Source organism: Leucobacter sp. MMO-125 (assembly GCF_037148395.1).
Classification (GTDB): domain Bacteria; phylum Actinomycetota; class Actinomycetes; order Actinomycetales; family Microbacteriaceae; genus Leucobacter.
Window position 1 is genome coordinate 56,235 of sequence record NZ_JBBCTL010000002.1, and the last position, 230,686, is coordinate 286,920.

Sequence of the window (230,686 nt, forward strand, 5' to 3'; positions counted from 1 at the left end):
CCGGGCGTCTACGAGTCGTGGCGTTTCATGCTCCCGCTGATCCGCGATTTGCATCTTCGAGGCCACCCGGTGCATGTGGTGACTCCGCTGCGAGGCAACCGAGTGCCCGTCACCGAAGGAGCGCGGCTCGTCGACGAGTACCTCGCGGAGCGGGATCTGCGCGGCGTGGTGATCGTCGCACACAGCAAAGGCGGCCTGATCGGCAAGCACCTGATGTCGTTCGGGGCGTCGGCCCCGCGAGTGAACGCCTTGGTCGCAATTGCGACACCCTTCGGCGGATCCCGCTACGCGCGCTTCCTACTCGGTTCGACACTGCGCGCGTTCTCGCCGCGCGATGCCACGCTGTCGCAGCTTGCCAGCACCCTCGGCGTGAACTCGCGCATCGTGTCAGTGTTTCCGGGCTTCGACCCGCATATCCCCGAGGGCAGCGAACTCTCGGGCGCCCGCAATGTGCGCGTCGAAACCGGCGGACACTTCCGTATCCTCGCCCACCCGCGAACGATCACCGAGGTGCGGCGGGTGGCTGCGCGCTCACCATTCGCGGCGGATCCGGTGCGCGAGCCCGGCCACAACTGTGGGCCAGACCTGCAGCCGGGCCCCTGAAGCTTCCGGCTGCCCCAAGGTCTCCCGCAGAGGCAGAGCCGAGGGCCGCTCAGACCGCCAGATCGATCGAGGTGAACACCGGCGCCTCGCCGGGCCGAAACACCCCGATGGTGCCCGCTGCGACCTCCTGCCAGGTGTGGGCGCTCCAGTGCAGTTCGAGGGGTTCCGAAACGATCAGCTGGGCGTCCGGTGGCAGTCGGTCCTCTCCCCCGTCGATGGTGCGCAACGCCGTGGCTCCCGCCGAGTGGAATAGCGTTGGCGCCTGCGCCCCCGCCACATCGGGGCTCACCCAGCGCAGCACCACGAGTTGCGCACCGTCGGAGGCGCACATCGTGGCGCGGAAGGGCGCTGTGACCCCGCGATCCCGCCTCGCTTGCTCCACCCGCGCCACCATGCGGGTGAGCGCCCCTACAGGGTCTTCGGCGAGCCCGAAGCTGAGTGCGAGATAGAAGCAGGCTTCGGAGTCGGAGTTGCCGAGGATCGACGGGTAGAGCCCCGGGTCGACGTCGAGGGTCAATTCGCGTTTCAGGGCACTGAATCCGTTGATCTCGCCGTTGTGTTGAAACATCCACCCGCCGTGCACGAAGGGGTGGCAGTTCTGCTCGGCGATCGTGCCGCCGGGGGCCGCCCGCACATGCGCGAGGAAGCAGCCCGACTCGATCTGCGCGGCGAGGTGCCGCAGGTTCTGACTATCCCAGGCCGGCTCGATCTGACGGTATTGGCCGATGGTGCCGCCGCGGCCCCGCCAGGCCACACCGAAACCGTCGCCGTTCGTGGGGAATGCGCTGCGGCGGAACTGCGCGGCGCGCGGGTCGTGCGGCAGATACAGGTCCCGCGCCAGCAGGCTCTGGTCGATGAGCGAGTGGTTGGGACGCACGAGCACGTCTTCGAGCGGGATCGGCGATCCGAGATAGGCAAGCCAACGGCACATGGTCCACTCCTTCGGGGTGCGCGGGTTGGCTCCGAGGCTAGCGAGGCTTGCCGCACCCGCTCTCAGGATTGCGGATCCCGCGGCTTCGCCCCCTCCGGCCTTCCACCCCCGCCCACCCTCACCAAAGGCGGATTTCGCAGGAAGCACCACGATCCGCCATGTGATTTTCGCCTTTCGGCGGGGTGCGGCACGGAGGCACACACGGCGGGCGCACGGCGGGTGAGGCTTGCCTCTCCTTGCTTGCAGATTACCCCGAATAGGTTCACAGTAGACAGCACCGGGTCGAACCGGCCCGAGCATCAGAGTGAAGGGGCGAACATCATCATGGTCCAAGCCAAGAGCAAGTCGGTCGTCATCTCGAAAGAAGACCTCGACAGGTCAGTCGGTGTGGAGCACTACCTCGCGCCCGTTGTGCGCGATCTGGTCGCGCTCGCGGTCAACGGCAAGCAGGCCCACTGGCATGTGCGCGGCGCGAACTTCATCGGCGTGCACGAGTTTCTCGATGAGGTCGTCGCGCACGCGCAGGACGGCGCTGATGAGGTTGCGGAGCGGATCGTTGCTCTGGGCCTCCCCGTCGACGCCCGCATCGGTACCGTCGCGAAGAAGGCGACGCTGCCCGAGCCGAGCGAGGGGTTTCAGCAGTCCGACGCCACGATCCGCGAGGTCGTAGCCGAACTCGATGCGGTGCTCGCCACTGTGTATGCGGCTGTCTCGGGGCTCGAGGAGATCGACCCGACCAGCCAGGACATCGTGATCGCGCTCGCACAGCAGCTCGACAAGGATCGCTGGTTCCTGGCATCGCACGTCATGGTGTGAGGTACCCCGGGGGGCAACGCGCACCCGGTCGGAGCTGCACGGCTCCGACCGGGTGCGCGTCGTTAAGGCGACTGCCCCAGAAACTCAGAAGGCATAGCCCCCGGGCGCGCTAGGCGTGCTGCTCGCGGTATTCCGCTGCTGCGGCCCAGATCTCGGCGAGCTCAGCACGGATGCGATCCCACTGCTCGGTCACCTCGTGGCTGTCGCGCGCACCGGCCCAGAGGTGCACGTAGCGCCCGCTGAGCGGATCGGCGCGCACCCACTCATCGAGCCAGGCGTTGGCGGCGCTCATCAGTAGTTCCCCGCTGAGCGCATCGTGCGAACGCTGCACGAGCCAGGTGATGCCCACACCCGGCGGGGCCTCGATCGGCTGGATCTGGTCCGGGGAGCTGACCTCGACGAACACCCGACCGTAGCTCTTCTTCGGCAGCGCCGCGCACCACTCGCGCAGCGCATCGAGATCACCCGCATCCCCCGCCGCGAGCACGCACTCGAGATAGCTCGGGCAGATGAAGATGAAGTCCGAGGAGTGGCTCTCGTCGGGTTGGTCAGTGACGCTCACACGTCAATTGTACGCTCTTCCACGCTTCATCCGATGATCCCTGAGGATTCTGTCAGCGAGGCCGATCAGGCACTCCTTCTGGCCCGGCGGATCAGCAGCGCCGCTCCGCCAACGAGCAGTGCGAGCGCTCCCCCGAGCAGTGCCGGCGTCGCCGCTTCGACCCCGGTCTTCGCCAGCACGCCCTGCTGCCCAGCCGGGCCGGCCTTCGGGTCGCTCGGGGTGGGTTCGGGCTTCGGCGCGGGCTTCGGCGCCGGCGCGACGGTGAAGGACGCGGCCACAGGGGTCGCCGCGAGGTAGGTCCCGTTCCCGGCTTGCGTGGCCTCGACCTCGCAGGTGCCGCCTGCGCTCGCGGTGAGCACGCCCCCGGAGACGGTGCAGGAACCGGAGCGCACCGCATAGCTCAGGCCAAGCCCGCTCGTCGCCGATCCGTTCAGGGCGTATGGGGTGCCTGCAGTGAAGGATCCACCGCTGAAGGCGATGGTCTGCGCGACCTTGCTCGCTGTGAAGGTGCTCGTCGCGGAGCGGCTGCCCGTTCCGAAGGTGATGCTCACGGGGAAGGAGCCGGCCAGCGCGGCGGTGCATGCGTTGCCAGTGCAGCTGAGACCGGCGCCGGTCACGGACATGAGGCTGGTCAGGTCGATCGTTTCGCTGCTCGGACCGGTCGTCGATGCGCTGAACGCGGCCTGGGTGAGCGCGGTCGTCGCAACCGGGGTCACGGTGATGGTCCCAATGTCGATCAGATAGCTCACGGTTGCGCTCGGCGCGGCGCGACCGCTGGGCGCAACGCTTCCGCCCGCCGGCACGAGGGAGGAGCCGCCGGCTCCGGAGCCGTTGAAGCTCTGGCCGTTGATCGCACCGACGCCGCCACCGCCGCCGTAGTAGCCACCACCGCCACCGCCACCGCCGAGATAGTTCCCCGCACCTTGGCGGTCACCACCGTTACCCCCGACGCCGAGCGTACCGGCCGTTCCCGGCGTTGCCGATCCACACGTGCCACCGGAGCCACCGACCGCGCTCGTTCCCGGCTGAGCGGCATCGCACCCGGCCTGGGGAACGCTGCCAGCCTCACCCGCGTCCCCGCCTGATGCGATGACCCTGGCGGAGGCGTCCGTCATCACACCGCCGCCGCCGCCGCCGGCGACCGCAACACGTGCCAGGAGATTGTTTCCATACTGGCGCACGTCGGTGGCCCCGCCACCGCCGGCGACCCACCAGAGTCCGGTGCCGTTCCCACCACCGTTGTAGCCGCTGTTCTCGGACTGACTGCTATCCGTTTTCACTCGGCCGTTTCCGCCGACAACGACGGTCAGGGTCTCGCCCGCGACCAGCCCGGGGAGCGTCCCCGTGACCCGGGCTCCGCTGCCGATGAGCGTGGGGTCGGTGTTCGCCCACTGCCCACCGCCGTTCCCGCCGACGAGTTCGAGGTCCACCGAGGTGACATTGGCGGGCACCGTGAAGGTCTGCGGCGCACCGGTGAAGACGTAACTCACCGAACACCGCAGCTGCTCACCGTTCGGCTCGGGCACGCACACGGGGGCAGGTTCGGGTGGCGTCGCTGACGCTGGGCTCACCGCGAGCGTCACGCCTCCGAGCCCGAACACGGCGATCGCACTGACCGCCACCATCGCGAAGATGCTCTTCTTCGACACACCCATGCTGTGCTCCTTCAGATTCCGTGCGCGCGAGTGCGGCACCCGCGCTGGGCCACCCCAAACAACCAACACTAGAAGACTCCGCACGCGTCGCACATCACCCCGGCTGCGGGCCTTGCTGCCGCCGGATCCGCGACAGCGCGCGCGAGTCAGGCGAGCACGCCTCGCGATCCACGCTCACGGCGCTGCGCAAGCTGCAAGGTTTCTGCGCGAAGTGGCGCTGTGCGGTCGCCGGCGCGGATCTGCCGTGCCGCAGAGCCACTACGTCTCGGTCAGGCGGCCCGCTTCGATGCGCCAGTGCCTGTCGAGGCGCACGTTCTCCAGCATGCGCCGATCGTGGGTGACGAGCAACAGCGCGCCCTCATAGCTGTCGAGCGCCTGTTCGAGCTGCTCGATAGCCGCCAAATCGAGGTGGTTCGTGGGCTCGTCGAGCACGAGCACGTTCACTCCTCGCGCCTGCAGCAGCGCCATGCCCGCGCGGGTGCGCTCCCCCGGTGAGAGCTCAGCACCGGGTCGCAACACGTGGTCGGCTTTCAGCCCGAACTTCGCGAGCAGCGTACGCACCTCGGCGCTCGCCATGTCCGGGTGCTGCCGCTCGAAGGCTTCGGCCAGCGGCAGCTCATCCGCGAAGAGCGAGCGCGCCTGATCGATTTCGCCGATCGCGACCGAGGCGCCGAGAGCGGCCGAGCCCGAATCCGGTGCTCGCTTCCCCAGCAGCGTGCGCAACAGCGTCGACTTGCCGGCACCGTTGGGGCCGGTGATGCCCACGCGATCCGCCGCATTCAACTGCACCGAGACGGGCCCGAGCACGAAGTCGCCCTGCGTCACCACGGCCTCGTTGAGCGTCGCCACCACCGCGCTCGAGCGCGGTGCCGAGCCGATTGTGAACTCGAGCTGCCACTCCTTGCGCGGCTCTTCGACCTCTTCGAGCCGGCGAATGCGGCTCTCCATCTGGCGCACCTTCTGCGCCTGCTTCTCACTCGACTCCGCGGCGGCTTTGCGCTTGATCTTGTCATTATCGGGAGCTTTGCGAATTGCGTTGCGGGTGCCCTGACTCGACCACTCGCGCTGCGTGCGAGCCCGAGCCACCAGATCGGCCTTCTTCTTCGCGAACTCGTCGTAGTCGTCGCGCCGATACTGCCGCGCGATGGCACGCTCCTCAAGGTACGACTCGTAGCCGCCGCCGAACACACGATTGCTGCGCTGCGCGAGATCGAGTTCAAGCACTTGCGTAACGCAGCGGGCCAGAAACTCGCGGTCGTGACTCACCAGCACCACGCCGCCGCGCAGGCCGCCCACGAATCGCTCGAGCCGTTCGAGCCCGTCGAGATCGAGGTCGTTCGTCGGTTCGTCGAGCAGCACGATATCGAAGCGCGAGAGCAGCAGCGCGGCGAGACCCACGCGGGCTGCCTGCCCGCCGGAGAGCGAGGTCATGAGCGTGTATCCCGAGACGGCGGCGGCGGCACCGGCGCTTGGGGCTGTCGCGGCGTCTCCTCGGGTGTCGGGTGCCGTGCCGGTCGCGCTCGCGGTGTTGAGCCCGAGTTCGGCGAGCACCGCGGGCAGCCGCTCTTCGAGGTCTGCGGCACCGCTCGCAAGCCAACGATCGAGCGCGGCTGCGTACACCTCATTCGGGTCGGGGCTGCCCGACGGCGGGTTCGGCTCGGCGAGAGCGAGGGCCGCGGCATCCATGTCGGCGGTCGCACGGGCGCACCCGGTGCGACGCGCGACATATTCGGCGACGGTCTCGCCCGCAATGCGCTCGTGCTCCTGCGGCAGCCAGCCGACGAAGGCGTCGCCGGGAGCCAGGTGGATCTCGCCGGTCTGCGGCTGCAATTCTCCGGCGAGGATGCGCAGCAGGGTGGACTTGCCAGCCCCGTTCACGCCCACGACGCCCACCACGTCGCCCGGCGCGACAGTGAGGTCGAGCCCGTCGAAGAGGGTGCGATGGGCGTGGCCGCCCGCGATACCGTGCGCCACGAGCGTTGCAGTCATCCCCTCAGACTATGGGGCCGCGGCCTGGGGCGCACAGTTGGCCTCAGCGAAATATGCTGTCACCATGACTGACCAGAGCAGCCCGCAGGCCCCCAGCGCCGGGGCAGCCCCGCGCACCGACGTTCCTCCCCCTCAAAACGCGGCGAACGAGCTGCCGCTCGGCATCCGCGTGGCAGCAGCCTGGAGTTGGCGGTTGGTGGTGATCGCCCTGGCTATTGCGGTGGTCGTCTGGCTGATCATGGTGTTGCACACGGTAGTGATTCCGCTCGTCATCGCGATCCTGCTCACGGCGCTGCTCTACCCGATTGTGGCGTTCTTCGAACGGCGGGGGCTGCCGAAGGGGCTCGGAGTCGCTACGGCGCTGCTCACGCTTATTGCGGCGATCAGCCTCCTCGTCAATCTCATCGTGACCCAGCTGCGCAACGGCCTGGGCGACGTGGCCGCGCGGTCGCAGACCGCTTGGCAGCAGTTCTTGCACGGGATCGAGCAGCCCCCGTTCAGCCTGAACAGCGATCAAATTGATCACTTCATGCAGCAGATCGTTGCCACTATCACCTCCCACCAGAACGAGATCCTGACGGGTGCTCTGCAGTTCACCAGCACGGCCGGTCACCTGCTGACGGGCACCCTGCTGGTGATCTTCTCGCTGATCTTCCTCCTGCTCGACGGCCAGCGAGTCTGGTACTGGGTGTTGGGCTTCCTGCCGAAGCGCGCGCACGCCGCGGTCGACGCCGCAGGGCGGGCCGGCTGGGTGTCGGTCGGCCAGTTCGTGCGGGTGCAGATCTTCTTCGTCGCGATTATCAACGCGGTCGGTATCGGGCTGGGTGCGGTGCTGCTCGGGGTGCCGCTCCCCTTCGCCATTGCCGTGCTCGTGTTCTTCGGCTCGTTTCTGCCGTTCATCGGCGCAATCGCCACGGGTGCGGTGGCGGTGTTCATCTCGCTCATTTACAACGGCCCCGTGAACGCGGTCATCATGCTGATCATTGTGATTCTCGTGCACCAGATCGAGAGCCACGTCTTGCAGCCGCTGATCATCGGTCACGCGGTGAGCGTGCACCCGCTCGCCGTTGTGCTCGCCGTCGCCACGGGTTTGATGGTCGGGGGCATCGCGGGGGCGCTGTTCGCGGTGCCGATCGCGGCTGCCCTCAGCTCAATGGTGAATACGATCACGGAACGCAATTGGGATGCGGATCAGGATCCTGTCGCCGATTACCTGAAACGACGGAAAACCAATCGGATTGCCAAGCAGCGTGCACGCCGAGTGTCTCGCATGAACCGCAGCTCGTAGCACCCTTGAGGCGGTCCCCGAGGCGCGGCCACAACCGCGCCTCGGCTCCGTGATTCATGACCCGCACCACACAGGTGCCCTCGAAGCCATCGGGGGCGGATCGTGGGTGCGTGGACTCGGGGCGGCGAGTGGGCCAGGCCGCACCGGGGATGGGCGAGCGAACCTCTCACACAGAAACAGCCCCGGTCTTCGCAGAAGACCGGGGCTGTAGTGGCTGGGATACCAGGACTCGAACCTAGAATGACGGTACCAGAAACCGTAGTGTTGCCAATTACACCATATCCCAAGGCGGAAATCTGAACTCCGGGGAGATCAGCACCGAGAGATAACTTTACCCGATCGGCGACCACAACTCCAAATCAGGACGCCAAGCGCGGAACGCCGGGCGTGCTGCCGGGGTGCGCCGATCGACCTGCCAGCACACCGCCCCTACGCGTAGTCGTCTGGTGTCAGCTGCCGCACGCCCTCGTCGTAGAGCACAAACTGCGTGCGCAGCCGGATGCCCTGCTGCGCGGCCTCGTGCGCGAGCGCCCTGGCCCACACCAGATCTTGCGCGTCGAAGCGCTCGCTGCCGCGGCGCTCCCACACCAGAACTACCGCAGCTGCATCGAGCACATCGCAGATCTTCGCGGCGCGATCGGCAAGCACCCGCGAAACCGACACGAGCCCCAGGTCTTCGGTGTCAACGAGTTCGTCTGGGCTGTCGGGGAGGTCCTCGATCGGCATCAGCGGCCCGGTCTGCCGATGCCCTGCGTCAAAGGCGAACAACCACAGCTGGCGACGGTTGGCGCGGGCCAGCAGTAACTCGATCAGCTCGTGCAGATCGGCGTCGCTCGCGAACACGCGGTGACGGTTGAGGCGGGGATCATCGGGTCGCATGGAATGAGTCATGGCTCCAGAATGCGGGCCCGCAAGCGGCTCCGGGCTCCCATCCCCGCATCTGTGGACAAGTCACGGGAATCACGCTCCCCGACCGGGCTGTGAGCGGAGTTGGGAGGCTGCGCCCCGCTCCGCCCACTGCCCGCATCAGGCTGCGGCTGTTGAACGCCCCCTGGCGACGTAGTCGTCGGTGGCGCGACGCGGCACCACCACTACAGGCACGGGCGAGTGGCGCACGATTTTGACGGCGTGCGAGCCGAGCGAGATCTTTGCGATCGCCCCCAGGCTGCTCGATCCGACCACCAGCACCTCGGCATCGAGCCACGGGATTGCGCGCAGCGCGGCACTCCAGCTGTCGCCGGCGCCGACGGCCACCTCGACCGAGGCGGGCTGCCGCTCGAACTGCTCGATCGTGCTGAGGATCGCCTCGGCGTGTTCGCGGATCTGCGCCTCCCAGTCTTCGATGATCTCGTTCTCGACATCGCGCCCCACCCTGGCGGTGAGGAAGGCGCGCGGGCGGGTGTGGAACGACGCGATGCGGATGCCCTCCCCCGCCTGGGCCGCAATCGCTGCGGCGCCGAGCACGAGTTCGGCAGAGGTCTCCGATCCGCTGTAGGCGGCGGTGACACGCTGCAGCCGGGCTCCTGGCGCGGCCTCGAAACCGTGCGGTGCGACGGCAACCGGAAGGTGCGCGCTCTGCAGCAGGCCTGTGACGACGGAGCCGAGCACAACCTCGCCGTCTGGGCCGGTCTCTTTCGCACCCACCACGAGCCGCTGCGCGCCCAGCTTCTCGCAGGCTTCGAGCAGGCCGCGCCGCGCACTGGGCCCGTCGTGCACGATGTAGCTCGCGTCGATGTCGTCGGGCACGAGCGCCCGGGCCTCGTCGAGGGCGGCTTCGGCCTGTTCGCGTACGAAGCGCTGGTATTCACCGTCGACCCCGCTGAGCGGGCGCTGCGGCGGCCAGCCCGCGGCGTCGACGGCCACGACCACGAGCGGCAGGTCAGATGAGCGGGCGAGCAGCACGGCGAGACTTACCGCGGCGTGCGAGCAGTGCCCCGGCGCGACGCCGACGACGACACTCATCGTTCGTCTCCGCGGCCCTGGGGCGACGATCCGCCCGAGTGCTGTGCCGCATCATCACCCGCAGCAGAATCGCCAGGGGCGAGGTCTGGGATGTTGAGCGTGCCGGTCTCGAGGTGGGCGGCGGCGCGCTCGGCGTCGCCGTCGCGGTACCGGCCGGGGCCGACGAGGCGGATCAGGCCGGTCTTGAGCTGTTCACCGAGCACCGAGTTCTTGCGGCCGGTGAACCACCACCATACGAGCACGACGAGGGTCCATCCGAGGAAGACGAAGATGGTGATGGGGCGCAGATCTTTGATAATCCAGAGGCAGCCGATGATCGAGAGGATCGGGATCACCGGGTAGAGCGGCACGCGGAACTTGCGCTCCAGATCGGGTTCGCGCTTGCGCAGCACCATCACGGCGATCGACACGACGGTGAAGGCGGCGAGGGTGCCGATCGAGGTCATCTCGGCGAGGAAGTTGATGGGCAGCACGCCCGCGAGAATCGCGACGATCACCGACACGATGATGGTGTTGGCCACCGGGGTCATGGTGCGCGGGTTGACCTTCTGGAAGATCTTGGGCGCCATGCCGTCGCGAGACATCGCGAACAGGATGCGGGTCTGGCCGTACAGCACCACGAGCGTGACGCTGAAGATCGAGATGACGGCACCCGCCGCGACGAGCGTGCCCGGCCAGGTGGCCCCGATGATGTTCTCCAGGATTTGCGAGAGACCGGCCGACTGCCCTTCGAACTCGGAAGTGGGCTGCGCGCCCAGCGCTGCGACAGCGACGAGCACGTACATCGTGGTCACCACGACGAGCGCGGCGACCAGCGCGATCGGCAGGTTGCGGCGGGGGTTCTTCGCCTCGTCGCCTGCGGTGGCGACGGCGTCGAGGCCGACGAATGAGAAGAAGATGAGGCCGGCACCGGTCATCACACCGCTGAACCCGAAGGGCGCGAAGTCGGCGAAGTTGTTGGCGTTCCAGCCGGTGATGCCCACCGCGACGAAGAACAGCAGCACGGCGATTTTGATGAGCACCATGATGGTGTTCGCAACGACCGAGTGCGAGGTGCCACGCACCAGCAGGAAGGCGCACATCGCGATCAGGATCACGGCCGGCAGGTTAATGATGCCGCCCTCTTCGGGGGCTGCCGACAGCGCGGCGGGCAGCTGGAAGCCGAAGAGATTGCCCATGAGCTGATTGACATACTGCGACCAGCCCACGGCGACGGCCGCTGTCGATACGCCGTATTCAAGCAGCAGACACGCTGCCACGCCCATCGCGGGCAGCTCGCCGAGGGTGCTGTAGGCGTAGGAGTAGGAGGAGCCCGAGACCGGCACGCTGCTCGCGAGTTCTGCGTAGCACAGCGCCGACAGGCCGGCCACGGTGGCCGCGATGATGAACGACCAGATCACCGCGGGCCCGGCGATCGGCACCGCTTCGGAGAGGATGAAGAAGATACCGGTGCCGATGGTGCCGCCGACGCCGATCAGGGTGAGCTGGAAGAGCCCGATGCTGCGCTTCAGGGTGCTGCCGCTCTCACCGCCATCGCGCGGAACGGGCTTCACGCGGAAGAGCTGCTGGCGCAGCGTCTGCGATGTGGACATGGGTTCTCCAGACGTCGTCGTCGATTGTGTTCGGTGTGGGCCGTTGCGGCCGGTTGATGGGATTGAGTCTAAGCGCTGCGGGTGACACGGAAGGAGGCCACCGCTGGGTCGACGGCGCCGCGCACGTAGCCCGTCGGCGACGCTGCGACCGCCTGCAGGAAGGCGACCGTCTCGGCAGTGATTTCTTCGCCGGGAATGAGGTTGGGAATGCCTGGCGGGTAGGCCGCGAGCGTGTCTGCGGAGACCCGCCCCACGGCGTCTGCGGCCGAGACGAGTTCGGTCTGCGAGAAGAAGCCGTCGCGGGGCGTCATGCGCAGCGCACCGGGCGCGGGCAGCGCGGGGAAGGACCCCGCTGCGGCGTGCGCCTCACGCTCGACGGCGGCTGCTTCGGAGTCCACCGCCGCGATGAGGGCGCGGTGCACGAGCTCACAGTCAGGGGTCTTGCCCGCGCCGATGACGGCGACGAGCGAAGTGGCTGTGGCCATTTCGAAGTGGATGCCGTCGACGTCGATGAGTCGCTGCCGCAGCCAGTGGCCGCTGACACCAGTCGCGGAGATATCGATGGGCACGCGCAGCAGGTCGGTGTCTACGATGTCTTCGAAGCTGTCGAATCCGTCGCTGACGACACCGAAGCGGGGGTCGTCGCGCAGCATCTGACGGAAACGGCGGGCACCGGTGATGGAGCGCCCGATCTCGGCTTCGCCGGTCATGAGCGAGTGACGGGCGATATCGAGGGAGGCTCGCAGGATCGCGCTGGTCGAGGTTGAGGCCGTCATGGTGAAGGCACGTTCGATGAGCGGTTCGAGACGGTCGGCGAAGGGGCCGTGGCCGAGGTGCAGCATGGCCGACTGGGTGAGGGAGCCGGCGAGCTTGTGGGTGCTCGATACGACAAGGTCGGCCCCGAGGCGCGCGGGCGACTCCGGCAGCTCGGGGTGGAAACCGAAGTGCGGCCCCCAGGCACCGTCGACGATGAGCGGGGCACCGTGAGCGTGGGCGACCTCACTGAGGCCGCGCACGTCGGCGACGGATCCGAAGTAGCTCGGCGAGATGATGTAGACGGCGGAAGCCGGCCGCCCCTCCCGCTCAGCTGCCGTGAGGGCCGCGTCGAGCGCCGCTGGGGAGACGCCGTGCGACATGCCATGAACGTTATCGACCGTGGGAAAGACGAAACTGGGGATCAGTCCCGCTGCGAGCACGCCGTCACTGAAGCTCGAATGCGCGCTGCGCTGCGAGACAATGTGCTCGCCGAGACCGCGGGCAGCGAGTGCCGCGGTGCGGTTGGCCTGCGAGGCGCCGTTGGTGAGAAACCAGGTGCGGCGCGCACCCCAGGCCTCGGCGGCGAGCGCGAGCGCCTGGTCGAGGGGAGAGTCGGCTCCGAGGTCGACGTCATCGATGAGCATGGGGATGTCGAGTTGCAGGGTGCGCTCGCCGAGGAAATCGGCGAGGCGGGAGGCGAGCCCGTGATCGTTGCCGCCATGCCCGGGCACCATGAGCTGCATGGGGCCGCGCGCGACGTAGCGATCGAGTGCGTCTGCGTAGGGGGTTACCGCGTGCCGGCGCAGCACCGCTTGCCGCTCGGCCGCGCGCGAGCTGTCCGCAGTGAGGTCTGCAACATTCGTGTCGGTGTCGAGCGCGGGGAGGAGGCTGGGGTCGGCGGTGTGGAGCATCCCTCCATGGTGGGGGTGCGGATCGCGATCGTGAATCCCCGTATCGTCTCGGAAGCCACATATCCTGTATGTGACAAATGTACCGCAGGTGCCCCTGCGTCAGATATGGGATAGTGGGATGCCATGATCGATCTGCGTCAGCTCCAAGCTCTGCGAGCCGTGCACGCCGAGGGATCCGTTACCGGGGCCGCTCGTCGCCTCGGCTGGAGTCAACCGACCGTCGACTACCACCTCAAGAACCTTGACGGTCTAGTCGGTGCCGCAGTGATCAACCGCTCCTCGCGCGGCAGCTCACTCACCCCCGTCGGCGTGCTGCTGCTCGATCGCGGCGAGGAGATCCTCTCCCTGACCGATCTCGCCCTGCGCGACGCACGCGACCTCACCCAGATGGGGCGCGTGCGACTGCGTTTCGGCACGTTCCCGACCGCTGCCGCGAAACTGCTGCCGTCGATCGTCGCGCAGGTGACCGAGATCGGAATCGAACTCGACGCCGTGCTCGAGGAGGTGCCGCAGCTCGTCGAGCACGTCAACCGGAGGCAGCTCGACGCCGCCATCGTGTACTCGGTGCCCGGCCACGAACTGTCGTTCCGCTCCGATATCGTCACCACCGAGGTGCTGCGCGATCCGCTTATGCTCGCACTGCCGGAAGGGCACCCGCTCGCGACGCACACCACCATCGACCGCGCGGCACTGCTCACACTGAGCCGTGAGCGCTGGCTCTTCGCCGCTGCCTGGGACGACCCCATGGACGCCATCGTGATCGACGCCTTCGCACAGGCCGGGCACACTCTCGATGTGGCGATCCGCACCGATGATTTCCAAGTCATGCTCGGCATGGTGGCCGCTCGCATGGCCGTCAGCTTCCTCCCCCGCCTCGCGAGCACCCGAGAACATCCGGGCGTCGTGCTGCGCCCCATCGACGATCCGTCGTTCGTGCGTTCCCTGCTCATCGCGGCTCCGGCCGACGGCGCCGGCAAGCAGCCCTCCGCGGCGGTGCGCCAGCTGGCCGAGGCGATTCGCGACGCTATCGCCGCCCTCGATTGATTCGAGGCCGTCAGGCCCCGAGATCACGCGGCCCGAAGGCCAGCGGCAGCACCTCGTCGATGGTGCGCACACCAGCGACCGTCTCAATCAGCAGGCCAGGGGCGGCATGCTCGGCAAGCAGCTGTCGGCAGCGACCGCACGGCATGATCGTCGCCCCGTCGCCGTCAACGCACACGAACGCCACCAGGCGCCCGCCCCCGCTCATGTGCAGCGCCGACACGAGCGAGCACTCCGCGCACAGCGTCAGCCCGTACGAGGCGTTCTCCACATTGCAGCCGGCGACAATGCGGCCGTCGTCGACGAGCGCCGCAGCACCCACCCGATAGCGAGAATAGGGAGCGTAGGCGGCGTCCTTGGCCGCGTTCGCCGCGGCGTGCAGGGCCGTCCAGTCGACTCCTCCGTCAAGCTCCCTGGTCGCGGGCCCCTGCGGCACGACACTCACCCCAGCTCCGGGGCCGGTTCTGACACGGGATCCGCGCCCCTTCCGTCGAGCGCGTCGATGTAACGCAGCACGATGCCCTCACGCAGCGCCCACGGCGAGATGGTGAGGGTGTCGACCTCGAACACCTTCATCGCGGTGCGCAGCACCACCGCGCCCGCCATGATCTGGTAGCCACGCTCGGGGGTCACACCCGGCAGATACTCGCGCACCGACCCCGGCATATCGCGCAGCGTCGGCTCCCACTCGCGCAGGCCGACGTAGTGCAACTGTGCGAGATCGCCGGTGATGGGATCGGCGGGGCCGCCCACGAGTCGCGCGAGTGAGCGGATCGTCTTCGAGGTGCCCACCACCCGCTTGGGCCTGGGGCGGTCTGCGAAGATCTGCTCGCGCACCCGCGTGAACTCGGCGCGGGCGTGCGCCCGCAGCAGCGAAACGGCCTCGCGCGATGGCGGATCCTCAGGCAGGAAGTTGATCGTGGATCGGCCCGCGCCGAGCGGCAACGACACCTGCACATCGGGATACTCGTCAGCGCCCTGCGCGATCTCGAACGAGCCACCACCGATGTCGAAGAGCAGAATCTCGCCCGCCGACCAGCCGAGCCAGCGCCGCACCGCGAGCATCGTGATCCGCGCTTCGTCCTCACCCGAAAGCACCCGCAGCACCACCCCGGTCTCCCTGGTGATGCGCGCGAGCACTTCCTCACCGTTGGCGGCCTCGCGGATCGCACTCGTGGCGGTGGCGATCATGTCGTCGACACCGATCTCGCGCACGGTGTCTGCGGCCTCGCGGATCGCATAGACGATGCGCCGCACCCCCTCCTCCACGATCGCGCCATCTGCGTCGAGGTAGCGCATCAGCCGCAGCACCGATCGCTGCGAGTGGTAAGGGGCAGGGCTCGCACCCGGGTGAGCATCGACCACCAGTAAGTGGACGGTGTTGGATCCGACGTCGATCACTCCGAGGCGCATGGGGAAATTCTAGTGGGCACGCTGGGGCACGCTGCAGCGGGCGATGCCGCATGCGAATCCGCCCCCCAGAGGGTGAAACCTCCTACTGCGCAGGCCGGAATACCCCGCGAGCACCCCTTCGGCCTGATCTCACAAGCCGACACCCGTAGGATTGCGGTGAGTTGCGTTTCTTCAGGGGGAAGGCTGTCCAACGATGAGCACATGTGCGCCGGGTTTCGGTTCAACCACTCGCACCGCGGGCCACAGGCGATTGCGGCGCGCACCCGCTGCCATCCTCTCGGGAGTCCTCGTGCTGGCGAGCGTCGGCGCCGGCGCCGCACCGGCCTTCGCCACTGCGGGCCCGAGCGTGAAAACGCAGATCTCGCCGGATCAGCCGAGCAACCCCGCCGACACCACAGCTCCGGCGCAGGCTGAAGATCCCGCCGAGCGCAAGAGCGCCGCAGAGTCGCCCGATGCGGCAGCAGCTCCCGAGGTTGCGCGGTCACGATCTGAGCGCGCCGAGCTCGCGAGCGGCGGCACGATCTGGCTTCCCTTCGCCGTGCCCGACGGCACCACACCGCAGGAGTTCACCGCCCGGCTGTCACTGCTCGCCGGCGACGACTCCGCCCAGGTGCAGGTGAGCAGCGAGCGTCGACCCCTCGGCACCGTCACCCCGGCCGACGGAGAAATCACCCTCCCGCTCAGCGATGAAGACGTCGTCGACGGTCGCGTCAACATTTCTTTCTCGCTGCCCTGGAACACGGGCCTCGTGTGCTGGGTGGCAAGCGAAACCCAACAGCGCGAGCAGGGCACCCGCCTTGCTATCACCGACGCGGCAATCGACACCGCCGGCGAGGCAACCCCGCCCGAGACCGTAGCCACCTTCCTCTCCCCCTGGGTTGAGCAGGTCGAGGTGGTCACCGGCGGCGATCCGCAGCTGCTCGAAGCGGGCTTGAGCGCGGTGGCCGCAGCAACGCACCGCCTCGGCAGCGCCTCCTCGGTGTCGCTCGACGCTCCGGCGTCTGACACGGTTGACCCCGTAACCCAGCGCGTCATCGCCTTCGAGGCTGGCAGCGGCGCCGCGGTCACCGGCATCGACACCGACGAGCGGGGCGTCCCCCGCCTCGTCGTATCGGGCGCCCCCGAAACACTCACCGCCGCCGCGGCAGCGCTCGGCTCAGCAGGGCTCCCCCTCGCCTCCGCCGCAGACACCGAAGGCCTCGCTGCTGCCCCGGCCACCGGGCCAGACACCGCTCTCTCCCTCAGTCTCGAAGATCTCGGCACCGCCAGCGTCTCACTGCGCGGCTACGGCGTCACCGACGGCTTCATCAGTGTGCCGCAGGACGCCTTTGGCGGACCTGTCGACGGCTACACCCTGCACCTCACCGGCGCTGTCAGCACCGTCGACGCCGTCACCATCGCCTCCGCAGAGGTGCTCTGGAACGATGTGCTCGTCGACACGCTGCCTATTTCCGCAGACGATCCGAGCATCGACCGCACCATCACCATCCCGTCGTCGAGCGTGCGCGCCTCGAACGGCCTCGTCGTGCGACTGACCGCGGTTGCCGCAGGCGGCGCCTGCATCGACGAGTCACTGCTGCCACAAGTGCGCCTCGACCTCGACGCCCGCGCCAGCACGGTGACCGCCCATCGCGGTCAGGCCGTATCGCCCGGCTTCGAACGCTTCCCGCAGGCTCTCGGCGGCACCCTCGCAGTCGCAACAGGCTCGGACACCCCGAGCGTCGCAGAACTGCAGGCCGCCGGATCGATCGTCGCCGCGCTGCAGCGGGTGTCGAGCCGCCAGCTCGACATCACCGTCGAATCCGCGCAGCAGCTGATCGACTCCACAAAGCCCGGTCTTCTCGTAGGAGCTACACCAGACCAGGCCAACTCGCTGCGCACCCCGCTGCGCCTCGACCGCTTCCGCACCCTCGCCCCCTCGGGCAGCACCGAGCTGACCGTGGCCGTCGATCAGCCTTACTCCGCCCTCATGGCGTTCGAATCCGGCAACCGCGATCTGCTGGTCGTCGGCGGGTGGGCTCCCAACGGCGAAACCCCCGAGACGCTGCTCGTAAGCGTCGCAGACGACCTCGCCGGCACCGACTGGTACACCCTCTCCGGAGTGCTGCGTTTCCAGTCCGACAGCGACGCTGCACCCCAACTGCTCGACATCAACGCCGTGGTTCCGCAGCAGGCCTACCGCGAGGATTACACCTGGATCGCGTGGGTCGCAATCGGCGGCCTCGCACTGCTGCTCGTGATCATGGGAATCGCCACCGCCGCACGACGCCGCCGCGCAGTGGCGACGCGCCAGGTCGAAGCTGAGGCCGAGGCTGCTGACGAGGCCGCCGCGGCGGGCGAGACCGAACCGGTCGCCGGCGCAGATCCGCTGCCCGCCGATGCGACCCCTGCGGCTGCAGCTTCGAGCGCCGCTCCGGCCACCGAGGCGGCTCCGGCTCACGACGCTGCGGCCGAGCCCGGAACGGACGCCGGGCGCCGCAGCGACGGCTCGTGATCCAGGCCGAGGCCGCGCCGGGCCGCTTTCGGGCGGCCTGGGCGGCGCTCGACGCGCCCGCAACCGGGCGCCGCGTGCCGGGCACCCTCATCGTCGCGGCCATCGCGCTGATCGCGGGCACCATTGCCGCGTTCTGGAGCATCGGCACCGACATGCAATTCGCCTACGCCGATGCGCAGAGCCACCTCACCATCGCACGCCGCATCTTCGACAGCAAGGCGCCAGGCTTCACGCAGCTCGGCACTGTGTGGCTACCACTGCCGAATCTGCTGCTGATGCCGTTCGTCGCTATCGACTGGTTGTGGGCCACAGGCTGGGCTGCGGCGCTTCTGGGCATCGTCTGCCTCGTCGCAACAGCTTCGGCGAGCTACCGGATCGCGGCGCGCATCGGCCTGGGCCGCACCGCCCGCCTGGTGCTCGTCGGGCTCATCGTCACCAACCCGAGCATGCTCTACGTGCACACGACAGCGCTTACCGAGCCCGTGCTCATCGCGTTCCTCACCGCCTCGGTTGCGGGGCTCGCCTCATGGGCGCTTTCGCCCCGCGAGCTGAGCGCCGGCGAGATGATGGTGTTCAGCGGCGCGCCCGCCGCCGGCGCCGTACTCTCCCGCTACGAGGGTTGGGCGCTGGTGGCGAGCGGCACACTGTTCGTGATCATCGTCGCCTGGCGGCGCAAGCGCTCGCTGAAGCACGTAGTGAAGCTCGCCTCGGCCTTTGCGCTGTGGCCCGCGCTCGGCGTGCTGTGGTGGGTCTCCTACAACTTCGCGGTGTACCAGAACCCGCTGGAGTTCTTGAACGGCCCCTACTCGGCGGCGGCACTGCAGGCTCCTGTCTCAGAGTCGGGCTTTCTGGCGTACAAGGGCTCCGTGGGCCTCACGCTGTGGGCCTACCACTGGGCCATTATCGGCACCGTCGGCGCGGTCACCCTCGCGGTCGCGGCGCTCGGGCTCATCGCGCTGTGCGCGCGGTTCCGGCTTGAGACCCGCGCGCTCATCGTCTGGCTGCTGGCTACTGGCTGGGCGTTCTCGCTGCTCAGCCTCTACCTCGGCCAGACGCACCTGAACAATATGCACACGATGCCGACGAACTGGTGGAACAACCGCTACGCCCTGGTCTCACTGACCTGGTTGGCGATGCTCTGCGCGGTGTGGATCGACTCCTGCCTGCGATCTCGGCGGGCTCGCAGGCTCGGGATCGCAGCCGCGGTCGCGACGATCGTCGCGTTCGCCGGCCAGCTGGCCTGGTCGCTGACCGACCTCCCGGGCCGCAGCGCCGTGCTCGCCGAGGGTGCTGGCTACCTTGAAATCAAACATGGCAACGGCACCGATGCCGGAGCGCGCTACCTGGGTGATCACTACGACGGTGGCGGGATTCTGATGGACGAATCCGCGGCAGGCAATGCGGTGCTGCCACAGATCGGCGTGCCGCTGCACGAGTACTTCAACCGGTCCACGGGCACCCTGTTCGACGAGGCGCTGCGCGATCCCGCCGGTCACGCGCGCTGGATCTTTTACACGGTGGCCGACGCGCCGTCACTGTCGAGCGCCGCGGTCGCCGATCAGGTGTACGCGACGCTTCTCGAACACCCTGCCGTGCTCGCGCAGTACGAGGTCGTGTTCTCCGAGGGTGACATTCGCATCCTCCGACGATTGGACGGCTCATGATCGGTATGCCCGGCCGTGACCGGCGCCGCATCGGCGAAATCCTCCTCGACCGCGGGCTCATCACCCAGACGCAACTCGAGGAGGCGCTCGCCGCGCAGCGGGAGGGCGGTGGACAGCTTGGGCGCCACCTCATTCTGAGCGGCGCTGTGCAGCGCATGGAGATGTATCGTGCACTTGCCGAGCAGTGGCGCGCCCCATTCGTCGACCTCGTGCAGCTCGACGAACGGGGCGAGGTCGACGCCGAGCTGATCCTCACCGAGACCGCAGAGACCTGGATCGAGCGGGGCTGGCTGCCAATTGCCGTTGAACGCCCCGCGCACGGACCATCATGGGTGACCGTCGCCACGACGATCCCGCTTGAGAGGGCCGCGGCCGCGAAGATCGTTGAGGGCTTCGGTGTCGATCAGGTACGGCTCGTCACCACCACCGACTGGGATCTGGTGCGTGTGGTGCAGTCGATCTGCCGTGCCGCGCTCGTCTTCGGTGCCGCGGAGGCGCTGGCGAGCAGCGACAACTCGGCCTCAGCGAAAGACGGACTCAATCTGTGGCAGCGCGCGCTGCCGGTGATCGCTGTTGCGGTGATCATCGTTGGCGCGGTGTTCGATCCGCTCGTCACCGCGATCACGGTGCTCGCAATCGCGAACGCGATGTTCCTCGTCAACGTCGGCTTCAAAGTGCTCGCCGGGGTGCGCGGCAGCTTCCGCCGAGTGTGGCGGCGCAGCCTCGCCGCAGAGGTGCACCGTCAGCGTGAGGTGAGAGGCTTGCCCGAGCCCGTCTCCTCAATCCCGGATGATGATCTGCCGATCTACACGATCCTCGTGCCCGCCTACCGCGAGGCCAACATCATCACGAAGCTTGTCTCCAATCTGGGCGCACTCGACTACCCGAAGACGAAGCTCGATGTGCTGCTTCTGCTCGAAGAAGACGATGACGAGACGATCGCCGCAGTGAAGGCGATGCGCCCGCCAGAGTATGTGCGCATGCTGATCGTGCCGCCCGGCGGCCCCCAGACGAAGCCCCGCGCCTGCAACTACGGCCTGGCGTTCGCGCGGGGCGAGTTCGTGGTGATCTACGATGCCGAGGATCGGCCACAGCCGCAGCAACTGCGGCAAGTTGTGGAGCGTTTCCGCTCGGAACAGCGCCTCGAGAACAACGAGCAGCGCCCACTGATCTGCGTGCAGGCTGCGCTCAACTACTTCAACGCCGACTACAACGTGCTGACCCGCCTCTTCGCGGTTGAGTATGCGCACTGGTTCGACTCGATGCTGCCCGGCATGGACGACTGGCATGTGCCGATCCCCCTGGGCGGCACCTCGAATCACTTCGTCACCGATCAACTGCGCAACCTCGGCGCCTGGGATCCCTACAACGTCACCGAAGACGCCGACCTCGGCATGCGCATCGCCGTGCAAGGCGGGCGGGTCGGCGTGGTTGATTCTGTCACCTGGGAGGAAGCGTGCGCCGAGGTGCCCGCCTGGGTGAAGCAGCGCACCCGCTGGATCAAGGGCTACATGATGACGGGCGCTGTCAACGCGAGACACCCTGTCGCGTGGTTGAAGCAGAACGGGCTGCCGGGTTTCATCACGCTCACCGCGTTGATCATCGGCACGCCGCTCGCGTTCCTCGCCTACCCGCTCGTGCTCGGCTTCACGATCATCACCTATGTGGGCGTGCACGTCATCGGCCTCAATCTGCCCGACTGGCTCGTGATCGGCGGCACGATCAACATGTTGGCATCGAACGCGCTGATGATCATGTTCGCTGGGGCTGCGGCCTGGCGTCGCTACAACTGGCGCATCGCCGTCTTTGCGCTGCTCAACCCGCTCTACTGGATTCTGCACTCGGTTGCGGCGTGGCGGGCGGCCTGGCAGATGTACTTTAGCCCGCACCGTTGGGAGAAGACCCCGCACGGGCTCACCGAGGAGTATGAGGACTCCTCGGTGGTCGCGGTGTAGTCGGGGGCGGATCCCGGTTCGCATCCGGCTGCGGGTGCTGATGATGCTGCGGGTGCTGATGATGCTGCGGGTGCTTTTGGATGCGGATCGGGGCGCGTTTGAGGCGCGCCACTGAGGCCCCGCCCCACCACGAGGTGCGCTTCGCAGCGAGACCCGCTGCGAAGCGAGGCGCGCGCTACAGCGAGGTGCGCTCGAACAGCGCCCGTGGTGCGAGCCGCACGGCGAGCATGATCCACCGCCACAGGCCAGGCGCGTAGACGACCGGCCTGCCTGCCGCGATAGCGCGCACCACGATCCCCGCGACCGCGTCGGCGCTTGCCAGGCGGGCTCCCGACTCCTGCAGCGGGGCCGTCATCGGCGTCGCAGTGGGACCCGGCTTCACCAGGCTGACGCGGCGGCCGGTGCCGTGCAGCCGGTGCTGCTCGCCCTGGGCGGCCCGCTCGACCATGCCCTTCGCCGAACCGTACAAGAAGTTGCTCGCGCGACCGCGATCCCCTGCAACCGAGCCGATCACCGCGATCCGTGTCGCCCGGGTCAGGCCCACGGCCGCATCGAGCCACAGCGTCGGAGACACCCCCGTCGCTTCAAGCTGGTCTTTTGCGAGGACGAGATCTTGCTGCATGCGCTGCTGATCGTGCATGGCACCGTGCGCGATGAGCACGGTGTCGGGGTCTGCCTGCTCGGCCGCCTCGGTGACTGCCCTGGCGATCGCCTCGGGGTCGAGCATGTCGAGGGCGACAATCGACACTTCAGGCGAACGGCCGCGCACCCGCAGGTCGGCGGCGACGCGCTCAAGCCGTTCCGCGTTGCGCCCCACAAGCACAAATCGACCGGCACCGGCGTCGGCCCAGCGGCGCATGATGTGCTGCGCGATCACCGAGGTCGCACCGACGACGAGCGCAGAACTGGTGGTGTGCTTGGTCATGAGATGAGCCTCCTTGCGAGGTCTGATTCGATACCCGGATCCCTGAACGGCAGAAACTCGGGCAGTCTCGGATAGCCGGCTTCGAAGAGTTCGCGCGGCATGCGTGCGTCTTTCGCCGGATAGAGACGACCGCCGACCTCGGACACGATGCGATCGAGCTCGGCGAAGAGCCGCAGCGTGCGCTCGCCCAGGTCTGGGAAATCGAGGGCGAAGCAGACGCCTGGCGCCGGGAAGCTCAGCATGCCGGGCGAGGGGGTGTCGCCGAAGGTTTTCAGCACCCCCAGGAACGAGCCCTGCCCTGAGCGGGCGATGCGGTGCAGCATATCGGAAGTCGCCTCCTGTGCGCCCTCCCACGGGATGGTGCTCTGGTATTGGTAGAACCCGCGCGGCCCGTACATGCGGTTCCATCCGCGGATCGCGTCGAGCTGATAGTCGTAGTCGCGGTAGTGTTCGATCCGCGTGCCGACCCCTGAGCGCTGCCACCAGTAGTACGCCTTGTTGAGCGCCGGCAGCGTTGCCCGGCCCACGAGCGAGAACGGCGGTGTCACGGGCACGGTGAGGCTGCGCTCCGGCTGAGCGGCGGGCAGCGCGGCCGTCTGCTCGGCCGAGCAGGGCCGAGCAGTGGTGAAAATGCCGCGGCGACCGCCATCGGTGACCACATCGATCCACCCCACTGAGAACGGCTCCGTGTTCTCCCTCACCAGAGAGAAGTACTCGGAGAGCGAGCCGAACGCCACACGGCGGGTCTGCAGCCACGGCCCCGCCACCCGTTCCAAGCGAATCGTCGCCTCCACGATCACCCCGGTCAGCCCGAGGCCGCCCACGGTTGCGGCGAAGAAGTCGGCGCGTTCGTCAGGGCCGCACACGATGCGCTCACCATCGGTGCGCAGCAGCACAATGCGTTCGACGTGGCCGCCGAAGGTGCCGGCGACGGCGTGGTTCTTGCCGTGTACATCGTTCGCGATCGCACCGCCCACGGTTACGTTCTGGGTGCCGGGTGTCACCGCGAGCATCCATCCGCGCCGAGAAAACACCCGCTGGATCTCGCCTAGCGTGACACCAGCCTCGCAGCGCAGCAGGCCCGTCTCCTCATCGAACTCGATGAAGGCGTCGAGCGCGGTCAGGTCCCACGCCGTGCCACCGGAATTGAGCGCCGCATCACCGTAGCTGCGTTCAAGGCCGACCGCCAGACCAGGATGACCGCTCGTGATCGCCCTGGCAACGCTGCCGGGATCCGCCGGCCGCAGCACCCGATGCGGATGCCGGCCGCGACGCCCCCAGGAGACCAGATCCATGCGCCTACCCCTCCCTCTCGACGAAAGTGTAGCGGCGGTCCAGCTGGTACTTCGCCGCGTATCCGATCCCGAGCCCGATCACTGCACCCGTGTACCGCGCCGCCTCAGTGCCGAAGATCCAATCGAACCCGAACTCGAACCCCCAGAAGATCACCGTCGTCACCACACTGAAGAGCGTGTACATGACAACCGTGCGCATATTATTGGACAGGCTCCGGGAGCGGAATCGGAAGATGTACCGCCGATCCAGCACATACTTCACTGCGAGCCCCGCCAAGGTGCCGACGAGCACGCCCGCCGCAACCGCCCAGGTGCCGTCAAGCATGCGCACCACTGCGGCCTGAGCGAGCAGGTTCGTTGCCGTGGCGATTGCCGCGAAGAGCAGATACAGCAGCGCGATGCGCACATCGACTCCATTCTGGGACTCGGGGCAGGCATGGCCCCGATTCAGCCGCACGACCCCCGAGAATAGAGTGTATGCGCTCACTCTTCCCAGCACTGCGTCCCAAGCAGTGGGTCAAGAATCTGCTCGTGTTCGCGGTGCCCCTCGCGGCGGGCCGCCTCTTCGAACCGCAAGTGCTGTTGCAGTCCCTCCTGGGATTCGTGGTGTTCTGCGCCGCTTCATCCACGGTCTACCTCGTGAACGACCTCATGGACCGCGAGTCAGACCGCATTCACCCCTCGAAGCGCTACCGCCCCATCGCGAGCGGCCGGGTCTCCCCCCGCACGGCCACGAGCACCGCCGTTGTGCTCGGCCTCGGGGCCGTCGTCACGCCGTTCCTCACGGGTGCCGCGGGACTCGGGGCCGTCGTCATCACCTACCTCGCACTGCAAGCGCTCTACGTCACCTGGGCGAAGCATCGCAAAGTCGTCGACATGCTCTCCGTGGCGACTGGCTTCTGTCTCCGCGGCATTGCCGGTGCTGCCGCCACCGGAATCCCGGTGAGCGCCTGGTTCATGCTCGTGATCATGGCAGGTTCGCTCTTCATGGTCGCCGGGAAGCGGTACTCCGAGCTGCTGGCAGCTCAGCATGCCCCCACGGCCTACACCCGCTCGACACTCGCCCAGTATTCGGTGACGTTCCTGCAGTTCGTCTGGGCGATGTCGGGCACGATGCTGGTGCTCGGCTATTCGCTCTGGGCCTTCCAAATCGCGGGCTTCAACCAGGTCTTCACCGTCTCTTCGGTGGTGCCGTTCCTCGCGATCGTGCTCTACTACGCATCCGACATCGACAAGGGCCGCGCCGAAGGCCCGGAAATGGTGCTCTTCCGCAACCGCAGCGTGCAAATCGCTGCCGTGGTGTGGTTCGGGCTCTTTGCTGCAGCGGTGCTCGTGCCCGCCGAGGGCATGACCCTCTTCGGGGCGTAGCCGCTCAGATCTCGGCGTCGGGGTAGATGCTCCGCGTCTCGCCACGGCGGTTGCGGCCACCGCGACGCCAGCTGAAGTGGATCACCGGAAAGAGCTTCGACACCCCCAGCACCACGTAGATCAGCGTGTTGATCGCAACGAAGGTTGCGAAGACCCCGAACCAGTCGCTCTGGAGGATGCTTTCGGGGAACAGGATTCCGGTGTGCAGCATTGTCGTTATCCTTCCGAAGCGGAACGTTCAGAGACGGCGGCTTCATGCCTCGGTTCGCGCGCCTGGAGAGTGCCGCTGCTCGCCTCCGGGCGGGCGTGCTCGACATGCTTCCAGGTCGCATTCTGGCCGGACGAGATCTCAAAGACGCCCTTCAGGAAGGCAAGGTTGAGGAAGCAGTCGTAGACCAGTTCAGGAAAAACGAGCATGGCGAGCAGGCGGGCGCGCCAGCCACCCCGCCACACCGTCACGGTGCGTTCCACCATGAACACGAGACCGATGCCAAGCCAGAACGGGAACCACACCCAGGTGTCCATCGCGGTGAGCATGATGAACATCAACCCGAAGTAGGCGAAGAGCGCGAACACGCCGTAGCCGATCGCCACCTGCTGGCTCCAATAGCGGAACGTCTGCGGGGTAACACCGTAGGTTCCCAGGTTCTCGAGGGCGCCACGCTGCCACCGCAACCGCTGCGCCCAGAGCATCCGCCAATTCGGCATGAGTTCGGTGGTGACCATGCACTCTCGAGGTGAGGTCATCAAGCCACCGAGCGATTTGATCGCGATCGTGAGCTCGTTGTCCTCGGTCAGCGCAAAGGTATCGTAGACCTCGCCGTTCACCCCCGGGATGGAACGGCCGCGAGCCTCGGCGACCGCGCGCAGCGCGATGGCACGGAATACCGTTCCGGTGCCGGTGAGTACGAACACCCGACCGTCCCGCCGCGAGATCTCCCGCTGGTAGCGGAAGTACTCGTTGCGCTGAAACTGGCCCAGCATGCCGTGACCCTCTTCGCCGCTGAAGAGGCCGCCGACAGCCATCAACGCCCGGTCGTTGCGGAACCGCGCCACTGCTGTTTCGAGGAAGCGCTCGCTGAGCTGGGTATCGGCGTCCATCACGAGCACGGAATCGTTGTCGCCCATTCCGGGTAGCAATTCGGCGAGGGCCTGGTTGAGCGCACCGCCCTTCTTATGGGTGTTTCCCACGGTTTCGAAGACCTCGGCTCCGAGCTGCCGCGCGACGGCAACAGTGCCATCTGTGCAGTTGTCGGCAACCACGATCACTCGGTCTGCCCGCAGCGTCTGGTCTTTGAGCGAGGTGAGTGTAGCGGGCAGCGACGCCTCTTCGTTATGCGCAGGAATGAGCACCGTCACCGTCACCTCCCCGGCGAACACCCCGCGAGAGCGGTCCATGATCTGCTTCGGAGCGAGCGATCGTTCGATCACACCGAGCGGGGTGCGCCGGTACCGCCGTGCAACGATGCGCTCGGTGGCGACCACGATCGCGACAAGGGCCAGGGCGACCGCGAGAGCAACGCCCCAGATGCCGGCGCGAGGCACCTCGGAGTTGTAGAGCACCGTCCAGGCTCCCGCGAGGGTGAGCCGCACCGGGTTCCAGACAGTCTCGGCGTCTGTCGCAGTGACCCCCCCAGATCAGTAGGGCGACTGCGCAGAGCACGATGACGATGATGATCACGCCCACCAAGCGCTGAAAGACAGAATGCATCGAACTCCCCTTCCCGCGATGCCAGCCCGAAACAACGAGCGTGGGTGCAGTCTATGCCTTTCCTTCCTATGAAAACAGCATCAACTGAAGCAGTATGAGCCTGTTCGGAGCTGCGTTCACGCAGGCTCACTCAGCCGAGCGGGCCCACCCGTTGCACTCGCACCGCAGGCTCTCCTTCGACTTCTGAAGCGGCGAGATCCACGAAGCCTTCGATCCCCCAGTCGCGATCGCCTGCCGGATCGAGCAGCACCTGCCTGAAGCGCCAGACCCCCTCGGCCACTGCTTCTGCGCCGTTGTCGATCTCGAGGAGCCCCGCGGCGCGAGCATCGGCATCGATGCGGATCTCGTCATACTCGGTGAAGTAACCCGCCAGGGCATCGCGCCAACGCTGCTCACCGAAGTTGCCCGCAGCTGAGCCGTCGAGCTCGCCGAGTAGTTCGTAGCGTTCTTGGGCAGCGGCCTGCACCCGCAGGAAGAGCGCGTTGCGCAGCATCACGGTGAAAGCGCGCTCGTTGCGCAGCACGGAGCGGGTGGGCGGCGCGACCGTCTCGCCTGTGGCTTCCGCCTGCGCGAGCGCAGCGGCGTGAACCGCAGCGGCTTCCGGGTTCGAGAGCTCTTCCCACTCGTCGACGAGGCTTGAATCGACCTGCCGCACCAGCTCTCCCAACCAGTCGATGAGGTCGTCGAGTTCGTGGGTCTTGGACTGCTCGGGAATGGTGCGTTCGAGCGCACGGTAGGCATCGCTGAGGTAGCGCAGCACTCCGCCCTCGGCGCGACCGAGCTGGTAGAAGGAGACCAGATCGCGGAAGCCGAAAGCGCGCTCGACCATGTCGCGCACCACAGATTTGGGCCGCAGCTCATAGTCTCGCGCCCACGGCACCTCCTGGGCGTAGGCGTTGAAGGCCTCATCGAGCAGCTCTTTGAGCGGCTGCGGATGCGTCACCTCTTCGAGCAGTTCCATGCGCTCGTCATACTCGATGCCCTCGGCCTTCATCGCGGCAACGGCCTCGCCGCGGGCTTTGTGCTCCTGAGCGCGCACAATTGCGCGAGGATCTTCGAGGGTGGCCTCGATGATGGAGATCACATCGAGGGCGTAGCCATCGGACTCAGGGTCGAGCAGGTCGATCGCGGCGAGCGCGAACGGAGAAAGCGGCTGGTTGAGTGCGAAGTTGGCCTGCAGATCAACGGTGAGGCGCAGCAAGCGTTCGCCGCGCTCGTTCTCGTGCACCTCGACGATGCCGCCGTTGCGCAGCGTGCGGAAAATGCCGATAGCGGTGCGGGCATGCTCGTACTGGCGGGCCTTCGGCTCATGGCTGTCGAAGATGAGCATCTGCATCGTGTTCAGAGCCTCGCCCTCCCACTCCTCGCCGCGGCCGATCACGCCGAGCACCATGGAGTGGCTCACGCGCATGCGGCTCACCAGGGGTTCCGGCTGCGAGCCGACGAGCTTCTCAAGCGTCTGCTCGCTCCAGCCAACGAAGCCCTGGGGCGGTGCCTTCTTCTTCGGCCCTTTGCCCACTTTCTTGCCTGAGGCCGCCTTCGCCTGCGCTTTCGCGCTCTGCTTGGCGTTCTCGACCTCGTGTTCGGGTGCGAGAGCGATCACATCGCCCTCGGTGTCGAAGCCTGCCCGACCGGCGCGCCCCGCGATCTGGTGGAACTCGCGAGCGCTCAAGCGGCGCATCTTTTCACCGTCGAACTTGGTGAGCGCGGTGATGACGACGGTGCGGATGGGCACGTTGATGCCCACGCCGAGCGTGTCGGTGCCGCAGATCACGCGCAGCAGACCGCGCTGAGCGAGCTGCTCGACCAGTCGCCGGTATCGGGGAAGCATTCCCGCGTGGTGCACGCCGATACCCGCGCGCACCAACCGGGAAAGCGTGGTGCCGAAACCTGTCGAAAAACGGAAGTCGCCGATCGCAGCGGCGATCTCGTCGCGACCGGCACGGTCGACGATGCGGATGCTGGCGAGGGCCTGAGCCTGTTCGACGGCGTGCGACTGGTTGAAGTGCACGAGATAGGCGGGGGTCTGGCGCTGCTCGATGAGCTGCTCTACCATCTCGTGGGCGGGTGCCACCGCATAGCTGAAGCTGAGCGGCACGGGCCGTTCCACGCCTGTGACGAGGGCGGTATCGCGGCCCGTGGCATCGCTGAGGTCGGCGGCGAGTTCGGTGACATCGCCGAGTGTCGCCGACATCAGGAGGAACTGCGCGTCGTGCATGAGCAGCAGCGGCACCTGCCACGCCCAGCCCCGTTCGGAGTCGGCGTAGTAGTGGAATTCGTCCATGATGACCTGGGTGATGCCGCCCGCCTCGGGATTGTCGACGTCTTTGTCGCGGATGGCGAGATTTGCCAGGATTTCTGCGGTGCAGCAGAGGATCGGCGCATCCGGGTTGATCGAGGTGTCACCGGTGACCATGCCCACCCGGTCGGCCCCGAACACCGCGACGAGATCGAAGAACTTCTCACTCACCAAGGCTTTAATGGGGGCGGTATAGACGGTGCGGCGCTGCTCTGCGAGCGCGATGAAGTGAGCGCCGAGCGCCACAAGTGATTTGCCGGTGCCCGTGGGTGTGGCGAGGATCACATTGCTGCCAAGAGCAATGCCGAGCACCGCTTCTTCCTGGGCCGGGTACAGGCGCAAACCGCGCTCTTCCCACGCCCACTCCTCGAACGCCGCGAAGGCTTCGTCGGCCTCGGCGAAGGAGGAGGTTTCGAGCATCGATCCCAGGTTCATGCGTGTGCTTTCTCGCTTCTTCACTCGGCCGCGGATGCGTCGATGCCGCTCTCGAGCTCGGCGAACTTGGCCGCCATTGTCGGGTTCTTGCGGGTGAGCTTCTTGATGGTAACGCCCTGCGCCTTGTCGTTGGCGAGGCGCAGATTGCGTTCGGACCCCAGCAGCTCTTCTTTCACCTTCTGCAGTCTCGCAATCGCCTTGTCGATCTCCTCGATCGCCGTGTGGAACTTGCGCGTTGCAAGCTCGTAGTTGCGACCGAACGCACCCTTGAAGGCGTCGAGCTCCGACTCGAAGTTGGTGATGTCGATGTTCTGGGCCTTCACCTGCTCCAGCTCGGCCTTGTATTTCAGGGCGTTCAGCGAACCGTTGCGCAGCAGCGTAATCAGCGGCAGGAAGAACTGCGGCCGCACCACATACATCTTGGGGTAGCGATGCGAGACGTCGACGATGCCGTCGTTGTAATACTCGTTCTCCGGCTCGAGCAAGGACACGAGCACCGCGTATTCGCAGCCCTTTTCGGTGCGGTCTTTATCGAGCTCTTTGAAGAAGTCTTCATTCTTCTTCTTTGTGGCTGTCGTATCGGCCTCGTTCTTCATCTCGAACATGATCGACACGATTTCGATGCCGGCGGGATCGAGGTCGCGAAAAATGTAGTCGCCCTTGCTGCCCGAGCTCGCATCGTTGTCTTTCTCGAAGTAGGCATTCGGGAAGGCCATGGCGCGGTAGCGGTTGAAGGTGTTCTCGCAGTGCAGCTCAAGCGTCTCGCCGAGCATCTTGGTCGACAGGCGGGCCTTCATATCGCGCAAGCGCTCGATCTCGGCTTCGCGGTCTCGCAGTTGCGTCTCGTAGCGCTCCTTCAACGATTGCTCTGCGAGCTGTTTCTCTATCTCGGCACGGGCGAGACCGCTCTGCAGTTCATCACGCTCTCGTTCAACGCTGCCGACGGCCTCGGCGAGCGCGAGCTTCTGGGCGAGTTCGACGGTCTCGATCTGCGATCGCAGCTCCTGGATCTGAGCATCCTTCGCCGCGGAAGCACGCTCCAGCTCGGTCGTGAGCTTCGCCTCGGCCAGATCCACCGCCGCTTGCTTCTCCTGCCGCGCCTGCTCAAGCTCACTCGCGAGCGCGTCACGCTCCTTCTCGACCGCGCCGAGGGCCTCGGCAACCGCGAGCCGCCTGGCGGTCTCGGCTGCATCGATCGTTGCCCGCAGCTCCTGGATCTCCGAGTCCTTTGCAGCGGCGGCGCGCTGCAGATCGGCCGCCGACTGCGCAGCCGCAAGCTCAAGCGCCCTCGCTTTGTCTTGCTCGGCCAGTTCGAGCCGCTCGTGCAGCTGCTGCTCGAACTCATGGTCGCGCACCTGTTTCAGGATGTCGGCGTACCCGGCCTCATCGACGGTGAACGCCCTGCCGCAGTGCGGGCACTTGATCTCATGCATCCGGAGCCTCCTTCGACCTGTCACGGAACCCTACTAACCCTCCCACAGACCACTGACATTCCTGTTCGATCGCGCTGCGCACGCGCCCCCGAAGCGCCGCACAGACTCCCCGTAACCCTTCGCACACCCGCCCACGAGATCTGCCGCAGAACGGTCAGGGGCAGTCGATACACTTCCGCACATGGCAGATCCGCTCCTTTTCCAAGCAATCCAGCTGCGCAATATCGAGGTGCGCAACAGGCTCTGGGTCTCCCCGATGTGCCAGTACTCGGTCACTCAGCAGGACGGCGTGCCGCGCGACTGGCACCTGCAGCACATCGGTGCGCTCGCGCGCGGCGGCGCCGGTCTCGTGACTGTCGAGGCAACGGCGGTGGCACCAGAGGGCCGCATCTCACCGCGCGATCTGGGGCTTTGGAACGACGAGCAGACGGCGGCCTTCGCGGGGCTCGCGAACGCCGCGCACGCCCACGGCGCACGCATCGCGGTGCAGCTCGCGCACGCTGGCCGCAAGGCCTCCACCTATCCGTGGTTGCCGGGCGCACCCGAAGGCTCGATCCCCATGGGTGAAGGCGGCTGGCAGACCGTGGCCCCCTCAGAGGTGCCGTTCGGTGAGTTCGCCGCGCCGCGCGCACTCGGCATCGATGAGATCGCGGGCGTCGTCGCGGCGTTCGCGGCGGCAGCGGATCGCGCGGTCGCAGCCGGCTTCGACGCCGTCGAAGTGCATGCAGCCCACGGCTACCTGCTGCACGAGTTTCTCTCTCCGCTCTCAAATCTTCGCGGCGACGGCTACGGCGGTGATCTCGAACGCCGCGCACGGCTGCTGCTCGAAGTCGTGCGCGCGATCCGCATCCGCCATCCCGAACTGCCGATTCTCGTGCGCATCTCGGCGACCGAGTGGACTGCGGGCGGCTTCGACATTGACGAAGCGAAACTGGTCTCGGCGTGGCTTGTCGAAGAGGGTGCCGATCTCATCGACGTGTCTTCTGGCGGCAACACCCCGGCAGCGCGCATCCCTGTCGGCCCCGCCTACCAGACCTCGCTTGCCGCGCAGCTGCGCCGTGAGCTTCCAACCGGCGCCATTGCGATCGGAGCCGTCGGTCTCATCACCGAGGCCGCGCAGGCAGAGACCATCCTCGTCACGGGGCAGGCCGACGTGATCTTCGTGGGGCGGCCTCTGCTCGCAAACCCGCACCTGCCGCTGAGCTGGGCGCACGAGTTGCGCGCTCCATCGGCCGAGAGCCTCACGCCCGGCCCTTACCACCGGGCCCGGTTCTAAGGGAGCCGGCGGCACTGTTGGTGCCGCCGGCCCCGTCAATGTCGGTGGCCCGGTTTACACTGACCGCATGACCGACACGATCACCGCATCAGAGCTGCTGCGCCTGCGCATGCGTGCGCTGGGCCTCACCGCTGCGGCTGGAGAAACCGCCGATGCGTCTGAGTCAGACGGTCCACAGCGGATCGCGGAGGCCGCGCGACGCATGCTCGCGACGCAGGGGCAAGATTGGCGCTCCTCGCGCTGGGCACTGGGCGTGCGAACGCCTGGCACCAGCGTCGCCGATGTGCACGCCGCGTTCAACGCTGGCCTGGTCGTGCGCTCCTGGCCCATGCGCGGCACTATTCATGTCGTCGCTGCCGAAGACATCGGCTGGATGCAACAGGCCACCTCGCACCGGGTGCTCGTCGGTGCGCCGAAGCGGCGCGAGTTTCTCGGCATCAGCGATGCGGTGCTCGACACCCTCGTTGAGGTGTCGCTCGACGCACTGAGCGGGCTCGCCGCGGAGGGCCGCGGGCTCGACCGCGACGCACTCGCCGCGGCCTGGACCGACGCGGGCATCGAGTGGAGCAGCAACTGGCGCTACCACCTCATCTGGTGGCTGTGCCAGAACGGCCTGGCGGCCTTCGGCCCCGTTCACGGCACCGAACCGCTGCTAGTACGCGCCGACGAGTGGATTCGCGATGCCCGCAAGCTCGACGGCGACGACGCCCTCGCAGAACTCGCGGCCCGATACGCCGCAGCCCGCGGCCCCGTGCGCGAGCGCGACTTCGCCTGGTGGACCGGCCTCACCGTGCGCGAGGCCCGCCGCGCGATTGCGCTCGCTAGCGAAAGCGGCCGCCTGGTGCCGCTCCGCCTCGATGCTGTCGAGGGTGCCGCAGGCGCACTCTGGGCCGATCCCGAACTGCTCGGCGATCCGCTCTCCCGCGTTGCGTCAGGCGACGCCGAATGGCTCCTCCTGCCGTCGTTCGACGAGCACCTGCTCGGATACACCGACCGAGAACCGCAGCTCGATCCCGAGCACTTCGAACGCATCGTGCCCGGCCGCAACGGCATGTTCCTCGCGACTGTCGTGGCAGACGGCCGGGTGCTCGGCACCTGGCGGAGAGGCACGCGAAAGGGCGCGGGCCTCGAACTTTCACCATTTCCCGGGTCGCGCATCGACCTTGGAGCGCTCGAATCGTCGGCCGCACGCTGGGGCGCCTTTCACGCTCAGCAGACGCCCGAGCTCAGACTCACCGAATCCGCGGCAGACCCCTCATGACCCGGAGCCGAGGCGTCAACACCGTGCACCGCCCAAGCCTGCCATCGAAGCAGCAGGCGTGGCAGACGTGAGAGCCTAGAGCCATGGAATTCGGCCTCCTCTCAGTGATCGCGGTGATCCTGCTCGTCGGCGCATCGATCGTCGGTAGCAAGATCAGCATCGCGGCCCCTCTGCTGCTCGTCGTCATCGGGATCGGCATCGGCTACCTCCCCTTCATGCCGCTCGTGAGCATCGACCCCGAGATCATCCTCCTTGTCGTGCTTCCACCTCTGCTCTATGCCGCCGCCGTCAACGTGCCCATCGTCGATTTCCGCCGCAACTTCCGCCCCGTCATCGGGCTTTCCGTGCTGCTCGTGGTGATCTCGGCACTCGCCGTCGGCTTCCTCGTGCACTGGTTCGTGCCTGCGATCCCGCTCCCCGCAGCGATCGCCCTCGGCGCTGTTATCAGCCCCACCGACGCGGTTGCAGCGACCTCGATCGGCAAACGGCTCGGCATGCCCGAGCGGGTCGTCTCCATTCTCGAGGGCGAAAGCCTCGTCAACGACGCCACCTCACTCGTGCTACTGAAGACTGCAACCGCCGCCGTTGCAGGCAGCTTCGCGCTCGCACCGGCGACGGCCTCCTTCTTCTACTCGGTCGCTGTGGCGATCGTCGTCGGCCTCGTCATCGGCGGGCTGACCGTGTGGATCCGCTCCAAGCTCACCAGCCCGGTGCACGACACGATTATCTCGTTCATCGTGCCCTTCGTCGCGTTCATTCCCGCCGAGGAGCTGCAGGCTTCTGGCGTGCTTGCCGTGGTCGTCACCGGTCTTTACACCGGTCACCACGCGTCCAAACGTTTCAGCGCATCTGCGCGCACCAACGAGCGACTCAACTGGCGCACCGTGCAGTTCCTGCTCGAGAACGGCGTCTTCCTTGTCATGGGGCTGCAGTTGCACTCGCTCGTGGCTCAGGTCGGCGAGAGCGAGCTGCGCCTCCCCCACATCGGCATGCTCGCGCTGGGCCTCGTCGCACTGCTCATTCTCTGCCGTTCGGCCTTCATGGTGCCGCTCCTGCTGGGCATGCGCGGGGTGACACGGCACTACGAGCGACGCAACGCCGGCTACAACCACCTCAACGAACGGGTGCAACAATCGGGCATCGCAGAAAAGGCCGACGGCCGCTTCCGCGACCGGCTGCGCAGGCTCGACATCCGCACCAAACGATCTGCTGCCGACCTCGAACATGAGCGCGAGCAGCAACTCGGCTGGCGCGACGGCGTGGTGCTCTCCTGGAGCGGTATGCGCGGCGTGGTGACGCTCGCCGCTGCGCAGTCGATCCCCACTACCGTTCCCTATCGACCGCAGATCATTCTGGCGGCGTTCGCCGTCGCGGTCATCACCCTGCTGCTGCATGGCCTCACGCTGCCCGTGTTCATCCGCAAGCTCTGGCCCGACGGCGCCGGCACCGGGCACCAGAAGAAGGAACTGATATCGCTCAGCCGCGACCTCTACGAAGCCGCCAACGAGGCCATCGATGAAGCCGTCGAAGCACAAGAACGCGAAGACGAACGCACTCGCGAGGCCGCACGCGACGCTCAACCAGCGCGCGATCCCAAACAGCAAGAGCACACCGACATGGCAGTGCAGCGGGCGCGCGCGAGCGCGCGCAGCGCCCTCATCCCTCTCGCGGCGGCCGCAGCTCCGACGATGCCCCTCGAAACCCACGGCGCCGAGCACCCGGCACAGACCTACCAGCGGCTCCTGAGGCTCGCTCTGGAGGCGCAGCGCGAGACGCTTCTCGAAGAGCGCGCAATCGGTCGCTACAGCTCACAGGCCATCAGAGCGGCAGAGCTCGCGCTCGACGCCTACGAGACGAGGCTGTTGCCCCCGGCAGCGCTCTGAGCACCTCGCCGGCCAAGCTCGTGGTCAGTAAGGTCAGGCCTGCACGGGATTCTGGTGGTGGCTGAACACGATGCTGGTGCGGGTCGATGACACCGCCGGGTGCGCCGAGAGATGCTCCATGACGAAGTCGCGCACATGATCCGAATCGCGTGCCGCAAGGTGGATGATGAAGTCCTCCACACCGCCGAGGAAGAAAAGCTGCATCACCTCTGGCAGCGAGCGCAATTCGTCACTGAGCTCAGCGATCCGCTGCCGCGCACCCGATCTCACCGTCACGCTCACGAGCACCTGCAGGCCGAGCCCCATGGCCCGCGGGTCGACCGACGCCGTGAATCCCGTGATGATGCCGCGGCTGACGAGACTGCGCACCCGCGCAATGCAGGTTGAGGCGGCGACGCCCACCCGCTCCGCGAGTTCAGCGTTGGTGATGCGCCCGTTGGTCTGCAGCTCTTCCACAATTTTGCGGTCGACCTGGTCCAGCCCGACATCTGGGCGCAGATTCTTCGAATCCTCAGTCATCACAGCTCCGTATTCGCTCCGTTCTTCACCACTTTAGCGATGAATTCCGAAGAGAATTCATGTTTCTTTTGCGGAAAGCGAATATACTGCACAATCGAAGACATCCCGTGTCGCGATTTCTCTATCGAGGGTCGCGGTGCGTCCGGACCACACCGCACTTCCGAACACTCTGGAGCAGATCATGCGCGTCGGTATTCCCACCGAAATCAAGAACAACGAGAACCGCGTCGCCATCACGCAGGCTGGCGTCTACGAGCTGGCACGCCGTGGCCACGAGGTGCTGGTGCAGGCCGGCGCTGGCCTCGGCTCGGCGATCACCGACGAGGAGTACGCCGCCGCAGGCGCCAAGATCGTCGAGAGCGCCGATCAGGTCTGGGCTGACTCGGACATGGTGCTCAAGGTCAAGGAGCCCATCGCTTCGGAGTACGACAAGATGCGCAAGGGCCAGGTGCTTTTCACCTACCTGCACCTCGCAGCTGAGAAGGCACTCACCGAGGCCGTGCTCGCATCGGGCACCACCGCCATCGCCTACGAGACCGTGCAGCTGCCCAACCGCGGCCTGCCGCTCCTCGCCCCCATGTCCGAGGTCGCCGGTCGTCTCTCGGTGCAGGTCGGCGCTTACTCGCTCATGAAGGCGAACGGTGGCCGTGGCATCCTCCTCGGTGGCGTGACCGCCACCCGTCGTGGCAAGGTCGTCGTCATCGGCGGCGGCGCAGCCGGTGAGCAGGCTGCTCGCATCGCTTACGGCATGGGCGCAGAGGTCACCGTCATCGACATCGCGATTCCCCGCCTCAAGCAGCTCGAGGACGAGTTCAACGGTCGCATCCAGACCCGCACCTCGAATGCGCACAACATCACCGAGGCACTCAAGGACGCTGACCTCGTCATCGGCTCCGTGCTGATTCCGGGCGAGAAGGCTCCGAAGCTCGTCACCGACGAGATGGTCGCTCAGATGAAGCAGGGCTCCGTGCTCGTCGACATCGCCATCGACCAGGGCGGCTGCTTCGAGAACTCGAAGCCCACCACCCACGACAACCCCACCTTCGAGGTGCACAACTCGATCTACTACTGCGTCGCCAACATGCCCGGCGCTGTGCCCGAGACCTCGACCGCGGCGCTCACCAATGCCACCCTCCCCTACGTCGTCGCACTCGCCGACAAGGGCTGGGTCAAGGCGCTGAACGACGATGCCTCGCTCGCCAAGGGCCTCAACGCTCACGAGGGCGTCATCACCAACCACGGTGTTGCACTGGCGTTCCCCGAGCTCGCCTCGGCATCGCTTGAGGAGACTCTCGCCGCTCAGGCCTAATCCAGAGCAGTGCGCTTCAGTGGGCCCCGCTTCTTCGGAAGCGGGGCCCACTGGCGTTTCAGCGATTGCGGCGGAGTGGCGGATCCGGGTGCGGATCCGCCACCCTCCCGCGATCCGCACTCCACGTCGCCCCTCCCCATGCTTCGCATGCATCGAGGTCACCCCTGGGGCCCTGATTCCTACTCGGAAAGGGCCACAGGAGTGACCTCGATGGGGTGGTCCTGGTCGCTCAGAGCGTGGGTTCTCCGATGGAGAGCATGAGACGGTTCGCCCAGTTGAAGAACGCGCCCGCCTGAATCACGTCGAGCAGCGAGAGCTCGTCGAGGCCGACCTGCCGCAGCGCGGCGATCTCGGCAGCGCCGAAGCGCGACGGCGTCGCGGTCAGCGCCACGGTTGCATCGACGATTGCATCGAGCCTGGGCGACAGGCGCACCGAAACGCCCTCGTCGAGCAGGCGCTGCACCTCCGCCCGATCGGCGCCGTTCTCGCTTGCAAAACGCGCGTGCACGGAGGCGCAGAAGACGCAGCCGTTGAATCGCGAGGCCGCGGCAGCCGCGAGTTCGCGCTCGGCGCGGGGCAGCCCGGCGTCGGTGTTGGTGAAGATGTCGAGGTCAGTGAGGGTGCGCTCTCGAAGCGCCTCGGGATCACGCGCGAGCAGCCTGAAGTAGGGCATGTGCACACGGTCGCGCTGCACGAGCGCGTCGTAGTGGCGTTCGGTGAACTCGGCGACGGGCAGGGGCTCCAGCCACGGCTTCCAGCCGAGCACGTCCTGGGTGAAGCGCGGCGGCTCCTGCACCTCGGGGGCCGGCGGCAGCTGCTCGGCACGAGCCGCCGCCGGGGCTTCGGTGTTCGCCCCTGCGGTGCGGGCTTCTGCCGCACGCGCCACCTCCGCAGCGAGTGCGGGCAGCAAGGGCGAGCCTTCGCCAGTGCTCAGCTGTTCGAGGCCGTGCACGACTCGCAGCTGAAACGTGAGAAACGAGACCAGCTGCGAGAGCGTGATGACCCCAGTGGTGCTCCACCCGGCATCGAGCAGCTGTTGCAGCGAGCCGCGTGCGGCATCACGCGGGTGCAGCACGAGCAGGTGAGCGTGCTCGAGGGCCGCGGCAAGGCGGTCGCCGAGCGCGTAGGCAGCCTCGACCGAGGAGACGCTGTAGACGGGGCCTTCGGTGCTCTCGGGAGCGTTGTCGGCGCGGAAGGCTCCGTAGGGTCCGGATCCCGCTGCTCGTCCCGCCTCGGCGACGATGAGCGGTTCGAGAGCTTCACCGGCCCCGGCCCCGAGCCCCTTGCCAGTCTCTCGCAACAGGGCTCCGTAGAACTCGACCGCGGAATCCTGCTGGTGCAGTCGTGCCACGAATAGAGCCACGGCGGCGCGCTCTGCAAGGGTGACCTGGGAGGGGTCGTCGGGCACGAACAGAGCGTCGAAGCTGCCCTGGGCGTGGGTGCGCGCCTCGGGCCGCCGCCTGCGTGCTTCGTCGAGGGAATCGCCTGGAGCGATGCCCGCAAGGGCGTCAACAATGTCAGTGGTCGGGGATACGGTCGGGGTGTTCGATGACATAGGGTTCCGTTCGAAAGGAGATTGAAATGGAGCAGCCGAATCGCGAATGCCTGAAGCGAGGCCCGCCGCGCCCTCTAGATCACCCAGTGACCCGAGGCGAGCGAAGCACCAGGAATCGCGTCGATGAGCTGACGCGTGTAGGGGTGACGGGCGTTGCCGAAGACTTCCTCGGTGTCGCCGTGCTCGACCTGCCGGCCGCGCTGCAGCACCGAAACGGTGTCGGCGATCTGCCGCACCACGGCGAGGTCGTGGGAGATGAACACGTAGCTGAGGCCCAGCTCGGCTTGCAGCCGGGCGAGCAGGCGCAGAATCTGCGCTTGCACAGTCACGTCGAGCGCTGACACTGCTTCGTCGAGCACCACGAGTTCGGGTTCCACAATGAGCGCCCGGGCGATGGCGACGCGCTGCCGCTGACCGCCCGAAAGTTCCCGGGGCTGGCGGTGCGCGAAGTCGGCGGGGAGGGCAACGAGTTCGAGGGCGTGAGCGACGCGATCAGCCCGGTCTGCCCGTGACCCGATCGCGAAGTTGCGCAGTGGTTCGGAGAGCGTCTGGCCGATCGAAAGCCGCGGATCGAGCGAACCGTAGGGGTTTTGGTAGACGAGCTGGGTGGTGCGTCGAAACTCGCGCAGCTCTCGGCCACGCAGGGTGGTGACTTCGAGGGCGTGCACTGCGGAGGGCTCGCTTGCAGAGGGTCCGTTCGCGGCAGATCCGTTCGCGGACGGGCCGGATGCGGGAGCGCTGGCCTGGCCTGCGTAGATGCGAATACTGCCCGCAGTGGGCCTTGCGAAGCCTGCGATTGCGCGACCGGTGGTGGTCTTTCCGGATCCGGATTCCCCGACCAGGGCGTGCGTGGTGCCGCGGGCGACAGTGAAGGACACATCATCGACGGCCACGAACGCGTCGGCACCGTGCCCGAACTGCTGACGCAGCCCGCGCACTTCGAGCAGGGGGGCCGCAGCCGAACCGAGTGTTTCAGGAAGTGCACGTGGCGACGCCACTCGTGCCGGCGAAACCCTACGAGACTCGGACACCGGGTCTGACTCCCTCACTGGGTCTGACTCCGACTCCGGGGGTGACTCCCACACCGTGCGAGGTTCGGACACCGCGCCCACCTCAGACGCCCCGCCCGACACCGGCACCCCGCCCGACACCGGCGCCGCGCCCGACACCGACGCCCCCGACACGGTCAGCGTCTCCCGGTCAACAACCCGGCCGAACGACGGCGCATCGTGCATCAGCCGCCTCGTGTACTCCGACTCGGGCTGGGCAAGCACTCGGTCGCTAGGGCCGGATTCCTGCACCTCGCCGCCGCGCATCACCACGACGCTGTCGGCGCGATCCGCCGCCACCGCGAGATCGTGCGTGATGAACAGCACTCCCGTGCCCGTCTCGCGCCGCAGTGTGTCGAGCAGGTCGAGCACGGTGCGCTGCACGGTAACGTCGAGCGCCGAAGTGGGTTCATCGGCGATGATCAGTTCGGGGTTGTTCGCGATGGCCGCTGCGATGAGCACGCGCTGCCGCATGCCGCCCGAGAACTCGTGCGGATACTGCTTCGCGCGGCGCACCGGATCGTCGATGCCGACCTGTTCAAGCAGCGCGTGCACACGTTCGCGCACCTCCTCGCGGCTCGGCCTGCCGTGGATGCGCAAGGATTCGCTGATGGAGTGACCCACGGTGCGTACGGGGTTGAGCGAGTTGCCGGGATCCTGCGGGATGAGGCCGACGCAGCGGCCGCGCAGATCCTGCCAGCGCCGTTCCGAGAGCCCCACCAGTTCGGTGGTGCCTAAGCGGCGCTCGTTCAGCAGGATCGACCCGCGCGAGATACTGCCGTTCGAGGCGAGCAGTCCGATCACCGACTGGGCGACCGTGGTTTTGCCCGATCCGGACTCCCCCACAACAGCCGTGACCTTGCCCGCCTCGACATCGAAGCTCACCCCGCGCACCGCGTCGACGTGGCCATGACGGGTGCGATACTGCACTGCGAGATCGCGGATGCTGAGTAGCGGCTGCTCGCTCATGATCGTCCTCCTGAGCTGATGGCCTGGCTGAGTCTGTTGGTGGCGACCACGACGAGCACCACGACGAGGCCGGGCAGCGTCGTCAACCACCAGGCGGTGGAGACGTAATTGCGGCCCTCGGCGATGAGCAGGCCCCACTCGGGTGTGGGGGGCGGTGCTCCGTAGCCGAGGAATCCGAGGGTGGAGATCTGCAGGATCGCGGATCCCAGTTGCAGGGCGGCGAGCGCGATGACGGGGGTGAGCGAGTTCGGGATGACATGCCCGCGCAGCACGCCGAAGAAGGTGCCTCCCGAACCATAGGCGGCCTCGACGAACTCGCTGGCCCGCACGCTCATCACCTGGGCGCGCGACAGCCTCGCGAACACTGCGACCGAGGTGACTCCGACCGCGATCGCCGCGTTGGCGGTGCCGAAGCCGAGCAGAATCACCACGCTGAGCGACAGCAGCAGGGTGGGGATCGCAAGCATCACTTCAACGAAGCGCATGAACACGTCGTCGACCCAGCCACCGACGGCACCCGCCGAAACCCCGATGAGCGTTCCGAAGGCGAAGCCCACGAACACCGCAAGCAGCGCGGCCGAGATCGACTGGGAGGCACCGTGCACCACCCGCGAGAAGAGGTCGCGGCCTGTCGCGTCGGTGCCGAACCAGTGCTCGGCGCTCGGCGCCTGCAAGGCCGGTGCAACGGTCTCGGTGGGGCTCTGCGAGGTGAAGAGCCCCGGGGCGACAGCCCACGCGAGCGCGATGAGCAGCACGAGCAGCGGCACGATGAGGCCGGGCCGCAGCAGGGTGGTCCATGGAGAGGCGGATCGCGCGGCGTTCGGCGTTCCGCGTGCCGGGCCGAGGCCCGTGGCGGTTTCGACGGCGGTCATCGCGGGGCTCCTGTGGGTTCGTGGGTGTCGGATGCGGGCTGCGCCGCAACGGCGGCGGCCCGTGTGCGGGCCTGCGTCTGGCGCAGACGGGGATCGAGCACGGGGTAGAGCAGATCGACGGTCAGATTGATGACGACGTAGACCACTGTGGCGATCACCACGACTGCGAGCAGCACCGGGGTGTCGCGATTGGCGACGGCCTGAGCGGTGAGACTGCCGATGCCGGTGCGACCGAACACTGCTTCAGTGACGATCGCCCCGCCGACAAGCTCCCCAAACAGCAGGCCCGCCATGGTGAGGACCGGCAGCAGTGCGTTGGGGGCGACGCCGCGCCACAGCAGCCAACTGGTGCTGGCTCCTCGCGCCTTCACCACCGACACGAAGGGCTGCTCGCGTACCTCGTCGATGCTGCGCAGGAAGACCTGCGCAAGCGGTGCGGCGATGGGGATGGTGAGGGTGAGCACCGGCAGGATGAGGGCCTGTGCGTCGCTCGCGCCGATCACGGGGACGAGCCCCAGCTGAAAGGAGAAGATCTGCACGAGCACGATGCCGATCCAGAACACCGGCACCGAGACGAACAGCGGCGGCAGGTTGCGGAACACCCTTCGCAGCCATGCGCCCTTGCCGTACGAGGCAGTGAACGCGATGATCACGGCGAGCACCACGGCACCCGCGAGTCCGAGAACCGCGAGGGTCAGCGTGGAAGGCAGGGCCTCGGCGAGCAGATCGGAGACTGCCGCACCGCTCTGCACCGAGTAGCCGAGGTTGCCGCTCAGGAACGCGCCGATCGATTCGAAGTAGCGCACGATCAGCGGCTGATCGATGCCGTACGAGGCCCGGATCTGCTCGAGCTGATCCGGGGTGAGGCCCAGGTCGGGGTTGCCGAACCGGGCCATCACCGCGTCTCCGGGCAGCGCCGCGAGCAGCACGAAGGCGCACGTGTAGGCCAACCAGAGCACGAGCATGGCCTGGCCTACACGTCGCAGCACTGCGCCTCGGGTCATCGCTGCAGCGTCACTTCATAGAACGACGGGCGGCCGATCGACTCGGTCTTGAAGCCCTTGACCTGCGATCGCAGCCCGAACACCTGCGGTTCCTCGAAGAGGGGCAGTACGTAGGCCTGCTCGGCGAGGTGCTGCTGGGCGGCTGCGGAGGCCTGCTGACGCTCCTCAACCGTCGGCACCGAGGCGATCTGCGAGAGCAGCCCGTCGAGCTCGGGGTCGTGCAGCTCACCGGTGGCGGGGTCGAGGTTCAGCAGCGCGTTGCGGTTCTTGGAGAAGAACTGCGACTTCAGCACGTCGAAGTCAGCGCGGCCAACCATGGAGTGGTAGACCTGGATGGTGTCGAGTTGCAGTCGCGCGGCGTCCTGTGCGGCCTGGTCGCCGGCGAACAGCTCCACGCCCACACCGATCTTGCCCAGCTGCTCCTGAATCAGGGTGACAACCTCCTTGGAGCGCGGCTGCGGCAGCGCCTCGTTGAAGGTGAGCACGAGCTTCTGGCCGTCCTTCTCGCGGATGCCGTCACTACCGACCTTCCAGCCCGCCTCGTCGAGCAGTTGCGCGGCCTTCTTGGGGTCGTAGACGTAGTTGTCGGAGGTGTCGGTGTACCCGAGCGCCGACTTCGCGAGGATGCCGGTCGCGAGCGGGTAGCTGTCGCTGAACAGCGTGTCGACGATCTCTTCGCGGTTGATTCCGGCAATGAGCGCCTGACGCACCTTGATGTCCTGCAGCAGCGGGTGCGCGAAGCGGAAGCTCAGGCTGTTGTTCACGCCGTTGGTGGGGGCCGCAACGAGTTCGAGACCGTCGGCTTCGAACTGGGTTTCGTCGGGTGCGGGGATGGTGCGGGCGATGTCGGCTTGACCTGAGGTGACGGTGCCGACGCGCACGCTCGGCTCGCTCGCCACGATGAAGTCGACGCCGTCAATTTGCGCGGCACCCTGATGCTTCAGCGAGGGCGGTGCCCAGTCGTAGTCGTCGCGGGTGGTGAGCGAGAGTTCGGTGCCGATCTTCTCCGTGTCGATCACGAACGGCCCGCTGCCGACGATTTCGGCCGCGTTGCCCGGGCCGAAATCTTCGTTGCTGCGGTCGAGGGTAGCGTTCGAGAGCAGTCCCGAGTTGATGGTGGAGACGGCCTGCGCGAAGCCCGGTGACGGGGCGGTGAAGAAGAACTTCACGGTGCGCTCGTCGACGACCTCGCCGTGATCGTAGTTGTTGATCGCTTCGGATGCGGAGAGCGCACGGTTGCTGTCGCCCTTGCCGAAGAGGTCGAAGTTCTTCACAACGTTCTCGGCGTCGAGCGGTGTGCCATCGGAATAGGTGACGCCTTCGCGCAGGGTGAAGGTGTACTCGGTGGCGTCGGCGTTGACCTCGGGCAGGTCCTCCGCGATCCAGGGCTCGAGCTCGAGCGTCTGCGGGTTCTGGTAGAGCAGGCGGTCGGTGATCTGGTTGAGCACGCCCCCGTTGGGATAGAAGCCGCCGGCCGGCGGGTAGAGCGTGTTCCAGGTCTGCGGTTCGAGGTAGGTGAGGGTGCCGCCGCTGCTCTCGCCGCTATCGCTCCCCCCGCCCGCGGAGCAGCCGGTCATCGCGATCGCGACGGCGGCCAGCGCTCCGATCCAGGCGATACGGCGTGTTCTCATGGGGTACTCCTCGTGGTGATCAGGGGCGGATCGCGATGCGTGATCCGCCGTTTCAGCTCTGGCGCGTCTCTCGCACCGAAAGCTATTGTTATGGCTCGCATAACTTCTGCGAAAGTCATCGTGTAACAGAAGTTCACACACGAGGCGCCCCGCCGGGGCGTCACATTCAGTCATCTGCCACCCCTTCTCTCGACGAACAGGCCTATAACGGAACCATGTCCACTGCGAACCGAGCCACTATCGCGATCGTGGGAGCCGGCCCGCGCGGCGCCTCACTCCTCGAACGCATCGGCGCCAATCTCGGCGACGATGCGCCGCCGATCGACGTGCACGTCATCGACCCGGCACCCTCCGGCGCCGGCAGAATCTGGCACCCCGAACAGTCCCGCGAACTGTGCATGAACACGCTCTCGCACGCCGTAACCCTGTTCACCGAGCCAGGCAGCAGCCTCGCAGGCCCGGTGATTCCCGGCCCCACGCTCTACGAATGGAGCGTGCTGAGCCTGCACGCGGAGTTTCCGTCCGATCGCTCCGTCAAGGCCGTCGCGGCGATCCCCAGCCCCCACGTCGCAGCCTTCGAGGCGTTTCCGCCCCGCCAGGGCTTCGCCGCCGACTTCCGCGACGAGCTTGAAGCCACGTTGCCCGAATCGCACCCCAGCCGCGCCCTCTACGGCGAATACCTGAGCTGGTGCTACGAACGGGCCGTCGCACTGCTCCCACCCAACGCGCGCGTGATCCGCCATCGCACCACCGCCGTCGGGATCGAACGCCACGGCTCCCGCGAACGCATCCAGCTTGCGGCGGTGGGCGAGCACGGTGCGGGGTGGATCGAGGCCGACGCCGTCATTCTCGCCACCGGATGGATGCCGCGCTCAGACACCGCAGCCGAACGCGCCATCGCGCACGAGCTGGAGCGACGGCCCGAGCTCGTCTGGGTGCGACCCGCGAGCCCCATCGAACAAGATCTGAGCCGGGTACCCGCAGGTGAACCCGCCATCGTGCGCGGCCTCGGCATGGGATTCTTCGACGCCATGGCGCTGCTCACCATCGGTCGCGGCGGCGCATTCGCACCCGACCCAGACACCACCAGCGGCCTGCGCTACCTGCCCTCCGGCCGCGAACCCGTGCTGCACGCCACCTCCCACCGCGGCGTGCCATTCCGCGCCAAATCGCTCTACCACTCACTGCCACCCAACCCGCAACAGCGCCTGCTGCTGGGCGTCGACTGGGCCGCGATCCGCCGCCCCATCGACTTCGACCGCGTGCTCTGGCCGCGCATCGTGGCCGACGCCTACATCGACCACGTCGAAACGCTGCACCGGGTGCGGCCCACCGCCGTCGCAGCTTCGCCTCAGGAGATCCGCGCCGCAATCATCGCGGCCCTCGACGAACTGCTGCACGATGCCACCCCCAATCCCGCCCCCGGCGGTGACGACCTCGACCGCGCACCCGCCAGCATCGCAGCCGCCGTCGCACCGTTCATCCCCAACCCAGCCGACCGCTTCGACCTGCTCGGCGAAATGCACCCCGCCGAGCGCGACTTCGCCTCCCCCGAAGCATTCGACACTTTCGTGCGCGAACGCACTGCAGCAGACCTGCGTGAGGCAGAGTTGGGGCGCGACAGCGCCGTGAAAGCCGGCCTGTGGTCGATCAGCGCGGCGCGCGGGGCAGCGGCCCGCATCGGCACCCTCGGCGGCTTCGACGCAGAATCGCGCGGCTCAGGCTACGCGCTGCTCACCTCGCTCGGAGGCATGGTCGGATCCGGCCCGCCCGCGTTCCGCAACAGGCAGCTGCTGGCCCTCGCCGATGCCGGCCTCGTGCGCTTCGTCGGCCCGCATGCCTCGGTGCACGTCAGCGACGAGGGCTTCGTCGCCGAATCGGCGCGCGTTGCCGGATCCCGTGTCGTCGCCCCCGCCCTCGTTGATGGCTGGATGCACTTCCACCGCCTCGACGAAACGGTCGATCCGCTGGCCCGCACCCTCCTCGACGCAGGCCGAGCCCGTCCCTTCCGCGTGGCTGCGCGCGACGGCGCCGCACTCGTCACCGGCGCCTTCGAGATCGACGCCGCCACCGGGCGGCTCATCGGGAGCGACGGCAGACACGACCCCGCCGTGCACGTTGCGGGTATCCCCGTCGACGAGCAACTGCACGGCACCATCATCAGCCCCATGCCGGGCACCGACCCGCCGATGCTGCGCGAGACCGACCGCATCGCGCGCAGCGCACTCGGGATCGCGCTCGCACGCACCGACCAAGCCTCACCCCATGGCACCGCACCGCACCCCCAACTCGAAGGAGCGCTCCATGTCTGACCCCCGCCCCGTCGCCGTCATCACAGGCGCATCGAACGGCATGGGCCGCGAGATCGCCCGAGAGCTCGCCAGTAGCCACCGCATCATCGCCGTCGGGCGCGACGCCGCGAGGCTCGACGCCGTCGCCGAGGAGACCGGCGCCGAGACGTGGCGACTCGACGTTTGTGAGGAGGAAGCGTTCGCGCAGCGGATCGCGGGTCTCGACCGCCTCGATGTGCTGGTGCACGCGGCGGCGGTCTCGCAGCAGCGCGCCGTCGCGGACGCGAGCGCCGACGACTGGAACCAGCAGCTCTCCGTAAACGTGGTCGCGCCCGCCCTCATCACGAAGCACGCCCTGCCGCTCTTGCGCGCGGCGCAGGGCACCGTCATCTTCATCGGTTCCGGGGCGGGCACCAGGCCCGTGCCGGGCAACGCGATCTACACCGCGGCGAAGCACGCGCTGCGCGCCGTCGCCGATGTGCTGCGCATCGACGAAGAACCGCACCGCGTGCGTGTGGCAACGATCGCGCCCGGTCAGACCGACACCGACATGCTGCGACAGCTGATCCCCGCCGACGCCTACACGCCCGAACGCTACATCCGCCCCTCCTCCGTAGCAAGTGCGGTGCGATTCGTAGTCGACGCGCCGGCCGACGTGCAGATCACCGACCTCGCCGTGCGCCCCAGGCAGGAGATCGCCCGGATCTAAGGTGGCTGCGTGAGCGCGAGCCTGCGAGCCTGCGAGCCTGCGAGCCTGCGAGCCTGCGAGCCTGCGAGCCTGCGAGCCTGCGAGCCTGCGAGCCTGCGAGCCTGCGAGCCTGCGAGCCTGCGAGCCTGCGAGCGGAGGATACCCGCACGTGGCAACGCCCCTTCCTTCTCTGCCCTGCCCTCTCTTCCGCCCTCCTGAAGATCGGGGTCACTCTTTGCCGTGTCACGGCACGACACGCGGCCACACGTGACCCCGATTGAGACCGCGGCGGGCTGACGTCGCCCGGGCGCGGTCGGCCGGTGTCTGAGGCGGGCGTAGGCTTGAGGGTATGGATCTGAAGTTCACCTTCAACGGCGGTTCGGCGGCGTCTGAGCACTCGCATGATGCGGCTGCCGGGGCCGCCCCGGGTATTCCGCTCCCCTTCACCGCGAAGCCCGCCGCGTCGAGCAGCGTGCTCGAATTGCACGCCCGCCTCAACGGCGGCGCGGTCGTGGTCGAGTCGCTCTCTGGTGATGGCGTGAACTATGCAAGCGCAGAGGTTGAGCTCGCTGCGGGATCGGATGACCCTGCCGCGCTGGGCAAAGCTTTACGTTCTGCGTTCGCCCGAGCCGTTGCGGGCCTCGAGGGTCCGCTGTCGGAGGCGGTCACCGCGCTGGTGCTCGATCTCGGTGGAGCCGAGGCTGAGGCGCTGCGATCGCTCGGCATCGCGGTGAACGAAACGGCGGATCCGCGCGCCGTCGTGGATGACGCCCTGCAACGCCGTGTCGGTGTGGCCGCCGGAACCCCGATCCGATTCTGACGACACGACCCGCGGCCCCGCCATCGAGTCGGCCTATGCGTAGCGAGTAGGCCCGAAACTTGCGTGAACATTGGGCCGACTCGATACGAATAGGCCGCCTGGACGCGAGCGCGAGCTGACGCGAGCCTGAACGGGCCGACTCAGCGCTGGAACTCGATGATGCGGTTGAGCGCTTCCGCTACGGCGGCTTCACCAGCAGCGTAGGAGAGGCGCACAGCCCGGCTGCCGCGGATCGGGTCGAAGTCGACGCCGGGAACCACTGCGACATCGGCGCCTTCGAGGAGCGCTCGGGCGTAGGCGACCGAATCGCCGTACCGTTCGAGTTGCGGGCCGAGCTCGGAGTAGTAGTAAAAGGCTCCGTCTGATGGCGCTGCAACACCCCAATTCAGCTGCGGTTGCGCTTCAAGAATGAGAGCGCGTGCGCGCGCGAAGCCCTCGACGACGGCGTCGCGCTGCGCGTAGCTCTCGTCGGTGAATGCAGAGAGGGCGAGCTCCTGCGCCGGGGCCGGCGGCGAAAGCGCGAAGTTCGAGGCGAGAGCTTCGAAGGGCGCGACGAGCGACGCCGGCAGCAGGGCCCAGCCGAGCCGCCAGCCGGTCATGCCCCAATACTTCGAGAAGGAGTTGATGACGATCGCCTCGGCATCGAGTTCGCGCACCGACACCCCGCGCGGGTCGGGGTCGCCGGGCTGCGGGAAGGTGATGCCGTGGTAGATCTCGTCGCTGATGAGCCGCGCCCGGTGCGTGCGGCACCACGACACCAGCGCTTCCAGTTCGGAGCGGCCGAGCATGGTGCCTGTGGGGTTTGCCGGTGAGGCGATGATGACACCGGCCAACGGGCCGTGCTCCTGCACGGCGGCGTCGAGCAGCGCGGGAGTCGGCTGATAGCGGGTGTCGGGGCCGGTGGGGATCTCGACCACCTGCACGCCGAGCGCCGCGAGGATGTTGCGGTAGGCCGGGTAGCCGGGGCTCGCGAGCGCCACCCGATCGCCTGGGTCGAACGCCGCGAGGAAAACCAGTTGGAAGGCCCCGGAGGAGCCGGTGGTTACGGCAACCGTGCCGGGATCAACTTCGACGCCGTACCAGGCACGGTAGTGCCCGGCGATGGCCTCGCGCAGCGGCGCGGTGCCGAGGGGTCCGGTATAGCCGGCGGGTTTGAGGGTGCCGGGAGCGGGGCGGGCGCTGGGCTCCCCCGCGCAGAGCGAGACGACGTCGTGCCCCGCGGCGCGGCGGCGGGCGATCTCGTCGGTGATGCGCATCACTTCGAAGGCCGGGATGCCGGAGCGTGCCGAGGCACGCAGCACCGATTCTGGCTTTGCCTGCTCAGGCAGCGACGACGAGGTCGGGGTCGGCAGTTGCCCGGGGATGGGCGCTTCGAGCCGTCGCGACGGTGGGGTCTTGAATGGGCCTCCGGGTCTCACCATGCCTCCAAACTAGCGCGCCCTGGCAGATCTAGCACGGACGCGGGCTCCGCGTATGCGGCGTTCCTATGCACGGCTCGCTCACGCACCGATCGTTCACGCCCCACCCGCAGCGCCTCGCGATCGGCTCGTGCGGCGCGCTCGGTGAGCCTGAGGTAGCCGGACAGCGCGACGAGCCCCTGTGAGCTGGTGGGCAGGCCCTCTCCGAGCCTGTCGGAGGAGACAAGGTGCGCTGCCCACTGCGCACGACTGATCGCAACGTTGAGTCGATTGCGCAGGAGCAGGAATTCAAGACCCCGCGGCACATCGTCAGGACTCGAAGCGGCGAGGGTCACGATCGCGATCACCGCTTCTTGCCCCTGGAACTTGTCGACGGTGCCCACCCGCACCCCGTCGAAGCCAGCGGCGATGAGCGCTTCGCCGACCACCTCGACCTGCGCGTTGTAGGCGGCAACAACGATCAGATCGTCAGGGGTAAGCGGCCTACCTGACACCCCAGCACCAGCACCAGCAGCACCCACCACAGCGCCCGAGAGCGATTCGCGCACGATGCGCACCACCTCCGCGGCTTCTTCGGCGGAGCTGGTGGAGTTGCCGTGGTGTTCGACGGGGTGCCACACGAGCCCCGCCGGACCAGCCCCGTGCACCTCGCGCTGGGCCGCAGTGGAGTGCGCGTGCAAGCGCCCCTCGTAGGCAAGTTCGGAGACCACATCGGCGAGCTCGGGGCGCATGCGTCGGGTTTCGGCGAGGAAGTAGCCGAGTTCGTCTGGCACGGTTTCGAAGTCACCGAGGAGCCAGCCGAGCGCGGAGGCATCGACGGGCTCGGGATGATCTCCCTGCGACACCTGCGGCAACTGCTGCGGGTCGCCGAGCAGCAGAAGACGCTCGGCTGCCATTGACGCGGCAATCGTAGGCGCGAGCGAGAACTGCCCGGCTTCGTCGATGACCAGCAGATCGAGCGATGCACGCTCGAAGCGCCCGGGGTTGCTGAAATCCCAGGCGGTGCCGCCGACCACGCAGCCGCGGCCGAAATCACGATGCCCGGCGACGAAGCGCGCGTGAGCGTTGCGGGGCAGCACTGTGTAGGCGGGGGCCGTGTCACCCTCGTCGAGGGCACCACCCTGGGGCACCTTGCCCACCTGAGCGGCAGGCAGCCCCGCAGCGACAACGCCTTCGAGCACATTTTCGACCACGCGGTGCGACTGCGCCACCACGCCGATGCGCCAACCGTGCTGCTCGACGAGCCGCCGGATCACGCGCGCAGCAAGGTAGGTCTTGCCGGTGCCAGGCGGCCCCTGCACGGCGAGGTAACTGCGATCGAGACGCAACAGGCTCTGCACCACGGCGCCAATCACATCGGTATCGCCGTTTGGGCCGGCCACAGGCGCTGCTTGAGTGAGCGCGCCGTCGCCTCTGAGCCTGGGCGGGGTTCTGCGGATCAGGTCGACCACGGGGTCGGCCGGGAAGCCACCAGCGTCAAGCGCTGCGGCAAGCCTGGCACCCCACTCTTCAATCGCACCCTTCTGCGCACCGGCGGGAGGCGGCGGCCCTGGCACGAGGGCGATTGGAAGCCCGGTGTAGGGCTCGGCCTCTCCAACGCCTTCATCGATCACTGCGCCGTCGTCGAGACGTTCGATGATGCGCACGCGCCGCGCGCCGCGCGCCCCGGGTGCTGCACCGCGCTGCGGGAAGGGTGCCGGGTGCTCGTAGAGCGCGTAGGCTTCGCCGCCCTCTCGGAGGGCGCTGCCGGGCGCGAGATCGCCCCGCAGTTGGAGACGCCGTCGCAGCACGCGCGCCCGCTGCGGCATCGACCAGCCGGAAAGGACTCCACTGCGAGCGGTATCAACGATCAGCACGTCTCGGCTGTCAGCCCAGTCTTCGACGGGATCAATCAGCCTGGCGAAGTGAGCCCACCAGAATGATTTCTGCTCGCGCTGGTGGTAGTCGATCGCGCTGGCCGCAAGCGCGGCGGTGGCACGATCGCGTGGCTCGGCTGCTTCCGCATGGGCCATCAAGGCCCGCGCTACGGGACTGGCCTCGATCAGCGGGCCGGTCTCTGCTGTGGGGCCTTCGGCCGCGTAGGGCTCAATGCTGTGCTCGACGGCAAGCGCAAGCAGCCAGTCACGCAAGCGCAGCGTGGAGACGCAGTCGTAGCGGTTGTAATCTGCAATCGCGTCGAGCCGGCGCTGCCCCTCGGCGCGCTGCGTCTCGGTGCCTGAGGCGAGCTGGGTGCTCGCCTCGGCGTACTCGGTGACAGACTGCGCGCCGCTGGTCACGCCGGTGTCATCGCGCAGTCCGTTGCCCATGTAGAGCGGTTCGAGTTTTTTGATCGAGTACGAGCGAGAACCGACGCGCAGCGCCCGGCGCACGATCGGGTACAGGTCAACGAGCACGTGTTCTCGCAGTAGTTGGTCAACCTCGGCCTCGCCAACGCCGTGGCGTGCTGCAATCGACAGGAGGTGCGTACGCTCGTAGGCGGCGTAGTGGTAGATGTGCATACCGGGGAAGCGCGCCCGGCGGTCAGCTACGAATGCGAGGAACTGTTCGAGCGCTCGCCGCTCTTCGGCGAGGTCGTGCGCCCAGATCGGCGTGAAGCGCTCGCTTGCGTCGACCATGCCGAAGAGGTAATCGAGGCCCCAGCGTGCGGAGTCGTCGGGCCCCGGCTCGCGGTACATGGGGTCACCCTCGAAGTCGAAGAAGAGGTCGCCGGGGTCGGGCTGAGGCAGCGCGGCGAGCGCAGCCGGATCGATGACCCGGTAGGGCGGCACCGCGGCGTCGTCGCCCTCGAGCTGCAGTGCGGCCTGCGAGGCGAGCCGTTCGAGCACGGCCGGTGCAACCCCTTCGACCACGGTGGCCTCGGTCACGGCCCCAGCCCCAGCCCGGAGCGTCGGCAGCAGGTCCGCGACACGCTCGATTGTGCGATGCCCCGCCGAAACAAGGGCGTCGCGCTGCGTGCGGCGAATCCCGGCGATCAGCAGCGGATCGCGCGCCTGTCCGATTTCGAGCTCGCACACCTCGCACCGACCGCACGCCGCAACTCCATCGGAAAGCCAGGCCACGGGTGCCGCGCTCTCGCGCCGCCCGTCAGGCCCGGTGGCGGCCAGGCGGTCGCGCAGCAAGCGATGCAACCGGGCTCGCCGGGCCCGAAACACCGGCGCGATATCGGCAATGCGGTGCCGCGAGCGCGCCCCGTCTCCGAGGATCAACACGGCCTCGCGGGCGACCGGCACCCCGATGTGTTCCAGTTGCTCTGCGTAGGCCGCGAGCTGCATGAGGGCTGTCGTCTTCGCCCGGCGGGCCAGCTTGGTGTCTTGCACCTCGTAGCTGCCGTCTGGCTGTCGCCGCAGAAAGTCGGCAAAGCCGACGAAGCCGATCTCCGGGAGATGAGGCGCTTCTGCTCGGGCCGCCTCACTGCTTTCAGCCGGCACGGCCCCCGCGATCCGCGGTTCGAAGAATGTTGCTTGAAACACCACCTCAGCAGCCCCGAGCAACGCCACCCGAGTCTGCTCGGCAACATCGCCGAGCGACGCCTCGCTCATCGAAGCGGGGCGCGGAATCTCGACGACGCCGCCAGCCGCGCCCAGGGCCCCTTCGCCCAGCACGGCCCGGTATCGCTCAAGCGTGCGCTCCTCGTGCGCGTCGCCCAGCTTCGCGGCACGCGCCAGCATCGGATCGTCGTCTGGCGGAACGGCGATGTCGCGGCCCAGCTTCGCATCGACGCGCCGCAGAAACGCGAACTCGCACATGCTCGCCGCGGTCAGGTCGCTCGCGCTTGTCACAACGCGCTGCCCGAGGCCGTCGGCTCGATCTTGCAAGAACATGGGCGCTCCTTTCGATGCCTACGACGCTATCGGCACCCTCTGACATTCATGGCAGCTCAGGCCCGGAGCCGCATCGAGGTCACCCATGTGGTCGTTATACCCCCGACGAAACGACCACATGCGTGACCTCGATGCCAGAGAAAGGAAGGATCGGGGCAGCGGGGGCCGCAGGGCGACAGAGCCCGCAGGGCGACAGAGCCCGCAGGCCGACAGAGCCCCCTACAGCCGCGCGAGTGTCTCGATGTCTTCGAGGAACGTCGCGAGCTGCGCCTCCGACACAGTGGCGCGGGTCACCGCGAGCGCGGCAAGGTAGTCGTCGGTCGCGAGGTCGGTGCGGGATCCCGAACCGGATCCGCCCTCCCCCGCCCGCAGCGCCCGCGCCAGCGCCTCCTGCGATGCCCGTCGTGCCGCGTACTCGATGTCGGCGGGTGTCAGCCCGGCGCTCTCGGCGACAAGGCTACCGAAGTCGATATCGCTCGCGAGATGCGTGGGCACATAACGACGCCAGATCGCCTCACGCGCTTCGTCGTCGGGCAGGCCGATGGGCAGCACGTAGTCGAAGCGGCCGTGCCGCAGGAACGCGGCGTCGAGGCCGCGCACGAAGTTCGTGGCGCACACCAGCAGCAGGCCCTCGCGCGCCCGGAAGTCGGCCACGATCTTCAGCAGCTCGTTCGTCACTCCCTGCGTCGGCGTTGGCGGATCGCTGCGCTGGGATGCAATCTCCTCGACCTCGTCGATGAACACCACCCCGTGCTCCAGCTCGCCGATCTGCTCGAAGATGCCGCGCAGCGATGCCGCCACACTTGTCTTGCCGTCGCCGAGCCGTGACGGGAACACCTCGACGAAGGGCCAGTCGAGCCGCGACGCGACCGCCTTCGCGAACGTGGTCTTGCCAGTGCCAGGCGGGCCGAACAGCATGACGGCATGCGGCGGTACCACGCCGTAGCGATCTGCAAGATCGGGCTGCGCGAGCGGCGCCACCAGCCGTTCCTCAAGCAGCTGCTTCTCACGGCGCATGCCCGCCACGTTCTCCCAGAGATGGCGCGGCAGCACCCGGCCGCCCACGTCTTTCAACAGGTCGAGTTCGCGTCGTTGCACCGGCATCTGCCGTTCGAGATAGCGCAGGCTGTGTCGCACCAGGAAGCCGTTCGAGGTGAGCAGGTCGAGGCGGCTGCCCTCGGGCATCAGCACCGACAGCGTCGAGAGCCCGAGCGGCGCCATCTTGCGTTCGAGCGCGTCGAGCAGCGCGCCCGACACATTGCCCGAGCGAGATTCCTCGGCTACCCCGAAGAACACAATCCACCCCTGCGCGTGCGCGGCCCTCCCGACCGCCGCGGCAACGACTTTTTCGTCGCGCACAGCCACCACTGCGTGGTCTTCGCGGCAGGAGGCCGTCACCTCGGCGAGCGAGTAGACCGGCTGCTCTGCGGAGGATCGTGCCTCCCACCAGAGTTGCACGACCGCGTCGAGGTCGTCGTCGTGGAAATCTCGGATCGTGATGCGTCCCATGGCCTGATCATGCCAGAGGGATGCTCCCGGCGGCGGGTTCTCGAGCGCAGCCGGCGCGTGCAGATCGGCGTTTCTTCTGCTGCGGGACAGAACCGACGAGTTTCTCCGCGCGATATCGATCACCTGTTTTCAGTCGGAACCCGCTAGGCTGGGAGGCACGGGCCGGTCGTACCGGCCCCATCGTCGCTGATGTTCAAGCGTGATCCCCGCAGACCGGCGGATCCGCACCGGTGCTTCCGCACCGCGACTCTCCGCGGCGAACGGATGCGCGATCCCGCGCACTCGCCGATGACCGCAGCGACGCACGGCCCGGGCACGCCTGCATCCACGATGCCGCCCCGCCGCTCGCTGCACTGCACAGAAAGGTCCCCGTGACCGAGACCACTGCACCCACGTTCGAATCGCTGGGCGTTCCCGCGCCCATCGCGCACGCGCTCGACAAGAACGGCAAGACTTCACCCTTCCCGATCCAGCGCGACACCCTGCCCGACACCCTCGCCGGCCGCGACGTGCTCGGCCGCGGCCGCACCGGCTCCGGCAAGACCATTGCGTTCGGCATCCCGCTCGTCGCGAACCTCGCCGACGGTGCCGCCGCGAAGCGCCGCCCCAGCCGCCCCCGCGGCATCGTGCTCGCCCCCACCCGCGAGCTCGTCACCCAGATCGCAGAGACCATCAAGATGCTCGCCGACCCGGTGGGCGTGAAGGTGACCACTATCTTCGGTGGCGTGCCGCAGCGCCGCCAGGAGGCCGCTCTCGAAGCCGGTGTCGACATCGTCGTCGCTGCTCCCGGTCGCCTCGATGACCTGATGAGGCAGGGCCTCGTGCATCTCGATGGCGTCGAGATCACCGTGCTCGACGAGGCAGATCACATGGCCGATATGGGCTTCTTGCCCGTGGTCACGCGCATCCTCAACAAGACCCCGAAGGTGGGCCAGCGCCTGCTCTTCAGCGCGACCCTCGACAACGGGGTCGACAACCTCGTGAAGAAGTACCTGCACGACCCCATCCTGCACTCAGTGGACAGCGCCGAGAGCCCGGTGCCGCAGCTCACCCACCACGTGTTCGAGGTCGCAGGCAAGGAGCAGAAGGAAGCCCTCATCGAGGCGCTCGCCTCGGGCACCGCGCGCCGCATCTTCTTCACCCGCATGAAGCATCAGGCCAAGAAGCTCGCGAAGCAGCTCACCGCACGCGGCATCCCCGCGGTGGAGCTGCAGGGCAATCTCTCTCAGAACGCCCGCGACCGCAACCTCGCCGAGTTCGTCAGCGGCGACGCGCGCGTGCTCGTGGCGACCGACGTTGCGGCCCGTGGCGTGCACGTCGACGGTGTCGACCTCGTGGTGCACGTCGATCCGCCCGTTGAGCACAAGGCCTACCTGCACCGTTCCGGCCGCACCGCGCGCGCCGGCAACGAGGGCGATGTGGTCACGCTCGTGCTGCCCGAGCAGCGCGGCGAGATGAAGCAGATCATGCGCGCCGCGAAGATCCGCGTCGCACCGAAGCAGGTCAACCCGATGGCGCAGCACGTCGATCCCGAGGTGCTGGCGCTGATCGGCGAGGTCGCACCGAAGGTGGATCCGCGGGTCACCGAGCAGAAGCGTGCCGCCGCGCAGGCTGCGCAGCAGCGCGCCGCGGGCCACGCGCCGGCTGGTGAGGGCAAGAGCACGGGTGCGAACGCGAAGCGCAAGCGCTCGCGCGGCGGTCGCGGCCGCGCAGCTGGCCAGGGAGCAGCTGCAGCTTCGGCTGGTCAGCAGGGTGCGCGCCAGGGCGGTCAGGATCGGGCGGCGCAGCCGCAGGGTCAGCGTCGTGGCGGATTGGGCGAGGGCCAGGGTCAGCGTCGTGGCGGATCGCAGCAGGGTCAGCGCCAGCAGGCTCAGGGCCACTCGGCGGGCGGCGACTCGGCCGGCCGTCGTCGCAGCGGTCGCCGGGCGCAGAGCTCGGGCGGCACCGTCTACTCGACGAGCACCCCTGGCGCCTGAGATCCGCCCCGCGCGTGAACCGCGCGTTGTGAACTCAGCAGACTGAACCGCGCGCACGGCATCGCGCACCAGGCACGCGCACCTCGGGGGCGCTGCGGAGGCTCTCATCGAGCATCTTCCGCAGCGCCCCCGAAGGTGTTTCCGGGCACAGCCGTGTGCACCGATATCCATAGATCTGAGGCCGCACGGCACGTGATTCCGTCGCTGCGCACGCTGTGCGCGAGCGATCCCAGACGTATACTGATCTGATGGGTATTTACGGGGCGTTGGCGCAGCAACCAGGGGTCGTCCGTGTACTCGTCTCGCAGTTGCTCGCCCGTTTCCCGTTCGGAATGCTTTCGATCATTCTGCTGCTGCATGTGGAGCTGGCGTTCGGTGACTTCACCTCGGCGGGTGTGGTGCTGGCGGCGCAGAGCGTGGGCCAGGCGATCTCCGGGCCGCTGAGCGGGCGCATCATGGGCCGCTTCGGGATGCGCCCCGTGCTGGCGGCGACGTCGCTGGTCTGCACCGCGCTGCTTGTGATCATCGCCCTCGCGCAGATGCCGCTCGTGGCAGTGGCGGGCGTTGCCGGTCTTATCGGCCTCACGACCCCGCCGGTCACCCCGGCGGTGCGCACGCTGTACCCGAAGCTGGTGCCCAGCAAGCAGTTGTCGGCACTGTTTTCGCTTGATGCGTCAGCGCAGGAGATCATCTGGGTGCTCGGCCCTGTGGTTGCGGTGTTCGTGTCGTCGCAGTTCGGCACCACTGTTGGCCTGTGTGTCGCGGCCGGCTTCATGCTGCTGGGCGGTGCCTGGTTCATCATGAGTCCCGCGGTGGGTGCGGTGAAGCTCAAGCAGTCGAAGCATCGTTTCGGGGCGGTGCTGCGGTATCCGACTGTGGTGATTGCCACTTCGGTGGGTCTGTTCTTCGTGGCTTCGATGTCGGCTGTTGAGGCCGGTGTCGTTGCGGCGTTCGCACAGAACGGTCACGGTGGCGGGCACGGCAGTATCGAGTCGGGCATTGTGCTCGCGCTGTTCGCCGGTGGTTCGCTGGTCGGCGGTCTGCTGATCGGGCATCGCGAGATGCGGCCGTGGTCGCTGGCGCTGCGTATCGGCATCGTGCTGATCGGTGTTGCTGGTGCGCTCGTGAGTTTGAACATGTGGTGGCTGAGCACGCTTCTGTTCCTGGGTGGGCTCGGCACGGCCCCGGCCTTCGCTGCGCTGTCGAACATTGTTGCTTCCACGGTGAAGTTCTCGGAGACCGCAGAGGCTTACGGCTGGGTGGGCATGGGTCAGCTCGTGGGTGTGGCTGCTGGTTCGGCGTTCGGCGGCATCGCCATCGATTTGCTCGGTGCGCGCGGCGCGATCCTGGTGGCTGCCCTGGTGCTGCTGGTGGCTGCGCTGCTCTCGCTCGCCTCAATGCGGTGGATTCCGGATCTCCGCGGTCGAACGATCGAGCCGCCGCCCGAGACCGGCACCCTGTCGATCCCCCTGAACTAGGGCTGCGCGCGGGCCAACGCGACACGTGGGTCGCGATCGACTGCGCCCGCCAGATAACGATCTCGCCACGCACAGCTCGGGCGCAGCAGACTCCTTCGCGCGCGCAGCCGACTCGCCATAGAGTGTGGTCATGAAGCGCCGCATCGTTCTCCCGCTGGTTGTCGCGACCGCCCTCGTCATGACGTTGGCCGCCTGCTCTGGCATGCCCGGTGCCGGTGGGGCCTCCGGGCAGTCAGCCCCCGGCCCCGTCACTCAGCTGGGCGACGCCGCGGTCGCACCGGAGTCGAAGGGTGCGCTGCCCGCCACAGGCGGCACCTCGGGCAGCATGGCCGATCGTTCCGTGATCCGCACAGGCGATGTTGCACTCGAAGTGTCCGATCCGCGCACCGCCGCCGATGAGGTGGCCGAGCTTGCAGAGCAGCTGGGTGGTCGCGTGGAGTCTTCGACGGTGAAGCGTTCCGGCGGCGACACCGTCGAGCAGGGTGCTTCTGCAAGCGTCACGATGCGTGTGCCAGAGGATCGCCTCGACGAGGCCTTTGACAAGCTTTCAGGCGTTGGCGAGGTGCTGTCGCAGAGCCGTTCGGAGTTCGATGTGACGCGAGACCATGTCGATCTGCAGGCCCGAGTGGCGGCGCTCGAAGAGTCGGTCACTCGGCTTACCGAGCTGATGGCGAAGGCCACCACCACGAGCGAGTTGCTTGAAGCCGAGACGGCGCTGTCGCAGCGTCAGCAGGAGCTCGACGGTCTGCGCGCGCAGCTGAAGTCGCTCGAATCGCAGGTCGATGAAGCCACGATCTTCGTTTCGCTGCAGACGCGCTCGGCGCTGCCCGGCGGTGGCCCCGCAAACTTCTGGGAGGGCCTGCTCGCAGGTATCGGCTCGCTGGGCACGGCGGCGGCCGGTGCGCTCGTGATTGCGGGCATGCTGTTGCCGTGGCTGCTGCTCGCGGGCCTGGTGGCCCTGGTGGTGGTGCTCATCGTGAGGGCCGTGAAGCGGGGCGGATCGCGGCGCGCTGCGGCGGGCAACGCATCGCAGCGGTCGGCTACGGCTGCTGCGCCAGGCCAGGCACCGGCCGCAAGCCCAGCCGCAGCTCCCGCCCCCCAGTCTCCGCACCACTCGCAAGCGGGTGCTCAGGCACCGCCCTCGCAGCTGCACCAGACTCAGTTGCCGCCGTACAGCGAGCTGTAGGGCAGCTCACGTCCGAGGATTCGCTCGGCGGCGCGGTGGCCAGAGGCGAGGGCCGCTGTGACCGTGGCGGGATCCTCGGTCCAGGTGGCCTCGCCTGCGAGGTGCAGCACTCCGTCGACCGGGGTGGCCAGCAGGTCATGATCCTCGGGCCGCGATCCGACAGTCATGTAGGCGTATGCGCCCCCGGCCCAGGGGTCCTGCTGCCAGCGGGTGACCTGCGCGTGCACGGGATCGGGCACAGCCGGCCCGTACAGCTCGCGCAGGCTCGCCAGCACCGAGGCGACGATGCGTTCGTCGCTCCAGTCCCGGATCTGCTGGGCGCACTCCCCCGCAGCGAAGGTGAGCAGTGTCGGTTCGCCGTGCAGCGCGGTGAGGTCGTACCAGGAGTGCCACCAGGCCGCCGCTGCACCTTGACGGCGGATCGCGTACACGTCGCTCTCCCAGAACCGCTCGGGGAAGCGCAGGAAGACCTTCTCGAAGGCGTTCATGCTGAGCCCGGCAAGGGCCTCGGCGATCGGCTCGGGCAGCGGCGGGTCGAAGACGATCCCCCCGGACTGCAGCACCCCGACGGGCACGGTCACCACCGCTTGCGATGCCGTGAAACGCCCCCGATCGGTTTCGACCTCGACGCCGCCCGCCGAGTCACTGCTCGCCGAGCCACCGCTGCGGCGCGTCACCGCCGTGACAACGTGTTCGAGCCGCACGTCGAGCCCTGCGGCGAGGTGCGAGGCGAGCGTGTCATAGCCCTCGGGGAACACCACTTCGTCACCCTCGATGGCATCGTCGTCGAGGCCGTGGGCATCGAGCATCGTCGCGTCGGCGCCGTACTGCTCCTCTGACCGGTGCCGCAGGTACTCGAGCACCCTCGCTCCACGATCCTCGGGCCAGGCACCCTCAGCAGCCGCGCGCGCAACCGCAGCCTCCGCAACCGTGGCATAGCTCGTCGCGGGCGCAGCCGCCGCGATCACATCCGCAAGATGCGCGTCCACAAGCGCAACGTCGGCGATGAACTGCGCTGTGGCCTGGGCGTCGAGCCGGTCCCCTTCGGGGCCGTAATAGGCGATCGGACGCCCACCGGCCTGGTAGCTGCCCACGGTGAACTCGACCGTCGGCATCCCGAAGGCAGCCGTCGTCTCGGCGAGAGCGCTGTGCTCGATACCGTGAATCCACGATGCGCCGAGATCGGTGATGCGGCCGCCGGAGCGTTCGGTGTGCACGCGACCGCCGATCCGCTCCCGAGCTTCGAGCACCACCACTCGTTGGCCCGCTGCGCTCAGCAGCCTCGCGGCTGTCAGGCCGCTGACCCCCGCACCGACGACCACGACATCGACGTGTTCCATGCTGCGCTCCTCCTCGAATCGTATCGTTCAGGCTTCGTTTTACTCGTCGGGCACCAGCACCGGGGTGTCCCGGTTCAGGCTCTCACCGCGGAAGAACGGCTTCGAGTTCGGGCGCAACCACCAGATGCCCATGAGCACGAAACCGAGCAGGATCGCGCCGATGCCGATCACGAACGCGCCCCCGATGCCGAGCAGCACGGTCTCACTGTAGTCGGTGCTCCACATATCGATCGCCGACTGCACGAAAGCGTATGCGAGCATGAGGCCGCCGAGGGCCGGCAGGATGCCGCGCATCCACAGATTGCGGGCGCTGTCGCGCAGCGTGTCACGGAAGTACCAGACGCAGGCGAACGACGTGATTGCATAGTAGAGCGCGACCGCGAGGCCCATTGAGGTGAGCGAGTCGGCGAGCATGTCTTCCGAGAGAATCGACATGCCCACGTAGTAGATGATCGCCGCGGCACCCATGAGGGTGGTCGAGAACCAGGGCGTCTTGAACTTGGGGTGCAGTTCTGCGAACTTCGCCGGCAGCGCCCGGTAGACCGCCATGGAGAGGGTGCCGCGCGCGGTGGGCAGAATGGTGGTCTGCGTTGATGACGCGGCCGAGAGCATGACGCCGAGGATGAGGAACCAACCCCAGGGGCCGAATAGCGCGCTGCCCAGAACCGAGAACACATCGTCGAGGCTCTCGGGGTTGGTGAGGCCGTAGCCGGTGTCGCCGAAGCCCGCGAACATCATTACCGCGACCGAGATGCCCACGTAGAGTACGATGAGCACCACGATGCTTGACAGCGCTGCACGGCCGGGGGTTTTGCGGGGGTTCTTGGTCTCTTCGTTGAGCGCGAGGCAGGTGTCCCAGCCCCAGTAGATGAAGAGCGCGAGCAGCACCGCTTCGATGAACCCGGACCACGAGGTGAGCTGGGCGGGGTTGAACCACTGCCAATCGAAAGCGATCGAGCTGGCGTTGCTGCCATCAAGGGCGTGCCAGAGGGCAAGCACACCGAAGAGCACCATCGCCACGATCTGGATGGTCATGAGCACCATCTGCAGTTTTTCGCCGATCTGCACGCCGACGGTGCTGACGAAGGTCATGAGCGCCATGAAAACGACCGAGGTGGCGACGACGATGGGCCGGTTGTTGGCGAAATCTTCGTTGCCGAGCAGCAGCCAGAAGTACTTGCCCGTGATCTCGCCGACATTGGCGAGCACCATGATTGCCGAGACCGCCACGGCCCAACCGCCGATCCAGCCCACCACCGGGCCGAATCCCTTGGTGCCCCACACGAAGGTGGTGCCGCAGTCAGGCATCTCGCGGTTGAGCTCCTGGTAGGCGAAGGCCGCGAAGATCATGGGCACACATGCGATGATGAACACGAGCGGGGCCTGCGCGCCGACGGCCAAGATCACATAGCCGAGGGTCGCTGCGAGCGAGTACAGGGGTGCTGTGGAGGCAAGGCCGATGACCGTCGACCCCACGACGCCGAGGGCTCCCTCGTTGAGGCCCTTCCCAACGTGAATGTGGCCGGTGTCGGTGGCGTTACCGAGCGTGTGCTTCTCCATGGGGTCATTCTGCTGCATCGGAATGGAATCTGAGAAATGGGTGGGGCGGATCCGGCGTCTTGTGGCATTCCCCTCGATTTGCCGCGGATTCCGAAGCGTTCTGCTCCATACACTGTCGAGAACTGCACACGATACGGGCTTGGGCGACGCGAAAAGGAGCGCCCCCTCCGCTAGTGCTCACCTCCGAGGTGTGCCAGACTTGGCTGTGTCCGACACCCGACGAAGTCACTAAGGAGTGAGTCATCTATGGGCACCTTCGCCGTAATTAATCCGGCCACGGGCGAGACCGTCGCCGAGTACCCCGACGCGACGGCCGAAGAGATCGAGGCCAGCCTGGCTTCGGCTCAGAAGGCCTACCAGGAGTGGGCTCGCAAGACCACCGTCGCCGAGCGCGCCGCACTGGCGAAGCGTGCCGCTGAGCTCTTCGACGAGCGCAAGGATGAGCTGGGCGCGATCATTAACCGCGAGATGGGCAAGCCCCTCGATCAGTCGATCGGCGAGGCCGAGTTCTCGGGTGCGATCACCGCAGCCTTCGCCGACAACGCCGAGAAGTGGCTGGCCGACGAGCACCTCGAGGTCGAAGACGGTCTGAAGACCTTCTTCCGCTACCAGGGCACCGGCGTCATCCTCGGCATCATGCCGTGGAACTACCCCTACTACCAGGTTGCACGCTTCGCAGTGCCGAACCTGATCCTCGGCAACACCATCGTGCTCAAGCACGCTGCGCAGTGCCCCGAGTCGGCGCTCGCACTCGAGCAGCTGTTCCGCGACGCAGGCTTCCCCGAGGGTGCCTACGTCAACGTGTTCGCCACCCACGAGCAGCTCGCCGACATCATCGCCGACGACCGCATCCAGGGCGTCTCGCTGACCGGCTCCGAGCGTGCCGGCGCCATCGTCGCGGAGCAGGCCGGTCGCGCACTGAAGAAGTGCGTGCTCGAGCTGGGCGGCTCGGACGTCTTCCTCGTGCTCGACACCGATGACATCGACCACGCTGTTGCACACGCCGTGGGCGGTCGCATGGAGAACACCGGCCAGGCGTGCAACGGTTCGAAGCGCATCGTCGTCATGGACAAGCACTTCGAGGAGTTCAAGGAGAAGTTCGTCGCGGCCATTGGCGGCCAGAGCTACGGCGAGGACTTCGGTCCGCTGTCGTCGGCGCAGGCCACCAAGAACCTCGCCAGCCAGGTGCAGGGCGCCATCGATCAGGGCGCCGAGGTGCTCGTGGGCAACAACACCCCCGAGGGCAACCTCTTCACGCCCACCGTGCTCACCGGCATCACCCCCTCGATGGATGTCTACAGCCAGGAGCTCTTCGGCCCCGTCGCACAGCTCTACAAGGTGTCGAGCGACGAAGAGGCGATCGAGCTCGCGAACTCCTCGCCCTACGGCCTCGGTTCCGTCGTGATCTGCGATGATCTCGATCGCGCCGAGCAGGTCGGCAACCAGCTCGACGTGGGCATGGTGTTCATCGGTGCTTCGGGCCTCGAGGGCGCTGACGTGCCCTTCGGCGGCGTGAAGAAGTCGGGCTACGGCCGCGAGCTCGGCAAGGTCGGCATGCTGGAGTTCGCGAACAAGAAGCTCTTCCGCTTCGCCGCGAAGTAAGTCGCACTACGGGCCTCGCGCCCGAACGGCCCCGGGAACTGTACAGTTCCCGGGGCCGTTCGCGTTTTCTCCTTCAGCGCAGGGGCAGTGGCGCAGGCTCAGGCATGGGATGGGAGGCGGAATGGGGCCGGGGGTAGGGCCTTGCCCAGTGCGGCGTCGGCGAGCACGCGGCCGATCGCGGGCACGAATTTGAAGCCCTGCCCCGAGAATCCCGCCGCGATCGTGATCCGCCCGCTCGTGTCGAGCAGGAAGCGCTCGCTCTGCGTCGAAGTGTAGGTGCAACTGATCTCTTCGGCCGTGTCAGGGTCGAGGCCGGGAAACCACTCGGCAACGTGCGCGCGCAGTTCGCGACGCAGTGCATCGGTGGCGCGGAACGTGCGAGCCTCCGGGTCGACGGCCTCACCGGTGAGGTGCAGGCCGACTTTCACGCCTTCGCCTGGGGTGAGCATGCCGTAGACGGTGCCGCGGCTGCCACCACGCACGTCGAGCTCGGGCGGAAAGTGGTTAAACGATGGCCACGCCGCCGACTCGTAGCCTGCGCGAATTGCGAAGTGTGCGGGGTGCTCCTCGGTGACGGTGAGCGAGGGCAGCGGGATGAGCCCGTCGAGCAGCGGGGCGGTCCACGCTCCCGCGGCGACGATGGCGCGTTCAGAGTCGAATCGCACCCTGCCGTTCGGCCCTTCTGCGGTGACCGTCACGCGATCCGCACCCGGCTCGATGCCCACGACCCGATGCCTGTAGCGCAGCTCGGCACCGTGCTGCCCGGCGAGCTCGGCGAGCACCTCAAGCGTCTCAGCGGCGTTGATGCGGCCGGCATCGCCGTTGACGAGCGCGTCGGTGTCGAAGCGCAGCCCCGGCCACCGTTCTCGGGCCGCTGCGGCCGACACCATCTCGGCCGCAGCGCCGCGGGCACGCAGGGCCTCGAAACTGCGCTGTACGCGCTGCTCGGCGCCGTGCGTGACGAGGCCGTCGAGCACCAGCAGCCGCCGTCCGGTGCGCTGTTCGAGCTCGCGGAAGAGCCGCATTGCTTCGTCGTACAGGTCGAGGAAGTGGGCGTCGGCGTAGGCGTTGTTCATGTTGCGGGTGGCGCCGTGAGAGGCACCGCGCGCGTGGCCCGCTTCGAACCGTTCGAGCATCACCACCCGCGCCCCGCGCTGCGCGAGCTGCCAGGCGGCGGCGAGCCCCATCGCCCCACCGCCGATCACGACGCTGTCGAAGGTCTCCGCTCGCACGCCTCACCCGTTTCTGTCTGCGCGCCGGAGTGCCCGGCGCACTGACAGGCTACTGCTCCAGGAAGATCGACTCGAAGTAGGCCGCAAGCTGTTCGGGGGCGTCGAGGGGCAGGATCGCCGACACGTACTGGTCGGGACGCACCACGACAACGGCCCCGTCGCGGCTGATGTCGCGCTGCTCGAAAATGTCGTCTTCGGGCTTGGCGGCGTAGATCTTCTCGTAGTCGACGAGCTGGAAGGGGCCGGAGAGCGGGCGGAACAGTTCGTCGAGCGCCATGATGTCGACATCGTGGTGCTCCTGCTGCAGCACCGCTTTCACGTCGAAGTAGGCGTCGATATCGGCGCCCTCGGGCGTGAAGCGCCTCACCGGCGACTGCTCGGCGGTGCGCAGCCACTCGGCCCAGCGGGCGAGGGCGGATCCCGAGGCGTCTGCGAAGGCGTAGACGCGGAATCGGCCGTCAGAGCGGTGGTGGTGGCCGAGGTGGATATCCACGGCGTCTGCGACGCGGGTGGTCATCACCGACTTGAAGCGCTTGCCAATCGGGAAACCGGCGGCGAGGGCCTGGTGGTCTTTCCCTGAGGTGATCATGGAGGCCTCGTACTCGGTCATGAAACCGGCCGGGAACTCGGCGGTCTGCACGTAGAAGTCGCGCAGCTGCGACGGCGAGTCGAACTCCTCCGGCTTCTTCGCCATGAGCGTCGACCACTCCAGGTCGAAGTCGATGAGATTCTTCGCAGTGACCTGGCGCTCGTCCGAGTAGGTGCGCAGCAGCGACTCGGGGCTGCGGCCCTCGAGCACGTAGCCGAGCTTCCAACCCAGGTTCCAGCCGTCCTGCATCGAAACGTTCATGCCCTGTCCGGCCTTGGCACTGTGCGTGTGGCAGGCGTCGCCCATCAGGAACACGCGCGGCTTGCCGTCGGGCGAGGTCGCTGCGTCGTCGAAGCGGTCGGTGAGGCGGTGGGCCACCTCGTAGACGCTGTGCCAGGGCACGTCGCGCACCTCGAGGGTGTAGGGGTGCAAGATCGCGTTGGCCTGTGCGATGACATCTTCGAGGGGCGTGTCGCGCACCTTGCCGCCGTCGTGCTCGTCGGTTTCGCCAAGGTCGACGTAGATGCGGCAGAGGTGGTTGCCTTCACGCGGGATGTGCAGGATAGAGCCGGCCTCGGAGTTGATAATGCACTTCTTGCGAATGTCGGGGAAGTCGGTGCTGGGGAGCACGTCCATGACGCCCCAGGCGTGCATGGAGGCACCACCGCGGAGGGAGCCTCCGATAGAGCGTCGCACGCTGGAGCGGGCACCGTCGGCCCCGATCACGTACTTGGCGTGCACCACGATGTCTTCTCCGGTGCTCGCGTCGGCGTCTTCTGCGGCGTTGATGCCGGCTCCGGTGCGGCCGGAGACGCGGCGCAGCGTCACGGCCACGGGGTACTCCCCCTCGCCGACTTCGAGGTCGACGAACTCGTATCCGTAGTCGACGTCGCCGCGGGCGGGGGCGCGGCGTGCGTATTCGGCGAAGTAGTCAATGACGCGGGCCTGGTTGACGATGAGGTGCGGGAACTCGCTGATGCCGTGCGGGTCGTCGGGGGTGAAGCCAGTGCGCACGATGTTCTGGGGGTTCTCGGGGTCGGGGTTCCAGAACGCGGTTTCGGTGATGCGGTAGGCCTCTTTGATGATTTCTTCGGCGAATCCGAAGGCCTGGAAGGTCTCGACGCTGCGCGCCTGGATGCCGTCGGCCTGACCGAGCACGAGTCGGCCGTCGCGGCGCTCGACGGTGCGGGTGACGATGTTGGGGAACTGGGCGAGCTGGGCCGCGGCGGTGATGCCGGCGGGGCCGGAGCCGACGATGAGCACGTCGATCTCGGAGGGGAGGTCGGCCGGACGGTTGATGCCGACGCCGGCGGCAGGCTGGACGCGCGGATCGGTGGAAACGTATCCGTGGTGGTGGAACTGCACTGTTTCTCCTCACTGAGAAGGGCCCAAGCCCTCATGTTCACTATTCGAACATTAAGTTTGATTATCGCACACCAAGAATAAACCGCGGCACGCGATCGCACAACACCGCGGCGCAACAATTCCTAGGGAAGAATATGCCTCATGAACACTTCCGCCGCGAGCGGGTCCGCGACCGCCGGATCGCAGACGCTCTTACGAGGACTCCAAGCGCTCGAACTGCTCGCCGAAGCGGAAGCACCCCTCACCATCAACGAGCTCGCCGAGGGGCTGGGTATCCACCGCTCCAACGCCTACCGCATCCTCCGCACACTGGAACAGCGGCGCTTCGTGGCCCGCGATGATGCGGGGCGGATCCGCCTCGGCCCCAAACTCACAGCGCTCGCCCGCGGCGTCGCCCCCGCCCTGCACACCGCAGCAACCCCCGCAATCACCGAGCTCGCCTACAAGCTCGGCATGACCGCGTTCCTCACCGTGCTCGATATCGACGAAGTCGTGACCCTCATCACGGTCGAACCCTCGAATGCGACTGCGATTGCCCGCAATCCCGGCGTGCGCCACCCCGTCGAACGCGGTGCCCCCGGGCACGCCATGGAGGCCTCTCTCTCCGCCGCCGAACGCGAGCGACTGCTCGGCAGCCCCGAGTTCGGCGAGGCCGCGCTCACCGCAAAACGCACAGGCTACGCCCTCAGCCGCCACGAAGTTGTCGAGGGTGTCATGGGCGTCGCCGTGCCGCTGCGCATCCCTGGCGAACCGCCCGCGGCTGTGGCCGTCGTGCACTTCTCGCTGCCCGAAACGCTCGAAGAGATTGTCGAAGCGCTGCAGGGGGCGGCGCAGGAGATCGCGCAGAATTACGCTTGAACGACCGAATGTGTCACTAGAATAGGTCCGTCCAGCTCGGTCGGCGCATCCGACCCGGCCGGCTAAGGCGCTCGAAAAAGGGGCGCTGCTGTCGCGGAGGCACGGTTGCCGCCCGACGAGACATACACGGTTCTCAATTCCATCGAATCTGTCAAGGATCTGTGATGTCCGACTCCACCACCCCCTCGCTCACCCATGCCCTCGCATCGGCGCTGGCTCGCCACTCCGGGCAAAGCTTTGGCCTCATGGGCAACGGCAACGCCCACCTCATCGAGCATCTCGGCCAGTTCGGCGTGCCCTACACCGCGGTGCGGCACGAGGCCGGCACCGTCGCCGCCGCCGATGCCTACACCCGGGTGAGCGGCAAACTCGCCATCGCCACCACCACCTACGGCGCCGGCTTCACCAACACGCTCACCGCGCTCGCCGAAGCCGCGCAGGCCCGCACCCCGATGCTCGTTGTCGTGGGTGATGCGCCGAGCGCAGGCCCCCGCCCCTGGGACGTCGACCAAGAAATGCTCGCCGCTGCTCTCGGCGTGCGCACTCATATGCTCTCGGTCACCAATATTGATCGCACGGTGGATCGGGCCGTCGCCTACGCGCGACGCGTGCGACGCCCCGTCGTGCTCGGCATCCCCTACGACCTCGTCACCGCCGACGCAGTCGCTTCGCCCGTCGAAGGCGCGGGCACCGGCGCCGCGGGATCCGCCGGCATCGATCTCAGCGACCCCGCCGTGCTCGCCGCGCTCAGCGCCTCCGTCGCCGAGATTGCAGCCCCCGCACCCGCGCCCGCCGTCACCCCGCAGCCCGAACGGCTCGGCGGCTCTGCCAGCCACCAGCTCGAAGCCGCCGTGCTCGCACTGCTCGAAGCCGAACGCCCTATCGTGATCGCCGGGCGCGGAGCTCACCTCGCAGGAGCCTCGACCGAGCTCGGTGCCATCGCAGACACGCTCGGCGCGCTCACCGGCACCACCGCGCTCGCACGCAGCATCTTCCCCGACGCTCGCTACGATCTCGGCATCACCGGCGGCTTCGGCCAGCAGGCCGCCATGGAAACCATCGAGCTCGCCGACGTGGCACTCGTGGTCGGCGCGAGCCTCAACCAGTTCACCATGCGCTTCGGCGACCTCTTCGGCGCCGGCACCACCGTGATCCGCATTGATGACGAGCAGGTTGCGCCGCCCAAGACGAACCGGCCCATCACCCATCTGCTGCTGCAGGGCGACGCACGCGCGACGCTCACCACACTGCAGAGCGCACTGCAAGCGGCAGGGCGACAGCCGAGCGGATGGCGCGAAAGCATCGCCGGCCTTGAGCCCGGCGGCGCACTTCGCGTGCGCGACAACGGCCTGCAGGCCCACCCCGACGGCATCTGCGCCGACGGCCGTCTCGACCCCCGGGCTGTCGCGGCGCGCCTCGACGAGCTGCTCCCAGCGAACCGCCACGTCACCACCGACGGCGGACACTTCATCGGTTGGGCCAATACGCGCTGGCACGTCGCCTCACCCGAGCGCATGATCATGGTGGGCACCGCCTACCAGACCATCGGACTCGGCTTCCCCACAGTCGCGGGCGTCGCCGCAGCAGCCCCAGACACCACCACCGTGCTGAGCACGGGCGACGGCGGCGGCCTGATGGCACTCGCCGATCTCGAAACCGCGATCCGCACCTCCCCCAGCGGCGTCATCGTCGTCTGGAACGACGGAGCCTACGGCGCCGAGGTACACCTCTACGGCGAGATGGGCCTCGCGCAGGATCCGATGCTCATCCCCGACGTCGACTTCGCGGCGCTCGCAACCGCGCTCGGCGCGCAGGGCGTGCGGGTGGAGCGGCTCGCCGATCTGGAGGCGCTGAGCGCGTGGACCGAGGCCGGGGCTCAGGGCACGATCCTGCTCGACTGCCGGGTCTCGCGCTCCGTGGTCGCCGAGTATCAGCGCGAGATTCAGCGCGTCAACGGGCTCGACGTTTCCGCCGAGTAGTCGTGAGCCGGGGCCGCCGCGCGGCCCCGGCTCAGCCCAACTCCGCTCCGCAGACTCAATCGGGGTCGCTGTTGGCCGTGTCGCACGCCGCGACACGGCCAACAGCGACCCCGATTCTCGTGAGTGCGGGGCGCGGCAGCGGCGCGCCCCGCGTCAGTCGACTCGGTAGACGGTGTGACGCACCCGGTCGGCCTCGCGCACGCCGTCGGCCACGTAGAGCGCGTTCTGCAGTTCGGCCAGCGCCGGCTCGGAAGTCTCGAAGCGAATCGTCACTCTGAAGTACACCCCGCCGTCGGGCCCGATCCGCCGCACCCCCACCGCGTGCATGCCGATCAGCGCGCCCTGCTCGGTGCGGGCGTCGTAGCGCGCGTCGATCTCAACGACTGGCGCGGCGGCAGAGGCCCCGGCCGGCATACCGGCAGGGCCCGCGGCCGGCGAGGGGATGGCATGCGAATGCGGATCCGCCCCACCGACCGGGCTCAGCTGCCCGCGCAGCAGCTGCCGGTCTCCCCCGCCCGGCAGGATCGCGGCGCGCAGGCCACGCACGGCGTCGCCGGCTTGGGCGTGGGCGAGACCGCGCAGTTCGCCGCCGAGGATGGGGGTAAAGCGCCGCTCGCCGTCGCGCGTCGCGCCGAAGTCGCGCGGCTGGCCCAGTTCGACGATGATCTCGCACACTGGGCTGAGCCGCGGCCCGGATCCGCCTCCCCATGTCACACCGCACCGCCCGTGGCGAGCGGATCCGTAGCGCCCGCGACCCGCGCGGTAAGCGAGGAGCGCGCGTTCAGCTGCTCGGGGTGGAAGCCGGCTGCGACCTTGTACTCTGCCGCGATCGACTCCAGCTCCTCGCGCGGAATGACATCGTGGATGTCGGCGAAGCCCTCGGGTGCCCGCTCGCGCGCGATCTGCATGACGCGCTCGGGGCCCGTCTGGCGGGTGAGTTCGAGGAGGCGTGCGGTGGCGGGCCGGCGCGCATCCTCATAGGCGGCGAGCGCCGCATCGATCGAGGACGCGGTTGCGAGCTGGTAGGCGAGGGTGCGGGCGTCGAGGGTGGCTTGCGAGCCGCCATTCGACCCATTGGGGTACATCGCGTGCGCGGCGTCGCCGAGGAGCACGACCCTGCCGAAGGTCCACTGCGGCACGGCGTTGCGGTCGACCATGGGGTATTCGAGCAGTTCTTCAGCCTCGGCGATGACGGCGGGGATGTCGAGCCAGTCGGTCCTCCAGCCGGCGAAGATTTCGGCAATGGGGCCGCGCTCCACCTGGCGGTTCCAGTCGGCGGAGGGCGAGCCCTCGCCGCGGCGCTCGGCGATAAAGTTGAGGCGCTGCCTGCCGTCTGCAAGAACGCCGCTCAGCGGGTAGGCCACAAACTTCTGCTCGGCGTCGCCCACCATCACCATGGTGCGGCCGTCGAGCATCGGCTCGACGAGGGCGGTGCCACGCCACAGGGTGAGGCCGCTCCAGACGGGCTCCCCCTCGGCGGGGTAAAACAGTTTGCGCGCGGCCGAGTGGATCCCGTCGGCTGCGACGATGAGGTCGGCGGAGAGCTCGCTGCGGGTACCGTCGGGCAGTTCGAACACGGCGGTCGCGCCGGGGACGTGCGGATCGCCGTCGACGCCGTCGCGCAGATCGACGAGCCGGTGCCCGAGTCTGATGACGTCGCCCAGGCGCTCCTCGACGAGGTCGCGCAGTTCGAGCTGCAGGCGGCCGCGGTGCACGGAGAGCTGCGGCCACTCGTAGCCGGCGTCACGGCCGCGCGGCTCGCTCCAGATCGGCTGGCCCTGGCGGTTGAAGTAGCTGAGGGTGCCGGGTTCGACGCCGAGCGCGGCGATGCGGTCAGCGACGCCCAGCTCGGTGAGCTCGCGCACGGCGTGCGGCAGCAGGTTGACGCCCACCCCCAGCCCGCGGATCTCGGTGGTGCGCTCGGCGACGGTAACGTCGGTGAACCCGGCGGCCTCCAGGCTGAGGGCGGTGATGAGGCCGCCGATGCCGGCGCCCACGATGACGATCTTCATGAGGTGTGCTTCCTTGAACGGTTTGGGTGTGGGGTCAGCGGAGTGTCCGCAAGGGCGGGGGCGGATCAGGCGGCGGGTCGCTCGTGCACGACGTCGCCGGCCACCACCGAGACGGCCGTGCCGACGCGGAAGAGCTGGTCGGCGGGGATCTCGAAGGGGTCCTCGGTGGCGATCACGAGGTCGGCCCGCTCCCCCACGCGCACCCGGCCTGCGACGCCGAGCACGAGCGACGCCGATCCGCTCGTGTAGGCGGCCAGCGCCTCGGTGAGCGTGAGGGCCTGCGCTGGGTCGAGCGGCGGCAGCCCCGCGCCGGGGCCGAAGGGGTGGGCGCGGTTGACGGCGACGTGGATCGCCTGCCACGGGTCGGCGAGCGACACGGGCCAGTCGGAGCCCATGGCGATGTCGGCGCCGCTCTCGACGATGGTGCGGAACGGGTACGAGCGGGCCGAGCGCTCCTCGCCGACGACGGCGATCATCGACGGGTCGGTGGTGGCCCAGAGCCCCTGGATGTTGGCGGTGACGCCGAGCGGGCCGAAGCGCTGCGCGTCTTCGGGGGCGATCATCGAGAGGTGGGCGAGGTGGTGGCGCTGGCCGGGGCCGTTCGCCTGCCGGGCGGCCTCGATCGCGTCGAGTGCGACGCGGGTGCCGCGGTCGCCCATGACGTGCAGGTGCAGGGCGAAGCCGCGCGCGTCGAGCCGGATCGCGAGCTCGCGCATGGTCTCGGCGTCGATGTGCAGTTCGCCGGAGTGCGGGTGGGAGCAGTAAGGGTCGAGCAGCGCGGCGGTCTCGCCCTGCGGCACGCCGTCGACCATCGCCTTGCACGTCGAGGAGGGCAGCCCGGCGGCCTCGTTCTCGGCGCGTTGCCGTTCGAAGCGCGCCACAAGCGCGGGCACCTCTGCGACGGTGGTGCCGGCTGGGATCCACAGCGCGCCCGAGACGCGGCTGCGCAGCGAGCCGTCGGCGGTCGCGGCGAGGTAGGCGGGCGTGCAGTCGGCCTTGCCGTTGAACTCGCCGAGGATCGCCTCGTGCCAGCCGGTCACGCCGAGCGACCACAGGAAGCGCTGCGCTTCCAGCAGGCCCTCGGTCATCTCTGCGACGGTCGCGGCCGGGATGAACGGGGCGAGCAGTTCGACGCCGCCCTCGTTGAGGTAGCCGGTGGGGTCGCCGTGCTCGTCGTGGTAGACGTGACCGTTGGCCGGCTGCGGGGTTTCGCGGTCGATGCCGGCGATCTCGAGCGCGCGGCTGTTCGCCCAGAGGGTGTGGTGGCCGGCGTCGCTGAGCGCCACGGGCCGGTCGGGCACGATCGCGTCGAGCATCTGGCGGGTGGGGTGCGGCAGCAGTTCGTGCGCCCAGCCGCCGCCGAGGAGCCAGGCGTCTGCGGCGCCGGCACGGTCGAGCTCCGCGGCGGCCCGGGCGACGAGGTCGAGCGTCTCTTCGACCGTGGTCGCCGGGGTGAGGTCGAGGCTCAGGCGCTCGACACCGGCGAATACGGCGTGGGCGTGGGCGTCGACGAAGCCGGGCAGGATGGCGCCGCCGCGGGCGTCGACCACGCGCGTGCCGGGGCCGCGGTGGGCGAGCACGGCGGCGTCGTCGCCGACCGCGACGATGCGGTCGGCGCGCACGGCGACGGCGGTGTGCACGGTGCGCGCGCGGCCGTCGAACACGCGGCCGGAGACGATGCAGAGATCTGCGGATGCTGACATGGGGGCTTCTTTCTGAGGACGTTTCTGAGGGGTCGTGACGGGCTGGCCCGCCTGGCGCTAGACCAGCCGGAACACGCGGATCACCACGCGGCCGGGTTCGGGGCGCGCGTAGCCGACGAACTGCGACTCGGCGAGCCACTGCAGCTGCGGGTGCTCGGTCTGGAACACGAAGGCGGTGCGGTAGTAGAGCTCGCGCTCGCCCACGTGCTCACCCGCGAGCATGCGCTCGAAGCTGTCGGGGTCGGTGCGCCAGGTGCCGCGGTTCACCACGTCGATCGCGGCGCTCCCGCCGCCGGGCAGTTCGGCCTCGATCACGTAGCGCGCGTCGAGCCTCACGGCGAGGCCGCGGCCGTGCCACCAGTCGCCGCCGCCGGGCAGGATGCGCCCGCGCAGGCGGGGACCCTCGAACGCGCCGCCGGTGATGCCCGCGAAATGCAGGCCCTCGCCGTCGTCCGCGCCGCCGAGGGGAATGGCGTCGGCCACGTCCACGCGCAGCTCGAAGCAGTACTCGAAGCCGGGTTCGATGAGTTCGGGTGCGGGGGTCATGCGAGGTCCTCAATGTCGGGGATGGGCTGGGCGGCGGTGACGACGGGGATCGCCGAGGTGCGTCCGAGACGGCGCCGGCGCGGCTTCCACCCCTCGCGCGGGATGGAGTCGAGCAGCAGTCGCGTGTACTCGGCGCGGGGCGCGTCGAGGATGTCGTCGGCGGTGCCGTACTCCTCGATCGCGCCCTGCCGCATCACGGCGACGCGGTCGCAGAGGCGCCGGATCACGGTGAGGTCGTGGGTGATCATGAGCAGCGCGACGCCGGTGTCGCGGCGGATCGCGTCGAGCAGCGAGAGGATCTCGACCTGGGTGGTGACGTCGAGCGCGGAGACCGCCTCGTCGAGCACGAGGATGCGCGGATCGGCGGCGAGCGCCCGGGCGATGGCGACGCGCTGGCGCTGCCCGCCGGAGAGCGCGCGCGGCCTGGCGTCGAGCAGGGCGCCGTCGAGGTGCACCTGCCGCATCAGCTCGTCGATGCGGGCGTCGAGGGTGCTGCGCGGGTCGCGGGGGCGGTGGACGCGGATCGCCTCGGTGAGGCACTCGCGCACGGTCTGCCGCCGGTCGAGCGACTGGTACGGATCCTGGAACACCATCTGCACCGTCTTCGCGCGGGCGCGGCGGGCGGCGGTGCCGCGCGCCGGGGCGCTCCAGTCGTCGCCGGCCACGGTCACGGTGCCCGCGTCGGCGCGTTCGAGGCCGCAGATGATGCGGGCGGTGGTGGATTTGCCCGATCCGGATTCGCCCACGATGCCGAGCGAGCCGCCGGCGGCGAGATCGAAGGCGACGTCGTCGACGGCGACGAAGGTGTCGTGCCCGCCGCCGGTCGCGCTGCGCACCCGGAACGTCTTGCGCAGGCCCGACACCGCGAGGATCGGCGCGGGGGTCTGGCCGGGGTCGCGGCGCCCGCCCGTCGATGTTTCGGGCGACGCCGATGCTTCGGATGAGCCCCCGGCCTCTGCTCCGAAAGATCGGTGCGATCCGAAAGCCGGACGGGCGGATCCGGATCCGCCGTCATCCGCGGGCAGCGCCGCCGACATGAGCACGCGCGTGTACTCCTCGCGGGCGTCGCGGCGCATCGTGGCCGAGCCCAGCGTCTCGATCGTGCGCCCCTGCCGCATGACGGCGACGCGATCCGTCACCGCACCGGCGAGCGCGAGGTCGTGCGTGATGAACAGCATTGATAGCTCGCGGTGCTTCCGCAGCTCGCCGATGACGGCCATGACCTCCTCCTGGGTGGTGACGTCGAGGGCCGTCGTGATCTCGTCGGCGAGCAGGATCTCGGGATCCATGGCGAGGGTCGCGGCGATCATCACGCGCTGCAGCAGGCCGCCCGACAGTTCGGCGGGGAACTGCCGCAGGCGGCGCGCGGGGTCGGTGATCCCGACCTCGTCGAGCAGGTCGAGCGCCCGCGCCCGGGCCGTGTCGGGCTTCGCGCCCGCGACCGTGACGAGCGCTTCGGTCATGAAGTCGCCGATGGAGCGCAGCGGGTTGAGGTGGGCGCGGGGCGTCTGGAAGATCATGCCGATGCGGCGGGCCCGCAGCTCCCGCAGCTCGCGCGCGCTCAGCTCGGCGATGTCGCGGCCGAGGATGCGGATCGCGCCGCCGGTCTCGAAGTGCGCGGGCAGCAGCCCGGCGACGGCGCGCACCGAGAGCGTCTTGCCGGATCCCGATTCTCCGACGAGGCCTACGGCCTCGCCGGGGCCGACGTGGAGGGTGCAGTCGTGCACCAGGGTGCGGCCGGGCATCGAGATCGACAGCCCGTCGAGTTCGAGCACGGGTGCGGCGGAGGCGGTGCCCGCGGCGGTGGCGGTACGTGCTGCGATGGATTCGGGGGTGCTCATCGTTCCTTCTCCTCTGCCCAGGTGGTGACGCGGGCCCCGATGATGCTCACCGACAGCACGGTCAGCACCACGAGGATCGCGGGGAACAGCGACTGCTCGGGGGCGCCCGCGAGGATGCCGGCCTGGCCGCTCGCGATCATGGATCCCCAGTCGGCGGCGGGCGGCTGCTCGCCCAGGCCGAGGAACGAGATCGCGGCCAGGTCGAGCATGGCGTAGCCGAAGCCGACGGCCATCTGCGCGGCGACCACGGGCACGAGCGCCGGCACGAGGTGCTTGAAGCAGATCGCGAGGCTCGACACCCCCTGCACCCGCAGCGCGGCGATGTAGGGCTTGCCGAGTTCGCGCGACGCCGCGGTCTGCGTGAGGCGGGCGACGACGGGGATGTAGGCGATCGAGAGCGCGATCACGGGGGCGACGAGCCCCTTCCCGAACATCGCGACGGCGAGCACGGCGAGCACGAGGCCCGGGATCGCGAAGATGACATCGACGACGCGCGCGATGGTGCCGCGCAGCGCGCCGCCGAACCAGGCGGCGAGCACCGCGAGCGAGGCGCCAGCGATGGTCGAGAGGATCACGACGAAGATCGGGGCGACCACGCTGGCCCGCGCACCAGACAGCGCCCGCGACAGGATGTCGCGGCCCACGTCGTCGGTGCCGAAGGGGTGCTCGGCGGAGACGACGCCGTTGACGTCGCCGGCGTAGAGCTCGGTGGGGTCGTAGGGCGCGATCCACGGGCCGATGGCCGCGGCAAGCGCGATGACGCCGAACACGGCGAGGGCCGTGACGAACATCCAGTCCTTCTGGGCGGCGCGGATCGCGGCCCTCGGCGCACGGCCGGATGCGAGCTGGGCGACGCTCATGCCTGCCTCCCTGCGGTGATGGTGTCGGGGTCGATGAGGGCGCTGAGCAGGTCGGCGACGGCGTTCAGCACGACGAAGATGGCGACGAGCAGCAACGACACGAGCTGCACGACGGGCAGATCCTTGCGCGCGGCGGCCTCGGTGAGCAGCGAGCCGATGCCGCCGAGGCCGAAGGCCTGCTCGGCGATGGCGGAGGCTGCGAAGAGGCCCGCGACGGTGGTGCCCGAGATCGCGAGGATCTGCGGCGAGGCGTTGCGGAATACGTGCACCCGGAAGATGCGGCCCCGCGGGATGCCGCGCACCTTCGCGGTCTCGACGTGCTCGGAGTGCAGCTGCGCCACGAGCGAGGAACGGGTGACGCGGCTGATGTAGGCGATGAACATGACCGAGAGGGAGACGGCCGGCAGGATGAGGTGCCACACCCGGTCCCAGCCGCCCGATCCTTCGCCGAACACGGGGAACCACCCGAGGCTCTTCGCGAAGATCCAGATCAGCAGGATCGCGACGACGAAGGTGGGCAGCGCCATGCCGAGCGAGGTGGCGACGGCCACGGCGCGATCCACCGCGGGGCCGCGGGTCGCCGCGAGGATGCCGGATCCGACGCCGAACACGAGGATGATGGCGACAGTGAGCAGCACCAGCTGGAAGGTGACGCCGAAGCGCGGCGCGACGAGGTCGATCACGTCGGTCTTGTAGACGAAGGATCGGCCGAAGTCGCCCGTGAAGACGCCGCCCAGCCACTGCAGGTAGCGCGACCAGATGGGGTCGTCGAGGTGGTACTCCGCGCGGATCTGCGTGATGAGCTCAGGGGTGGGCTTCGCCCCGCCCGCGAGTGCCGCGATGGGGTCGCCGGGCGTGAGCAGCAGGGCGGAGAAGATCACGACGCTCGACAGGAAGAGGGTCAGCAGCAGGCCGCCCAGCCTTCCGATCAGCGTGCGCAGCACGAGTCCGTTCACCGTGTGTGTTCCTTACCTTGGGGGTCTGTTCGTGCGGACGGGCGCCTACTTGCCGCCGAGGTGCAGCGCCCAGGGGCTGCTGTAGATGGCGATCGAGGTGGTGGCGCCGGTCAGCTCGTCCGAGAGGTAGGTGAGCTGGTACGAGCCGGCGAGGGTGACCTGCAGCTGGTCGGGGGCGAAGATGCGCTGCGCGGCGACGAACTCCTCCGCGGCCGTCTGCGGGTCGGCGGCGGTGCGGGAGGCCTCCATGAGCGCGGTGACCTCGTCGTTCGAGTACTGGCTCCAGTTGAACACGCCGCCGCGGTCCTCGGGCAGCATGAACAGTGAGGGGTAGCCGCCCACGGTGGGCGTCTCGATGTAGCCCTGGGTGGCGACGAAGTCGATGCCGTCGCGGGCGCCCGGATCGTAGAACATGGCGCCGAAGTCGGCGGGCTGCATCTCGTTGATCTCGATGTCGAGCCCGATGCTCTTGCCGGCGCTCTGGATGATCGCGGCCGTCTGCTGGAACTCCTTGGCACCGGCGGGGATCGCGACAACGAGCGGCGCGCTCACGTCTTCGCCGCTGTCGGCGATGAGCTGCTTCGCGCGTTCGAGGTCTACCTCTGGCGCTGCGAGCTCGTCGTAGCCGGCCTGGTAGATGGCGCTGGCCTCGGTCTGGTTGAAGGTGAACGGGGGCACGATGGTCTTCTGCACCTCGCCGAGCCCGTTCAGCACCGTGTCGATGTACTTCTCGCGGTCGATGGCGAGGCTGAGGGCCTGTCGGATCGCGGGGCTCGCGGCGGGGCCCTCGGCCGTGGCGGGGCCGAAGCTGAAGGAGGCGGTGGAGGGGCCGACGATGAGGCTGCCGGCGCCGTCGCCCTCGAAGGCGCCGCGCGAGCCCGGGGGCACGTTGAAGGCGCCGTCGATCTCGCCCTCGGTGAGCGCGGTGGTGAGCGTCGAGCCGTCGGTGACGAAGACGTACTTGAGCTTCTGCACGAGCGGGGCGCCGCCCCAGTAGCTCTCGTTGGCGGTGGTGACGATCTCGCTGCCGGGCTTCCAGCCGCCGGCTTCGAGCTGGTAGGGGCCGGTGCACATGAGGCCGCCCTCGGAGGTGCCGAGCGAGGGGCCGGCCTGTTCGCCGTAGGCCTTGCTCATCACGGCGCCACCGCCGCCCGCGAGGGAGTCGAGGAAGGTGGAGTCGGGGGCGTTGAAGCGGATCGTGACTTCGAGGTCGCCGGTCTTCGCGATGTCGGAGACGAGCACGAAGGCGGCGTACCACTGCGAGGCGGGGTTCTGCCCGCGCTGCAGGCTGTAGACCACGTCGTCGGCGGTGAGGGGCGTGCCGTCCCAGAAGGTGACGTCGTCACGCAGGGTGAGCTTGAGCGTGACGGGGTCGACCCACTCGGCGTTCTGCGCGACGCCGGGCTCGATCGAGAAGTCGGGCTGCAGCTGCATGAGGTTCTCGCACAGGTTGGGAATGATCACGGTCGCGGACGATCCGGGATCGAGTGTGGCCGGTTCGCCCTCGACGACCGACCACACGACCTCGTCGACGGGGTTCTCGGCCGCGGGCAGCGAGGCGACGAGCTGGGCTTCGTCAACCGATGCGCGGTTCTCGGAGGCGCCGCCCTCGCGGGGTGCGCAGGCGGTGACGGCGAAGAGCGCCGCTGTTCCGAGCGCCAGTCCTACGACCAGTCCGCTTCGTTTCATGGTTCCGTCCTTTCGGAATCGCTTCGGGGTGGATCGTCGGTGATCCGCCCCGCAGTCATCATAATATAACGCTGTTGTACATCAATGTTGCATTTTGGTCTCATCGCTCGCTAGGCTCGCGATATGCCCAAGGACATCGACCGCGAAGCGCGGCTGCAAGCCATCGCCGAGGCCACCATCCGCGTCGCGCGCACCTCCGGCGCGAACGCCGTCACCATCCGCGCGGTCGCCCGTGAACTGGGCGGATCCACCACCCTCGTCACGAACTACCTCCCCTCGCGATCCGAGCTCATCCTCAACGTGCTCGACCGCGCCAGCGCCCGCTGGCGCGCCGAGTACGAGGGGGCCGCCGACGGACTCTCGCCGGCCGAACGCTTCGAAGCGCTCGTGTCGTGGGAGCCCGAACCCGACGAGGTCGAACCGGTGCTGCGCGCCCTCATCCTCGAGATCGTCGCGAACGCCGAAACCGAACCCGCACTGCGCGACGCGCTGCGCCGGGAATCCGAGTCCTACCGCGCCGTGCTGCACGACGCCGCCCGCGACGCCGGCTACGCCGACCCCGAACTCGCCACCGAGCTCGGCTACCTGCTGCTGCGCGGCTCCTACTTCGCGAACGCCGAAGACCCTGCCCACTGGCACCCCGCACGCACGCGCGAGATCACGCTCTCGGCGCTGCGCGCCCTGCCGCGCACGCGCTGAACCGGCGCCGCCCCGGCACGCGTGCGCGCCGATCCGCTGCGCGATCCCGCCCCCGCCGCGCATCATCGCACCGCGAAGACCCGGATGCACACCTGCGGCTCGCCGTTCTCGCCCTCGCCGTCGCGGGCGAGGCCGATGAACTGGTGCTCGGCAAGCCAGCGATGCGCCGGCGCATCGGTCTGGAAGACCGGAGCCGTGCGGAAGTACAGGCCGGGCTCCCCCTCCGGCACCTGCTCGCCGCGCTCCATGCGCGCGATCAGCTCGTCGGTGGCGCGGAAGTAGCCCCGGTTGAGCACGTCGATCACGGCTCCGTCGTCGGCGCGGATGAGATAGCGCGCCTCGAGCTGCGCCGTGCCCGAACGCTCGACCGCCCAGTCGCCGCCGCCCGCGAGCACTTCGCCGTTCAAGCGGGGGCCGGCGACGCTGCCTCCCGAGATCGGAGTGAAGGTGAGCACCTCGTCGGAGCTGCGGCCGATGCGCAGATCGGGGTCGATGGTCGCCCGGATCTCGAAGACGTACTCGAGACTCGGCTCGGGCAGTGCGGGGGTCTCTGCTGCGGTCATGCGAGTGCTCCTTCCAGCACGGGGATGTCGATGGCGAAGGCGTCGGGGCCCCCGATCGTGATGGTCTGCGTGTTGGGGAGCATCCGCTCCCCCTCCGTCCACGGGTCGGCGCCCGTGCCCGGCTGCGGGAGGAACTCCGGGTAGTCGCTGCTCGACACGTGCACCCGCAGCCGATGCCCGGCGCGCAGCCGGTAGCCCACGTGGCCGAGGTCGATGTCGAGCACTCCGGGCCGCGTCGCGTCGCGCAGCTGCAGCTGGCCGCGCGCGATCCTGAGCGCGGAGCCGTCGGGCGCCACGTCGAGCAGCCGCACGAAGCAGTCGGCGACGGGCCCGGTCGAGCTCAGGCCGACCCGCGCCCGGACCGGCCCGGCCAGGTCGACGTCGGCCGGCTGCACCGGCCCGTCGAAGACGAGCACGTCGCCGCGGGCGCCGATCGGCGCCTCGTCGGGCAGGTGCAGCAGGTACGAGAAGGCGTCGGGCACGCTCGAAGGCACCGGATCCGCGGGATCGTGCACCCAGCTCTCAGCCTGCGCCGCACCCGGCCGCTGCACCGCCAGCCCACCCTCGGCGGTGGCGAATCGCGTCTCGACGCGCACCCCGGACGGCGGCCACGTTGCATCGCTGCGCAGCTCGTCGGTGCCCGCGAGGTTCCAGTTGACGCGGGGCACATCGCCCGGGCGGCCCTCGCCGCGCACGAAGACCTCGAAGAACTCCAGCGCCGGGTCGAGATAGGCGGGCAGCATGGCGCGCACCTGGGCGGCGCTGCGATTCTCCACCCGCTCCTCTGCCGACTCCAGCAGCGTGTGATTCTCGTGATCGATGGACTCGATGCGCAGATAGTGGTGCGCATCCCAGTGGGGGTGCTGCGCGATCTCGGCCACATCGGCCCACGAGAGCGGAGCGCAGTTGTCCCACCAGCCGATCGTGTGCAGCACCGGCACCGAACGCCCCGCGAACGGGCTCCCCAGCGGGAAGCGCGGCAGCGTCACCGGGTGCGGCGTCCACTGGTCGTACGAGATCGAACGACGACCGCGCTCGGCGATGAACGCCTCGGCCTGCGCTGCGAAATCGCGCCGCGTCCAATCCGGCTCCCACAGGTAGGTGTCGTTGCCGAAGAAGTGGGTGAGCGGGTAGAGATTCGTGATGCCCATCTCCACAGCGCGCGTGCGATCGCCCGGATCGCGGTGCACGGGCTCCCCCAGCCGGGTGCCCGTGACGCGCGGCGCGATCGCCTTCAGCGCGGGGTGACCGCTCGCGGCCGCCGCCCACTGCGTGTACCCGTAGTAGCTGTCGCCCCACATCGCGACGCGGCCGTTCGACCAGGGCTGCTGCACGATCCAGTCGAGGGTGTCGGAGCCGTCGCGCACCTCGTTAACGAAGAGCAGCGCGTCGCCCTCCGAGCGGAACTTGCCGCGCACGTCCTGCGCCACGACGCGGTACCCGCGCGCGGTGAAGTACTCGGCGATGAGCGGGATGAAGGTGTACTCGCCGCTCTTGTCGTAGGGCAGGCGGATCAGGATCGTGTCGCCGGGGGTCTCGTCGCGCGCCGTCGCGGCGTCGGCCACCGCCCCGGGCCCCATCTCCGTGCCGGCCTCTGCTGCGCCGGCCCCCGCTGCGCGCTGCGCGGCGGACTGCGCGGAGCGTTCCGCGGCGGACTGCGCGAGCGCCGGCAGGTAGACGTCGGCGGCGAGGTGCACGCCGTCGCGCATGCGCACCCGCTCCTCGCGAGCGAGCGGGCTCACGGGTGCCGGGCCGAGGCGATGGTACTGCGTCGTCATGTCGCTCCTTCGGGACGTGGTTCGGTGGCGGCCGGGGCGACGGCGAGGGCTGCGCGGCGACCGGGAGGAACCCGTCTGCGCGGTGCAGCACGGCCTCCCCTCGATGCGAGGCGCCCTTCGCCGGGTGAACCCTGCGACCGGGTGAGACCCAAGCTAGGGGGTGGAAAGCAATTTAGTCAAGTCTGACTAGACAATTTTTGTTCGCCGCAAGATCCCGCTATTCTTCGGGGAGGCGCCGCGAGCCCCGCGACCGCCCCAGCACCGAAAGGAACGCGCATGGCCCGCCCCTCTGTCGCCGACGAACGCCGCGAGCAGATCATCGAGGCCACGCTGCGCACCATCTCCGAGCACGGCATCAGCAAGACCACGCTCGACCGCATCGCCGACACCGCGGGCATGTCGCGCGGGCACGTGCGGCACTTCGTCGGCAACCGCGACCGACTGCTGCTCGACGCGGCCCGCGCCTTCTACGCCGACGAGAACGGCGAGCCCGCGATCCTGCCCGCCGCCGTCGACGACCTCGACGGCGCACTCGCCTTCCTCTTCGGCGGCGAGTTCGCCGCATCCACCTCGGAGAACGCGATCGTACTCGCCTTCGTCGAACTGGCGCGCACGAACGCCGATATCGCCGACGTGCTCGCGGCGTCGTACGCGTCGACCCGCGAACGCCTCGCCGCCTACATCTCCCGGGCGAAACCGCACGCCCCGGCCGCCGCGCGCGAAGCCGCCGCGCAGGGCGTGCTCTCCACCGCGCTCGGCAACGTATTCATAGGCGACTTCGACCGCGACGAGGGCCGCACCGTGCGCGCCCGCGCCGCCGTCGACGCCCTGCTCGCCGCGCTCTAGCACGCAGCCCGCTCTGCGGTCCGGCCCCGCGCCGCCCCGCCCCGGCCTGGCCCGGCTCGGCGCCGAAAGGCGAGTTTCGCACGCCCTCCCCCGCCTGAGCATGCGTTATCCGCCTCTCGGCCGCAGATTGCCTTAATCCCGCCTTGCCCCGCCTAACCCAGCCTTGCGCCACCAGCCCCGCCGAGCCCCGCCCCACCGCCCAAATGGGGGTCACTTTTGGCCGTGTCGCGGCATGACACGCGACCAAAACCGACCCCGATTTCGGAAGGGCGGGGCGCATCTGGCCGCAGCGCAGCGGCAGCGCAACGGCAGCGCAACGGCAGCGCAACGGCAGCGCAACGGCAGCGCAGCGGCGGCGCAGCGGCGGCGCAGCGGCGGCGCAGCGGCGGCAAGCCCGCGGCTACCGCGCGGCGAGGCCGTCGATGAGGCGGGCGAAGGCGGCGAAGGCGCGATCGGCGTCGCGGTGGCCGGCGGCGACGCCGGTGGCGGCTTCTCGCAGGGCGCCGACGAGCAGGGCGGCGACGGAGTCGGCGTCGATGCTCGTGTCGACTTCGCCCGCGGCCTGGGCGGCTTCGAGGGTTTCGCGGATCATGATGATGCTCGCGCCCGATCCGATGCCGCGCTCGGCGCCATCGGCGATCAGGGTGGGGCCTGACACGTTGTAGAAGTGGCCGATGCGGGGGTCGTCGGCGAGGTCGAGCATGGCGCGGGCGTGGGCGACGAGGCGGCCGCGCCAGTCGTCGGCCGCGGATACGGCGGCGCGGGTGCGGTCGACGAGGCCGTGACCGAGGCGGGCGTAGGCGGCGCGCAGCAGTTCGTCGCGGCCGCCCGGGAAGTAGGCGTAGACGGTGCCGCGGGAAACCCCCGACTCTGCGGTGACGCGCTCGATGGTGGTGTCGGCGAGACCTGCCTGGCCGATGACGGCGAGCACGGCGTCGACGAGTTCTTCCCGCGTGCGCTGCTGGCGTCGTTGGCGCAGCGTGGGGGGCGCGGTGGAGGCGGATTGCATGCCCTCAGTGTAGAAGCCGAAGCCGCACTTGTGCACTCCGAGTTCGCTTTCTATACTCTGAGTATAGTTTTCTGTCGGGGTCACCCGGCAGCGCCCGCCGGAAGGACCCGCATGATCACCGTCGATCTCCCCGTCGCCATCGAGCTCGCCCGCGAAGCACTCGCCGGATACGACCTCGACCCCGGCACCGAACTCTCCCTGCTCAAGCAGCGCGAGAACTTCGTCTTCTCCCTCACCTCGGGCGGCACCGACTACGTGCTGCGTGTGCACCGCCAGGGCTACCACTCGGATGACGAGCTCGGCTGCGAGCTCGACTTCGTGCGAGCGCTGCACGGCGAGGGCGTCGCCGTGCCACACTTCGTGCCCGCCCGCAACGGCCGCGGCTTCTGCGTGGTGGGCCGTGACCACGCCGCGGGCGCCCACCAGGTCGACCTGCAGCACCTCATCCCCAACCACGGCAACTTCGGTGACGAGCGCACAGCGGTCGCCGGCACCGCCCACATCGACACCGCCGACTTCGCCGAACTGGGCCGCCTCACGGCCAAGGTGCACGAGGCCACCGAGCGCTCCGGCTACCGCATGGCGGTACCCCGCGACGATTGGGATCTCGACGGGCTCGTCGGCCCGCAGCCCGCCTGGGGCGATCCGCTGCGCATTGCCGAGCTGCAGGGCGAGGAGCGCGACGCGGTGGTCGCGGCAATTGCTCGGATCCGCGACGAACTCGGCGCGTACGGCACCCCTGCACACCGTTTCGGCCCCATCCACGCCGATCTCACCCCCGAGAATGTGCTGCGCACCGACGACGGCCTGGTGCTCATCGACTTCGACGATTTCGCCGCCGGTTGGCACCTCTTCGACCTCGCGACGGCGCTCTACTTCTTCACGCCGCACCCGCGGTACGCCGAGTACCGCGACGCGCTCTTCGCAGGCTACGAGTCGGTGCGCCCGCTCGACGCCGCAGATTCTGCGGTGTTCCCTGCGATTCTGCTCGCCCGCGGTCTCACCTACCTGGGCTGGGCGGCGGATCGCCGCGGCGAGCCCACGGCCGAGTGGCACGCCACCACGGTGCTGCCCCACATTGTGCGCCTGTCGCGCGAACTGGTCGCCGCCTGACGCACCCCGTCGCCGCTCGACGCACCACTCCCCAATCCGCCAAGCTTTCCCACCCGAGGAGCCCCATATGACCTCCACCGCCGCACTCATCGAGCGCCGCAACCGCACCATCGGCCCGTATTCACCGCTGTTCTACTCCGAGCCGTTGCAGTTCGTGTCAGCGAAGGGCGTGTGGTTCACGGAGGCCAGCGGCGAGCGCTACCTCGACGGCTATAACAACGTGCCGCATGTGGGCCACTGCAATGATCGCGTGGTGGCGGCCCTCGCCGAGCAGGCCGCGACCCTCAACGTGCACACCCGCTACTTGAACGAGCGGGTGGTCGACTATTCCGAGCAGCTGCTCGCAACGTTCGACACGGTCCTCGATCGGGTGTTCTTCGGCAATTCAGGGTCGGAGGCTAATGAGCTTGCGATCCGCATTTCCCGGCAGCTCACCGGCAACACGGGCATGATCGTGTCTGATTACAGCTACCACGGCACCACGATCACGCTCGCGGGCCTTACGACGGGCCTGAAGACCGCGACACCCCTCGACCCGAATGTGCGCCCGCTGCGGATCCCGGATCTGGATCGCGATCCGCGCCCCGAAGCCGAGGTGTTGGCGGAGACGCTCGCCGAGCTCGATGCCGCGATTGCGTCGCTGCAGGAGGCCGGCTTCGGAGTGGCGGCGTGCCTGTTCGATCCGCTGTTCTCGACCGAGGGGATGCCGCGGGTGCCTGAGGGCTTGCTGCGCGGCATCGCGGCGCGAGTGCAGGCTGCTGGCGGCATGGTGATCGCCGACGAGGTGCAGAGCGGTTTCGGTCGCACCGGCACCCACATGTGGGGCCATCAGTATGCGGGTCTTACCCCCGATCTGGTGACGATGGGCAAGCCCATGGGCAACGGTCACCCGATGTCGGCTGTGGTGACGAGCGAGGCCGTTCTCGATGCTTTCGGCTCAACGAACGAGTTCTTCAACACCTTCGCGGGCAACCCGGTGTCGGCTGCTGTGGGCGAGGCCGTGCTGGTGGAGATGGCCGAGGAAGGTCTGATGGCCCGCGCGCAGAGCCTGGGCGCTGTGGCGGCTGAGCGCTTCCAGGGTTTCGCGGATCGCTATGATTTCGTGCGCTCTGCGAAGGGTGTTGGCATGTTCTTGGGGCTCGATTTTGCGATCGATGGGGAGCCGGCGCCGCAGCTCGCGAAGCAGGTTGTGGAGGCGATGAAGGCGCGCAAGGTGCTGATTTCGCGGATCGGGCGCGACGAGAGCGTGCTGAAGGTGCGCCCGCCGCTCGCGTTCGGCGAGGCTGAGCTTCCGATGCTGCTCGACACCCTCTCGGAGGTGCTTGCGGAGGTTTAGGCGGTATCCTCGAATCAGAGTGTTGCTTCAAGGGCGTTGCATCATGAGAAAGGTGAATGACATGCCAACTGCAGAACAGCAGAATGTCTCTCGCGCTGAGGCTCGGCCGACGCAGGCCGAGAGCCTGGGCGTGTTCCGCCGCATGGTGTCGTCTTCGTTTGTGCCACTCGAGATCAGCGCCGAGCAAGGTCAGCCCTTCGCGGCGCGCCTCTGCTCCGCGGATGCCGATGACGTGGTGTTCACCGAGGTTGTGGCGAAGCCGCACCTGGTGGAGCGCACTCCGGAGACGATTGCGAACGGTGGCAGCGGCTACTACAAGGTGAGTCTGCTGCTGTCGGGCAGCAGCATTCTGGTGCAGGACGGCAAAGAGCTGGTGATGCGCCCGGGAGATCTCTCCGTGTACGACACGTCACGGCCGTATTCGCTGCTGTTCGGTGAGGATTTTCGCAATCTCATCATGATGTTCCCGAAGGATCGGCTTGAATTGCCGAGCGCGTTCACAGAGCAGCTGACCGCGGTGTCGCTGAGCCAGGAGCACCGCGGCATCGCCCCGGTGATCACGGCGTTCCTGTCCCAGTTTCCGTCGCAGTTGGCGCATCTGTCGGGCCCGGTTCGCGCGAAGCTCGCGCACACGAGTCTCGACCTGATGGGCACGCTGTTTTCGAGCATTCTCGATGCCGAACCCGGTCAGCGCGATCCGCATCAGCTGCTGCTGCAGAAAATCTACGGGTACATCGATCAGCATCTCTCCGCCACTGACCTCTCCCCCGGCAACATCGCCGCCGCTCACTACATCTCCACCCGCCACCTGCACTCGTTGTTCAGGCAGGCCGACACCACGGTGTCGACGTGGATTCGCGAGCGCCGGCTTGAACGCTGCCGAGCCGACCTGCTCGACCCCGTGCTCAGCGACCGCACGGTGTCGGCGATCGCGGCCCGTTGGGGCTTCACCGATGCCGCGCATTTCAGCCGCGTGTTCAAGGCCGCGTACGGCGTTTCGCCGAGTGATCTGCGGCGGATCTGAAGCACCTCCGCTTCGCGTTTCGGCGCCGGCTGCTGCGAATGCTGCGCGCGCCGCTCAGGCCCGCGCCCAGTCAGATATCTGCGCGGGCTGATCTGCCCGCGCGCCCGATCCGCATCTCATAGGCAGCGCTTGTGGCGCGCCCTCGTGCGGGCCCGAGGCACCCCGCGTGCAGACCCGAAGCGTGCCCGCGCAGGCCCGATCCGCCCCCGCGAAGCATCGCGCACGCAAGCCACCGAAACCGAGTCGTGATACTCGTTGACCGATAGCGCACGATCATTGTCGCTGGCGGTGCTCGCGGGCCACCGAAGCTGCCGGAGTGCCTACATTGAGAATCGTATTCCGGATGTTGCGGCCTCCGCAGCGCATTCCGACTTCATCAAAGGAGACGAAGAAGAATGACCGAACCTCAGATCGCCGACGCCAGCGACGAGCGCCGCGGTGTCGACGAGTGGGCCACCTACGACGAGTTCGCAGCCGGCATCGACACGTACCGGCTGCCGAACGTTTCGCTCGAGGGCCGCCGGCTGGCGCTCACCCTCGACGATGGCAGCTCGTTCACCGTCGACTTCGGCACGGAGCGGGCGAGCTGGAGTGCGAGCGGGAGCATCGCCGCTGACGGCACCGACGACCCCTACGATGCCGTGCAGGTGCGCAGCGATGTGTTCTTCGTGAATCTGCCGCTGGAGTCGCGGGATCGCGAGGCCGTCACCGTGGTCTGGTCTGAGCGCACCGGTCGCGCGATCGTCACCCACTCGCACATCGACGCCGAGCGCGTAGAGGGCGAGCCGCAGGTGAAGCAGGACTTCTTCGCAGCCGAGGTCGAGGGCATCGACGCGACAGGCGACACCCCCGCAGAGTCACGCGACCTGATCGGCATGCGCAACCTCTACCGCTACAGCCCCGAGCACCTGTACGAGCACGTCTACATGTCGACCGAGCGCTACGCCTGGCAGAACCTGCAGGGCGTGCAGCGCGGCCACGGCGACATGGACCTGTCGACGGTGTGGAAGCTCGATGACGGCCTCTACCTCTTCTGCTTCCGCGAGTTCCGCATCTCCGTCGCGAGCGTGTGGCTGCACGATCTGGGCTACCAGCTCATGACCACGGGCATCTTCCTCGGCATCAACGGCAGCGGCGAGTCCGAGCACTCGCGCGCCGGCGGCCACATCTACCCGCTGGGCAATGTCAAATACCCAGATATGCAGCCCGTCTGAACCTGAACTTCACCAATCCCCTTCACTCATCCGAGAGGACACACCAATGAAATCACGCATCCTGGGTGCCGCCGCGCTGACCGCGACGGCCGCGCTCGTGCTGAGCGGCTGCGCGGGCAGCGACGGCGGCGGTGAGGGCGCGCCGATCAAGCTCGGCTCCGTCAACACCATCTCCGGCCCGGCAACCTTTCCCGAGGCTTCAGAGGCGGCGGCCGCGGTCTTCGACAAGGTCAATGCCGAAGGCGGCATCAACGGCCACATGATCGAGTACAAGGCCACTGATGACAAGGCCGACCCGGCCACCGCTACCGCTTCGGCGCGTGAGCTGGTCGGCAGCGACGAAGTGGTCGCTCTGGTCGGTGGTGCCTCGCTGCTCGACTGTGAGATCAATGCGAAGTACTACGAGCAGGAGAATGTGCGCTCGATCCAGGGTATCGGCGTCGATCCCGGCTGCTTCAACTCACCCAACATCGCCCCCGCGAACATCGGCCCGTTCAACGACACCACGCTCACCATGCTGTACGGCTCGGAGGAGCTCGGCCTTGAGAACCTCTGCGTGCTCACCAGCGTGATCGGGTCGACCGGTCCCGCTTACCAGGCCGCAGTGGATCGCTGGAGCGAGATCACCGGCAAGAAGCCCGTCTACGTCGATGACACCGTGCCCTACGGCGGTGCTGACTACACGCCATACGTGGTGAAGGCTCGCGAGGCCGGCTGCGACGGCGTGGTCACGAACAACGTCGAACCCGACGCGATCGGCATGCTCAAGGCGGCAAACCAGCAGGGCTGGGACGACGTCACCTTCCTGATGCTCACCTCGGTCTACAGCGAGAGCTTCGCGAAGGCTGTCTCGAACAGCGCCGCCGGCGTCTACGTGCCCGCCGAGTTCTACCCCTTCACTGAGGACAGCGAAGTCAACGCCGACTGGAAGGCACTGATGGAGGAGAACGACATCACGCTCACCTCCTTCAGCCAGGGTGGTTACTTGGCTGCGACGTTCATGGTCGAGGTGCTGCAGAGCATCGAGGGCGACATTACCCGTGAGAGCGTCAATGATGCCCTCGCCAACATGGATCCGATCGAGAACCCGATGATCGCCTACCCCTACCAGTTCGACAAGATCGCCGCGCAGGATTACGAGCCCGGCGGCTGGCCCGTCGTGCTGAAGTCGGGCACGAACGCCTGGGAGAAGGCAGCCGAAGACTGGCTGATGATCCCGGCGAAGTAGCGGCCGGTTCGCAATCGCACCCGGTGCGGCTGAAGCACTCGCTTCGGCCGCACCGGGCACTCCGTTTCAGACCTCGAAGGATTCCCATGCTTCTCACTTCCCATCGCACGCCGGGGAGGCACCCGTGAACGGCGGGGCCCTGCTGCAGGGCGCGCTTTCGGGCCTCGCCGCCGGCGGCGTCTACGCCGTGTTCGCGGTGACACTCACGCTCATGTCTCGCCTGGTGCGCGTCGTCAATTTCGCGCAGGCGGCCACGGGCATGTTCGCCGCGTTCGTGGCGGTCTGGTTCGCCAGCAAGCTCGGCCTGCCGGTCTGGCTGGCGACGATCGCCGGGATTCTGGTGGGCGCGCTGCTGTCAGCGCTCATCGGGTGGATCGCGGCAACGTGGCTTTCGGATGCGGATCTCTCGACCCGATCCGCTATGACTGTGGGGCCGTTCCTGCTGCTGATGTCGCTCTCATACATCTTGTTCGGCAACAAGCCGCAGCCCTTCGCCCCGATCTTCAACGGCCCCGCGTTCACGATCTCCGGGGTGGTGGTGAGCTGGGTCACCGTGATCACCGTGACGCTTGCGGTGATTGTCGCCGTGGCTGCGGCGCTGGTGCTGCGCAAGACCACGATCGGCACGAAGCTGCGCGCGCTGTCTGATCGCCCCACCACGGCCGAGCTCATCGGCATTTCGTCGAAGCCGCTCGCCATCGGGGTGTGGGCGGTAACCGGCGCCGTCAGCGCGATCACGATCCTCATCATCGCCCCGACGCAGTCAAACGACGCGGTGACGCTGTCGATGCTCATCATTCCCGCGGCAGCTGCGGCGCTGCTCGGTGGCTTCAAGAGGCTGGATCTCGCAGTAGTCGGCGGTTTGCTGCTGGGCCTCATCAACGGCATGGTGGCTCAGATCAACGAGCTAGCGCTGGTGCGCAACTTCGTGCCGCTCATCTTCATCGTCATCCTGCTGCTGTGGTCGCAGCGAAAGGAGGTGTGGGATGCTGCTCGCTAATCGGCGCCTGCGCACCGTTCTGCCCCTTGTCATCGCGATCCTCGGGATCGGGATCGGCTGGGCCCTGAGTGTCGGGCTCTCCGGATACGTTGTCTACCTTGCCATCAGCATGGTCACTGCGACGATCTCGCTGCTCGGCCTCGGCATCGTAACCGGCTCGGCGGGGATCATCGCCCTCTGCCAGCTCACCTTCAGCGCCATCGGCGCGTGGGTAGTCACGTTCCTGAACAAGAACGAGGCGCCTGGCGGCTTCATCGTCTGGCTAGTTGCGGGCGCACTGGTCGCCGCTCTTGCAGGCGTACTACTGGGGCTTCCGGCGCTGCGACTGCGCGGCGTGAACCTGGCCGTGGTGACTCTGGGCGCTGCCGCCGCTGTCGACGTGCTGCTGGTGCAGACGCAGTTCCCGGGGCAGCAGGACGGGCTCTCGGTGGAGCGTCCCGGCCTCTTCTCGAGCGACCGCGAGTACTTTTTCTTCGCGGTGATCGTGCTGGTGGTCTGCATTTACCTCGTGTTCCTGCTGCAGCGCAGCCGGGTGGGCAGCAGCTGGAAGGCTGTGGCGTTCTCCGAGCGCGGCACTGCTGCTGTGGGCCAGAGCGTGCGTTTGGCGAAGCTGTCAGCGTTCGCGATGAGTGCGGCGCTCGGTGGCGTCTCGGGCGGCCTGCTCGCGGGCCAGGTGGGGATCCCCTACGCGTCGAGCTTCACACCGCTGATGTCGATCGCGTTCTACATCCTCGCGGTGATGAGCGGCACCTACCTGATCGACATGGCCATCTTCGGCGGCGTGCTGTGGGTGCTGGTGCCCGAACTACTGAAGCGCTGGGGCGTGCCGCAGGACTGGGGCTTCGTGATCTTCGGTCTGCTCGGCATCCAGGCGATCACCGGCGGATCGAACCTCGGCGAGGTGATCCGAGGTGGCTTCCGTAAGAGCGCGAGGAAGCGCCGTGCGGCCCAGGCCGAGACCGCGTCGAACGATGTGGGCACCACGGCGCTCGATGTGTTCGCGGTGCCGGAGGCGGCGGAGCCGATTCCGGCGGATGCGGCTCCGGTGCTCGAGGTGCGCAGCCTGGGCGTGCAGTTCGGCGCGCTGAAGGCGAATGATGATGTGTCGTTGCAGGTGCGGCCGCGCTCCATCATGGGTCTGATCGGCCCGAACGGTGCCGGCAAATCGACGTTCGTCGACGCGGTGAGCGGCTTCCTGCCGCAGCACACCGGCACGGTGCTGCTCGACGGCGAAGACATCACCCGGCTGTCGCCGGTAGCACGCGCCCGGAAGGGGCTGCGTCGCACCTTCCAGCAGGATCGGGTGCCGCCGCAGCTGTCGGTGGAGGCGTATGTGCGTTTCGTGGCGCGCAAGCGTCTTGACCATGATGAGCTTGCTGACGCGCTCGCCTTCTTGGGCTGCCCGCCTCCGGAGGAGCAGCTGGCGAACGTCGACGTGGGCACGCGGCGTCTCATCGAGGTGGCGGCTGCGGTGCTGTCCGGGCCTCGGGTGCTGATTCTCGATGAGCCTGCGGCTGGCCTGTCGCACGAGGAGCATCTGCAGTTCGGGCATCGACTGACACGCATCCCGTCGCGTTTCGACACCGCGATCGTGGTGATCGAGCACGATCTCGATCTGGTGCGCTCGGTGTGCACGGAGCTCACCGTGCTCGACTTCGGCAAGGTGCTCGCCCAGGGCCCGACGCGCGAGGTGCTTGACGATCCCGCGGTGGTCGCCGCGTACATGGGAGATGCGGAGATAACGCAATGAACGAACTGCGGTTGAGCGGCGTGACGGTGCGCCGCGGGGCGGGCCCGGTCGTGTCGGATGTCGATCTGACACTGCAGGAGGGGCGGATCGTCGCTCTCGTCGGGCCGAACGGTGCCGGCAAGACGAGCCTGCTGGAATCGGTATCGGGAGTGATCGATCACTCTGGCGGCGATATCACGCTCGGCAGCGAGTCGATCGCGAAGTGGAGCCGGGTGCAGCGCTCGCGTGCGGGCATCGCCCATATCGAGCAGGGACGCGCGATCTTCCCGTCGCTGACCGTGCGCGAGAACCTGCTGCTCACCGCGAAAAACGATGCGGGCGTGCAGGCGGTGTTGCAGTCGTTTCCCGAGCTTGAGAAGCGCATCGATTCGCAGTCGGTGCTGCTGTCGGGCGGCGAGCAGCAGATGCTGGTGCTCGCCCGCGCGTTCGCATCGAAACCGCGCTTCCTGCTGATCGACGAGATGTCGCTCGGTTTGGCGCCTGTGGTATTCATGCGGTTGCTGCCGCTGATTCAGCAGATTGCGGCGTCCGGGGTGGGAGTGCTGCTCGTGGAGCAGTTCACGCATCTCGCTCTCAGCATCGCCGACGACGCGATGGTGGTGGCGAGCGGCCGGGTGAGCCACCCGCAAGGGCCGGCGAAGCAGCTCGCCGACGATGAGGCGCTGCTGCGTCAGGCGTATCTAGGCGGCTGAGTCCGCACGCACCAAAGCCTCCCGCCCCTGGTAGTCGAAGGGGCGGGAGGCTTTGGTGCGTGCGGCTGCTTAGACGGCTGCCGTGGAGTTCTCTACGCCTCGCGTCTGCGGCGATCGAACAGTGAGAACAGCACCCCACCGGCGCTCAGCGCCGCACCTGCAACACCGGGCATTGCCCCGCCTGATCCGCAGCATCACCACCCTCAACCACCTTGTTCACCCGCACCGCACCCCAAAATGTCCTCGCAAAAGCGGGCGAAATCGCGTTGCGGTCGTAGTGCAGAGCCGCATGGTGGGTGAGCGTTTCATTCGAGGACGTCGAGACAGCGTGAGATCAAGCGGCGAGTGCCCACCCGCAGCAGAAAGCTGCGCGCAGCCAGGGTCTTCAAGCATCATGATCACAAACCCCGGCGACACATCGATGGAAGAGTCGATGCCGGCGAGCAGCTCGGTCGGCTGAGCCGACGGCGGACGCAACGTCACGCTCGGCGCCGGAGTCGCCACATAGACGAGCCCCGAGGGCAACATTTCGAAAAGACCAAAACTGAACGGGGCAGCCGAAGGCGTCGGCTCCGACAGCACCTGCACAGTGAGCGATCCCAAACGATCAGTGTCAATATCAGCCGATGCGGCATGCACGGCACTCGCGCCGCCCACCGAACACTGTGAGATAGAGGTGCAGCTCGGAGCTTTCCGAGCGAAGGCGTTTCAATTTTCAGGATCAGCTGAAACTGGAGCTTGCTGGCTGACGAGGGCTTCAATCTCTGCCTCCGTGAGCGCTCGCCAGGGAGACTCCTGCGGCTGCACGAGGGACTCGTCGGGGCTGTCCCCCACAGAGAACCACTTTGCCTCGTAGCCCTCTCCATCAAACATCACGCGGTCTCCGCGCCGATATTCAATGTCTTTGCTCCACGACGGATAGGTCGCTTCGGGGAGCCGAAGTCGCTGCTGCGGCTTTTCGCCCGGGAGGACAGGGCCGATGAGGTGCCAGGGTTGTGAGCCCGAGTCATTGGCGAGATCTGGCTGATCGCCCTCGGTCCACCATTTGGCTTCATACACGTTGCGTTTCCAGACGATCTTCGTCTCAGCAGGATACGCAGCCTTCTCGTTCCAGATCGGGTATGGACTGGTATCAGGATCGTCCTTCTGGGATACATCAGCACGAGCGGTATCCACAGCTTCCGCGATCTGGGAGATTTCGCCGGGGCGATGTTTGCTCAGGATCCGCGAAAAGTCTCCCCGCTCCTGTTCGACACCGCTGCAGGAATCCGAGACCTGTTTCGGGTCCGGCCAATTGTCAGCACACTGCTGATCACGATTGGCCGACCACATCGAAATCCGTCCCAGGCCCTTACGATCTGCGAACTCTGACAACGCTTGAGCGTCGGCGAGCGTGAAGCGCTCGTTGCGGGTGTCGTTCTGGCCGATCATTGGGGTCGCCGACACCTTGCTCCAGGCAGTTGCGTCGCCCATCGGCGCATTCACCTCTGCGTACAGTGAGCGCAGCTGTGCCTGCGTTGCTTGCAGGCTACGTTCGACCAGCTGGCGAAGGGGGGTCTTGCTGTCAGAACCGTAGTTCATGGTCATTGCGTTGATCCCAGCGAGGTCAACGTTCGCTTCCAGGTAGGTGCGCACCGCCTGCACACCATCGGAGGTAAGACCATCTGGCGACACCGGCAAGGTCAGCCAGACATCGAGCCCGCCTTCTCGAGCATTCTGCACCTGACGAATGGCCGCAGCCTGCCTCGCGATGCCGCCACTGTCGCGGAGGAACGCACCCTCGATGTCGATGTCAATGCTCCCCAGGCCATAACGCTCAACGACGCTCGAGTAGCCCTCGACGAGCAACTGAATATCTGTGCACCCATAGGCGATGTCGTAATTTGCTTGGCCCCCGAAGGAGACCATGGCCGTGCCGCCCAGGTTGCGCAGACGCTGCAATCTGCGGTCAAGATCAAGCGAGTACTCGGCTTCGTCAAGACTGTAGTAGCCGCCCCACGAAGGGGAGCAGGTGTTGGCTGGGTCAGCGACGATGAAGGAAAGCACGACGTTCTTTCGACCATCCTCGCGCGGAGACTCGAATGGGAACGTGGGCGTCGCGGTCACGTCGACGTATGCATCGAACCAGGGGGTGCGCTCGGCAGCTGCTTTCACGTCCTGCTCATGGGTCCAGCCGTAGAAGGCCGCGCCCGTCAAACTCGCCACGACGAGGATCAAGATTCCAAGCCGCGTCCACGAAAGCTTGCGCCCCGGAAACCACCGTGCCATCGACCGCTCCTCACACTGGTCGGTATCCGACGGACAGTGTCACCTTCACTGGGTCGGCCCCTCGACTATGCTATATGGTGCGCGAAGGCGGGTAGTGTCGCGAGTCGACAAGCGCCTTTCGTTGGTACCCAAATGAGCGGAGTCGCTCACTGACCATCGTCGAACGAGACACAGGTCTGCCGAGGAGGCAATGGTGGAAGAACCCCAGGCAGAGCTGCCTCGGCGTAGGCGACAGTGGGGCGCAGAGCGCCGCTCGGAGCCGCTCGCGATCATGCACTCGAGACCGAGCAAGTCGGCAATCGTATGGGCTCGAGCGGCAATCCTGATCACGATTCTCGCTTGGTTCTCCTATATGACCACCACCATCCTGCGCATGACGATCGAGGATCCCTCGCAGTCGTTCGTGTTTCATGTGCAGACCTGGGTATACGGCATCACGATCACCTCATTGACTTATTCCGCGCTCATGTACCTCATTGCTCGGTATGGCGCCCTGATCCGGTTTCGAGAGCACCGGCGCGTGGAACGGGCACTCATTGACGCCCACTTCGCCGAGTCGGAAGCTGACATCACCGTCTTAATTCCGAGCTACGACGAAGAGCCAGAGGTCGTGCGGTACACCCTCTGGTCGGCCGCGCTCCAGGAGTTCCCCAGTTTGCGCGTTGTGCTGCTGATCGACGACAACGAACGCGGCATGAGCGAGGATGCCCTGGCTCGCCTCAATCGCACCCGTGGGCTTCTCGGCGAGATCGCTGAGAAACTTGAGGTGCCTCGACAGCAGGCGATGGACGCGATGCGCCACTTCGAGACCACGACGCAAGCGGAGACCGTTCCCGAGGATGCGCGGCGCGCAGCAGATGCCTATACCGCTGCAATCCGATGGCTCGATGAGTTCGCAGCCTCGGAGAAGATCGAAGACCACATGGCTGAGTTCTTCGCAGAGCAGGTGCTCCTGGGCCTTTCGAATGACCTGAGCCTCACTCGCCTCGCCCTTCTCGCCGCCTACGAGCAACATTCCTCGCCTGACCGAGAACGCCTGCAGCAGCTCTATCAAAGACTCGTATGGATCTTCAGCGCAGATCTCGACTCCTTCGAGCGGAAGCGATATGCGTCGCTCTCGCAGGAGCCGAACAAGGCGATGAACTTGAACTCGTACCTCTCGCTCATGGGAGGGAGCTATCGCCTTTCCAGCGGGACTGGAGAACATATTCTCGAGCGCCTGCGTAAGCGCGACGCTGGAGAGCCTGATCTCGTGGTTCCCGATTCACGCTACGTGCTCACGCTCGACGCAGACTCACAGCTCCTACGTGACTACTGCGTTCGGCTGGTCTACCTGTTGGAGCAGCCCGAGAACGAGCGCGTCGCCGTCACTCAAACCCCCTACTCCTCGTTCCGTGGCGCCCCCACACGGATTGAGCGGATCGCCGGTGCAACAACTGACCTTCAGCACATCCAGCACCAGGGGTTCACCTATTTCAACGCGACCTTCTGGGTGGGTGCCAACGCAGTCATCCGCAAAGCTGCGCTTGACGATATCGCGGTTACCGAGACCGTCGGCGGCTTCGAGATCACCACCTACGTGCAGGACCGCACAGTCATCGAGGACACCGAGTCGAGCATCGATCTTGGCGCACACGGCTGGGAGCTGGAGAACTATCCCGAGCGCCTCAGCTACAGTGCGACGCCGCCCGACTTTGGTTCGCTCGTTGTTCAGCGCCGCCGATGGGCGAATGGCGGGTTGCTGATCATGCCGAAAATGTTCGAGATGATCGGAGCGAGAAGAGGCACCTCGACCCGGGTGCGTCTCCCCGAAAAGCTCCTCCGAACCAACTACATGTCGTCCATTGCCTGGGCGAGCTTTGGCCTCATTCTCCTGCTCTTTTTTCCGTTTGACTCGCGCCTCCTCAGCCCTCTGGTCGTTGCGGCGGCGCTGCCCTACTTCATTTCTCAGTCTCTCGATCTCCGCGCGAGCGGCCATCGAGTCGGTGACATCTTCCGCATCTACGGATTCAATCTCATCCTTCTTCCTGTCAACCTCGCTGGGGTGCTGAAGTCTCTGCAGCAGGGCGTGACAGGGCAGAAAATCCCCTTCGCCCGCACGCCAAAGGTCAAGGGGCGTACGTCTGCGCCCGCGACCTACGTGATACTGCCTTACGTCATTATCGCGTTCTCAATTGTTACGGCCTACCGAGACTTCAACCAGGGGAACTGGGGCAACTTCGCCTTCGCGAGCTTCAACGCCGTCATGGCGACTTGGGCGGCCATCTCCTACATTGGACTTCGCAATTCGATCGTCGACGCGGTGCTCGGTCTCGTCAGTTGGCTGTATGTCGCACCCAAACCACCGCGGAAGCCCAAGCAAAACCTCGTCGACCCCGATGCTCAGGTCAACTGGCAAGCCATTCTCTATCATGGCGACCGTCGACTGAGCCGGGACCTCGTTCGGTCAAGCGACCGGCGTCGCCGTCTGGGCACCGTGCGAAGTCAATTGCGAGACGGCGCAAAGCCCGAGAAAGCAGCGATCCTTGAAGGCGCCCAAGAGATCACCGTAGCGAGCCCCGAGGTTGTTGCGGATGTCGGAGTGAATCGTAGTCTCACTCGGCGGCCGTGAAAATCGGCTCGAAGAACGCGGCGAGTTCGTCGGTCGCCGAGAGCGGCAGCACCGTCGCGACATACTGATCGGGCCGCACCACCACCACGGCACCGTCGCGGCTCACCCCGCGCTCGTCGAAGATGTCGTTGCCCGGAATGGCAGCCCACGTCTTCTCGTAGTTGATGAGCTGGAACGGCCCGCGGCGCGGCATGAACAACGCCGGCACACGGCCCAGATCGATGTCGTGATACCCCTCCTGGTAGACCGCCTTCACATCGAAGCGGCTGTCGAGGTCGGCGCCCGTCGGAGTGAACCGGCGCACCGGGGAGTGCTCCGACGACAGCATCCACTCAGCCCACCGATTCAATGCCTCGGCGCCCGCATCGGCGAAGGCGTAGATGCGGTATCGCCCATCCGCGCGGTGGTGATGGCCCAGATGCGCAAGCACACCATCGGCAACCCGCACCGCCTCAGCAGACTTGAAGCGCTTGCCCACCGGGAATCCCGTCGCAAGACCCTGATGGGCCCCATCGCCGGTGAGCGTCGACGGCCCGTACTGCGTCATAAAGCCAGCCGGAAACTCGGCCGTCGCGATATAGAAATCCTCAAGCTCACGCGGCGACGCGAACTCCTCAGGCTTCTTCGCCATCAGCGTCGACCACTCCTTGTCGAAGTCGATCAGATTCTGCGCAATCACCCGCCGCTCCTCAGAATAGGTCTGCAGCAGCGACTCGGGGCTGCGACCCTCAAGCACATAGCCCAGCTTCCACGCCAGATTCCAGCCATCCTGCAACGACACATTCATGCCCTGGCCCGCCTTGGCGCTGTGCGTGTGGCAGGCATCGCCCGCGAGAAACACGCGCGGGGCACGCCGCCCGCCCTCGTGCGCGTCAGCATCATCGAAACGGTCGGTGAGACGGTGCGCCACCTCGTAGACGCTCCACCAGGAAACATCCTTCACATCGAGGGTGTACGGGTGCAGGATCGCATTCGCCCGGGCCGCGATCTGCTCGACCGAAGTCTGACGCACAGCCCCATTGTCGTGCTCACCGGTCTCGCCGAGATCGACGTACCAGCGCACCAAATAGTTGCCCTCGCGCGGGATCACCAGAATGTTGCCGCCGTCACCCGACTGAATGATGCTCTTTCGGCGAGTGTCCGGGAAATCGGTGACAGCGAGCGCATCCATCACACCCCAGGCGTGCATCGCCTGATCGCCCGCCAGTCGGCCCCCGATCGCTGCCCGCACGCGGCTGCGTGCACCATCGGCGCCCACCACATACTTCGCGTGCACCACTCGTATGCTGCCCTCGTCGGGGCCGGCCGTGCGCCGCAGCGTCACCGCCACGGGATACTCGCCTTCACCGACCTCAAGCCCTTCGAACTCGTAGCCGTAATCGACCCGCCCCCGCGCCGGCGAACGCTCTGCGAACTCGGCGAGGTAGTCGGCCACGCGCGTCTGATTGACGATCAGCTGTGGAAACTCACTGATGCCGATGAGGGTGTCCGGTGTGGTCGAGCTGCGGTGGATCTTGTGCGGATCCGCCGGGTCCGGCGTCCAAAACTCGGTATCGACAAGCTGGTATGCCTCCTGGATGATCTGCTCAGCGAAACCGAACGCCTGAAACGTCTCCACGCTGCGCGCCTGAATCCCATCAGCCTGACCTACCTCCAAGCGACCAGCCCGTCGCTCCACGATCCGCGTGGTGACGCCCGGAAACTGTGCGAGCTGCGCGGCTGTGATGATGCCGGCGGGGCCCGAGCCCACGATCAACACATCGACCTGTTCGGGCAGCTCGTCCGGTCGGTCCAGTCCGACCCCCGCAGCCGGCTCGATGCGCGGATCGACAGTGGTGTACCCGTTGTGGTGGAACTCCATCGTCCCACTCCCTTCTGTTCAGTGGTCGGCACCCGACCCTCGGCTCGGCAAACGAATCCACCCAGGCCCCACAGGCGAACGCCTCAGAGCCGAGAGCGGATCCGCCCCTACATACCTGCGTGCTCGAATGCGAGCGTGGGAAGATCAACGACGTGCGCGCCGCCATCGGCCATGATCACAGCGCCCGTGATGTACGACGACTCGTGCGAACCCAAGAAACGCACCACCGAGGCGATCTCCTCAGGCTCCCCCACCCGCTTCAGCGGCACATCGCGCGTGACGCGACCGTAGGCCTCATCGCGGCTCGTGAGCTCAGGCACATGGTTCATGAACTCATCCATCTCGGCATCCGCCATCGGCGTGCGGGTCCACCCCGGGCAGACCGCGTTCACGCGCACCCCGTGCACGCCATAATCTCGCGCCATAGACCGGGTCAGCCCGATGAGCGCGTGCTTCGTGGTGGTGTAGCCGGCCACCTTCGGGCCCGCGAAGACACCGGCGAGCGAGGAGATCACCACGATCTGCCCGCGGCTCTCCACGAGCGCCGGCAGCGCCTCACGCGACATCGTGAACGCCGTGGTGAGATTCACACGGATCGACGACTCCCACGTCTCGTCGTCGGTCTCGCCCACCGCATTGAAGCCGTGGCCGCCGGCGTTCGCCACCAGCACGTCGATGCGACCGAACTTCTCGAGGATCTGCGCCACAGCCGCCCGCGCCGACTCGCCATCGGCGGCGTCAGCAGCGATCGCGGTGCCACCGAGCCGGGTCGCGACCTCCTCAAGCGGGCCGATCCTACGCCCGATCAGCACCACCTGGGCACCCTCGCCCGCGTATCGCTCGGCAACCGCCGCGCCGATCCCCGTGCCACCGCCAGTGATCACGACGACCCGCCCCTGAACACCATTGTTCTGCTCTGCCATGAGGTTCCTTTCACCCGAGGCCCGTTGTCGCGGGCCGAAGCGACCCGTCCACCCTCATCATCGCCGCTTCCGGATGTCACGACGACGGGGTGGGCGCTCGCAGCCCAGCACTCTTCACGCTGAGTCAACTGCGGGCGGCTCAGCGCAGCTGAGAGCGGTGCCACACTGGCATCGTGCCCGCAGGATCAACCCCGCAGCACCCACGGTCAACGACCACGAGCCCCGCACGCTATCCAAATGCCAAGCCGATTGGGATACTGAGAGAGGACGCTCCACCGGTCACCACGACGAGGATGATTTCAATGACGCACGCCCCCGCCGGCCCGCACCAGCCCGACGCCAGCCACACGCACGGCAAGCGGGTCACCACCCCCGAGACGGCCGAGCACCCCCTCGATCCGCTCACCGGAGCCGAGATCGCCGAAGCCCGGCGCATCCTCGCCCAAGCCGGCCACTTCAGCGAGCACACCCGCGTGCCGCGCATGCTGCCCGTCGACCCTCCGAAAGCCGAGCTCGCGGCATGGCAACCGGGCGATCCACTCAACCGCCGCATCCGCGTCACCCTGCTGGACCGCAGCACCGGCGTCGCCTCCGAGGCGATCGTCGCCGTCACGCGCGGCGAGATCGACAGCCTGCAGATGCTGCCCAACACCGAGGCCCCCTACGGCCAGCCCCAGTACCTCTTCGAGGAGTACGAGGACGCCGCCGCCATCGTCAAGGCTTCCCCCGAGTGGCAGACCGCTATGCGCCGCCGCGGCCTCGCCGAGCACATGGAACTCGCCTTCTGCTCACCGCTCGCACCCGGCTTCTTCGGGCGCGAAGACGAAATCGGCCGCCGCCTCGTGCGCTCCCACACCTACCTGCGCTTCTCCGAGACCGACAGCCCCTGGGCCCACCCCATCGAAGGGCTCGTGGTGCACGTCGACCTCACCGAACGCCGCGTGATCCGCATCGACGACGAAGGCGACGTGCCCGTGCCCGAAGCGCACGGCAACTACACTCTCAACGTGCAAGGCCCCGCGCGCACCAGTCTGAAGCCCATCGAGATCACACAACCCGAAGGCCCCTCCTTCTCGGTCAACGGCAGCCTCGTGCAGTGGGAGAACTGGAAGTTTCGTGTCGGCTTCACCCAGCAGGAAGGCCTGGTGCTCAACCAGATCACCTTCCGAGACGGCGACGAAGATCGCTCCGTCGCGCACCGGGCCAGCGTGCCCGAAATGGTCGTGCCCTACGGTGACACCTCGGTGAGCCGCTACTGGATCAGCTACTTCGACGCCGGCGAATACCTGCTCGGTAAGAACGCGAACTCGCTCGCCCTCGGCTGCGACTGCCTCGGCGTGATCCACTACTTCGACGCCTTCGTGCCCGACGACCACGGCCACCCCGTGAACATCCCCCAGGCCATCTGCATGCACGAAGAGGACTACGGCATCCTCTGGAAGCACACCGACCTCGACGGCAACGCCGAAGTGCGCCGCAGCCGCCGACTCGTGGTGAGCTACTTCTCGACCATCGGCAACTACGACTACGGATTCTTCTGGTATTTCTACCTCGACGGCTCCATCCAGGTCGAGGCGAAAGCCACTGGCATCGTCTTCGCAGGCGCCGGAACCCCCGGCAGCGACGACCCCCACCGCACCGAGATCGCCCCCGGCATCTTCACCCCCGTGCACCAGCATCTCTTCTGCGCGCGCATCGACGCGGCCATCGACGGCGAAGACAACACGCTGCACGAGATCGAAGCCGTCGGCATCCCCATCGGCCCCGACAACCCCTACGGCAACGCCTTCACCTGGTCAGACACCCAGCTGAAGACCGAGCAAGAGGCGCAGCGCCTCGCCAACGGACTCACCAGCCGCGTCTGGGAAGTGCGCTCAGCGCACCGCACCAACCACGTCGGCAAGCCCACCTCCTACTGGCTAATTCCCGAGGGCAAGATGCTGCTCGCTGCGCAGCCCGAGGCGACCGTGCACGGGCGCGCGAACTTCGCGACGAAGCACCTGTGGGGCACCCAGTACCACCCAGAAGAGCTCTACCCGGCCGGTTTCCACCCCGGCGCCCACGCCCCGGGCGCGGGCCTGCCCGAGTGGACGAAAGCCGACCGCTCGCTCGACGGCGAGGACATCGTGCTGTGGCACGTTTTCGGCCCCACCCACATCCCGCGCACCGAAGACTGGCCCATCATGCCCGTCGACTACTCGGGCTTCTGGTTCAAACCGCACGGCTTCCTCGATCACAACCCCGCCATGGATCTGCCTGCAGACGCCCGCGCCTCAACCGTCTGCGGCAGCGACGGCGGCTGCTGCGCCGAAACCGACTGCCGCTGCTGCGCGGGCGACGCCTGCCACTGCGGCAACCCCGGCTGCGCCTGCGGCAAATAGCAACACCCATCCACCACCCACGTCTGGAGTCATCGATGACCACCCACCCAGAACTCATCCTCACCAACGGCCGCATCTACACCGTCGACCCAGCGAAACCCTGGGCCGAAGCGATGGCCGTCGCCGACGGCCGCATCCTCGCGGTCGGATCGGCCGAGGAGATCGGTGCCCTCGCAGGCCCCGACACCGAATCGCGAGACCTCGCAGGGGCCTTCGTCATGCCCGGCCTCATCGACGCCCACAACCACCACGCCCTCGCCGGCGAAGAGGAGCTGTTCCAGCTGCGCCTGCCCATCGGCGCCCACCTCGACGGCATCATCGCCGCCGTGCGCGAACACGCCGCAACACTGCCCGAAGACGCCTGGATCGTCGGCAGCCCCTGGGCCAGCGACCGCCTCGGCGAACTCAGCACCGCCGACGCGCTCGCGCAGCTCGACGAGGCCGCTGGCGGGCGCCCCGTCATGCTCTCCGACGACTCGCATCACAACCGCTGGGTCAGCTCGCGCGCGCTCGAACTCGCGGGCGTCGAACCCGACCAGGACGGCGTGGTCGTCGACGCCGACGGCCGCCACACCGGCGTGCTGTTCGAAGCCGCCGGGATCCCCGTCGCCCGCGCCCTGCGCGCCGCAGGCGGCCTCTCTGCCGAGCAGGACCGTCAGGCCTCGCAGCGCGGCGTCGAAATCTTGAACTCCTACGGCGTGACCGCGTTCCAGGACGCCGCCGTGTCGACGCCCACCCTGGAGGCGCTGCGCTCGCTCGACGCGAGCGGAGAACTCAACGCCTGGGTCGTGTCATCGATGCTCATCAACGACGAAATCTTCGGTTACACCCCCGTGGGCGAAGACCTCGTCTTCGACGGCGAGCGCTTCCGCACCGAGCACCACCGGCCCGACTTCGTGAAGATCTTTCTCGACGGCGTGCCCCCGACGCGCACCGGCGCGTTCATCGAGCCCTACCTGCCCGACGACGTGCACGGCGCCCACCACCACGGCGATACCCTGCTCAAGCCCGAAGAGCTCACCGACTGGCTGCGCCGCGTCGCCCAGCACGGCATCTCGGCGAAGATTCACTGCACCGGCGACGCCTCCGTGCACGCCGTGCTGAACTCGGTCGAGACGCTGCGCCGCGAAGGCTTCTCGGACACCCGCTACCACGTGGCGCACGGCCAGTTCATCCACCCCGACGACATCTCTCGCTTCGCGGAGCTCGGCGTCGTCGCCGAGATCTCGCCCTTCATCTGGGTGCCCGGCCCCATCGTCGACGCGATCCGCGAAGTGCTGCCCCGCGAACGGGCCGACCGCATGCAGCCCAACCGCGACCTGCTCGACGCTGGCGCCGTCGTGGCGGGCGGCTCGGACTGGCCCGTGTCGGTCTCGCCGAACGCGTGGGAGGGCATCCACGGCCTCGTCACCCGCGAAGACCCGAGCGGCCAGTACCCGGGCACTCTCTGGCCCGAACAGGCCATCACGCTCGACGAAGCCATCGCGGCCTTCACCATCGGCGGCGCCACCGCGCTCGGCCTCGCCTCCGAGACGGGTTCGCTCGAAGCCGGCAAGTCGGCCGACTTCGTGCTGCTCGATCGCAACCCCCTCGAGCACCCAGCGAACACGCTCGTGCACACCACCGTCGACGAGACCTGGTTCGCCGGGCGTCGGGTGTTCAACCGCAGCTGATCCGCCCCTCTCACCCACACGCCCCAGGAGGTCCACATGCACAAGCTCACCGTGCTCTACCCCGAACCCACCGACCGCGCCGCGTTCACCGACTACTACCTCAGCACCCACCTGCCGCTCTGCGCCAAACTGCCGGGCGTGCAGGAGATCACCTACGCGCTCGGCATCAGCGAACCCGGCGAGGGGCCGTACTTCGGCATCTTCCAGGCCAGCTTCGCAGACGAAGCGGCCCTCGGGGCGGCGCTCGCCTCGCCCGAAGGCCAAGCCGTCGAAGCCGACGTGCCCAACTACGCCACCGGAGGGGCCGTCGTCTTCCCGTTCGCGGTGGAGACGCTGCCCCTCGGCTGAGCGACCGGCTCAATCAGCCAGATCGGCGACAGCCTCGCCGATCTGGCGCAGCACCGTGCGGTCATGCTGCGAACGAGCACCCGGCACGTAACGCAAGCGCTCAATCGCGCCGCCCGTGAAGTGAAACCCGCCGCCGTGCCGCTCATGCAACTGCCAATCGACAGGCCCGCCGTAGTCGTAGCCCACGCTGATGCCCGTAAACGGCGCCATGCCCAGCAGCATCGGCACCTCGGAGATCTCAGCAGACAGCTCGCCGTCGACCTCCAGCCGCAACCGCCAGCGCAACCCTTCCAGCTCGTCGACACGCAGCACCAGTTCGCGAGCCCCCGGCCGCAGCGCCGCACCGCACGCACGATGCATGTCGCCATAGGCGTTGTACGCCAGCAGCGGGGCACCGTGCTCGATCGCCAGCAGGTATCCCCCGCCCTGATCGCCGTGCGCCACCACCACGCCCTCGGCCGCGACGGCGTGAGGCACTTCGGTGCCGGCTGCGTCGTCGACCGCTTCGGCACCGCCCGCATCGGTGCCGTGCAGCACGAGCGACGCCTCAACCACGAACGACTTCAGCACCGTGAGCTGCGCCGCACGGAACCGCTCAAGCGGTGGACGGAACGGCACCAGGTTCACTGGATCGGCGAGCGGCGCCTCAGACTCCGGGCGGTTCAGATGCAGCGAGTCGTCATCATCAAGCGGAAACACCGCATTGCCCCACGCCTCATCACGCCACCGCTCAGCAAGCGCCGCGGTGCGCTCCGGCTCCACCCCGGCAAGATCGCGAGTCTCAGTCGGATCATCGGCAAGGTGATACAGTTCCCACGCGCCGCCGGAAGCGCCATCCTCCCGCGACGGCGGCACCGGCGACACCGCCTTCCAATCGCCGTCGACCATCGCGCGACGCCCCACGCACTCGAAGTACTGCGCCTCACGCCCCTCGGCCGCCGCATCGCGCAGCACCCCGGCCACGCTTGCGCCATCCGGCTGCTGCGTGCGCCGCCCCCGCAGCTCGGCGAGCGCAGGCACCCCCGTCAACTCCAGGATCGTGGGTGCCAGATCCGACACAAACACGAACTGATCACGCAAACCACGAGCACGCACCGGCGCCGCCGGCCACGACACGATGAGCGGCGCGTGCACGCCGCCCTCGTAGGTCGACGCTTTGAACGAGCGGAACGGGGTATTCGACACCCGCGCCCACCCGGTCGGATACTGGCTGAACACCTGCGGGCCACCGATCTGCTCCAGCTCGCGCGGCACATCGCGTACCCACCCCTCTGGCACCGGGGCGGAGTGGCCGAACTGGGCGAAATAGCTGCGCGTGCCACTCGGCCCGCCCTCAGCGGTGCCGCCGTTATCGCTCGCAAGCACCACGATCGTGTTCTCCCGCTCGCCCAGGCGCTCCAAGTGGGCGAGCAGCCGGCCGACGCTCTGATCGACCTCGTCGACGGCGGCGGCGTAGACCTCCATATGGCGGGCGAACAGCGCACGATCCTCGTCGCTCAACGAATCCCACTGTGGAATGCGGTCCCCATCGGCAATCGCATCCGCGGGCAGCTCGGCGTGCGGCGGCACCACCCCAAGCTCGCGCTGGCGGGCGAACCGCGCCTCACGAAGCGCATTCCATCCCGCCTCGTAGCGCCCCCGATGCCGCTCGATATCAACCTGCTTGGCTTGAATCGGCCCGTGCACCGAGGTGTGTGCGTAATAGAGGAAGAACGGCTTCGCCGCATCGTTGACCCGCAACTCATCAATCATGGCGAGCGCCTCATCGGTCAGCTCATCCGTCAAGAAATAGTCATCAGGAAAACGCTGCACATCGACCACCGAATTGTCGCGCACCAGACGGTGCGGATGATGCAGCGAAGTGAAGCCATCCATGCTGCCGAAATAGCGGTCGAAGCCCCGCTGCACCGGCCACGACGACTTATCTGCGGCATCATGCAGACGAGATTCGAGCGTGAGATGCCACTTCCCCACCGCGAACGTGGCGTACCCGCCCGCCCGCAACGACTCCGCCAGCGTCGGCGCATCTTCCGGCAACTCGCACGTGAACCCCGGATACCCCGGATCAGTGTGCGCCACATACCCGAACCCTGCACGGTGCGGATTCAGGCCGGTCATAAGCGCCGCGCGCGCGGGCGAGCACATCGGAGCAGTGCGGTAGTTCGTGAACACCCAGCCGTCACCGGCCAAGGCATCGATATGCGGGGTGGGAATCTCGCTGCCGAACGGGCCAAGATCACTGAACCCCAGATCATCGACGAGCATCACAATCACATTCGGCGACCCCGACGCCGCAACAGGCCGCTCCGGCCACCACGGCGTCGACTCAGAAGCGAACTCAGCCGCACGCCCCCCGAACCCCTCGTAGCCACGGCGCGACGGGGATCCGTCGCCTCCTACCCGGCCCGCACGCTCGCCCACGCTAACCCGCCCGCCGGATCAGCTCAAAAACCGCCGTGCGCAGCTCAGCAAACTCCTGCGTCGCTCGCGTGGCGATCTGATCGCGCACGCGACCAAAGCCGACATCGATGATCTCAGTCACCCGCGCCGGCCGCTCGCCGAGCACAACCACCCGGTCAGAGAGATATACGGCCTCGTCGATGTCATGCGTCACGACGACAATCGTCATGCCGAACTCATCACGGATCTTCAGGCAGAGGTCTTCGAGCTCGAAGCGGGTCTGCGCGTCGACCGAAGCGAACGGCTCATCCATGATGAGCACCTCAGGGCGGTACGCGATCGCGCGCGCAATCGCCACGCGCTGCTGCATCCCACCCGACAACTGCCACGGATACTTCGACTCCGCACCCGAAAGCCCAACCGCCGCGAGCGCCGCGCGAATCCGATCCTCTCGTTCCGCAGCCGGCAGACGCAAATGTTTGAGCGGCAGGCGCACGTTCTTCTCCACCGTGAGCCAGGGCATCAGCGAGCGCGTGTACTCCTGGAACACCAGCGCCATCTCCTCAGGCGGGCCATCGATCTGCTTGCCATCGATCCGCGCCGACCCCGAAGTGATCGACTGCAAACCCGTCAGGCACTTCAGCAACGTGGTCTTGCCAATGCCCGACGGGCCCACAATGCACACGATCTCAGCGGCATACACATCGAAGGTGAGGTCGGCGATCACGGGCACCGCACCCTTCTTCGTGTCATAGGTCTTCGCGAGGCCTTGCACGCTCAAACGAGGCACGGCCCCGGCAGCAACTGTGGCGGTCATAGGTTCTTCTCCTGCTGTCGAATAGCGATGTACCAGCGCAGCACGCGGCGCCGGAAAGTAGCGAGCAGGGCGGTGGCGACATAGCCGATGATGCCCAGCACGAGAATGCCAACCCACATGTCGGCAATCATGAACGACTGCTGCGCGAGCAGCGTACGGGCACCCAGCCCGATCGACGACCCCAGCATCTCGCTCGCGATCATCACCACAAACGCGGTGATCAGACTCACCTGCATCCCCGAAAGAATGCGCGGGCTCGCCTCCGGCAATGCCACCGAGAAAATCCGGTCCCAACCGCCCAGGCGGTAGATGCGGCCCACCGCACGGCGATCCGGATCCGCCGCATGAATGCCATCAATCGTCGAAATGAGCACCGGAAACACCGCAGACAGTGTGATCGCAAGAATGCGCGTCTCGTTGCCGAAGCCGATGAGCGACACAAAGATCGGCACCAGCGCAACCGGCGGAATTGCGCGGAAGAAGTGGATCGTCGGCTCGACGAGCCACGACAGCCAGCGCGACATGCCAAGCGCGATGCCGAGCCCCACACCGATCACGCAGGCGAGCACGAAGGAAATCAGCAAATTGCCCACCGAAGATCCCAGATCTCCCCAGAACGCGGGAGTCGCAGCGAGCGACACCAGCCGCTCAAGAATCGTCTGCAACGGCGGGAAGAAGGTATTGGTGGAGTTCGCCGAGGCGAGCCACCACGCAGCCAAGAGCAGGATCGGCACCAGAATCTCGGCACCGATCAGCACCCACTTCGGGAGGCCACTGCGCTGCTGGCGCCGCGCCTCACGCGTGCGAATGAGCACGGTCGACGTCACGGTCATCAGGACACCTGCTTTCGGTACTGGGGGTGCCAGTGCAGCAGGCGACGCTCGCCCCACTGGCTGAGGCCCTGCACCACAAGGCCCAAAATGCCGAGCACAAGCACATAGGCGAACAGTCGCGGCTGATTGCCCGTGATCTGCGATTGCACCAGGCTCTGGCCAAGGCCCGGGCCGCCACCGATGAGGCCCGCCACCACCGCAACGATCAGCGCAGTGGGGGCGGCCACCCGCACCGCCGTGCCGATATAGGGCAACGCACTCGGCAACACAATGCTCCACAGAATCGATGCCCGGCTCAGCCCGTACGACTGGCCGGTGGCCTTGGCAACAGGGTCCGTGTCGAACACGCCAGCGGAAGCCTGCACCACAATCGACACGAAGCAACCAATGAACACCAGAAAAATGCCCATCCCAGCCGTCGGCCCCAGCACGAGCACCACGACGGGCAGGATCACGATCGGGGGAATCGGCTTCAAAAACTCCAGCGGCACCCGGGTGGCGTGCATCGCAAGCGGCGACACCCCGACACCGATCCCGAGCAGCACACCCGCCGCAGTCGCGATCGCAAGACCCAGGAGGGCCATCGAGACGGTATCCCAGGTGGCAGACCACATCTCAGGAGTGACGACCAGGCGGCTCAGCTCACCGATCGCCTCGCCCGCGGTGGGCAGCGGCGAGCCCGCAAGGGGGCCCGCCGCCGCCAACTGCCAGATGCCGAGTGCGATCAGCGCACCGAGGGCGCCGATCCCCCACTTCAGCAGTCGAGAGTCTTGCACGAGGTTACTCCGAAACGATCACACCGGTGAGATCCACCGGCTTGGCGAGGAAGCCGAGGGCCACCATCTTCTTGTTGGGCCGCTCAAGATCCTCGAGATTCACGACGGTCGGCCACACGGGCACCTTCACCTGATCGACGGTGAGCTGCGAGTCGGTGTAATCGAGGCCGGCTTTGATCGCCTCCTCCGGGTGCTCGGTGGCCCACTCGTTCGACTTCACGATGGCCCGCTGGAAGGCGGCGATCGCATCCGACTTCTGCGAAACAGTGCCCGCACCGGCGGTCCACAGGCCGGTCGCCCCCGTCTCGAAGAAGCCGATGGAGGGAGCCGACAGCTGCTTGGCGCCGGCCGAGGCAGCCTCAGTGGTGAAAGGGCTCACGAGCCCGGCCGCGTCGACAGTGCCGTTCTGCAGGCCAGCGACCGCGGAGGTGAAATCGAGCACTACCCAGTTCACCCCGGTGGCGGGGTCGATCCCCTCCTTCTCGAGTTCCCCGGCGATCACCACTTCGAGCTGGGCCTTGCGGGCCGGCACGGCGATGGTCTTGCCTTCGAGGTCGGCGACCGACTTCACGTCGCTGCCCACTGCGGCGAACAGCCCGGTGTCGTCGAACTTGGCAGGGTCGTCGATCTCGGAGGCATCCGCGGGGTAGCCATCGGCAGCACCGATCACCTTGATATCGACGCCTTGGCTGAGCGCGTTGAGCAGCGGAATGCTGGGCGAGTAGGCGATATCGACCTGGCCGCTCTGCACGGCGGCGAGGCCAGCCGGCGGATTGGCGACAATCGAGGTCTCGATCTTCAGGCCCTCCTCCTCGAAGAAGCCCTGCTCGATGCCGCCAATGAGGCTGCCGTCAGAGGTGAGGCCGATCGTGGCGACCTTGAGCGTGGTGAGTTCGCCGCTGCCGCCACCGTCGGCGGGCGCTTCGGCTGCTCCCCCGGAAGAGCAGGCGGAGAGAACGAGCGCAGCGACCGGAAGCAGCGCGAGCGCGCCCACCAGGCGGTTGATCTTCTTCATGTGTTTCGACTCCTTCGTCGGCCGGGGCGGCAGCGATGACGCGCACCGATTCCATTAATCACCATTCGGTGACTAAAGAATAATCTCCAAGCGTCCACTTTCGGTAACGCTCAGATAACGATTAGTCACCAGGCGGTGACGAAAACCGCTTCGGTGCATTGAAACTGGACAAGCTCCCTAGAATTCAGGGAGAAAAAGGAGACACATGCCGAAGATCGTGGACCACGACGAACGCCGCGCGCACATCGTCGAGGCAGTCACCCAGATCATCATCAGGGACGGCTTCGACCGCGTCACCATGCGCGAAATCGCCGCCGAGGCCGGCTACGCCCACGGTGCCATCGCACGATACTTCCCCGACAAGAAAAGCCTGCTCACCGCAGCCTTCCTCGAAGTCTTCCAAAAGTCCCACGAGCACACACTGCACCGTACCCAGGGCGTGCGCGGGCTCGAAGCCCTCCGGCAGATGTTCCTCGAACTTATGCCCCTCGAATCCGACGGTCCCCAGCGCTCCCGCGTCGTGCTCTCCTTCTGGGACCGCGCCGCCCAAGACAGCGAACTCTGGGAGATCCACCACGAAAACATCACACGCCGCCGCAGCCTGATCCGCCGCTTCCTCACCGAAGCACGCGAAGACAGCGAACTCGCCCCCCACATCGACATCGAAAACGCCGTCAACCGCGTCTCCGCACACAACGCCGGCTGGCAAATGATGGCTGTGCTCGTACCAGAAGCGGCCACCGACACCAGCATCATCGCCAGCATCGACTCGATCATCGCCGAGCTGTCTGCAAAGTAACGACGACCCCGCACGGATCCCGAGAGTTTCGATCCGTGCGAGGCCGCCGAGCGCAGGGTGCCGCGATCAGCCCGCTGGCTGGATCTGCCGCAGCGTGGGGAACATCATCCCCGTCACCGGGGTGAGTTCGATGCCCGGGTCGGTCAGGAACACATTGTCGGACTGGTACCAGGGCACGAACCAACCCGCGTCGGTGATCAGTTCGTTGAGCTTCACGATCTCGGCATCCTGCACGTCACCGCGAGGAGCCGTGAGCGCTGTGTCAACCTGGGCCTGCAGCTCGGGAAACTCCGAGATATCAGGCTTCGGGTTGTACCACTGCGGCACAGTTAGCTGACGGGCGATCGTTGCCACAGGGTCGGAATCGACCGCCAACGAGACGATGAACATCGGGTAGGTGCCGGCGTTCGCCTGATAATCAGCCATCTGGTACTCATCCCAGGTGAGACGGATGCCCAGCTGATCGAAGGTCTGCTCGACAATCGGCTGCCACGGCTGGAACGCGGGCGCCATCGGCATCGCAATATCGAAGCCGTCAGCGTATCCAGCCTCGGCGAGCAACTGCTTCGCCTTCGCCATGTCGAACGCATAGCGCTCGTCGATGGCGGCGTCATAGCCCGGGTACCCCACTGCGAACACCTGACGGCTCGGCTCCCCCAGCCCCTGAGCGACGGAGTCGAGCAGCGACGCACCGTCGAAGGCGTAGTTCAACGCTTGCCGCACGCGCTCATCACCGAGCGCAGGCACCTGGCTCCCCGTGTGATCGTTGATCCGCAACCCGGCCCAGGAGGCGATCTTGCGCGCCACGCTCCATCCGTTCGACTCTGCAGTCGAGAGCATCGACGCATCGGCAAAGATGACGTTGACCTGACCCGCTTCCATCGCGTTGAGACGCGCCGCGGGATCTTGCAGCGGCACAATCGTCACGCTATCGAAGGTGAACTCATCGGCGGCCCAGTGATCCGCCACCCGATCGAAGTGGTACTCCGCACCCGGCACCGTGCTATCGCTCAGCGTGTACGGCCCCGATCCCACGGGCGCCTCAGCCGCCGTGCCGGCCTCGATGACCGAGGGCGCGACCATATAACTGCGACCGAGCCCCATGAAATAGAGCAGCCGGTCATCCCGCTGCTTCATGCGGATCTCCACCGTGTCGGCGTCGACCGCCTCGAAGCCCTCGACGTTCAAGTAGGCCTCTTGCGAGACGATGCCCCGTTGCAGGAACTCAAGGTTCTCGACAACCGCATCGGCGTCGAGCTTCTCACCATTGGAGAACACAGCGTCATCCCGGATATCCATCGTGATCGTGAGCGAGTCGTCAGACACCTCCCACCCGGTGGCGAGCGCCGGCACCGGCTGACCCTCGCCATCGAGCGCAATGAGCGGATCGTAGACAGCGGAGAGGTAGGGGCCATTGAAGCCGATATCCGCGGCGCTCGGATCCCAGGTGACGAGATCGAGAAAATTGCCGATCTTGAGCTCCGAAGGGGCGCTCGATTGCCCGCCGTCTGCGGCGTCACCTGCGCTTGCGCACGAGGTGAGCGCCAACGCTGCGACGGCGACCCCGGCAACAGTGGCGAGGATGCGTTTCATAGTGTTCCTTTCGAGAAGGGTGTTGGGATTGGATTTTGCAAAACCTCTGAGGGCGTCGGTTACTCGGCCACGACCGCAGCCGCCGCGCCGATCGCGTGGATCACCGTGCGATCATGGCGGGAACGCGCTCCGGGCAGATATCGGAGACGCGCGATATCACCGCCGCAGAATCGGAAGGTGTGGTGCCGCTCGTGCAGCTCCCAGTCGACGGGCCCGCCGTAGTCGTATCCCGCGCTGATACCGGTGAACGGCGCCATGCCCAGCAGCATCGGCACCTCGGGAATCTCAGCCGAGAGCACCCCGTCGACCTCCAGCCGCAGCCGCCAGCGCAGCCCCTCCAGCTCATCGACGCGCAGCACGAGCTCGCGCGCTCCCGGCTCGAGTATCTCGCCCCGAACGCGGTGCATCTCCCCGTACGCGTTGAAGGAGATCAGCGGCGCGCCGTCCTCGATCGCCAGCAGATACCCGCCGCCCTGATCACCGTGCGCGACCACCACACCGGCCGCGCCCTCGCCGAGCACCAATGACGCCTCCACCGCAAACGACTTCAGCACCGTCAGCTGCGCCGCCCTAAAGCGCTCCAGCGGAGGACGAAACGGCACCAGAGTCACCGGCTCCGCAAGAGGCAGCTCAGTCTCCGGTCGGTTGGAGAACAACGAACCATCATCGGCGAGGGGAAACACCGTGTTGCGCCACGCCTCTTCGCGCCAGCACTCCGCGAGCCGAGCCACCCGCTGCGGCTGATCCGCCGACAGATCGCGAGTCTCCGTCGGATCCTCAGCGAGATGGTAGAGCTCCCACTCATCCGGGTCGGCAACGCCCACCGTCGGGGGCACCGGCGCAATCGCCTTCCAGCCATCGTCTACCAGGGCCCGCGAGCCGGCCACCTCGAAGTACTGCCGCTCGCGACCTGGAGCGGCAGCATCCCGCAGCATCGGAGCAAGACTGGCCCCGTCGAATCCGAGCGTCGGGAGCCCCGCGCGCTGCGCAAGGGGAGCGACACCCGCGAGTTCCAGCAGCGTCGGGGCGAGATCCGCCACGAATGCCTGCTGATGCCGCTTCCCAGCGGGGCCATACTCCTCGGGGGCCGCGGGCCACGACACGATGAGAGGCGCGTGCACCCCGCCCTCGTAGAGCGAGCCCTTGAACGAGCGGAATGGCGTGTTGGACACGCGCGCCCACCCGGCCGGGTAGTGGCCGTGCACGCGCGGGCCGCCGATGAGATCGACCGGCCGCGGCACATCACGCACCCAGCCCTCGGGCATCGGCAACCCCGCCAAGAACTGCGAGAAATAGCTGCGGGTGCCGCCCAAGCCACCCTCCGCAGTGCCGCCGTTATCGCTTGCGACCACGATGATCGTGTTGTCGAGCTCGCCGAGTTCCTCGAGGCGCGCAACCAGGCGCCCGAGACTCTGGTCAACCTCGTCAACAGACGCCGCGTAGACCTCCATGTGCCGCGCGAAGAGTTCCCGCTCCGAGAGGTCGAGGTCATCCCAGGAGGGGATCCGCCCGGCTCCGGCTCGATCGTCATCGGGCAGCACCGCCCCCTCGGGCACGATGCCCAGCTGCCGCTGGCGTGCGAAGCGCTCTGCTCGCAGCGCGTCCCACCCAGCCTCATAGCGGCCCCGGTACTTCTCGATGTCAGTGGGCTTCGCCTGCACCGGCCCGTGCACCGCGGTGTGCGCGAAGTAGAGCAGGAACGGCTTCTTGGCATCATTGACCCGCAGCTCGTCGATCATCGCGATCGCCTGCTCGGTGAGATCATCGGTGAGGAAGTAATCGTCGGCGAACTCCGGCACGTCCACCACCGAGTTGTCGCGCACGAGACGGTGCGGATGGTACTGGGTGGTGAAGCCATCCATGCAGCCGTAGTAGCGATCGAAGCCGCGCTGCAGCGGCCAGGAAGATCTGTCTGCACCATCGTGCATGCGCGATTCGACGGTGAGATGCCACTTGCCCACCATGAAGGTGGCGTATCCTCCGGCGCGCAGTGACTCGGGCAGAGTGGCGGAATCCTCGGGAAGCTGGCAGGTGTATCCCGGATAGCCAGGATCCACGTGAGCGACGAGACCGAACCCCGCCCGGTGCGGGTTGAGCCCCGTGAGCAGCGAGGCGCGGGCCGGCGAGCAGAGCGGGGCGGTGCGATAGCCGGTGAAGGTCCAACCGTGCTGCGCCAAGCTGTCGATGTGCGGAGTGTCGATCTCACCGCCGAACGGCGCAAGGTCGCTGAAGCCGAGATCATCGACGAGTATCACCACGATGTTCGGGGCTCCGGTCGCGGCGCGAACGGGCTCCGGGTACCAGGGGGTCGAGGCCGAGGCCAACTCTTCGACGGCTCCCCCGAACCCCTCGTATCCACGCACATCGGGTCGCTGCACCTTGCACTCCTCCACTTTAGAGACCAACCGGTCTCCAAAACGTAACACACTTTCGAGACCATTTGGTCACAAATGAATCACTCGATACGCTGGGAGCACCCCAGCCTGGAAACGAGAGACGCATGCCGAAGATCGTCGACCACGACGCCCGCCGCGAACAGATCGCGGAGGCCGCCTGGCAGATCATCGCGCGCGACGGCTTCGACAAACTCACCATGCGTCGCATCGCCGCCGAGGTCGGCACCACGCACAGCGCCTTCGCCAGGTACTTCCCCGATAAGGAATCGCTGCTCATGGCGGCATTCCTCCGCACCCGCGAACTCGCCGACACCACCATTGCCGCCCGCACCGCCGGCAGGCACGGGATCGACGCCCTCCGCGAGTTCTGCCTCGCAGTGCTCCCCTTCGGCGACAACGGCACACTGCACGCACGGGTGGGGCTCGCGTTCTGGAACCACGCGGCACAACACCGCCCCTTCTGGAAAACACAACGAGAGCATGCACAGCGCTGGCGCACGAGCATCATGACCATGCTCGAAGAAGCCCGCGAGGCCGGCGAGATTCCGGCGCACATCGACCTGACCACAGCATCAGACGAGATCGCCGCGGCGAACATGGGCTGGCAGACCATCAAACTACTCATGCCCGAGTTCGCCACCGACGAGCGCATGCGGGCCTCGCTCGACACCCTGCTCTCGAGCATCGGCTCAACGACACACCCCAGCGACGGCCGGGCAGCCACTCACACGGCCTCGCGCGACACGGAGGCCCCAGAGCACCCGACAGCCCCCGCTCTCGCACACATCCCGGAGGTCACGGCCCAGTGAGCGACGAGCAGAACACTCCGCACTGCTGCGGGCCGGCAACTGCCGCGGCACCGAAGAAGGCTACGGCCCCCGTACCGCTTCATCTGGGACCCCCCAGCCCCGCAGGAGCGACGCCAGTCGGCGGCCCCGACGCGGCGACCGCGCCCCTGCCCGCGACCGCGCCCGCCCCGGCAGGAGCACACGAAATCGAGCAGTGCCGCATCCCGGCAGGCACCTTCACCATGGGCGACGCCTCCGGCGACGGCCTCGCCGCCGACGGCGAACTCCCCCTCCACCCCGTGACACTCGACGCCTTCGAGATCGACGCAACCCCGGTCACGAACGCGCAGTTCGCTCGCTTCGTCGAGCACACCGGATACGTCACCGACGCCGAACGCACCGGTGCTTCCGCAGTCTTCCACCTGCTCGTCGCAGCCCCCACCGCCGACATCACCGGCCCCATCGCCGGAACTCCCTGGTGGATCGGGGTGCGAGGCGCTAGCTGGCGGCACCCCGGCGGTCGCGCCTCGTCACTCGCCGGGCTCGAACAGCACCCCGCCGTGCATGTGAGCTGGCACGACGCCCTCGCCTACTGCGCATGGGCCGGGCGACGCCTGCCCACCGAAGCCGAGTGGGAGCGAGCCGCCCGTGGCGGGCTCGCAGGAGCCACCTACCCCTGGGGCGACGACCCGATCGACGGCAGCGACGGCGTCTGGCGCGCCAACGTGTGGCAGGGCACCTTCCCAGCCCACAACACCGCCGCCGACGGATGGATCGGCACCGCACCCGTGCGCTCTTTCACCCCCAACCGCTACGGCCTCTGGCAGGCCGTCGGCAACGTCTGGGAATGGTGCGCCGACCGATTCGACCCCGGCTACTACGCCGTCGCCCCGCTCGTGAACCCTCGCGGGCCAGATGGCGACGAACTGCGCGGCGGCGAGCGGGGTGACGAGCACAACCGCGCAGGCAGCGACGAACGCCGGGTGCTGCGCGGCGGCAGCTACCTCTGCCACCCCTCTTACTGCAACCGCTACCGCAACTCGGCTCGCTCCAGCAACACCCCCGACTCCACGATGGGCAACGCCGGCTTCCGCACCGTCGCCGCCTGATCCGGGCGGGTGCCCAACGAGCGCACAAGAAGAGCATGCCGGGAGGGCACCGGGAAGTTCCCGGTGCCCTCCCGGTCACACCGCCGTCGTCAAATAGCCGCCGTCGACAGGCAGCACCGCACCGTCGATGAACGACGCCGCATCCGAGGCGAGAAACGCGATCACCGCGGCCACTTCCGACGCTGCCCCGAAGCGGGCGAGCGGCGTGCGCGACAGGATCCGCTCCTTCGCACGGGCATCCAGGCCGTCTGCAAGGGGCGTCTCGATCCACCCCGGTGCCACGCAATTCACCCTGATGCCGTCACCGGCCCAGGCCTCTGCGAGTGACTTGGTGAGCTGCACCACGCCACCCTTCGCCGCTGAATACGCGACCCGCGATCCGCCCCCGAAAAAGGCGAACATCGACGCGATCGTGATCACCGAGCCACCCGACGCTGCGAGCAGCGGGCGCGTCAGCTCAGCGATGCGATACACCGCGGCCAGCTGGATCGAGAGCACCGTGTTGAAGGCCTCCCACTCGAGCTCGCGCTCCCCCAGGCTGATGCCCGCGGCCGGCACGAGTACATCAAGCCTGTCGAGCCCCTCCACCACCGCGCGCAATGCGGCATCGTCGGTGACGTCGACCTCGACCAGTTCGACATCGAGCCCCGGCGACACCCGCGCCCGATCAGCGCCGAGCCCGGCCGCGATCACGCGCGCGCCGAGCCCCGCGAACGCCTCAGCAGCCGCCAAGCCGATGCCCGAGGTGCCGCCCGTGACCAGCACGGTGCGGCCCTCGAACAGGCCCGGCGCGAGAGCCGGAACCCCCGGCGACGCCACAGCGATCCGCCTAACGCTCACCGGCGAGCACGAACTTCGCGCCCAGCTCACCGATCAGCACCGCAGGAGCGTTCGTGTTGCCCGTGGTCACCCGCGGCATCACCGAAGCGTCGATCACGCGCAGGCCATCAACGCCGTGCACCGCGAGGCGCGGCGACACCACAGCCAGCTCATCGACGCCCATCTTGCAAGTGCCAACCTGGTGGTGGTACGTCGCCACCGTGTTGCGCACGTAGTCGACGAGGTCGTCGCCGTCGCCCACCGACGGGCCCGGATACACCTCGGTCGCACCCCAGCCGCCTTCGTCGGGCGCGGCGGCGAGCGCCGCCTGGCTGCCGATGCGCCGACACTGCCGCACCGAGGCCACCAGCGACTCAACATCATGCTCAGCCGTGAGCGCCTGCGGGTCGATTACCAGCGGATCCCCCGGGTTCGGGCCCGACAGGCGGATCTCGCCACGCGACTCAGGCGTTACGAGCCCCGCCATCAGCGAGAAGCCGTTGGCGCCCTTCGGCTCCAGGAAATCACCGTACATCGGCACCGAGAAGTTGATGGGCTGCGTATCCGGGCGATCCAGCTCCTCGCGACTCTTCCAGAACAGGTGCGTCTGCGTCACCGACACCCCCTCACGCGGCGGGTCGATCGGCTTCTCCGTGTCGAAGATCACCGGCGCAAGATAGTGGTCGTGCAGGTTCTTGCCCACACCGGGCAGGTCGACGCGCGGCTCGATCCCCACCTCGCGCAGCTCATCAGCAGGGCCGATACCGCTGCGCAGCAACACCCGCGGCGAATCGATCGCGCCAGCAGCAAGAATCACCTCGTCGGCGAACAGCTCGCACACCTCGCCGCCCTGCGCGAAACGCACCCCCACCACACGCGGGCGCCCGGCAAGGTCTTCGTCATCCGAGAAGATCAGCTCGTGCACATGGCAGCCCACCTCCACGGTGAGGCGATCCCGAACCGGCTTCACGTACGCCATGTACGTGTTGAAGCGCTTGCCGTCGCGCACTGTGATCTGCTGCTGCGACACACCCTCGATCGATGCGCCGTTGTAGTCCGGGTTGTGCGGCAGGCCCTCTTCGACCGCGGCATCGATGATCGACTGCTGGATCGGCGACAGCTCATACTCATCAGTCACGTCGAGCAAACCCTCGGCGCCGTGCAGCGCCGGGTCGCCCCCGCCACGATAGTTCTCAATCGCGCGGTACACCGGCAGCACGTCATCCCACGACCAGCCCTCGTTGCCGAGCGAAGCCCAGTGATCGAAGTCCTGAGGCACGCACCGCACCCAGATCATTGCGTTCAGCGAGTGCGAACCGCCCAGCACCTTGCCGCGTGGCCAGTGCAGACGGTGGCCGTTCGCGCCCGGCTGCGGCGTCGTGTAGTAGTCCCAGTCGTCGGACGAGTGCCACAGCTCGCCCATGCGGCTGAGATCGTGGATCGCGGGGTTCGTGTCCTCCCCGCCCGCCTCGAGCAGGGTCACCTCGACCCCGGCATCGGCGAGCCGGCGGGCAACAACCGAACCGGCCGAACCCGCCCCGACCACGATCGCGCTCTTCGGTGCGCGCCCAGACACAGAATGCTCCGACATCAGAACTCCTCTCGCGTGCGGCTCCTTCGCCGCACCCCGCTCAGCCTCGCATCGCCAATGCCCCCGCGTCGAGCGCAACCCCAGACTCGTGCTCGCAGGCGCAAGACGCCTGCGGTTGAGGTCAATTGAGGGGCGGGGTGAGGATCGTCGAGTGGAGGAGAATGCGGCTTGGGTGGCGGATTCCGGCGGCTTTTTCTCCCTTCGGCGGGGTTGGGGCATAGGTGGGGCGGATCAGGGTGGGTGGGCGCGGATCAGAGGCGGTCGCGCATCACAGGGCGGCGGATCGCGGGGCGCGGGGCGTTCCTGCCGCCGAGCGCGGCTTTTCGTCTACACTGGAGGAGAAAACGCCAGCTCGCCGAAGGATGCCTCAATGCCGAAGATCATCGACCACGATCAGCGACGCAAAGAGATCGTCGACGTCACCTGGCAGCTCATCGTGGAGGGCGGCATAGAAGCCGCCACCATGCGCGAGATCGCCTCGCGGGCCGGCTTCGCGAACGGCGCACTCAAGCACTACTTCTCGGGCAAGGATGCGATCATCGAGGGTGCCTACGAGCGCTCCCTGTCACGCATCCAGGGCCGCCTCGCAGCACACGTCGCCGGCAAGCGCGGCATCGAAGCGCTCGAGATGTCGATGCGCTACACGCTGCCCACCAACGAAGACGCCACCGCGGCCCGCGTGCTGCTCTCCTTCTGGGAGCGCTGCGCCTTCAGCAGCGAAATCGACCACGACTACGGCGAGCATCTCACCAGCTGGAAGGCCGGATACCTGCAGTATCTGCGCGAGGGACGCGAAGACGGCGACATCGTCACCGGCACCCCCGACGAACAACTCGTCAGCGAGATCGTGCTCATGAACATCGGCGCCACAGTCACCCGGGTCGTGAGCCCTGAGCACCTCAATAGCGCCGTGCTCGACGCCCAGGTCACCGACTTCGTCGCGCGCCTGCGCCGCCCCTGAAACCCTGCGCCACCCTGGCGACCCGGGGCGATCCGGGTGCCCCGGTCTCAGCGTCCCCGCGGTGCCCCGAAGGTGAGCACCCGCGCCGGGTTCTCCACCATGATGCGGTCGATGGCCTCTGCGGCGACACCGAACTCGGCGAGCACCGGCAGGAAGTGCTCCATCACATAGCCGTAGCCGTGCCCGCCGCAGCGCCGCAGTTGCACACGCTGGCACACATCGCCGCCCAGCACGAGCTGCGATCCCCATCCATCTGCCACCAGCTCTGCGAAGCCGCGCGCCACGGATCGGTCGGTAAACGGAAACAGCGTGCCCCACGGGCTGCCCGTGGTGCCGAGAAAGTCTGCCTCGACGGTGACGCCCCGCGCCAGCAGCCGGCGCGCGAGGGGCATATCGTCGGCGATGCTGCCGGCGTGACCGAAGACGACGGAGCGCGGATCCGCCCCTTCCTCTTCGAGGGCATCGAGCACCCGCAGCTTCGCCTCACCCCAGCCGCCCATGTGCAGCGTGATCGGGGCGCCAGTGATTGCGGAGGCGCGGCCTGCGGCGCGCACGCTGCGCATCTCCTGAGGGTCGACGGGGTCGCCCTCGGCGCCCACCTCCCCGATGATGCCCGAGCGGATCGCGGAGCCGGGAAGCGCCCCGCCAGCGGCCGCACCACCGACACCCACCACGATGTCGCGCACGATGTCGGCGGCGAGCTCGTCGAGACTGCGCTCGGCAAAGCCGATCGGGTGCAGGTCTTTCTGATACCAGCCGGCCCCCATCACAATGTTCAGACCCGAAGCGCGGCTGAGCCTCGCGAGCGCGCCCGCGTCGCGGCCCACACCGCTGGGGGTCACCTCGACCATGGTGCCGCCGCCCTGGCGCGCGAAGTCGCCCACCTCGTCGAGTGCGGTGTCGAAGTCGCCGAGCACATCGTTGTCGATGTTGGGGCGGCCGCGGCGCACAGCGGCGAGCGTGTCGAGGGTGAGCGGATCCCCGGCTGCCGCATCCCACTCCCCCGGGCGGGGGTTGGCGGTGTGCGCGGGGCGCCTGATGTCGAGAAAGATGTGCTCGTGCATAAGCGTGGGGCCGAGCTGCTCGGGGCGCACCGGGCCGAGCACGGTCTGCACCAGCCCTTCGAGGTTCGGGATCTCGAGCCTGTCGAGCGCGGGCGCCGCCTGCGTGTTGCGATCCGTCATTGCGCTGCTCCCTCGTGGGTCGTGCGTGCGAGCATCCGGGCCGCGTTGCCGCCGCCGACTGCGCTCACGAGTGCGTCGTCGGCTCCCAGCATGCGCAGATAGGGCAAGAACTGCGTCGCCGCGAATTCGAGCCCGTTGCCACCGAAGGCCGTGAGCCTGTGCTTGTTGCGGATCCCGCTGCTGAGCACGATTCGGCTCGCCGTGCCGCGCTCGGCTGCCCGCAGGATTGCAATGGCGATGTCGTGGTCGGAGACGACGGTGCGCACGTTCGGGATGCGCCCAAGGTCGTCGAAGCAGATCGCCGGGCCGAGATCGAGGAGGGCGTCAAGGCTCTCGAGGTCGACGCCGTGACCTCGCTCGCTCGCTATGAGGCCGGCGGTGCCGGTGAGGATCACGCGCGAGCGGTCGAGGCCCGCCGCGTCGACATCGGCGAGTGCCGGCGCGAGGTCTGCGAAGCGCTCCCTGACGTCTGTGGGTGCCGGTGCGACGGCCCAAGGATCGGCCGCCGGTGCCAGCACGAGGGCGACCCCCGCGGCTCGGGCGGCAGCGGCAGCGGATCGTATCAACGCCCTCGCCCGGTCTTGCTGCTCGGCAGGGGCGGCCGCATCGGGCAGCGGGATCGCGCCGACGACTCCAGCGGGGTGCTCGGCGGCCGAGAGTTCGGCGGAGATGATGGCAGCTGCGGCATCGGGATCAGGAGCGGAATCGAGATCCTGATCGGCGTGACCACGCGCGCCGGCTTCGCCCCCGCCGGTACCGTCGATGCCCCGCACGATGGCGACGCCGCTGGCCCGGCTCAGGCACGCGAGCGCGCCCGGGCGGGCTGTCGACCCATGCCCGGCGAGTGCGACGATCAGCGGTACGGGCCCCTCGCCCACGGCTGCCGCGAGCACGTCGAGGGCACCCTCTGCGTCGGGCGCGGTGAGCGTGCGATCGTCGGTGTTGACCGCGCCCAGCATGAGCCGGCCCAACGCCGGCATGTCGACGTGGCTGCGCTCGAACTCGGCGTCACCGGCGGGCACCCCGGCGTTGCCGCGGCGCTCCGCAGGGGCGCAGAGGATGGTTTCGGCGGCGAGCACGAGCCCCACTGAGCTCGCCTCGATGGGTGCTCGCACGGTCTCGATGACGGGCATTGCGATCCTCCGGTGATCGTCATAGGGGCGGGGGCCGGGAGCGGCGACTCGGGCGCAACAGCCGCGGCGCGAACGCGGCGGGGCCGGGCGCCGACGCATCGACCCCGGCCCCGCGGCGCAGAGCACATTAGACCGCGGTTGCGACGAGCACGCGCGGGCTGCCCGGCAGCGCGACGAGGCGGTCGAACTTCCAGCCGGTCTCGGCGAGCCAGCCCTCGACCTGCGCGATCGGGTACACGACAGTGCCGTCGATGTTGAAGTACTCGCCGGCGTGCAGCGCGTCGATGGGGCGCTGGGTGTCGTCCTCGTCGAGGAAGAAGTCGAGCAGCATGAGCGTGGCGCCGTCGGCTGCGGCGCCACGGGAGGCACGCAGGATGGCCTGGTTCTGGGCCTCGTCGAAACGGTGCAGCACGTGGGTGAGCAGCACGAGGTCGTGCTCGCCGCCGGGCTCGGTCGACTCGGTGGGGCCTTCTTCGAGCGAGATGCGGTTGGCGACGCCGGCCTCCTCGGCGGCCTGCGCGATGCCCTCGGTGAAGCCGGGAGCGTAGACAAAGCGGGTGGTGAGCTCGGGGTTCTGCTGCATGGCGGCCACCGAGAAGCCGGCGGCGAGGCCGCCGAAGTCGAGGGCGTTGCGGAACTGCGAGAAGTCGAAGGCCTCGCCGAACTGCTCGGCGTGCAGCGCGTTGTAGGTCATCACGCCGGCCATGAAGTCGCCCCAGCCGGCCTCATCGAGGTCGAGGGTGCCGGCTTCGTCGCTGTCGACGGTCTTCTCGTAGCCGAGCCACTGCTTGTAGCTGATGTCGCCGAGGAAGGCGATGAAGGGGGTGAGGTCGATCTCTCCCTTGCCCGAGAGGTACTTCTCGGCGTCGGCTTCGAGCGAGTAGACGCCGTTTTCGCGGCGCAGCAGGCCGAGGCTGTTCATCGCGTCGGCGAGGGTGCGCACCTGGCGCTCGGAGTGCTGCGTGGCGGCGGCCAGCTCGGCGAGGTTCTTGGGGCCGTCGGCGAGTGCCTTGAAGAGGCCGATGCGGGCGGCGTTGTCGAGCTGCTTTGCGCCCATGAAGCCGATGGCGATGTCGACGATGCGTGAGGGGGTTGCGGTCATGCGAGTCGTTCCTTACGATTCTGGGCCGCCCCGCTCGAACGGGACGACGGTGTCCGTGGTGTGGCCTGCCGGAAACTCTACATACGTAGACATAAAATGTCCAGCGGTGCGGGAGTTTATTTTCTACTAACATAGAAAAATAGCGATGGCGGATCATGCCACTCGCCTTCCGGCGGCGCAGTCAGCGCCAGGCCGAGCCGATCACGGCTCACAACCCGCCCAGACCACCAGCCGCCTCGCTGGCTCCCGTCCCCCGATTCCCGTTTCACCGTCGAAAGGTCGATCATGGCACTCAGCGTCCACCACTTCCCCGCCGCAGACACCCAGCAGCCCCCCGTGGTGCTGCTGCACGGCTTCGCGTCGAGCGCATCCGAAGACTTCCTCGACACAGGCTGGGCCGAGGCCTTGGCAGCTGCAGGTCGCAGCGTCATCGCCATCGACTTGCCCGGCCACGGCGACAGCCCGGCCATCGCAACAGCCGACGAGGCCGCAACCTCGGCCGTCGTCGCGGCGATCCTCGATGCCGCCGCGACCGTCGCCCCCGAGGGCGACCTCGACGTCATCGCATACTCGCTGGGCTCGCGACTCGCCTGGGAGCTGCCCGCCGCGTCACCCCGCGTGCGCCGCCTGGTGCTCGGCGGCCTCAGCGCCTTCGAGCCCTTCACCGCAGTCGACCCCGCAGAGCTCGACGCCGTGCTCGGTGGAGCCGAGCCCACGAACCCTCTCGTCGGCATGATGGCCGGCATGATCTCAGCGCCCGGCCGCGACACCGCCTCGCTCGCGAAGCTGATCCCTGGTCTCGCAAGCGAGCCCTTCGCACCCCAGCAGGGTGGCCCCGCGGTGCCGACACTGCTCGTTGCGGGCAGTGACGACCAGATGACGCAGGGCATCGAGCAGATGGCCGACGCACTGCCGCAGGCATCGCTCACTCACGTGCCCGGCGACCACCGGGCAGCGCTCGACAGCCTCGAGTTCCGCGAGGCCGCGATCCACTTCCTCGCCCAGTAGCGGCCCCGCCCACAAGGGCCGCGCGTCGAGTCGGCCCCCAATTCACGCGAACTGGGGGCCGACTCGGTATGAACAGGCCGACTCAGCGGGCAGACGTGCCGACGGGCGAGCACCGGCCGACGGGCCGGCAGCCCCGGCTAGGCGGCCGGCGGGGCCCAGACGCCGTCGGCACGCACCTCGCGGTCGAGCCAGAGACCCGCCACAGCCTCACGGATCCGCTCAGCCCCCACGCTCTCGAGCAGCGGGATCGCGCCGAGATTGTCCTCGAACTGGCGCACGCTCGACGCCCCGAAGAGCACGTTCGCGGTGGCGGGGTTCGCCAGGCAGAACGCAATGCCGAGCTGCGCCGGGGTCGCGCCGAAGGAGTCGGCGATGCGCTGCACCTCGGGGTAGGCGGCAACGATGCGCTCCCGAATACCACCCACATCGGCGCCGATTTTGCGCTTGGGGCTGAGCTTGCCCACGAGAATGCCACCCTCGAAAGCGTCAGACGCTTGCAGCGCCAGCACGCCCTCTGTAAACCAGCGGCCGTAGAACTCTCCCTCGGCCATGCTGCGCCTCACCAGCCCGTATTTCAGCTGGGCGAAGCTGGGCGGAGTGAGCCCCTCTGCCGCGACGGTGTCGAGCGCGAGCTGCAGCGCTTCGGCCGGCCAGTTGTTGACCCCCCAGCTCGTGAAGCTGCCGCGGTCAATCTCGGCCTGCACGTCGCGCACCACCTGGGCGATATCGATGTCGCCCATGAAGTCGCCGACGACGACGGTGTCAAAGCTCTCGGGCCCGCCCGCGCCCGCCCCGATGCGTTCGAGCGACACGTCCATCTGTCCGGCGAAGCCGGTCTGGGGGTACTCCCACAGCCAGAGCTTGCCGCAGAGCTGGTAGTCAGTGCGGGCGAGGCCCAGTTCGCGGATGGCCTCGCCGAAGAGCAGGTCGGTGCGCGAAGCCTCGGCGTGCGGCCCCATGTTGTAGTAGGCGACGTCGAAGAATGCCGAACCGGCTTCGACGGCGCGGTTGATCAGCGCGAGGCGATCCGCCACTTCCATGCGATCCCAGATATTCCAGGAGCCGAGCGCGAATACCGGCACCTCCGGTCCGCCCGGCCCGAGCTTTCGAGTGGGAACCCTGCCTGTGAATGCCACAACCGCCTCCTCGCAGTGTCGACTTCGGGGCGCGCGGCTGCTGCCGCAGATCCGCACTCCCTTTATTTTCTACGATCGTATAATATAAAGGCTGATCGATCCAGCGCACACCGCAGCGGCGCCCAGAATCATCCCCACACCAGCCTCGACGAAGGAGTCACCGTGACCTCACCCACCCCCGGCAGCGCCGGATCCCGCACCGTCCTCATCACCGGCGGCGCCGGCGGCATCGGGCAGGGCATCGCCCGCGCGTTCATCGCGGCGGGCGACCGCGCGATCCTCGCCGACCGCGACACGGCAGCCGTCTCCGCGGCCGCCGAGGCACTCGGAGCCGAAGCCCTCACCCTCGACATCACCGACGCAGCCGCCGTCACACAGGCATTCCAGAGCCTCGCAGCACGCGGCAGCGTCGACGTGCTCGTCAACAACGCAGGCATCCTCTCGGTGCACGGCGCCGTCACCGAGCTCGAACCCGAGGCCTACCGCTCGATCCTCGAGGTCAACGTGATCGGCACCTTCACCATGATCCAGGCCTTCGCGAAGCACCGCATCGCAGCCGGAGGCGGCGGCAGCATCGTCAACATCTCATCGATCGGCGGCCGCCAGCCCACCCCGGGCATGGGCGCCTACGAGTCGAGCAAGGCCGCCGTCGACTCCGTCACCCGCTGGGCCGCCATCGAACTCGCCGCGCACGGCATTCGCGTCAACGCGGTCGCCCCTGGGCCCGTGCTCACCCCGATGCTCGAAATGGGCATGCCTGAAGGGTCACCCGCGCGCGCAGCCTGGTCGAGCCGCATCCCCCTCGGCGATCTCGCGAAGGTCACCGACATCGCTCCGTCCGTCGTGTTCCTCGCGAGCGAGCAGGCCGGTCACATCACCGGTGTGAGCCTCGCCGTCGACGGCGGCCAGCTGCTCACCTGATCTTCTGAGGGTGGGGTGGGGGGGGGCCGCGCCCCCGCCCCCCCCCCCCCCACCCCCGGCAGCGCCGGCTGCAACGGCGCCGGGGCGGGCCTGGGCCAGCCCAGCCCCGCTGCAGGTGCTCCGGCTATCGCTCGAAGATCACTTGGCCGTCGAGCACGGTGAGATCGACGGGCACCTCGGGCAGGCCCTCCGCCCCCACTTCGAAGGGATCGCGCGCGAGCACCACCAGGTCGGCCACCTTGCCCACCTCGACGGTGCCCTTCCACGACGCCGCACGATCCTGCGCCGCGGGCACCGCAGTGTAGGCGCGCAGCAGGCGGTGCAAGCGGGCACTAGCGACCTCGGGTGAGGCGTCACCGCCCATCATCACGATGCGTTCCTCGGCGGCAGCCACCCAGTGTCGCCAGTCGAAGTGCAGCACCGGAGCATCAGACGACAGCACGAGCACGCCGGCATCGAGCGCGGCACCGAACTGCCAGGCCTCTGCTGCGGCATCAGCCCCCATCATCGAGGCAAGCCACGAGCCGGTGATGGTTGCGATGCCGGGCTGCGCATTGAACCAGACACCGAGCTTAGCCATGCGCCGCACCTGATCGGAGGTGGCGAGGTCGCCGTGAATGATGACGTGGCCGAGCTGCTGGGAAGTCGGCGCGCCCGGCTGGGCGGCGGCTTCGGCGATCGCATCGAGGGCGAGGCCGATGGTGCGGTCGCCGGTGGCGTGCAGGCCGATCTGCAGGCCTGCGGCGTGCGCGGCGCGGATCATCTCGGCAAGGCCCTCGGCCTTTTGCTCGATGCTGTCACCGTCCACGAGCAGGTCGCCGTGGGTGCCGTCATCATAGGCACGGTCTGTCCAGGCCTGGCGCGACAGCGGGATGAGGTCACCGAAGATCTTGACGCCGGGCACATTGAGCCAGGTGGGCTCGGGCTCGGGTGCGGCGGCGGCACGCTCGCGGATGCCGGAGAGCACGGTTTCGACGTCGCTCGGGCCGTCGAGCACGCCGTATAGGGCGAGCATGGTGACGCGCTGCTGCAGCTCCCCTTCGGCGGCGAGTTCGCGGTAGACGTCGAGCACTTCGCTGTGGAAGCAGCCCGTTTCGCCGTCGTCTTCACCGGGACCGATGCCCGGTTCGGTGTAGCTGGTGATGCCAAGCTCGGAGAGCATGCGACCGGCATTGAGGATCGCGGCACGGCGGGCCTCGCGGTCGACGGCGAGCGCGCCGCTCAGCTGTGCCGCGACTTCGGGGTCTGGGGCGCCGAAGAAGGTGTGGGGCCAGCGGGCTCCGAGCCAGGCGGCGTGCAGGTGGGAGTCGTTGATACCGGGCAGCAGTGCTCGGCCGTCGAGGTCGATCACGCGGGTGTTCGCGCCGATCAGCGGTTCGATGTCGGCCTGTGCGCCGACGGCGAGGATGCGACCCCCCGCCACTGCAACCGCTTCGGCGCGGCTGCCGGCCTCGTCCATCGTGAGCACCGATCCGCCGATCAGCACCAGATCGGCTGATGGTTCTGATGCCGTGGCGGCACTGCCGCCCGTGGTCGCCGCACTGCGCCGCGTCATGATGCGCTCCGCTTCGGTGTCATTGATGCGCTCCGTCTCAGTGGATTCTCTCGCAACAGCGAGGCCCGCGACTCGTCAGTGAATCGGGGCTTCCCGTTTGGGTCAACGTATGTAGAATAAAACCACATCCTCGGCATCCGGGCAACGACGCCATGCCGATATCCCACGGAATGGAGCTTTCGATGACGATTCCCACATCCACGCGCGCAGCCGTGCTCACCGAGCACGGAGCCCCGCTCGAGATGCAGGAGCTGCCCCTCCCCGACCGCGTCGAGCCCGGCGCCGCCCTCGTACGCATCACCTGCACCACCCTCTGCGGCACCGACATTGAGATCTGGGCCGGCAAAATGACCTTCCCAGGCATGCTGCCCATGGTGCTCGGGCACGAAATGGTAGGCGAGGTTATCGCAGTCGGCGAAGGCACCGTCGACGCCCTCGGAGAACCCCTCGCAGTGGGCGACCGCATCGGCTGGTCCGAATCGGTGTGCGGTCAGTGCTTCGGCTGCACCGTGCTGCGCCAGCCCGTCGCATGCTCCCGACGCGGCTACGGCTTCCTGCAGCGCAGCGACGTGCCGCCCTACGCCACGGCAGGCCTCTCGGAATACGCCTACGTCACCCCCGGCGCACAGAAGCTGCGCCTCCCCGCCGAGGTCAAAGACACCTGGGCCTCCGCCGCGGGCTGCGCCGCGAAGACGGTGCTGCGTGCCTTCGACCGCGCGGGCGGAGTGCGCCCTGGATCCCGCGTCGTCGTGCAGGGATCCGGCGCGCTCGGGCTGTTCGCCACCGCCGTCGCCAGCATCTCCGGCGCCGGCACCGTCATCACAGTGGGAGCGCCGGCCCCCCGCCTGGCACTCGCCGAGCGCTTCGGTGCCACCCACACCATCGACATCGCGGGCGGCTCCGAGGCGACAATCGCGCGCGTCATGGAGATCACGGGAGGCCAGGGCGCCGACCTCGTGCTCGACTTCGCGGGCGCGCCGAGCATCGGCCCCGAGGCCATCGGCATGGCCGCCCAGCGCGGCACCGTGGCCATCGTCGGCTCCACCGGTCCCACCGGCGACCCCTTCCCGCTCTCAGCCATCATGGGCAAGGAACTCACCGTCGTCGGCTCTCTCAACGGCGATGTCTCCGACTACTTCCGCTCCATCGAGTTCTTCCGCACCTTCGCCGACCGCTTCCCCTGGGACGAGCTGTTCTCGCAGCCCTGCGGCCTCGCAGAGGCCTCCGACCGCATTGCAAACATGCACCAGCTCGGCGAGGTCAAAGCCGTGATCGATCCGCGGATCGACGCCGCCTGATCCGCCGCAGCGCCGCACGCAGACCCCACGAAAGGATTCCCCATGACCACCCCCGTTCCCCGCCGCCGCATCGGCCGCAGCGAGCTCGAAACCTCCGTCTTCGCCCTCGGCTCATGGCACATCTACGACCGCATGCACTTTGAAGACGCCGTCGCCATGGTGCGCACCGCCATCGACCGCGGCATCAACCTCTTCGATGTGGGCGTCTACGGCGCCCCCGGCATGCCGCCCGCCTTCACCGATGTGCTGTTCTCGGCGATCATCCGCGCCGTGGGCGTGCCCCGCGACTCATACCTGCTCTCCGAAAAGCTCTGGCTCGAAGGCTGGGACGCCGACCACGGCTTCCGCCCCCAGCTCGAAAACGCGCTCTTCCGCGTCGGCGACGACCACGCCGACCTCGTCATTCTCGGCGACCTGCGCCGCGACGACCTCGAACTGCGCGACATTGCACTCAGCCTCGACGAGCTACAGCGCGCAGGCCTCATCCGGGCCTGGGGCGTGAACAACTGGTCGGCGTCGAACGTGCAGGCCCTGCTCGACATCGCCGCGACCGAAGGCATCGCCGCCCCCGAAATCGCGCAGCTCAAGTACAGCGTCTCCCGCCGCTCCATCCCCGACGGGGAACCCTTTGCGAAGCTCTGGCAGCAGGGGCTCTCCATGCAGGCCTCCGACGTGATGGAGGGCGGCTACCTCGCCGGCAAGGTCTCGACCGAGCGTGAAGTCGGCCGCGACCCCGGCGGCATCCGTCAGCGCATCATCGACGACGTGCCCGCCTTCGTCGCCCTCGCCGAAGAACTCGGCGGCACCCCCGCACAGCTCGCCATCGCATTCACCCTCACTCACCCGGCAACCGCGACCACCCTCTTCGGCACGTCGAGCGCAGCACAGCTCGAAGCCAACCTCGGCAGCCTCGAACTGCTCGACCGCATCGGAGCCGACACCATCAGAGCACGCGTCGAACCGTTCTGGGCCGACCGCGGCCTCGTCAACCCCGAAGGGCCGTGATCATGAGCACCGAAGCCACCGCAGACACCGGATCCGCCCGCCCCGTCGCCCACGGCCGCCCCAGCGTGCCACCCGTGCCATTCGACCCCGAGATCACCCCCGTGCTCGACGCGCTCGCGGCCGCACCGCAGCCCGGCCTCAGCCGCGACACCCTCGCCGCCATGCGCGAACCCGGGCTCGGCCCCGGCTTCCCCAGCGGCGCAGAGCTCGTCGCGGGCCGCGCAATCACCGCAGAAGAGCGGCTCATCCCCGGCCCCCACGGCGCCCCCGAATTCGAAATCACCGTGTTCGCGCCGGCCGACCGCGGCCCCGATCCGCTGCCCGTGCTCGTCAACTTCCATGGCGGCGGCATGATCGTCGGCCATCGCAGCTGGGAGCACGGGCGCGTCATCGACCTCGTCGAGCGCCACGGCGTGGTCGGCATCAACGTCGAATACCGCCTCGCCCCCGAGAACCCGTACCCGGCGGGAGCCGAAGACAACTACGCCGCCACCCGCTGGGTCGCGGAGCACTCCGACGAGCTGGGTGTCGATCCAGGTCGTCTCATCGTGATGGGCGGCAGTGCGGGCGGTGCCTTCGCCGCGGCGGTGTCGCTCATGGCCCGCGACCGCGGCGGCCCCGCGATCGCCGGGCAGCTCCTGCTGTGCCCCATGCTCGACAACACCAACACCACAGTGTCGAGCCTGCAATACGACGGCATCGGCACCTGGACCCGCGACGCGAACCTGCTCGCCTGGGAATGCGTACTCGGCGAGGAACTCGCTTACTCAGACCGGGCACCCGCCTACGCCGCACCATCACGCGCCTCCGACCTCTCCGGCCTGCCACCCGCCTTCATCGAGGTGGGCGCTGCCGAGATGTTCCGCGACGAAGACATCGACTACGCCACCCGCATCTGGGCCACCGGCGGCCAAGCCGAGCTGCACGTCTGGTCCGGCGGCTGCCACGGCTTCGACATGTACATGCCCGACGCCGAGATCACCCGGGCCGCGCTCGCATCGCGCGACTCGTGGATCGCCCGCATGATCGGGGCGGGGGTCGAGCGATGACCGCCCAGCAGCCGTACCGCGCCGTCGAGCCGGAAACCCGCCCCGCGACGGTCCCCTACGACCCCGAGCTCGAAGCTGGCCTCGCCTTCTTCCTCGACCTCGTCGAGCGGATCCCGCTACGCGCCCATACGATCCTCGAGAACCGCGCCCACTTCGCCTCGATCACGCCGTCGATGGAGGTGCAGGCCGATGGCCGCGCCATCGAGTGGGAGCACCGCACGATCCCCGGCCCCGCGGGCGCCCCCGACGTCGAGGTGACGATTGTGCGCCCCCGCGAGGCGGCGACGCCCGCCGGTTCCGCTCCTGCCCGGCCAGCCGTGCTCGGCATCCACGGCGGCGGCTACGTGCTCGGCACCCGCTTCTTCGGCACCGCCGAGCTGATCGACCTCGCCGAGCGCTTCGGCACGGTTGGCGTCGCGGTCGAGTACCGGCTCGCCCCCGAGCACCCCGCCCCCGCTGCGGCAGAAGACTGCTACGCGGCGCTCGTATGGATGGCGCAGCACGCCGACGAGCTCGGCATCGACCCGGCACGCATCGTCGTCTCGGGAGCCTCGGCAGGCGGCGGTCTCACGGCAGCAGTCGCGCTCATCGCACGGGATCGCGGCGGCCCCGCACTCGCCGGGCAGCTCGTCGGCTGCCCCATGATTGATGACCGCAACGCGACGGTCTCGGCGTGGCAGTACGACGGCATCGGCGCCTGGGATCGCAACAACAACGACACCGGCTGGGATGCCGCACTCGGCGCTGACCGCGGCGGCGAGCGCGTGCACCCCTATCAGGCACCTTCCCGAGCCACAGACCTGTCCGGGCTACCGCCCGCGTTCATCGAGGTCGGATCGGCAGAAGTGTTCCGCGACGAATCCGTCGACTATGCGAGCCGCATCTGGGCGGCCGGCGGTGAAGCCGAACTGCACGTCTGGTCGGGCGGCTATCACGGCTTCACCGGGTTCTCGCCGGACGCCACGGTGTCGCGGGCGGCGAACGACGCCCGCGACAGCTGGTGGCGCCGGATCCTCGCCCGATGAGCGCGCGCACGCGCCGCCGGGCGGGGGCCTCCCCCGCCCGGCCGATGGGGCTGCTGCGCATCACGCTGGTGCTCGGTCTGCTCGAAGCGTTCGGCCCGCTCTCGATGGACCTGTACCTGCCGCAACTGCCGCAGCTGGCCCGCACCCTCGGCACCTCTGACGCGCTCGCACAGGCGACCATGTCGGTGTGCATGATCGGGCTCGGCATCGGGCAGCTCGTGGCCGGCCCGCTGTCTGACCGCTACGGGCGCAAGCGGCCCCTGATCGTGGGGGTGGTGCTGTTCGCGGTGCTCTCGGTAGTGTGCGCGGTGGCCCCGACGATCGAGGTGCTGCTCGCAGCGCGACTGCTGCAGGGCCTTGCCGGATCGGCTGGCGTAGTGATCAGTATGGCCGTCGCGCGCGACCTCTTCCACGGCATCGAGCTGTCGCGAATGCTGTCGCTGCTCGCACTCGTAACCTCCGTCACGCCGATCATCGCACCGGTGATCGGCGGTCAGCTGGCACGGGTGATGGACTGGCGGGGCATCTTCTTCGTGCTGGCCGGGATCGGCCTCGCGCTCGTGTTCGTGGCAGTGTTCGGGCTGCGCGAGTCGCTTCCCGAGAACAGCCGGCACTCGGGCAACGTGCTCGGCACCACGGCGAGCCACGCCTCGGTGGTGCTGCGCGATCCGCTGTTCGTGGCGCTCATGCTGGCGGCGTGTGTGGGCGGCGCGGCGTTCTTCTCGTACCTGTCGATGTCGAGCTTTGTGCTGCAGGGCCAGTTCGGGCTCACACCGCAGCTCTTCAGCCTCGTCTTCGCGATGAACGCGCTCGCACAATTGGGCGGCGCGCAACTCAGCAGGGTGTTCGTTCGCCGACTCGGCACGGCCCGGATGTACCTGACGGGACAGCTCGCGGGCGCCGTGGCCGCGTTCGCGCTGCTCGGTGTCACGCTGCTCGGGGCACCCGCTCCCGTGTTCATCGCGCTGCTCGCCCTGTATCTGGGGGCGGCAGGCCTCGGCGGGCCGAACGGCACCTCGCTCGCGCTGAGCGGGCACGGCGCCCGGGCCGGCACCGCGTCTGCGCTGCTGGGGATGGCGATGTTCACGGCGGGTGCGGTGGCAGCGCCGCTGGTGTCGGCGCTCGCCGGCAGTTCGGCTGCGACGATGGCGACGAGCATTGCCGCGGCGTCGGCCGCGGCTGCGCTGGTCGGTTGGCTCGCAGTTCGACGGCTGGCACCCGCTGAAGCGCGGCGCCCGCTCACCAGGCAGGCGCGGGCGGAGGCCGAAGCGGTATCTCTTCCGGGCACCGCGACGGGGCCCGTGCCGACTGTTCCCTCAGAGACAACGGGGGCACCGCACGAGTCAAGCCCGCCCCTGCGCAGAGAGCTACCCTGATGATGTCTAGCGGTATTTGACCTGGAGGATCCATGGAAACCTACGAAAGCCTGCTCGCCGCAATCGTCGCCACCGACGGTGACACGCGCGACTCGGTCAACCCGGCCACCGACGAGGTGATCGGCAAGGTGCAGAAGCAGTCGATCGAGGATCTCGAGGCCGCGATCGATAAAGCCGAAGCTGCGCAGCCCGCGTGGGCGGCGCTCAGCGACGACGAGCGCCGTGCATACCTGCACCAGGCCGCCGACAAGATCGAGGCTTCGGCTGAGGCGCTTGCCGAGCTGCTGTCTCGCGAGCAGGGCAAGCCACTCAACGGCCCCAATGCCCGCTTCGAGGTGGGCGGCTGCGTGGCGTGGACCCGCACCGCTGCCGAGACTCCCCTCCCTGTTGAGGTGCTCATCGATGACGAGTCCGGCTACGCCGAGATGCACTACCGCCCCATCGGCGTCGTGGGTGCGATCTCGCCCTGGAACTGGCCCATGATGATCTCCATCTGGCAGATCGCCCCGTCGCTGCGCATGGGCAACACCGTGGTGATCAAGCCCGCCGACACCACCGCACTGTCGGTGCGAGCGCTCGTCGCTGTGATGAACCAGGTGCTGCCCGAGGGTGTGCTCAACATCGTCACCGGCCCCGGTCGCACTGTGGGCGATGCGCTCACCCGCAGCCCGAAGATCGGCAAGATCATGTTCACCGGTTCGACGCCGGTGGGCCAGCAGATCATCGAAGCCTCCGCGAACAACGTGACCCGCCTCACGCTCGAGCTCGGCGGCAACGACGCCGGTATCGTGCTTCCCGATGTGGATCCCGCGGCCATCGCCGAGGATCTGTTCTGGGGAGCGTTCATCAACACCGGCCAGACCTGCGCCGCGCTGAAGCGCCTCTACGTGCACGACTCGGTCTACGACGCCGTGGTCGATGAGCTCGCGAAGTTCGCGGCGAACGTGCCGATGGGCGTCGGCCTCGACGAGAACAACGTTCTCGGCCCGCTGCAGAACCGCGGCCAGTTCGACACCGTCGACCGTCTGGTCGAGGCCGCGAAAGCCTCGGGCGCTCGCGTGGTGCTCGGCGGTGAGCCGGATCGCGACGCCCCCGGCAACTTCTACCCGACCACGATTGTCGCCGACATCGATCCGCACAATGACCTCGTGGTCGAGGAGCAGTTCGGCCCGGCGCTGCCGGTGATCCGCTACACCGACCTCGACGAGGTCATCAAGCTCGCAAACGAGCTTGAGTTCGGTCTCGGCTCTTCGGTGTGGACGCAGGATCGCGCCAAGGCCCTCGAGGTGGCCGGCCGTCTCCAGGCCGGCACCACCTGGATCAACTCGCACGGTGGACTGCACCCGATGGTGCCGTTCGGCGGCGCGAAGAAGTCGGGCTACGGCCGCGAGTTCGGTGTCGAGGGCCTGAAGGCTGTCGCCGAACCCCAGGTGATCAGCGGACGCTGATCCTGAAGCAGGAGCGAAGGGGGAGCGTTCGGTGCGCGAGCGCTCCCCCTTCGTGCCAATGATGCACCTCACATCTCCAAGTTCAGAGCGAAAGAGCAGCAGTCATGAGTGAAGCAGCCGCGGTCGAGGCCGCAGTGCAGAAGTACGTCGACGGGTGCAAGGCCGCCGACGCTGAGGTCGTGCGAGACGCCTTCGACCCGAACGCGGTGATGTGGGGTTACCTCGGCCCCGACTACGTGACGATGAGCGGCGCCGATTTCGCGGCGAACGTTGTTGCGACGGCTGAGCCGTCGGGCCCGGACTATGGGTCTGAGATTCACAGCGTGTCAGTCACCGGCGACATCGCGCACGCCGTGCTCGACGAGCGGGGCTTTCTCGGGGCCGACTTCCGCAATCACTTTGGGCTCATCAAGCGCGACGGCGTGTGGCGCATCACGAGCAAGGTCTTCACCACGGTCTGAGCATCGGCTCCGACGCAGGGGCCGACCGTGCGAGGCATGAGCCGACGATCGGTTCGTGTGCCACGCAATCGTCGACCGGTGCAGCCAGCGCGACGACACCAGCCCTGAATACGCCTGCGGCCCGGGATCTCTCGTCTGAGAGATCCCGGGCCGCAAGCGTCGATACTTCGAAGCGTTCGTCAGAGACTGACCGGATTACCAGCGCGGCTTGCGCTTGCCATCGGCGCGGTTGTTGCCGCCGTCACGGTGACCGCCGTCACGGAATCCACCGTCGCGCTTGCCACTGTCGCGGAACCCGCCGTCTCGGCTGCCACCGCGATCGTAGCGGTCACCGCCGCGGTCGTAGCCACGTCCGCCGCGATCCTTGTCGTAACCGCCACGATCGTAGCCGCCGCGATCCGAGCGGTCGTTGCGGTTGCGGTCGTAGCCGCCGCGCTCATCGCGCGAACCACGGTCGTAGCCGCCGTTGCCACCGCGATCGTAGCCGCCGTTGCTTCGGCCGTAGCCGCCGCGCTCGTCGCGGTCACGGCGCTGGTAGCCGCCCGAACGGTCGTTGCGGTCATTGCGATCGCCTCGGCCACCGCGCTCGAAACGGTCGCGGCCACCACCGTACGAACCACCCTTGTCGACTTTGATTTCGATGAGCTTGCCGCTGATGCGGGTCTGTCCGAGCCGCTCGAGCGCCTCTGCCGACAGCTGCTTCGGCAGCTCGACCAGGGTGAACTCATCGCGGATCTGGATGCGACCGAAATCGTCACGCGACAGGCCGCCTTCGTTGGCGAGTGCGCCGACGATCTGCCCGGGCTTCACCTTCTGGCGGTGGCCCACCTCGATACGGTACATGGCCAGATCGTCACGACGCTCGCGGGGGCCGCGATCCGCACGCTCACTCCGATCGCCCCGCTCGGGGCGATCACCGCGGGCGCGATCACGTGAACCGTCTTCGAGGAAGCGTGCAGCCTGCGCACGGTCGCGCTCGAACTTGCGGTCGTCGGATTCGGTGAGCAGCAGCGGCGTGTCACCCTGCGCCACCACGGCGAGCGCGGCGGCCACATCGGCCTCGGGCACGTTGTGGTGGCGCACGTAGTGGTCGATGATGTCGCGGAAGGCCTCGATGCGCTTGGTCTCTTCGAGCGCCGCCGTGATGGCGTCGTCGAAGCGCGAGAGACGGGTCGCGTTGACCTCGTCGACGCGCGGCAGCTGCATCTGGGTGAGCGGCTGCTTCGTGGCCTTCTCAATGGCGCTGAGCAGGCGACGCTCGCGCGGCGTGACGAAGCTGATGGCGTCGCCGGTGCGGCCGGCGCGGCCGGTGCGGCCGATGCGGTGCACGTAGCTCTCAGTGTCGATCGGCAGGTCGTAGTTGACGACGTGGCTGATGCGCTCCACGTCGAGACCGCGCGCCGCCACATCGGTTGCGACGAGAATGTCGAGCTTGCCCTCCTTGAGCGCCTGCACAGTGCGTTCGCGCTGCGCCTGCTGGATGTCGCCGTTGATGGCGGCGGCGGAGTAACCGCGAGCGCGCAGCTTCTCGGCAACCTGCTCGGAATCGCCGCGGGTGCGGGTGAAGACGATCAGGCCGTCGAACTCTTCCACCTCGAGGATGCGGGTGAGCGCATCGAGCTTCTGCGTGTACGACACCACGGTGTAGCGCTGGGTGATGTTCGAGCTGGTCTGCGTTTTGCCCGCAATCTTCACCTCCTGCGGGTCGTTGAGGTGCTGCTGCGAAATGCGGCGGATCTGGGCCGGCATCGTCGCAGAGAACAGCGCAACCTGCTTCTCAGCGGGGGTATCGGCGAGGATCGTCTCGACGTCTTCTGCGAAGCCCATCTTGAGCATCTCGTCGGCCTCGTCGAGCACCAGGTACTTGATCTGCGAGAGATCGAGCGAACCGCGCTTGAGGTGATCCATCACGCGGCCGGGGGTGCCCACGACGATGTCGACGCCGCGACGCAGCGCACTCAGCTGCTGGCCGTACGCCTGGCCGCCGTAGACCGGCAGCAACCGCACCTCGGGCAGGTGCGAGGCGTACGACTCGAAGGCCTCGCAGACCTGCAGCGCGAGCTCGCGGGTGGGTGCCAGCACGATGGCCTGCGGCACGCCGAGGCCCGGCTCGATGCGGGAAAGGATCGGCAGGGCGAACGCTGCGGTCTTGCCGGTGCCGGTCTGGGCGAGACCCACAACGTCGCGGCCGCTGAGCAGCACGGGAATCGTGGCCGCCTGGATCGCCGACGGGTTCTCGTACCCCACATCGGTGATGGCGCGCAGCACGTCGGGGTTCAGCCCGAGATCAGCGAAGGTGGTGCGCGGCTTTTCGGCAGCAGCCTTCTCGGTGGACTTCTCGGCAGGAGCTTCTTCGGCAGCCTGCTCAGCTTCAGCGGGCGCGGAGGCCGGTGCCTCGGATGCTGCTGGCGCGGCTTCGTCAGCGTCGGTCTGGGGGGCGGCGGGGGCCTCGGGGGTGGTCTCGGATGCGGTGTCAGCCGGGGTCTCGGCCTCCGCGGGAACTTCGGGCTGGGTTTCAGCCGGTACAGCAGCCTCGGTGGAGGCCTCGTCGGTGGCGGTCTCGATGGGCTCGCCTGCGTCGACGTATTCAGAATTGCTCATCATACAAGCCTACCGCGGATCGCGTGCCGCCACGCCGAACCTCCCCCATTGCTTTCCCCGCTCCCCACCGCTTCCTCTGCACACCCCAGATCCCCCGCCCCTGCCCGCTCAGCTCCCCTCCGTGCCTGCCCACGACTCTCACAGACCGAGGTGGGTACAAACGTCGAAGCAGAGCTGCGGGGCAGGGGCAAGGGCAGGTGGTAGACCTCGGGGCCAGTGCCTAAACAGCGGAGGTTTCGCGGAGGGCGAGCCATTCGGCGCGGCGCTGGGCCTGCAGTGCAGGATCGGCCACGGGAGAGGCTGCGAGCAGGCGCTGGCTGTAGGGGTGCTTCGGATCCCGCGTCACCACCTCGCCGTCCCCGATCTCGACCAGGTTGCCGCGGTACATCACAGCGACACGGTGGCAGATGCGGCGCACCACACCCAAGTCGTGCGACACGAAGAGGTACGACACCCCCGTGTCACGCTGCAACTCGATGAGCAGGTCGAGCACCGTCGCCTGCGTGGTGAGGTCGAGGGCGCTGACAGGCTCGTCGCAGATGATGAGCCGCGGTCGACGCACGAGTGCGCGAGCGATCGCGATCCGCTGCCGCTGGCCTCCCGAGAACTCACTCGGGTAGCGGTCGATCACGTTCGCGGGCAGGTTCACCCGCTCCAGCATCTCACCGACCACCTTGCGCGCTTCGGCACGGGAGGTGCCCGCCGTCGAAAGCGGCTCGGAGAGAATGTCGCCGACCGTCATCATCGGGTTCAGCGATCCGTAGGGATCCTGAAACACCACCTGAATATCGGAGGCGAGGTCGCGCCGCGCGCGACCCTTGAGGTGCGTGATGTCGCGACCATCGAAGGTGATCGATCCGCCCGCCACGGGCACGAGGCCGAGGATCGCCTTGCCGAGCGTCGACTTGCCGGAGCCTGACTCACCGACGAGACCCACGCACTCCCCCGCACCGATCTCGAGCGAAACCTCGTGCAGCACCCGGTTGGGCTTGCGCCGCGAGCCATACTCGACGACGACGTTCTCGGCCCGCAGCAGGGGCTCGCCGTGCGCCGACGGCTGCACCACCGGCGCGGCCTGCGACTTGATCGTCTCGCTCATGCGTGCTGCTCCTCGTTCGTGGCGTGGACGGCGCCGGGGTGGGCGGGTGCGGTGCTGGCGAGCCCGGCGTCGAGCTCGGCGCGACTCTCGGCACCGTCGAGCGATGCCGCGATGAGTTCGCGGGTGTAATCGCTGTGCGGGTTCGCGAAGATTGGCTCGACATCGTCGATCTCGACGATCGACCCCGAGCGCATCACGACAACACGATCACACAGGTCGGCGACGACACCGAAGTTGTGCGTGACGATGATCAGCGCCATGTTGTACTCCTGCTGCAGCTCGCGCAGGAGTTCGAGCACCTCCGCCTGCACGGTCACATCGAGCGCCGTGGTGGGCTCATCGGCGACGAGCACCGACGGGCGACCCGCGATTGCACCGGCGATGAGCACACGCTGCGCCATACCGCCCGAAAGCTCGTGCGGGTACGACTTCATCACGCGCGCCGGGTCGACGATGCCAACGCGGTCGAGCATCGCGAGCGCCCGGTCGCGCGCCTCGGCCCGGCTCATGCCGTGCACCGCACGCAGCGGTTCGGTCAGCTGGTAGCCGATCGTGTATGAAGGATCGAGGTTCGACATCGGCTCCTGGGGAATGTAGCCGATCTCGTGTCCGAGCAACTGAGCCCGGTCGCGCTTGGACAGCGTGGTGACATCCTCGCCTCCGATCCAAAGCGCGTCAGCCGTGTAGTAGCCCGACTTGGGCAGCAGGTCGAGCATCGAGAACACCGTCTGCGACTTGCCCGAGCCCGACTCCCCCACAATGCCGAGCACCTCGCCGGGTGAGACATCGAGGGTGATGCCGTGCACCACCTCGACCTCACCATCAGCGGTTTCGTAATTGACGCGCAGATTCTCAAGACGCACAGCCGAGTCGACGGCGGCGACCGAAATCGAGCCGGTAGTCGTGGTGGTGGCACCGGCGGGCTTCTTCTCGGCGTTGAGGCGCGCGATCCGCTTCCGCTCACGACGCGACAGCGTGGGGGTTTTGACACTGATGACGTCCGCGAGGGTGGAGCCCATGATAGCGAGCGCGGCGATGGTGATGCCGAGCGCGAGCGAGGGCCACAGCAGCAGCAGCGGATCGGTACGCATGACCCGGAAGCCCTCGTTCATCGCGGCACCCCAGCCGGGGGTGGTGCCGCCGCCGATGCCGAGGAACTGCAGGCCGGCCTGCATGCCCATCGCCATGCCTGCGGTGAGGGCCGACTGGATGACGATGGGGGCGATGACGGCGCGGATCACGTGGCGAGCCATGATGCGAATGTCGGAGAGGCCTGCCACCTTCGCTGCGTCGACGTAAGCTTCGCCGCGCACCGCCATGACGGTGGAACGGGTGAGGCGGAAATAGCCGGGGGCCATGAAGACACCGACGGTGATCATGAGCACGGTGAAGTCGTTGCGGAAGGCCGCGGCGACGATCAACAGGATGATCATGCCGGGGATGGCCTGCAGGCCATCGCTGATCCAGGTGCCGATGCGGTCGACGGCGCCGCCGTAGTAGCCGGCGGCGAGGCCCGAGGGCACACCGATCACGAGGGAGGTGACGATTGCCACGAGGGCGCCCCACAGAGTGATCTGGGTGCCCCAGATGATGCGGCTGAGCACGTCGCGGCCGGTGGTGTCGCCGCCGAGCGGGTGCTCGGCGCTGGGCAGCGCGCGGGTGAGTTCGAGGTCGACGGCGTTGGGGTCGTGGGGCGCGAGCCAGGGTGCGAACACCGCGACGAGCACGATGAGCAGCAGGATCGCTGTGGTGATGGCGCCGGCGGGGCGGCGCAGGAAGCGGGCGAACGTCGAGCCGCGGCTGCCGCCGCGCGAGTCGACGGCGTCTGCGACGGTGTCGGTGATCGGGGCGGTCATTTCACACGAGCCTTCGGGTTGATCCAGCCGAGCAGGATGTCGAGCAGGAAGTTGACGATGACGACGAAGATGACGGTGATCACCGTGATGCCGAGCAGCATCGGAATGTCGCCGTTCTGGGAGGCGCCCTGGGTCATTGCACCGATGCCTGGCAGGGCGAAAATCTGCTCGACGACGATGGCGCCCGAGAGCAGGCCGACGAACATGAGGGCGAGGATCGTGAGCGAGGCTGGGGCGGCGTTGCGCAGCAGGTGGATCACGATGCGCCACTGGGGCAGACCACGGCTGCGTAGAGTGCGCACGTAGTCCTGACGGTCGGCCTGCATGATGGCGTTGCGCAGCTGTTCGGCGATCATCACGATCGCGCCGAGTGCGAGGGCGATCGCCGGGAGGGTGATCGACTGCAGCCAGCCACCCACTGACTGTGAGGGCTGGGTGTAGCCGACGGCGGGGAACCATTTGAGCTGCACCGCGAAGGTCATCACGAGCACGAGGGCGACCCAGAAGCCCGGCAGCGCGAAAAGGATCACGGATCCGGCTTTGACTGCGCGATCGATCCAGGTGTTGGGGCGGAGGCCTGCGATGACGCCGAGCACGCCGCCGAGCACTGCCGAGAGCAGGATGGAGACGGTCACCACGGAGAGGGTGACCGGCAGTTTCAGGGCGATCTGCTTGCCGATGGGCTGGAAGTTCTTCCAGGAGTCACCGAAGTCGCCGCGCAGCATGCCGCCGATCCAATCGCCGAACTGCACGAGCAGCGGGCGATCGGTGCCGATCTTCTGCGCGAGCGCTGCCTGCGCCTCCGGCGTGGCTGCGCTGCCGAGCAGGCCGAGGGTGGGATCCGGGATCGCGGCGTGCGCGAGGAAGAATGTGCCTGTTGCGACGGCGAACAGCAGGATCACCCCCGAGAGCAGCCGCTTGAGCGTAAATGAGAGCATCGGATCTCCTGGGTCGAGTTCTTACAAATCGTCGTGCTGAGCGGGCGACGCGCGTCGCAGCATCGCGGGTGGCGAGCTGCTGCGACTCGCGTCGCGCGTTCAAGACGAGGAGGTTCGGGTGGGCCCGGCCGCTGAGCCCCGTTCCTTGCAACAGCTGCGAGGAACGGGGCTCAGGGGCGGATCAACCTTCGAGGTTGATGTGGCGGAGGGTCGGGAACATCATGCCGATCACCGGGGTGACGGTGAACTCCGAGGTGGAGATGTAGGCGTTGTTGGCCTGGTACCACACCGAGAAGAAGGCCTGCTCGGTCACCATCGTATTGAGCTTCTCAATCTCGGCGGTCTGCGCTTCGCCCGGCTCGGCGGTGAAGACCTTGTCAGCCTGCGCCTTGATCTCGGGGAAGCCGTCGATGCCCGGGTTGGGGTTGTACCGCTGCGGGTTGACGATCTGACGCTCGACGGTGGCGACGGGGTTGCCATCCATGGAGATCACGCCAATGAACATCGGGTAGGTGGGGGCGTTGCCCATGTAGTCCATGAACTGGTATTCGTCCCAGGTCACCTTGATATTCAGTTCGCCGAAGACCTGCTCGACGGTGGCCTGCCATGCCTGGAAGGGCTGTGCCATCGGCATCTTCACCTCGAAGCCGTCAGCGTAGCCGGCTTCTGCGAGCATCTTCTTGGCGGTTTCGATGTTCGGTGCGTAGAGGTCGTTCAGCTTGGGCAGGTTGCCTGTGGTGTCGGCGGGGAACACCTGGTTGGTGTCGACGCCGGCACCCTGGCCGATCGCGCCCAGCATCTCAGCGCCGTTGAAGGCGTAGTTGAGCGCCTGGCGCACCTTGAGGTTGCCGAGGGGCTTCCCCATTTCGGTGGATCCGGTGCGGTCGGTGAACTGCAGGCCGACCCAGGTGGCGACGCCGGAGCTGACGTTCCAGTCGTTGTCGGCGGCCATGTCGATGCCGGTCTGGTCGCCGTAGATGAGGTTGAACTGACCGCCTTCGAGGCCGTTGAGCATCGCGGTCGGATCGCTGAGCGGCGAGATCACGAGCGGATCGAAGGGGAAGTCGGCGGCGGCCCAGTGGTCTGCGACCTTGTCGAAGTGGTATTCGGAGCCGGCGACGCTCGAATCGGAGAGCGTGTAGGGGCCGGAGCCGACGGGGGCGGTGGCGAGGCTGCCGTCGTCGATGGCGGAGGGTGCCATCATGTAGCTGCGGCCGAGACCCATGAAGTAGAGGATGGTGTCGTCGCGCTGCGTGAGGTGGATCGCGATGGTGTCTGCGTCGACGGCTTCGAAGCTCTCGACCTTGGTGTAGGCCTCCTGCGAGCGCACGCCCTGCTTGAGGTATTCAAGGCTCTTGACTGCGGCGTCGGCGTTGAATTCTTCACCGTTGGAGAAGACAGCGTCGGTGCGCAGGTCCATGGTGATGGTTTTGAAGTCGTCGGAGATCTCCCACTTGGTGGCGAGCGCCGGCTCGGGCTCGCCCTTGCCATTGTCAACGACGAGCGGGTCGTAGATTGCGGACAGGTAGGGGCCGTCGAAGCCGATGTCGGCGAGGGCGGGATCCCATGAGGTGACGTCAAGGAAGTTCCCGATATTGAGGGGTGCTACGGCGCCTTCGCCGCTCGCGCCCCCGTTATCGGTAGCGGATCCGCCTGATGAGCAGGCGGTCAGCGCGAGCGCCGCGGCAGCGACTGCTGCGAGGCCCGTGAGGGTTTTCTTCATCATGTCTACTTCTCTCGTCTTCGGAGATGTGGGTGAGGGTGAGGCACCGTTGCAGCTCCACCGCGCAGCCCGGGAATAGGGTCCCATCAGATGCGATGGACGTCACTTCGGCGTGCCGTCGGATTTCATTCTACGCACGTTGACAATAAAAACAAGTCGAGCGCTGTGGCAGAAATGTCACGAAAAAGACACAGTTCGCAAGTGACGCAACACTGGCGCCACGCCGGGCGAATCGTATACGATCACAGTCAGGCGACGCGGGGCTGCAGAGCGCAGCTCCGCGCACACGCAGAATTGGAGGCCTCGTGCTCGAGCAGTCACAGATCGAATCCATCGCGGATGAACTGGTGCAGGCGGACAAGGATCGCGCGATCCTGGCGAAGCTCACCTCCCGCTACCCCGGCATGGTGGTCGAGGACTCCTATGCGATTCAGAAGGTATGGTCGGATCGTCGCATCGCGGCCGGCGCTCGCCTCGTGGGGCACAAGATCGGCCTCACCTCGAAGGTGATGCAGCTCGCCACGGGCATTACCGAACCCGACTACGGCGTGATCCACGACGATATGGTCTACGAATCCGGCTCCGTGCTGGAGTTCGACCGCTACTCCAACGTGCGCATCGAGGTCGAACTCGCCTTTGTGCTCGCAAAGCCGCTGTCTGGCCCGAACACTTCGATCTTCGATGTGCTCGACGCCACCGCCTATGTGGTGCCCGCGCTCGAAGTGCTCAACTCGCACCTGGAACTCGAGGGTCGCACCATCGTCGACACCATCAGCGACAACGCTGCGATGGGTGCCATGGTGATGGGCGGCCGCCCGGTGAAGGTGGATGAACTTGACCTCACCTGGGCGAAGGCTCTGCTGTACCGCAACGAGACCATCGAAGACTCCGGCGTCGCGGGCGCGATTCTCGGCCACCCCGCCCTCGGCGTTGCGTGGCTCGCGAACAAGCTGGCGCAGCACGGGCAGCGCCTCGAAGCCGGCGAGATCATCCTCGCGGGCTCCTTCACCAAGCCGATGTGGGTGGAGCGCGGCGACACTGTGCACGCCGACTACCACGAGCTGGGTTCGGTGACATGCCGCTTCGTGTAGAGCTTCCGGCGACGCTGCGCGAACGCCTGGCCGCCGCCGAGCGCCCGCTGATCGGCTTGTGGGCCTGCGCCGGCAGCCCCGTCACCGCTGAGATCGTCGCAGGCAGCGGCTGCGATTGGGTGCTGCTCGATGCCGAGCACTCCCCCAACGGGCTCGAGTCGGTGCTTGCGCAGCTCTACGCGATGTCGGCGTATCCTGTGGCACCGCTGGTGCGCCCTCCATTCGGTGACACCGTCACCATCAAGCAGTTTCTCGACCTGGGCGCGCAGAATCTGCTGATCCCCATGGTTGACTCTGCCGAGCAGGCCATGGAGATAGTGCGAGCGGTGCGCTACCCGGACGGTTCCGCGGGCGGCGGGGTGCGCGGTGTCGGTTCGGCGCTCGCGCGCTCGGCCCGCTGGAATCGGGTGGAGGGCTATCTGGGCCGCGCTTCGGAGACCATCAGCCTGACCGTGCAGATCGAGTCGGCTGCGGCGGTCGCAGATGTGGAACGCATCGTGGCCGTCGATGGGGTCGACGCGATCTTCATCGGCCCCTCTGATCTCGCAGCCTCGATGGGGCTGCTCGGGCAGCAGGGCCATCCCGAGGTGGTGGCGTCGGTGCTGCACGCGATTGCTGCCGGGGTTGCGGCGGGCAAGCCTGTGGGGGTGAACGCTTTTGTGCAGGCCGATGCTGAGCGCTACATCGCTGCCGGGGCTTCGTTCGTGGCCGTGGGCGCGGATGTTGCGATTCTCGCGCGCCAGACCGAGGCATTGGTGGATCGCTTTACCGGTGCGGCCACCGCTGAGCGCGCCAGTTACTAGCACGCCACCGTGGAGCCCCGAAGTGCCTGTCGCCGCGGCGAAGCAGTGCGACTTCGGGGCTCTGCGCGTTGGGAAGCGGCGGATCGATCTGCGCACTTCCCAAACCTATCCAGATCGTATACGATAAGAAATACAACGAGCTCCGTCCTGGAACGGAGCCAGATGAGCGAGGTAGCTATGACGTACGGAATCGAGACCCCCGGCAAGATCATCGCCGTCCATCTCAACTACCCGTCGCGGATCGCGCAGCGCGGCCGCACCCCCGCATTCCCCTCTTACTTCTTCAAGCCGGCATCCTCGCTGGCCCCCACCGGCAGCACCATCGAGCGCCCGGCAGGCACCGAACTGCTCGCCTTCGAGGGCGAGATCGCCCTGGTCATCGGCGCACCCGCCCGCTGGGTCACCCCTGAAGACGGCTGGAAGCACGTCGCCTACGTCACCGCCGCCAACGACTTTGGCCTCTACGATCTGCGCGCCGCCGACAAGGGCTCCAATGTGCGCAACAAGGGTGGCGACGGCTACACACCCATCGGCCCCCAGGCCATCCCCACTGAGGGCATCGGCCAGGATCAATGGCGCGTGCGCACCTGGGTCAACGGCGAACTCGCGCAGGACGACACCAGCGACACCCTCAAGTTCCCCTTCGGCCAGCTCGTCGCCGATCTCTCGCAGCACATGACCCTCGAAACCGGCGACGTGATTCTCACCGGCACCCCCGCAGGTTCCTCCGTAGTGATCCCCGGCGACGTGATCGAGGTCGAGGTCGATGCGCCGAACGCGCCCGGCGCACCCTCCACCGGCCGCCTCATCACCAGGGTCACCCAGGGCGAGCACGCCTTCGGCGACTTCGGCAACACCCCCGCCGTCGACAACATGCAGCGCATCGAGGCCTGGGGCAGCGAAGCAGAGCACGCGGCAGCCGTCGCAGCAGGCCGCGCCACCCCGCTTGACGCGCCGGCAGAGGCGAGCCCGCTCACTGCCGAGATCCGCGAACTGCTCGACGGCGTAGCCGTCGCAACCGTGTCGGCCGCGCTGCGCAAGCGCGGCTACGTCGACATCTTCATCGACGGCGTGCACCCCAATCATGAGGGCGACACCATCCTCGGCACCGCCAAAACCCTGCGCTTCATCCCCTTCCGCCCCGACCTGTTCAAGCAGTACGGCGGCGGCTTCAACGCCCAGAAGCGGGCCTTCGACACCGTGAACGAGGGCGAGGTGCTGGTGGTCGAGGCCCGCGGCATCCCCTCCACCGGCACCGTCGGCGATGTGCTCGCCCTGCGCGCCCAGGTGCGTGGCGCCGCCGGCATCGTCACCGACGGCGGCGTGCGCGACTTCGCAGCCGTGCAGCAGTTCGACATTCCCGTCTTCTCGCAGGGTGCCCACCCCAGCGTGCTTGGCCGACGCCACGTGCCGTGGGAGACCGACGTCACCATCGCCTGCGGCGGCGCGGCCGTGCAGCCCGGAGACATCATCATGGGCGACCGCGACGGCGTCATCGTGATCCCGCCGTTCCTGCTCGACGAAGTGGCCCGCGAAGCCGCCGCGCAGGAAGAAGCCGATGCATGGGTGGCCGAGCAGGTGGCGCTGGGCGCCCCCGTCGACGGCCTCTTCCCCATGAACGCCGAATGGAAGGCGAAGTACGAGGCCTCACGCGGCGAGCAGGAAGCGCAGGCGTAATCATGGCCGCCGAATCGAAGTCCGAGCGCGCATACCGCCTGATCCGCAGCCGGATCGACAGCGGCCAGTACGTGCCCGGCTACCGGCTCGTGCTCGCCACCATCGCCAACGAGCTCGATATGTCGGTGGTGCCGGTGCGCGAGGCGATCCGCCGCCTCGAAGCAGAGCAGCTCGTCACCTTCGAGCGCAACGTCGGCGCGCAGGTCTCCCTCGTGAAAGAGACCGAATACCTGCACACCATGCAGACCCTCGCGCTCGTCGAGGGCGCGGCGACCGGGCTCGCCGCGCCGCACATCACCGCAGACCAGATCACCCGGGCCCGCGCCGTCAACGACACCATGCGCGAATCGCTCACGGCCTTCGATCCGCTGCGCTTTACCGAACTCAACCTCGAGTTCCACAGCGTGCTCTTCGAGACCTGCCCCAACCCGCACATTCTCGACCTCGTGCACCGCGGCTGGAACCGCATGAAGGTGCTGCGCAACTCGTCCTTCAGCTTCGTGCCGGGGCGGGCGCAGCAATCGGTCGAAGAACACGAACGGCTGCTGCGACTCATCGAGAGCCGCGCAGATCCGCTCGACATCGAGATGATGGCCCGCGCACACCGCACCGCCACCCTCGACGCCGTGCTCACCCACGCGGAAGAGCACAAGCACACGAGCGACAGGCATCCGATTCAGGCCGCCTGACACCCCATAGACCCACACCCGCAACCCATTACCGGAGGCGAAAGCATGACCCAGGAAAAGCCCGCAGGGCTGCCAGACAAGATCCGCCACTTCATCGACGGCAAGCACGTCGACTCGGTCGGCGGCGAAGAGTTCGAGGTGCTCAACCCCGTCACCAACGAGACCTACATCATGGCCGCCTCGGGCCAGAAGGCCGACATCGACCTCGCGGTCGCCGCAGCGAAGCGCGCGTTCGAAGAGGGCCCCTGGCCGAAGATGAAGCCCCGCGAGCGCTCGCGCATCCTGCACAAGGTTGCCGACATCGTCGAGTCGCGCGATGAGCAGCTCGCGCAGTTCGAAAGCTTCGACTCCGGCCTGCCGATCACGCAGGCCAAGGGTCAGGCGCGTCGCGCGGCCGAGAATTTCCGCTTCTTTGCCGACCTGATCGTGGCCCAGCACGATGACACCTTCAAGGTGCCCGGTGTGCAGATCAACTACGTGAACCGCAAGCCGATCGGCGTCGCGGGCCTCATCACCCCGTGGAACACCCCCTTCATGCTCGAGTCGTGGAAGCTCGGCCCGGCCCTCGCGACGGGCAACACCGTGGTGCTGAAGCCGGCCGAGTTCACCCCGCTCTCGGCCTCGCTGTGGGGAGAGATCTTCCGTGAGGCCGGCATCCCCGACGGCGTCTTCAACCTCGTCGGCGGCTTCGGCGAGTCGGCCGGCGACTCGCTCGTCAAGCACCCCGACGTGCCGCTCATCTCGTTCACGGGCGAGAGCCGCACCGGCCAGATCATCTTCGGCAACTCGGCCCCCTTCCTGAAGGGCCTGTCGATGGAGCTCGGCGGCAAGAGCCCCGCCGTCGTCTTCGACGACGCCGACCTCGAGACCGCGCTCGACGCCACCGTCTTCGGCGTGTTCAGCCTGAACGGCGAGCGCTGCACCGCGGGTAGCCGCATCCTCGTGCAGCGCGGCATCTACGACGAGTTCGTGGAGCGCTACGCCGAGCGCACCAAGAACATCGTGGTGGGCCTCCCCTCAGACCCGAAGACCGAGGTGGGCGCAATCGTGCACCCCGAGCACTACGAGAAGGTCATGAGCTACGTCGAGATCGGCAAGAGCGAGGGTCGCCTCATCGCCGGCGGGGGCCGCCCCGAGGGCTTCCCCGAGGGCAACTTCGTCGCCCCGACTGCCTTCGCCGATGTGTCGCCCGATGCTCGCATCTTCCAGGAGGAGATCTTCGGCCCCGTCGTCGCGATCACCCCCTTCGACACCGAAGAAGAAGCGCTCGCGCTCGCCAATAACACCAAGTACGGCCTCGCGGCCTACATTTGGACCTCCGATCTGAAGCGCGCGCACAACTTCGCGCACGCTGTCGAGGCCGGCATGGTGTGGCTCAACTCGAACAACCTGCGCGACCTGCGCACCCCCTTCGGCGGTGTGAAGGCCTCGGGCCTCGGCCACGAGGGCGGTTACCGTTCGATCGATTTCTACACCGACCAGCAGGCTGTGCACATCACGCTCGGCACGGCCCACTTCCCCCGCTTCGGCGCCGGCAAGTAACCTTCGTGATCCGGGCCGCCGCGCCGCGCGGCCCGGATCCGCCCCCCCTCCCCCCTCCCTCACACAGCAAGGACGCTCCCCATGGCAAAACTCAACGAAAGCGACAAGACCTCCTCGGGTTTCTGGGTCACCACCGAGGCCCCGATCGAGTCGAACAACCCTGTGGCCACCCCGCAGGCAGAGGCACCTGATATCCTCCGCTGCGCCTACATGGAGCTCGTCGTGACCGACCTCGCCGCGTCACGCGAGTTCTACGTCGACGTGCTCGGTCTCTACGTGACCGAGGAAGACGACGAGGCCGTCTACCTGCGCTCCACCGAAGAGTTCATTCACCACAACCTGGTGCTGCGCAAGGGCCCGGTCGCCGCGGTTGCCGCGTTCTCGTACCGGGTGCGCACCCCCGAAGATCTCGATAAGGCCGTCGCCTTCTACACCGAGCTCGGCTGCGATGTGCGTCGCAACGAGCAGGGCTTCGTGAAGGGCATCGGCGATTCGGTGCGCGTGGTCGATCCGCTCGGCTTCCCCTACGAGTTCTTCTACCAGACCGAGCACGTCGAGCGTCTCGCCTGGCGCTACGACCTGCAGAAGCCGGGCGAGCTGGTGCGTCTCGACCACTTCAATCAGGTCACCCCGGATGTGCCCCGCGCGGTGCGCCACTACCAGGATCTCGGTTTCCGGGTCACCGAAGACATCCAGGACAACGAGGGCACCGTCTACGCGGCCTGGCTGCGCCGCAAGCCGACCGTGCACGACACCGCAGCAACGGGCGGTGACGGCCCCCGCATGCACCACGTCGCCTTCGCCACCCACGAGAAGCACAACATTCTCGCGATCTGCGACAAGCTCGGCGCGCTGCGTCTCAGCGACCACATCGAGCGTGGCCCGGGCCGTCACGGTGTGTCCAACGCGTTCTACCTCTACCTGCGCGACCCCGACGGCCACCGCGTCGAGATCTACACCCAGGATTACTACACTGGCGACCCGGACAACCCCGTCGTCACCTGGGATGTGCACGACAACCAGCGCCGTGACTGGTGGGGCAACCCCGTCGTGCCGTCGTGGTACACCGACGCCTCGCTCGTGCTCGACCTCGACGGCAACCCGCAGCCTGTCGTGGCCCGCACCGACAACAGCGAGATGGCCGTGACCATCGGTGCCGACGGCTTCTCGTACACCCGCGAGGGTGACGATGTGAAGGGCTTCAAGCTCGGCGAAACGCTCTAGGGAGCGGTTCTCGATGGGCCCGGGCGCAGTGCGCGCCCGGGCCCATTTGCATGTGGGGGGGGCGGATCCGGATCCCGATCCGTCCGCGAGCCGGGCCGATGCCTGGCCGAGCAGCGCGAGCGCTACTGCTCCTGCTCCTGCGGCGCGATGCCGAGCGCAAGCTCGGCGTAGCTGCGCACCGCGGCGCGGCACTCTTCCCGCGGGGTGCGGTCGCCCACGAGTGGGTAGAGGTCGTAGGCGTCTTCGAGCGCGACGAGGTTGCGGGCGATCATGCCTGGCGGTGAGGCGAGGGTGAACTCCCCTGTGCCCGCACCGATCTCGATGATTGTGCGGTAGAGCATGATCTGACGCTCGGTGAGGGCGCGGTGCGCCGGCAGGTACTCGGGATGCTCGGCGAGGATCGACACGCTCTCATACACGTAGCGCAGTTCGTCGCTGATCTCGTCGGGCACGCCGGCCTCGATGAGGGCGTAGATGCGGGCTGTGGCGGTTTCGGGTCTGTCGATGATGCGCTGGCGACGCTCGCTGAACTGCTCCATCGCGCCTGCGAGCGCGGTGATCTGCAACTCGTTGAGGCTCGAGAAGTAGTGCAGCACATTGGCGGGGCTCATCTCAGCTTCGGCCGCGACGGAGCGCACATTGACCGCTTTGCGGGGACGCGACCGCGCAACCCGCCAGAAGGCGCGAATGATGTCTTCGCGGCGTTCGTGGCGGCGTCGCGCGGTCGCGTTCATGGTGTCAGCCTACCGGCCCGGGTGCGACCTCACTCGGCAACGGGCTGCGGTACGACCCGCACCGATTCGGTGAGGCTGGCATAGTAAGCGGGCTTGCGGCGCTTGAGCACGAGGCCCACGATGATGCCTCCGATGAACAGGATCGGCGTCGGCAGTAGCAGCACCTGGTTCATGGGGCCTGTCAGCCCGGTGACCACCTCGAAGTTGGTGATGATGAGGATGTAGCCGATGATGAGGCCCACGGCACCGATGGCCGGAGCCACGATCACTCGCCACACGCTGTGCCCGCGGCGATCCTTCACGAAGTACCAAACCACTGCGACGGCTGTGACGGCCTGCGCGAAGACGAGCCCCTGCACCCCTGTGGCGTAGGTCCAGATAGCGAGCCCGAGGAAGGGATCGGCGCGCAGCAGCAGGGCGACGAGCACGGCGAGCAGCGAGATGGCCGAGAGCGTGAGGCTTGCGAGGGCGGGCGACTGGCTGCGAGCGCTGGTGCGCCCCAGTGCCCGCGGCAGTAGCCCTTCACGTCCGAGCGAGAAGAGGTAGCGGGTGCAGGCGTTGTGGAAGGAGAGCACGCAGGCGAAGAAGCTGGTGACGATGAGGATCTTCATGACGAACGCCGCCCATGCGCCGGCGTAGTTGCCGGTGCCCTCGATGACGAGCGTCTCGAAGGCGTCGCTGCGGGCGAGCTCAATGAGGCCGTCGGCGCCGAACGCGAGGGTGAGGATCCAGAAGGTGAAGGCGTAGAAGAGACCGAGGAAAGCGATTGCGATGATCGTGGCGCGGGGCACGGTGCGCTCGGGGCGCTTCGCCTCCTCCGCGTAGATGGCGGTGCTCTCGAAGCCGAGGTAGGCACCGAAACCGATCACGAAGAGCGCGCCGGCGCCGGGGGCGAAGAACACATGCTGCGGGTCGAAGGAGGCGAGGCTTGCGGGCTCGGGGCCGCCGTCGGTGAGCACCGCAACGGCGAGCACGAGCAGGATCGCGACCTCGAGGGTGAGCAGCACGGCGAGCACCTTCGCGCCCACGTCGACCTTGTTGTAACCGAGCAGGCCCACGATGAGCACGGCCGCGATCGAGTAGACACCCCAGGGCAGTTCGAGCCCGAAAAGTTCGGCGAAGGTGAACTCGGCAAAGAATCCGATGAAGCCGTAGAAGCAGATGACGAGCGCCACGTAGGCGAACACCGTCACCGAGGAGACCGCGAGGCCTGCGGGTTTGCCGAGCCCACGCGAGACGTAAGCGTAGAACGCCCCGGCGTTGCGCACGCTCTGCGACATGGCAGTGAAGCCGAGCGCGAAGCAGATGAGCACGGCCCCTGCGAAGAGGATGGCACCGGGGGCGCCGATGCCGCCCATGCGGAAGGAGGTGATGGCGCCGCTGACGATCACAGTGAGAGGTGCCGCTGCAGAGATCACGAAGAAGACGATGTCCCAGGTGCCGAGTCTGCCTGCGGCGAGCGCTCCGTCCTGCGTCGCCGTTACTGTGGTGGACGGTGCTGACATGTCGACTCCTTTGTCATCGAATCTCGGAGGTATTTCGAACGTCGATCAAACAATCGCATCCATCGCCTCCGAACGGTAGTGTAATCACAAACGGAAGGATTAAACAATGTTCAATACTTCGGATCACTCACCCGATACGCAGCAGCAGTCGCCTCGCGCAGCGCCGCGCGCCCGCGATCTCGGTGTGCCCCTCGACGGAGAGCCGGGCCCACTGAACGCCATCACCGATGTGCCCGGCCTCGAAGTCGGATACGTGACGATCGCAGACGACTCCCCCGTTGTTGCTCGTACCGGTGTTACCGCAATCCTGCCCCGCGGACGAGACCGCGCAGGCCTCCCCTGCGCTGCGGGCGTCGCGGTGCTGAACGGCAACGGCGAACTCACGGGGCGCAGCTGGATCGAGGAGTCGGGCCAACTGCAGGCCCCCATCGCCATCACCAACTCGCACGCCGTGGGCGCGGTGCACCGCGGCATCGACCGCTGGATGGCAACGCATCACCCCGAGAGCGCGGCCGCGTGGATGCTGCCCGTCGTGGGCGAGACCTGGGATGGCTACCTCAACTCGATCAACGCCGACACCGTGCACCCCGAGCATGCCGAGCAGGCCCTCGATGCGGCCAGCGGTGGCCCGCTTGCCGAGGGGAACGTCGGCGGCGGCACCGGCATGAACTGCTACGGCTTCAAGGGCGGCACCGGCACCGCCTCGCGCACCGTGTGCATCGGCGACGAGTCGTACACAGTGGGCGTACTGCTGCAGGCCAACTTCGGCTCACGCGAAGAGCTCAAGTTCGCCGGTCGGGCGCTCGGCCGCGCCTCGCAGGCCCCGAATCCGATGGAGACGAGCAACTGGTTCGAGCAGGAACTCGCAGGTGCTCGCGCCGTGCCAGGCGCCGGTAGCGTCATCGTGGTCGTCGCCACCGATGCCCCACTGCTCCCCGACCAGTGCGAAGCACTCGCACGCCGCGTACCGCTTGGGCTCGCCCGCACCGGCACCACGGGCAGCCACTTCTCAGGCGACATCTTCCTGGCCTTTTCGACGGCAAACGAGGGCTCCTTCGGATCGCGCATGGCGGCGGGACCGGTGGTGGAGCAGATCGCGCACCTGGCCTGGGGGCGCATCGATCCGCTCTTCGCCGGCGTCGTCGAAGCCACCGAGGAAGCGGTGCTCAATGCCCTTGTCGCGGCCCGTGACACCGTCGGCCGCAATAGCCACGCAAGCTTCGCTCTGCCACACGCGGAGGTGCGGGCCGCGTTCGCCACCGCGTGAGCGCCCCGTGAACGGGCCCGGCGCGGGCCCGTTCACGGCACCGCATCAGCCACACTCTCTCGCACACACGCACCGCAGGCCCTCCCATCCGCAACTATCCATTTGGACAGCACTGCGCGCATCATCAACCCCCGTGCGCGCTCAGCACAGCCTTCCTCTTCGCGCATCACCTGCCGATTCATAGACTCAACACGAGCATGCCTCCGGCGCCATCCTCGGCGCATCGGCAACGCAGCCATCCCGAGAGGAAACCACCATGACCGCCCCAGCAGTCCCCACCGAAGCGCCGCACGACGCGGGTCTCAGCCGCCGCACACTCGGCGTGCCCGCGATCACCCTGATGATCATCGCGGCCTCAGCGCCGCTCACCGTCGTCGCCGGCGGCGTCACCACCTCCTTCGCCGTGACCGGTTCGCTTGGCGTGCCGCTCGGCTTCCTGCTCATCGCCGTCATCCTCACGGTCTTTGCCGTCGGATACACCGCCATGGGCCGCTTCATCACCAACGCAGGCGCCTTCTACGCCTACATCTCACGCGGCCTCGGCCGCCCCATCGGCGTCGGCGCCTCACTCATCGCCCTCGTCGCCTACAACGCCATGCAGGTCGGCATCTACGGGCTGTTCGGATTCCAGCTCTCCATGTTCCTCGAAGCAAAGTTCGGCTTCGCCTCACCCTGGTGGCTGTGGATCCTGCTCTGCATCGTCGTCGTCGGCGTGCTCGGCGTCAACCGCGTCGACCTCTCAGCCAAAGTGCTCGGCGTGCTCGTGGGCCTCGAGTTCCTCGTTGTCATCATCTTCGACATCGTCTCCCTGAATGTCGCCCCCGAAGGCGTGTCAGCCGCGACCCTTGACCCCACTCAGCTCTTCGGCCCGGCACTCGGCATCATCCTCGTCTTCGGCGTCGCCGCCTTCATGGGCTTCGAAGGCGCCGCCATCTACGGCGAAGAGGCAAAAGACCCCAAGCGCACCGTACCCCGCGCCACCTACGCGGCCGTCGCCATCATCGGCGTCTTCTACGCATTCAGCGCCTGGGCATTCTCCGTCGGCATCGGCCCGTCGAGCATCGTCGGCGCCTCGCAGGAGTTCGGCCCCGACCTCATGTTCGTCTTCATGGGCGAACACACCAGCGTCATCTTCGCCGACATCATGACGCTGCTGTTCATCACCAGCCTCTTCGCGGCGCTGCAGTCGTTCCACAATGCCGTTGCGCGCTACTTCTTCTCGCTCGGCCGCGAAGGCGTGCTCCCCTCCTGGTTCGCGCACACCAGCAAGCACGGCGCCCCCTGGGCCGGATCGGTCGCACAGACCATCATCGCGGTCATCATCGTGGCAGGCTTCGCCCTCGCCGGCGACGCCTTCGGGGCCGCAGAAGCGATGTTCGGCGAGATGGCGTTCCTCTACCCCGTGCTCACCATGTTCACCTGGCTCACCAATACGGGCGCCGCAGCACTCGTGCTGCTCATGGCCATCATTGCCGCAGCAGTCATCGGATTCTTCCGTCGCGACCGCCGCGGGCTGAGCATCTGGACCACCGTCGTCGCCCCCATCATCTCGGGCCTCGCACTGCTCTGGGTGTTCATCATGATCCTCGCGAACTTCCAGCTCATGCTGAGCCAGGAACAACCTGACGCCACCACCTTCATCCTGCCCGGCCTCATCTTCGCGGCAGGCATCATCGGCATCGTGTGGGGCCTCGTGCTCCGCTCGCGCAAACCCGAGGTGTACCAGCGAATCGGCCACGGCACCGAACCGGGCGCCTACGGCACCGAGGCGATCGTCGTCGTCGACGAGCACTAACCGCACCACGCAGGAACGGCTGAGGGCCCGGGAGCGATGCTCCCGGGCCCTCAGCCGTTACTGGCGCGTTTTTCCTTACGCCGCGCCTTCGAACATGCTGGTCACAGAGCCGTCCTCGAAGACCTCGTGGATCGCCTTCGCGAGCAGCGGGGCAATCGGCAGCACCGTCAGCTTGTCGAACTGCTTCTCCGGGCCGACGGGCAGCGTGTCGGTCACCACAACCTGGTCGATGAAATCCTGTGACAGGTGCTCGGTCGCGCGACCCGAGAAGATCGCGTGCGTGCAGGCAATGGTGACACCCTTCGCACCGTTCGCCTTCAGCGCCTCCGCAGCCTTCGCAATCGTTCCGCCGGTGTCGATCATGTCATCGACAACCACGCACCAGCGATCCTTCACCTCGCCCACGATCTCGTGCACCGAGACCTGGTTCGGCACGAGCGGATCGCGGCGCTTGTGAATGATCGCGAGCGGCGCATCCAGCTTGTCGCTCCACACATCAGCGACACGCACGCGGCCCATATCGGGCGACACGACGGTGAGATCGTCGCGGTCGATGGTGCGCTTGAAGTGGTCGAGCAGCACCGGCATCGCGAAGAGGTGATCGACCGGGCCGTCGAAGAAGCCCTGAATCTGCGGCGCGTGCAAGTCAACAGACATGATGCGGTCAGCACCCGCAGCCTTGAACAGGTCGGCGACGAGGCGCGCCGAGATGGGCTCGCGGCCGCGGCCCTTCTTGTCCTGGCGCGAGTACGGGTAGAACGGCGCCACCACGGTGATGCGCTTCGCAGAAGCCCGCTTCAGCGCGTCGACCATGATGAGCTGCTCCATAAGCCACTCGTTGATCGGATTGGTGTGCGACTGGATCACGAACGCGTCGGCGCCGCGCACGCTCTCGTCGAAGCGCGCATACAGCTCACCGTTCGCGAAGGTGCGCGCGTCGGTCGGAACGAGCTCGGCGCCGAGTTCGGCGGCAACCTGCTCGGCGAGCTCGGGGTAGGCCCGGCCCGTGATGAGGACGAGCTTCTTCTGCCCCGCCATCTCGATCTTGCTCATGTACTACTTCCCGCCGTTCTTCGCAGTGTTCGATCGTTCCGCCGCTTCCGCGGTGCTCGTGCCGGGCCGATGCTCGGCTACCCACCCCTCGATGTTGCGCTGCGGCGCCACATTCAGCGCCAGCGCCCCTGAGGGGACGTTCTTCCGCACGACCGTGCCAGCAGCCGTGTACGTGCCATCTTCAATGGTAACTGGCGCGATCAGCACATTCTTCGAGCCGATCCGCACCCCATCGCCCACAACGGCCTGGTGCTTCTGCACGCCATCGTAATTGGCGAAGATCGTGCCGGCGCCCACATTGCTGTCCGAACCGATCACGGCATCGCCAACATAGCTGAGATGCGGCACCTTGCTACCGTCACCGATCTTCGCGTTCTTCGTCTCAACGAACGCGCCGATCTTGCCACCAGCGCCAAGCTCAGAACCCGGGCGGATGTACGCAAAGGGGCCGACGCTGGCACCGGGGCCGAACACAGCCAGTGTGGCCTCGCTGCGACGGATATGCGCCCCCTCGCCCACCTCGCAGTCGACAAGCGTGGTGTCCGGGCCGATCACCGCACCGGCCGAAATCGTCGTGGCCCCCTGCAAAAACGTGCCGGGAAGAATCTCGGTGTCAGCCGCAATCGACACATCGGCGTCGATCCAGGTGGTAGCCGGATCCTGAATCGTGACTCCGTTTCGCTGGTGCTCGCGCACGATACGACGGTTCAGCTCGCGGCCGGCCTCGGAGAGCTGCGCCCTGTCGTTCACTCCCGCGATGATCCACGGATCATCAGTGGCGACGGCCTCGACAGTGCCGCCCCCGGACAGGATCCGAGCTGCAGCGTCAGTGAGGTACTTCTCGCCCTGGGCATTGTTCGTGTCGATCTGCGCAAGCGCCGACTCGAGCGCACGACGCTCGAACACGTAAATACCGCCATTGATCTCGGTGACGCGGCGCTGCGCCTCCGTGGCGTCCTTCTCCTCAACGATCCCGGTGACCGCACCATCCGCGTCGCGCAGAATCCGGCCGAGACCCGTCGGGTTCTCGAAGATCGCCGAGAGCATCGTCATCGCCCGACCCCCATCGAGGTGCCCACGCACCAGACGATCGAGCGTGGCCGCATCGATCAGTGGCACATCCCCCGAGAGCACCACAACCGAGCCCTCGAAGTGCTCCGGCAGCGCAGCGAGCGCCTGCTCAACCGCACGACCGGTGCCCGGAACCGCGTCCTGATCGACAATCACCGTGTCCGGCGCATGATCGAGGATCGCCTCCGCAACCCGATCACGGTCGTGACGCACCACGGCAAGGATCTGCTGCGGCGTCAAAGCTGCCGCAGTGTCGAGCACATGCGCGATCAGCGAGCGACCGCCGATCCGATGCAGCACCTTCGGCAACGACGACTTCATCCGTGTCCCCTGCCCCGCGGCGAGGATCACAACGGCGAGCGAGCGTTCTGACATGGTGTGTCTCCTTCAATCCCGGATTCGGAACCGGTCGGGCAGGTTCCTTTCCATGCTTCACATCGAAACACCGCTCCCAACACACAGAGAAGCTTCGCTTCCCTGCACATCGCCTGCGCTTGTGAGCGCAGAACGGAGCAGTATTTCAATGCTCCGCATCGAAATACCGCTCCCAACATACAGAGAAGCTTCGCTTCCCTGCACGTCGCTTGCGCTTGTGAGCGCAAGACGGAGCAGTATTTCAATGCTCCGCATCGAAATACCGCTCCGCCCCTAGGATTCGAACCTAGACCTAACAGCTCCAAAGGCTGTCGTGCTGCCATTACACCAAGGCGGATCGCACCGAAACCGGCACCGTACAAGTCTGCCAGATCATACGCCTCCCCGTGGCCGCGACCGGGCCACTCGGCCCCCCGACCACCACATTCACCTCCCCCGGCACCCTCTGCGCTACCCGGAAATCGGGGCGCACCTCACGAAGCTCAGCTATTGAACCCGGATAATGGAGGGATGAAGCACGAGGACGAGGTCGATCGGATCATCGCAGACTGGACCCGAGCACGCCCGGATCTCGATCTGGCGCCGCTCACGATCTTCTCGCGCCTGTGGCGTGTCACAAAGCACCTCGACCGCGCACGAGCACACGCCTTCGAACGATCCGGGCTCGCCTCCTGGGAGTTCGACGTGCTCGCCGTGCTGCGCCGCGGCGGCGAACCCTTCACGCAGAGCCCCAAAGTGCTCGTGCAGCAGACCATGGTCTCCAGCGGCACCATGACCAACCGCATCGACCGCATGGTCGAGCGCGATCTCGTGCGCCGCCTCACCGACCCCAACGACGGTCGCGGTGTGCTCGTCGAGATGACTTCACACGGTCTCACCCTCGTCGACGCCGCCATGACCCGCCTCAGCGACGCAGAGGAGCGCCTGCTCGGAGGGCTTGCCCGCTCCGAGCGTGATCGCCTCTCAGTGCTGCTACGCCGCCTCGCGCTCAGCGTCGACCGTTTCGAACCGGTCACCGGCCCGATCACCCTCCCCGAACTCGACGAGCCCACAACGCCCGGCAACTGACACGAGGGCCACCTCCCCGCAGGGAGACGACCCTCGCATCAGCACGCGGCCCGTGCACCCATACAACTACGCGGGCAGCTCGCCGTCCTCTGGCAGGGCGGGGGTCGAAACGGGTGGCTGTCGCAGCGTGCCCGATCCGCCACCCTCGAACGCAGTGGCGTACCCGAGCAGCGCCGGATCATCGTATGCCGCGCCCGCGAAGGTGAGACCGACAGGCATGCCGATATCGCTCATCACGCCCATCGCAACGGTGACCGTCGGAATACCGAGATGGCGCAGCGCGTAGTTGCCGTTCGAGAAGAACACGCCGTTCGACCAGGCGTGATCGGCGGCCTCAACGTCGCGCTCGGCGTTCTCGCGTGCCACGTCGGCGTTCGCGGGGAAGACCACGCCGTCGAAGTGATTCTCCCTGAGCCAGCGCTCGAACAGCTCCTCGCGCAGCTGCACGAGGGCGCGCAGACCATCGGCGAAGTCGCCGCGCTCGCGCGGATCCGGAATACCGCGCTTCGCGTAGGCCACGGTCTCGCGGTAGCGGTTCTCGTAGTCTTCGACCTCTTCGTAGCGGTCGGGCAACGTGCCGTGAGGCTGTGGGAAGATCTGGTCGGGGTCGACGACGGCGAGCTCAGGGATCGCGGGATCACCGTTGGCCTTCAGGAAGTCGTCCCAGCCGAAGGCGAGGAAGTCGGTGAACTCGGTCTCCATCCACCCTTCGGGCAGTACGCCGAGCGCACCGACGTTCTCCTGGCCGGGCCTGTCCCCTTCATACTGCTCGATAAGCGGGAAATCGGTCACCACGACCTCGGCGCCGAGCGCTTCGAGGCGAGCCTTCGCCTGCTCCCACAGCGCCAGCACGGAGGGGCGCACCGCGATCGGGAAGGCGGGATCCTGGCCGAGGTACATCTTCGGCGCTGCGAAGCGCTTGCCCGCGAGCGCCGAAGGATCGGCGACGTCGAGGTACGAGGCCGGGCGATGCTCGCTCGGCTTGGGCAGGGCGACGACGCTCTGGTTGCGCCAGAAATCGCCGCGCGTGATCGGATCGTCCTGCACCAGCACGTCGAGCAGGCGCAGCATGTCGGGCATCGAGCGGGTGTGTGGCACGACGACGTCGCGGGCGGGGAACAGCGGCCAGTTGCCGCGGATCGAGAGCACGCCCCAGCTCGGCGTGTAGGCGCACAGCCCGTTATTCGAGGCGGGGCTACGGCCGCTCGACACGGTTTCTTCACCCATGCCGAAGACGGCGAGGTTGGCCGCCGTCGACACGCCGGAACCGTTGGAGGATCCCGACGCGTAGGCGGCTGCGAGGTAGTCGCGGTTGTAGGGACTCTCGGCGCGGCCGTATACGCCGCGCTGCATACCGCCGTCGGCCATCGGGGGCATGTTGGTCTTGCCGATGAGCACGGCGCCGGCCTCGCGCAGCTTCGCGACCGAGAACGCATCCCACTGGGCGATGAGGTTCTGGAACGCGGGCGAGCCCGAGGCGACCGTCAGTCCCTCGACCATGTACGAATCTTTCACGGTGAACGGCACGCCTTCGAGCGCGCGCGCCTCGCCTGCGGCGTAACGGCGGTCCGACTCCGCGGCCTGGGCCAGCGCCTCGGGGTTCGGCACGACGACGGCGTGCAGCCCGTCAGCGCCGCTGTCGTAGGCGTCGATGCGGGCCAGGTAGCGTTCGGTGAGCCAGGTGCTCGTGATATCTCCGCGGCGCAGCGCGCCGAGCACATCGTCGATGCTCGCTTCGATCAGTTCGAACGCGTCGGTGCGATCGCTCATGGAACCCTCATCTCTCTGCTGGTGCGGCCTGTTCGGATGATTGCCGCGGTCGGCCATGCGCCGTATCCTGAAAATAGTTTCAGTTCTGGAAGGCCGGGTGTCAAGTACCCCGCGCCTCCCGCGCGGCGCACGGAGGGCAATCATGGCGAGCGACACCAGGGAGCGCATCATCGAGGCCTGCGAGCGCGTCATCGCCCGCGGTGGCCTGCGCGGCTTCCGCATGGGCGACGTCGCCCGCGAGGCCGGTGTCTCGATAGGGCTGCTCTCCTACCACTTCGGCGACAGAGACGGCCTGCTGCAGGCCGCTCTCCACCATGTGAACGAGAGCGCCGCACAGCGCGCGCAGGCAGGGGGCGGATCCGCAACCATCAACAATCCCGGCCCCGAAGCTGCCGTTGCAGCAGATGCCACCGGCCCCACCGCGCGCCTTGCCGCGCTGCTGTGCTCAGAGTTCGGCGACGAACCGCAGGTGCGAGCCGGGTCGACGGCGTGGAACGAACTGCGCGCCGCGGCCGTATTCGACCAGGAACAGGCCGCCGCCGTTACGCGCGCCACCGCCGACTGGCAGCGCGAGGTGCGGCGCTTGATCGTGGCTGCCGCCCCGCGCACCGACCCGGACGCCACCGCGCTGATCCTCACCGCCCTCGTCGAAGGCCTCTCCGGCCGCTGGCTCACCGGCCAGCTCTCCGCCGACGACGCACAGCGCACTGTCACCGTCGCCCTGCGAGCGCTGATCGGCGCAAACGATGACCCGCGCCGGAGCTAGAATCGGTCACACCCCACGGCCCGACCGAAAAGAGACGAGCATGACTGAGACCGCGACCCAAGCGCCGCACGAGGAACTCCAGCGAGGTCTCTCGAACCGACACCTGCAGCTCATCGCCATCGGCGGCGCCATCGGCACCGGCCTGTTCCTCGGCTCGGGCAAGGTGATCAGTCTCACCGGCCCCTCCGTGCTCTTCATCTACGCGGTCATCGGCTGCATGATGTTCTTCCTCATGCGCGCCCTCGGCGAGCTGCTGCTCTCCAATCTCAACTACAAAACCTTCGGCGACATCGCCAAAGACCTCATTGGCCCGTGGGCCGGGTACTTCGTGTCGTGGACGTACTGGATCACCTGGGTGGTGATCTGCGTGGCCGACATCATCGCGATCACCAGTTACGTCTCCTACATCAACGCCTCCATCCCCGCCTGGCTGCCCGCGCTTATCACGGCAGCAGTGCTCACCGTGCTCAACCTGCAGCCCGTCCGCTTCTTCGGCGAGTTCGAGTTCTGGTTCTCCATCATCAAGATCGTGGCCATTCTCGCCCTCATCGCGACGGGCATCGTGCTGCTCGTCACCGGCTTCGAGAACCCCGACACCGGCACCCGCTCCTCGCTCGCCCATCTGTGGGATCACGGCGGCATGTTCCCCTTCGGCGCGAGCGGCTTCCTGCTCGGTTTCCAGCTCGGCATCTTCTCGTTCATCGGCGTCGAACTCGTCGGCACCGCAGCCGCCGAAACCAAGGATCCGCAGCGCAATCTGCCGCGCGCCATCAACTCGATCGTGGTGCGCGTGCTCATCTTCTACATCGGCGCGCTCACCGTCATCATGGCCATCACCCCGTGGGACAAGCTTGACCCCGACCGCAGCCCGTTCGTCACCACCTTCGCCTACGCCGGCTTCGGTGCCGCGGCCTTCGCCATCAACCTGGTGGTGCTCACCTCGGCAGCGTCGAGCGCTAACTCCGGCTTCTACTCGGGCACCCGCATGATGCACGCGCTCGCCCACGACGGGCATGCACCGTCGCGCTTCGCCATCACCGACAGCCGCGGCGTGCCGCGCCGGGCCGTGTTCTTCTCGGCAGTGTTCGTGTTCTCGGCGGTGCCGATCCTACTGCTCGGCGAAAGCGTCATTGAGGCCTTCACCTTCGTCACCTCGGTTGCATCGACGTTCATCCTCTTCATCTGGAGCATGATCGCCATCAGCTTCATCATGTTCCTGCGCAAGCACCCGGAGCGGCACCAGGCGTCTTCGTTCAAAACGCCATTCCCGCGCATCGTGCCCTGGGTGGTGCTCGGCTTCTTTGCGTTCATCCTCGTCACCCTCGCACTCGCCGAGGATACGCGGCTCCCGCTGCTGTTCACGCCCGTCTGGTTCATCGTGCTCGGCGCGATGTGGGCGGTCACGAAGCGCCGCCTGATCCGCGAAGGACGGCCGCTCACCGCAGCGGTCGAACTGCCCGATCTCGGCGACAGCGCCAGGCACGGCGGCTGAGCTGCGGATCGACGGCTGCGGGCAGCCGCCTGCGGCCGCCGATCCGACTCGCTCACAGGAAATGTGCGGATCAGGCGAAGGCCGACACCCCCGTGATGTCGCGGCCGATGATGAGCGCCTGCACGGTTTCAGTGCCCTCGTAGGTGTGCAGCGCCTCGATGTCGGCGAAGTGGCGGCCCGCGCGGTTTTCAAGCAGGATGCCGTTGCCACCGAGCAGATCTCGGGCGTTCGCAACCATGTCACGGGCCGTGCGGGTAGCCGTGTACTTGCCGAGCGACGCGCCTGGCCCTGACAGCTCGCCCCGCTCCTCGGCCCGGGTCAGCGCCATCAGCAGCGTTTGCAGGCCGGTGAGCTGCGACAGCATCGCAGCGAGCCGCGACTGCACGATCTGCGAGGCAGCGAGGGGGCGGCCGAACTGCACGCGCTGCCCCGCATAGTGCACGGCGGTCTCATACACGGCGGTCGCCTGGCCGAGGGCACCCCAGGCCACGCCGAGGCGGGTGGCCTGCAGCACGCGAGCGGTGTCCTTGAAACTGCGGGCTCCGGGCAGCTTCGCGCTCATGGGCACGCGCACGCCGTCGAGCTCGATGTGCGCCTGCCAGATGGCCCGCAGCGACATCTTGCCCTCGATCGTGGTGGCGTTGTAGCCGGGTGCATCCTGCGGCACGATGAACCCCTGCACCTGCCCGTCATCGCCGCGCGCCCAAACGACGGCAATGCGGCCGACGCTGCCGGAGCCGATCCACTTCTTGTTGCCCGTAATCACATAGCCGTCTTCGATGGCCTCGGCGCGGGTCTCCAGACTCACCGAGTCTGAGCCGTGCGTGGGCTCCGTCAATGCGAAGGCACCGAGTTCAAGGCCGCGCGACATGGGTTCGAGCCATCGCTGGCGCTGCTCTTCAGAACCGCACTCCGCAATCGAACGGAGGGCCAGGCCGCCCTGCACGCCGACGATCGTGGCGATGGAGCCGTCGCCGCGCGACAGTTCCATCGTGGTGAGGCTCGCGGCGAGCAGGCTCTGCTCGGGGAAGCCGGGCACGTCGACGCCGTCGCGCAGCAGGTCGAGGTCTCCGAGGCGCTTCGCGAGATCGAGGGGGTACTCGGCGCGATCCCAGATGCCTGCGATCACGGGGCGCACCTCCTGCTGCACGAACTCGCGGGCGCGGTCGCGGTAGGCGAGGTCGTCGGCGGAGATGCCACGGAAGACGCCGGCCACGTCAGGGTCGATGGGCTCCCAGAGGTGGTACTCGGGCTCCTGTGTTCCGAGAGCGAGGGGCGAGGTGCGGTTCTGCGACATTGGGGATCCTCCCTGCGCCGTCGGGTCTGGCGTCGCTGCGATGGGCACGACGATTCGGCGCGTGCTTCGAGCATGACTGAGACGCAGTCCCATGTCAAGACGCTTCGCACAGATCATGACAGTCGCGCCCAATGAAAACTTGGCGACAATGATTGAAACCCAGTTCCAATTGCCCCAAACCGTGATACCTTCAGCGTATGCCAGCGAAGCCCCCGACCGTGCCAGCCGATCAGCAGAGTTCCGTCGCCGCGATCCGCCACCTTGCCGAGCGCGGCTACGAGGCCACCACCGCAGGCGACCTCGCCGATGCCGTCGGCATGAGCCGCAGCACCTTCTTCCGGCGCTTCGGCAGCAAAGACGATGTGATCTTCGCCGATCACGATCACGCGCTCGCCCAGCTCGCAGACTTCCTCGACGCGACAGAACTACAGCCCGGTGAGGCGCTTGTCGAAGGCACCGCCGATGTGCTGCGCCTGCTCGTGCGTGATCCCGAAGCCGCCCGACTGCGCTTCGAACTCATGCACGAGCGCCCGGCACTGCGCGACCGCGAGCTGGTGATCACCCACCGCTACGAACGCGTCTTCGCGCGCTACATCCGCCGCGTACAGCAGCCTGCCACCCCAGACTGGGTGGCGCCGTCGCTCGCAGCGTCACTCGTGGCGGTACACAATGCCGCGCTGCGCGACTGGCTGCGGGAGCGGATCACCGACGCCCCCCGCGCGGTGACGCGCGATCTGCACAGGCTCACCGCGCTCTACGAGCTCTGGCTTACGGCCGAGGGCGATCGGCAGCGGGTGCTCGTCGCGGTCTACGACGCCTCTGGCTCGCCCGACGCAGTGCTGGGCGCGGTCGCCGCACAGCTCGACCGCGAAGGCCGCTGAGCCTGGTAGTCCCCACACCCCGCCCCCTGGAGGACCGCCCCGGCAACGCCGCAGCGGTGTCGCGAGAGGCGGATTTTGCGTGTTCCCAGCGCCAGGAGCGCGCGTTTTTCTCCTCTCGGCGAGGGGCGCGACCCTGCAGCAAGACCCTCGGGCACTCAAGGCTTTCCGCGCATCCGGGTCAGCCGATCTGCTCGCCGAGTTCGAGCCAGCGCTCCTCAAGCATCGCGACCTCGTCTTCGAGCGCCGTGATCTTCGCCATCTCGACGTTCAGCAGCTGGTAGTCGGTCTGGTCGAGGTCGGCGAGGCCGTCACGCGACTTCGCGATGTCGGCCTGCAGGCGCTCCATCTTGCGTTCCACGGCAGAGAGCTCCTTCTGGGCGGCGCGCAGCTCGGCCCCGGTCAGCGCAGCCCCAGCACCAGCCGCGGCCGCAGACACGCCCGATCCTGCCGCGGCAGGCTCGGCAGCGCGATCCTGCGCCGCCCGCAGTTCGAGGTACTGATCCACCCCGCCGGGCAGGTGCCGCAGGTGCTTGTCGAGAATTGCGTACTGCTGATCGGTCACGCGCTCCAGGAAGTACCTATCGTGCGACACCACGATCAGTGTGCCGGGCCAGGAATCGAGCAGGTCTTCCATCGCGGCGAGCATGTCGGTGTCGAGGTCGTTCGTGGGCTCGTCGAGAATCAGCACGTTGGGCTGGTCGAGCAGGATCAGCAGCAGTTGCAGGCGCCGCTTCTGCCCGCCCGAGAGGTCCTTCACCGGGGTCGACAGCTGCGCGCTCGTGAAGCCCATGCGTTCGAGCATCTGCCCCGGGGTAAGTTCTTGAGCCTTTGACCCGCTGCCCACGGTGAAACTGGTGCGCAGACGGGCGATCACCACGCGCACGGGCTCGTTCAGGTGCTCGGCAAGCTCATCGAGGCGCTGGGTGAGGGTGGCGACCTTCACAGTCTTGCCGCGCTTCACCCTCCCCGAGGTGGGTTCGACATCGCCCGAGATGAGCCCCAGCAGCGTCGATTTGCCGGCACCATTCACTCCGAGAATGCCCGTGCGCTCGCCCGGGGCGAGCAGCCACTCGACGTCTTCCAGGATCACGCGATCGCCGTAGGAGACGCCTGCATCGTGCAGGTTCACCACATCTTTGCCGAGCCGCTGCACGGCCATCGACTGCAGCGAGACGCGGTCGCGGATCTCGGGCACGTCAGCGATGAGCTCATTCGCGGCGTCGATGCGGAACTTCGGCTTCGAGGTGCGCGCAGGGGCCCCGCGCCTCAGCCACGCCAGCTCCTTGCGGGCGAGGTTCTGCCGCTTCTGCTCGATGGACGCGGCCTGGCGGTCACGTTCCACCCGTTGCAGGATGTACGCGGCGTAGCCGCCCTCGAACGGTTCCACAATGCGATCATGCACCTCCCAGGTGGCGGTGCACACCTCGTCAAGGAACCAGCGGTCGTGCGTGACCACGAGCAGCGCGCCCTGACCGGCGGGCCAGCGCCGTTTCAGGTGCTCGGCGAGCCAGGCGATGCCTTCGACGTCGAGGTGGTTCGTGGGCTCGTCGAGGAAGAGGATCTCGAAGTCGCCGACCAGCAGCCTCGCCAGGGCGACGCGGCGGCGCTGCCCGCCCGAGAGCGCATCGACCGGCGCTTCCCAGTCGAGGTCGCCCACGAGCCCCGCGATCACGTCGCGCGTGCGCGGGTCTCCGGCCCACTCGTACTCGGGCCGCTCCCCCACGATCGCGTGTCCGACCGTCTCGCCTGCGTCGAACACGTCGGCCTGGTCGAGCACGCCGATCGTGGTGCCGCTGCGCACGGTGACTTGGCCGCCGTCGGGCTCGCGACGCCCGGCAAGCATCATGAGCAGGCTCGACTTGCCGTCGCCGTTGCGGCCGACGATGCCGATGCGGTCGCCTTCGGCGACTCCGAGCGTCACCGAGTCGAAGACGGTCTTGGTTGGAACTTCGAGGTGCAGGGCCTCAGCCCCCAGCAAATGAGCCATAACCCGTCCAGTCTAGTTCGCGGTGGGTCGGACGGCTCACGGATGCTGTGCCGGGGTGCGCCACTGGCATGCTCAGCGCCGCAAGCGGTCGCCTGTCACGCGGCCGGGATGCTCGCCTCGGCCTGGTCGCGCTCTTGCGCGATGGCTGTCGCGCCGAGCGCTCTGCGCTCACTGCGTGGCAGCCTGGCGAAGTCGCGGCGTGCACCGCCCCACCCCGTCGTCTCGGTGTACCAGACGAACTCGCCGCGCCGACCCCACGCGACAGCGCAGCAGAACAGCGCGAGCGTGACCCCATAGAGGAGGATGAACAGCAGCAGCTGCACGGCACTGATCACCGAGAGGGGCGGGGAATCCCATGCAGCGTGCAGCAGCATCGGGGCGAGGATCGCGGGAATCAGCAGCAGCCAACGGCCTCCGAGGCGCTGTTGCGTGCGCGAGAGGCAGTACGCGAGCACAGCCCCGGAGAACGCCGACCACAGGGCGTGCAGCGCGAAGCCGACGAGCAACCGCGCCAGGCCGATCCCCACCGTTTCGCCAATGTCGGTGCTCTGCAGCGCGTAGCAGAGGTTCTCGACGAGCTCGAAGCCCGCACCGACCAGGAAGCCGTACAGCACGCCGTCCATCACGGTGATCCGTCGCCCGTAGGCGAGCACCAGCACTACGAGAATGCCGAGGAAACGCAGCAGGTCCTCGTTGAGGGGCGCGCTGATCGAAGCCGACAGCGTAGTGAGGCCGTAGCGGTCGAGTGCGTCGGAGTTGACCGTGTTGAAGGCGCTGGCCGCCATAATCGCGAACGTCCCACCCCACAGCAGCGCTGCCAGGCGCAGGGAGAGCGGCTGACGGCGGAAGCGGGGTATCGCACGGATGAGCAGCCAGAGCACCGCTCCCTGTGCACCGACAAGCACTGTCGCCGCGGCGAGCCCCGCAACGCTCTCCGTGCGTCGCACGACATCGACGATCAGCAGCACGGCGCTCGGTACGGTGAGCACGAGCCACAGCCAGAATACGGGCTGCTGCGGCTGCCACAGCACGGGGCGACGCCGATGCCCGAGCGGGGATCGGGGCTGGGTGATGGCCATCGCTTCTGGGCTCATCAGTACACCTCCGCAGAGTCGAGAACGGCTGAGATGTCTGGCCGGATGGTGCCGGGCCTGCCGGCATCATCGAGCATCTCGACGTCGAAGCGCAGGCACACGTAAGGTGCGCGATCCGTGCACATCGCAAAGCTCTGCGTGAATCCGCCACCGACGTCGAGGTCGTACTCGAGCATACGAATCTCTCTTCCCTCACCATGCGGTGCCGAGGTGATGGGGAGGATCGCGGTGCCTGCGGGGCTGCTCGAACGCAGCAACGCATCCGCGTCGTCGGCTCCGAAGTGCAGGCTGGCCTCGAGTCGCACGTCTTGCGCGGCGGAGACGAACGAGGCAGAACTCGAAGGCTTTGCCTCCCCGCCACCATCCACGGCTTCGTCGCTCTCGCGCAGCCATCCCTCGGGGGCGATGAAGCCTCCGATACCGAAGGCGCCTTCGGCGTCGACGTTCAGCGCGACCCGCTCGAAGACACCGACGGTGCCATCGGCACGCTCAGGGGCGAGCACCTCGAGCGCGACGGGCACCGCCGTGATCGCGGCCAGCGTCGCGACGACCATCGAAAACGGCAGCCAGCCGGGCCGGGTCGCGCGGGTGCGCGGCAGCAGCGTCGTGTCTTCACTCATAGACACAACAATAGACACAAACTACTTTTAGTCACAATCCAAAAATAGCCATGCGGCACGATCTCGCCCGCCCGTCACGGGAACACCGCCTTTCGCTGGGGCCGAACCAGCCTCAGCGAGCCGGAATTACACGCAGCAGCTGCCACCACAACAGGAGCCGGCGGCCTCGCCATCATTCAGCAGGTTGAGAATCTCGCGCGACTCGGCATCGGCAAAGCCGGCAGCACCCTGCAGCCCGGCCGCCGGGTCGAGCCCCGCCTGAATCTCAGCCTCAACGGCCTCAGCTGCGATCGCAGTCGCGTCCCTGTTGTCATTCATCGTCGTTCCTTTCACGCCTGATCTGCGGGATGGTCTTCGGTGCTCGCGCCGGCACGGAAGCCGAGCACCTGTTCGAACGCGCCAGCGAATGCCTCGGCGCTCTGCGCACCCGAAATGCCGTACTTCTGGTCGAGCAAGAAGAACGGCACACCGTTCACCCCGAGCATACGAGCGCGGGTGATGTCGCGCTGCACCGCCTCACCGTAGGTGTCATCTGCAAGCGCCGCACGCACAGCCTCAGGGTCGAGGCCGGCATCGGCTCCCAGACGCGCCAGCGTCTCCGGGTCGGAAAGATCCTCCCCCTCCGCGAAGTAGGCGCGGAACAGTCGGTCCTGCACGGCATCCTGCGCCCCCGACTCGGCAGCCAGGTGCAGGATCCGGTGCGCTCGGGCGGTGTTCGCGTGCTTCACGCTGGCGAAGTCGAACACCACGCCGTCAACAGCCCCGAGCTCGGTCATCTGCGCGAGCATCTGCTCCACCTGCGCGGCCGGCATACCCTTGTGCCGCACCAGGAAATCGACCTCGCTGCCCGTGAAATCGAGGGGCGTGTCAGGGGCCAGCTCGAAGCTGTGGCCCGCCACCTCGAAATCAACCTCGGGGTGCGCTTCACGGAACGCGGCAACTCCCGCTTCGAAGCGGCGTTTGCCGATGTAGCACCAGGGGCAGGCGATATCTGACCAGATATCGACGCGGATCGTCTCAGTCATGCCGGGTGCAACCACGACGGCCGTCTCGGTATTCCAGCCACCTCGCACACGCGCGAGCGCAGCGGTCAGATCATGCGCGCACCGGAGACCGGTCCCGTCGCGGTGAGCGCGCGCACCCCCGCGCGGGTCAGCACACTGCGCAGCTCGGCAGCTTCCTGGGCATCACCGACCAGGAACGCCACCGTGGGCCCCGATCCGGAAACAATGCCGGCGCGCGCGCCCCGCGACTCCCCCAGCTCCAACAACTCAGCGAGTTCGGGGGCGAGCTTCAGCGCCGCAACCTGCAGATCATTGTGCATGGCATCAGCCAAGGAGTCGGCGTCACCCACCCGCACCGCCTGCAGCACAGCAGTGTCCACCTTCACCTGCTCGGGCTGCCTGCCGAGGTCGCGCAGATGCGCGTCGCGGTGCGTGTCGAGCGCCCGATACACCACCGGTGTGCTGAGCCCCGCATCAGAAAGTGCGAGCACCCAGTGGAAGGTGCCCTTCGCAAGCGCCGGACTGAGCTCGTCGCCGCGCCCTGTGCCCACCGCGGTGCCACCCTCAAGGGCAAAGGGCACATCGGCGCCGAGCTCCGCAGCGAGCGGCAGCAGCCCCGAACGGCCGAGTTCAGTGCCCCACAACTCATCACAGGCAACCAGCGTTGCAGCGGCATCGGCCGAGCCGCCGCCCATACCACCGGCAATCGGCACCCGCTTCAGAATCGTCAGATCGACGCCACCCGCATAGCCCGTGCGCTCGGCCAGCAGCTGCGCCGCGCGGATCGCCAGATTCGACGCATCAGTCGCCAAGCCGCTGACGTCGATCGGGCCGGTGAAGCGCACCGAGAAACCGTCGGCGTGCACCGCAGTGACCTCTTCGAACAGCGACACCGCCTGATACAGCGAGGCCACATCGTGATAGCCGTCGTCCTGCAGCGCGCCGACCCGGAAGAACACGTTGATCTTCCCCGGTGCCCGCACCGTGATCGCTCGCCCCCGAATCGCGCTCATGGTTACACGCTAGCGCACGTCACCGCGCGCGAGATGCTCCCGAGCAATGGCGAGGAACTCATCAATGCCGAGCTGCTCGGCCCGCGCGGTCGGCGCAATGCCCGCAGCCTCGATCGTCGCAACCGCCACATCGAGCTCCCCCAGCACCGGCTGCAAGGCCTGCCGCAGCATCTTGCGCCGCTGCGCGAACGCCGCATTCACCAGCTCGAACACCAGCGCCCGCTCCCGCTCATCACCCCTCGGCTGCGCGCGCTTCTCATAGCCGACAAGCACCGAATCGACGCCGGGCACCGGCCAGAAGATGCGGCGGCTCACTGAGCCCGCGATCCGCCAATCCCCATACCAGGCAGCCTTCGCGCTTGGAGCGCCGTACTCCTTCGAGCCGGGCCCCGCCGCAATGCGATGCCCGACCTCGGCCTGCACCATCACCAGCCCGCCGCGGAGGCCCGGAATCAGTTCGAGCAGATGCATCAGAATCGGCACCGACACGTTGTAGGGCAGGTTCGCCACAAGCACCTCTGGCGGCTGCGGGGCGGCCAGAAGCATCTCGGCGCTCAGATCGAGCGCGTCCGTGTGGATAACGCGCAGACGAGGAGCATCGGGGTCGGCGAACACCTCCGGCTGCATCGCACGCGCCGTCTGCAGCAGCTCAGCCGCAAGACGCCGATCGATCTCGACCGCGGTGACATCGGCGCCCACCTCGGTGATACCGAGCGTCAACGAGCCGAGGCCGGGACCGATCTCGATGACGCGATCGCCCGCGCTCACTCCGGCAAGCCGCACGATCTTGCGAACCGTGTTCGGGTCGATGACGAAGTTCTGCCCGAGCTTCTTGGTGGGCGAGACCCCGAGCCGCTCAGCGAGATCGCGCACCTCATTCGGGCCGAGCAGGCGCGGGTGGGCTGGGACGTCAGTCATTGCCGCCGACCTCCCAGGTGCCGTAGACGCGCTCGGTGTTTGCCGCGATGCGCGCGCACACCTCCGCGAGGGGCTCGTCAAGCGTCTCGGCCATGCGGCGCACCGTGTGCGGCAGCAGGTAGGGGGCGTTCGGCCGGCCGCGGAACGGCTCCGGTGTGAGGAACGGGGCGTCGGTTTCGGCGAGCACGAGCTCGGGACGCGCCACCGTAATCGCCTCGCGCAGCGCCGGTGCGTTCTTGAACGTCGAGGTGCCTGAGAACGACATGTACCAGCCATGCTCATTGCAGACGCGGGCCAGCCGCGCATCGCCCGAGAAGCAGTGGAACACGGTGCGCTCGGGGGCGCCGACCCGCAGCAGCGTCGCCACCACCTCGTCGTGCGCGTCGCGGTCATGGATCTGCAGCGCAATGCCGTTGGCCTTTGCGATCTCGATGTGCGTCTCGAACGACTCGATCTGCGCCGCACGACCGTCTTCGCCAGTGCGGAAGAAATCAAGGCCAGTCTCGCCCACAGCGCGCACCCGCGACTGCGCGGCAAGCCGCGCGATCTCAGAAAGGTGCGAGCTCAGCAGCCCCTCAGCGAACAGTCGCGGCGCCTCATTGGGGTGCAGCGCGACCGCAGCGAGCACGCGAGGGTCGCTCGCCGCGAGCTGAGCGCTCCAGCGGCTGGTCTCCAGGTCAGTGCCGACCTGCACGATGCCGCGCACGCCCACCGCTTCCGCCCTGGCGAGCGAATCGAGCGGGTCGAGCTGATCGACGCCGTCTTCGAACTCGAGGTGGGCGTGGTTGTCGTAGACCGGGATGGGCAGCGGCTCGGGGTTCTCGGGCCGGCTCAGATCGCGCGACCCAGATCCCGACGCCGCCGGGCCGGTGCTCCGCTTGCGCAGCCCGCCGGCGGGAACCTCCGCGGCGGTCACTTGTTCTCGCCGTCGATCTCGATGCGGGGGAAGAGCACAGCGATGCGCTGCTGCTCGGTGCCTGCGAGCAAACGGCCCCAACGGCCGGCCTCGCGGATCGGCTGCTCGGCGAGCGCGCCCAGCGTCTCCTCGGCACCCAGGGCCGTCCACAGCTTCGCAGCGGCCTGCGGAATCACGGGCGCGAGCAGCTCAGCGAGCACCCGCAGGCCCTCGGTGGTCGTGTAGAGCACGGCAGCCAGACGGTCGCGCTGCGCGGGATCCTTGGCAAGCACCCACGGCTCCTGCTCGGTGATGTAACCGTTCAGGGCATCGACAAGCTCCCACACAGCGGCGAGCGCCTCGTGGATCGCAAAGACCGAAATACGCTCGTCGGCACGCGCAGCAACGTCAGCCGCGAGGGTGCGGATCGCGGCGTCGGCCGGCTGCTCCTCGCTGCCGCCCTGCGGCACCCGACCCTCGAAGTACTTCTGATTCATCGCGAGCACGCGGCTGGCGAGGTTGCCGAAGCCGTTGGCGAGCTCGGCCTGGTAGCGGGCCGCCAGATCTTCCCAGCTGAAGGAGCCGTCGTGCCCGAAGGAGATGGCGCGCATGAAGTAGTAGCGGAAGGCATCAGAGCCGAAGGTGTCGGTGATCTCGTTCGGTGCGATACCCGTGAGCTTCGACTTCGACATCTTCTCTCCGCCCACCAGCAGCCAGCCGTGCGCGAAGACGTGGCGCGGCACCTCGAGCCCCGCGGCCATGAGCATGGCCGGCCAGATCACCGCGTGGAAGCGGAGGATGTCTTTGCCGACGATGTGGGTCGCCGGCCAACGACGCTCGAACTGCTCGGTGTCGGCGCCGTACCCCGTGGCGGTGACGTAGTTGAGCAGCGCGTCGAACCACACGTAGGTGACGTGGGATGCATCCCACGGAATCGGGATGCCCCAGTCAAAGGAGGTGCGCGAAATCGACAGGTCTTCGAGGCCCTGCTGCACAAAAGCGATGACCTCGTTGCGCGCGCTCGCGGGCTGCACGAAGTCGGGGCGCTCCTCGTAGAGGGCGAGCAGGCGATCCTGGAAGGCGCTCATCTTGAAGAAGTAGTTCTTCTCCTGCAGCAGTTCCAGGGGCTTCGAGTGGATCGCACACACCTTCTCGCCGGCGAAAGCGCCCTCGCCGTCGACGATCTCGCTCTTCGGCTTGAACTCCTCGCAGCCCACACAGTAGAGCGCTTCGAACTCACCGGCGTAGACGTGGCCGTCGTCGTAGAGCTTCTGCAGAAACTTCGCGACGCCCTCTTCATGCCTCGCATCGGTGGTGCGAATGAAGTCGTCGTTGGAGATGTCGATCGTGCCGAGCAGCGGCTTCCATGCCGACTCGACGAGGCGATCCGCCCACTCCTTCGGCGCAACGCCGTTGGCCGTGGCGGTGCGCAGAATCTTCTGGCCGTGCTCGTCGGTGCCCGTCAGGAACCAGGTGTCATCGCCCGCCTGCCGGTGCCACCGCGCAAGCACGTCAGCCGCCACCTCGGTGTACGCATGCCCGATGTGGGGGGCGTCGTTCACGTAGAAGATCGGGGTGGTGATGAAGAACGAGGAGGACTGTGCCTGCTGGTCGAGTGCCATGGGTGCCATTCTATTGGGAACCACCGACACGCTCGTCCGTGTTACGCCGAGCCTGCGACCACGATCTCCGGCTCGTGCCGCACCGGGAAGTTCACCGAGTTCGCGATGAAGCACGCGTCCCGTGCCGCAGCGTGCGCCGCGAGCGCCGCCTCCACCATCGAAACTTCGGCGACAGCAACCCTTGGCCGGAGCACCACCTCCGTGAACGCGCCACCCAACCCCTCCTGCAACATCGTGCCCACCGCCTCGTCGGTATACCCCGTCACTACGACGCCCGCGCGCACGGCCATGTGCAGGTACGAGAGCATGTGGCACTGCGCGAGCGCGGTGACCAGCAGCTCCTCGGGATTCCAACGGTCAGCGTCGCCGTGGAAGGTGCGATCGGCCGAACCCTCGAGCGCGGCCTTGCCCGCTGCACGGATCAGCAGCTGCCTGCCGTAGTCGCGGTACCCACTCGTCCCGGTCCCCCGGTTGCCGGTCCACTCGATCCCCACGCGGTACTCATGCACGTCGCCCACGCGGCCAGCCTAGCGCTGGCGCTCCGGTGCTGTGCCGCCGCAATCGTCCCAGCCACCCGAGAGTAAGATCGAGAGCATGAGCGAAGCAGCGCCAGTCACCGAATCGTCAATTCCCCAGCAGCGTCTCGTTGTCACCGAGATTCCCGGGCCCCGCTCACGAGAAATCCACGAGCGTCGCCGCGCGGTCGTGCCGCCCGGAGTGCACAGCGTGCTGCCCGTCTACATCGAGCGCTCGCATGACTCCATCCTCGTTGACGTCGACGGCAACCACCTCGTCGACGTCTGCGGCGGCATCGGCGTGACCACCGTGGGCCACACCGACAGCGCCGTCGTCGCAGCGGCCACCGCGCAGCTCAACAAGGTCACTCACACCCTGTTCACAATGACTCCCTACGAGCCGTACGTGCAGGTGGCCGAGCACCTCGCCAAGCACGTTCCTGGCTCGACGGCCGAGCGCCCCTACAAGACCCTGCTCATGAACTCCGGTGCCGAAGCCGTTGAGAACGGTGTCAAAATCGCCCGCAAGTACACCGGCCGCCCCGGCGTCGCCGTGCTCGAACACGCCTACCACGGCCGCACCATGCTCACCAGCAGCATGAATCACAAGGCCGCTCCCTACGCCCTCGGCTACGGCCCCCGCGCCGGCGACATCTACAAGGCTCCCAATTCCTACCCGCTGCACGACGGCCTGAGCGGTGCCGAGGCCGCGGCCCGCACCATCGCCCACCTCGAAAAGGTGGCCGGCGCCGAAGATCTCGCTTGCCTCGTTGTCGAGCCCATCCAGGGCGAGGGCGGCTTCATCGTGCCCGCCGACGGCTACCTGCCGGCGCTCGCCGAATGGTGCCGCGCGAACGGCATCGTGTTCATCGCCGACGAGGTGCAGGCGGGTATGGCGCGCACCGGCACCGTCTTCTCGATCGAACAGTTCGGCGTCGAGCCCGACATCGTGCTCTCGGCGAAGGGCATCGCCGGCGGTCTCCCCCTCGCCGGCATCACTGGCCGCGCCGAGATCATGGACCAGTCGCAGCCGGGCGGCCTCGGCGGCACCTTCGGCGGCAACCCCGTCTCCTGCGCTGCCGCCGTCGCGGTCTTCGAGCAGATCGAACGCGAAAACCTGCTCGTAGAAGCGAAGCGGATCGAGGCCACCTTCACCGCAGGCCTGCGACGCCTCGCCGAGAAGTACGACAGCATCGCCGAGGTGCGCGGCCGCGGCGCGATGCTCGCGATCGAGATCGTGAAGCCCGGCACACTCGAGGCCGACCCGAAGCTCGTGTCACACGTCGTCGACTTCGCGGCCTCGCAGGGCGTGGTGCTGTTGAGCACCGGCGTGCACAATCAGGCCATCCGCTTCCTGCCCTCGCTCAAGATGAGCGACGAACTCATCGCCGACGTCATCGATGTGCTCGACGCCGCCTTCGCGGCAGCGTAGGCGGATCCAACCCGTGCCACCTCACCCCGCCGCCTCCCCTGAGGCGGCGGGGTTTCGCATGCTCTCTCCTCCCCGCACTGACGCCCGCCACACCCGCCGCGCCCGCCACACCCTCCTCACCCGCCACACCCATCACCCCGGCCGCCCCGCCGAGAGGCGGGTTTCGCATGAATCCGCCCGCCCTCAGATGCGAAATGCGCCTTTCGAGGGCGTAGCTATGCGCGGGTGCAAGGGCAAGCGGGCGCAGGGGCAAGCAGGCTCGCGCGGGCGGCGCGCAGGAGCAGCGTGCGGGGCGATCCGCCTCAGCCTGTGATTTCGAGGCCCGAGGCCTCGAAGCTGCCGGTATCGACAACATCGCCGACGGCGTGCACGTCGATCACGATCACGGTGACGTTGTCGCGGCCCGCGTTGTCGAGCGCCTGGTGCACGAGCGTGCGAGCGGCGTCTTCTGCGGTGGGCTGCGAGGCCAGGTAATGCTGGATGCCGATGTCCGTGAGCTCTTTCGTGAGCCCGTCGGAGCAGATCAGCAGGCGCTGGCCCGGGATGAGGGCGAGCGAGGTGTAGTCGGGGATCGGGGCCTCGTTGAAACCGACAGCGCGCGTGATCACGTTCGCATGCGGGTGCACCTCGGCTTCTTCTTCGCTGATCGCACCGGTGTCGATGAGGTGCTGCACGACGGAGTGATCGACGGTAATTTGGCTGAGGGCACCTTTGAAGTATTGGTAAACACGGGAATCGCCGATGTTGAAGACCCGCCAGGTGGGTTCGTCTTCGGTGCTGAGGCAAACACCGGTGACAGTGGTGCCGGCCCCGAGCTCGGTCTCCCCGGCATCGAGTTCGATGTCTTCGACAGCATCGCCGAGCAGTTCGTCGATGTCGCGCTCGGTGGCGTTCTCGGTGCCGCCGAGTTCGGCGAGTCGACGCACCACTGCGGCGGAGGCGATCTCGCCGGCCGAGTGGCCCCCCATGCCGTCGGCGACGGCGAAGATCGGGGGCATGGCGACGTAGCTGTCCTGGTTGGTTTCACGTCGATTTCCGACGTCGCTCAGGGCAAACCACGAGAGCTCGATCTCGAGCTCGCTGTCTTTGCGGTAGCGCAGACGTCGACGCGACGCGTTTTCACCGCGCGCGGTCACTGCTTCCACCTCTCAGACACCAGAGTATTCTACCGTGCCGTGCTGTGTGCCGACGACCGCGCCGCGGGCGCCCCCAGCTCGGTGACCAGGGTGATCACGCGCGACGACTCATCGAGACTGAGCTCGAGGCCGGTGACTTGCGCCCAGTCGAGTAGCTGCTGCGGGGTGTCGAGACGGGCGGCGGATCGGGCAAGGCGCCGCACGAGGTCGCCTTTCGCCGCCTTGTTGAAGTGGTTGAGGGCGCGCACTGCGCCGTCGTCGCCGCGCTGCACAACAAGGAGGGCGTACCCCACATCGTTGGGCAACGGCGCCAGGGCCGCGTAGTCTTTCGAGCGCAGATCAAGCACGAGACCAGCCCCGGCCCACTCAATGTTGGCGTGCGCTTCGCTCCAGACGCGTTTGAGCGGGGCACCGAGGCCTGGCAGGCGGGATCCTGCGGAAAGCCTGTAGGCGGGGATTCGGTCCCCCGCGCCGACGAGGCCGAGCAGCGCCGACTGCACGAGCACATGCTCAGCGAGCCACGCGCGCTCTGCGGCGTTCAGCGACGGCACGTCGAGAGCGTCGTAGAGCACGCCCGTGTAGCGTTCCACGGCGGGCAGCACGCCGCTTTCATCGAGTCGCAGATTGTGCTGCAGTTCATCACGGTTCTTCACCCCGAGCTTCAGGGCCTTCGCGGCGATGTCTTCGTCGCCGCGGCTCAACTCTTCAAGCGCGGCGCGCACCCTGCCGCGGGCATGGTGCAGTTGCTCGTGCGCGCGCAGCTCGGCGGGGCGCAGGAATCCTTCACCGCCGCTTCGTTTCGTTTCAGAGGGGGGCAGCAGGATCTTCATGGTGCTTCCAGCCTAGCGACTCCTCCCCCGGAAACGCCTCGGGGCCCGGATCACCGATTGGTGTTCCGGGCCCCGAGGTCAGGGGTGCAGCGACCGAGTGTTAGGCGGCGACGCTCGCGCGACTGGCGACGATGGTCACCGTGTCGTGATCGACCGAGAGGAAACCACCCTCGGCGTCAACCGCGATCTTCTCACCACCGGCAGTGGTCACGCGCACCTCACCCTGCGCGAGCAGGGCGAGCAGCGGCTGGTGGCCGCTGAGGATGCCGATCTCGCCCTCGACCGTCTTCGCGACGACCTGAGCAGCCTCACCCGTCCAGACCTCGTGATCGGCCGAGACGACACTCACGTTGAGCGCCATGACTTAGGCCAGATCCTTCTGCATCTTGGCCCAGTTCTCCTCGACGTCGGAGATGCCGCCCACGTTGAAGAAGGCCTGCTCTGCGACGTGATCGAACTCGCCCTTGCAGATCGCGTCGAACGACTCGATGGTCTCCGCGAGGGGAACCGTGGAGCCCTCAACACCGGTGAACTTCTTCGCCATGTAGGTGTTCTGCGAGAGGAACTGCTGGATGCGGCGCGCGCGTGCCACGGTGATCTTGTCCTCTTCGGAGAGCTCGTCGACACCAAGGATCGCGATGATCTCCTGGAGCTCCTTGTTCTTCTGGAGGATCTGCTTCACCGTCGTGGCGACGCGGTAGTGGTCCTCGCCCAAGTAGCGGGGATCCATGATGCGCGAGCTTGAGGTGAGCGGATCGATGGCGGGGTAGAGACCCTTCGAGGCGATCTCACGCGAGAGCTCGGTGGTCGCATCGAGGTGGGCGAAGGTGGTCGCCGGGGCCGGATCGGTGTAGTCGTCGGCGGGCACGTAGATGGCCTGCAGCGAGGTGATCGAGTGGCCACGGGTCGAGGTGATGCGCTCCTGGAGGATGCCCATCTCGTCGGCGAGGTTCGGCTGGTAGCCCACAGCGGAGGGCATACGGCCGAGCAGCGTCGACACCTCGGAACCGGCCTGCGTGAAGCGGAAGATGTTGTCGATGAAGAGCAGCACGTCCTGCTTCTGCACATCGCGGAAGTACTCCGCCATGGTCAGCGCGGAGAGGGCAACGCGCAGACGCGTCCCCGGGGGCTCGTCCATCTGGCCGAACACCAGAGCGGTCTTGTCGAAGACGCCGGCCTCGTCCATCTCGTGGATGAGGTCGTTGCCCTCACGGGTGCGCTCGCCGACACCGGCGAACACCGAGACGCCGCCGTGGTCCTGGGCCACGCGCTGGATCATCTCCTGGATGAGGACGGTCTTGCCGACACCAGCACCACCGAACAGGCCGATCTTGCCGCCCTGCACGTACGGGGTGAGGAGGTCGATCGACTTGATGCCGGTTTCGAAGAGCTGGGTCTTCGACTCGAGCTGATCGAAGGCCGGGGGCGTGCGGTGGATGCTCCAGCGCTCGTTGACCTCGATGGTCTCGCCCTCGGGGAGGTTGAGCACGTTGCCCGTAACGTCGAACACCTTGCCCTTGGTGACATCACCCACGGGAACGGTGATCGAGTCACCGGTGTCGACGACCTCCTGGCCGCGCACGAGGCCGTCAGTCGGCTTCAGTGCGATGGCGCGGACGAGGTTGTCGCCGAGGTGCTGCGCAACCTCGAGCACGAGCTTGAAGGGCTCAGCGCCCTCGCCCATGTTGACGATGGTCTCGAGAGCGTTGTAGACGCCGGGGATCGCGTCGTGCGGGAACTCGATATCGACGACGGGGCCGGTCACTCGAGCGATCCGCCCGACAACCTTCGTTGCGGCCTCAGTCGCCACTGCGGCGGTTTCGGTCATGTTTCTCTCTCTTCGTGCTTCTTAGCTCGACAGCGCGTCGGCGCCGCCTACGATCTCGGAAATCTGCTGGGTAATCTCGGCCTGGCGGGCGTTGTTCGCGAGGCGCGTGTAATCGCGGATCAGCGTGTCGGCGTTGTCGCTCGCCGACTTCATCGCCTTCTGCGTCGCAGCGTGCTTCGCCGCAGCCGATTCCAGCATGGCGTTGAAGATACGCGACTCGATGTAGGCCGGCAGCAGCTTGTCGAGCACCGTGTCAGCGTCGGGCTCGAACTCGTACAGCGCCTCGGGGGCTTCTGTCGCCTCGGCGACGCCCTCGACAACCTGCAGCGGGAGCAGGCGGTGCACCTCGGGAACCTGACTCACCATGCTGATGAGGCGGTTGTAGACGAGGTGGATCTCCTGCGCTCCGCCCTCGGCGGCGGGGCGGGCGAAGACCTCAAGCAGGGACTCCGCAACCTCCTTCGCCGTTTCGAAGGCGGGGGTTTCGGTGTCACCGGTCCACACACGCTCCGAAGCACGGCGACGGAAGGAGAAGTACCCCTGGGCCTTGCGGCCGATCAGGTAGTACACAACTTCCTTGCCCTCTTCGTGCAGCAGCTCGGTGAGCTGCTCCGCCTCCCGCAGCACCTGCGAGTTGAAGGCGCCCGCGAGACCGCGGTCGGAGGTGAAGATCACCACTGCCGCCCGCTCGACCTTGTCGGCCTCGACGAGCAGCGGGTGTGCGGTGTTCGAGTGCGTGGCGACCGCGGACACCGCACGGGTGATCGCGGTGGCATACGGCGTCGACGCTTCGACGCGTGCCTTCGCCTTCTGGATGCGAGAGGCTGCGATCAGCTCCATCGCACGGGTGATCTTCTTGGTCGTCTGGGCAGAACGAATCTTCTGCCGGTAGACCCGAAGTTGCGCTCCCATGTCTCTCCTGTACTGGTCGGGGCTGGCTGGTCGAGGTGGTTCGGGATCGGTGGGGGCTGACGCCCCCACCGGGGTCCGTCACTACTTCTTGACGACCAGCTGCTCCTGCTTGATCTCTGCCTCGTCGAGCGCACCGAACTGCTCGCTCAGGCTCTTGCCGGACGAGGTGCGGAACTCGCTCTTGAACTTCTCGATCTGCGCGGTGATGTCGGCGACGGTGTCGTCGTCGAGCACGTTGGTCGAGCGGAGCGTGTTCAGCGCCTCGGAGTTGCGGCCGAGGTAGTCGAGGAACTCGCGCTCGAAGCGCAGGATGTCCTCAACCGGGACATCATCGAGGAAGCCCTTGGTGCCGGCCCAGATCGAAACGGTCTGCTCTTCGACGGGGTACGGCGTGTACTGCGGCTGCTTGAGCAGCTCGGTGAGGCGGGCGCCGCGCTCGAGCTGCTTGCGGCTGGCCGCGTCGAGATCCGAGGCGAACATCGCAAAGGCCTCGAGGGCACGGTACTGGGCGAGCTCGAGCTTGAGGGTACCGGAGACCTTCTTGATCGACTTCACCTGTGCGTCACCGCCGACTCGCGACACCGAGATGCCCACGTCGACCGCCGGACGCTGGTTCGCGTTGAAGAGGTCGGACTGCAGGAAGATCTGGCCGTCGGTGATCGAGATCACGTTGGTCGGGATGTAAGCCGAAACGTCGTTCGCCTTGGTCTCGATGATCGGAAGACCGGTCATCGAGCCGGCACCCAGCTCGTCCGAGAGCTTTGCGCAGCGCTCGAGCAGGCGGGAGTGCAGGTAGAAGACGTCGCCCGGGTAGGCCTCGCGCCCCGGCGGGCGACGGAGGAGCAGCGACACGGCGCGGTAGGCCTCAGCCTGCTTCGACAGATCATCAAAGATGATGAGGACGTGCTTGCCGTCGTACATCCAGTGCTGGCCGATTGCCGAACCGGTGTAGGGCGCCAGGTACTTGAAGCCAGCGGGGTCGGATGCCGGGGAGGCGACGATGGTGGTGTACTCCATCGCGCCGGCGTCCTCGAGCGCGCCCTTCACCGAAGCGATGGTCGAGCCCTTCTGGCCGATGGCAACGTAGATGCAGCGCACCTGCTTGGTGGTGTCGCCCGACTCCCAGTTGGCCTTCTGGTTGATGATGGTGTCGATCGCGATTGCGGTCTTGCCGGTCTGGCGGTCACCGATGATGAGCTGGCGCTGGCCGCGGCCAACGGGGATCATCGCGTCGATCGCCTTGATGCCGGTCTGCAGCGGCTCGTGCACCGACTTGCGCTGCATGACGCCGGGGGCCTGCAGCTCGAGGGCGCGACGGCCCTCGACGCCGGTGATCTCACCGAGGCCGTCGATCGGGTTGCCGAGGGGGTCGACCACGCGGCCGAGGTAGCCCTCGCCCACGGGAACCGAGAGCACCTCGCCGGTGCGGGTGACCTGCTGGCCCTCCTCGATGCCGGTGAACTCGCCGAGCACGACGACACCGATCTCGTTCTCCTCGAGGTTCTGTGCGAGGCCGAGGGTGCCGTCTGCGAAGCGCACCAGCTCGTTTGCCATCACGCCGGGGAGGCCCTCGACGTGGGCGATGCCGTCAGCGGCGTCGACCACGGTGCCGACCTCGGTCTTCTCCGCCTGGGCCGGCTCGTACGACGCTGCGAAGTCATTCAGCGCGTCGCGGATCTCGTCCGGGCTGATTGAGAGTTCTGCCATTTCGTTTCCTCTGTCTGATCCGGAAGCGCCGCCCCCGGGGTGAAAAGTTGTGCCCTATGCAGCGAGCTGCTGTCGGAGGTCATCAAGGCGGGCGCGAACGCTGCCGTCGATCACGTCGTCTGCGATCTGGATGCGCACGCCGCCAATGAGCTCGGGGTCGATCACCGTCGTGATCTTCACGGAACGACCGACCGACTGCTCAAGGGCGCGGGCAAGCCGCTCCTGCTGAGCCGCCGAGAGCGGTGTCGCGACGGTGACTGTCGCGAGATCGCTGCCGTTCTGGTCGGCGGCGATGCGAGCGGCGCTGCGGAGCGAGGCGTCGAGCCTGCGACCGCGCGGGTTCGCGACGAGGTGGCTCACGACCGCGACCGTGGAGGCCGAGGCCTTGCTCTCGAGCAGTCGCTGCACGAGCCGCACCTTGCCGGCGGGATCGGCGAGCTTGCTGCCGAGGCTGAGCTGGAGCTCGTGGTTGCGATCGATCAGATCAGCGACCGCGAGCAGCTCGTCGGAGAGCGCCGCGTTGGCGAGACCCTCGGCGCGCAGGCCGAGCTCCTCGACACCCGCGACGAACTCCTCGACGTTCGACCAGCGCGCCTGGACGGCTGCGGTGAGCACGGAGCGCGCGTCAGCGGTGAGCCCGCCGAAGAGCCGTGCGACGAGTTGCCCCTTGGCCTCAGCGCTCGCCGAGGCGTCGCCGAGTGCCGAGGCGAGCGCGGGGCTCTCGGCGATCCGAGCCGTCGCCTGCAGCAGTGCGCCGCCGGTGGCCGGGTCGAGTCCCGCCCGCAGCGCGGTGCGCGCCTGGGCCAGTGCTTCGCGTGACGCGCTTCCCATCAGTTCGCCGCCTTCTCGGATGCTTCGAGATCAGCGAGGAAGCGGTCGACGAGCGCCGACGCCTTCTGGTCGTCGGCGAGGGTTTCGCCGACCACGCTGGAAGCGAGACCGAGGGCCAGCGAGCCGACGTCCTTGCGCAGCGAGACCACAGCGCTCTGACGCTCCGCCTCGATCTGCGCCTGGGCGGCCTGCGCGATGCGGGCCTGCTCGGCAACGGCCTCTTCGCGGGCCTTGGCGCGGATCTTGTCGCCATCGGCGCGGGCGTCCTCGCGGATCACGCCGGCCTCTTCGCGAGCGCTTGCGAGCTGCGCGGTGTACTCCTGCAGCGCCGCCTCCGCCTTCGCCTGGGCCTCATCGGCCTTGGCAATGTTGCCCTCGATGGCCTCGGCGCGAGCGTCGAGCATCGCCTGCATCTTGGGCAGGAAGACCTTCCAGAATGCGATGAGCAGGATGACGAAGATGACTCCCGACCATACGATGTCGTAGGTCGCGGGGAGCAGCGGGTTCTTATCCGCGGTCTCAGCAGCAACAACGATTGTGTTGATCATCGCTGCCTCCTCTCATGTCAGGTTACGAAACGTTAGTAAAGGGGAACGTTTCTTAGTAGCCGAACATGTAGGCGGTGCCGATGCCCACGAAGGCGAGCGCCTCGGTGAACGCGATACCGATCCACATCAGCACCTGCAGGCGGCCGGCGAGCTCGGGCTGGCGAGCAACGCCCTCGATCGTCTTGCCGACGACAATGCCCACACCGATGGCGGGGCCGATGGCGGCGAGACCGTAACCGACGGTGGCGATGCTACCCGAAACTTGAGCGAGAACAGACACAGTATGTGTTTCCTTCCGTGTGTTGAGTGCGGCGGTTGCCGAACCCGGGTTGGTTTAGTGCTCTTCAGCCAGCGCGAGCTGGATGTAGACAGCAGTGAGAAGCGTGAAGACGTAGGCCTGCAGCACGGCGACGAGAATCTCGAAGAGCGTGAATGCGAAGCCGAAGCCGAAGGTGACGACACCGAGCACGGGGAAGAACCCGCCGGCGTACAGGATGAAGAAGTTTGTCGCTGCGAAGAAGAGCACGAGCAGCATGTGGCCGACCATCATGTTCATCAGCAGACGAAGGGTGAGCGTGACGGGGCGGATCACGAAGGTCGAGATGAACTCGATGGGCGTGACGATGATGTAGATCGGCTTGGGCACGCCTGCCGGGAAGAGCGAGTTCTTGAAGAAGTTCTTCGGGCTCTTCTTGATGCCTGCGTAGATGAAGGTGATGTACGAGACAACGGCGAGCACGAGCGGGGTGCCGATGACGGCGGTGCCCGCAACGTTGAGGCCCGGGACGATGCCCGTGACGTTGAACGCCAGGATCATGAAGAACATTGCGCTCAGGATCGGCAGGAAGCGACGACCGTCGATCTTGCCGAGCAGATCTTCCGCGATGTTGACCCGCACGAAGTCGAGCGCCATCTCGGTGAGCGACTGACCGCGGGTGGGGATGACACGCATCTTGCGGGTGCCGAGCCAGAACAGCACGAGCACGAGCACAGCCATGATCACGCGGATGATCATGATGCGGTCCATCTGGAAGATGGTTCCTTCGAAGAAGATCGCGTCGGGGAAGAATTCCTCAATCGACGGCGGGTGGAATCCACCCTCCTCCGAGGTATAGATGACAGGGGCCACGAGTTGCACAGCGTTAGCGAACAGCGCCATTCTCCTGATTCGGGGTGCAGATCAGAACTGCACAACGGCGAACGATGGTCGTGCCCCCAGTGCTCACAGGCATGCGCGTAGCGCGTCCCGGCTGGGAACCCTTCAATCCTAGCAAGGTTTTTGCCTCAGATGAAACCGGGCACCTCGCAGCGCCCGCAGATCACGCCGGGTCGGAGATGATCGGGATCCGCGATCGCGTCACCACGACCACATCGAGCGCGAGTGAAACAAGCACGCTCGCCATCAGACCGAAGAACAGGATCTGCGTGTCGAGCCACGGCTGGCCGCGCAGCAGCAGCACGGAAACGATGAAAGCGATGAACTTCAGCAGCCAGCAACCGAGCACGATGCCGAAGAAGATGCCGATGTACGAGGGGCTTTCGACAAAGCGATTCGCAAACGCGATACTGCCCACCGTGAGCAGCAGGAAGAAGCCGCCCATCGCGGTGCCGATGAGGCCACCCACCACGCCCTCACCGCTCGACACCAGCCATCCGATGCCGGCGAAGACGACCATCAGGACCGCAGTAGCTGCGATGCCCCAGCGCAGGGCGCGCAGCAGGACGGGCTGCGACGCCGGCATCGGCCGGGGCCCCTGCTCGGGCGTCTCCTGCGACTCGGGCTGGGTTGCGTCGCTCACTCGGGGATCCTCTCATTCGATTCGCTCGCGGCCGCGCCTTCGGCGCCCGGAGCCTCGACGGGTGATCCCCGCCTCGTCAACGGTACCAATCCCCGCTGGGCGAAGCGTGCGCGCACTCGCACCACGGGGAAGAACAGCAGCAGCGCGCAGGCCGCTCCCCCGACCACCAGCACCACCACCGGCAGCACCCAGCTCTGCTGCGTGAAGACCAGCAGCACCGCGACCGACAGCACTGCCGTGCCCAGGTAGAAGATGAAGACTGCCTGCAGCGGCGAATGCCCCATATCGAGCAGACGGTGGTGCAAGTGCTGGCGATCCGCCGAAAACGGACTCTTGCCGGCCCTCAAGCGTCGCACCACAGCGAGCGAAAAGTCTGCGAGCGGCAGCGCGAGCACCGCGATCGGCAGAATAATCGGAATGTAGCTCGCGAGCACCAGTTTCTGGTCGAGCGCGGCAGGGTTGAGCTGACCCGTCACTGACACCGTCGAGGTCGCCATCAGCAACCCCACCAGCAACGCGCCGGTGTCGCCCATGAACATGCGCGCGCGATGCCAGTTAAACGGCAGGAATCCCACACAGATCCCCACAACGACAATGCCAATGAAACTCGCGAACACCACTGAGTCGACGCGACCGATCTGCTCGTTCAGCAGGCGGGTGTAGATGAAGAAGAGCGAGTTCGCGATAATCGCGACCCCCGCCACCAGCCCGTCGAGGCCGTCGACGAAATTGACGGCGTTCATCACCAGGGTGATGAGGAAGACCGTGATCACAAAGTTCACTGCCGGCGATCCGACAATGAGCGTGTTCCCGAAGGGCAGCGAAACGATCTGCACACCGTTCCAGGCGAGCAAGCCGGCAGCGGCCAGCTGCGCCGCGAGCTTCACCATCCAGTCGAGGTCGAGCAGATCGTCAAGAATCCCGACCGCGGCGATCATCGCGCACGCCCCCAGCAGCGCCCACATCTCGGGCCCGCGCGTGAACAGCGGCGCGAACTCTGGCTGCGCACCGGCGACGGCGAAGGCGGCGAGCAGGCCCACGAACATGGCGATGCCGCCCAGTCGCGGCGTGGGGGTTCGGTGCACATCGCGATCGCGCACCTCGGGTGCGAGCCGGTAGCGTCGGCTGAGCTGCAGCACCGCGTACGATGCCACAGCGGTCACGAGCACCGCGACCGCCGCAACCACCAGGTAGGGCACCATCAGTTTTCGGCCCTCGGTCAGTCCGCGAAGACGGCCTGCGGCAGCACCTCGGCGAGCGCCTCGCGGCTCACACCGCCCTCGCGCAGAATCCGCAGTTCGCCGCCCTCGGCAGTCAGCCGCGTCGCGTCGATGATCGTCGAAGCGACACCGCCGCCAGCGGCCTCCCCCGCTTCCAGGTACACCTCGACCGAGTCGCCGAGCATCTCGTGCGCGGCCGCAGCGCTCTGAGCGGCCGGCTGCCCGGTGAGGTTGGCAGAAGAGACCGCGAGCGGGCCCGTCTCCTGCAGCAGTTCGAGGGCGAGCGGCTGGTTCGGAATACGCAGCGCCACGGTGCCGCCAGTGTCACCGAGATCCCAGCTCAACGATGGGTTTGCTCGGGTGATGATGGTGAGCGGCCCCGGCCAGAAGGCCTCAGCGAGCGCAGTCAACGGCTCGGTCACCTCGGCGGCAAGGGCTGCGAGCGTAGCTGTGTTGGGAATCAGCACGGGTGGCGGGGACTGCCGCCCCCGGCCCTTCGCATCGAGCAGCCGCTGCACGGCCTCCGGCGAGAACGCATCTGCGGCGACGCCGTACACGGTGTCGGTGGGCAGCACGACAAGCTGCCCGCTGCCGATCGCGCGGCGCGCGGTGCGCGTTCCGGTGAGCAGCTGGGAACTGTCAGAGCAATCGAAGACCTCGGCCATAACCGCCCATCTTACTCTCGCAGTGCTGTGGTCGGCTGGGCGTGCACGGTGCCGGGCCGGGTAGGTCAGCGCCTCGCCAGCGTGGCGCGGTCGCGGCCGGTGAGATCAGGGTGCGTCTCAGCACCGTTCCAACCATCCGCGGTGAGAAGGGTGCGGATCGCGGCGCCCTGCATCTCGGCGTGCTCAAGCACGAGCAGGCCGCCCGGCCGCACGAGCCGCAGGCCGATCCTGCTGATGACACGGATCAGATCGAGGCCGTCGACACCGCTGTAGAGAGCCAGAGCGGGATCGTGGTCGCGCACCTCGGGGTCGCGCGGCACCATATCGCGCGGCACATACGGCGGGTTCGACACGAGCACCGCCACACGCCCCCACAGCGGCTCGAAGGCCCGAATAAGGAAGGATGCGGATCCGGCATCGTATGCACCGGGGCCAGCATCGGCCGCAAGACCCTCTCGATCGAGCTCTGCCACATCGCCGCGCACCAGCGTGACCCGGCCAGCACCCCACTCCCGCACATTGCGCTCGGCCCACGCGTGCGCCTCAGCGCTTTTCTCGACGGCCCAGACCCGCGCCGCAGGCACCTCGTGCGCGGTCGCCAGGGCGATCGCGCCACTGCCCGTGCACAGATCGACCGCGAGCGGCTCGGCGTCTGGCAGGCTGCGCAGTTCGTCGATGCCGAACTGCGCCACGGTCTCGGTCTCTGGTCGCGGCACGAACACGCCCGGGCCCACCGAGAGCTCGAGACGACGGAAGGGGGCGCGCCCCGTCAAGTGCTGCAGCGGCACCCGGCGCGCCCGCTCCGCAGCGAGCGCCTGCAGCGTCTCGTATTGCTCCGGTGAAAGCTCTGCCCCCATCACGTCGAGCGCCTGCACGCGGCCCCGCGAGGCGCCGAGCACGTGCCCGACGAGGAGTTCGGCATCTGCTGACGGATCCGCGATCTCAGCGGCCTCGAACCGTTCGCGCAGCCCCTGCAGCACGGCCCTGACGTCTCGCGCATGGCGCATCGCTTCGTTCACTCCCCCACCTTACCCGCGGCCTCAATCACCCGCGCGGGCAACAGCACCGCTCGACACGGCGTAACAGGGCGTCGCATGCATAACGGATACCACATTCTCAGATAACGACACGCTATAGTTTGGGGTGGCTTCGCCGCTCGACCCCTCTGGAGGAGATCACACCCATGTCACGCAGCTACGACAACATCACCCAGGCCTTCGGCAACACCCCCCTCGTGCGGCTCAACCGCGTCGCCGAGGGCCAAGCCGAGGTTTACGCGAAGCTCGAGTTCTACAACCCCGCTGGCAGCGTCAAGGATCGCATCGGCATTGCCATCGTCGATGCCGCGGAAGCCTCAGGAGCACTGCAACCCGGCGGCACGATCGTCGAGGGCACCAGCGGCAACACCGGCATCGCCCTCGCCTTCGTCGGAGCCGCACGCGGCTACCGCGTAATCCTCACCATGCCCGAGACGATGAGCATCGAGCGCCGCAAGCTGCTCGCCGCCTACGGCGCCGAGATCGTACTGACCGAAGGCCCGCTCGGCATGAAGGGCGCCGTCGCAAAGGCTGAGGAGATCGCCGCAAACACCCCCGGTGCCGTGCTCGCCCAGCAGTTCGCAAACCCCGCCAACCCCGCGATCCACAGGGCCACCACAGGCCCCGAAATCTGGAACGACACCGACGGCCAGGTCGACATCTTCGTTGCCGGCATCGGCACCGGCGGCACCATCACGGGCGCGGGCGGCTACCTCAAAGAGCAGAACCCCAACATCTCCGTGGTCGCCGTCGAGCCGATCGACTCGCCACTGCTCACCGAGGGCACAGCAGGCCCCCACAAGATCCAGGGCCTCGGCGCCAACTTCGTACCCCCCATCCTCAACAGGGAGGTCTACGACGAGGTCATCGACGTTGCCCTGCCGGACGCGATCGCGAAAGCCCGCGCCCTCGGCACCGACGAAGGCATCCTCGCAGGTATTTCCGGCGGAGCCGCCGTCTGGGCCGCCGCGCAGCTCGCACAGCGCCCCGAGAACGCCGGCAAGAAGATCGTCGTGATCGTGCCCGACTTCGGCGAGCGCTACTTCTCGACTGTGCTGTACGAAGACCTCAACGTCTAATCACCGAACACCGGGCCCGCGCGGGAATCCTCCGCGCGGGCCCGGTGTTGTATTTCCCGAGACCCAGCGCAGAAGGGACACCGTGAGCATCTTCAGCCGCATCAGCGAGGACATCAACGCAGCAAAAGCCATCGACCCGGCAGCGCGCGGCAGCCTCTCAGTGTTTCTCATTTACTCGGGTCTGCACGCCGTCTGGTGGCACCACATCTCCCACACCATGTGGCACCGGGGCATGCGATTCCTCCCGCGCGCGATCTCACAGTTCGTGCGCTTCTTCACGGGCATCGAAATCCATCCCGGAGCCACGATCGGTCGCCGCCTCTTCATCGATCACGGCATGGGCGTCGTTATTGGCGAGACCGCCGTGGTGGGAGACGACGTGCTCATCTACCACGGTGTCACACTCGGCGGCACCGGCCACAGCCGCGGCAAACGGCACCCCACCATCGGAGACAGGGTGATCATCGGTGCCGGCGCAAAAGTGCTCGGCGACATCGAGCTGGGCCACGACAGCGCCGTAGGGGCGAACGCCGTGGTGGTGCACTCCGCACCGCCGTGGACCACACTCACCGGCATCCCCGCTGCGGGCCGGCCTCGGAGAGGTGCACCACTCGCTGAAACCCCCGACCTCGCCGACTTCTACGTGATCTGAGACCTGCTTAGATCACGCACCGTTCAGCGCAGGCGCCTGCCATGCTCGTCCATCCAGCGGCGGGTGCGGCGTTGCTCGACGAGGATCATCGTGATGCCGAGCACCCAGAACGGGATCTGCACCGCGAACGCCAGTTTGAAGGCCCCGAGCGAATAGCTCTCAGGGGAGCCGGCACCCTGCAGGTCGAGCACGAAGCCGATGAGCACGATCACGAGCAGCGAGGCAGTGAAGCCCGCCGTGTTGACGAGCCCGGTGCCGAAGCCAGAGAAGCTGCGCGGCGTATGCGAACGCGACACTTCGAAGGAGATCATCGACCCGGGCCCACCGAAGGGCATAACGACCAGCAACACGATCAGCACCGCGATCGGTGGTGTGCCAGGCCACGCGATCACCGTGATCCAGCACGCCGCGATCGCCACGGCGATGCCGACACTGATCCAGACGCGGCGCTCGATGAAGCGGGAGCTGATCGGGCCGAGCACGAGCCCGACAACCATCGATGACACCACAGTGAGGCTGAGCAGGCCGCTCGCCGCAGCCGGCGAAAGACCGATACCACCCACCAAGAAGGGCGTGCCCCAGAGCAGCACGAAGGAGTTCAGCGCAAAGGGGGTGGTGAAATGCACCCAGTACGCGAGCCGTACACCCGGGATGCGCAACAGCCTGCGGATCCGCCCCCAGAACCCGAGGGCGCGGATGCGCGGCGGTTTCCCCACCGGGATGAGCCCCGTAGCAGGCGGGGCCATCTCGACTACGCCGGTGGGCGGGGGTGTTGCCAGCGAACGCGCGTTGCGGCTGAGGGCCCCTGGCCGCCCCGTCATCCGTTCGAGCAGCGTGCCGGCACCGGGGCGATCCCGCAGAACGACCGCGCCGAGCAGCGTGATGAGCACACCGACAGCGGCGACACCCAAGAAACCCGTCGCCCAGCCTGCCGCGCCCACCAGCAGAGCCAGCGGAGTGACCGAGACGAGCTGTCCGGCCTGCCCGATCAGCCCGGTGACCTGGCTGACCGTCGGCAGCTGGCGCACCGCGAACCATTCGGGAAGCAGCCGCATCACGCTGATAAAGGTGCAAGCATCGCCGGCACCCACGAGCACTCGCGCGAGAATCGCGAGCCGCACGTCGGCGACTGTGGCCATGATGATCTGCCCGGCCACCATCAGCAGGCCGCCAGAGAAGATCATCGTCGCCGAGCCGAACCTGTCGAGCAGCGTGCCGACCGGAATCTGCAGGCCCGCATAGACCACGAGCTGGATCATCGCGAACATCGAGAGCGTAGTCGCGTCGATTCCGAAGTGCTCCTGCGTGGCGGGGCCGAGCGCCGCGAGTGAGGAGCGGTTGATAATGGCGACCGCGTAGGCGACTGCGGCTACGCTCCACACCACCCAGGGGAGGAGTGGCCGAGCCGTACGCATAGGCTCAACTGTACTCCTCCCCCAGGGTCGGCGACGCCGTGGCGTGGTCAGTCGCGGGGAGGCAGCGGCGGGCCGTCGGGGAAGTCGCTGCGAGTGAGATCCATGAAGAGCGCGTCTTCGAGGTGGCCGCCCGGGCGCACCTGGTAATCGCGCAGCACACCGATACGGCGGAAGCCGAGCCGCTCGTAGCTGCGGATCGCGCCGTCGTTGTTGATGTTGGGGTCGAGCGTGATCCGGGAGATGCCCTCTGCGAACTCCTTGCGAATCGCGAGCGCGAGCGCCTCTTCGCCGATACGGCGGCCACGGAAGGCGGTGCTCAGGAAGATGTGGATCACCGTGGTGGGGTACTCGGCGTCGCTGCCGCGCAGCACAAACATCGCGCCGACGCACTGCCCCTCCACCTCGATGACGCGCACGTACTCGGGGTGATCGAGGATCTCGCGCTGCACGCGCTCAGCCGTGTAGCCGACCCACCAGACGGCCACCTCGGGCTCGGTGAGGATGGCGAGGAGGGCGTCTGCGTCGGCTGCCTGCGGGGCGCGCAGCGTGACGAGCGGCCCGGTGATGGGAGTGGGGATCGTTGCTGTGGTCATGGCATCAGCGTAACGCTCCCACAGCCCAGAGAACAACGTTTTTCTGCGCAATTTCGGGGCAAATTCACTCATTTCGAAGCAAATGCATCAACCTGGTTCGAAATCCGTCGAAAAGGTTCGGTTGACGCACCTCGGTTCGTCTGCGCCAGCAACGACGAACGGCGCCGACCGCCTCTCCCGCAGGAAAGGCCATCGACGCCGTCTCGGCTGCGGGCTACTGCCCGAGCGCCTGCAAGCGATCTTCCTCATCCATGCGGATGCAGGAGAGAATGACGGGCTCGAGCGCGCCATTCATGACGTGATCCAGGTTGTACGCCTTGTACCCCGTGCGGTGATCCGCGATGCGGTTCTCGGGGAAGTTGTACGTGCGGATGCGCTCAGAACGATCCATCGTGCGGATCTGACTCGAACGATGCGCGCTGGCCTCAGCCGCTGCTTCCTCCTGCTGCTTCGCGAGCAAGCGAGCACGCAGTACGCGCATGGCCGCCTCACGGTTCTGCAGCTGCGACTTCTCATTCTGCATCGCCACCACGATGCCCGTGGGCAGGTGGGTGATGCGCACCGCGGAGTCGGTCGTATTCACCGACTGGCCGCCGGGGCCCGAGGAGCGATAGACATCGATCTTGAGATCGTTCTGATTGATCTCGACCTCTTCGGGCTCATCGACCTCGGGATACACGAGCACCCCTGTCGTCGAGGTGTGAATGCGCCCCTGCGACTCGGTGACGGGCACACGCTGCACGCGGTGCACACCACCCTCATACTTGAGGTGCGCCCAAACGCCCTGCGACGGATCGCTCGCGTTCGACTTGATCGCCAGCTGCACGTTCTTGTAGCCGCCGAGGTCACTCTCGTCCTTTTCGAGGATCTCGGTCTTCCACCCCTTCGACTCCGCGTAGTGCATGTACATGCGCAGCAGATCAGCACCGAACAGCGCAGACTCTGCGCCACCTTCACCGCCCTTGATCTCGAGGATCACATCGCGGGCATCATCGGGATCGCGCGGAATCAGCAGTCGGCGCACCTTCTCCTGCGCCTCGGCAAGCCCCTGTTCAAGAGCCGGGATCTCCTCGGCGAAGGCGTCATCCTCCTTGGCCAGCTCGCGCGCGGCCTCGAGGTCGTCGCCGAGCTGCTGCCACTGCTCATGGGCAGCCTTGATCTTGCTGAGTTCCGCGTACCGGCGGTTCACCTTCTTCGCGCGCGCAGCATCGGCGTGCAGCGCGGGATCAGCGAGCTCATCCTGCAGCCGAGCGTGCTCGGCAAGCAGGCCCTCGACCTGCTCGAACATCAGGCGCGGCCTCGCTGCAGCTCAGCGAGCAGCGCGGCGTTCGACGCCGTGGCACGCAGCCGCTCGGCGAGCTGCTCGGCAGCGTCATCGTCGGCGGCGATACTCGAGCGGATGCCTGCGAGCACCGCAGCCTCCTCAGCGCCGAGCATCGCATCAGCGTTGCGGGTCAGCGAAGCAGCGATATCGACGGCGGGAATGGTGCCGGGCACGCCCTGCTCGAAGCGGATCTCGCTGTTCGCAATCGCGCGAAGTTCGCGCAGCAGCATCTTGTCAGCGGCGATCCCGGTCTTCGTCTGCACCGTTGCGAGCACGGTAAGCGAGCCACCGTTCTCAACATTGCGGGCAGCCGCGAGCAGGCGCTTGATCTGGCCGAGCGCGAACTCGTCGATCGCCTCGAGTGCGGGGCGGGTCGAAACGTGCTGGGCCTGTGCGTAGGCGCGGGCAAAGCGGTTCAGCGAATCGACGAGCACCACCACATCGTGCCCGAGCTCGACCAGGCGCTTCGCGCGATCGATGGCGAGCTCTGCGACAGTGGCCTGATCCTCTGCGGGACGATCGAAGCTTGCCGCCACGACCTCACCGGCAACGGTGCGCTGCAGGTGCGTGATCTCCTCGGGCTGCGCGTTCGCGAGCACGACCATGAGGTGCGCGTCGGGCCGGTTCGCGGTGACGGCCTGGGCAAGCTCGGTGATCACCGAAGTGCCGTGGGCCGAAGCGGGCAGCACGAGCAGACCGCGCTGGCCGAGGCCGACAGGAGCCGCGATGTCGATGGCGCGGCCGAGCAAACGCTCCTGAGCGGTCTCGAAACGCAGACGCTCCTGCGGGAAAACCGGAGTGAGATCGGCGATATCGACGCGCTGCTCGTTCTCCTCAGCAGTGCGCCCGTTGACGGTGTCGACCTTCACGATCGCGTTGTACTTCTGGCGACCACCGGTATCGCCCTCGCGGGGCTGACGGATGGCGCCCACCACGGCATCACCGCGGCGGAGGCCGTACTTCTTGACCTGACCGAGCGAGACGTAGACGTCGCTGGTGCCGGGCAGGTAGCCGCTCGTGCGCACGAAGGCGTAGTTGTCGAGCACATCGAGAATGCCGGCTACGGGGAGCAGCACGTCATCTTCGGTGATTTCCGGATCAAAATCATCGTTTTGTCCGCGACGCTTGCGGTCGCGCTGGCGCGTGCGGGTCGAACGCGAGGCGGAGTCGCCCTTGCCCTGGCCGTTCTGACCGTTTTGGTTCTGACCGTTTTGGTTCTGACCGTTCTGGTTCTGGCTGCGGCCCTTGGCCTCTTCACCCTGCTCAGCGGTCTCGGCAGACTCGCCGTTTTCGTTCTTCTGCCCGCGGCCGCGACGGTTGCGGCTGCGACCGCCCTTCTCGGCGTCGCCGTCTGCGTCGTTCTTCGCGGCTTCAGCCGGAGCATCGCCCTGCGCGGTGCCGCTCTGCGCGGGCTTGCGCCCCTGCGCCTGGCCGCCTTCGGAGGCCTGATCGGCGCTAGTGTCTGCGGTGGCATCGTTCGCGGCCTCGGCCTGCGGTGCCGCTTCGGAGGCCTGCGCACGGCGCGAGCGACCGCGCTTAGCGGGGGCTGCCTCAGCAGCGTCGGCTGCGGGGCTCGATGCCTCGGGGGTCGCGGCGGCGGGGGTTTCGGCGGCGGCCTCCGCCGGTGCCTCCTCAGCAACCTTCTTACGGCTGCGAGTCGCACGCTTCTTCGGCGCCTCAACCGGAGCCTCAGCGGTATCGGCTGCGGCAGCCTCGGCGGGTGCCTCAGCGGCAGCCTCCGCCGGCGCCTCCTCAGCAACCTTCTTACGGCTGCGAGTCGCACGCTTCTTCGGCGCCTCAGCCGGAGCCTCAGCGGCGTCGGCGGCAGGAGCAGCCGACACCTGGGCCGCGGGAGCCTCAGCAGCAGGAGCAGAAACCGCGGTCGCGGCCTCGCTCGTGGCACCCGCCGCAGCGGTCACCCGGCGCGACGCCCGGCGACGCACGGGTGCGGTCTCCTCGCTTGCGGGGGCAGTGGTCGTCTCTTCGACGTTCGATTCCATCGTTCTTCCTTTCGGAACACCTCGGAGCCGGCGTGCGCATTCGGCGCAGCCCATCCGCGGTGATGCACAGCGTGTGCTTCGGGGATCACCAGACCTGTCGTCTCGGTGAGGGAACGATCCACCAGCCGTTGCGGGAGAGCAGCCGACACAGACGATACTCTGCCGACTGCGCTGCCCCTCAGCACGAGTGCTAGGCGGGGATCGCCTCCACTGTAGCACCCTTCGTGTCGACGGCTAGGGTGAGCGGCCGCCAATCCGCATGCTCGGCGGTGACGAAGTCGACGGCGCGAAGGCGATCGGCCGGGCCGTTCGAGAGCACGAGGATCGAGGGCCCCGCCCCCGACACCACGGCCGGATGACCAGCCTCGCGCAGCTCGCGGATCAGGTCGCGGGTGGCCGGCATGGCGTCACCGCGATAGTTCTGATGCAGCCGGTCTTCAGTGGCTTCGAGCAGCAGCTCGGGGCTCTGCGTGAGCGCCGCGATGAGCAGTGCGGAGCGCGACACGTTGAAGACGGCATCTTCGTGGGGCACATGCTTCGGCTGCAGACTGCGCGCGAGCTCAGTCGACATCGTGAAGCTGGGCACGAGCACGAGGGGCGCGACGCCGCGATGCACCATGAGGCGCTTGAAGCGGGGGCCGTCGGGCGTGGTCCAGGCGATCGTGAGACCGCCGAAGAGCGCCGGCGCGACATTGTCGGGGTGGCCCTCCAGTTCGGTCGCGAAGCCGAGGAGCTGCTCTTCGCTCAGCTCGACGGGAGCCACGGGGTCGCTCTGCAGCAGGCCCGCCGCTATCATGACGCCCGCCACAATCGCCGATCCCGAAGATCCCATGCCGCGACCGTGCGGGATGCGGTTCTGGGCGGTGACGTCGAGCCCGGGCAGCTGGCGCCCCAGACGCTCGAAAACGTGCGCAGCCGAGCGCACTACGAGGTTGGAGGCGTCGGTGGGCACTTCGCCCTCCCCCACGCCCGACACCTGCACGGTCGCGCCAGGAGCCTCGCGCACCGTAGCGGTCAGCTCATCGCCGTGGGCGAGTGCAATGCCGAGGGTGTCGAAGCCAGGGCCAAGGTTGGCACTGGTGGCCGGCACGCGCACTCGCACACCGCGGCCGATTCCTGCAGCGCCGCCGTTCTCCGTCGCCGCGCTCACGCCTTGCCCTCCAGACGCAGCACGCTGGTGACCTCGATCACCATGTCCGAGGAGCGCAGCGCCTCGACTGTGGCCGCAAGATCAGCCTCGCGTGCCGTGTGCGTGCCGATCACGAGAGCAGCCCGAGCGGCCTCCGCATCGGTGCCGCGCTCGACAGTTTGCTCGACGCTCGCAGCCGACACTCCGTGCTCGGCAAGGATGCCCGCGATCGCCGCGAGCACGCCCGGCTTGTCGCGCACCTCGAGCATCACCTGGTAGGCGGTGTTGACCTCGCCCACCGGCAGGATCGGGAGATCGGCGTGCTGCGTACCCGGAATGCCGGGGCCACCGGCAACGTGGCGCCGCGCAGCCGAGACGAGATCACCGAGCACCGCAGAGGCAGTCTCCACGCCGCCCGCGCCCGCGCCGTAGAACATGAGCTCACCGGCGGCCTCGGCCTCGACGAAGACGGCGTTTTTGCCCTCGTGCACCGCAGCAAGCGGGTGCTCACGGCTGATGAGCGCGGGGTAGACACGAGCCGAGACACCATCGGTGCCATCAGTCGCGGTGATCCGCTCGGCGATTGCGAGCAGCTTGATGACGTACCCGGCGTGCTTGGCCGCCTCGATCTGTTCGGCAGTGACCGAGGTGATGCCCTCGCGGTAGACCGCGTCGACGGGCACATCGGTGTGGAACGCGATGCTCGCAAGAATGGTGGCCTTCTGCGCGGCGTCATAGCCCTCGACGTCGAGGGTCGGATCGGCTTCGAGGAAGCCGAGCTCGCTCGCCACCCGCATGGCATCCTCGGCGCTGTCGCCGAAACGGTCCATGCGGTCGAGGATGTAGTTGGTGGAGCCGTTTACGATTCCCATGACACGAGTGACATGATCACCCGCGAGGCTCCAGCGCAGCGGCCTGATGATGGGGATCGCACCCGCCACCGCGGCCTCGTAGGAGAGCTGCGCACCGACCTGCTCGGCCGCATCGGACAGCTCGGGGCCGTGCGCGGCGATCAGCGCCTTGTTCGCGGTGACCACGTCTGCGCCGCCCTGCAGCGCCTGCAGAATCAGTGTCTTGGCGGGCTCGATTCCGCCCATCAACTCAACCACGATATCGGCGCCCTGCACCAGGCGCTCGGCATCGGTGGTGAACAGCTCAGCCGGCAGCTCGACGTCGCGCTTCGCATCGAGGCTGCGCACCGCGATCCCGGCCAGCGTGAGACGCGCGCCGACGCGCGCGGCGAGCTCATCGCCGTGCTCGATGATGAGCCGGGCCACCTGTGCGCCGACCGAGCCGCAGCCCAGCAGCGCGACCCGCAGGTCACGGTACTCGTTCACTTCGTATCTCCGTTTCATTGGGGAATCTGTTCAGCTGTCAACGTTGGCAGCCGGCTGACCGTGGGTTCAGTCTGCCTGCCACCACCGACACTTACGGGGCGGGTGCCGGGAACACGCTCTTGGTGAGCAGCTCGTCCTCGGTCTCGCCGCGCACGATGAGACGCGACGCGCCCTCCCGCACCGCCACCACGGGCGGCCTGGGGACGTAGTTGTAATTGCTCGCGAGCGACCAGCAGTAGGCCCCCGTCGCCGCCACAGCGAGGGTGTCGCCCGGGCGCACATCGCCAGGCAGCAGGTCGCGCGGCACGACGATGTCGCCCGACTCGCAGTGCTTGCCCACCACCCGCACGAGCGCAGGCTCTGCGTCGCTCTCGCGGTTCGCGATGCGCACCTGATAGTCGGCGCCGTAGAGCGCAGGACGGGCGTTGTCACTCATGCCCCCGTCGACGCTTACATAGAGCCTCGTCTCGCTGCCGAGATCGGCGGGGTCGGCCGCCACGTCAGACCCCGCGAGGGCCACCCGCTTCGTGGTGCCCACCGTGTACAGAGTCACACCGGCCTGGCCGATGATCGTACGCCCCGGCTCGAACGCGAGCTTGGGAAGCGCGACACCGAACTCCCGAGCACTCTCGGCCACGATGTCGGCGAGCTCGCGCGCGATATCAGCGATGGCCGGTGCCTCATCCGCCTGAGCGCTCGTGTAGGCGATGCCGAACCCGCCACCGAGATTCAGCTCGGGGATCGGCTCGCCCGCCAAACGCTCCAGCTCGGGGTACATGCCGAGCAGGCGACGAGCCGACTCGCGGAACCCGTCGGTCGCAAAAATCTGAGAGCCGATATGGCAGTGCAGGCCCACGAACTCGAGGCTGTCGTGGGCGAGAATCGCCGCCACCAGACGAGGAGCTTCCGAAAGCGGCTGGCCGAACTTCTGATCCTCGTGCGAGGTCGCCAGGAAGTCATGGGTCGAGGCGTGGACACCGCTGTTCACCCTGAGACGCACCCGCTGCCGACGCCCTGCGGCGCTCGCGGCGGCCGCGATCCGCTCAGTCTCGATCTCGCTGTCGATGATGATCGTGCCGACTCCGGCTTCAACCGCGCGCGCGATTTCGCGCTCCGATTTGTTGTTACCGTGGAAGCCGATGCGCGCCGGATCCACCCCCGCAGCAAGCGCGACCGCAAGCTCGCCCCCGCTTGCGACATCGATGGCGAGGCCTTCCTCCTCCATCCAACGCGCGACCTCGACACAGAGGAACGCCTTTCCCGCGTAGTAGACGGTAGCTTCGGTGCCGATCCGCTCTGCCTCGCGCTGCAACGCCTCACGCACCTCGCGGGCACGCTCGCGAGCGGATTCCTCGTCGATCACGTACAGCGGAGAGCCGTGCTTCGCGGTGAGTTCCGCAGCGCGGATGCCGCCGAGCTTGAGCGCGCCGCAACGGCTGCCACGGCGGGCAGACGGCGGAAAGACGCGGGGATCGATGGCGTTCGCGTCGACGTGCGCCTCGACGGGGGCGGCGTCAGAGCGCGGCTGCGGCTCGGTCATCAGTGGTTTCCTCGGCGGTCAGATACGGTGTCGTGCGCACGCTCGCGAAGGCGTGCACCTCTGGCGAGCGGACCCGGATTGGCCCCTGAAGCCGTGCGAACGGAGGTCTCCCTCGGAACGGACCCCTCCAGCTTACCGTGCCGACATTCCCGGATCAGTTCGCGCAACACTCTGTGACGATGGAACACCGCAGAAATGCCGACGGGACGGCACCCGCGCGAAGCGGAAGCCGTCCCATCGGAGTATCCCATCGGACTCGGCGACAGACCCTTAGCCCACGCCCTCGAGCATTGCCGTGTGGGTGTTGCCCACATGTTTCAGCACCTCGGGTCGGTTCGCCTTGATCCACCAGAAGCGACTGAAGGCGAGCAGCATCGTGGCGGCGAAGATGTAGGGAATGACGTTCATGGGGAAGGCAGGCACCGGCCACACGTTCGCGAAGAAGACGTAGACCATGGCCACAACCGCGACCACCGCGCACAGCCACACCAAACGGTTGGGGATACCGGCACGCTTCGTGTAGACGATACCCGCGATCGCCACCAGCGCGTAGGCCACCATGTAGCCGTAGGTGCCGTAAGTGTCGACCCACACGACGATATCCATTGGCTGCGTGCCTGCAAGCAGCAGCATCACGTCGAGCACGATAGCTGCGGGACCGGCGATGAGGAGCACCCGGTGCGGGGTGAGGTGGGTCTCGTGGGTGCGGCCGAAGCGCTCGGGCACCATGCCCTCCTTCCCCATCACGTAGACAATACGGCCGACCACATTGAGGGGCGCGACCACCACGGCGAAGAACGACGCAGCAACACCGAACACGAGCACCGGCGCGAACCAGGCGGGCATCCCGATGCGGTCGTTGATGGCCTGCAGCGGGCTCGCGACCTCGCCCAGTTCGTCGCCGAGAACGGCGATCTGCGTGTAGGCGGCGAAGACGTAAAGCACACCAACAACCACTGCGCTCCACATGATCGCGCGCGGAATGGCCGTGTGCGGGTTGCGCGCCTCGCGACCGAGAGCGTCGGCCGAGGAGAATCCCACGAAGCCCAGAATGCCGAGCACCATACCTGCGGCGACGCCCTGGAACGGCACCCCCTCGAACGAGAACTGTGCGGGATCCCACGCGTCAGGGCCGAGCCAGACGAGGGCCGCGACGAGCAGCACGAGAATGATGAAGACCGACACGAGCTCGAGCACGAGGGAGACGCGCGCCGAGATGCGGATGCCGCGGATCGTGAAGAACGTCGCAAGGCCGCCGATGATCACTGTCAGCGCGACCAGCCAAACGGTGCCGCTGGCCGGCACGCCGAACAGCTGCAGCAGGTCGGAGGCGTACGACACCGCACCACCAAGCGATCCGGCCGCGATGCCCCACGAGCCGATGAGCAGGGCGACCCCAGCTGCAAAGGCACCGCTCGGGCCGAGCCCCTTGGACACGTAGGTGTACAGCGAGCCCGCGGAGGCGTGACGCCGCGCGAAGACGGTGACGATGTAGCCGACACACAGGATCACGATCGTGGCAAGCACGAACGCCATCATGGTGCCGTTGCCGGCGCCGAGGAAAATGGAAGCAGCGGTGAAGGCGATCACGGCGCTCGGCGCGATGCTGGCGATGGCCTGGGCCCCGAGTTCAGGGCCGGACATCACCCCTTCGCGCAGGCCGGCGTCGACCTTCCGTTCTGTGGTGTGGGTCATCATTCTCTCCTATGAGCTGATCAATGGTGGGGTGTCTACGGAATGAGCAGCGTGCGCAGCACGCCGCCGGCTTCGAGGTCATCGAGCGCCGCGGCGGCCTCGTCAAGAGGTCGTCGGCCTGAGATCAGCGGATCGAGCTTCAGCTGCCCATCCATGTACCTGTCGACGAGCGCGGGGATGTCGATGGAGGGGCGCACCGATCCGTAGTTGGATCCGAGGATTCGCTGGTCGGCCTCGGCGAGCACGAGGGGCTCGAACGAAGCCCGGGCACCCGTGGGCGGCAGGCCCACGATGACGGCGGCACCGCCCAGGCCGAGCATGCGAATGGACTGCTCGGTGGTGGAGGTGCGTCCAATCGCGTCGAAGGCGTAGTCCACGCCGTCGGGCATGAGTTCGAACAGCTGCTCCACTGCGTCCCGCTCGGAGGCGTCGATGCGGTCGGTTGCCCCGAACTGCAGCGCCATGCGCGTCTTCTCGGGCACGATATCGATCGCGATGATGCGTTCGGCGCCGGCGAGCTTCGCACCCTGCACTACGTTGAGGCCCACGCCTCCGCAGCCGATGACGGCCACGGTCGCGCCGGGCTCGACGGCGGCGGTGTTGAGCACGGCACCCACGCCGGTGGCGACAGCGCAGCCGACTACGGCGATCACATCGAGCGGAGCGTCATCGCGCACCTTGATGGCACCCGAGGCGGGCACAATCGCCTCCTCGGCGAACGATGAGACGCCGAGGTAGTGGTGAATCGTCTCATCACCGAGGCTGAGCCGCGAAGTGCCGTCGAAGAGCACCCCCTGCGGTGCGACGACGGTGGCCACCTTCTGGCAGCGGGCCTCGTGCCCCTGCAAGCAGTACCGGCACTCGCCGCACGGCGGCACCCAGCTCAGCACGACGTGGTCGCCGACGGCGAGCGAGGTGACGCCCTCGCCGAGCTCCACGACGACGCCGGAGCCCTCGTGCCCCATGATCATGGGCGCTGGGGCATCCCACTCCCCTCGTTTGACGTGCAGGTCGGAGTGGCAGACACCTGCCGCGGCGATCTTCACGCGCACCTCTCCGGCCCGGGGAGCGGCGAGGGTGACATCCGCCACCTCGGCGCGGGTGGCAGGATCGCGGAACACGACAGCCTTCATGGTGAACTCCTTTGTCTCGATCAATTGCTTCGTGCGATAGGCACCCCGGGCCGTTGACCCGACGAGGCCGCGACTCGCAGCGACTGAAGCGATGCTACGGACCTGACGGGTGCACTGTCACTGCACCAAGTGTCGAAACGCCTCGAGTACCTTGTGCACTTGGTACACTGAGCCCGTGGCTTTGGACCTGCAAGCGATCTCGCGAGCGATCGCCGGAAGCTGTGTTTCCCAGCGTCTGGGTGAGCGCACGCCCGTCGACGGCGTCTCCCCGATCGAGGCCTTCGTCGTCGTGGGCAACCCCGAATACGCCACCCTCGTCACCGGCGACGCCGAAGAACTCCTGCGTCGCCTCGCGGCGGCGCGCGCCGCCGCATCGAACCCCGACGGCGGTGGCAACGCGGGCGACGACGGGAACCGTCGCGCTGAGGATCCGCTGCTCAGCGCCGTGTTCGTGACCGACAGCGACACCGCTGAACTGCGTGCCGCGCTCGAACGGTACGGCATGACCGCCATCCTCGGAGCGCGCCACGGAGGCACCGCCCTCCACGCCACCCTCACCGCCCTCATCGCCGACGACCGAGCCGCCGCAGACAGGCTCGTGACCGCCGGCATCAACGTACTCACCCAGGTCGCCCGCCGCGGCGGCGTGACCGCCGTCATCGCCGAGCTCGCACACCGTCTCGACGGCTGGGCCGTATTGCTCGATGCGCAGGGCCAGCTCATTGGCAGCGCCGGAGCGGGGCGACTCCACGTCTCCGATGCGGTCGCTGTCGCTCTCGGCCGGCCGGTGCGCGTGCGGCACGTCGGATTGCAACTGCACCAGGTCGGTTCCGACAGCGATCTCGCCGGATACCTTGTCGTCGCGTCACGATCTCGATCCCGCACCCACTCCCGCGACCTCGCCGCACAATCGGCCGCCCTCCTCGACCTCCTGTTGCGCACCCATGACCCCTCGCTCACCGAGCATTTGGGCCGCGAGGCACTGATCGCAACGCTCGACGCCGGCGGCCCGCCGGCACGCGAACTGCTGCGCCGCTGGGAAGTGCACGAGCCCAGCCTCACCGCCTTCGCACTCGGCACGAAAACCCGCACCGTGGATCTCGAACGCCTGCTGCGCCGCTGGCTCGACGAACTCGGCGCGGAGCACATGTTCGCCTCTGGCACAGGGCCGGTGCGCGGCTTCGTGCGGAACGAACTCGCGGAGCAACTCGCGAAACTCGTCGAGGCACTGCGCCCGATGGGAGGCGCGCGAGTGCACCTCGGCCTCGGCGCTCCAGCTCCCGCGGAGGCCCTCGCGCAGAGCGCCGTACAGGCGAGGCAGGCCCTCGATACCGCGCTCGAAGACGGCGAGACCGTGCACAGATACACGCAGCTGCCGACCGTCGACCTCGTGCTCTCCTCACTCACCGGCACCCCGAGCGACACCCTCACCAGCCTGCTCGACCCGCTGCGTGACGCATCAGGCGCGCACGGGGAACTCGCCCACACCCTCAGAGTGTTCCTCGCAGAGCACGGGGGCCACCGCGCCTCGGCCCGACGACTGGGCATCCACCGTCAAACGCTCGCGGCTCGCATCCGTCGTGTCGAAGAACTCACAGGCCTGTCGATGGATCGCGCCGACGACCGCACCGCCGCCTGGCTCGCCCTGCGAGCAGCAGGATTCTAACCGCGTGCAGCAATCCGAGTCGAACACTTCGAGCGCCCGAAGAGCACCGTGCAGCAGCACGGCAGCACGAGCTGGTGACGCTAGGTCTGCTACCCCTCGCAGCTGCCGTTCTCGCGCTGCTGCGCATCTGAGACGATGCGGGGGTCCAAGTCGGCGGTGATCGTCGCCGATCCGGTGCTCGACAGCGTGATGCCCGTGAGCGCGACACCGCGCGGCAACTGCTCACGCACGCAGAGTACCTGTGGTCGGAGCAGCGGATCGAGCAGCCCACCGGCGGCCTGCGTCAGCTGCTCGGCATTCAAGTCGAGCCCCGCCGCAGTTACGCCGCGCGGTTCGATCTCGATCTCACCGGCACCCGCGACAGCCACCCCCAGCTTCGCCGAGAGTGGGATCGACTGCCCGAAGAGGTCGATCGAGCGCCCCACCACGAGCGAGCCGTCCTGCACCTCCCCCGTCTGAGCGACGCCCTGGGTGACGAGATTCACCACGGGACCGAGCTGCTCCCGATCCACCCGCAACGACACCGTGGCCCCGTGAATCTCACCCACCATCGGGTTGAAGGGCACGAGCGCGGCGTGCACGGTCGCGTCGGCCTGCACTCCCTCGATGAGGGGCGCGTCAGGCACCGTCACCGTCACATCGCCCACGCCACCCCGGAGGGCGTAGAGCAGCGCGGATCCGCCCAGAGAAACCTCCACCGGGTGCTCGGCTGAGAGCCCGAGGCCCACACGGGCGGCGCTGCGGATCGTGTCGGGCACGATCAGGCGCAGCGCGACCTCAGCAGCGCCCGCGAGCAGCGCCACCGCGACGAGCACGCCCAGCAGCCTGATCCACCAGCGGGGTTTCCGCTCGCGCATAACGGTGTGCGCTCCGCGTCAGAGACGCTCGGGAGCCGAGACCCCGAGCAGGTCGAGCCCGTTGCGCAACACCTGACCCGCAGCGTCGTTCAGCCACAGGCGGGTGCGGTGCAGATCTTCGACGGGTTCTTCGCCCATCGGGATCACGCGGCAGTTGTCGTACCAGCGGTGGTAGGCCGCTGCGAGCTCTTCAAGGAAGCGGGCAATGCGGTGCGGCTCGCGCAGCTCGGCCGCGCCGGCGACGATACCGGGGTACTGCTGCAGCTTGCCGAGCAGATCGGCCTCGGTCGGGTGCGTGAGCAGCTCAGGAACGAAGGTGCTGCGGTCGACGCCGGCCGTCGCCGCGTTGCGGTCGACGGCGCAGGTGCGAGCGTGCGCGTACTGCACGTAGAACACCGGGTTGTCGTTGGTGCGGCTGCGCAGCTTTTCACCGTCGAGCGCCAGCGGCGAATCCGCGGGGTAGCGCGCCAACCAGTAGCGCAGCGCGTCGCTACCGAGCCACTCGAGCAGGTCGTCGAGCTCGATGATGTTGCCCGCGCGCTTCGACAGGCGCGCGCCGTTGAGGTTGACGAGCTGGCCAATCAGCACCGTGATGTCGGTCTCGATGTTGTCTCCGGCCGCGCCGGCGATCGCAGTGAGACGGCCGATGTAGCCGTGGTGGTCGGCGCCGAGCAGGTAGATCTTCTCGCCGAAGCCGCGGTCCATCTTCGACAGGTAATAGGCGGCGTCGGCAGCGAAGTAGGTGTAGTTTCCGTTGCCGCGGGTGAAGACGCGGTCTTTGTCGTCACCGAAGTCGGTGGTGCGCACCCAGACGGCGTCGTCTTCGTCGAACACATGGCCCTGCTCGCGCAGGCGATCGATCGCGGCCTCGATGGGGCTCTTGCCGCCGTCCTCTGCGGGGGCGTGCAAGGTGCGCTCCGAGAAGAACACGTCGAAGTGCACGTTGAAGCGCTCGAGGGAATCCTGAATCTCGGCGAGCTGCAGCTGGTAGGCGAGCTCCTGGGCCTGCTCGAGGGCGGCGGCGCGATCGCTTGCGGCGAGCTCTGCAAGGCCAGGAAGCTGCTCGCGCACGCGTGCGCCGAGCGACTGGATGTACTCGCCGGGGTAGGCGTCTTCCGGCGCATCTTCGCCGAGCGCCGCAGCGAGCACGGAGCGCCCGAACTTGTCCATCTGCGCGCCGGCATCGTTGATGTAGTACTCGCTCGTCACGGTGGCACCGGCTGCGCGCAGTACCCGAGCCGTCGAGTCGCCGAGCGCCGCCCAGCGGGTGTGGCCCATGTGCAGCGGCCCCGTGGGGTTCGCGCTCACGAACTCGAGGTTGATGTTCTGACCGGCCAGTGCGTCGCCGCGACCGTAGGCCTCGCCCTGCTCGACCACGCGGCGCGCGGTCTCGCCGGCGCTTGCAGCGTCGAGCGTGATGTTGATGAAGCCGGGGCCCGCGATTTCGGCCTTCGCTACGCCGTCGATTTCGGCGGTGCGCGCCGCGATCTCCTCGGCGAGTTCGCGCGGGTTCGTGCCGATCCGCTTCGCGAACTTCATGGCGGCATTCGAGGCCCAGTCGCCGTGGTCGCGGTTCTTGGGTCGCTCCACCTGCGTGTCCTGCTCGGTGACCTCGATATCGACGCCGCGGGCGGCGACGATGTCGGTCAGGATGCGGGCGAGGGCGCTGGCGAGTTCTTGAGGCGTCACAAGTATCCAGTCTACCCGTCGATCGGAGGCCACTTCTGCGCTGGCGAGTCGGCGTTCAGTCGCCGGAACGTGAGTACACCCGCTGCCCCGCGATCCAGGTCTCGTCGACAACGGCCGTGTGCAGCTCGGCGGCATCGATGGCGAAGAGATTTCGATCGAGGATCGCGATGTCGGCGAACGCACCCGGCCTGAGTTGGCCTGTGACGGTGTCGAGGTGGTTGACGCGAGCCGAACCGGAGGTGTAGGCGTTCACGGCCTGGGTGACGGTGAGCGCTTGCGCCTCGCCCAGTGGCGGTGCCGCAGAAGCTGGCCGTCGACGGTTCACGGCGACGTGGATCGCCTGCACGGGGTCCGGCGACGACACCGGCCAGTCGCTGCCTGCGGCGAGCGTTGCTCCGGCGGACGCGAGTGCCGCGAAGGGGTACAGGGTCGCTTCGACGCCGGCGGGGAGGAAGGGGATGACGAGCTCATCGAGCTGCGCATCGTGCGCAGCCCACAGTGGCTGCAGATTCGCGGTCGCTCCCAGCTCGGCGAAGCGTGCAAGGTCTGCTGGGGCTACGGTTTCGAGGTGGGCGAGGTGGTGCCGCAGGTGTTGCTTGCCGTTCGTGCGCAGGGCGTGCTCCAGCGCGTCGAGCGCGTCGGTGACTGCCCGGTCGCCGAGGGCGTGGAAGTGCAGTTGCATGCCGCTCGCATCGATCGCTGTGACGAACTCGGCGAGCTGCGCCGGCGGGAAGAACGCGAGGCCGGTGCTGCCCGTCGATGCCCCGGCAGCGTCGCGGTAGTGGCCGTGCATGGCGGCGGTGCGGCTTTCCGCTACGCCGTCGACCATGATCTTCACGGTGCCGAGCGAGAAGCGCTCGGGCGGGTGCAAGGCCGCCACCGCGTCACGGCGCTCGATCAGCCCCGCGAGCTGCGCGAGGCCCGCAGTGCGATCCCACCACTGTGCCCCGCGCACGCGGGCGTGCAGAGTGCCCGCTGCGAGCGCCCGCAGATAGATGGGCAGGGTGTCGGGGCGACCCATGAGGCTTCCGATTGCGGCGTCTTGCCAGGCTGTCACCCCGAGCGCGAGCATGCGTCGCTGCGCTTCGAGGAGGCCGGCGTAGGCGTCTTCGTCGCTCGGTGTTGCGCGCACCGCTTCGAAGAGGAACATCGCCCCGTCGTGCATTGTGCCTGCGGGGGTGCCGTCGGCTTCGCGTTCGAAGCGCCCGTCGGGCGGATCGGGGGTGCCTGCGTCGATGCCGGCGGCGGCGAAGGCGCGCGTGTTGGCCCAGGCGCTGTGGTGGTCGCGGTTCTCGAGGAGCACTGGCCTATCAGGCACGATCGCGTCGAGCAGTCTGCGCGTGGGGGTGCCGCCGGGAAAGGCATCCATCGACCAGCCCGCTCCAATGATCCATTCCCGCTCGGGGTTGGCTTCGGCATAGGCCTTGATCGCGGCGAGCGCAGCTTCAGCGTCGGCGCAGCCCGAGAGATCACAGCCGAGCAGCTCGGTGCCGGCGATCACGGGGTGGGCGTGGGCATCCTGGAATCCGGGCAGCAGCAGCCGACCGTCGAGGTCGATGCGCTGGGCTGCCCGGGGAGCGAGCCGGGCAATCTCCTCGGGGTCGCAGCTGAGGATCCGCCCACCCCCGATCGCGAGACCCGCCAACCGCGGCCCATCTTCGAGTCCGGTGTAGATCCACCCGTTCTCAAAGACCGCATCAACACCCGGCACCGCTGCGTGACTCATGCTTGCGTTGTTCCGGTCATTGCGGATCGCGCGCCAGGCAGACCGCCCCGCCAGCCGAGCGCCGAGACGAGCCGCGATCCGAGCACCCCGTGCAGCAGCACGCTGCCGAGCACCGTGACTACCGTGACGTACAGCACGGTGTTCGCGGGGTCGTCGTCAAGATCGTTGAAGGCAAGTAGCCCGAACATGATTGTTGAGGTGCCCCGCGGTCCCAGCACCCCGAGCGTTACGCGTTCTCGTAGCCCGGTGCGGCTTCCGAGCAGGGCGATGAGCGCCGGCACGCCCCGCAGCAGTGTGAGCGCGAGCAGGCCGTACAGCACCGCGGCCCAGTCGAGCGGAGCGAGGAACACCAGCGCTGCCGCCGCACCGAACACGAACCACATGACCAGTGAGGAGAGCACCCCGATCTCGTCGAGCAACGAAACCTCCTCGCGCATCACCTCGTCGCCCGAGGGCTCACGCCTGACACGAGTGCTCTTGTAGGCGATACCCGCGAGAAACGCCGCCAAGAAGCCGTTGCCGTGCAGCGCGATGGCCCCGCCGTAGACGATGAACGGCAGCAGCGCCGTTCCCAGCCTGATGCCGTGCGTCGACGTCCAGCCGCGCGCCATCGCCGCACGCGCGAGTAGGCCTGCGAGCAACCCGGTGCCGACACCCACGAGCACCGCGAAGCCGATCTCGGGGATCGCGTGCCCCACAACATCGAGCAGCGACTGCTCCTGCGAGGGTGCCGAGGCGGCGAGCAGCGCCACAGCGAACAGCGGCGAACGGATCGCATCGGCGTACCCGCTCTCGACGGTGAGGCTGTGACGCAGACGTTGCGGAATGCGGGAATCGCGCAGCAGCTCCCCCGCCGGTGCGAAGTCGACGGGCATCACCACGAGCGCGACGATCACCACCACCAGCAGCGGCGATCCGCCCAGAAGCGGGATCCCGCACAGCACCGCAAGCACCAGCGACAGCGGGAGCGCGATTCCCAGCAAACGGGCGACAATCCCCCGCTCCCCAGCGAGGAAGCCGCCCCGCACCTCGGTGGCATCGACGAACAGGATCACGGCGAGAATCAGCTCGACTGTGCGCTCAGCGAGATCCGTGTTGAGCCCGGCGATCAACTCGCCAGAAACCACGAACCCAGCGACGAGGCCGCACGCGACCATGGAAACAGGGCCGGAAATCTGCCAGCGCCGCAGCCGAGAGCTCAGCATCGACCAGATCAGGATCGCAAGCATTGCAGCGATGATGAGGCCGGTCATGAGCCAACTCTAGAGGATGCTGTGGGCCGCAACGGCGAACGATCCGGGGACCGCACGGAGACGCGGAAATCGCGGATCACCGGCCGCGCTCCTCCAGATACTCGTCCACGTAGCGTCGCACCAGTGCGCGCAGCTCGGGGTCGTCGAAGCGCGCAGTTGTGAGCCCCGACACCGGCGCCGCACGATCCGGAGTCGCCGCCTCGCGATCCTTCCACGCTTTCCGCTGCACCAGCGCCGCGATAATCACAATCGCTGCCGCGGTGAGCGCGAGAATCAGGATGCCGAGCTGCACCGGGCTGTCGAGCCAGCTCTGCGCAATCGCTTCGATCGCCCAACTGGACGCAGCTGCGAGGCCAGCGACGAATGTTGCGATGTAGATGAGTCGCAACAGCCGCTCATGGTAAAGATAGCGGTATCCGAGCGAAAGGAAGCCGAGCACGACGAGCGCCACCAGCATGATGTACGCGGCAGTGTTCAGATCGTTGAGCAGACCGAATGCTGTGCGCTGCGACTGCTCGGAGTCGAGGCCAGAGGAAATGTCGTACTCGACGTAGTAGGCGTCGTCAGGCCAGAAAGTGACGAGTACACCCAGCAGGAACGTGACCGCGGTGCCGACCCAGATGGCGCGCCTCAGCCACACGTGCTGCGCCGCCAGTGACGCGATGAGGAACACATCGGCGATGAACACCCGCCAGGTGAGCGAGAACGCCTGCGACTCCGCCAGGCCGAACAGCACGATGAACGCCATGGCTACTCCGGAGGCCGCGAGCACGCCGACGAGTACCCAGAACCCCAGCCTGCGGCGTGAGCCACGCGCAGCTGCGACTGCCGTAGTCGTATCGGTCACTTCGCTCATATCGCTTCGCCCTCCGCGACGCGCGGGCGGCGCCGTCTGCAGCGAGCCTATCCAGTGCCAGAACCACCTGTGGGGCGTTTGGGTGTTTCCACCCAAACGCCCCACATCATGGCTGCATATCGTGCCCCCGGAGGGATTCGAACCCCCGACCTACGGTACCGGAAACCGGCGCTCTATCCCCTGAGCTACGGAGGCGAGCACTGGCAGCCGCGACTAGCCTAGCGCACTTCGCAGGGTCGCCAGCGCCACGGCCTCAGGCGAGCGACAGGAAGAGCTTCTCGAGTTCGTCCGGCTGCGGCGAGCCATCGGCGTCGGGGTTCAGCAGGCACTCCTTGAGCGACGAGGAGATCACCAGGAACCCGGCACGGTCGAGGGCTTTCGACACCGCGGCCAGCTGCTGCACCACGTCTCGGCAGTGCGCGTCGCCCTCGACGGCGTCGATCACAGCCGCGAGCTGCCCCTGCGCGCGCTTGAGCCTGTTCACGACCTTTCGCTTGGCCTCGGGGTCGTGACCGAATACAGCACCCGTATCACTGTCCGCATCGTTCATGTCGGAACCTCCTTCTGGGAATCGAACTTGACAACCATGATACCCCAGGGGGTATATTTACCGACACGGATACCACCGGGGATTTGTTGCGAATCGAGAGTAACCCCATGTGCCGCCCCACCCAATGCCGCGTATGCACCAAACCAACTTGAGCCGACTGCGGCCAGCACGTCGCCGCAGTGAGGGCTTTGGTGCCCAGAAACGACTGATGCGGCGGCACGCACACCGCGGCCGAAACTACCGCCACCTCCTGCTGCTGAGCGGCTCGCGCGTCGAAGCCGAGATCATGCGCGACCACCCCGTGTGCGTCGGCATCGACGCCGTGCGCGGCAGCGTCACCGCGAGTGCGCCGCGCCGCGCAGGGCAGGGCACGACGTCGTCGAATTCAACGGGGGTTCCCTCGGCTGGACGGCGATCCCGGGCAACGAACCCGTCATCGTGGAATAGCGGATCGCGACGGCAGCCTCCACAATAGAAGCTGCGATCCGCGACCGCGGAACCTGGACCGAAGGAGAACCGCTATGTGCCAGCGAGTGAGCTGCCAGAACTGCGAAAAGCCGAGCTGGGTGGGCTGCGGCGAACACGTCGAAGAAGCCCTGGCTGGTGTGCCCGCCGCCGAGCGGTGCAGCTGCCCTCGCTAACCACCGGCCTCCGCACTTCACGCACCGATCGACGTTGGTGCACCTCGATTCCCTGATTCGACGTGCACCAACGTCGATCGGTGCTGTTGCGTGAGCGCTGACGTGGGGAGACTCGGGGTGGCGGGCTCGGCGCACGGGGCGGGCCCCGGTGCTCTAGCGGTCGTCGAGCGCCTGGCCGCGCCGGTCTACCAGACCCCATGCGGCACCCGCCGCGACGAAGAAGAACACCGCGAACACCGCGAACGTCAGGCCCGCTCCCCCGGCAACGAGCATCAGGGGCACAACGAGCGGCGCGACGATGGAAGCGATCCGCCCCACTCCGGCCGCCCAACCCGCGCCGGTGGCGCGCAGTGAGGTCGGATAGATCTCCGGGGTCACCGCGTAGAGCGCACCCCACGCCCCCAGGTTGAAGAACGACAGTGCCATACCTGAGGCAATAATCGCCGCCTCGGCGTGCACCGTGCCGAACACCACCGCTGAACCCGCAGAGCCGAGCAAGAACACCGACAGCGTGAGCCGCCGCCCCCACACCTCAATGAGCCAGGCCGCCACCGCATAGCCCGGCAGCTGAGCGAGCGTGATGATGAGGGTGAAACCGAAGGAGCGCACGAGATCGAAGCCGGCATCGACGAGAATGCTGGGGATCCAGATGAACGCGCCGTAGTAGGCGAAATTGACGCAGAACCAGACCAGCCAGATCGATGCCGTGCGCAGACGGAACTCGGGCGACCAGAGCGCCGCGACCCGCGACCGCGCCGCGACATTCGCCCCCGACAGCCCGCTGCCTGCGACGTCTGGCGCAGCACCGGCACCCACCGCAGGCACCGGTGATGTGCGGGAAGCCCCTGCGGATGCCTCGAACTGCGCGACGATCCGCTCAGCTTCTGCGGTGCGCCCCCGGCCGGCGAGCCAGCGCGAAGACTCGGGCAGCCCCCAGCGCACCACGAGGGCGTACACAGCGGGGATCGCACCCAGCGCGAAAGCCCAGCGCCAGCCGTTCTCTGAAGCGGGCACCACGAAGTAGCCGATGAGTGCCGCAGCGGTCCACCCCACCGCCCAAAAGGCTTCGAGAATCACGATGAGTCGCCCACGGATACGGGCGGGTGCGAACTCGCTCACATAGGTCGAGGCGACGGGCAGCTCAGCCCCGAGCCCCAGGCCCACGAAGAAACGCAGCACGAGCAGCATCGCGATGCCGCCGACGAGCGCGCTGGCCCCCGTCGCCACACCGTAGACCAGCAACGTGATCGCGAACACTTGGCGGCGGCCGAGACGGTCGGCGAGCAGGCCGCCGAGGCTCGCGCCGATCGCCATGCCAAGAAAGCCCACCGAGGCGATGAGGCCACTCTCTCCTTTCGAGATGCCCCACTGCTGCACCAGCGCGGCAATGATGAAGGAGATGAGGCCGACGTCCATTGCGTCGAGCGCCCACCCGAGGCCCGAGCCCGTCAGCACGCGCCCGTGCTTGCGGGTGAAGGGCAGTGCGTCGAGGCGCTGCGAGAGGGAGGGGCCGGATTCGCTCATGATTCACATGTTAGAGGCGACCCCCGACATTCACGCGCGCCGGTAGCTGAGATCGCGGATCTCGCGACCCTTCTCGGCGCCCTTCTGCTCGAAGGCGGTGAGCACGCGCCCGTCAAAGCGATCCGCCCACTCCCCCGTGAAGTTGCGCGTAAAGCCCGGGGCCGCGTCGAGCACCTCACGCATCTGCTCGGCGTAGTCCTCCCAGTCGGTTGCGAGGCGCAGCACGCCGCCAGGTTGCAGCGCGCGGTGCGCGATGCGCGCGAAGTCGTCGCTCACGAGGCGGCGCTTCTTGTGGCGCTCCTTCTTCCAGGGGTCGGGGAAGAACACCCAGATCTCCGACACCGAGCCCTCGGGGAGGTATTTCTCGAGCAGTTCGGGGGCGTTGACCTCGGCGAGGCGCAGATTGTCGAGCTCGGCGAGCTCGGCGCGGATCATGGTGCGCGCGAGCCCGGCGCGGAACACCTCGACCGCGAGGAAGTCGGTGTCGGGCCGCGTCTCGGCAGCGTGCAGAATCGCGTGCCCCTGGCCCGAGCCGACCTCGACAACCAGCGGCGCGATCCGCCCGAAAATCTGCTGCGGATCCCCTGTCGCTCCGTCTGCGACGCTCGTGGCGGCGGCCCCGTGCGGAATATCGAGCACGTACTTCGCACGGTGCTCCTCCCAGGCCCGCACCTGCGAAGGGGTCATGCGACCGCTACGGCGCACGAAGGAGACGGGCTTATCGCGGAAGGTCGAGGGGTCAAAGCTCTTGTGTGGCAGGGGCTGCTGGTCAGTCACCCATCTACGGTAGCCCACTGCAGGCGGTCGCGGCGTGGCCCTCTGATGTGACACGAGGCGGGAGAGCGCCGCGCTCCGTCGGTGCGGAAGTGGGAAAAGGGGCAGGAGTGAGAGAGCAGCACCCCGGCGGTACCATGGAGGCACACGTCGACGCGGAGGGAACGCACCATGTCCAGAAGGCTGCTCCTGGTAAACGGCCCGAACCTCAACCTGCTCGGCACGCGCGAGCCCGAGATCTACGGCGCGGACACCCTCGCAGACGTCGAGGCGCTCGTCGAGCGCACCGCCGCGGCCTTCGGCCTTGAGGTACGCGCGGTGCAGTCGAACCACGAGGGCGCGCTCATCGACGCGATCCACGCCGCACGCGAGGAGTGCGCTGCGATCATCATCAACCCCGCCGCCTTCACCCACACCTCGGTGGCGATCCGCGACGCGCTCTCGGGCGTCGGGCTGCCGATCGCGGAGGTGCACATCTCGAATGTGCACGCGCGCGAGGAGTTCCGCCACCGCTCCTTCGTGTCGGAAATCGCGAGCTGCGTGATCGTCGGGTGCGGCGTGCAGGGATACGAGTTCGCGGTGCGCCGTCTCGCGGTGCTCCTCTCCGACTAGGCCGTACCGGGACGAGCCGGAAGGGGCACCTGCTGTGGTCGTCGCCGGCGTAGGGGATCTCGCGCCGCTCGAACGCGGATGCGGCGGCTCAGAAGGCGGCGTTCCTCCCGCGGTGCTCGGGATGCTCGAGATGCCATGAGTATAGGTCTCCCGGCCAGCTCGACGGCGGAGCCTTCTCCGGGCAGGCGGCCGCCTGCCCGACGACGGCGTCCGCGAGCACGACTTCGATGTCCAGCCTTGGCGCGGTGAGCTCCAGCTCAGCCCGGATCGCGGCGGAGTCCGCGAGCACGTCGTCGCCGAAGTCCATGAGCACGCCGAGCCGGATCGCCCGGGTGAGGCCGCCTCGTGCTTCGGCGATATGCGGGGAAGTGTGGAGCGCGATCGCGTCCCACACTTCCTGCGCGGCGTCGCCCTGCACACCGTGCGTGCCGAGAAATCGCACCGCCTCCCGGGCCCCGACGACCTCGAATCGTTCGGGAGTCTCGGCCCCGGCGACGGTCCCGAAGTCGTGGAACAGGCTCGCAACCCAGAGGAGGTCGGGGTCGATCCGGAGCTGTTCGAACTCGGAGATGCGTGTCGCGAACTCAGCGACGCGCACGGAATGGTGGAGCACGGGCTCCGCGAGATGCGCGGAGACGTGGGCGGCGGCGCTCTCGACGAGGCTCGAACGCGGAAGGGACACGGTGGGCTCCTGTCTCAACACGGATGACGGCACAACTGCGCTCGCCTGAGCATACGAAAGACCGGGATGCTCCGGCAAGCCACGACCCGCCGTCAGCTGATCCGCCCCTTCCCGCTCTTCTGGGAATTGAGTCGGCCCGCAAGTATAGACCCGGCCCGGAATGCGCGCGAATCGTCGGCAGACTCGGTACGAATAGGCCGACTCGAAGAGGGGCGGGGCGGGGCGGGGCAGCCCCTACGGCGCCGTCACGAACACGTCGAAGAGCTGCGGGTTGTGGGCGTGCACGAGCACGGCAAACACCACCGCGTCGAAGAGCAGGTGCACGGTCACGACATAGGCAAGCGAGTGCGTGCGCAGGAAGATGATGCCCTGCACGAGCGCGAACGGGATCGTGAGCAGCGGGCCCCAAGCGCGATAGCCGAGTTCCCACAGGAACGACACGAAGACGATCGCCTGCAGCACGTTCGCGAGCCAGGGCGGGAAGTGCCGCAGCAGCACCGCGAACACGGTGCAGATGAAAAACAGCTCATCCCAGATGCCGACGGCGCCGACGCCGACGAAGAGGCGGGCGATGAGGTCGCCGTCATCGACGGCGGGCCAGTTGCGGTACACGCCGGAGCCGATGAAGTACCAGGGCAGGATGAGCCACCCCAGCACGAGCACCGCCGCAAGCCACGACCAGTGCAGTCGCCCCCAGCGCTGGCCCGCCCGCCACGGGAAGGCAATGGCGCGGTCGCGGTACCCCCAGCGCGAGATGGCGTAGGGCACGGCGACGGCGCCGCCCAGGGCGAGGGTGAACTTCAGCATCGACCAGTTGTCGAGTTCTGCGGCGAGCGGAATGGTGCGCACGATGAGCAGGCCGATCGCGATGAGGGAGAGGTCGCGCAGCAGGCTGGGCATGCGGGTGGCGGATGCGGCTCGATCGGCGGCTGATCGCGCTCCCGCGGTGGCGGATCCCGCAGCTGCGCCGGGCTCAGCGCTCCGGGGGCGGCTCGACACCACCCAAGCGGTGAGCATGCCGCCCGCGAGCAGCGCGATGCCGAGCAGCGGCAGCTCGGCGACGAAGAATGCCGGTGCGGCGAGCACGGTGAGCAGGGCTGCGATCACCGCTCCCGGCTGCAGCTGCGATCCCGCTGTGGTGCTCGGCATGCCTCTCAGGCTAGCGCCTGGCGGCGCTCGTCGCGGGCCGAAAGTTCTCGGTACGCACCGATCAGGAATGAAGAAGTGCAATGTCGGAGGCCCGCGCTACGCTTTCCCCATGACCGAGGAACGCACCACCGCACACCCTGCTGACAGCCATGACCGCATCAGGGTGCAGGGTGCTCGCGAGCACAATTTGAAGAACGTCAGCGTTGAGCTGCCCAAGCGCCGGCTCACGGTCTTCACAGGGGTTTCGGGCTCGGGCAAGAGTTCGCTCGTGTTCAGCACCATCGCCGCTGAGTCGCAGCGCCTCATCAACGAGACCTACAGCGCCTTCGTGCAGGGCTTCATGCCTTCGCAATCGCGCCCAGACGTCGATGTGCTCGAGGGGCTGACCACGGCGATCATCGTCGATCAGGAGCGCATGGGCGCCAATCCGCGCTCGACCGTGGGCACCGCCACCGATGTGAATGCGATGCTGCGCATCGTGTTCTCGCGGCTCGGCCAGCCGCGCATCGGTTCACCCAACGCGTTCTCTTTCAACGTGGCTTCGGTGAGCGGCGCCGGTGCAGTCACGCTCGAGAAGGGCGGCAAGACGGTGAAGGAGCGCCGCAGTTTCGAGATTCTGGGTGGCATGTGCGCCGTCTGCGAGGGTCGAGGCTCGGTGAGCGACTTCGCCCTCGACGAACTCTACGATGCTGACAAGTCCCTCTCGGAGGGGGCGTTGAAGGTGCCCGGCTACAGCATGGACGGCTGGTGGGGGCGGCTGTTCGCCGATCTCTTCGACATGGACAAGCCGATCCGCGACTTCACACCCGCCGAGCTCGACGACCTCCTTCGTAAAGAACCCACAAAGATCAAGGTCGAGGGCGTCAACCTCACCTATGAGGGGCTCATCCCTCGCATTCAGAAGTCGATGCTCTCCAAAGATCGCGAGGCGATGCAGCCCCATATCCGGGCGTTCGTGGATCGCGCGATCGTGTTCCACGCCTGCCCCGGCTGCGACGGCACCCGCCTCAACGAGACCGCCCGTTCCTCGAAGATCCATGGCTGTTCGATCGCCGATGTGTGCACGATGCAGATTTCAGACCTTGCCGAGTGGGTGCGCGGCATCGACGATCCCGGCATGGCACCGCTCATCGCGAAACTCTGCGAAACTCTCGACTCCTTCGTGCAGATCGGTCTCGGCTACCTGAGTCTCGATCGCCCCACGGGCACCCTCTCCGGCGGCGAGTCGCAGCGCACGAAGATGATCCGCCACCTCGGCTCCCCCATCACCGACGCCACCTACGTCTTCGACGAGCCCTCCATCGGCCTGCACCCGCACGACATCCAGCGCATGAACCAGCTGCTGCTGAAGCTGCGCGACAAGGGCAACACGGTGCTCGTCGTCGAGCACAAGCCCGAAATGATCGCGATTGCAGACCACGTGGTCGATCTCGGGCCCCGGGCCGGCGCCGACGGCGGCGAGATCTGCTTCGAGGGCACCGTCGATGCGCTGCGCGCCTCTGGCACGCTCACCGGCCAGCACCTCGACGACCGCGCTCGTCTGAAAGACGCGGTGCGCAGCTCATCAGGAGCGATCGAGGTGCGAGGGGCGGATCGCCACAACCTGCAGGGGGTCGACGTTGACGTGCCGCTCGGCGTGCTGTGCGCGATCACCGGCGTGGCCGGCTCAGGCAAGAGCTCGCTCGTCCACGGCTACGTGTCGAATCGTGACGGTGTTGTGGCGGTCGACCAGGGCGCGATCAAGGGCTCGCGCCGCTCGAACCCTGCCACCTACACGGGCCTTCTCGATCCCGTGCGCACCGCGTTCGCGAAGGCGAACGGCGTGAAGCCGGCACTCTTCAGCGCGAACTCAGAGGGTGCCTGCCCCGAGTGCAAGGGGGCGGGCATCATCTACACCGACCTCGGCATGATGGCGACAATGGAGAGCGTGTGCCAGGTGTGTGACGGCAAACGCTATGACGCCGAGGTGCTGCAGTACACACTCGGCGGCAAGAACATCGCCGAGGTGCTCGATCTGTCGATGGCTGAGGCACTGGAGTTCTTCTCGGCACCGGAATCGAAGATTCCGAAGGCGGTGAAGATTCTCAGCAGGCTCGTCGATGTCGGCATCGGCTACATCAAGCTGGGCCAGGCACTCTCGACGCTGTCCGGCGGCGAACGGCAACGCCTCAAGCTCGCCATCCACATGCTCGAAGACGCCGAGGTCTACGTGCTCGATGAGCCCACCACGGGACTGCACCTCGCCGATGTCGAGCAGCTGCTGGGCTTGCTCGACAGGCTCGTCGACGCGGGCAAGAGCGTGATCGTGATCGAGCACCATCAGGCGGTCATGGCCCACGCCGACTGGATCATCGATATCGGGCCGGGGGCCGGGCAGCAGGGCGGCACTATCGTGTTCGAGGGCTCGCCGCGGGATCTCGTCGAGTCGCGTGCGACACTGACCGGCGAGCACCTTGCCGAGTACGTGGGTGCCGTGGCCTGAGTCGCGGCGCCCCGGCACCGCACTGCGGCTTCGGCCCGCACCACCCGCGTTTAGCGCTCCGCAGGTTCCCGGCGGGTGGCCTTGTCACGGTACATCTCGCGGTCGGCTCTCGCGATCACCAGCCCCAGCTTCTCCTCGGGCCGCCACTCGACCAAACCCCATGACCAGGGGTGGGTGCTCTGCTTGTTGAGTCGCTCCATGACCTTGCGCCCGGTGGTCTCATCGGTTTCTGGCAGCACCACCACGAACTCGTCACCGCCGAGCCGGGCGATGATGTCGCTCTCGCGCAACTGCGACTTCCACTGCATCGCGAGATCGCGCAGCACATGGTCGCCGGCGCTGTGCCCCTTCGTGTCATTGACCTGCTTGAAACGATCGAGGTCGATCATCGCCACGCTCACGGGGTGCTCAAAGCGGGTGGCGCGCGCTCGCTCGACGTAAGCGCGATCGATGAGCCCCTGCCGGTTCAGCAGACCGGTGAGGCCGTCGCGGTGCGTCTCAAGCTTGAAGCGCTTCTGGGCGTAGATGCCGGCTTCCAGGCAGAGCCACACGAAGATGAGGATCTTAAGCAGGTTGCGCCCGCCGTAGAAGACGTCGGCTCCGACATGACCGATCACCGCTGCGGAGAGCACCGCCACAAGCACAACGGCTTCGATGATTCTCGCCGCGAGCGGCTTCAGAAAAATGCCGAGGTAGAGCGCAAGCACCGGCATCTGAATGACGGAACCGACCGTGTTGTCTGGTGAGCGCAGCACCGTGAAGTCGAGCACCATCAGCACGCCGTTAGCGGCGACGATCACGGCTGCCGGCCACAGGCCGAAACGGTCGCCCAGCAGCAGAAAGCCGATCGCGCCAATCACCGAGAGGACCATCACCACGATCGTGAGGGGCACGCCGAGTCGGGGGCCGCCATCCAGCAGCATGTCAGCCAGCAGCAGCACAGCGAAGACTCCGCACAGCGTCGCGGTTGCGACGGAGTACATCGTGGCACGCTCGCGGACGTTCGCCAGTACACCCGCCCCGCTGCTCATCTGCGATTCCCCTATCTTCCACACACCTGTGTAGCATCTCTATCCTACGGTGCAAAAGACGCTTATCGCTGGGCTATGAAAGGCCTGGGATCTGGCTGGGAACAGGGAATCTTCCGATTCGGCGAGACGACGACGCTGACTACTCGAGCTCCGCTGCCCCGGCTGCGGCCAAGCGGCGGCGCACCTCATCGATAGGGATCTCGTGCCCGATCCGCCCCTCCGGCCCGCGGCGCGTCGTAGCGCGCAACACCGAATTGATCAGTGCCTCCTCAACCGCGAGCATAGTGGCGTGAAACAGGGGCGAGAGATCTTCATCGCGCGGCGGCGCGACCGGCTCGGCAGTCGAGAACGCGATCGCGTAGTCACCGCTGCCCTGATCAAAGTCGGCGCCCACTCCGCGCATCGCGTAGACCGCGCGACGCGCGACGCGCGCAAGCTGGCGAGACTCAAGCGGCGCATCGGTTGCAACAACGATCATGCACGAATTGCCGATCGTCTCGGCCGAGGGCTCGGGCAACATCTCGGCCGCTGGCATCGGTACTCCCGCGATCCGCAACATGCCAGTGAAATTGCTCTGCACGATCGCACCGACCGTGTACGGAGTCTCGCCGATCGCGGCGAGACGCGACGCAGTGCCGATGCCACCCTTGTAGCCAAGCGCGGTGGTGCCCGTGCCTGCGCCCACACACCCCTCGGCGACGGGGCCACCAGAAGCCGAAGCGAGTGCCTCAGCAACCTGCTCAGGCCCCACAGGGCGGTCGCGGATCGCCGAAAGCGCGCCGTCGTTCGTTTCGCCGACAACAGGATTGATCGTGGTCGTCTGCTCGTGACCCGGCTGCGTGAGCAACTGTGCCACCAGTGCATCGGCGACCCGGAACGCCGACAGCGTGCTCGTCAGCAGGATCGGAGTCTCAATCGCGCCGAGCTCCTGCAACTGCGTCGCACCCACGATCTTGCCGTAGCCATTGCCCACCGCCAGCGCGGCCGGCAGCGAACGCCGCTCGGGGTTGAGCTGCTCCGGCACAATCGCGGTGACGCCCGTGTTGTAACGCTCGTCCGAGATCGTCGCATGCCCCACCCGCACGCCTGCCACGTCGGTGATCGCATTGATCGGGCCTCGGGCATATTTGCCCGACCCGATCCCCAGCTCATCCAGCCGAGGCCTCTCCTGCGCCGTTATGCGCTCCATCGTTCGATCTCCTCATTTTGTTTGCTGCTCGAGTGGGTCAGAGCCCACTGCACTGCCGCCTGCGCCAGCACCTCGGTCGAGTCGACTACAGGGACCGCAAGGCCCTGCGCAGCGGCGAGCGCGACCGGAATCTCAGTGCACCCCGCAATCACCACGCCAGCGCCACGCTCGGCAAGCTCGGCAACCGCTGCGCACAGCGTCTGCGCCGCGGCAGCGCTGCCAGGGTCGCCCTTCACCTGGCGGATCGCTTCCATCACCCGAGCCTGCTCAGCAGCATCGGGCACGAGCAGCGGTTCACCACGCTGAGCGAAAGCCTCCTCGTACAGCCGTGCCCGGATCGTGCCATCGGTGGCGAGCAACCCAGCCCGACCCCCGGGCTCCAACATCTCCCACACCCGATTCCGCGTCTCGAGCACCATGTCGAGCACCGGAATACCCACCGCTGCCCTGATCTCCGGGAGAAAGGCGTGGGCGGTGTTGCACGGCACCGCGATGACATCGGCTCCGGAGCGCTCCAGCATCCGCGCACCAGCCGCAAGCTGCGGGCCGGGGTGAGGCCCGCTCGCAAGAAGGGCCCCGGTGCGATCAGGAATCGAAGGATCCGACCAGATCAGCGTGCGGGGGTGATCCTGGTCGCGCTGCGCGGGTGTGGCCTGCACGATCTTCGCGTAGAAGTCGGCGGTCGCCGCCGGCCCCATCCCGCCCAGCACCCCGATCACCGCGCGGTCGCCCCCGCGGATCGCGCTCACCGGACCCGATCCAGGAAGCCCCGGATCCGCTGCGAGTCGCTGCCGGAAAGCACGCTCTCCGGGGTGCCATGCTCAAGCACCTTGCCCTCATCGAAGAAGCTGAGCGTGTCACCCACCTCCCGCGCGAAGCCGATCTCGTGCGTCACCACGATCATCGTCATACCGCCATCCGCGAGCTGACGCATGGTCTCCAGCACCTCATCGACAAGCTCGGGGTCAAGGGCGCTCGTCGGCTCATCGAAGAGAATCAATTCCGGGTCCATAGCCAATGCCCGCGCAATAGCGACGCGCTGCTGCTGCCCGCCCGAAAGCTGGTGCGGCTTCTTACGCATGTGATCCGCGAGCCCCACACCAGCGAGCTCCTGTTCGGCGCGGGCATGCGCTTCTGCCTTCGACATGCGCTTCACGTGGATCAGGCTCGCCGCGACGTTTTCGATCGCGTCGTAGTGGCCGTACAGGTTGAAGCGTTGAAAGACCATGCCGATCCGCGACCTGAACTTCGCAAGCTGCGCGTCAGACCACTCGTGATACTTCCCACCGCGCAACTCATAGCCCACCTGCTCGCCCTGCACCACCAGGCTGCCGGCGTCGATGGTCTCGAGCGCGTTGATCGTGCGCAGGAACGTCGATTTGCCCGAGCCAGAGGGGCCGATGATACAGCTCACCTCACCCGCACGCACGGTGAAGTCGACTCCCCGCAGCACCTCGTTTGGTCCGAAAGACTTGCGCACTCCGCGCGCGTCCACCAACAGTTCGCTCATCGCGCCGCCTCCTTCTCAGCCTTCTTGCTCTTGGGCAGGGTGATCGCTCCCGTCGCGGCACGGATCAGCTGCTGGCTGAAGCCCGGGCCGCGCACCAGGCGCACCCGGTCTTCGCCGAAGCGCTTTTCGAGCAGCGACTGCAGATAGGTGGCGATCGCCGTCATGAGCATGTACCAGAGGCTCGCCACAATGAGCAACTCGATGATGAGGTTGTTCTGCTTGTAAATGCGGCTCGCATTGGTCATCAGGTCATTGCCCGCAACAACCACGATGAGCGAGGTCGTCTTCAGCATCGAGATGAACTCGTTGCCCGTCGGCGGGATGATGATGCGCAGCGCCTGCGGCAGCACGATCAGACGCATGGTCTGGCCCTGAGTCATACCGCCCGCGAGCGCCGCCTCGCGCTGACCGCGGTCGACCGCTTGAATGCCGGCGCGCACCGTCTCAGCGAAGTAGGCGGCGAGGTTGAGCCCGAGACCGAGCAGTGCCGCCACGGAGCCGCTGATGAGCTGGTTCGTGTCCCAGCGCACGCCGATCTGAGTGAACGGCACCTGCAGCGTGATGTAGGGCAGCAGGAATGCCAGGTTGAACCAGAAGATGAGCTGCACGAGCACCGGGGTGCCGCGGAAGAACCAGATGTAGCCCTCCGCGATCCACCGCAGCACCGGGTTCTTCGACAGCTTCATCACCGCGAGCACCACACCGAGTACGAGGCCGAGAATCGTGGCCGCGATGCTCACCCAGATGGTGACCACGACGCCCTCGAGAATTCTCGGGGAGAAGAGGTACTCCCAGACCCGATTCCACCTGATGTTCTCGTTGAACACCACGATCGACACGGCCCAGAGCACGGCGGCGACCGCGATGGCTCCCACCACCCATCGGCTGACGTGCAGCCTGGGTGCGATCTCGATCGTCGCGCCTCCTGGCCCTCGGAAGGGTTCTGTTCGAGTGCCGCTCATCGCGGTCCTCCTCTCGGTTCCTGCGTTCTCGTGTGCGATGCCCGCGGTGCGGCTCAGGCGCCGGCGTTGATGGTGGCCTCGTCGATGGCCATGCCCTCGACACTCCAGGCCTCGAGGATCTCGAGGTAGGTGCCGTTGTCGATGAGCTCCTGCAGCGCGGCCTGGATCGCCTCCGCCAGCTCCTGGTTCGACTTGTCGACACCGAGGCCCCACAGGCTCTCGCCGCCCTCGATCGCGATGGCCTCCATCTTGTTCTCGGGGTCGGCCGCGCGGGCAGCTGCGACGGGGTAGTCGGTGATCGTGGCGACGGCGCGGCCGCTCTGCACCGCGAGGTTGGCGGGCGAGTCGCCGTCGAAGGCGAGGATCTCGTAGGGGGCCTTGCCAGCGGCCTCGCACTCGGCCGAGTACTCCTCGGCGAGACCGGCGGAGGAGCCGGAGTCGACGACGGCGACGATCTTGCCGCACAGATCGGCGGGAACCTTGATCGACTCGGGGTTGCCGGTGGCGACGAGGAAGGCGTTGCCGGCGCTCACGTAATTGATGAAGGTGGTGGTCTCGCGGCGCTCGGCGTTGTCGGTCATCGAGCTCGCGAGCACGTCGTAGCGCTTCGAGATCAGACCGGGGATCATCGAGTTGAACTCCTGGTCTTCGATGGTCATCGAGACGCCGAGCGTGCGGGAGATGGCGTGGCCAAGAGCGGGATCGACGCCGATGATGCCCTCACCGTCAGAAGCCCACTCCTCCATGGGCGGGTAGCCGACGGAGGTGACCCAGCGCAGGCCGTCGTTCTTGAACTGCTCGGGCAGCAGCGCCGCAGCCTTCTCAGAGGGCTCGATGCCCTCGATAATGTCTTTGGCCTTCTCCTCGTCGGGCACGGCCATGAACTCGACCTCACCCGAGGCCTTCGCCCCGGAACCCGTATCGCTGAGAGACTGCCCGCCGCAGGCCGTCAGTCCGAGCAGGGCGACCCCCGCGACGATCGCTCCCGAGAGCTGCAGTGCTCGCGTGCTGTTCTTCATCTGGTTCTCCATTCGTGGGTGGTGGATGCGCACCTCGGTGTGCGCGGAGTGGATCCTGCTGTGCAGCGTCAGGCTGCGCAGTGGACGATGCGGCCGCCGACGACGGTGGTGCGCACCGTGATCGCGGGAATCTCGTGCGGTTCGACGGCGAAGATGTCGCGGTCGAGCACGATGAAGTCTGCGAGGAAGCCCGGGGCGAGTCTGCCGACATTGTGGGCGAGGCCCGCGGCTCGTGCGCCGCCCTCGGTGAAGGCCCGCAGCGCTTCGAGCAGGGTGAGCCGCTGCTCGGGCTCGCGGCCGCCGGGGGGCTGCCCCTCGCGGGTTTCGCGGGTGACAGCGGCGTGCACTCCGTAGAGCGGATTCGCGGGTTCGACGGGGGCGTCGGATCCGAAGGCGACGAGCGCCCCCGAGTCGAGCAGCGAGCGCCAGGGGTAGTGGGCGATGTCGCGGTCGCCGAGCAGTTCGTTGCTCAGCGGGAAGTCGCTTGTGCAGTGGATGGGCTGCTGCGAGGCGACAACCCCGAGTGCGGCGAATCGTGGCACATCGTCCCAGCGCAGATGCTGTGCGTGCTCGATGCGGTTGGTGAGGCCGGCTGCAGCGGTGAGGTCGCGGTGGCGTTCGTAAGCGTCGAGTACGAGGGTGTTGGCGCGGTCGCCGATGGCGTGGGTGGCGACGGCGATGCCGTTGCTGACGGCCCGTTCCACGAGCTCGCAGAGTTCGTCGAAGGGAATCACCTCAATGCCGTGGTTGCCCGGCTCGCCCGTGAAGTCGTCGTGCAGGTGCGCGGTGTGCGATCCGAGCGCGCCATCTGAGAAGAGCTTCACTGGGCCATCGGTGAGCCAGTCGTCACCGCGGCCGGTGCGCCTGCCCTCGGTGATGGCAAGGTCGAGGTCGCTCATCGCGACGCCGATGTGGACGCGGATCGCGAGGCGTCCGTCGGAGCGCAGACGTTCGAGGCCTGCGCGCACGTCTTCGCCTTCGAAGTTAGTGATCTGCGTGATGCCGCAGGCGAGGAGGGTCTGCTGGGCGCGTTCGAGGAGCTCGTGCAGCTCGGCGACAAGCGCGGCCTCCGAACAGTCGCGGATGTGGTCGCCCGCGGCTTCGAGCAGGAGGCCGCTCGGTTCGTTGCTGTCGGCCTCGCGCTCGATGCGACCGCCGACGGGGTCTGGGGTTGCGGCATCGATGCCCGCGGCTCGCAGACCCGCGGTGTTCGCCCAGACGGCGTGGCCGTCGACGCTGGGGAGGGACACCGGGCGCTCGCCGAAGAGTGTATCGAGGGCCTGGCGGGTGGGCATCTGACCGGCGGGCCAGAGATTGCGATCCCAGCGGCCGCCGAGCACCCATCCTTCGCCGGGGTGGGTGTCTGCCCAGTTGCGCAGCCGGGTGAGCGTTTCGTCGAGAGAGGCGGCGCCGCGCAGATCGGGCGCTTCGAGCTCACGAGCGAGGTTGCCGATGTGGAAGTGCGCGTCGTGGAAGCCGGGCAACACTACGCCGCCGTCGAGTGCGACGATCTCGGTGTCTGCGGGGGCGAGCTGGCGCAGTTCGGCTTCAGTTCCGAGGGCGACGATGCGCCCGTCGGTGACGAGCATGGCCTCGTACACGGTGTTCTCTGACTCAAGCGAGCGGATCATCCCATGTTGGAACAGTGTGGAAACCATTAGTATCACTTACCCTCTCGCATCGCCTTCGAAGCCTGCCCAAGGCTCAGGCTAGGGCAAAACACTCTCGGTATTCCACTTCACGTCTGCGCGAATCGGCTACGCTGAGCATCAGCAGAACTGATGCTTCTCACGAGCGGAGGCCCTCATGCTCAATCCGATCCACCTGCGCACGCTGCTCGAGGTCGTGCGCCTGGGCTCCTTCGCGGGAGCCGCCAACCGCCTCGGCTACACGCCGTCTGCGGTCTCGCAGCAAATGGCCGCACTGGAGCACGACTCCGGGATCCGCCTCTTCGAACGCACGGCGCGCAGCGCGCGCCCCACCCAGGCCGCCGAGGTCATGGCGCAGCACGCCATCACGGTTCTCGCCGACCTCGACACGCTGCTCGAAGCCGCGGCCGGTGCCGGGCTCGATACTCGCGCAGAACTGCGCCTCAGCATCTACGCCAGCCTCGCGCACCGCCTCTTTCCAGAATTTCTGGCCGAGCAGCTCGGCGACGAGCCGCTGCTGGGGGTGCGTCTCACGGTGCGCGATCCCTCCCCCGCCATCCAAGCCCTCCGCAATGGCGAAGAGGTCGACGTGTCGCTCGTCTACCAGGTCGGTGACAGCGGGCTATCGTGGCCCGACTCCGTGCACCCCGAATACCTCGGCGAAGACCGCTACCGCGTCGTGGTTCCCGAAAGCTGGGATCTGCACGGGCACGGCCCCGTGAGCGCCGCCCAACTGGTGGGCCGACCGTGGACCCTGCACCACCCCGGTTCCAGCGATATCGCCGAGATCGAGAGCGCATTCTCGGCCCGCGAACTGCGCCCCAGAGTCGTCGCACGCTGCGATGACTTCACGGTCGCACTGAAACTCATCGGCAGCGGCTACGTCGCGTCATTCATGCCCGAGGTGGCGCTTGGTGAGCTTCCCTCCGGCGTGCGCGTACTCGACGTGCCCGAGCTCGCACTGTCGCGGCGCGTGTGGGCGCTCGTCTCGCGGCGCGCGCCGCAACAGCCCGCGCAGCGTCTCGTGCGCCGACTCCGTGAGGCGATCAGCCGAGACGCGGTGGCACCGGCGTGAGCCCGGCCCCTTCGAGCGCAATTCCCAGTGCGAGCACCTCGCTTTCGCTGCGCGCGGTGATCTGCAGATCGCCGATCGCGAGCGCGGCCAGATCAAGCGCCGAAGCCGGCACCGCGTAGAGCCCAAGCAGATCACGATAGTCCTCTTCGCGTTCACCGACGCGGGGCAGCGGCATCCCCAGCACCGGGCTCACCACGGCGGTGACTCCGAGCCGATCCCAGTTATCGAGCAGCTGCTGGCGCAGGGCCGCAAGCCGATCGCGGCTTGCACGGTACCGTTCAACGGAGACCCCCTGCGTGCCCG

At 67.5% G+C, this 230,686-nt stretch carries 187 protein-coding genes and 3 tRNA genes (2 of these 190 only partly in view); 67 read left to right on the top strand and 123 right to left on the bottom strand.

The annotated features are described in order from the left end of the window. Positions 1-603: the 3' portion of an esterase/lipase family protein gene (locus WFI54_RS05105; protein ID WP_336651714.1), read on the top strand. Its footprint begins 177 nt before the window's first position; 603 of the gene's 780 nt are visible here — the last part of the coding sequence; its start codon lies off the left edge, out of view; the stop codon is at positions 601-603. A gap of 49 nt (positions 604-652) precedes the next feature. On the opposite strand, the gene WFI54_RS05110 is transcribed toward WFI54_RS05105, so the two are convergent. Next, on the bottom strand, positions 653-1,534 hold the full coding sequence (locus WFI54_RS05110) for a class II glutamine amidotransferase (RefSeq protein ID WP_336651715.1): 882 nt from the start codon (positions 1,532-1,534) through the stop codon (positions 653-655). A gap of 324 nt (positions 1,535-1,858) precedes the next feature. Between WFI54_RS05110 and WFI54_RS05115 the strand changes: the two genes are divergently transcribed. Beyond that, on the top strand, positions 1,859-2,350 hold the full coding sequence (locus tag WFI54_RS05115; protein ID WP_336651716.1) for a Dps family protein: 492 nt from the start codon (positions 1,859-1,861) through the stop codon (positions 2,348-2,350). Positions 2,351-2,459: 109 nt separating this feature from the next. On the opposite strand, the gene WFI54_RS05120 is transcribed toward WFI54_RS05115, so the two are convergent. From WFI54_RS05120 to WFI54_RS05130, 3 genes are all read right to left on the bottom strand, one after another. Further along, positions 2,460-2,912, bottom strand: a complete 453-nt coding sequence (locus WFI54_RS05120) for an SIP domain-containing protein (protein WP_336651717.1) — start codon at positions 2,910-2,912, stop codon at positions 2,460-2,462. A 65-nt stretch (positions 2,913-2,977) separates the two neighbouring features. Then, positions 2,978-4,567, bottom strand: a complete 1,590-nt coding sequence (locus WFI54_RS05125) for a glycine-rich protein (protein WP_336651718.1) — start codon at positions 4,565-4,567, stop codon at positions 2,978-2,980. Positions 4,568-4,825: 258 nt separating this feature from the next. Then, a complete protein-coding gene (locus tag WFI54_RS05130) occupies positions 4,826-6,556 on the bottom strand; it encodes an ABC-F family ATP-binding cassette domain-containing protein (RefSeq protein WP_336651719.1) in 1,731 nt (576 codons plus the stop codon). A gap of 64 nt (positions 6,557-6,620) precedes the next feature. Between WFI54_RS05130 and WFI54_RS05135 the strand changes: the two genes are divergently transcribed. Further along, positions 6,621-7,844: an AI-2E family transporter gene (locus tag WFI54_RS05135; protein ID WP_336651720.1), complete on the top strand. Its 1,224-nt coding sequence runs from the start codon at positions 6,621-6,623 to the stop codon at positions 7,842-7,844. A gap of 211 nt (positions 7,845-8,055) precedes the next feature. On the opposite strand, the gene WFI54_RS05140 is transcribed toward WFI54_RS05135, so the two are convergent. From WFI54_RS05140 to WFI54_RS05160, 5 genes are all read right to left on the bottom strand, one after another. After that, positions 8,056-8,130 (bottom strand) — tRNA-Gln (locus WFI54_RS05140). A 143-nt stretch (positions 8,131-8,273) separates the two neighbouring features. After that, on the bottom strand, positions 8,274-8,735 hold the full coding sequence (locus WFI54_RS05145; RefSeq protein ID WP_336651721.1) for a hypothetical protein: 462 nt from the start codon (positions 8,733-8,735) through the stop codon (positions 8,274-8,276). A gap of 135 nt (positions 8,736-8,870) precedes the next feature. Continuing rightward, entirely contained in the window at positions 8,871-9,806 is a 936-nt protein-coding gene (locus WFI54_RS05150; protein WP_336651722.1) for a universal stress protein, read from the bottom strand. Beyond that, complete coding sequence (locus tag WFI54_RS05155; RefSeq protein ID WP_336651723.1) at positions 9,803-11,398, bottom strand: amino acid permease; 1,596 nt, start codon at positions 11,396-11,398, stop codon at positions 9,803-9,805. Before WFI54_RS05155 ends, WFI54_RS05150 begins: the two co-directional genes overlap by 4 nt. A gap of 68 nt (positions 11,399-11,466) precedes the next feature. Continuing rightward, positions 11,467-13,065: an aminotransferase class I/II-fold pyridoxal phosphate-dependent enzyme gene (locus WFI54_RS05160; protein ID WP_336651724.1), complete on the bottom strand. Its 1,599-nt coding sequence runs from the start codon at positions 13,063-13,065 to the stop codon at positions 11,467-11,469. Positions 13,066-13,188: 123 nt separating this feature from the next. Between WFI54_RS05160 and WFI54_RS05165 the strand changes: the two genes are divergently transcribed. Beyond that, positions 13,189-14,109 carry a LysR family transcriptional regulator gene (locus WFI54_RS05165; protein WP_336651725.1) on the top strand — a complete coding sequence of 307 codons (921 nt, stop codon included), beginning with the start codon at positions 13,189-13,191 and terminating at the stop codon, positions 14,107-14,109. Positions 14,110-14,119: 10 nt separating this feature from the next. On the opposite strand, the gene WFI54_RS05170 is transcribed toward WFI54_RS05165, so the two are convergent. Together WFI54_RS05170 and WFI54_RS05175 are read right to left on the bottom strand one after the other, a co-directional pair. After that, positions 14,120-14,551: a cytidine deaminase gene (locus WFI54_RS05170; protein ID WP_336651726.1), complete on the bottom strand. Its 432-nt coding sequence runs from the start codon at positions 14,549-14,551 to the stop codon at positions 14,120-14,122. Beyond that, a complete protein-coding gene (locus WFI54_RS05175) occupies positions 14,548-15,519 on the bottom strand; it encodes a Ppx/GppA phosphatase family protein (protein WP_336651727.1) in 972 nt (323 codons plus the stop codon). Before WFI54_RS05175 ends, WFI54_RS05170 begins: the two co-directional genes overlap by 4 nt. 289 nt (positions 15,520-15,808) lie before the next feature. Here WFI54_RS05175 and WFI54_RS05180 point away from each other — a divergent pair, with 289 nt between their 5' ends. From WFI54_RS05180 to WFI54_RS05190, 3 genes are read left to right on the top strand one after another with little or no spacing between them, the layout of a single operon-like run. Then, positions 15,809-18,013: a cellulose biosynthesis cyclic di-GMP-binding regulatory protein BcsB gene (locus tag WFI54_RS05180; protein WP_336651728.1), complete on the top strand. Its 2,205-nt coding sequence runs from the start codon at positions 15,809-15,811 to the stop codon at positions 18,011-18,013. Continuing rightward, positions 18,010-19,677: a hypothetical protein gene (locus tag WFI54_RS05185; RefSeq protein WP_336651729.1), complete on the top strand. Its 1,668-nt coding sequence runs from the start codon at positions 18,010-18,012 to the stop codon at positions 19,675-19,677. The genes WFI54_RS05180 and WFI54_RS05185 overlap by 4 nt, the downstream gene beginning before the upstream one ends. Next, positions 19,674-21,632: a glycosyltransferase gene (locus WFI54_RS05190; RefSeq protein WP_336651730.1), complete on the top strand. Its 1,959-nt coding sequence runs from the start codon at positions 19,674-19,676 to the stop codon at positions 21,630-21,632. The genes WFI54_RS05185 and WFI54_RS05190 overlap by 4 nt, the downstream gene beginning before the upstream one ends. A gap of 175 nt (positions 21,633-21,807) precedes the next feature. Here the strand turns inward: WFI54_RS05190 and WFI54_RS05195 are convergent, their stop codons facing one another. The 3 genes from WFI54_RS05195 to WFI54_RS05205 are packed head-to-tail and all read right to left on the bottom strand — an operon-like array spanning position 21,808 to position 24,258. Continuing rightward, positions 21,808-22,557 (bottom strand): SDR family NAD(P)-dependent oxidoreductase, encoded by a 750-nt coding sequence (locus WFI54_RS05195; protein WP_336651731.1) that lies wholly within the window; start codon positions 22,555-22,557, stop codon positions 21,808-21,810. Further along, a complete protein-coding gene (locus tag WFI54_RS05200) occupies positions 22,554-23,852 on the bottom strand; it encodes an FAD-binding oxidoreductase (protein ID WP_336651732.1) in 1,299 nt (432 codons plus the stop codon). Before WFI54_RS05200 ends, WFI54_RS05195 begins: the two co-directional genes overlap by 4 nt. A 4-nt stretch (positions 23,853-23,856) precedes the next feature. Continuing rightward, complete coding sequence (locus WFI54_RS05205; protein WP_336651733.1) at positions 23,857-24,258, bottom strand: GtrA family protein; 402 nt, start codon at positions 24,256-24,258, stop codon at positions 23,857-23,859. Between WFI54_RS05205 and WFI54_RS05210 the strand changes: the two genes are divergently transcribed. After that, entirely contained in the window at positions 24,222-25,220 is a 999-nt protein-coding gene (locus tag WFI54_RS05210) for a decaprenyl-phosphate phosphoribosyltransferase (RefSeq protein ID WP_336651734.1), read from the top strand. The two genes, WFI54_RS05205 and WFI54_RS05210, sit on opposite strands and share 37 nt — an antisense overlap. Positions 25,221-25,224: 4 nt before the next feature. Here the strand turns inward: WFI54_RS05210 and WFI54_RS05215 are convergent, their stop codons facing one another. The 4 genes from WFI54_RS05215 to WFI54_RS05230 form a co-directional block, all read right to left on the bottom strand. Continuing rightward, positions 25,225-25,431, bottom strand: coding sequence for a hypothetical protein (locus tag WFI54_RS05215; RefSeq protein ID WP_336651735.1), 207 nt, complete (start codon positions 25,429-25,431; stop codon positions 25,225-25,227). Between the two features lie 5 nt (positions 25,432-25,436). Next, a complete protein-coding gene (locus tag WFI54_RS05220; protein WP_336651736.1) occupies positions 25,437-26,813 on the bottom strand; it encodes a glycosyltransferase family 2 protein in 1,377 nt (458 codons plus the stop codon). A 248-nt stretch (positions 26,814-27,061) separates the two neighbouring features. Further along, the gene (locus WFI54_RS05225; protein WP_336651737.1) at positions 27,062-29,665 is read right to left on the bottom strand and encodes a DEAD/DEAH box helicase; all 2,604 of its coding nucleotides are present in this window, start codon (positions 29,663-29,665) and stop codon (positions 27,062-27,064) included. A gap of 20 nt (positions 29,666-29,685) precedes the next feature. After that, on the bottom strand, positions 29,686-31,098 hold the full coding sequence (locus WFI54_RS05230; RefSeq protein ID WP_336651738.1) for a DUF2130 domain-containing protein: 1,413 nt from the start codon (positions 31,096-31,098) through the stop codon (positions 29,686-29,688). 181 nt (positions 31,099-31,279) lie between these two features. On the opposite strand from WFI54_RS05230, the gene WFI54_RS05235 reads away from it, so the two are divergent. The 3 genes from WFI54_RS05235 (at position 31,280) to WFI54_RS05245 (ending at position 35,518) form a co-directional block, all read left to right on the top strand. Beyond that, complete coding sequence (locus tag WFI54_RS05235; RefSeq protein WP_336651739.1) at positions 31,280-32,374, top strand: NADH:flavin oxidoreductase/NADH oxidase; 1,095 nt, start codon at positions 31,280-31,282, stop codon at positions 32,372-32,374. A 67-nt stretch (positions 32,375-32,441) separates the two neighbouring features. Continuing rightward, positions 32,442-33,635, top strand: coding sequence for a winged helix DNA-binding domain-containing protein (locus tag WFI54_RS05240; RefSeq protein WP_336651740.1), 1,194 nt, complete (start codon positions 32,442-32,444; stop codon positions 33,633-33,635). 83 nt (positions 33,636-33,718) lie between these two features. Then, positions 33,719-35,518, top strand: coding sequence for a cation:proton antiporter (locus WFI54_RS05245; protein WP_336651741.1), 1,800 nt, complete (start codon positions 33,719-33,721; stop codon positions 35,516-35,518). A 33-nt stretch (positions 35,519-35,551) separates the two neighbouring features. Here WFI54_RS05245 and WFI54_RS05250 read toward each other — a convergent pair whose 3' ends face one another. Further along, complete coding sequence (locus tag WFI54_RS05250; protein ID WP_336651742.1) at positions 35,552-36,037, bottom strand: Lrp/AsnC family transcriptional regulator; 486 nt, start codon at positions 36,035-36,037, stop codon at positions 35,552-35,554. Positions 36,038-36,218: 181 nt separating this feature from the next. Here WFI54_RS05250 and ald point away from each other — a divergent pair, with 181 nt between their 5' ends. Then, positions 36,219-37,346 carry an alanine dehydrogenase gene (ald, locus tag WFI54_RS05255; RefSeq protein ID WP_336651743.1) on the top strand — a complete coding sequence of 376 codons (1,128 nt, stop codon included), beginning with the start codon at positions 36,219-36,221 and terminating at the stop codon, positions 37,344-37,346. Positions 37,347-37,575: 229 nt separating this feature from the next. Here the strand turns inward: ald and WFI54_RS05260 are convergent, their stop codons facing one another. From WFI54_RS05260 to WFI54_RS05280, 5 genes are all read right to left on the bottom strand, one after another. Further along, the gene (locus WFI54_RS05260; RefSeq protein ID WP_336651744.1) at positions 37,576-38,901 is read right to left on the bottom strand and encodes an alkylhydroperoxidase domain protein; all 1,326 of its coding nucleotides are present in this window, start codon (positions 38,899-38,901) and stop codon (positions 37,576-37,578) included. Between the two features lie 74 nt (positions 38,902-38,975). Further along, on the bottom strand, positions 38,976-40,919 hold the full coding sequence (locus WFI54_RS05265) for an ABC transporter ATP-binding protein (protein WP_336651745.1): 1,944 nt from the start codon (positions 40,917-40,919) through the stop codon (positions 38,976-38,978). Beyond that, entirely contained in the window at positions 40,916-41,791 is an 876-nt protein-coding gene (locus WFI54_RS05270) for an ABC transporter permease (protein ID WP_336651746.1), read from the bottom strand. The genes WFI54_RS05265 and WFI54_RS05270 overlap by 4 nt, the downstream gene beginning before the upstream one ends. Beyond that, on the bottom strand, positions 41,788-42,795 hold the full coding sequence (locus WFI54_RS05275) for an ABC transporter permease (protein WP_336651747.1): 1,008 nt from the start codon (positions 42,793-42,795) through the stop codon (positions 41,788-41,790). The genes WFI54_RS05270 and WFI54_RS05275 overlap by 4 nt, the downstream gene beginning before the upstream one ends. Beyond that, complete coding sequence (locus WFI54_RS05280) at positions 42,792-44,426, bottom strand: TIGR04028 family ABC transporter substrate-binding protein (RefSeq protein ID WP_336651748.1); 1,635 nt, start codon at positions 44,424-44,426, stop codon at positions 42,792-42,794. The genes WFI54_RS05275 and WFI54_RS05280 overlap by 4 nt, the downstream gene beginning before the upstream one ends. Positions 44,427-44,641: 215 nt before the next feature. Between WFI54_RS05280 and WFI54_RS05285 the strand changes: the two genes are divergently transcribed. The 3 genes from WFI54_RS05285 to WFI54_RS05295 all read left to right on the top strand — a co-directional run bounded on the left by WFI54_RS05285 (position 44,642) and on the right by WFI54_RS05295 (position 48,225). Continuing rightward, a complete protein-coding gene (locus WFI54_RS05285) occupies positions 44,642-46,738 on the top strand; it encodes an FAD/NAD(P)-binding protein (protein WP_336651749.1) in 2,097 nt (698 codons plus the stop codon). Next, on the top strand, positions 46,731-47,426 hold the full coding sequence (locus tag WFI54_RS05290; RefSeq protein WP_336651750.1) for an SDR family oxidoreductase: 696 nt from the start codon (positions 46,731-46,733) through the stop codon (positions 47,424-47,426). The genes WFI54_RS05285 and WFI54_RS05290 overlap by 8 nt, the downstream gene beginning before the upstream one ends. 328 nt (positions 47,427-47,754) lie before the next feature. Then, positions 47,755-48,225 (top strand): hypothetical protein, encoded by a 471-nt coding sequence (locus WFI54_RS05295; protein ID WP_336651751.1) that lies wholly within the window; start codon positions 47,755-47,757, stop codon positions 48,223-48,225. 140 nt (positions 48,226-48,365) lie between these two features. Here WFI54_RS05295 and WFI54_RS05300 read toward each other — a convergent pair whose 3' ends face one another. The 3 genes from WFI54_RS05300 to WFI54_RS05310 all read right to left on the bottom strand — a co-directional run bounded on the left by WFI54_RS05300 (position 48,366) and on the right by WFI54_RS05310 (position 54,973). Further along, positions 48,366-49,481, bottom strand: a complete 1,116-nt coding sequence (locus WFI54_RS05300; RefSeq protein WP_442918651.1) for a pyridoxal phosphate-dependent aminotransferase — start codon at positions 49,479-49,481, stop codon at positions 48,366-48,368. A gap of 158 nt (positions 49,482-49,639) precedes the next feature. After that, complete coding sequence (locus WFI54_RS05305; protein ID WP_336651753.1) at positions 49,640-53,464, bottom strand: TM0106 family RecB-like putative nuclease; 3,825 nt, start codon at positions 53,462-53,464, stop codon at positions 49,640-49,642. A gap of 219 nt (positions 53,465-53,683) precedes the next feature. Then, a complete protein-coding gene (locus WFI54_RS05310; protein ID WP_336651754.1) occupies positions 53,684-54,973 on the bottom strand; it encodes an ATP-binding protein in 1,290 nt (429 codons plus the stop codon). Positions 54,974-55,344: 371 nt separating this feature from the next. Between WFI54_RS05310 and WFI54_RS05315 the strand changes: the two genes are divergently transcribed. The 3 genes from WFI54_RS05315 to WFI54_RS05325 all read left to right on the top strand — a co-directional run bounded on the left by WFI54_RS05315 (position 55,345) and on the right by WFI54_RS05325 (position 59,613). Continuing rightward, positions 55,345-56,949 (top strand): DEAD/DEAH box helicase, encoded by a 1,605-nt coding sequence (locus WFI54_RS05315; RefSeq protein ID WP_336651755.1) that lies wholly within the window; start codon positions 55,345-55,347, stop codon positions 56,947-56,949. A gap of 248 nt (positions 56,950-57,197) precedes the next feature. Further along, positions 57,198-58,427, top strand: a complete 1,230-nt coding sequence (locus WFI54_RS05320) for an MFS transporter (protein ID WP_336651756.1) — start codon at positions 57,198-57,200, stop codon at positions 58,425-58,427. Positions 58,428-58,557: 130 nt separating this feature from the next. Then, entirely contained in the window at positions 58,558-59,613 is a 1,056-nt protein-coding gene (locus tag WFI54_RS05325) for a DUF4349 domain-containing protein (protein ID WP_336651757.1), read from the top strand. Here the strand turns inward: WFI54_RS05325 and WFI54_RS05330 are convergent. Together WFI54_RS05330 and WFI54_RS05335 are read right to left on the bottom strand one after the other, a co-directional pair. Continuing rightward, complete coding sequence (locus WFI54_RS05330; RefSeq protein ID WP_336651758.1) at positions 59,586-60,953, bottom strand: flavin monoamine oxidase family protein; 1,368 nt, start codon at positions 60,951-60,953, stop codon at positions 59,586-59,588. The two genes, WFI54_RS05325 and WFI54_RS05330, sit on opposite strands and share 28 nt — an antisense overlap. Positions 60,954-60,992: 39 nt before the next feature. Next, on the bottom strand, positions 60,993-62,513 hold the full coding sequence (locus tag WFI54_RS05335) for an APC family permease (RefSeq protein WP_336651759.1): 1,521 nt from the start codon (positions 62,511-62,513) through the stop codon (positions 60,993-60,995). Positions 62,514-62,759: 246 nt separating this feature from the next. On the opposite strand from WFI54_RS05335, the gene WFI54_RS05340 reads away from it, so the two are divergent. Further along, entirely contained in the window at positions 62,760-64,115 is a 1,356-nt protein-coding gene (locus tag WFI54_RS05340; RefSeq protein WP_336651760.1) for an NAD-dependent succinate-semialdehyde dehydrogenase, read from the top strand. Positions 64,116-64,213: 98 nt separating this feature from the next. Here the strand turns inward: WFI54_RS05340 and WFI54_RS05345 are convergent, their stop codons facing one another. Then, positions 64,214-65,347, bottom strand: a complete 1,134-nt coding sequence (locus tag WFI54_RS05345) for an FAD-dependent oxidoreductase (protein WP_336651761.1) — start codon at positions 65,345-65,347, stop codon at positions 64,214-64,216. 49 nt (positions 65,348-65,396) lie between these two features. After that, entirely contained in the window at positions 65,397-67,301 is a 1,905-nt protein-coding gene (locus tag WFI54_RS05350; protein WP_336651762.1) for an FAD-dependent monooxygenase, read from the bottom strand. Between the two features lie 141 nt (positions 67,302-67,442). Here WFI54_RS05350 and WFI54_RS05355 point away from each other — a divergent pair, with 141 nt between their 5' ends. Further along, on the top strand, positions 67,443-68,159 hold the full coding sequence (locus WFI54_RS05355; protein ID WP_336651763.1) for an IclR family transcriptional regulator: 717 nt from the start codon (positions 67,443-67,445) through the stop codon (positions 68,157-68,159). Between the two features lie 164 nt (positions 68,160-68,323). Then, positions 68,324-70,138 carry a thiamine pyrophosphate-binding protein gene (locus tag WFI54_RS05360; RefSeq protein ID WP_336651764.1) on the top strand — a complete coding sequence of 605 codons (1,815 nt, stop codon included), beginning with the start codon at positions 68,324-68,326 and terminating at the stop codon, positions 70,136-70,138. A gap of 153 nt (positions 70,139-70,291) precedes the next feature. Here WFI54_RS05360 and WFI54_RS05365 read toward each other — a convergent pair whose 3' ends face one another. From WFI54_RS05365 to WFI54_RS05400, 8 genes are all read right to left on the bottom strand, one after another. Continuing rightward, positions 70,292-70,852: a DUF3237 domain-containing protein gene (locus WFI54_RS05365; RefSeq protein WP_336651765.1), complete on the bottom strand. Its 561-nt coding sequence runs from the start codon at positions 70,850-70,852 to the stop codon at positions 70,292-70,294. Next, the gene (locus tag WFI54_RS05370; RefSeq protein ID WP_336651766.1) at positions 70,849-72,150 is read right to left on the bottom strand and encodes a flavin-dependent oxidoreductase; all 1,302 of its coding nucleotides are present in this window, start codon (positions 72,148-72,150) and stop codon (positions 70,849-70,851) included. Before WFI54_RS05370 ends, WFI54_RS05365 begins: the two co-directional genes overlap by 4 nt. 65 nt (positions 72,151-72,215) lie before the next feature. Continuing rightward, the gene (locus WFI54_RS05375; protein ID WP_336651767.1) at positions 72,216-73,853 is read right to left on the bottom strand and encodes an amidohydrolase; all 1,638 of its coding nucleotides are present in this window, start codon (positions 73,851-73,853) and stop codon (positions 72,216-72,218) included. A 57-nt stretch (positions 73,854-73,910) separates the two neighbouring features. Then, positions 73,911-74,399, bottom strand: a complete 489-nt coding sequence (locus WFI54_RS05380; RefSeq protein ID WP_336651768.1) for a DUF3237 domain-containing protein — start codon at positions 74,397-74,399, stop codon at positions 73,911-73,913. Beyond that, complete coding sequence (locus WFI54_RS05385) at positions 74,396-76,240, bottom strand: ABC transporter ATP-binding protein (protein ID WP_336651769.1); 1,845 nt, start codon at positions 76,238-76,240, stop codon at positions 74,396-74,398. The genes WFI54_RS05380 and WFI54_RS05385 overlap by 4 nt, the downstream gene beginning before the upstream one ends. Continuing rightward, complete coding sequence (locus WFI54_RS05390) at positions 76,237-77,100, bottom strand: ABC transporter permease (RefSeq protein ID WP_336651770.1); 864 nt, start codon at positions 77,098-77,100, stop codon at positions 76,237-76,239. Before WFI54_RS05390 ends, WFI54_RS05385 begins: the two co-directional genes overlap by 4 nt. Beyond that, positions 77,097-78,056, bottom strand: a complete 960-nt coding sequence (locus tag WFI54_RS05395) for an ABC transporter permease (RefSeq protein WP_336651771.1) — start codon at positions 78,054-78,056, stop codon at positions 77,097-77,099. Before WFI54_RS05395 ends, WFI54_RS05390 begins: the two co-directional genes overlap by 4 nt. A gap of 45 nt (positions 78,057-78,101) precedes the next feature. Further along, positions 78,102-79,745 (bottom strand): ABC transporter substrate-binding protein, encoded by a 1,644-nt coding sequence (locus WFI54_RS05400; protein WP_336651772.1) that lies wholly within the window; start codon positions 79,743-79,745, stop codon positions 78,102-78,104. Positions 79,746-79,868: 123 nt separating this feature from the next. Between WFI54_RS05400 and WFI54_RS05405 the strand changes: the two genes are divergently transcribed. After that, entirely contained in the window at positions 79,869-80,444 is a 576-nt protein-coding gene (locus WFI54_RS05405) for a TetR/AcrR family transcriptional regulator (RefSeq protein WP_336651773.1), read from the top strand. A gap of 62 nt (positions 80,445-80,506) precedes the next feature. Here WFI54_RS05405 and WFI54_RS05410 read toward each other — a convergent pair whose 3' ends face one another. Together WFI54_RS05410 and WFI54_RS05415 are read right to left on the bottom strand one after the other, a co-directional pair. Next, the gene (locus WFI54_RS05410) at positions 80,507-81,007 is read right to left on the bottom strand and encodes a DUF3237 domain-containing protein (protein ID WP_336651774.1); all 501 of its coding nucleotides are present in this window, start codon (positions 81,005-81,007) and stop codon (positions 80,507-80,509) included. Continuing rightward, on the bottom strand, positions 81,004-82,785 hold the full coding sequence (locus WFI54_RS05415; protein WP_336651775.1) for a CocE/NonD family hydrolase: 1,782 nt from the start codon (positions 82,783-82,785) through the stop codon (positions 81,004-81,006). Before WFI54_RS05415 ends, WFI54_RS05410 begins: the two co-directional genes overlap by 4 nt. A 276-nt stretch (positions 82,786-83,061) precedes the next feature. On the opposite strand from WFI54_RS05415, the gene WFI54_RS05420 reads away from it, so the two are divergent. Continuing rightward, positions 83,062-83,631 carry a TetR/AcrR family transcriptional regulator gene (locus WFI54_RS05420; RefSeq protein ID WP_336651776.1) on the top strand — a complete coding sequence of 190 codons (570 nt, stop codon included), beginning with the start codon at positions 83,062-83,064 and terminating at the stop codon, positions 83,629-83,631. Positions 83,632-84,031: 400 nt separating this feature from the next. Here the strand turns inward: WFI54_RS05420 and WFI54_RS05425 are convergent, their stop codons facing one another. Then, a complete protein-coding gene (locus WFI54_RS05425; protein ID WP_336651777.1) occupies positions 84,032-84,640 on the bottom strand; it encodes a TetR/AcrR family transcriptional regulator in 609 nt (202 codons plus the stop codon). Between the two features lie 111 nt (positions 84,641-84,751). Between WFI54_RS05425 and WFI54_RS05430 the strand changes: the two genes are divergently transcribed. The 8 genes from WFI54_RS05430 (at position 84,752) to WFI54_RS05465 (ending at position 93,997) form a co-directional block, all read left to right on the top strand. Beyond that, positions 84,752-85,753 (top strand): phosphotransferase enzyme family protein, encoded by a 1,002-nt coding sequence (locus WFI54_RS05430; RefSeq protein WP_336651778.1) that lies wholly within the window; start codon positions 84,752-84,754, stop codon positions 85,751-85,753. Between the two features lie 67 nt (positions 85,754-85,820). Then, positions 85,821-87,089, top strand: coding sequence for an aspartate aminotransferase family protein (locus WFI54_RS05435; RefSeq protein WP_336651779.1), 1,269 nt, complete (start codon positions 85,821-85,823; stop codon positions 87,087-87,089). A gap of 61 nt (positions 87,090-87,150) precedes the next feature. Beyond that, complete coding sequence (locus tag WFI54_RS05440; RefSeq protein ID WP_336651780.1) at positions 87,151-88,113, top strand: helix-turn-helix domain-containing protein; 963 nt, start codon at positions 87,151-87,153, stop codon at positions 88,111-88,113. Positions 88,114-88,508: 395 nt separating this feature from the next. Further along, positions 88,509-89,327, top strand: a complete 819-nt coding sequence (locus WFI54_RS05445) for a MoaF C-terminal domain-containing protein (protein WP_336651781.1) — start codon at positions 88,509-88,511, stop codon at positions 89,325-89,327. Between the two features lie 46 nt (positions 89,328-89,373). Then, positions 89,374-90,555, top strand: coding sequence for an ABC transporter substrate-binding protein (locus WFI54_RS05450; RefSeq protein ID WP_336651782.1), 1,182 nt, complete (start codon positions 89,374-89,376; stop codon positions 90,553-90,555). A gap of 124 nt (positions 90,556-90,679) precedes the next feature. Further along, complete coding sequence (locus tag WFI54_RS05455; protein WP_336651783.1) at positions 90,680-91,555, top strand: branched-chain amino acid ABC transporter permease; 876 nt, start codon at positions 90,680-90,682, stop codon at positions 91,553-91,555. Further along, on the top strand, positions 91,542-93,305 hold the full coding sequence (locus WFI54_RS05460) for a branched-chain amino acid ABC transporter ATP-binding protein/permease (RefSeq protein WP_336651784.1): 1,764 nt from the start codon (positions 91,542-91,544) through the stop codon (positions 93,303-93,305). Before WFI54_RS05455 ends, WFI54_RS05460 begins: the two co-directional genes overlap by 14 nt. Further along, positions 93,302-93,997 carry an ABC transporter ATP-binding protein gene (locus WFI54_RS05465; protein ID WP_336651785.1) on the top strand — a complete coding sequence of 232 codons (696 nt, stop codon included), beginning with the start codon at positions 93,302-93,304 and terminating at the stop codon, positions 93,995-93,997. The genes WFI54_RS05460 and WFI54_RS05465 overlap by 4 nt, the downstream gene beginning before the upstream one ends. Before the next feature lie 708 nt (positions 93,998-94,705). Here the strand turns inward: WFI54_RS05465 and WFI54_RS05470 are convergent. Next, positions 94,706-96,265 carry a chitinase gene (locus WFI54_RS05470; RefSeq protein ID WP_336651786.1) on the bottom strand — a complete coding sequence of 520 codons (1,560 nt, stop codon included), beginning with the start codon at positions 96,263-96,265 and terminating at the stop codon, positions 94,706-94,708. Positions 96,266-96,638: 373 nt separating this feature from the next. On the opposite strand from WFI54_RS05470, the gene WFI54_RS05475 reads away from it, so the two are divergent. Beyond that, entirely contained in the window at positions 96,639-98,876 is a 2,238-nt protein-coding gene (locus WFI54_RS05475; RefSeq protein ID WP_336651787.1) for a glycosyltransferase family 2 protein, read from the top strand. Here WFI54_RS05475 and WFI54_RS05480 read toward each other — a convergent pair. Continuing rightward, positions 98,860-100,737: an FAD-dependent monooxygenase gene (locus WFI54_RS05480; protein ID WP_336651788.1), complete on the bottom strand. Its 1,878-nt coding sequence runs from the start codon at positions 100,735-100,737 to the stop codon at positions 98,860-98,862. The two genes, WFI54_RS05475 and WFI54_RS05480, sit on opposite strands and share 17 nt — an antisense overlap. A gap of 107 nt (positions 100,738-100,844) precedes the next feature. After that, positions 100,845-101,660, bottom strand: a complete 816-nt coding sequence (locus WFI54_RS05485) for an SDR family NAD(P)-dependent oxidoreductase (RefSeq protein WP_336651789.1) — start codon at positions 101,658-101,660, stop codon at positions 100,845-100,847. A gap of 302 nt (positions 101,661-101,962) precedes the next feature. Here WFI54_RS05485 and WFI54_RS05490 point away from each other — a divergent pair, with 302 nt between their 5' ends. The 3 genes from WFI54_RS05490 to WFI54_RS05500 are packed head-to-tail and all read left to right on the top strand — an operon-like array spanning position 101,963 to position 106,062. After that, the gene (locus WFI54_RS05490; RefSeq protein WP_336651790.1) at positions 101,963-104,041 is read left to right on the top strand and encodes a primary-amine oxidase; all 2,079 of its coding nucleotides are present in this window, start codon (positions 101,963-101,965) and stop codon (positions 104,039-104,041) included. 35 nt (positions 104,042-104,076) lie between these two features. Then, positions 104,077-105,714: an amidohydrolase gene (locus WFI54_RS05495; RefSeq protein WP_336651791.1), complete on the top strand. Its 1,638-nt coding sequence runs from the start codon at positions 104,077-104,079 to the stop codon at positions 105,712-105,714. A 36-nt stretch (positions 105,715-105,750) separates the two neighbouring features. Next, positions 105,751-106,062, top strand: coding sequence for an EthD family reductase (locus tag WFI54_RS05500; RefSeq protein ID WP_336651792.1), 312 nt, complete (start codon positions 105,751-105,753; stop codon positions 106,060-106,062). A 9-nt stretch (positions 106,063-106,071) separates the two neighbouring features. Here WFI54_RS05500 and WFI54_RS05505 read toward each other — a convergent pair whose 3' ends face one another. The 5 genes from WFI54_RS05505 to WFI54_RS05525 are packed head-to-tail and all read right to left on the bottom strand — an operon-like array spanning position 106,072 to position 111,903. Then, a complete protein-coding gene (locus WFI54_RS05505; RefSeq protein WP_336651793.1) occupies positions 106,072-108,483 on the bottom strand; it encodes an arylsulfatase in 2,412 nt (803 codons plus the stop codon). Between the two features lies 1 nt (position 108,484). After that, entirely contained in the window at positions 108,485-109,279 is a 795-nt protein-coding gene (locus WFI54_RS05510; protein ID WP_336651794.1) for an ABC transporter ATP-binding protein, read from the bottom strand. Beyond that, complete coding sequence (locus WFI54_RS05515; RefSeq protein ID WP_336651795.1) at positions 109,276-110,112, bottom strand: ABC transporter permease; 837 nt, start codon at positions 110,110-110,112, stop codon at positions 109,276-109,278. The genes WFI54_RS05510 and WFI54_RS05515 overlap by 4 nt, the downstream gene beginning before the upstream one ends. Then, positions 110,112-110,888, bottom strand: coding sequence for an ABC transporter permease (locus WFI54_RS05520; RefSeq protein ID WP_336651796.1), 777 nt, complete (start codon positions 110,886-110,888; stop codon positions 110,112-110,114). The genes WFI54_RS05515 and WFI54_RS05520 overlap by 1 nt, the downstream gene beginning before the upstream one ends. A 4-nt stretch (positions 110,889-110,892) precedes the next feature. After that, positions 110,893-111,903, bottom strand: a complete 1,011-nt coding sequence (locus WFI54_RS05525) for an ABC transporter substrate-binding protein (protein ID WP_336651797.1) — start codon at positions 111,901-111,903, stop codon at positions 110,893-110,895. A 205-nt stretch (positions 111,904-112,108) separates the two neighbouring features. Here WFI54_RS05525 and WFI54_RS05530 point away from each other — a divergent pair, with 205 nt between their 5' ends. Continuing rightward, positions 112,109-112,702, top strand: coding sequence for a TetR/AcrR family transcriptional regulator (locus tag WFI54_RS05530; protein ID WP_336651798.1), 594 nt, complete (start codon positions 112,109-112,111; stop codon positions 112,700-112,702). A 66-nt stretch (positions 112,703-112,768) separates the two neighbouring features. On the opposite strand, the gene WFI54_RS05535 is transcribed toward WFI54_RS05530, so the two are convergent. Continuing rightward, positions 112,769-114,295, bottom strand: a complete 1,527-nt coding sequence (locus WFI54_RS05535) for an ABC transporter substrate-binding protein (RefSeq protein WP_336651799.1) — start codon at positions 114,293-114,295, stop codon at positions 112,769-112,771. A 59-nt stretch (positions 114,296-114,354) separates the two neighbouring features. After that, positions 114,355-116,673: an arylsulfatase gene (locus WFI54_RS05540; RefSeq protein ID WP_336651800.1), complete on the bottom strand. Its 2,319-nt coding sequence runs from the start codon at positions 116,671-116,673 to the stop codon at positions 114,355-114,357. Positions 116,674-116,795: 122 nt separating this feature from the next. Here WFI54_RS05540 and WFI54_RS05545 point away from each other — a divergent pair, with 122 nt between their 5' ends. Both WFI54_RS05545 and WFI54_RS05550 read left to right on the top strand, forming a co-directional pair. Beyond that, positions 116,796-117,500 carry a TetR/AcrR family transcriptional regulator gene (locus WFI54_RS05545; protein ID WP_336651801.1) on the top strand — a complete coding sequence of 235 codons (705 nt, stop codon included), beginning with the start codon at positions 116,796-116,798 and terminating at the stop codon, positions 117,498-117,500. Between the two features lie 146 nt (positions 117,501-117,646). Continuing rightward, entirely contained in the window at positions 117,647-118,588 is a 942-nt protein-coding gene (locus tag WFI54_RS05550) for a formylglycine-generating enzyme family protein (protein WP_442918512.1), read from the top strand. A 75-nt stretch (positions 118,589-118,663) separates the two neighbouring features. On the opposite strand, the gene WFI54_RS05555 is transcribed toward WFI54_RS05550, so the two are convergent. Next, the gene (locus WFI54_RS05555) at positions 118,664-119,407 is read right to left on the bottom strand and encodes an SDR family NAD(P)-dependent oxidoreductase (protein ID WP_336651802.1); all 744 of its coding nucleotides are present in this window, start codon (positions 119,405-119,407) and stop codon (positions 118,664-118,666) included. 10 nt (positions 119,408-119,417) lie between these two features. Then, positions 119,418-120,998, bottom strand: coding sequence for a GMC family oxidoreductase (locus WFI54_RS05560; RefSeq protein WP_336651803.1), 1,581 nt, complete (start codon positions 120,996-120,998; stop codon positions 119,418-119,420). A 370-nt stretch (positions 120,999-121,368) separates the two neighbouring features. Here WFI54_RS05560 and WFI54_RS05565 point away from each other — a divergent pair, with 370 nt between their 5' ends. Further along, positions 121,369-121,959 carry a TetR/AcrR family transcriptional regulator gene (locus WFI54_RS05565; RefSeq protein WP_336651804.1) on the top strand — a complete coding sequence of 197 codons (591 nt, stop codon included), beginning with the start codon at positions 121,369-121,371 and terminating at the stop codon, positions 121,957-121,959. A gap of 47 nt (positions 121,960-122,006) precedes the next feature. On the opposite strand, the gene WFI54_RS05570 is transcribed toward WFI54_RS05565, so the two are convergent. The 3 genes from WFI54_RS05570 to WFI54_RS05580 form a co-directional block, all read right to left on the bottom strand. Next, entirely contained in the window at positions 122,007-123,143 is a 1,137-nt protein-coding gene (locus tag WFI54_RS05570; RefSeq protein ID WP_336651805.1) for a phosphotriesterase family protein, read from the bottom strand. After that, the gene (locus WFI54_RS05575) at positions 123,140-124,276 is read right to left on the bottom strand and encodes a hypothetical protein (protein ID WP_336651806.1); all 1,137 of its coding nucleotides are present in this window, start codon (positions 124,274-124,276) and stop codon (positions 123,140-123,142) included. Before WFI54_RS05575 ends, WFI54_RS05570 begins: the two co-directional genes overlap by 4 nt. A gap of 127 nt (positions 124,277-124,403) precedes the next feature. Continuing rightward, entirely contained in the window at positions 124,404-125,378 is a 975-nt protein-coding gene (locus tag WFI54_RS05580) for a methyltransferase family protein (protein ID WP_336651807.1), read from the bottom strand. Between the two features lie 285 nt (positions 125,379-125,663). Here WFI54_RS05580 and WFI54_RS05585 point away from each other — a divergent pair, with 285 nt between their 5' ends. Continuing rightward, complete coding sequence (locus tag WFI54_RS05585) at positions 125,664-126,386, top strand: alpha/beta fold hydrolase (RefSeq protein ID WP_336651808.1); 723 nt, start codon at positions 125,664-125,666, stop codon at positions 126,384-126,386. 137 nt (positions 126,387-126,523) lie between these two features. Here WFI54_RS05585 and WFI54_RS05590 read toward each other — a convergent pair whose 3' ends face one another. Next, positions 126,524-127,522 carry an aldo/keto reductase gene (locus WFI54_RS05590; protein ID WP_336651809.1) on the bottom strand — a complete coding sequence of 333 codons (999 nt, stop codon included), beginning with the start codon at positions 127,520-127,522 and terminating at the stop codon, positions 126,524-126,526. Between the two features lie 162 nt (positions 127,523-127,684). Between WFI54_RS05590 and WFI54_RS05595 the strand changes: the two genes are divergently transcribed. Next, a complete protein-coding gene (locus tag WFI54_RS05595; protein WP_336651810.1) occupies positions 127,685-128,443 on the top strand; it encodes an SDR family NAD(P)-dependent oxidoreductase in 759 nt (252 codons plus the stop codon). A 124-nt stretch (positions 128,444-128,567) separates the two neighbouring features. On the opposite strand, the gene WFI54_RS05600 is transcribed toward WFI54_RS05595, so the two are convergent. Continuing rightward, positions 128,568-129,998 (bottom strand): amidohydrolase, encoded by a 1,431-nt coding sequence (locus tag WFI54_RS05600; protein WP_336651811.1) that lies wholly within the window; start codon positions 129,996-129,998, stop codon positions 128,568-128,570. A gap of 182 nt (positions 129,999-130,180) precedes the next feature. Between WFI54_RS05600 and WFI54_RS05605 the strand changes: the two genes are divergently transcribed. The 7 genes from WFI54_RS05605 (at position 130,181) to WFI54_RS05635 (ending at position 137,660) form a co-directional block, all read left to right on the top strand. Next, positions 130,181-131,296, top strand: coding sequence for a zinc-binding dehydrogenase (locus WFI54_RS05605; protein ID WP_336651812.1), 1,116 nt, complete (start codon positions 130,181-130,183; stop codon positions 131,294-131,296). 42 nt (positions 131,297-131,338) lie between these two features. Then, positions 131,339-132,301 (top strand): aldo/keto reductase, encoded by a 963-nt coding sequence (locus WFI54_RS05610; RefSeq protein ID WP_336651813.1) that lies wholly within the window; start codon positions 131,339-131,341, stop codon positions 132,299-132,301. A 2-nt stretch (positions 132,302-132,303) separates the two neighbouring features. Further along, positions 132,304-133,350, top strand: coding sequence for an alpha/beta hydrolase (locus tag WFI54_RS05615; protein WP_336651814.1), 1,047 nt, complete (start codon positions 132,304-132,306; stop codon positions 133,348-133,350). Further along, positions 133,347-134,375 carry an alpha/beta hydrolase gene (locus WFI54_RS05620; RefSeq protein ID WP_336651815.1) on the top strand — a complete coding sequence of 343 codons (1,029 nt, stop codon included), beginning with the start codon at positions 133,347-133,349 and terminating at the stop codon, positions 134,373-134,375. Before WFI54_RS05615 ends, WFI54_RS05620 begins: the two co-directional genes overlap by 4 nt. Beyond that, entirely contained in the window at positions 134,372-135,751 is a 1,380-nt protein-coding gene (locus WFI54_RS05625) for a multidrug effflux MFS transporter (protein ID WP_336651816.1), read from the top strand. Before WFI54_RS05620 ends, WFI54_RS05625 begins: the two co-directional genes overlap by 4 nt. A gap of 32 nt (positions 135,752-135,783) precedes the next feature. Beyond that, the gene (locus WFI54_RS05630) at positions 135,784-137,199 is read left to right on the top strand and encodes an aldehyde dehydrogenase family protein (RefSeq protein ID WP_336651817.1); all 1,416 of its coding nucleotides are present in this window, start codon (positions 135,784-135,786) and stop codon (positions 137,197-137,199) included. Positions 137,200-137,303: 104 nt separating this feature from the next. Continuing rightward, on the top strand, positions 137,304-137,660 hold the full coding sequence (locus tag WFI54_RS05635) for a nuclear transport factor 2 family protein (RefSeq protein WP_336651818.1): 357 nt from the start codon (positions 137,304-137,306) through the stop codon (positions 137,658-137,660). A 195-nt stretch (positions 137,661-137,855) separates the two neighbouring features. Here the strand turns inward: WFI54_RS05635 and WFI54_RS05640 are convergent, their stop codons facing one another. The 5 genes from WFI54_RS05640 to WFI54_RS05660 all read right to left on the bottom strand — a co-directional run bounded on the left by WFI54_RS05640 (position 137,856) and on the right by WFI54_RS05660 (position 145,880). Then, a complete protein-coding gene (locus tag WFI54_RS05640; protein WP_336651819.1) occupies positions 137,856-140,261 on the bottom strand; it encodes a DEAD/DEAH box helicase in 2,406 nt (801 codons plus the stop codon). Between the two features lie 220 nt (positions 140,262-140,481). Further along, entirely contained in the window at positions 140,482-141,360 is an 879-nt protein-coding gene (locus WFI54_RS05645) for an ABC transporter ATP-binding protein (RefSeq protein ID WP_336651820.1), read from the bottom strand. Beyond that, positions 141,357-143,216, bottom strand: a complete 1,860-nt coding sequence (locus tag WFI54_RS05650) for a dipeptide/oligopeptide/nickel ABC transporter permease/ATP-binding protein (protein WP_336651821.1) — start codon at positions 143,214-143,216, stop codon at positions 141,357-141,359. The genes WFI54_RS05645 and WFI54_RS05650 overlap by 4 nt, the downstream gene beginning before the upstream one ends. Then, positions 143,213-144,154 (bottom strand): ABC transporter permease, encoded by a 942-nt coding sequence (locus WFI54_RS05655; RefSeq protein WP_336651822.1) that lies wholly within the window; start codon positions 144,152-144,154, stop codon positions 143,213-143,215. Before WFI54_RS05655 ends, WFI54_RS05650 begins: the two co-directional genes overlap by 4 nt. 181 nt (positions 144,155-144,335) lie before the next feature. After that, complete coding sequence (locus WFI54_RS05660) at positions 144,336-145,880, bottom strand: ABC transporter substrate-binding protein (RefSeq protein WP_336651823.1); 1,545 nt, start codon at positions 145,878-145,880, stop codon at positions 144,336-144,338. Between the two features lie 302 nt (positions 145,881-146,182). On the opposite strand from WFI54_RS05660, the gene WFI54_RS05665 reads away from it, so the two are divergent. The 6 genes from WFI54_RS05665 to hpaD all read left to right on the top strand — a co-directional run bounded on the left by WFI54_RS05665 (position 146,183) and on the right by hpaD (position 152,903). Next, a complete protein-coding gene (locus tag WFI54_RS05665; protein WP_336651824.1) occupies positions 146,183-146,968 on the top strand; it encodes a fumarylacetoacetate hydrolase family protein in 786 nt (261 codons plus the stop codon). Further along, on the top strand, positions 146,953-147,771 hold the full coding sequence (locus tag WFI54_RS05670; protein WP_336651825.1) for an HpcH/HpaI aldolase family protein: 819 nt from the start codon (positions 146,953-146,955) through the stop codon (positions 147,769-147,771). The genes WFI54_RS05665 and WFI54_RS05670 overlap by 16 nt, the downstream gene beginning before the upstream one ends. Before the next feature lie 177 nt (positions 147,772-147,948). Then, on the top strand, positions 147,949-149,448 hold the full coding sequence (locus tag WFI54_RS05675; RefSeq protein ID WP_336652197.1) for a fumarylacetoacetate hydrolase family protein: 1,500 nt from the start codon (positions 147,949-147,951) through the stop codon (positions 149,446-149,448). A gap of 2 nt (positions 149,449-149,450) precedes the next feature. Next, a complete protein-coding gene (locus WFI54_RS05680; RefSeq protein ID WP_336651826.1) occupies positions 149,451-150,137 on the top strand; it encodes a GntR family transcriptional regulator in 687 nt (228 codons plus the stop codon). 45 nt (positions 150,138-150,182) lie between these two features. Next, the gene (gene hpaE, locus WFI54_RS05685; RefSeq protein ID WP_336651827.1) at positions 150,183-151,679 is read left to right on the top strand and encodes a 5-carboxymethyl-2-hydroxymuconate semialdehyde dehydrogenase; all 1,497 of its coding nucleotides are present in this window, start codon (positions 150,183-150,185) and stop codon (positions 151,677-151,679) included. An 81-nt stretch (positions 151,680-151,760) separates the two neighbouring features. Then, the gene (gene hpaD, locus WFI54_RS05690; RefSeq protein ID WP_336651828.1) at positions 151,761-152,903 is read left to right on the top strand and encodes a 3,4-dihydroxyphenylacetate 2,3-dioxygenase; all 1,143 of its coding nucleotides are present in this window, start codon (positions 151,761-151,763) and stop codon (positions 152,901-152,903) included. Positions 152,904-153,025: 122 nt separating this feature from the next. On the opposite strand, the gene WFI54_RS05695 is transcribed toward hpaD, so the two are convergent. Both WFI54_RS05695 and WFI54_RS05700 read right to left on the bottom strand, forming a co-directional pair. Then, positions 153,026-153,637: a hypothetical protein gene (locus WFI54_RS05695; protein ID WP_336651829.1), complete on the bottom strand. Its 612-nt coding sequence runs from the start codon at positions 153,635-153,637 to the stop codon at positions 153,026-153,028. Positions 153,638-153,666: 29 nt separating this feature from the next. Next, positions 153,667-155,142 carry an APC family permease gene (locus WFI54_RS05700; protein WP_336651830.1) on the bottom strand — a complete coding sequence of 492 codons (1,476 nt, stop codon included), beginning with the start codon at positions 155,140-155,142 and terminating at the stop codon, positions 153,667-153,669. 106 nt (positions 155,143-155,248) lie between these two features. Between WFI54_RS05700 and WFI54_RS05705 the strand changes: the two genes are divergently transcribed. Both WFI54_RS05705 and WFI54_RS05710 read left to right on the top strand, forming a co-directional pair. Next, positions 155,249-156,409, top strand: a complete 1,161-nt coding sequence (locus WFI54_RS05705) for a DmpA family aminopeptidase (RefSeq protein ID WP_336651831.1) — start codon at positions 155,249-155,251, stop codon at positions 156,407-156,409. Positions 156,410-156,665: 256 nt separating this feature from the next. Further along, positions 156,666-158,204 carry an APC family permease gene (locus tag WFI54_RS05710; protein ID WP_336651832.1) on the top strand — a complete coding sequence of 513 codons (1,539 nt, stop codon included), beginning with the start codon at positions 156,666-156,668 and terminating at the stop codon, positions 158,202-158,204. A 75-nt stretch (positions 158,205-158,279) separates the two neighbouring features. Here WFI54_RS05710 and WFI54_RS05715 read toward each other — a convergent pair whose 3' ends face one another. The 3 genes from WFI54_RS05715 to WFI54_RS05725 form a co-directional block, all read right to left on the bottom strand. Beyond that, positions 158,280-159,257 carry a ribose-phosphate diphosphokinase gene (locus WFI54_RS05715; protein WP_024355423.1) on the bottom strand — a complete coding sequence of 326 codons (978 nt, stop codon included), beginning with the start codon at positions 159,255-159,257 and terminating at the stop codon, positions 158,280-158,282. Between the two features lie 3 nt (positions 159,258-159,260). After that, positions 159,261-160,703 (bottom strand): bifunctional UDP-N-acetylglucosamine diphosphorylase/glucosamine-1-phosphate N-acetyltransferase GlmU, encoded by a 1,443-nt coding sequence (glmU, locus tag WFI54_RS05720; protein WP_336651833.1) that lies wholly within the window; start codon positions 160,701-160,703, stop codon positions 159,261-159,263. 265 nt (positions 160,704-160,968) lie between these two features. Next, a tRNA-Gln gene (locus tag WFI54_RS05725) sits at positions 160,969-161,040 on the bottom strand. A gap of 173 nt (positions 161,041-161,213) precedes the next feature. Between WFI54_RS05725 and WFI54_RS05730 the strand changes: the two genes are divergently transcribed. Continuing rightward, the gene (locus tag WFI54_RS05730) at positions 161,214-161,771 is read left to right on the top strand and encodes a MarR family winged helix-turn-helix transcriptional regulator (protein ID WP_336651834.1); all 558 of its coding nucleotides are present in this window, start codon (positions 161,214-161,216) and stop codon (positions 161,769-161,771) included. Between the two features lie 66 nt (positions 161,772-161,837). Here WFI54_RS05730 and WFI54_RS05735 read toward each other — a convergent pair whose 3' ends face one another. Further along, positions 161,838-163,541, bottom strand: a complete 1,704-nt coding sequence (locus WFI54_RS05735) for an amidase (protein ID WP_336651835.1) — start codon at positions 163,539-163,541, stop codon at positions 161,838-161,840. Between the two features lie 142 nt (positions 163,542-163,683). On the opposite strand from WFI54_RS05735, the gene WFI54_RS05740 reads away from it, so the two are divergent. Both WFI54_RS05740 and WFI54_RS05745 read left to right on the top strand, forming a co-directional pair. After that, positions 163,684-164,307 carry a TetR/AcrR family transcriptional regulator gene (locus tag WFI54_RS05740; protein ID WP_336651836.1) on the top strand — a complete coding sequence of 208 codons (624 nt, stop codon included), beginning with the start codon at positions 163,684-163,686 and terminating at the stop codon, positions 164,305-164,307. Between the two features lie 40 nt (positions 164,308-164,347). Further along, on the top strand, positions 164,348-165,799 hold the full coding sequence (locus WFI54_RS05745) for an amino acid permease (RefSeq protein WP_336651837.1): 1,452 nt from the start codon (positions 164,348-164,350) through the stop codon (positions 165,797-165,799). Between the two features lie 70 nt (positions 165,800-165,869). On the opposite strand, the gene WFI54_RS05750 is transcribed toward WFI54_RS05745, so the two are convergent. Continuing rightward, complete coding sequence (locus tag WFI54_RS05750) at positions 165,870-167,096, bottom strand: acyl-CoA dehydrogenase family protein (protein WP_336651838.1); 1,227 nt, start codon at positions 167,094-167,096, stop codon at positions 165,870-165,872. A gap of 197 nt (positions 167,097-167,293) precedes the next feature. On the opposite strand from WFI54_RS05750, the gene WFI54_RS05755 reads away from it, so the two are divergent. Beyond that, positions 167,294-167,977, top strand: coding sequence for a TetR/AcrR family transcriptional regulator (locus WFI54_RS05755; protein WP_336651839.1), 684 nt, complete (start codon positions 167,294-167,296; stop codon positions 167,975-167,977). A 178-nt stretch (positions 167,978-168,155) separates the two neighbouring features. On the opposite strand, the gene WFI54_RS05760 is transcribed toward WFI54_RS05755, so the two are convergent. The 10 genes from WFI54_RS05760 to WFI54_RS05805 form a co-directional block, all read right to left on the bottom strand. Continuing rightward, entirely contained in the window at positions 168,156-169,964 is a 1,809-nt protein-coding gene (locus tag WFI54_RS05760; protein WP_336651840.1) for an ABC-F family ATP-binding cassette domain-containing protein, read from the bottom strand. Between the two features lie 95 nt (positions 169,965-170,059). Then, a complete protein-coding gene (locus WFI54_RS05765; RefSeq protein ID WP_336651841.1) occupies positions 170,060-171,058 on the bottom strand; it encodes a PrsW family intramembrane metalloprotease in 999 nt (332 codons plus the stop codon). Continuing rightward, positions 171,058-171,678: a hypothetical protein gene (locus WFI54_RS05770; protein WP_336651842.1), complete on the bottom strand. Its 621-nt coding sequence runs from the start codon at positions 171,676-171,678 to the stop codon at positions 171,058-171,060. The genes WFI54_RS05765 and WFI54_RS05770 overlap by 1 nt, the downstream gene beginning before the upstream one ends. 126 nt (positions 171,679-171,804) lie before the next feature. Continuing rightward, on the bottom strand, positions 171,805-171,996 hold the full coding sequence (locus tag WFI54_RS05775) for a hypothetical protein (RefSeq protein ID WP_336651843.1): 192 nt from the start codon (positions 171,994-171,996) through the stop codon (positions 171,805-171,807). A gap of 11 nt (positions 171,997-172,007) precedes the next feature. Then, entirely contained in the window at positions 172,008-172,703 is a 696-nt protein-coding gene (locus WFI54_RS05780) for a DsbA family oxidoreductase (RefSeq protein ID WP_336651844.1), read from the bottom strand. Positions 172,704-172,768: 65 nt separating this feature from the next. After that, a complete protein-coding gene (locus WFI54_RS05785) occupies positions 172,769-173,695 on the bottom strand; it encodes a 4-(cytidine 5'-diphospho)-2-C-methyl-D-erythritol kinase (RefSeq protein WP_336651845.1) in 927 nt (308 codons plus the stop codon). A 9-nt stretch (positions 173,696-173,704) separates the two neighbouring features. Then, a complete protein-coding gene (gene rsmA, locus WFI54_RS05790) occupies positions 173,705-174,613 on the bottom strand; it encodes a 16S rRNA (adenine(1518)-N(6)/adenine(1519)-N(6))-dimethyltransferase RsmA (protein ID WP_336651846.1) in 909 nt (302 codons plus the stop codon). Beyond that, on the bottom strand, positions 174,606-175,529 hold the full coding sequence (locus WFI54_RS05795; protein ID WP_336651847.1) for a TatD family hydrolase: 924 nt from the start codon (positions 175,527-175,529) through the stop codon (positions 174,606-174,608). The genes rsmA and WFI54_RS05795 overlap by 8 nt, the downstream gene beginning before the upstream one ends. Beyond that, positions 175,526-177,130 (bottom strand): methionine--tRNA ligase, encoded by a 1,605-nt coding sequence (metG, locus tag WFI54_RS05800; RefSeq protein WP_336651848.1) that lies wholly within the window; start codon positions 177,128-177,130, stop codon positions 175,526-175,528. Before metG ends, WFI54_RS05795 begins: the two co-directional genes overlap by 4 nt. Before the next feature lie 41 nt (positions 177,131-177,171). After that, on the bottom strand, positions 177,172-177,648 hold the full coding sequence (locus WFI54_RS05805) for an OsmC family protein (protein WP_336651849.1): 477 nt from the start codon (positions 177,646-177,648) through the stop codon (positions 177,172-177,174). Positions 177,649-177,724: 76 nt separating this feature from the next. Here WFI54_RS05805 and WFI54_RS05810 point away from each other — a divergent pair, with 76 nt between their 5' ends. Then, positions 177,725-179,077 carry an aminotransferase class III-fold pyridoxal phosphate-dependent enzyme gene (locus WFI54_RS05810; RefSeq protein ID WP_336651850.1) on the top strand — a complete coding sequence of 451 codons (1,353 nt, stop codon included), beginning with the start codon at positions 177,725-177,727 and terminating at the stop codon, positions 179,075-179,077. Between the two features lie 302 nt (positions 179,078-179,379). Here WFI54_RS05810 and WFI54_RS05815 read toward each other — a convergent pair whose 3' ends face one another. The 14 genes from WFI54_RS05815 to prmC form a co-directional block, all read right to left on the bottom strand. Then, a complete protein-coding gene (locus tag WFI54_RS05815) occupies positions 179,380-180,213 on the bottom strand; it encodes a PP2C family protein-serine/threonine phosphatase (protein WP_336651851.1) in 834 nt (277 codons plus the stop codon). A gap of 29 nt (positions 180,214-180,242) precedes the next feature. After that, a complete protein-coding gene (locus WFI54_RS05820; protein WP_336651852.1) occupies positions 180,243-181,043 on the bottom strand; it encodes a YaaA family protein in 801 nt (266 codons plus the stop codon). Between the two features lie 100 nt (positions 181,044-181,143). Then, entirely contained in the window at positions 181,144-181,404 is a 261-nt protein-coding gene (locus tag WFI54_RS05825; protein WP_336651853.1) for a F0F1 ATP synthase subunit epsilon, read from the bottom strand. Positions 181,405-181,407: 3 nt separating this feature from the next. Next, positions 181,408-182,871 (bottom strand): F0F1 ATP synthase subunit beta, encoded by a 1,464-nt coding sequence (gene atpD, locus WFI54_RS05830; protein WP_336651854.1) that lies wholly within the window; start codon positions 182,869-182,871, stop codon positions 181,408-181,410. Between the two features lie 21 nt (positions 182,872-182,892). Continuing rightward, positions 182,893-183,783 carry a F0F1 ATP synthase subunit gamma gene (locus WFI54_RS05835; RefSeq protein WP_336651855.1) on the bottom strand — a complete coding sequence of 297 codons (891 nt, stop codon included), beginning with the start codon at positions 183,781-183,783 and terminating at the stop codon, positions 182,893-182,895. A gap of 81 nt (positions 183,784-183,864) precedes the next feature. Continuing rightward, positions 183,865-185,490, bottom strand: a complete 1,626-nt coding sequence (gene atpA, locus WFI54_RS05840) for a F0F1 ATP synthase subunit alpha (RefSeq protein ID WP_336651856.1) — start codon at positions 185,488-185,490, stop codon at positions 183,865-183,867. A gap of 54 nt (positions 185,491-185,544) precedes the next feature. Then, the gene (locus WFI54_RS05845; RefSeq protein ID WP_336651857.1) at positions 185,545-186,321 is read right to left on the bottom strand and encodes a F0F1 ATP synthase subunit delta; all 777 of its coding nucleotides are present in this window, start codon (positions 186,319-186,321) and stop codon (positions 185,545-185,547) included. Further along, entirely contained in the window at positions 186,321-186,869 is a 549-nt protein-coding gene (locus WFI54_RS05850) for a F0F1 ATP synthase subunit B (protein WP_336651858.1), read from the bottom strand. The genes WFI54_RS05845 and WFI54_RS05850 overlap by 1 nt, the downstream gene beginning before the upstream one ends. Before the next feature lie 52 nt (positions 186,870-186,921). Beyond that, complete coding sequence (gene atpE / locus WFI54_RS05855; RefSeq protein WP_017883370.1) at positions 186,922-187,149, bottom strand: ATP synthase F0 subunit C; 228 nt, start codon at positions 187,147-187,149, stop codon at positions 186,922-186,924. Positions 187,150-187,203: 54 nt separating this feature from the next. Further along, positions 187,204-188,028: a F0F1 ATP synthase subunit A gene (gene atpB / locus WFI54_RS05860; protein WP_336651859.1), complete on the bottom strand. Its 825-nt coding sequence runs from the start codon at positions 188,026-188,028 to the stop codon at positions 187,204-187,206. A 160-nt stretch (positions 188,029-188,188) separates the two neighbouring features. After that, on the bottom strand, positions 188,189-188,668 hold the full coding sequence (locus WFI54_RS05865; protein WP_336651860.1) for a 3-oxoacyl-ACP reductase: 480 nt from the start codon (positions 188,666-188,668) through the stop codon (positions 188,189-188,191). Next, the gene (locus tag WFI54_RS05870) at positions 188,665-189,870 is read right to left on the bottom strand and encodes an MraY family glycosyltransferase (protein ID WP_336651861.1); all 1,206 of its coding nucleotides are present in this window, start codon (positions 189,868-189,870) and stop codon (positions 188,665-188,667) included. The genes WFI54_RS05865 and WFI54_RS05870 overlap by 4 nt, the downstream gene beginning before the upstream one ends. 17 nt (positions 189,871-189,887) lie before the next feature. Further along, a complete protein-coding gene (locus tag WFI54_RS05875; RefSeq protein ID WP_336651862.1) occupies positions 189,888-190,553 on the bottom strand; it encodes an L-threonylcarbamoyladenylate synthase in 666 nt (221 codons plus the stop codon). Positions 190,554-190,618: 65 nt separating this feature from the next. Continuing rightward, on the bottom strand, positions 190,619-191,560 hold the full coding sequence (gene prmC, locus WFI54_RS05880; RefSeq protein WP_336652198.1) for a peptide chain release factor N(5)-glutamine methyltransferase: 942 nt from the start codon (positions 191,558-191,560) through the stop codon (positions 190,619-190,621). Between the two features lie 176 nt (positions 191,561-191,736). Between prmC and cysK the strand changes: the two genes are divergently transcribed. Both cysK and cysE read left to right on the top strand, forming a co-directional pair. Continuing rightward, on the top strand, positions 191,737-192,669 hold the full coding sequence (cysK, locus tag WFI54_RS05885; RefSeq protein WP_336651863.1) for a cysteine synthase A: 933 nt from the start codon (positions 191,737-191,739) through the stop codon (positions 192,667-192,669). A gap of 82 nt (positions 192,670-192,751) precedes the next feature. After that, positions 192,752-193,321, top strand: coding sequence for a serine O-acetyltransferase (cysE, locus tag WFI54_RS05890; protein ID WP_336651864.1), 570 nt, complete (start codon positions 192,752-192,754; stop codon positions 193,319-193,321). A 23-nt stretch (positions 193,322-193,344) separates the two neighbouring features. Here cysE and WFI54_RS05895 read toward each other — a convergent pair whose 3' ends face one another. The 9 genes from WFI54_RS05895 to WFI54_RS05935 form a co-directional block, all read right to left on the bottom strand. Next, a complete protein-coding gene (locus tag WFI54_RS05895) occupies positions 193,345-194,736 on the bottom strand; it encodes an MFS transporter (RefSeq protein WP_336651865.1) in 1,392 nt (463 codons plus the stop codon). 47 nt (positions 194,737-194,783) lie between these two features. Further along, positions 194,784-195,329: a GNAT family N-acetyltransferase gene (locus WFI54_RS05900; protein WP_336651866.1), complete on the bottom strand. Its 546-nt coding sequence runs from the start codon at positions 195,327-195,329 to the stop codon at positions 194,784-194,786. Between the two features lie 214 nt (positions 195,330-195,543). Further along, positions 195,544-196,617, bottom strand: a complete 1,074-nt coding sequence (gene prfA / locus WFI54_RS05905; RefSeq protein WP_336651867.1) for a peptide chain release factor 1 — start codon at positions 196,615-196,617, stop codon at positions 195,544-195,546. After that, complete coding sequence (gene rho, locus WFI54_RS05910) at positions 196,617-198,653, bottom strand: transcription termination factor Rho (RefSeq protein WP_336651868.1); 2,037 nt, start codon at positions 198,651-198,653, stop codon at positions 196,617-196,619. Before rho ends, prfA begins: the two co-directional genes overlap by 1 nt. Before the next feature lie 190 nt (positions 198,654-198,843). Next, entirely contained in the window at positions 198,844-199,803 is a 960-nt protein-coding gene (gene thrB, locus WFI54_RS05915) for a homoserine kinase (protein WP_336651869.1), read from the bottom strand. After that, entirely contained in the window at positions 199,800-201,119 is a 1,320-nt protein-coding gene (locus WFI54_RS05920; protein ID WP_336651870.1) for a homoserine dehydrogenase, read from the bottom strand. Before WFI54_RS05920 ends, thrB begins: the two co-directional genes overlap by 4 nt. Positions 201,120-201,210: 91 nt before the next feature. Then, on the bottom strand, positions 201,211-202,659 hold the full coding sequence (gene lysA / locus WFI54_RS05925; protein WP_336651871.1) for a diaminopimelate decarboxylase: 1,449 nt from the start codon (positions 202,657-202,659) through the stop codon (positions 201,211-201,213). A gap of 270 nt (positions 202,660-202,929) precedes the next feature. Further along, entirely contained in the window at positions 202,930-204,354 is a 1,425-nt protein-coding gene (locus tag WFI54_RS05930; protein WP_336651872.1) for an APC family permease, read from the bottom strand. Between the two features lie 35 nt (positions 204,355-204,389). Then, positions 204,390-205,487 (bottom strand): Zn-dependent alcohol dehydrogenase, encoded by a 1,098-nt coding sequence (locus tag WFI54_RS05935; RefSeq protein ID WP_336651873.1) that lies wholly within the window; start codon positions 205,485-205,487, stop codon positions 204,390-204,392. Between the two features lie 175 nt (positions 205,488-205,662). On the opposite strand from WFI54_RS05935, the gene WFI54_RS05940 reads away from it, so the two are divergent. Continuing rightward, positions 205,663-207,153 (top strand): PucR family transcriptional regulator, encoded by a 1,491-nt coding sequence (locus WFI54_RS05940; protein WP_336651874.1) that lies wholly within the window; start codon positions 205,663-205,665, stop codon positions 207,151-207,153. Positions 207,154-207,242: 89 nt separating this feature from the next. Here the strand turns inward: WFI54_RS05940 and WFI54_RS05945 are convergent, their stop codons facing one another. The 9 genes from WFI54_RS05945 to trmB form a co-directional block, all read right to left on the bottom strand. Beyond that, positions 207,243-208,010 carry a hypothetical protein gene (locus WFI54_RS05945; protein ID WP_336651875.1) on the bottom strand — a complete coding sequence of 256 codons (768 nt, stop codon included), beginning with the start codon at positions 208,008-208,010 and terminating at the stop codon, positions 207,243-207,245. An 18-nt stretch (positions 208,011-208,028) separates the two neighbouring features. After that, positions 208,029-209,699: an arginine--tRNA ligase gene (gene argS, locus WFI54_RS05950; RefSeq protein WP_336651876.1), complete on the bottom strand. Its 1,671-nt coding sequence runs from the start codon at positions 209,697-209,699 to the stop codon at positions 208,029-208,031. 55 nt (positions 209,700-209,754) lie between these two features. Then, positions 209,755-211,425, bottom strand: a complete 1,671-nt coding sequence (locus tag WFI54_RS05955; RefSeq protein WP_336651877.1) for an amidohydrolase — start codon at positions 211,423-211,425, stop codon at positions 209,755-209,757. Then, complete coding sequence (locus WFI54_RS05960; protein ID WP_336651878.1) at positions 211,422-212,678, bottom strand: cation:proton antiporter domain-containing protein; 1,257 nt, start codon at positions 212,676-212,678, stop codon at positions 211,422-211,424. The genes WFI54_RS05955 and WFI54_RS05960 overlap by 4 nt, the downstream gene beginning before the upstream one ends. A 76-nt stretch (positions 212,679-212,754) precedes the next feature. Then, positions 212,755-213,534, bottom strand: a complete 780-nt coding sequence (locus WFI54_RS05965; RefSeq protein WP_336651879.1) for a hypothetical protein — start codon at positions 213,532-213,534, stop codon at positions 212,755-212,757. A 122-nt stretch (positions 213,535-213,656) separates the two neighbouring features. Then, positions 213,657-213,729, bottom strand: a tRNA-Arg gene (locus WFI54_RS05970). Positions 213,730-213,787: 58 nt separating this feature from the next. Then, positions 213,788-214,084: a metal-sensitive transcriptional regulator gene (locus WFI54_RS05975; RefSeq protein ID WP_336651880.1), complete on the bottom strand. Its 297-nt coding sequence runs from the start codon at positions 214,082-214,084 to the stop codon at positions 213,788-213,790. 794 nt (positions 214,085-214,878) lie between these two features. Beyond that, entirely contained in the window at positions 214,879-216,249 is a 1,371-nt protein-coding gene (locus WFI54_RS05980) for an MFS transporter (RefSeq protein ID WP_336651881.1), read from the bottom strand. A gap of 30 nt (positions 216,250-216,279) precedes the next feature. Beyond that, a complete protein-coding gene (gene trmB / locus WFI54_RS05985; protein ID WP_336651882.1) occupies positions 216,280-217,026 on the bottom strand; it encodes a tRNA (guanosine(46)-N7)-methyltransferase TrmB in 747 nt (248 codons plus the stop codon). A gap of 168 nt (positions 217,027-217,194) precedes the next feature. Here trmB and aroQ point away from each other — a divergent pair, with 168 nt between their 5' ends. Further along, the gene (gene aroQ, locus WFI54_RS05990) at positions 217,195-217,635 is read left to right on the top strand and encodes a type II 3-dehydroquinate dehydratase (protein ID WP_336651883.1); all 441 of its coding nucleotides are present in this window, start codon (positions 217,195-217,197) and stop codon (positions 217,633-217,635) included. A gap of 88 nt (positions 217,636-217,723) precedes the next feature. Here aroQ and WFI54_RS05995 read toward each other — a convergent pair whose 3' ends face one another. Together WFI54_RS05995 and WFI54_RS06000 are read right to left on the bottom strand one after the other, a co-directional pair. Next, positions 217,724-218,317 (bottom strand): HD domain-containing protein, encoded by a 594-nt coding sequence (locus WFI54_RS05995; protein ID WP_336651884.1) that lies wholly within the window; start codon positions 218,315-218,317, stop codon positions 217,724-217,726. 234 nt (positions 218,318-218,551) lie between these two features. Then, entirely contained in the window at positions 218,552-219,466 is a 915-nt protein-coding gene (locus WFI54_RS06000) for a CPBP family intramembrane glutamic endopeptidase (protein WP_336651885.1), read from the bottom strand. A gap of 109 nt (positions 219,467-219,575) precedes the next feature. Between WFI54_RS06000 and WFI54_RS06005 the strand changes: the two genes are divergently transcribed. Further along, positions 219,576-221,948, top strand: a complete 2,373-nt coding sequence (locus WFI54_RS06005) for an excinuclease ABC subunit UvrA (RefSeq protein WP_336651886.1) — start codon at positions 219,576-219,578, stop codon at positions 221,946-221,948. Positions 221,949-221,998: 50 nt separating this feature from the next. Here WFI54_RS06005 and WFI54_RS06010 read toward each other — a convergent pair whose 3' ends face one another. The 7 genes from WFI54_RS06010 to WFI54_RS06040 form a co-directional block, all read right to left on the bottom strand. Next, positions 221,999-222,979 carry a GGDEF domain-containing protein gene (locus WFI54_RS06010; protein WP_336651887.1) on the bottom strand — a complete coding sequence of 327 codons (981 nt, stop codon included), beginning with the start codon at positions 222,977-222,979 and terminating at the stop codon, positions 221,999-222,001. A gap of 139 nt (positions 222,980-223,118) precedes the next feature. Further along, on the bottom strand, positions 223,119-224,168 hold the full coding sequence (locus tag WFI54_RS06015) for a P1 family peptidase (RefSeq protein WP_336651888.1): 1,050 nt from the start codon (positions 224,166-224,168) through the stop codon (positions 223,119-223,121). After that, positions 224,156-224,917: an aspartate/glutamate racemase family protein gene (locus WFI54_RS06020; protein ID WP_336651889.1), complete on the bottom strand. Its 762-nt coding sequence runs from the start codon at positions 224,915-224,917 to the stop codon at positions 224,156-224,158. Before WFI54_RS06020 ends, WFI54_RS06015 begins: the two co-directional genes overlap by 13 nt. Continuing rightward, complete coding sequence (locus WFI54_RS06025; RefSeq protein WP_336651890.1) at positions 224,914-225,678, bottom strand: amino acid ABC transporter ATP-binding protein; 765 nt, start codon at positions 225,676-225,678, stop codon at positions 224,914-224,916. Before WFI54_RS06025 ends, WFI54_RS06020 begins: the two co-directional genes overlap by 4 nt. Continuing rightward, positions 225,675-226,640, bottom strand: coding sequence for an amino acid ABC transporter permease (locus WFI54_RS06030; protein ID WP_336651891.1), 966 nt, complete (start codon positions 226,638-226,640; stop codon positions 225,675-225,677). Before WFI54_RS06030 ends, WFI54_RS06025 begins: the two co-directional genes overlap by 4 nt. A 53-nt stretch (positions 226,641-226,693) precedes the next feature. After that, a complete protein-coding gene (locus WFI54_RS06035; RefSeq protein ID WP_336651892.1) occupies positions 226,694-227,659 on the bottom strand; it encodes an ABC transporter substrate-binding protein in 966 nt (321 codons plus the stop codon). Positions 227,660-227,727: 68 nt separating this feature from the next. Next, a complete protein-coding gene (locus WFI54_RS06040) occupies positions 227,728-229,317 on the bottom strand; it encodes an amidohydrolase (protein ID WP_336651893.1) in 1,590 nt (529 codons plus the stop codon). Positions 229,318-229,465: 148 nt separating this feature from the next. On the opposite strand from WFI54_RS06040, the gene WFI54_RS06045 reads away from it, so the two are divergent. Continuing rightward, positions 229,466-230,383: a LysR family transcriptional regulator gene (locus WFI54_RS06045; protein ID WP_336651894.1), complete on the top strand. Its 918-nt coding sequence runs from the start codon at positions 229,466-229,468 to the stop codon at positions 230,381-230,383. On the opposite strand, the gene WFI54_RS06050 is transcribed toward WFI54_RS06045, so the two are convergent. Continuing rightward, positions 230,355-230,686 carry the end of an amidase gene (locus tag WFI54_RS06050; RefSeq protein ID WP_336651895.1) on the bottom strand. Its footprint extends 820 nt past the window's final position, so 332 of the gene's 1,152 nt are visible here — the last part of the coding sequence; the start codon falls outside the window, past its right edge; the stop codon is at positions 230,355-230,357. The genes WFI54_RS06045 and WFI54_RS06050 overlap by 29 nt on opposite strands.

Bases quoted from the DNA above. Each gene is read 5' to 3' on its own strand.
- WFI54_RS05585 (WP_336651808.1), top strand. From the start codon at position 125,664: ATGGCACTCAGCGTCCACCACTTCCCCGCCGCAGACACCCAGCAGCCC.
- WFI54_RS05420 (WP_336651776.1), top strand. From the start codon at position 83,062: ATGGCCCGCCCCTCTGTCGCCGACGAACGCCGCGAGCAGATCATCGAG.
- WFI54_RS05850 (WP_336651858.1), bottom strand. From the start codon at position 186,869: ATGATCAACACAATCGTTGTTGCTGCTGAGACCGCGGATAAGAACCCG.
- WFI54_RS05150 (WP_336651722.1), bottom strand. From the start codon at position 9,806: ATGAGTGTCGTCGTCGGCGTCGCGCCGGGGCACTGCTCGCACGCCGCG.
- WFI54_RS05440 (WP_336651780.1), top strand. From the start codon at position 87,151: ATGCCAACTGCAGAACAGCAGAATGTCTCTCGCGCTGAGGCTCGGCCG.
- WFI54_RS05325 (WP_336651757.1), top strand. From the start codon at position 58,558: ATGAAGCGCCGCATCGTTCTCCCGCTGGTTGTCGCGACCGCCCTCGTC.
- WFI54_RS05385 (WP_336651769.1), bottom strand. From the start codon at position 76,240: ATGAGCACCCCCGAATCCATCGCAGCACGTACCGCCACCGCCGCGGGC.
- WFI54_RS06040 (WP_336651893.1), bottom strand. From the start codon at position 229,317: ATGGTTTCCACACTGTTCCAACATGGGATGATCCGCTCGCTTGAGTCA.
- WFI54_RS05480 (WP_336651788.1), bottom strand. From the start codon at position 100,737: ATGGAGTTCCACCACAACGGGTACACCACTGTCGATCCGCGCATCGAG.
- WFI54_RS05270 (WP_336651746.1), bottom strand. From the start codon at position 41,791: ATGACCGCCGTCGAAACCGCCACGGGCCTCGGCCCGGCACGCGGAACG.
- aroQ (WP_336651883.1), top strand. From the start codon at position 217,195: ATGTCCAGAAGGCTGCTCCTGGTAAACGGCCCGAACCTCAACCTGCTC.
- WFI54_RS05750 (WP_336651838.1), bottom strand. From the start codon at position 167,096: ATGTCGCAGAACCGCACCTCGCCCCTCGCTCTCGGAACACAGGAGCCC.
- WFI54_RS05465 (WP_336651785.1), top strand. From the start codon at position 93,302: ATGAACGAACTGCGGTTGAGCGGCGTGACGGTGCGCCGCGGGGCGGGC.
- WFI54_RS05160 (WP_336651724.1), bottom strand. From the start codon at position 13,065: ATGCTCCACACCGCCGACCCCAGCCTCCTCCCCGCGCTCGACACCGAC.
- WFI54_RS05490 (WP_336651790.1), top strand. From the start codon at position 101,963: ATGACGCACGCCCCCGCCGGCCCGCACCAGCCCGACGCCAGCCACACG.
- WFI54_RS05525 (WP_336651797.1), bottom strand. From the start codon at position 111,903: ATGAAGAAGATCAACCGCCTGGTGGGCGCGCTCGCGCTGCTTCCGGTC.
- WFI54_RS05740 (WP_336651836.1), top strand. From the start codon at position 163,684: ATGGCGAGCGACACCAGGGAGCGCATCATCGAGGCCTGCGAGCGCGTC.
- WFI54_RS05615 (WP_336651814.1), top strand. From the start codon at position 132,304: ATGAGCACCGAAGCCACCGCAGACACCGGATCCGCCCGCCCCGTCGCC.
- WFI54_RS05230 (WP_336651738.1), bottom strand. From the start codon at position 31,098: ATGCATGAGATCAAGTGCCCGCACTGCGGCAGGGCGTTCACCGTCGAT.
- WFI54_RS05375 (WP_336651767.1), bottom strand. From the start codon at position 73,853: ATGTCAGCATCCGCAGATCTCTGCATCGTCTCCGGCCGCGTGTTCGAC.
- WFI54_RS05300 (WP_442918651.1), bottom strand. From the start codon at position 49,481: ATGCGCATCACCGACGAGATCGCCCGCCGCCGCGCCGCGGGGCACGAC.
- WFI54_RS05215 (WP_336651735.1), bottom strand. From the start codon at position 25,431: ATGCTGCACACCGGAATCCTGTTCCCCGAAAGCATCCTCCAGAGCGAC.
- WFI54_RS05875 (WP_336651862.1), bottom strand. From the start codon at position 190,553: ATGGCCGAGGTCTTCGATTGCTCTGACAGTTCCCAGCTGCTCACCGGA.
- rsmA (WP_336651846.1), bottom strand. From the start codon at position 174,613: ATGACTGACGTCCCAGCCCACCCGCGCCTGCTCGGCCCGAATGAGGTG.
- WFI54_RS05410 (WP_336651774.1), bottom strand. From the start codon at position 81,007: ATGACCGCAGCAGAGACCCCCGCACTGCCCGAGCCGAGTCTCGAGTAC.
- WFI54_RS06015 (WP_336651888.1), bottom strand. From the start codon at position 224,168: ATGGAGCGCATAACGGCGCAGGAGAGGCCTCGGCTGGATGAGCTGGGG.
- WFI54_RS05245 (WP_336651741.1), top strand. From the start codon at position 33,719: ATGGAATTCGGCCTCCTCTCAGTGATCGCGGTGATCCTGCTCGTCGGC.
- WFI54_RS05430 (WP_336651778.1), top strand. From the start codon at position 84,752: ATGATCACCGTCGATCTCCCCGTCGCCATCGAGCTCGCCCGCGAAGCA.
- WFI54_RS05650 (WP_336651821.1), bottom strand. From the start codon at position 143,216: ATGACCGCCCCGATCACCGACACCGTCGCAGACGCCGTCGACTCGCGC.
- WFI54_RS05785 (WP_336651845.1), bottom strand. From the start codon at position 173,695: ATGAGCGCGATTCGGGGGCGAGCGATCACGGTGCGGGCACCGGGGAAG.
- WFI54_RS06010 (WP_336651887.1), bottom strand. From the start codon at position 222,979: ATGAGCAGCGGGGCGGGTGTACTGGCGAACGTCCGCGAGCGTGCCACG.
- WFI54_RS05515 (WP_336651795.1), bottom strand. From the start codon at position 110,112: ATGACCGTGACGTCGACCGTGCTCATTCGCACGCGTGAGGCGCGGCGC.
- WFI54_RS05705 (WP_336651831.1), top strand. From the start codon at position 155,249: ATGTTCAATACTTCGGATCACTCACCCGATACGCAGCAGCAGTCGCCT.
- WFI54_RS05700 (WP_336651830.1), bottom strand. From the start codon at position 155,142: ATGTCAGCACCGTCCACCACAGTAACGGCGACGCAGGACGGAGCGCTC.
- WFI54_RS05980 (WP_336651881.1), bottom strand. From the start codon at position 216,249: ATGAGCGAATCCGGCCCCTCCCTCTCGCAGCGCCTCGACGCACTGCCC.
- WFI54_RS05655 (WP_336651822.1), bottom strand. From the start codon at position 144,154: ATGCTCTCATTTACGCTCAAGCGGCTGCTCTCGGGGGTGATCCTGCTG.
- WFI54_RS05695 (WP_336651829.1), bottom strand. From the start codon at position 153,637: ATGAACGCGACCGCGCGACGCCGCCACGAACGCCGCGAAGACATCATT.
- WFI54_RS05355 (WP_336651763.1), top strand. From the start codon at position 67,443: ATGAACACTTCCGCCGCGAGCGGGTCCGCGACCGCCGGATCGCAGACG.
- WFI54_RS05260 (WP_336651744.1), bottom strand. From the start codon at position 38,901: ATGTCATCGAACACCCCGACCGTATCCCCGACCACTGACATTGTTGAC.
- WFI54_RS05295 (WP_336651751.1), top strand. From the start codon at position 47,755: ATGGATCTGAAGTTCACCTTCAACGGCGGTTCGGCGGCGTCTGAGCAC.
- WFI54_RS05680 (WP_336651826.1), top strand. From the start codon at position 149,451: ATGGCCGCCGAATCGAAGTCCGAGCGCGCATACCGCCTGATCCGCAGC.
- WFI54_RS05285 (WP_336651749.1), top strand. From the start codon at position 44,642: ATGTCCACTGCGAACCGAGCCACTATCGCGATCGTGGGAGCCGGCCCG.
- lysA (WP_336651871.1), bottom strand. From the start codon at position 202,659: ATGACCGAGCCGCAGCCGCGCTCTGACGCCGCCCCCGTCGAGGCGCAC.
- WFI54_RS05145 (WP_336651721.1), bottom strand. From the start codon at position 8,735: ATGACTCATTCCATGCGACCCGATGATCCCCGCCTCAACCGTCACCGC.
- WFI54_RS05155 (WP_336651723.1), bottom strand. From the start codon at position 11,398: ATGTCCACATCGCAGACGCTGCGCCAGCAGCTCTTCCGCGTGAAGCCC.
- WFI54_RS05330 (WP_336651758.1), bottom strand. From the start codon at position 60,953: ATGGAACACGTCGATGTCGTGGTCGTCGGTGCGGGGGTCAGCGGCCTG.
- WFI54_RS05900 (WP_336651866.1), bottom strand. From the start codon at position 195,329: ATGACCACAGCAACGATCCCCACTCCCATCACCGGGCCGCTCGTCACG.
- WFI54_RS05250 (WP_336651742.1), bottom strand. From the start codon at position 36,037: ATGACTGAGGATTCGAAGAATCTGCGCCCAGATGTCGGGCTGGACCAG.
- WFI54_RS05165 (WP_336651725.1), top strand. From the start codon at position 13,189: ATGATCGATCTGCGTCAGCTCCAAGCTCTGCGAGCCGTGCACGCCGAG.
- WFI54_RS05200 (WP_336651732.1), bottom strand. From the start codon at position 23,852: ATGGATCTGGTCTCCTGGGGGCGTCGCGGCCGGCATCCGCATCGGGTG.
- WFI54_RS05240 (WP_336651740.1), top strand. From the start codon at position 32,442: ATGACCGACACGATCACCGCATCAGAGCTGCTGCGCCTGCGCATGCGT.
- rho (WP_336651868.1), bottom strand. From the start codon at position 198,653: ATGGAATCGAACGTCGAAGAGACGACCACTGCCCCCGCAAGCGAGGAG.
- WFI54_RS05460 (WP_336651784.1), top strand. From the start codon at position 91,542: ATGCTGCTCGCTAATCGGCGCCTGCGCACCGTTCTGCCCCTTGTCATC.
- WFI54_RS05360 (WP_336651764.1), top strand. From the start codon at position 68,324: ATGTCCGACTCCACCACCCCCTCGCTCACCCATGCCCTCGCATCGGCG.
- WFI54_RS05115 (WP_336651716.1), top strand. From the start codon at position 1,859: ATGGTCCAAGCCAAGAGCAAGTCGGTCGTCATCTCGAAAGAAGACCTC.
- WFI54_RS05265 (WP_336651745.1), bottom strand. From the start codon at position 40,919: ATGAGCGAGCAGCCGCTACTCAGCATCCGCGATCTCGCAGTGCAGTAT.
- WFI54_RS05625 (WP_336651816.1), top strand. From the start codon at position 134,372: ATGAGCGCGCGCACGCGCCGCCGGGCGGGGGCCTCCCCCGCCCGGCCG.
- WFI54_RS05780 (WP_336651844.1), bottom strand. From the start codon at position 172,703: ATGACTGAGACGATCCGCGTCGATATCTGGTCAGATATCGCCTGCCCC.
- WFI54_RS05310 (WP_336651754.1), bottom strand. From the start codon at position 54,973: ATGGGACGCATCACGATCCGAGATTTCCACGACGACGACCTCGACGCG.
- WFI54_RS05975 (WP_336651880.1), bottom strand. From the start codon at position 214,084: ATGAACGATGCGGACAGTGATACGGGTGCTGTATTCGGTCACGACCCC.
- WFI54_RS05620 (WP_336651815.1), top strand. From the start codon at position 133,347: ATGACCGCCCAGCAGCCGTACCGCGCCGTCGAGCCGGAAACCCGCCCC.
- WFI54_RS05190 (WP_336651730.1), top strand. From the start codon at position 19,674: ATGATCGGTATGCCCGGCCGTGACCGGCGCCGCATCGGCGAAATCCTC.
- WFI54_RS05225 (WP_336651737.1), bottom strand. From the start codon at position 29,665: ATGAACCTGGGATCGATGCTCGAAACCTCCTCCTTCGCCGAGGCCGAC.
- WFI54_RS06000 (WP_336651885.1), bottom strand. From the start codon at position 219,466: ATGCCGAGCACCACAGCGGGATCGCAGCTGCAGCCGGGAGCGGTGATC.
- WFI54_RS05530 (WP_336651798.1), top strand. From the start codon at position 112,109: ATGCCGAAGATCGTGGACCACGACGAACGCCGCGCGCACATCGTCGAG.
- WFI54_RS05275 (WP_336651747.1), bottom strand. From the start codon at position 42,795: ATGACCCGAGGCGCAGTGCTGCGACGTGTAGGCCAGGCCATGCTCGTG.
- WFI54_RS05320 (WP_336651756.1), top strand. From the start codon at position 57,198: ATGGGTATTTACGGGGCGTTGGCGCAGCAACCAGGGGTCGTCCGTGTA.
- metG (WP_336651848.1), bottom strand. From the start codon at position 177,130: ATGGCACTCGACCAGCAGGCACAGTCCTCCTCGTTCTTCATCACCACC.
- WFI54_RS05305 (WP_336651753.1), bottom strand. From the start codon at position 53,464: ATGTTCTTGCAAGATCGAGCCGACGGCCTCGGGCAGCGCGTTGTGACA.
- WFI54_RS05405 (WP_336651773.1), top strand. From the start codon at position 79,869: ATGCCCAAGGACATCGACCGCGAAGCGCGGCTGCAAGCCATCGCCGAG.
- WFI54_RS05765 (WP_336651841.1), bottom strand. From the start codon at position 171,058: ATGAGCCCAGAAGCGATGGCCATCACCCAGCCCCGATCCCCGCTCGGG.
- WFI54_RS05380 (WP_336651768.1), bottom strand. From the start codon at position 74,399: ATGACCCCCGCACCCGAACTCATCGAACCCGGCTTCGAGTACTGCTTC.
- WFI54_RS05470 (WP_336651786.1), bottom strand. From the start codon at position 96,265: ATGGCACGGTGGTTTCCGGGGCGCAAGCTTTCGTGGACGCGGCTTGGA.
- WFI54_RS05755 (WP_336651839.1), top strand. From the start codon at position 167,294: ATGCCAGCGAAGCCCCCGACCGTGCCAGCCGATCAGCAGAGTTCCGTC.
- atpB (WP_336651859.1), bottom strand. From the start codon at position 188,028: ATGGCGCTGTTCGCTAACGCTGTGCAACTCGTGGCCCCTGTCATCTAT.
- WFI54_RS05670 (WP_336651825.1), top strand. From the start codon at position 146,953: ATGCCGCTTCGTGTAGAGCTTCCGGCGACGCTGCGCGAACGCCTGGCC.
- WFI54_RS05280 (WP_336651748.1), bottom strand. From the start codon at position 44,426: ATGAGAACACGCCGTATCGCCTGGATCGGAGCGCTGGCCGCCGTCGCG.
- prfA (WP_336651867.1), bottom strand. From the start codon at position 196,617: ATGTTCGAGCAGGTCGAGGGCCTGCTTGCCGAGCACGCTCGGCTGCAG.
- WFI54_RS05895 (WP_336651865.1), bottom strand. From the start codon at position 194,736: ATGCGTACGGCTCGGCCACTCCTCCCCTGGGTGGTGTGGAGCGTAGCC.
- WFI54_RS05235 (WP_336651739.1), top strand. From the start codon at position 31,280: ATGGCAGATCCGCTCCTTTTCCAAGCAATCCAGCTGCGCAATATCGAG.
- WFI54_RS05290 (WP_336651750.1), top strand. From the start codon at position 46,731: ATGTCTGACCCCCGCCCCGTCGCCGTCATCACAGGCGCATCGAACGGC.
- WFI54_RS06045 (WP_336651894.1), top strand. From the start codon at position 229,466: ATGCTCAATCCGATCCACCTGCGCACGCTGCTCGAGGTCGTGCGCCTG.
- WFI54_RS05400 (WP_336651772.1), bottom strand. From the start codon at position 79,745: ATGAAACGAAGCGGACTGGTCGTAGGACTGGCGCTCGGAACAGCGGCG.
- WFI54_RS05930 (WP_336651872.1), bottom strand. From the start codon at position 204,354: ATGACCCACACCACAGAACGGAAGGTCGACGCCGGCCTGCGCGAAGGG.
- WFI54_RS05545 (WP_336651801.1), top strand. From the start codon at position 116,796: ATGCCGAAGATCGTCGACCACGACGCCCGCCGCGAACAGATCGCGGAG.
- WFI54_RS05495 (WP_336651791.1), top strand. From the start codon at position 104,077: ATGACCACCCACCCAGAACTCATCCTCACCAACGGCCGCATCTACACC.
- WFI54_RS05835 (WP_336651855.1), bottom strand. From the start codon at position 183,783: ATGGGAGCGCAACTTCGGGTCTACCGGCAGAAGATTCGTTCTGCCCAG.
- WFI54_RS05935 (WP_336651873.1), bottom strand. From the start codon at position 205,487: ATGAAGGCTGTCGTGTTCCGCGATCCTGCCACCCGCGCCGAGGTGGCG.
- WFI54_RS05820 (WP_336651852.1), bottom strand. From the start codon at position 181,043: ATGAAGATCCTGCTGCCCCCCTCTGAAACGAAACGAAGCGGCGGTGAA.
- WFI54_RS05660 (WP_336651823.1), bottom strand. From the start codon at position 145,880: ATGATGAAGAAAACCCTCACGGGCCTCGCAGCAGTCGCTGCCGCGGCG.
- WFI54_RS05640 (WP_336651819.1), bottom strand. From the start codon at position 140,261: ATGAGCAATTCTGAATACGTCGACGCAGGCGAGCCCATCGAGACCGCC.
- WFI54_RS05870 (WP_336651861.1), bottom strand. From the start codon at position 189,870: ATGGTGCCCTACCTGGTGGTTGCGGCGGTCGCGGTGCTCGTGACCGCT.
- WFI54_RS05605 (WP_336651812.1), top strand. From the start codon at position 130,181: ATGACGATTCCCACATCCACGCGCGCAGCCGTGCTCACCGAGCACGGA.
- WFI54_RS05775 (WP_336651843.1), bottom strand. From the start codon at position 171,996: ATGAATGACAACAGGGACGCGACTGCGATCGCAGCTGAGGCCGTTGAG.
- WFI54_RS05130 (WP_336651719.1), bottom strand. From the start codon at position 6,556: ATGACTGCAACGCTCGTGGCGCACGGTATCGCGGGCGGCCACGCCCAT.
- WFI54_RS05475 (WP_336651787.1), top strand. From the start codon at position 96,639: ATGACGATCGAGGATCCCTCGCAGTCGTTCGTGTTTCATGTGCAGACC.
- WFI54_RS05110 (WP_336651715.1), bottom strand. From the start codon at position 1,534: ATGTGCCGTTGGCTTGCCTATCTCGGATCGCCGATCCCGCTCGAAGAC.
- WFI54_RS05510 (WP_336651794.1), bottom strand. From the start codon at position 109,279: ATGACCGCCACAGTTGCTGCCGGGGCCGTGCCTCGTTTGAGCGTGCAA.
- glmU (WP_336651833.1), bottom strand. From the start codon at position 160,703: ATGTCAGAACGCTCGCTCGCCGTTGTGATCCTCGCCGCGGGGCAGGGG.
- WFI54_RS05735 (WP_336651835.1), bottom strand. From the start codon at position 163,541: ATGAGCGATCGCACCGACGCGTTCGAACTGATCGAAGCGAGCATCGAC.
- WFI54_RS06005 (WP_336651886.1), top strand. From the start codon at position 219,576: ATGACCGAGGAACGCACCACCGCACACCCTGCTGACAGCCATGACCGC.
- WFI54_RS06025 (WP_336651890.1), bottom strand. From the start codon at position 225,678: ATGAGCGAACTGTTGGTGGACGCGCGCGGAGTGCGCAAGTCTTTCGGA.
- WFI54_RS05135 (WP_336651720.1), top strand. From the start codon at position 6,621: ATGACTGACCAGAGCAGCCCGCAGGCCCCCAGCGCCGGGGCAGCCCCG.
- WFI54_RS05175 (WP_336651727.1), bottom strand. From the start codon at position 15,519: ATGCGCCTCGGAGTGATCGACGTCGGATCCAACACCGTCCACTTACTG.
- hpaE (WP_336651827.1), top strand. From the start codon at position 150,183: ATGACCCAGGAAAAGCCCGCAGGGCTGCCAGACAAGATCCGCCACTTC.
- WFI54_RS05580 (WP_336651807.1), bottom strand. From the start codon at position 125,378: ATGACCGCAACCCCCTCACGCATCGTCGACATCGCCATCGGCTTCATG.
- prmC (WP_336652198.1), bottom strand. From the start codon at position 191,560: ATGCGCCATGCGCGAGACGTCAGGGCCGTGCTGCAGGGGCTGCGCGAA.
- WFI54_RS05485 (WP_336651789.1), bottom strand. From the start codon at position 101,660: ATGGCAGAGCAGAACAATGGTGTTCAGGGGCGGGTCGTCGTGATCACT.
- WFI54_RS05845 (WP_336651857.1), bottom strand. From the start codon at position 186,321: ATGGGAAGCGCGTCACGCGAAGCACTGGCCCAGGCGCGCACCGCGCTG.
- WFI54_RS05630 (WP_336651817.1), top strand. From the start codon at position 135,784: ATGGAAACCTACGAAAGCCTGCTCGCCGCAATCGTCGCCACCGACGGT.
- WFI54_RS05730 (WP_336651834.1), top strand. From the start codon at position 161,214: ATGAAGCACGAGGACGAGGTCGATCGGATCATCGCAGACTGGACCCGA.
- WFI54_RS05535 (WP_336651799.1), bottom strand. From the start codon at position 114,295: ATGAAACGCATCCTCGCCACTGTTGCCGGGGTCGCCGTCGCAGCGTTG.
- WFI54_RS05425 (WP_336651777.1), bottom strand. From the start codon at position 84,640: ATGCAATCCGCCTCCACCGCGCCCCCCACGCTGCGCCAACGACGCCAG.
- WFI54_RS05715 (WP_024355423.1), bottom strand. From the start codon at position 159,257: ATGAGCAAGATCGAGATGGCGGGGCAGAAGAAGCTCGTCCTCATCACG.
- WFI54_RS05760 (WP_336651840.1), bottom strand. From the start codon at position 169,964: ATGGCTCATTTGCTGGGGGCTGAGGCCCTGCACCTCGAAGTTCCAACC.
- WFI54_RS05450 (WP_336651782.1), top strand. From the start codon at position 89,374: ATGAAATCACGCATCCTGGGTGCCGCCGCGCTGACCGCGACGGCCGCG.
- WFI54_RS05570 (WP_336651805.1), bottom strand. From the start codon at position 123,143: ATGACGGATCGCAACACGCAGGCGGCGCCCGCGCTCGACAGGCTCGAG.
- WFI54_RS05610 (WP_336651813.1), top strand. From the start codon at position 131,339: ATGACCACCCCCGTTCCCCGCCGCCGCATCGGCCGCAGCGAGCTCGAA.
- WFI54_RS05825 (WP_336651853.1), bottom strand. From the start codon at position 181,404: ATGGCGCTCAACGTGAGTGTCGTCTCGGCCGATCACGAGGTCTGGACG.
- WFI54_RS05565 (WP_336651804.1), top strand. From the start codon at position 121,369: ATGCCGAAGATCATCGACCACGATCAGCGACGCAAAGAGATCGTCGAC.
- WFI54_RS05575 (WP_336651806.1), bottom strand. From the start codon at position 124,276: ATGCCCGTCATCGAGACCGTGCGAGCACCCATCGAGGCGAGCTCAGTG.
- WFI54_RS05645 (WP_336651820.1), bottom strand. From the start codon at position 141,360: ATGAGCGAGACGATCAAGTCGCAGGCCGCGCCGGTGGTGCAGCCGTCG.
- WFI54_RS05745 (WP_336651837.1), top strand. From the start codon at position 164,348: ATGACTGAGACCGCGACCCAAGCGCCGCACGAGGAACTCCAGCGAGGT.
- cysK (WP_336651863.1), top strand. From the start codon at position 191,737: ATGTCACGCAGCTACGACAACATCACCCAGGCCTTCGGCAACACCCCC.
- WFI54_RS05435 (WP_336651779.1), top strand. From the start codon at position 85,821: ATGACCTCCACCGCCGCACTCATCGAGCGCCGCAACCGCACCATCGGC.
- WFI54_RS05710 (WP_336651832.1), top strand. From the start codon at position 156,666: ATGACCGCCCCAGCAGTCCCCACCGAAGCGCCGCACGACGCGGGTCTC.
- WFI54_RS05770 (WP_336651842.1), bottom strand. From the start codon at position 171,678: ATGAGTGAAGACACGACGCTGCTGCCGCGCACCCGCGCGACCCGGCCC.
- hpaD (WP_336651828.1), top strand. From the start codon at position 151,761: ATGGCAAAACTCAACGAAAGCGACAAGACCTCCTCGGGTTTCTGGGTC.
- WFI54_RS05960 (WP_336651878.1), bottom strand. From the start codon at position 212,678: ATGACCGGCCTCATCATCGCTGCAATGCTTGCGATCCTGATCTGGTCG.
- WFI54_RS05965 (WP_336651879.1), bottom strand. From the start codon at position 213,534: ATGAGCGAAGTGACCGATACGACTACGGCAGTCGCAGCTGCGCGTGGC.
- WFI54_RS05500 (WP_336651792.1), top strand. From the start codon at position 105,751: ATGCACAAGCTCACCGTGCTCTACCCCGAACCCACCGACCGCGCCGCG.
- WFI54_RS05445 (WP_336651781.1), top strand. From the start codon at position 88,509: ATGACCGAACCTCAGATCGCCGACGCCAGCGACGAGCGCCGCGGTGTC.
- atpA (WP_336651856.1), bottom strand. From the start codon at position 185,490: ATGGCAGAACTCTCAATCAGCCCGGACGAGATCCGCGACGCGCTGAAT.
- WFI54_RS06030 (WP_336651891.1), bottom strand. From the start codon at position 226,640: ATGAGCGGCACTCGAACAGAACCCTTCCGAGGGCCAGGAGGCGCGACG.
- WFI54_RS06035 (WP_336651892.1), bottom strand. From the start codon at position 227,659: ATGAAGAACAGCACGCGAGCACTGCAGCTCTCGGGAGCGATCGTCGCG.
- WFI54_RS05635 (WP_336651818.1), top strand. From the start codon at position 137,304: ATGAGTGAAGCAGCCGCGGTCGAGGCCGCAGTGCAGAAGTACGTCGAC.
- WFI54_RS05600 (WP_336651811.1), bottom strand. From the start codon at position 129,998: ATGACGCGGCGCAGTGCGGCGACCACGGGCGGCAGTGCCGCCACGGCA.
- WFI54_RS05125 (WP_336651718.1), bottom strand. From the start codon at position 4,567: ATGGGTGTGTCGAAGAAGAGCATCTTCGCGATGGTGGCGGTCAGTGCG.
- WFI54_RS05415 (WP_336651775.1), bottom strand. From the start codon at position 82,785: ATGACGACGCAGTACCATCGCCTCGGCCCGGCACCCGTGAGCCCGCTC.
- WFI54_RS05390 (WP_336651770.1), bottom strand. From the start codon at position 77,100: ATGAGCGTCGCCCAGCTCGCATCCGGCCGTGCGCCGAGGGCCGCGATC.
- WFI54_RS05675 (WP_336652197.1), top strand. From the start codon at position 147,949: ATGACGTACGGAATCGAGACCCCCGGCAAGATCATCGCCGTCCATCTC.
- WFI54_RS05945 (WP_336651875.1), bottom strand. From the start codon at position 208,010: ATGCGCGAGCGGAAACCCCGCTGGTGGATCAGGCTGCTGGGCGTGCTC.
- WFI54_RS05955 (WP_336651877.1), bottom strand. From the start codon at position 211,425: ATGAGTCACGCAGCGGTGCCGGGTGTTGATGCGGTCTTTGAGAACGGG.
- WFI54_RS05335 (WP_336651759.1), bottom strand. From the start codon at position 62,513: ATGGAGAAGCACACGCTCGGTAACGCCACCGACACCGGCCACATTCAC.
- WFI54_RS05195 (WP_336651731.1), bottom strand. From the start codon at position 22,557: ATGACCAAGCACACCACCAGTTCTGCGCTCGTCGTCGGTGCGACCTCG.
- ald (WP_336651743.1), top strand. From the start codon at position 36,219: ATGCGCGTCGGTATTCCCACCGAAATCAAGAACAACGAGAACCGCGTC.
- WFI54_RS05370 (WP_336651766.1), bottom strand. From the start codon at position 72,150: ATGAAGATCGTCATCGTGGGCGCCGGCATCGGCGGCCTCATCACCGCC.
- WFI54_RS05560 (WP_336651803.1), bottom strand. From the start codon at position 120,998: ATGTCGGAGCATTCTGTGTCTGGGCGCGCACCGAAGAGCGCGATCGTG.
- WFI54_RS05340 (WP_336651760.1), top strand. From the start codon at position 62,760: ATGGGCACCTTCGCCGTAATTAATCCGGCCACGGGCGAGACCGTCGCC.
- atpD (WP_336651854.1), bottom strand. From the start codon at position 182,871: ATGACCGAAACCGCCGCAGTGGCGACTGAGGCCGCAACGAAGGTTGTC.
- WFI54_RS05810 (WP_336651850.1), top strand. From the start codon at position 177,725: ATGAGCGAAGCAGCGCCAGTCACCGAATCGTCAATTCCCCAGCAGCGT.